Raw genomic sequence first — 230686 nt, 5'->3', positions numbered from 1 at the left:
CCCCGTCGCACCCGGCGCACCCGGCGCACCAGGCACCCTCGGCGTCCCAGCGGCACGACGACCGGACGCCGTCCGCCCCCCAGGGGCCGGACCACGCCCCGGTGGCCGCCCCGGAGGACACGCCCGCCCACGCCCCGCAGCGGCACGAGACGCACCCCCGCACGGAAGGGCACCCGCGCAAGGAGGCCGTGGGCACCGGCGCCGGTGCCAGTGCCAGTGCCATCGCCAAGGGATCGCCGGGTGTGGGCTCGGGCAATGTCGTCCAGGCACCGCTCCACATCCCGCTGAACGTCTGCGGCAACTCCGCCGATCTGATCGGCGTCCTCAACCCGGCGTTCGGCAACCGGTGTGAGAACGGTGCGCCGGTGGCGGCCCCCGAGGTCCCCGCGCACCCGCTGCCGGAGCCCCCCGGAACGCCCACGGTGCCGGAAACCCCCGAGACTCCCGGAGGTGAGGAGCCGCCCGGCGGTACGGAGGTCACACCGCCCGTTCCGCACACACCCCCGGGGGACAAGGTCATTCCTGACACGGTCGTTCCTGACACGGTCCCTCCGGCCACGCCCTCCCGGCCCGAGTCCCCCGCGCCCGTCACGGAACTCGCCTCCACCGGCAGTGACGCCGGTCTGCTCGGCATGGCGGCGATGAGCATGGGTCTGCTGCTCGGCGGCGGGATCCTGTACCGGCGCAGCACCGCGCCCGCCCGCGTCTGACCTCAACCGGCCGCGGACGCCGGCATATCCGGCCGGCCGGGAGAATCGCGGCGGATCCTCCCGGCCGACGGACCTGGGCGAGCGGGTCCTGACGTCACGTCAGATCGGTTCAGGTCAGCAGGGACTTCCCGGCCGTCGCCGACATCGGCTCCGACGCGGGCGACGCCTGCCGCTGCCGGACCGTACCGAGCGACCCGCCGCGCGATCCGAGCCGCCGCCGCACCCCCCGTACCAGCCGCTCGGCGGTGTACGCGGCCCCGTACACGAACCGCATCGACGGGCCGAACGACGGGGCGCTCAGCAGCCCGGCCACGAAGAGCCCCGGGTGCGAGGACTCGAAGAGCGGGCTCGCCTCCGGCGCGGTGCTGGGAGAGACCGTCGCCAGCGCGGCCCGCAGTTCGCCGTCGAGAAGACCGAGCCGTTCCAGCCCCGGGGTGAATCCGGTGGCGGCGATGACATGATCCGTCTCCACGGTCTGCACCCGGCCGGTGGTGGCGACCAGTTCGAGCCGTACACCGCCGTTGTCCATCGGGTCCGCGCTCGCCAGACTCTCGCCCAGCCTGACGTCCACCGCCGGCTCGAACCGCTCCCGCAGCCACCACGCGCCCGCCGGTCCCAGCGCCGAGGTGAAGACCCGCGCCCGGGTCGGGGCCGGCAGCCGCCGGAAGAGGCCCGGGGTCTCCGCGTAGAGCCAGTTCTTCCATCCGCAGCCCAGTCCGGTGTGCGGCATACGGACCGTCTCCCTGACGGGGCGGTCCAGGGGCGGCGGCAGGGTGTTCCAGTTCAGCCGGCCGGACCGGGCCACCACCCTGACGGTGGTGCCCTGTTCGGCGAGGAGGGCAGCGGTCTCCAGGGCCGCCTGGCCCGCGCCGATGACGGTCACGTCCCGCCCCACGAAGCGCGTCAGATCCGCGTGGTGACTGCTGTGCGTCACCTGTTCGCGGGTGAGCGCGTGCAGGGGCGCGGGGATGTCGACGAAGGGCATCACCCCGACCGCGAGCGCCACCGTACGGGCGAGCACACTCTCGCCGTCCTCGGTGGAGAGCCGGAATCCGCCCAGGACGGGCCGGACGGCCGTGACCATACGTTCGTCGACGGGCGGGACCGCGCGCTGCGCGAACCAGAGTCCGTACGAGGCGAAGAAGCCGACCGGCAGCGGAACGCCGTGCCGTACCTCCACCCCCTGGGTGGCGGCGTAGTCGGCCAGACCGAACGCGCCTGCCGGATCGGAGAGATTCGACGCCCACGGTTCGGATTTCAGATACATCCCGGGGGGCATGTGGTCCCGCCATGAGGCCATCGGCCTGCCGAAGACCCGCAGATCGAGTCCGGCCGCCGCGGCGTGCGCGGCGATGGAGAGTCCATAGGGGCCTGCGCCCACCACTACCAGGTCGTACATCAATGTGTTCCGCTCTCTGTGCCGGGATGGTCAGTCGTGGTGTCAGTCGTGGTGATCGGTTGAGTCTGTGAGGCAGGTGACGGTCCGTCGGGGACCGCTCCGAGGCCGGGCCGGGATCAGGGCCGCTGCGACACGGGGACGCCCCGGACGGAGCCGGCCGGGCTGCGTCCGCGCCTGAGCACCGGGGTCGTCCTCGGCAGCGCGGGATCGTGACGCCCGAAGTCACCCCTGCGCCGGTCGGTCGCGATACCCCCGAGCACCCGGCCCAGCCCGCTGCGGCCCCTGCGTACCGCGTGCAGTCCGAAGGCGACGGCCATGGCGTACGCGGGCCGCGGATCGTCCAGCGCGAACCACGCGGCCTCCATGGCCATGGACCGGTCCGCCGCCCCGCCGCGCCCGTCCGCGCCCGCGGTGTGCACACCGTCGTGCCCGAGGCGTCCGGTGCCCCGCGCGCGGCCGGAGGGCAGGACGGAGAGGGCCGACAGCAGCGCGTAGTTCTCCACCACGAAGGTCCTGCCGTGCGCCGCGGCCTGTACGGGGACGGCCCGGCCGGTGAGATCGAGATGGAGCGCCCGTACGACATCGGTGCCCGAGCGGTCGGTGAAGAGCCGGAACTGCGCGCCGGGCCGGGGGTTGAAGTCGAGGAGATGGTAGGCGCCCGTCGCGGTGTCACGGCGGAAGTCGAGATCGAGGATCCCGCGGTAGCCGAGCGCGGAGACCATCTGACGGGCCGTCCGCTCCACGGCCGGATTGGGCAGCCAGGTGCCCACCGCGGTCAGCCCGGCCCCCACCGGCCAGGATCTCTCCTTGCGGCCGGCCGCCCCGACCAGGCACTCGCCTCCGGCGCCGCTGTATCCGTGGAAGAACCAGTCCAGTCCCCGGCCGTGCGGCAGGAACTCCTGGAGCAGCAGTCTGCTGCCCGCCTCGGCGCTGCGTCCGTACAGCTCACGGGCCTCGTCGGCGGAGCGTACGAGCACGGTGCTGCGCAGCCCGGCCGCCTCGGGAAGGAGCCACGGCCGGCTCCACTTCGCGATGACCGGCAGTCCGAGCGAGCGGACGGCGTCCGCCGCCTCCGCCGCGCAGCCGGGGATCACCGTCCTCGGGTGGGGGATGCCGAGGTCCCGGCAGATTCCCACCAGCTCCGCCTTGTCCGCGACCCGCTCCGGCAGTCCTGACGGCTGTTCAGGCAGCAGATAACGGCCGGTCAGACGGGACTGGAGCTGTCCGACGGTGATGGCGCTCAGATCGTCCATGGGGATCAGCACGGCCGGCGTCCCGAGCCGGTCGGAGACCTGGAGCAGCAGTCGCTGAATCTCCGCCAGATCCCGGCAGCCGTCGGGTCTTGGGTGGGTGCGGCGCAGATAGCGGGAGTGCCCCACGGGGCCGCGCGCGGCCTCGACCACCGTGTGCACCTCGATCCCGGCCCGGCCGAGAGACCGGACGGCGCCCAGCGTCCCGTGGTGGAAGGGGTTCTGGTCGAGCCTCATGAGTACGGCGGGAACACGGGTGTCAAAGCTCGGCACAGTGGTGTCCTTCAATTCGATGGCCCAAGCGGGGGATGAAATTCACGAACGGACTACTAGAACGCCAGGCCGGGTTCTCGTTCGGCTCATTAGAAATACTTTTGAAGGAGCGTGACCACGGCTCGCGGCCACGGAAGAGAGCTCAACTCGCAAGGAGCTTGTATATGTCCCATCGACGTCGACGGCTGACCGCCACGTGTCTGGGTGTGGTCATGGCCGGCCTCCTTTCCTCGGGCACGGCGCTGTCCGCTCCGGGTGATGCGAACGATCCGGACACCGCGTCCGGCCACAAGCCTCCGCAGGCATCCGCTCCCGCGACAGGCGCGTATCTCGACTTCGGTCCGAAAGGCGTCGAACGCATCGCCGACATGCAGAAATGGCTCGGCGGTACGGAACTGCGGGTCGGGCACAGCTATCTGCCGGGGGACGTGTGGTCCAACATCGAGGGCGCCCCGGAATTCCTGGCGGACTGGGCCGAATGGCGAAAGGCCAGGGACAACCGCATGTTCGTGCTCAACGTCCCCATGCTGGAGCACACCGAGGACCGGGTACGTGACTCGCATGTCCGCCGTGAGCTGTTCAAAGGCGCGGCGGGGCTGTACGACGGACACTTCACCACCCTGGCCCGGCGCCTCGTCCGCCTCGGTGTCCCGGACACGGTCATCGTGCTCGGCTGGGAGATGAACGGAAACACGTACACCCATCGCTGCGGCCCCGCCCCGATGGCGTGGAGAAGATACTGGCAGCGCATCGTCACCGCCATGCGCGCGGTACCCGGGCAGAATTTCCGTTTCGACTTCGCGCCCAACCGGGGGCTGGACGACATTCCCTGGACGGCGTGTTATCCGGGCGACGACTACGTGGACATCATGGGCATGGACTCGTACGACCAGCCGCCGGGCCGGACCTTCGACGAACAGGTCGACGAGCCCTTCGGACTCCGGCACCACGTGAACTTCGCCGCCGCGCATGGAAAGGTGATCTCCTATCCGGAATGGGGCCTCTTCCGTAACGGTGACAACCCCGAATACATGCGACGCATGCTCCAGTGGATCGACACGTACAAACCGCTCTACAACACCGTCACCGACTACTGTCCGCACGGCGTGTGGCAGTGCGAGGAGAATCCCGAGTCGTCGAAGGTGTACCGGTCCATGCTCTACGGCCGGGTGCCGGAACCGGCGCCGACACCCACAGCGACACCCACTCCGGCACCCACGCCCACTCCGACGCCGACCCCGGCGTCCCCCGAGACCTCCGGGACCCCCGCTCCGGAGCCCGCCGCGCCGGAGCCCGTCCCCGTCCCGGAGCCCGCTCCCGTCCCGACGCCCACCCCGGCACCGGCACTCGGACCCGCGCCAGGTCCCACGCCCGTGCCGGCCGGGCTGCCCGCCCGTCCGCCGGTCTGTACGCCGATGGACTTCGGTCCCTGGATCGAGGGATGGCTCGGCGGCAAGGTCTGCCTCCCTCTCACCTGGTGGCGCAGACTCGGCTCCTGAGGCTCAGTCCCGGCGCATCCGCTTGACCAGCGCGGCGGCCCGCCCCCGGGCCGCCGCATGCCCGATCAGCAGCCGCAGCGAAGGCTCCAGACAGGGCCGGGAGAGCAGGTAGCGCTGATTGCGGACGGTCTCCGGGCGCCAGTGGTGCTTGTACGGCTCGTTGCCGCGCAGCATGCTCAGCGTGGTGCGTCCGCTCCCGCCGATCTGCCGCGCCCCGCTCCGCAGCAGCATGGTGGCCACATCCACCTTCCTGGCGCGCAGCCCGGGATCGGCCCCGTACAGATAGCCGCCCGCCAGCGTCCCCGACATCAGGGTGAGATCCGCCGCCAGCACCTCCCCGGCCAGCAGGAACTCGGTCACGCGCGCGTCGCCGTACCCGGCCATCGCCCGTACCGAACGGCTGAGATGGTTCGCGAAGCGCGTACTGAGATGCTCTGCGGTGACCCCGCGCCCCTGCCACTGGAGCCGGTGCAGTTCCAGCAGCCGTGCGACCGCGAGCGGGATCTCCTCCTCGGGCACCACCCGCTCGTCGATACCGAGCGAGTCCAGCTTGCGCAGCTTCGCGCGGAAGCGCTGGGCGCGCGAGGAGGCGAGCCTGCCGAGCAGTTCGTCCATGGGAACGGCGGGCAGCTCCAGGCAGACCGAGTCGGGCAGCTGCCGGCGCGGCCCGCTCCAGCAGGCGACGACACGTTCCGCCGCGGCGCCCGGCCGTACCTCCCGCAGATCGATCACCGCCGTACGGGCCACCTCCCGCAGCGCTCTGGCCAGCGCGGCCGCCGCGGCCTCGGGGCAGCGGTCGTCCAGCAGGACGTCGGAGAAGTCGGAGATGGTCCCGCCGAGCGGTACGAGGACAGGGACGGGGCGGTGGACCAGCATCAGCGGCGCCGCCGCGACCAGCTGTCCGCCCCGGCGTACGAGCACGACCCGCAGCCGGCCCGGCGTGCCGTACGACACCCACCAGGAGTGCAGCCAGGCGTGGTTCTGGAACGGGGTGGCGTTACGGGAGCGGCGGTGCAGCGTGTGCCAGTCGGGACCGAGCGCGGCGAAGCGGCCGATGTCCCGGCACACCTCCGTGGTGAACACCGACCCGGAGACGGACGAGGCGGACGGTGCCGACGGGGAGGAAGAGGTGAGGGGGGCGGAGGGCATGGGGGACGCGGAAGACACGGAGGGCGCGGCGGCGGAGCGCGTGCGGGCCGCCGCCGAGGGCATTCCGGTCGCCCGTCTCGATTCTGTGTGCATCAGACTGTCTCCGGCTGTGGTTGGGATGCCGTCGCCGGGCCCGGGACGGTCACATGGACCTGCTCGGCCCGCCGCCTCGGCCTGACCAGCAGACCGAGCCCGCCGAGCAGCCCGCCCGCGCTCGCGCCGACCAGGGTCGCCAGGGGCGGGGACGCCGAGACCGGACCGGTCGGCTCGACCGCCCGGGAGAACTGGAGCACCCGTACGTTCGTACTGCCCTGCAAGTGGGTGCCGTTGACGACCAGGGAGCGCGCGACGCCGTCCGCCATGTTCACGGCCGTGGCCGCCTCGGACGAGGTCGCCGTCACGGAGATCATCGGAGCGTCCGGCGAAGTGGCCGTCCGCACATTCTTCTTGAGGGTCTCCACCGACACCCCGGACCAGACCGGCGCGTCACCGAGCAGTGCCACCTGGGAGGCGATCCGTCCGTACGCCGTCGCGAATCCGAGGGCCGCGGCCGGGTCGGACTTCTCGGTCGGTACGACCAGGACATAGCTGGTGGCCAGGTACTCGGGGGTGCGCAGCAGTCCGTACGCGCCCCCGGCCAGCGCCCCGGTCAGCGCCGCCGCCGGCACGATCCCCCAGACGGGCAGCGCCTTCAGCCTCGCCGACACCGGAATGCGCCGCGCGGCCCGGCGCCGCGGAGGACTCGACTGGTTCATGATCAACTCACCTCTCGGGTGGGGGCCGTACCGCGCACGGCATGCCCGTACACCGTCATCAGTTGTTCGGCACTGTGGGAGATGTCGTAGTGGCGCGCGGCCCTGGGCACGGGCAGCCGGCGCGGACCCGTCTCCTCGAACCGCCGCAGTTCGGCGACCAGTTCGGGTACGGAACCGCTGATCTGCCGTGCTCCAGGAGCGTCGGTGGCCGGCAGGTCGTGCAGCGCGGGGCAGGTGACATGGAGCACCGGCAGTCCGGCCGCGAGCGCCTCGACGACGGCGAGTCCGAAGGCCTCGTCGTAGGAGGTGGAGACGAAGACGTCCATGGCCGCGAGCAGGGACGGCAGATCGGACCCGAGGTGCGGCCTTCCCGGCGATCCGTCCGGCGATCCGTCCGAAGGCCCGATCGACGGCGCGGTCGACGGCCCGGTCGACGGCCCGGTCGACGATCCGGTCCGCTGTCCGGTCCGCTGTCCGGTCGACGGCCCGGTCAACGGCTTCTCCGATGATCCTTCGAAGTCCCCGCCCGGCGACCCCGGAAGGACCCGCGGCGGATCCTCACAGGCGCCGTGCAGCAGGATCCGGTGGGCCGCTCCCCGCCGCCGTGCCAGCCGCCGCAGCCGCTCCCGCTCCGGTCCGTCGCCGACCAGGAGGAGCCTGGCGCCCGGCAGTTCGGTGACGGCCCGTACGAGCGTGTCGAAGCGTTTGCTGGGGGTCAGCCGTCCGACACCGCCCACCACGAAGGCGTCCTGCGGCAGTCCGAGACGGCTCCGGGCGGCGCGGCGCGCGCTCTCGTCGTAGCCGAAGCGCCCGACGTCGATGCCGTTGGGCACGATATGGATCCGGTCGTGGCGCACCCCCCAGCGCTCCAGCCGGCGCGCGACGGTGGCGGAGACGGCGACCGTCGCGGTGCCGAGGCGCTCGCCCGCCAGATAGAGCGCGCGGGCGCCCGTGGAGAGCTGTCTGCCCTCGATCTGTACGGCGCCCAGGGAGTGTTCGGTGGCCACGATGGTCCGTACGCCCGCGAGACGGGCCGCGAACCGTCCGTACAGACAGGCCCGGTAGAGATGGGTGTGCACCAGGTCGTACCGCCCCTGCTTGACCAGCTTGGTCAGTCTGGGCAGCGCGCCGAGGTCCTTGTTGCCTGTCATGGCGAGATCCGTGACGGGGACGCCGTCGGCGACGATGCCCTCGGCGACCGGACCGGGGTTGGTGAGGGTGATGACCTCGCTCTCGGTCGGCAGCCGGCTCAGCAGGAGCCGCAGTTGCTGCTCGGCACCGCCGATTCCGAGGCCGGTGATGATGTGCAGCACTCTCACGGTCCCGTCCTCCCGCCCGTGCCGACCAGGGCGTCGGCGTACACGGCGTACTCCGCGGCCGGGACGGGCCGGCGGCGCCAGCGGTGCAGCCGCCGTTTGAGAAGCAGCCGCGCTCCGGTGTCCCTCTCGCCGACATGGACCCGGGGCAGGGCGAGCATCCCGGTCAGCGCGCCGGGGCTGATGGCACAGGCGTAGGTGTAACCGGCGGCCCGTACGGCCGCGACGACCCGGGCGTCGACCGTGCCGTACGGATAGCAGAAGCCGCTCACCTCGGCGCCGGTAAGGGCTCGCAGCAGTTCCCTGCTCCGCCCGGTCTCGGCGGCGAGCAGTGTGTCGTCGGCCCTGGTCAGATCGGTGTGGCGCAGTCCGTGGGAGCCGATCTCCATCCCCGCCGCGGCTGCTTCGCGGATGCCGTCCGCGGTGAGCAGGGGCTTACGGGGGCCGAGCCTGTCCCATTCGTTCGTACCGCCGAGACGGCCGGGCAGGACGAAGACCGTGGCGGTGAAGCCGTATCCGCGGAGCAGCGGTACGGCACGTTCCAGGAAGTCCGCGTATCCGTCGTCGAAGGTGAGTCCGACGAGTCCGGCGCCGCGGCCCTCGGCGCGTGCGCGCAGCAGCCGCTCCATACCGACGCCGGTCAGTCCGCGCCGGCTCAGCCAGCGCAACTGCCGTTCGAGCCGGGCCGGTGAGACGGTCACCTGATAGGGGTCGTCGGTGGTGTCGGCGACGGAGTGGTACATGGCTGCCCACAAGGGGCCGGGGGACACCGTGTCAGCGGGCATGTGCGAGCTTTCGTGTGAGGGGGCGGAGGAGGGTGTCGATCTCGGGCGCCTGAAGGGCGCGGGCGATGACGAGGAACACGGCGGCGACGGCCGCGCAGGCCGCCGTGGCGCCCAGTACGGGTGAGGGGATGAGGTTTCCGCAGAGCCAGCCGGAGCCGGTGGCCGCCGCGGCGGCGGAGCTGAGTTTGACCAGTCCGCCGGTCATGGAGCGGATGTCGACGGGCACGCTGTGGCGGCCGACGCCGTGCAGCATCAGGGCGGCGGTGAGGGTGATGCCGAGGGCGTTGGCCGCGGCGATACCGAGCACGCCCCAGACGCCGACGAGCAGGGTGCCCGCGCCCGTGGTCACGGCGAGCCCGGTGAGCATGGCGAGCGCGGGGAACCAGAGCGGGCGCGCGGCGGAGAAGTAGCAGCGCACCAGCGCGCCGACGAGGGTGTGGCCGAGCAGACCGAGCGCGTAGACCCGCATCACATCGGCGGTCGCCGCCGTGTCGGCCCGGTCGAAGGCGCCGCGCTGGAAGAGCACTTCGATGATCTGCGGCGCACAGGCGATCACCGTGGCCGCCCCGACCAGCACGATCATCCCGGCGAGCGCGAGATCGCGCTCGACCCGCCGCCGCGCCCGGTCGGTCTCCCCCGCCGCCATGGCGCGTGCGATCACCGGGAAGGTGACGGTGCACAGCATCATGGAGAGCGTCATCGGGATCTGCGCGACCTTCTGCGCGTAGTTGAGATGCGAGATGGCACCGGCGGGCAGCGGCGCGGCGAGGAACCGCTCGATGAGGACCTGCGACTGCCTGCTGAGCGCGAAGACGACGACGGGCGCGAGCAGGGCGAGCGCGACGGGCGGTCCGCTCCCCTCGCCCTTCGCGGCGCTGTCGGCGACGGGCCGGCGCTCCGTCAGTCTGCGCCAGAGGAACGGCACTTGGACGAGGACCATCAGCACCCCGCCGAGGGCGACCCCGGCGGCGGCGGCCCGTACCCCCCAGCGGTCGGTGACCACCAGCATCGTCGTGATGATGGCGGTGTTGTAGACGGCGTAGATCATCGCGGGTGCGAGAAAACTGCCGTGCGCGCGCAGTGCCGCGCTGCAGTACCCGGCCATGCCGAAGGTGAAGGCGCAGGTCGCGGTCAGCCGGGTGCAGTCGACGGCCAGCCGCGGTTCGGGCAGACCGGGCGCGAGGACGGCCACCACCCAGGGCGCGGTGGCGATCAGCAGGGCCGCGCCCGCGCTGAGGGCGAGACAGAGCCTGGGCAGGGTCGTCCGCAGGAGAAGCAGTACGGGGTCCTGGCCGGGCGGCGGCCCGGCGGCCCGGCGGGCCAGCGCCAGACTGAAGGCCGGTACGAGGATCAGGGCCATGGCGTCCTCGATGAGGAGCGTGGCCGCTACCTCGGGGACGGTCCAGGCGACGAGGAAGGCGTCGGTGTCGGGACCCGCGCCGTAGAGATGGGCGATGGTCTGGTCGCGGACGAGACCGAGGAGGGCCCCGGCGGCGGTCAGCAGGGCGGTGAGGAACGCGGCCCGAGCCAGGAACCGCCCGGAGGAGAAGGCGCCGCGCGCGCCGGAACCCTCCCGGGAGTCCGGCGCCGAGGACGGCGAAGGCTCCGGCGCCGAGGACGCCGAGGACGGCGAGGGCTCCGGCGACGGGAGTGACGGCTCCGGCGCGGAGGTCCCGGAAGGGGCCTCCGTAGGGGTCCGCGCGGAGGAGGCGGACGGGGACACCGGGGGCGAGGGCGGGGGTACCGCGGGCAGGGGCTGCCTCGTATCGGTCACGCGGAGGCTGCCCCGCTCCTGGTCTCACGGTCACGGTCCCCGGACAGGCCCCGGGCCGGACCCAGCGCCCACCACGCGGCCAGTCCGAACATCACGGCCGTCAGCACGGTGGACGGCCCGCCGATGTCCGCGTAGCTGAAGTCCACGAGCTGCCAGACCAGCAGTCCGACGACGGCGAGGGCGCAGTCTCCGCCGCGGTGGCCCCCGCGGCCTCGGTGTCCGTCGCGCGAACGGCGCGGACCGGGCAGTCTGCGCAGTGCGAGGACGAGCAGCGCGGCCCAGCTTGCCGCGAGGGCCGTGATCCCCAGCACGCCCTGCTCGCTGAGCACCAGCAGATACATGTTGTGCGGGGAGAGCAGCGGCTGACGCTGGAAGCCGAGGCCCGCCCCCGCCGTGTCGCTGCCCGAGGAGAGTCCCAGGGAGGCGTGGCTGTCGCGGTGGGCGGGAAAGCCCTTCAGTCCGACGCCGGTGACCGGCCGCTCCCGCCACATGTCGGTGGCGGCGGCCCACATCGTGTAGCGGTCGGCGACGGACCGGTCGGGCGCGTCGGCGACCTGGGTGATGCTGTCGAGTCGCTCGCCGATCATCTGCGAGCCGATACCGAGTCCGCCGACGAGGACCACTCCGAGCGCCCCGGCGCAGAGCGCGACCACGACCGCCCTGCGCACCCCGGAGAGCGTGAGCTGGACGACGACGGCGGCGGCCGTGGCGATCCAGGCGCCACGGCTGAAGGACAGGGCGAGCGGTACGGTCAGCAGCCCGGCGCAGACCAGCGCGACGGCCCGCTGCCGGCCGGGGCCCCGTACACCGTGACCGCCGACGCGAGCGGGACCCCGCACGCCGTGACCGTCGACGCGGCCGGGGCCGGGACCGTCGCCGGGAGCGCGTACGGCGGGCACCGGAGCCAGCGCGAAGCCGACCGCGATGACCAGTCCGTACGCGACGACCGTGGCCATGCCCATGACGTCGGTGGCGCCGAAGGTGCCGACCGCGCGGATGTTCTCCCCCATGTACGAGGCTCCGGTGCCGGTCAGATACTGCGTGACCCCGATCGAGCCCTGCGCCAGCGCGAGAGCGACGACGGCCCCGGCGACCAGCCGGAAGTCGGCGCGGTCGCGGATCAGCAGCAGCAGCGCGCCCGGCACCAGCACGAAGATCTGGAGATAGCGCGCCAGGCCGGGCAGGGTGGCCGCGGGCTCGTGCGCGGTGAGCGCGGCGACGGTCACCCCCAGCACCGGAAGTCCCAGCACCAGCGCGGCGGTCCGGGTCAGCGGCCGGGCCCGCTCGCGCAGTACCCGGACCAGGCAGTAGACGACGAGCAGCGCGGAGGCCGCGTCCGCGACGCTCCCCGACCCGGCGGAGCCGTCCCCCGCCGGAGCCGCCGGTACGGCGATGAGCGCGACGACCGCCACGGCCGGCAGCACCGCCGCGTACCGCTGCGAGAACCGCCGCCAGGAGCCGGCCCGGCCCGCCGGACCCGGACCCGCCGGGGCCGCCCGTCGCGGGCGGCGGGCGGCCGGCAGCGGGACGCCGAGGGCGTCGGCGGTCATCAGCTTCCCGCCGGACGGACCAGCGAGACCGCGGTCCGCAGCAGGATGCACACGTCCTGCCAGAGCGACCAGTGGTCGATGTAGTGGTTGTCGAACCGGGACCGGTCCTCGATGGAGGTGTCACCGCGCAGCCCGTGGACCTGTGCCAGTCCGGTGATACCGACGGGCATCCGGTGGCGGGCCGCGTAGCCGGGGTGGGTCTTGCTGAAGTTGGCGACGAAGAAGGGGCGTTCGGGCCGCGGGCCGACCAGGCTCATGTCACCGCGCAGTACGTTCCAGAGCTGGGGCAGCTCGTCCAGCGACGTACGGCGCAGAAAACCGCCCACCGGGCTCAGCCGGAGGTCGTTGGCGATGTTCCAGCGGGTGGCGGCCTCGTGGTCGTCGGCGGGGCGCAGGGTACGGAACTTCAGCAGGGTGAAGGGGCGGCCGTTCTGGCCGATCCGTTCCTGGCGGAAGAGCACACCGGGGCCGTCGCCGAACCGTACGACCAGAGCGCAGATCAGCAGCACCGGTGAGATCGCCAGCAGGACGGGCACCGCGATCGCCATGTCCAGCAGGCGTTTGGCGACCGTGCCGCGGCGGCGCGCGGCCGGCGGCTCCACCCGGCGCCAGGCGAATCCCCACAGATGCTGTCCCATACCGGGTGCCGGGGCGGTGGTGTCCCAGGGGCCCGCGCCGATGAACGAGGTGGCGCAGCCGTACTCGTGGAACAGCGCGACCAGGGGGGACCGCTCCGTACCCTCGCGGGAGCCGCCGAACCCGGGCCCCGCGAACGCCGGATCGCCGAACGCGGAATCGAGATAGTCGCCGGGACCGGCACCGGGACGCGCGCCTGGCCCGGAGCCGGAGCCCGAACCGGGATCGCCGTGGCCGGAGCCGATGAACAGCGCCTCCTGGACACCGTTCTGGATGATGGCCCGGTGGATCCCCTCGGTGGAGGTCAGCACCGGCAGCGCGGGGACGTCCGTACCGCCGCCGCCGCGCCCGCCGTTCGCGCCGTCGTCCTGGCCGGCGGCGACGATCCCGACGGGCCGCAGTCCGTACTCGGGATGCTGGAGGAGCAGCGCCGTCAGCCGCCGTGCCGCCATGCCCGTACCGACGACCAGCGCGGACCGCGGCCGGTTGCGCGCCGTCACGCGCCGGCGGGCGTGGACGAGTGAACGTCCGCCGCACGCCAGGGCGAGCTGGACGACGGCGCCGCCGAGGAGCGTCGTGATGTCCAGGGTGTGAGTGGGCAGGAGCGCGGCGAGTACGGCCGCGGCGGCGCACCACGAGGCGGCGACCCGGGCGGCCAGCGCGGGCAGCCGGTCCAGCGCCGAGGGGACGACGCCGGGCCGGTAGAGCCCGCCGAGCGCGTTCAGCGCGGTCACCCAGACGGCGAGCTGGACGGCGAGGACGGTGTCGCGCCGCTCGTCGCCGAGGAGGGCGACGGACAGTACGGCGGCGAGCGCGTCCACCACGAGCAGCGCCGGCCCGGTGCGGGGCGGTCCGCTCGCGGGCCGCCGTGGCGGCAGTGCGACGCGGTCGGGGGTCTCCCGTGGAGGGGCGACGGAGACGCGCCCGATGCGCTGTCCCGTGGCCCTGGCGGGCTGTCCCGTCGCCCTGGCGGGCCCGGACGGCGGCGGCACGCTGGTGCTTTCCGTGGTCACTGGGGGATCGGCTCCCTGCGCTCGGGGCGCGGCACGGCGGCGACTTCGCGGTACACGTCCGCGATGGCCTGCGCGGTCTGCCGCACGTCATAGGTGCTGAGTACGTGCTGCCGGCCCTGGCGGCCGATGGTTTCGCGCAGTGATCCGTCGCGGAGCAGGGTGCTCACGGCGGCGGCCAGCGCGGGCGGGTCCTCGGGCGGGGTGAGACAGAGGGTTTCGCGGCCGGGCGGCAGGCTCTCGCGGGCCCCGTCCACATCGCTCAGGACGACGGGCCTGCCGCTGGCCATGGCCTCCAGCGGGGCCACCGCCATGCCCTCCCAGCGGGACGGCAGGACCACCAGATCGGCCGCCCGGTACCAGGGCGCGGTGTCCGGTACGGCTCCCGCGAAGAGCACCGACGGCGGGGCGGTGGCGCGCAGCGTGTCGGCGTCGGGACCGTCGCCGACGAGCACGAGCCGTGCCTGCGGCAACTGCCGTACGACCGGCTGCCAGGCCCGCAGGAGGATGTCCTGCCCCTTCTGCCTGCACAGCCGTCCCACGCACACCACGACGGGAGCGGTCGGCTCCAGCGCGGCGAGCAGGGGAAGGGAGGCACGGGCCGCGGCACTCTCGGAGAGCGCGGTGTCGGTGGCACCGGGGTGTGTGCCGCCCGCGCGCCCGGGTGGTGCGCCGTCCGGCGCGGCTCCGCGGGCGTCTCCACCGGCGTTCCCGTTTCCGTGAGCGCCCCCGCCCCCGCCCCCGAACCGTCCGACGTCGACCCCGTTGTGGACGACGGACCAGGAGGCGTGGATCCCGGCGCGCTCACCGGTGCGCCGCTCGGCCTCGCTGACGCAGACGACCCGGTCGGTCCACCGGACCGCCCACCGTTCCCAGTGTCTGGCCAGCCGGCCGGTCACCCCGCCGACCGCCTCGAACGACCAGGCGTGCGGCTGGAAGACGGTGGGCACCCGGCCCCGGACGGCGAGCCGTCCCGCGAGGCCGGCCTTGGCGCTGTGGGCGTGGAGCAGATCAGGGCGGATCAGCCCGACCAGCCGCCCGACCTGCCGTACTTCGTCCAGCAGTCCCGGTCCGGGGCTGCGGCCCGCCCGCCAGACATGGACCTCGGCCCCCCGGCGGGCCGCCGCCTCGGCGAGCGGCCCCTCCGGGGGACAGGCGACGGCGACACGGACTCCGGCGCCCACCTGGGCGCCGACCAGATCAAGGACCACGCGGGCCACTCCGCCGTCGACCGGCTGAACGAGATGGAGTGCTGTGAAGCCGGTCCCGGAACGGCGCCGTTGTGCCTGCACGCGCAACTCTTTCCACTCGTCACTACAGGAAAGCGATCTCTGGAGCGGGCTGAACACGCCCGGCGTCAACTCCGTGCTTCCGCCTCTACGAAAAACGCACCCAGCCAGACGGAGTCACGCTTACTGCTGAATCGAACGCTAAGCCGATCACCGCCAGAGACAAAAGCACCACGCAGGTCGAACACGTCCGCGTCATAGCCGAGTGTGTTCGTATAAGAAGGTTGTCGTTCAATCGATGGCGCACCGAACTCCGTAATACTGGAATTCATCACATCATCTGATGGATTGGCTTTGTTGGAGAGTCTCACTCGCTTACCGCGATTGGTTTGCGCGGTAAGCGAATCACCGGTGATTCCCCGGTCCCCGTCGTACGCGACGACTCCCAGCCGCCCGGCGGCGCCCCGGCGCACGCGTAGCTTGCCGACGTCGATACCCGCCTTCGCCCGGTCCGTGGTGAGCGATTCGAATCCGTCCCAGAGCGAGAGATGACGCAGCGGGGCACCGCGCTTCTCATAGGCGACGATCAGGCTCCAGCCGCCCCAGGCCCCGATCGCGGAACGCCCCATGGCGACATTGACCTGAGCCACGGTGTACATCCCGGGACCGCTGGTCCTGACGAGGGGCGTCACATCCGCCGACGCCTGGAAGGCGTCCGCGCCACCGCCCGTACGGTGGCCGATCCTCGTGTCCGCGCGTACCCACTTGTACCGCCCGCCCGGTTCGGCGAACAGCACCCGGCCGTTGTCCCTGGGCGGCTTCTGCTCTCCGACCCGCAGGTTCCCGCCCCAGTACAGCCGCGCGTAACTGACCCGGGAGCCCGCCGGGAGCCGGAGCCGGGCCCGGGTGGAGTTGTAGGTGTTCGGGTCCTTGTCGACATCCGTGTAGAACATCTCGAACCTCTGATTGGCCGCGGCGGCACCGGCGCGGGCGGACACACAGTCCGAAGGGGTTTTCGCTGTCACGGTCCGGCAGGAGATCGCCGAATTGGCCGCCCTCGCGATCCCCCCGTGCTGTACCACGTGATAGCGCCTGCCGAAGGGAATACGGGAATCCTCCTCGGCCCCCGCCCCGGTAACCGGTGCGGCGGAAAAGGCCACCGCCGCAACCGCGAGAGAGAGCAGGCCGCACAGCCAACCGCGTCTCACAGAAAGAACCGCCGAATTCCGCATACAGCTCTCCGTCTCGAAGACCGAAACAAGAAGGCACCTTTACAGAGGGCGGAGTGAAAATCACGTCAGACGCGCTGAAAAGCGCTGACCGTACAAGAACACTCCGGGGTACGGCCGCCCGGGTACTCCCCCGGTACCAGACCGGGGCGCACTCCTGGGGGAGCGTCACTCATTCGGGTGCGCAACCGATGGCCCAGTCAGGCGTTGATGCATAAGTCGGGCAAACGCGCCCGGCGCTTATGCCATCTCATTACGACCGAGGAGCGCTTCTCCATGTCGCGTATCGCCAAGGCTGTTGTTCTCTCCACCGCGGCCGCCGCCGCTGTCGCCGGCACCTCCGGCGTCGCCTTCGCCGACGCCGACGCGCAGGCCGCGGCTGTCGGTTCCCCGGGCGTCCTGTCCGGCAACGTCATCCAGATTCCGCTCCACGTGCCCGTGAACGTCTGCGGCAACACCATCGACATCATCGGTCTGCTCAACCCGTCCTTCGGGAACGTCTGCGTCAACAACTGACCGCGGCCGTCATCGCCTGAGACGTAAACACGCGAGAGCCGCTCGTCCCCTCGGGGGCGGAGCGGCTCTTCTGCTTTGTCCGAGGGGTGATCCCAGGGGTGATCCGAGGGGTGATCCCAGGGGTGCGGAGTTCCGAGGATCTTCGCCCTCAACGACACGGAGGCGCATTCGATACGAGGAACGCGCGGGTCCCCTTCATTCGAGTGGCCCGTCCAGAATTCGCACCTGACGGAGTTTCCGCCGCGCTGAGGAATCGTTACTCATGACGAGGCCACCCCGGGATAACCCCAAGAGGCCCGTGTGAAACGAGAGTTGTTTCGTCATCCGAGCACCGCTGAGAGAAGGATTCCCCCTATGAAGCCCATGAAGATCGCCGCGGTCGTCGCCGGTTCCGTCCTGGCTCTGGGTGCCGCCGCCCCTGCCTTCGCCGCCGATGCCCCCCTCACCCCCGCCAGCCTGAACGGCGCTCTGGACGCCGTGGCCAGCCACGGACTGCGCGACGGCTCGCCGCTCAAGACCAACGCGCTGGACACGGAGAACGAGGGCTCGGTCGTCAACGCGGTGAAGAAGACCACGGACGGGCTGAACAAGAAGACCGCGGGGAAGGGGAAGGCGAAGGGCAAGGGCAAGGGAGCCGGCAAGGGAGCGGGCGCGCTCGCGGACGCGGGCAAGCTGCTCGGCGGGCTCTCGCTCGGCAAGTGACTCCCCGGGGCCGCTGAAGGGGCTCTGAAGGACCTCTGACCAGGACATTTCCGGATCTCTTCCGGATCTCTTCCAGAGCTTTTCCGGAGCTTTTCCCGAGCTTTTCCGCCGGAAGCCGCCGGGCCCGCGAGGGCCCGGACTTCCGTGCCCATGAGCCTTCCGTGCCCATGAGCCCGGACCTCCGTGGTCAGCTTGTCCAGAAGTCCCACCAGCGGGTCAGGATGAGCATCCCGATCACACCGGTCCACAGCACGGGCGGCACCCAGTGGAACTCGCTCAGCACCCCGCGCAGACCGGCGGGGGCGGGCAGGATCCGGTGCTCGACATTGTGGACCGTGACGTAGCAGAACATCACGATGGTGGCGACCCAGGCCAGGGAGCACCAGAGACAGAGCGAGTTGATGTTGTAGAGCGACTGGTACTGGAGCCAGGTGCAGAACCCGACGCCGAAGAGCGTGCCCGCGTTCAGCCCGAGCCAGAACCAGCGCCGGTAACGCGCCCCGGCCAGCAGCCCCGCGCCGATCCCGGTCACCACGGCGTAAGTGACCAGCCCCAGCATCGGATTCGGAAAGCCGAAGACCGACGCCTGGTCGCTCTTCATGATGTTGCCGCAGGAGACCACGGGGTTGAGACTGCACCCCGGGGTGAAGTCCGGGTCTTCGAGCAGCTTGAACTTGTCCAGGGTGATGACCCACGCGGCCAGCAGCCCCGCGCCACCGGTGATCACCAGCAGCAGCGCGAACGCCCGGGTGCCGCCCCATACCCCGTCGGCGCTGTCGGCCGTCTCCTCGGCCGATGAGCCACGGCCGCGGGCCAATACAGTGGTCATGATGTCCGCTTCGCCTCAGCCGCGCAGACTGCTGACCGGCACAAGACAGTGCGCGGCGCCCGCGAGCATGTCCGCGTCGCCGACAAAGGCGCGCAGCCGCTCCTCGCTCATCGGCCTGCCCGGCGTACCGTCCGCCCAGGGACGGGTGGCGACCAGGAAATAGACCTGACCGTACTGCCGCGCGTCCTGCTCCCATTCCGGCGGGACGAGGCATTGCGCGTTCAGATACGGCATCGTCAGTACAGCCCGCCCCGCCTCCACCAACAGCTTGACCGAGACATGGGGCGCGTTCGCGACATCGACCAGATCACCGCCGGGATCCAGCCCGATCTCTTGGAGAACGGCGCGCATCGCCTCTTCCCCCGCCTCAGGACCGCCCCGGCCGTCCCCCAGCGAATAGGCAAGCAGAAAAGGCGCGTTGCGCTCGCTGCTGGAGGGATCGCTGGTCCAGGGAATCACCGAGAGGGTGCCCAGCAGAGACGCGTATTGGGCGCGGCCCGACGCGGCGTTGGTAGAGGTCATGTTCCGGCACAGTAGTGGCCTCCGGAGAATTTCCGTGAGCCCGCGTCACCCAAGTGGGCGAATACGGTGGCTTCTTCGGGCCATTACTTCCTCAATTTCGTTCCCCAGTACGAGACTTATTCATTTCCCCGCTACCGTGGCGACCGCTCGGACGGTCCGTACCGGATCGACCGGTCCGGACCGTCCATGATGAGCCGACGGTGATCAGCCGCCCGTGATGGCCCGGATGCTCTCCTGTGCGGAGGCCACCAGGCCGAGCAGCGCCGTCGCGTTGCCCACGGCGGTACGCAGCCGCTCCAGGCGCCCGGCGACCCGTTCCTGGTCCACCTCACCGGCCGTGAGCTCCTCCTCCAGCGCGTCCGCCGCCGCCCTGGCCTCCCGCCTCCGGTCGACGGAGAGTTCCACGTCCGCCGCGGCGCCCGTATCCGCCTCGGTGCCCGCGCCCGGACCGGGTTCGTCCAGACGGCGCTTCAGTTCGGCGATCGTCTCCAGGGCCGCCCGCACGGCCTCGGCGCTCACGGTGGCCGCGTCGGCGCCCGTGTTGTGCGTGGTCGCCGTCGCTCCCCGGCCCGCCGCCAGAGCGCTGCCGTGCACCTGCGCGTTCCCGCTCAGCACGATGCCTTCGTTCACCTGCGGGCCCTCGCCCATGGGAAACCCTTCCCGTTCGTCCGACATGCCGTACGACGCGTGATCCGATTCCGCCGGATCCGATTCCGCCGGATCCGATCCCGGCGTCCCATCAGGCCGCCGCGCCCGCCGGCCCCGCCGCGCCGTGTCCACCGCCCGCGCCACGGCCGCCGCCGCCCGCGAGACCTGTGCTCGTGGCCGCCGCCCCTGCTCCGGCGGCGATACTGCCGGTCACCGAACCGCCGTACATCATCACGCCGTTGTTCAGGATCGTCGTCCTGCGGGCGTCCAGATCACTGGTGTCCAGGCCGTGGTCCGCGAGGAAGTTCATGACGGAGCCGAGCACCTGGAGCTCGACCTGCTTGCCCGCCCTGGTCACATCCACGAACTGGAAGAAGTTGCGGTAGTTGGGGGACGCGGCGACCTCGCGCAGACTGAGGCGCGCGCCGTAGTCGTACCGCGCGTCGTGGCGGATGGCCCAGCGCTGCTCCTCCTCCCAGCGCTCCAGCCGCCGGCCGGCGCCCAGTTCCCCGATGACATGGGGCACGGAGGTCAGCGCCACCGAGCCGGCGGCGAGCAGCGCGTCGCCCATCCTGCGCCATCTCTCCTCGTCGCTCTCCACGGCGCTGAGCGAGTCGGCCACCCGGAACTCCTCCTTGACCGGAGGCAGCACCCTGGTGTCGGTCTGGAGATAGAGCGTCCCGCCGTTCACCGCGACCTGGACGAAGACGGTGAGGACCAGATCCGTGCCCCAGCTCCGGATCTGCACGGACAGACAGTGCCTGACCGGGCCGTCGATGCGTCCGCGTACGGACTCGACGGTCTTCTGCGGCAGTTGGTCGGTGGGGCGCTTCCTGCCCGCTCCCACCCCTCTGCCGGGCCAGATCTCGGCGCGGCGGAGGAGCTTGGTGTTCAGCAGTTCGGAGCCGTGCACGAAGACCTTCTCGCGCACCCGCATGCCCGCGATACCGTCCGACGAGACCGGGGACTGCGCGCGCAGCTCCAGCAGATCGGCGCTGAGCCGCTCCACCAGCTCGGACGATCCGAACGGCACCGGGGGCGGCTTCACGGCGCTGCCCGGGGTCGCGCCCTTCGGGATCAGACGGCTGGCGAACGACCATGAGCTGGCCTGTACCCCAGCCCCGACGAATGGCGAGAAACCGCTATAGACAATCAGATTGGTGTCGTCGGCGGCCTCCCCGCCGACGAGCTGGGAACCGGGCCGCAGCCATTCCCTGACGACCTTCCAGGCCGCGTCACGCTGCCGGTAGGTGAAGTACCAGGGGCACCCCACCAGCAGCACCAGGCTCAGCAGATACGAGATGACCGTGTTCGGCACCGACCACAGCACGTTCTGGCCGATCAGGCAGGCGATGACCAGCATCAGGAGCTGGAAGAACAGCGGACTCAGAAGGGTCGTGACCACCGAGTCCGAGGGCTTGGTCAGATACGCGTGACCCGCCGACCCGGCCGGAAGGCGCCCCTTCAGGGGCAGCCGCTGCTGGAGGCCGCCGCCCATGACCCCCGCCGTGAGGACGTAGATGACGGTGGCGGCGGGCGCCAGGACCAGGGAGAGCAGAAACGCCGCGGCGACATACCGGTCCCGTTCCCGCAGGTCACGCAGCGAGTCCTGGGCGTGCTCGCGTACCTGGTCGAGATCGACTCCGTACGAAGGCGCCCGCGCCTTGATCCGCTCCCGGCTCATCTCGTTCATCACGGTGCGCGCGAAGCCCTCGTAGAGGCGCACTCCGGTGCACATATAGCGGGTGGCGGCGTTCTGCTCCTCGGCGGACGGCGCCGGAACCCCGGCGGAATCCTCCGGCTCACCGGGCTGACGCGGCACATGCGGCACGTCATCGTCCCCGACGCCGTTGCCGTTGTCCGCAGGCGGAGTAGTCATATTGTTCCCCCTTTTGATCCCCCTCACTGTGCCGCGCCTCATGCGCCCCGCAAAGGCGAATTCACCTCAACGCCCCGGCGCACAGACACACCACAGGCGCACAAGGGGGCGCACCACGGGCGGGAGGCATCGCGGAGAGGTCCCGACCTGTTCAACGCAGCCGCGCTGTCCAGGCGATGCCCACGAGCCGCCTCCGACGAGGCGACCCGGATGGGAAGAACTGGGTGGAGTTGAAGCGGTCGCACACGGCAGAGTGGCGTGGTGACTGAGTTGTGGGCACACACCCTGACCTGGACGGAAGTGGATCCGTCGCGACATCCGTTCGTGCTGGACGAGGATGCCGCGAAGACGTTGACCGGCCTTGTTGCTCCCTTGCTGCCCAGCTCCGAGGCCGCCGAAGAGCACCGCTGGCGCTCGCTGGTCCCCGTCAGCGAGTTCCTGGTGGACCGATACGGCCGGTGGGCCTGCGGGTGGAACTGGTCGATAGGTGAGGGCGACACCGATGGCGGGATCGTCGGCGCGTGGTGCTGCACCTCCCATTCCGTGACGACGGCGGACGAGACGGCTCCTCTCGTTGTCGCCGGCCTGTGTGAGTGGCGTGACTGGCTGGTGGATCTGGCGGACCGCTTTACCGCGCTGGCGCCACCGTCGCACCCGGAGGAGGCCACGGCGGATCCCTGGCACTGGGAGCGGGCCTGCACGCGGCTGGTCACTGTGGTGGCCGACCGAACGCAGGCCGAGAGCGGCTGGTACGGACACTGTGAGCAGGTGCTCGGCTGGTTCCTCGCCTACAACGGCGTCGACGAGGAGCGCGCCCGGGAGATCGTGAAGACCGCGATCGGCGGCCGGTTCGGCAGTTGGATCGCGCCGGACGCCACGGTGGTCGACGCGGTGAGTTCGCAGTTCGCCCGTGCCCTGGGCGAGACCGGATGATGCCCGCCCCTGACTGCCCGAAGGACGCCCTCGCCGGCTGGCTGCGTATCCGTCCCCAGATCTCATGGCCGCGTTGGAGCAGTGCCCACCTCCGCCATGAAGGATCGCACCGAGACGCCTTCCGGGACTTCTTCAGCACAACCCGTGGCGGCCGGGATACCGAGGGAACCACGAGGGTCCTGGCAGCGCTCGACCTAGTCCTGGCAGGCGCGGAGGGGGGCGATCGGCTGACGTTCGCTCTCCTGGCCAACTGGCAGCAGACCGTGTTGGGCGAGGGCCCGGCCGCCTTCCGTACGATGCCGGCTTTCGCAAAGGGAGGGCGGGAGCGCTACGGCATCACTGCGGACACGCGGGCGAGGTTCGAGCAGTGCCTGTCCGAGAGCACTCAACCGGACCTGCCCCTCCCCTCACGCGCCGCCCGAACCTATCTCGACGTCCTCTTCTTCCACCCGTTCGAGGACGGCAACGCCCGCGCGGCCATGCTGGCGCTGGCCTTCGTCCTGGCCCGCGAAGCAACGGTGATCGACCAGGTGCACCCGCTCCAGACCACTCGCTGGGCCGACGACGCCGAGGGCGCGGCCGATCTGGCGGCGCTGCTCGGCATCCTGATCACTGCGGCGGAGCGCCGCCAGTCCCACGGGAGGCAGCCATGACTTGGGCTACAAGGCGGTCGATCACGGCATGCCCCAGGCCACCCGGCATCGAACGGCCCCTGAAACGACGGAGATCCCGCCCGATCTTTCGATCGGACGGGATCTCGTCACTGCTCTTGAGCCAACCCAAGAACAGCTGTGCGGTGGACCTGAGGGGATTTGAACCCCTGACCCCCTCGATGCGAACGAGGTGCGCTACCAGTCTGCGCCACAGGCCCTTGCGACGAGTGAAACCTTAGCACCATCGCCGCCGTGCTCGGAAATCCGTTGGGGGGCTGGTCACGGGTGGGGCGGGGGGCGGTTACTCGTTGGCGGCGCGGGGGCGGGCCTCTTCGTCGTACTGGTCGAAGAGAGGGGTTCTGCCTCGGTCGCGGGAGCGGCGGGGCGGAGGGGTGCGGGGTGCGGCCGCGGCGTCCGGGGCCGGTTCGGCGGTGGACGAACGGGCCGCGCTCCAGGTCTCCGGGTCGCCCACCTCGACACCGCCGGTGGCGCGGGGGGCGACCGGGGCCGTGACATAGGTGGGAAGCGGGACCGGGACCGGTTCCCAGCTCTCGCCGCTCGCCGGACCGCGTTCGCGCTGCTGGTCCACCCACTCCGCGTGGTCGGTCTGCTCGACCAGGGCGCGGCGGCCCGCCTCCTGCGGCGAGACCGTGGGTGCCGGTTCCGGTTCGGGGCGGGGTTCGGGCTCCTCGTCGGGCTCGCGCACGGCGGCCGTCTGGGGCTGATGGCGGCGCGGACGGTTCTCGCGGAGCCGCTGCGCTGCGGCCTCGGCCCTGCGCCGGTCCATCGTGAACGCGAAGCGTCTCCGCTCCTGGGCGCGCAGATGCACGATGTACGTACTCAGGAGTACGGCCGGGGCCGCCGGGGCCCAGAGGAAGCCGAGACCGCCGACCGCCGCGACGATCGCGCCGAGCGTGAAGGCGAGGAAGAGGACCACGGTGGTACGCCGCCGACGCGCGAGGACCTGCAAGCGCTGCGCGCGCCGGGCGCGTTCGGCCGCGGCTCCCGAGGGGCGCGCGCGCCGCGCGGGCACGGACGCCCGCGCTGAACGGGCCGGTGCGGGCCGGGGTGCCTGGCGCGACGGTGCGGACCTGGCCGGTGCGGGGACGTCCGCGCGGATCTCCATCCGGGCTTCCGTACGGGCCGGGGGCGCGGCGAAGGACCGGACGTCGACGGAGCTCATCGACTCCGTGCCGGCGTCCGCTTCCCCGCCGGACCCCGCCTCCTCGGCGGCGCGCCCTTGAAGCTCCTTGGCATAACGGCGCTCCATGGCCGCCCGTCCGGACAGCAGCCGGATGGCGGTACTGAAGCGTTCCGTCGGACGTGCCTCATTGAGTTCGTCCTGCCTGCGGAGCCACATCGGCACCAAGTAGGCGGCCCAGGCCCCGACGATGACTGCGTAGATGAGGCCGCTGCTGCTCACGGTTCACACCGTAGAGGGGTTCGCACGAGGGCATCGGCCAATTGAGCCGGTGTGTCGCACGATCTGGCTGATATCACGGACTTTTTTTGTGACTGTTCAGATCAGTTTATAGTCATATGCCGATCATTATCGAACAAGTATTTCATTTTCTGGGCGTTCCCGGTCGCGCCTGCCGCCACCGGCGCAGCAGCCCGTCGGGCACCTCCTCGGCCGTCAGCACGAACACGAGATGGTCCCGCCATGCCCCGTCGATATGGAGATAGCGCGGACGCAGCCCCTCCTCGCGGAATCCGAGTTTCTCGACCACCCGACGGCTCGGCCCGTTCTCCGGGCGAATGCAGATCTCCACGCGGTGCAGCCCGACCATACGGAAACAGTGGTCGACCGCGAGCGCGACGGCGGTCGGCATCACGCCGCGGCCGGCGACCTCGCGGTCCACCCAGTAGCCGACATGCCCCGAGCACATCGATCCCCAGGTGATCCCGGCGACGGTGAGCTGGCCGACGAGCCGTCCCTGGTACTCGACCACGAACGGGAGCATCCGGCCCGCGGCGGCCTCGGCGCGCAGATGGCGGACCATCTGACGGTAGGTGGGGCGCTGGGCGACCGGGCCCCCGGGGGGCGGCGGCGGAATCGTCGCCTCCCAGGGGCGCAGCCAGTCGCGGTTGCGCCGGTTCACCTCACGCCACGCGCGCTGGTCGCGCAGCCTTATCGGGCGGAGGGCGATATCGCCGTCCACCAGCGTCACGGGCCAGGACGGGTTCATCCGGAGGTACGGGGGTGATCGGTACTGATCTGATCGGTACGGGACTGACCAGTACTGGGCTGATCCGTACGGGTGTGATCGGTACGGGGATGATCGCCGCCGTGAATCTGGTCCACGGCGTGGACGAGCAGCCGGTCGAGCACGGCCAGACCGTCGCGTACGCCGCCGGCCGAGCCCGGCAGGTTCACGATCAGGGTCCGCCCGGCCACACCCGCCAGACCACGGGAGAGCGCGGCGGTGGGGACCTTCACGGCGCCCTCGGCGCGGATCGCCTCGGGGATGCCCGGGATCTCGTAGTCGAGTACGCGCCGGGTGACATCGGCGGTGCGGTCCGTGGGTGAGATACCCGTACCGCCGGTGGTCAGGATGACGTCGTACGCGGCGGCGACGCCCTCGCGCAGGGCCTCCCCGACGGGGTCCCCGTCGGGGACGACCTTCGGTCCGTCGACCGAGAAGCCGAGCGCGGCGAGGCCCGCGGCGAGAATGGGGCCGCCCGTATCGGCGTAGACACCGGCGGCGGCGCGGTTCGACGCGGTGACGACGAGCGCGCGGCGGACCCTCGAACCCTCCGGTCCCGCGACCGGCGATACCGCCGGCTCCCCGGCGTCGGCCGTGCGTCTCGGGGGCGTGTTCCGCGGGTCCCCGCCCGCCTGCGCGGTCATGACCCGGCTCCGTCCGCCTCGCCCTGTGCCGCGGTGCCGGGCGGCTCCGGGCTGCGGGTCCAGGGGCCCGACTTGCCGCCGGTCTTCTCCTCGACCCGTACGTCCGTGATGACCGCGCCCTTGTCGACCGCCTTCACCATGTCCACGAGGGTGAGCGCGGCCACCGACACGGCGGTCAGCGCCTCCATCTCGACGCCCGTACGGTCGGTGGTCCTGACCGTCGCGAGGATCTCGACGGCGTCGTCCACGACCGCGAGGTCGAGCGTGACGCCCGAGACGGCCAGCGGATGACAGAGCGGGATCAGCTCGGGGGTCCGCTTCGCGCCCATGATGCCCGCGATACGGGCGGTGGCGAGCGCGTCCCCCTTGGGCACGCCCCCGCCCCTGAGCAGTTCGACGACGCGGGGTGACACCAGCACCCGGCCGCTGGCGCGTGCGGTGCGCGCGGTGATCTCCTTCGCCGAGACATCGACCATACGGGCCGCGCCCGACTCGTCGACATGGGTCAAGCCGCCCTGCTGAGGGGGTCCGGGGGTCTCCCCCCGGGAAAACACAGTCATTAGCTGTGGCGCTCCCGGTTTGGGCCCGTAGGGCCTGTGTGGGCAGACACGGTACCGCCAGACGGGCTCATCGGCCGATCAGGACCACTTCGACGTCCGTACCGGGCTCGACCGAGACCGAGTCCTCCGGGACGACGATCAGCGCGTCGGCATGGGCGAGTGCGGCGACAAGGTGGGATCCGGCGCCGCCGACCGGGGTGATCGAGCCCGCCTCGGCGTCGTACGCACCGCGCAGGAACTGACGGCGGCCGGCCGGGGACGAGATCGGCTTGTCCGCCGCGAGGGTGGCGTGGAGCTTCGGACGGTGCACGTCCGCCAGACCCATCAGCCTGCGGATCGCGGGACGGACGAACAGCTCGAAGGAGACGTACGACGAGACCGGGTTCCCCGGGAGGGCGAGCAGCGGAGTGTGCTCCCGGCCGATCGAGCCGAAGCCCTGCGGCTTGCCCGGCTGCATCGCGAGCTTGCGGAAATCGACCCCGCCGCCGTCCTCGTCCTCGTCTCCTACGGAGGAGAGCGCTTCCTTGACGACGTCGTACGCGCCGACGCTGACGCCGCCCGTGGTGACCACCATGTCGGCGCGGATGAGCTGGTCCTCGATGGTGGCGCGCAGGGTGTCCGCGTCATCGGTGACGGCGCCGACCCGGTAGGCGATGGCGCCCGCGTCCCTGGCCGCCGCGGTGAGCGCGAAGCTGTTGGAGTCGTAGATCTGGCCGTCGCCGAGCCGCTCGTCGGGCTGGACCAGTTCGCTGCCGGTGGAGAGCACCACCACGCGCGGGCGGGGGCGGACCCGTACCGAACCGCGGCCGATGGCGGCCAGCAGCCCGATCTGCGGCGGGCCCAGGACCGTACCCGCCTCCAGGGCCAGATCGCCCGCCTGCACATCGCTGCCGCGCGAGCGGACATGTCCCCCGGCCTCGACCGGGCGGTAGACCCGCACCTCGCCGCTCGCGCCGCCCGGTGCCTCCCCGGCCGGGCGCATCGAGGTGGCCGCCCCGCCGCCCGTACCGCCGTCGGTCCACTCCACCGGGACGACGGCCTCGGCGCCGGGCGGCAGCACGGCACCGGTCATGATCCGGGCGGTCTCCCCTGGGCCGACCTCGGGCAGGACACCGCTGCCCGCCGCGACATCGCCGACGACGGTCAGCACCGCGGGGAACTCCTCGGTGGCGCCCGCGACATCGACCGTACGGACCGCGTAGCCGTCCATGGAGCTGTTGTCGAACGGGGGCAGGGCGACCGGCACCGTGATGTCCTCCACGAGCACACAGCCCTGCGCGTCGAGCAGTTGCAGCTCGATGGGATCGAGCGGGTGCACCGCGGCGAGAATGTCCGCGAGATGGTCGTCCACCGACCAGAGCCGCTCGTGGCCGTAGGACGCCGGTGCCGATTCCGCACTGCTGCTCAAGTGCTGTCTCTCCTCGTCACGTGCTGTGTCTCCTCGCCGGACTACATCTCCTCCGCGACATAACCGCGGAGCCAGGTCCGGAAGTCCGGGCCCAGGTCCTCACGTTCGCATGCGAGTCTGACAATGGCACGGAGATAGTCGCCGCGGTCACCGGTGTCATAGCGGCGGCCCTTGAAGACCACGCCGTGGACCGGTCCGCCGACCTTCTCGTCCGCGGAGAGCTGCTGAAGCGCGTCGGTGAGCTGGATCTCGCCGCCGCGGCCCGGCTCGGTCTTGCGCAGTATGCCGAAGACAGCGGGGTCGAGCACATAGCGGCCGATGATCGCGTAGTTGCTGGGCGCGTCGGCGGCGTCGGGCTTCTCGACCAGATCGTGCACCTTGACCACATCGGCGTCGCGCGTGGGCTCGACCGCGGCGCATCCGTAGAGATGGATCTGCGAAGGCTCGACCTCCATCAGGGCGACGACACTGCCGCCCTCGCGCTCCTGGATCTCGACCATCCGGGCCAGCAGCGGGTCGCGCGGGTCGATCAGGTCGTCGCCCAGCAGGACCGCGAAGGGCTGGTCGCCGACGTGCGGGGCCGCGCACAGGACGGCGTGGCCGAGGCCCCTGGGGTCGCCCTGACGCACATAGTGCATGGTGGCGAGGTCGCTGGACTCCTGGACCTTGGCGAGGCGTTCGAGGTCTCCCTTGCGGGTGAGCGCCTCTTCCAGCTCGTAGTTCCGGTCGAAGTGGTCCTCAAGAGGACGCTTGTTGCGGCCGGTCACCATGAGCACGTCGGAGAGACCGGCTGCCACGGCCTCCTCGACCACGTACTGGATCGCCGGCTTGTCGACGACCGGCAGCATCTCCTTAGGAGTTGCCTTGGTGGCGGGCAGGAACCGGGTGCCTAGGCCGGCGGCGGGGATGACAGCCTTGCTGATCCTGGCGGAGCTGGCCCGGGGGGGCGACTGAGTCATGCCGAACACACTATCTGTTGTGTATGGGCGGAAGATGATGCTCTGGTTAACTTTCGCCTTATCCGTGCTCATACGAGAGGTTTGTGATGCCCGATGAGTGCCGACATGCCCGGAAAGGACGCGCTGCGGAGTGAACTCCTGGCCGCGAGGGGCCTGCTGTCCGGTGAAGACGCGCGGCGAGCGGCGGCGGTTCTCGCGGAGCGCGCCCTGGATCTGCCGGAGCTGGCCCGCGCCCGTACCGTCGCCGCGTATGTCTCGGTGGGGAGCGAGCCCGGGACGCGCGCGCTGCTCGACGCGCTGCGCGGGCGAGGGGTACGGGTCCTGCTGCCGGTGCTGATGGCGGACAACGACCTGGACTGGGCACCGTACGAGGGCGCCGGCCGTCTGGTGCGCGCGGGGCGGGGACTGCTGGAGCCGGACGGTGTACGGCTCGGCCCCGGCGCCGTGCTGGACGCGGAGGTCGTCCTGCTGCCCGGCCTCGCGGTGGACGGGCGCGGTATGCGGCTGGGGCGGGGCGGCGGCTCGTACGACCGGGTCCTCGGGCGGCTGGCCGAGGCGGGGGCCGAACCCGCCCTGGCCGTCCTGCTGTACGACGACGAGGTGGTCGCGCGGGTCCCGGAGGAGCCGCACGACCGTCCCGTACAGGCTGTGGTGACGCCGGGGGGCGTACTGCGCTTCGACGAGACCGCGCGTGTACGGGACGGGCGGGGCGGGTGAAGCCGGCAGGACGGGCGGGACGGGCGGTGACGGTATGGAGGCCGACACCGCCCGGCGCCGGGGCTCGCGCTCGCTCCGGGACTCATCCTCACGCCACGGTTCACGCTGAGGCCGGGGCTCGCGCTGGCGCCGGGGCTCGCGCTCACCGCTACGGCGTGAGCGTGAGGGTGTCGGTCGTGGTGCGTTCCACCGCGTTGACCCCGTAGGACCAGTCGAGCAGCTCGCCCCTGGCCCACTTGCTCGTCTGGTCGGTGTAGTGCGCGCTGTACGCGTGCCCCGAGGCGCCCGTCAGATTGATCCAGCGGGACTTGTCCCAGTCACCGACGTTGACGACCATCCGCATCGACGGAACCCATATGACCTCGTAACCGCCCGCCGCGTTCCACCCCGTGGCGTTGACCGCCGCCTCGCCGCCGCCGAGATTCCACGGACCCCGGTTGAGCATCAGCTTGAGGAAGCCGGGGCCGCTGGTGCCGAGGGTCTGGTTGTCCAGCGTGAGCTGGTGCAGCCGGCCCCAGGTCCAGCTCGACACGTCCTTGCCGAGCTTGGCGGTCAGCTCCCAGCGGGCATCCGCCATCGCGCGCTGGAGCAGTTCGTCGCGAGTCTTGCCGGCTGAGTCCTTGCGGCTGCGAGGGATGCTCCACCAGGGGTTGTCCTCGTCGTCGATGATGCGCCGCACCACCTCGTACCAGCGGTCCCCGCCGTCCGGCTGCGCCGCGTCCGGGTCGCGCTGGCCGCACTCCCGTACCCGCTGGTCGAGATCGTCCAGCGGGCCCGTGCTGTCGGCCGGACGGACGCTGAGGCACTGGCCCTTGACCCGTACCTCCTTGGGCAGCTTGTTGCCGAAGGCGAGCTTGAGGACATTGCGCCAGACGGCGTTGAAGTAGGCGGCGGCCCCCGAGTCGGGTTCCTGGGTGTAGTCCCAGCCTTCGAGGAGCTTCTGCGCCTCGCGTACGGACGGGTCCTTGACGTCGAGCTTGACCAGTATCGGGGCCAGCAGCTTGGCGATCTGGCTGCTGTTGTCCATCTGCATGGTCTGCATGTCGTCGGTCGAGATCTTCCCGCCGTCCTTGATCTTCGACTCGATCAGGTCGTTGATCCGCTGGCTGCGGGCGCCGTAGCCCCAGTCCTCGGTCAGCGGGTACGGGTACTTCTTCGCGTCGACGACGGCCTGGTTGGCGGTGACGATGTAGCCGCGCTTCGGGTTGTACTCGTACGGCAGCTCGTCGAAGGGGATGTACCCCTCCCACCGGTACTTCGGGTCCCAGCCGGGGGCCGGCATCCGGCCGTCGCCCTCGGCGCGGACCGGGATGCGTCCGGGCGCCTGGTAACCGATGTTGCCCTTGGTGTCGGCGTAGATCAGGTTCTGCGAGGGGACCTCGAAGTGCTCGGCCGCCTTGCGGAACTGGGTGAAGTCCTTGGCCTTGTTCAGTTCGAAGACCGCGTCCATGGACTTGCCCGGCTGGAGGGCGGTCCACTGGAGCGAGACGGCGTATCCGTCGCCGCGGTCGGGGGCGACATCGCCGACCGGGGCCTTCTCGCCGACCTTCGTCAGCTCGGTGTCGCGGTCGGAGACCACGGGACCGCGGTCGGTGGAGCGGACGGTGATCTCCTTGCTCTTGCCGCCCGCGACCTTGATGGTCTCCTCGCGGAGCTTGAACGGCTTCTCGCCGTCGCCGGACTGGTACGAGTCCCCGTCGACCTTCTCCAGATAGAGGTCGGTCACATCGGCGCCGAGGTTGGTGAAGCCCCAGGCGATGTCCTGGTTGTGGCCGATTATGACGCCGGGCATTCCGGAGAAGGTGTAGCCCGCGACGTCGTACTGGCAGGTCTCCGAGACGCTGCGGCAGTGCAGGCCCATCTGGTACCAGAGGGAGGGCAGCTGCGGGGCCAGGTGCGGATCGTTGGCGAGCAGCGGCTTCCCGGTGGTCGTGTACTGGCCGGAGACGACCCAGGAGTTGGAGCCGATGCCGTCGCCGTTCGGGCCGAGCAGGGCGGGGATCTCGTCGAGGGTGCCGGAGAGGGCCGCGAGCTGGGTGTTGAAGTTCTCGGTGGCGCCCGCGGCGCTGGTGCCGTTCGTACCGGTGCCGTCGGCGCTGTTCAGGACGGTGCCGGCGTCCGTGCCGGTGCCGTCCGTGCCGGTGCCTGTGCCTGTGTCCGTGCCGGTGCCGGTTCCGAAGCCCGTGCCTGTGCCTGTGCCCGTGCCTGTGCCGTCGGTCGTGTCGCCCGGCGGCGTGGCGCTGGGCTCCGCCTCCGGGTCGTACTTTCCGGTGATCGGGTCGATCCCGCCCTCGCTGACGATGGGCGCGTTCCGGTCGTACGGGTACGACGGGTACAGCTCGTCGATCTGCTTCTCGGTCAGCCGGCTGGTCAGCAGCGAGCGGTCGATCTCGTCCTGCATATTGCCGCGCAGATCCCAGGCCATCGCCTTGAGCCAGGCCACCGAGTCGACGGGGGTCCACTTCGCGGGCTTGTAGTCGTTGGTGAAGCTCAGCGCGGCGTACTCGACCGAGATGTCCCTGCCGTCGCGGCCTTCGAGATAGGCGTTGACGCCGTCCGCGTACGACTGGAGGTTCTTCTTGGTCTCGTCCGAGAGCTGGGTGTCGTACTCGCGCTGTGCCACTCCGCGCCAGTCGAGGGTGCGCAGGAAGGCATCGGTCTTGACCTGCCCCGCGCCGAACATCTCGGAGAGCCGGCCCGCGGTCATATGGCGGCGGACGTCCATCTCCCAGAAGCGGTCCTGCGCCTGGACGAAGCCCTGGGCGCGGAACAGGTCCTCGTCGGAGTTCGCGTAGATCTGCGGGACGCCGTAGCTGTCCCGCCGTACGTCCACGGGGCCGGAGAGGCCCTTGAGCTGGATCGACCCCGTGGTCTGGGGGAAGGAGGCGCGGACCGTGCCGACCCCCCAGTACGCCCCGTAGCCGACACCCGCGACAAGCGCCAGCACCAGGACGATCAAGATCAGACGGGCGCGTCGCCCCTTCTTTTTGACGGAAGGGGGGGCTGTGTTGGCGGGCATCGCTGTCCTTCGAGGGGCAGGGTGGTCCTGGAATGCTGGAGCAACCATAGGCGCAGCCGTTCCCCGCCCCCGACGCGGTGTCATGTTGTGCGACTCATCGGACGACCACACAGGGATACAAGCGGGATTCCTAGGGGGTTCCGGCTGGGATCTTGCCGGGATCTTGCCGGAATTCGCGCGCTATGGCGACGCAGATCACATCCGTGGTCGTACAAGCGATCGAACGCGTCAAGAAAACGTTAAAGATTAGGTAAGGTAACGAAGTACTGGCCGCCGGAGGAACGATCCGGCGTGCGCGAGGGGAAGGATCGGCCGCTGACTGTCCACCAGCTCAATGAACTCCTGCTCGTCAGCTCACTCGTGCTGCTGATCGCGGTCGCGGCCGTACGGATCTCGTCCCGGAGCGGCCTCCCCAGCCTGCTCCTGTACCTCGGCATCGGGGTCGTCATAGGGCAGGACGGCATCTTCCATGTCAAATTCGACAACGCGGGACTGACCCAGGTCATCGGCTATGCCGCGCTCGTGGTGATCCTGGCCGAGGGCGGCCTCGGCACCAAGTGGAAAGAAGTGAGACCGGCGCTGCCCGCCGCCGCCGCGCTGTCGACCGTGGGTGTCGGCGTGAGCGTCGGGGTGACGGCCACGGCCGCGCACTATCTGGTCGGTCTGGACTGGCGGCAGGCCCTGATCGTCGGCGCGGTCGTCTCCTCGACGGATGCCGCCGCGGTCTTCTCCGTACTGCGCAAGGTGCCCCTGCCGTCCCGGGTGACCGGCGCGCTGGAGGCGGAGTCGGGCTTCAACGACGCCCCTGTGGTGATCATCGTGGTCGCGCTCTCCGCGTCCGGTCCGGTCGAGCACTGGTACGTACTCGTCGGCGTGATCGCGCTCGAACTGGCCATCGGCGCGTGCATCGGGCTGGCCGTGGGCTTCGCGGGCGCCTTCGGGCTGCGGCATGTGGCCCTGCCGGCCTCCGGGCTCTATCCGATCGCGGTGATGGCCATCGCCGTCTCGGCGTACGCGCTCGGCGCCACGGCGCACGGCAGCGGATTCCTCGCCGTCTATATCGCCTCGATGATCCTCGGGAACTCCAAACTGCCGCACGCCCCGGCCAACCGCGGCTTCGCGGAGGGGCTCGGCTGGATCGCTCAGATCGGTATGTTCGTCCTGCTCGGGCTGCTGGTGACCCCGCACGAACTGGGCGACGACTTCCTGCCCGCGGTGATCGTCGGACTGGTGCTGACCGTGGTGGCTCGGCCGCTGTCCGTGCTGGTCAGCCTGCTGCCGTTCCGTATCCCCTGGCAGGAACAGGCGCTCATGTCCTGGGCGGGACTGCGCGGCGCGGTGCCCATCATTCTCGCGACGATCCCCATGGTGTCGGAGATCGAGGACAGCCTGCGGATCTTCAATATCGTCTTCATCCTGGTCGTGGTGTACACGCTGGTGCAGGGTCCGACGCTGCCCTGGCTGGCGAAGGCGCTACGGCTCGGCAGCACCTCCACGGCCTCCGATCTGGGCATCGAGTCGGCGCCGCTGGAGCGGCTGCGCGGGCATCTGCTCTCCGTGGCGATCCCGGAGCGGTCGAAGATGCACGGTGTGGAGGTCGGCGAGCTGCGGCTGCCCTCGGGGTCGGCGGTGACGCTGGTCGTACGGGAGGGCAAGAGCTTCGTGCCCTCGCCCGCGACCGTGCTGCGCCGGGGCGACGAACTGCTGGTGGTGGCGACGGATCCGGTACGGGACGCGGCGGAACGGCGGCTGCGGGCCGTCGCGCAGGGCGGCAAGCTGGCCGGCTGGCTGGGGACGGGGGCGGGGGCGTCCTCGGGCTCGGGTACCGGCACCGGCACGGGTTCGGGTCCAGGTCCGGGTTCGGGATCGGGCACGGGTTCGGGCACAGGCGCCGGGAGAGGCTCGGGGACGGGTACGGGCGCGGGAACCGGCGCGGCGGGGGTCGGCGGACGGTCGGGGTAGCACCGGGCGGGCTCGTGCAATCACAGGTGTGGACCGGTGGTGCTTGGGATTCCCAGGGGGCGCGATATTTGTACCTGTATGATGAAGGCGCACCTGACTGACTGATCGACCACCTCTGCCTGACGCAGTGCTGGCGCGACCGTATGGCGGCCGTGGCGCTTCCCGTAGTGGGCCCTGGTATCTACCGCAGATCCGCGCAAGAGGACAGCTCTCGGCTGCCCCCGTGACCGCGGGGGCGCGCTACCAGGCGGCAGAAAGGCAAGGACCGTGTCCCGCAACACGGTCGGCACCGACGCGCCCCCCACCACGCGGAACGCTCCGCGCCGCCCCGGCTACGGGCAGCTCCTGCGTACACCCGGTGCCTGGACATTCCTGCTGCCCGGCTTCGCCGCTCGGCAGCCCTTCGCGATGCTGACGATCGGCATCGTCCTGCTGGTCCAGCACACCACCGGTTCGTACGGCAGCGCTGGAGCCGTCGCCGCCGTCACCGGTGTCTCCATGGCCGTCTTCGCCCCGCGGAGCGGCAGGCTCGCGGACCGGTTCGGGCAGCGCGCGGTGCTGATACCGGGCGTGCTGACGCACACCGCCGCCGCCGCCGTACTGACCGTGCTCGCGCTGGCGGACGCTCCGCTGTGGGCGCTGTTCGTCGCGGCCGTCCCCACCGGCGCGTCCGTCCCGCAGATCGGCCCCATGGTGCGATCGCGCTGGGCCGCCCTGCTGAGCGGCACATCCGGGCAGAACGGCTCGGAAGCCGGGCCGGGGACGGGTTCCCGGACCGTCTCTTCGAAGAACTCGTCGAGGACCTCCTCCCTGCTGCCGACCGCCGCCGCCTTCGAATCCGTGACGGACGAGTTCACCTTTGTCATCGGGCCCGTGCTCGCGACCGCGCTGTGCACCGGCGTGCACCCGGCGGCCGGACTGATCGCCGAGGCCGCGCTCACCCTGGTCGGCGGGCTGCTCTTCGCCGCCCAGCGCGGCACGCAGCCCCGCAGCGGCCCCCGGGGCACCGGTGGCCCGGGGGAGCCACGTACATCCGCGCTGTCCGTGCCCGGCGTACGGGTCCTGGCCGTGGCCTTCCTGGGCATCGGCTCGGTCTTCGGCGGAATGCAGGTCTCCCTCACGGCCTTCGCCGAGGAGATCGGTGCCCCCGGGGTGAACGGTGTGCTGTACGGGATCTTCGCCGCCGGCAATATGCTCGCCGGGATCGTCTACGGCGCCAGGGCCTGGAAGACCGGGCCGCGCCGCAGACTGCTGTTCGGATACATGGGACTGACCCTGGTCGCCTCCACTCTGTGGGCCGTGAACTCGGCGCCGCTGCTCGCCGGGCTCGGACTGCTGGTCGGGCTCTGTATCGCGCCCGCTCTGATCACGGGCTACACACTGGTCGAACCGCTGGTGGCCGCCTCCGCCCGTACGGAGGCGTTCACCTGGCTGACCGGCGCGGTCGCGCTGGGCCAGGCCGCGGCCGTGACCGTCGCGGGACAGCTCGCCGACGCACATGGCGCGAGCGCCGGATTCGTGGTCCCGCTCGTTGGTACGGTGCTGGCGCTCACCACCCTGGTGGCACTGCGCTCCCGGCTGACCCCGAAGGCCTCGGGGCCGGTCGCCGCACGTGGGATGAGTCACCGCGTGCCGGTGGCAGTGGACTGATCGCGCGGAATACGTCACTATGGAGCGTCGTTAGCACTCATTGAGTGAGAGTGCCAGGAGGAGCAAGTGCCGACCTATCAGTACCAGTGCACCGAGTGCGGCCAGGGCCTTGAAGCGGTGCAGAAGTTCACCGATGACGCCCTGACCGTATGCCCGAATTGCGAGGGACGCCTGAAGAAGGTGTTCTCCGCGGTCGGCATTGTCTTCAAGGGCTCCGGGTTCTACCGCAACGACAGCCGTGGTTCGTCGTCGAGCAGCGCGCCCGCTTCGGCGAACTCGTCGGGCTCGGCCTCCTCGGGCACGAAGTCGGAGTCCAAGGCCGCGGCGCCGGCCTCCTCCTCGGCCTCCGGTTCCTCCGCGTCCGGTTCGGGCTCCGGATCGAGTTCGGGCTCCAGCTCCTCGACATCGAGCAGCAGCAGCTCCAGCGGCTCCTCCGCCGCCTGATCCGCGTCGCGCGCCCGCTTCATCGCCTTCTCTTCGCCGGGACCCCGCCGTTTCCCACGGCCGGGGTCCTTCGCGTATGCCTGTGACGGGGCCGCTACTGTGATCGGATGGCGAACGCAGAGATCGGCGTGATCGGTGGCTCAGGTTTCTACTCCTTTCTGGAGGATGTGACCGAGGTCCCGGTGGACACTCCCTACGGACCGCCCAGTGACTCCCTCTTCCTCGGCGAGATCGCCGGTCGGCAGGTGGCGTTCCTGCCCCGTCATGGCCGCTCGCACGGCCTCGCCCCGCACCGCATCAACTACCGCGCCAATCTCTGGGCGCTGCGCTCCGTCGGTGTGAAGCAGGTACTGGGACCGTGCGCGGTGGGCGGGCTGCGCACGGAGTACGGGCCGGGCACACTGCTCGTACCCGATCAGCTCGTGGACCGTACGAAGGCACGGACACAGACCTACTACGACGGGGTGCCGCTGCCGGACGGCAGCGCGTCCAAGGTCGTCCATATCTCGCTCGCCGACCCCTACTGTCCCGAGGGCCGCCAAGCGGCGCTCGCGGCGGCGCGGGCGCACGACTGGGAGCCGGTGGACGGCGGGACGCTCGTGGTCATCGAGGGGCCGCGGTTCTCGACTCGGGCGGAGTCCCGGTGGCATGCGGCGATGGGCTGGTCGGTCGTCGGGATGACCGGACATCCCGAGGCGATACTCGCTCGTGAACTGGGCCTGTGCTACACCTCCATGACGCTCGTGACGGATCTGGACGCGGGGGCGGAGACCGGCGAGGGGGTCTCCCACGAGGAGGTCCTCCAGGTCTTCGCCGCGAATGTCGACCGACTGCGCACCGTGCTCTTCGACGCGGTGGGCGGACTGCAGCCGAGTGAGACGCGGGACTGCCTCTGCTCGCATGCGCTGGACGGGATCGACACCGGGCTCAAGCTGCCCTGATCACGAGTTGCCCCGTTCCTCCGCGCACCATGCGCGGAGGAACCGGATTCGGGTGGGCGAAGGCGGTAACCACCCGGGCGGGTGGCGGAGTTGTCCACAACCGGCAGGTCATCCACAGGCCCCGGCGGGATCGTGGCGGGCCGTGGATCGTGGGGAGCGATCGCGAAACTCCTCACGTCAGGCGGTGGTCGCCATGTCCCGTTCCTTCTCCCCCGACCCGCACGACTCGTGTGATCCGTCCCTTCCGCCCGCTGTCCCGGCTGTTCCCACCCCCGTCCCCGCGGCTGCCTCGCACTCCCGCCCCGCCCTTTCCCGGCCGCTTCCGCTTCCTCCGTCCTCGGCGCCGGAGCCGCGCGGAGTGCCGCCGTTCGGTCCGCTGCGGGTGCGCGGCTCCCAACAGCGGCTGCGCCGGGCGCTGCTGAGGCGGCGGCGCACGACCGCGGCGGGTCTGGCGATGACGGCCGCCGCGCTGGCCGCCACCGGAGCGAGCGGCGCGGTGGGTGCCTCGACGGGTACGGACGGGCGGGCGCGGCCCGGGGGCGACACCGTGACCGCTTCGCCGCCGCCGCTGTCACCTCCGTCGTCCTCTTCGTTCTCTTCGTCGTCTTCCTGGTCTTCGTCGCCGCCTCCGTCAGCCGGGCGATCATCTGGCGGGCGATCAGGGGAGTTGGTGTCCGCGGCGGTACGTATCGCCGATGCGGAGACGGTCAGGCTGCTGCGGCGGGGCGACCGGGTCGATGTGATCGCGGCCGCCGCGATCACGCCGCCGGCGGGAGTGGTGGACGCAGAGCCCGAGGCACGGGTGGTGGCGGCGGGGGTCCGGGTGGCCGCGATCCCGAAGACACGGGATTTCTCTCCGGACGGTGGAGCCCTGGTCGTGCTGTCCGTGCCGCGTGCCACCGCCGCGGTGCTGGCGGCGGCGAGCGCCACCTCACGGCTGGCGGTGGCGGTGTGCTGAGCTGGAGTGTGCGGAGCCGTCCGGCGCCGGGCCGGGGCCTGTTGAGTCGCACTGGCGAGCTGTGGCGTCGCCTGATCGCGTGTGCGGATTGGACAGCGCGGGCACGCGCCCCCTTAGGTGGCGGAGCAGATTGTCACTCGACCCGCACATGTGAAGAAAGGCTCACTCGTGAGCAAGGAGAAGGAGAGCGTACTGGAGGGCTTCAAGGCCTTCCTGATGCGCGGCAACGTGATCGACCTCGCGGTCGCCGTTGTCATCGGCGCCGCGTTCACCAATGTCGTGAACTCGGTCGTCAAGGGCCTCATCAACCCGGTGGTCGGCGCGTTCGGCACCAAGGATCTGAACAAGTACAGCTCGTGCCTCAAGTCGCCCTGCGAGACGAACGCCGCGGGCGAGGTGGTCTCCGGAATCCCGATCATGTGGGGAACGGTGCTGAGCGCGGTCCTCACCTTTGTGATCACGGCGGCCGTCGTGTACTTCCTGATGGTCCTGCCGATGGCCAAGTACCTCGCCAGGCGGGCCAGGCAGCAGGCCGCCAAGGAAGATGTCCAGGAGGTCATGGAGGTCAGCGAGCTGGAGGTGCTGAAGGAGATCAGGGACGCCCTGGTAGCCCAGCGGAGCGGGTCGGGGCAGAGCACTTCATAGGACCGCGTGGAGCGACCGGAGAAGGCCCGGCGGCCCAGGACCCGGGGGCCGGGGCCGCGGGCGGCGCTCAGAGGTGGTGGGGCGGCTTCTCGTCCAGGAAACGGGCCAGATCGGCGGCGCTGTCACCGCTCCCGGTGGGCCGCTCTCCCCAGCCGCCGTCCGTGTCGTCCGAGGACTGCTGGTCCAGCGGATCGTCGAAGATCAACGCCGGATGGGGCCGGGGCGGGCCGGGCGGACGGGGTGGCGAGGACTGCTCCGCGGCCTGCGGCTCGGGGGTGGGGACGACGCTCATACCCCCAGAGTACGGGGGCACGGTCCGCACCGAGGGGCCTGCTGGGGGCCGGGCCGGGCAGGCGGTCCCCGGAGGCGGGGCGTACGCCTCTCCGGCCCGGCGCCCGCCCCTCCGGTCCGCCGGGTCCCTGATGTCGGCCTGCGACGTCGGCCGGCGGGGTAGGGCGCCCCCGCTCTCGCTCTGGCTGCCCGCCCGGTCCGGTTGCCGCCCGTAAGCCACTTCGGGACCGGAAAGCGACGGCAACTGGCGCGGCCGGTATCGGTGGTGGCGTCCATCGCATGTACGTTCGTCGGGTCCTGGACGATTTTTCGTCCCGGGGCTGGTGGCGACGGTGATGGTGGCGGTCGGGGTGACACTCGCGGCCTCCCGAGGGACGCGTGGTACGGATGGGGTTCATGGCAATCAATGACGCACTGACCGATGTGGCGGGCCTGCGGGTCGGACACGCCCGTGTCGCGGGGGGCCGTGCGCTCACCGGCACCACGGTCGTCCTCGCCCCCCAGGGCGGGGTGGTGGCCGCCGTGGACGTGCGGGGCGGGGGCCCGGCCACGCGGGAGACGGATGCTCTCGACCCGCGCAATATCGTCGAGCGCGTCGATGCCGTCGTGCTGACGGGCGGCAGCGCGTACGGACTCGACGCGGCGTCCGGAGTGGTGGCCTGGCTGGAGGAGCGCAAGCGCGGCGTGCGGGTCGGTCCCGACCCCGCCCAGGTGGTGCCGGTCGTCCCGGCCGCCGGTGTCTTCGACCTGGGGCGCGGCGGCGACTGGCGGATACGCCCGGACGCGGCGACGGGCCGTGCGGCGGTGGAGGCGGCGGCCTTCACGGCGAGCGGGGCCCCGGTCGCGGAGGGCAGCGTGGGCGCGGGGACGGGCGCCGTCGTCGGCCCGCTCAAGGGCGGGATCGGTACGGCGAGCACGGTCCTGGACTCCGGCGCGACCGTCGCGGCGCTGGTGGTGGCCAACGCGGCGGGCTCGGCGGTGGATCCGCTGACGGGCGTGCTGTACGGGCGCTACTTCAGCGGTCGTACGGAGTATCCGAGACCCGAGGTCCATGTGGCCGCCCAGCTGCGGCTGGCCGAGCTGCGCGAGCAGAACGGTCCGGCGCCGCTCAACACCACGCTCGCCGTCGTCGCCACCGACGCCGAACTCTCCCGTGCCCAGGCGCAGAAGCTCGCGGGGACGGCGCACGACGGTATCGCGCGCGCCGTTCGTCCTGTGCACCTCCTCAACGACGGGGACACCGTCTTCGCCCTCTCGACGGGCCGGCGGGCTCTCGCGCAGGGGGATCCGCTCGCCCTCAACGAGGTGCTGGCGGCGGGCGCCGACGTGGTGACCAGGGCAATCGTGCGGGCCGTACAGGCCGCCAAGGGCATCCGGGGACCCGGCGGGACGTTCCCCTCGTACGACGAGTTGTACGGGCTCGACTGACGGGCGCGGAGGCCGAGTTGATGGGGGCGCAAGGGAACTTCACGTACGCCCCCTTCGTTTTCCCAAACCTGGGACGCAATGTCAGCCCTAGGCGCTACGTTATGCAATCACCAAGTGACATGTGGCGACGGCCTGGAGACCCATCTTGAACGATCCCTACGAGACAACCGAGACGCACCTCGAGCGACTCCTGGGTCGGGCACTCAACTCCTTCGACCTGCCCGACGCACTGGTCGAAAAGCTCGACAGTGCGCTGGCGCACGCCAGCTCGCTGTGTTCCGCGCACCACAGTGCGGGGCTGCACCGTGAGACCTACCGGCACACCTATCTGCTCAGCGACGGCGGTTCGCTCACCCTGTGGGAGCTGGTGCACAACACCGGCCGGGACGGCGCGCGGCTGCACGAGCTGTACGGGGAAGAGTCCGAGGTGCGGCTCGCCGCTGCCCGGCTCTGCCATCCCAGCAGTCCGGAGGCGGAGCGGCTCGCCGTCGACGGATCCGACGCCTTACCGGCGGGACCGGAGGCGGTGCCGCCCGGCGACAGGACGTCCATGGACGATGTCGCGGCCGGTCTGCTCGCGGAGCTGGAGTCCGAGCGTACGGCCGAGATCGACGCCCATCTCGCCCTGCTCCGGGGGCTGCGCGCGCTGCCCCCGGTGCCTCGGCCCCGGAGATATTTCCCGGACAACTCCCCCGACCACGCGCGCCGGGTGCTGCGCCGGGCGGAGAACGCCGACCGGCCCGGCGAGGAGACCGCGCGACTGCTTCGGACGGCCTTCGCGCACCACATCACACAGGTCTTCGGCCGGCAGTGCCAGGTCGAGGGCAAGGACGCGGGATTCATGCTCTACGAGCACGCCTTCCTGCTGATCGACGGCAGCGAGATGAGTCTCTGGGAGGTGGAGCACACCGCGACGCCGGACGGCCGGCACATGTGCGAGGTGTACGGGGCGGAAAGCACCGCGCGCGAAGCCATGGAGCTCCGCGCGCGGGTGCTGTGAGACGGCGTGGACCGAGCGCGGGGCGGTGGGAGCCGCCGATAGCCGCCGGGTGAGCTGAGGGCGGGTCGTACGGGGCGCGGAGCGGGCTCAGACAGGCTCCGGGACCTTGGCCGCCGCCCCGGCTCCACCGGCCGCCCCGTCCTCGGTCCGGGTGGCGTCCTCGTCCTGGTCCGGACGGCCCGTCTTCCGGGCTGCCTTGAGCAGGACGACCAGCCCGGTGCTCACGGCCGTACCGGCCGCGACGGCGATCAGATAGAGAACTGGATTGCCGATCAGCAGGATCACGAAGATGCCGCCGTGCGGTGCCCGAAGGGTGCACTCGAAGAGCATCGACAGCCCGCCGGTGACCGCGCCGCCGACCATCGCCGACGGGATCACCCGCAGCGGATCGGCCGCGGCGAAGGGGATCGCGCCCTCGGTGATGAAGGAGGCGCCGAGCACCCAGGCGGCCTTGCCGTTCTCCCGCTCGGTACGGGTGAACAGCTTGCCGCGTACGGTCGTGGTCAGCGCCATGGCGAGCGGCGGGACCATTCCCGCGGCCATCACGGCGGCCATGACCTTGAGGCTGCCCTCGTTGGGGTTGGCGAGACCGCCGACGGCGAAGGCGTAGGCGACCTTGTTGAGCGGGCCGCCCAGGTCGAAGCACATCATCAGGCCGAGGACGACGCCGAGGATGATCGCGTTGGTCCCGGAGAGGCCGGACAGCCAGTCGGTGAGCGCCTTCTGGAGCGAGGCGATGGGCTTGCCGACCACCAGGAACATCAGAAGGCCGACGACCGCCGAGGAGAGCAGCGGGATCACGACGACCGGCATGATGCCGCGCAGCGGGGCGGGCACGCGTATCCGCTGAACAGCCATCACGGTGCCACCGGCGATCAGACCGGCGGCCAGGCCGCCCAGGAAGCCCGCGTTGATCGTGAGGGCGATGGAGCCGCCGACGAAGCCCGGCACCAGACCGGGACGGTCGGCCATGCCGTACGCGATATAGCCCGCGAGGACAGGCAGAAGGAAGGTGAAGGCCAGACCGCCGACCTGGAAGAGCAGGGCCGCCCAGCTCGTGTGGTCCGTCCAGACGAAGTGCTCGGCGACGGAGGGCGCCTTGTCGACGGTGTAGCCGCCGATGGCGAAGCCGAGGGCGATCAGCAGCCCGCCCGCTGCCACGAACGGGACCATGTAGCTGACACCGGACATCAGCCAGGTGCGCAGCTTGGTGGCGTAGCCCTCGCCGGGTTCGCCGGTGCCGTCCAGGGGCGTGGGGTGCGAACCTGCGGCGCCGGAGCCGGAGTCGGAGCCGGCGCCGGTGACCGGGCCGGTGAGCTCGCCGCGTTCGGCCTTGGCGCGGACCTCGGCGATCAGTTCGGCGGGCCGGTTGATACCGGCCTTGACGCCGACATCGACGGTGGGCTTTCCGGCGAACCGCTCCTTCTCCCGTACCGGCACATCGTGCGCGAAGATCACGCCGTCGGCGGCGGCGATGACGGCGGGGTCGAGCCGGCTGAAACCGGCGGACCCCTGTGGCTCGACCACCACCTCGACGCCGGCGTGCTGCCCGGCCTTCTCCAGGGCCTCGGCGGCCATATAGGTGTGCGCGATACCGGTGGGACAGGAGGTGACGGCGACGATCCGGAAGACACGGTCGGCGGCGGTGGTGTCCGGCTCCGTGGCGGTCGTACCCGGCTCGGCGACCTGGACTCCCGGCTCGTCGACCCGGGCGCCCCGTTCGTCGGCCCGGACTCCTGGCTCGTCGGCCGGTGCGTCCGGACCGGCGTCACCGGGCTCAGCGGGGCCCTGGAGCAGGGCCGCTACGGCGGTCGCGTCCGCGGCCGTGCGCAGAGCGGTCGTGAAGTCCTCGTCCATCAGGCGGCGAGCCAGGGCCGAGAGGATCGTCAGATGGGTGTCGTCGGCACCGGCCGGGGCCGCGATCAGGAAGATCAGATCCGCCGGACCGTCCGGGGCGCCGAAGTCGACGCCTCGCGCCGAGCGGCCGAAGGCCAGGGTGGCTTCGGTCACGTGGGCGCTCCGGCAGTGCGGAATGCCGATCCCGCCGTCCAGGCCGGTGGGCATCCGCGCCTCGCGCGCGGCCACATCGGCCAGGAAGCCGTCCAGGTCGCTGACCCGGCCCAGGGTCACCATCCGTTCGGCCAGCGAGCGGACCGCGGCTTTCTTCGTCTCGGCGGCCAGGTCGAGATCGACCAGGTCCGCGGTGATCATCTCGCTCATCGCGGGCTCCTTCGCACAGGCGACGGGGAAGGGAAAAGGGAACGGGCAGGGGAAGGGGGGCGGTTCATGAGGCGGGCTCCCTGAGCGGGCGGTCCACCGGTACGTCGGCGGTCACCGTGACCGCCGACGGGTCCAGGTCCGCGGGTGAGGGCATCACGCTCCCCGGCAGCCGCACCGCCGCCGCGCCGTGCGCCACCGCCGCCGCCAGTGCGTCCGGGCCCTCACCGCCCGCCGTCAGAAAACCGGCCAGTGAGGCATCGCCCGCGCCGACATTGCTGCGGACGGCGGTAACGGCGGCGAAGCCGAAGTACGTTCCGGCGTCCGAGACCAGAAGCTGGCCGTCGGCGCCGAGGCTGGCGAGGACGGCCCTGGCACCGTATGTACGCAGTTCCTCCGCCGCCTTGACGGCGTCACCGAGCGTGGCAAGGGGGCGTCCGACGGCCTGGGCCAGTTCCTCGGCGTTCGGCTTGACGACATCGGGCCGCTCGCGCAGCGCCGCCGCCAGGGAGGGCCCCGAGGTGTCCAGCGCGATCCTGGCCCCGGCGAGATGCGCGCGGGCGACCAGTTCGGCGTACCACTCGGGCGCGAGCCCGCGCGGCAGGCTGCCGCAGCAGGCGATCCACGCGGCGGAGCGGGCATGCGTACGGATCATGGAAAGCAGCGACCGCGCCTCCACCGCGGTCAGTTCGGGACCCGGTGCGTTGATCTTCGTCAGGGTGCCGTCGGGTTCGGCGAGCGCGATATTGGAGCGGGTCGCGCCCGCGACCGGCACCGGAACGACCTCGATGCCCTGTCCGGCGAGCAGTTCCGCGACGAGCGCCCCCGGCGCTCCGCCCAACGGCAGTACGGCGACGGTGCGCCGGCCCGCCGCGGCGACGGCCCGAGAGACATTGACGCCCTTGCCTCCGGGGTCCATGCGTTCGGCCGTGGCCCGCAGCACCTCACCGCGACTGAGGGCCGGGACTTCGTAGGTACGGTCCAGGCTCGGGTTCGGGGTGACGGTGAGGATCATGGGTCCGGGTCCTGGTGCCTCTCCCGGCACTGGACGCTCAGCACTCAGCTCAGCACTCAACTCAGCACTCATTGGACGCTCAGCACTTCGGTGCCCGCGGCCTCGACCGCCGCGGTGTCCGACGCGCTGAGCCCGCTGTCGGTGATGAGCAGATCGACATCGGCGAGGGTGCCGAAGCGCGCGAAGTGCTCCTGGCCGTGTTTGGCCGAATCGGCGAGCAGCACCACCCGCCGGGCGGCGCCGACGAGCGCGCGCTTGACAGCCGCCTCCGCGAGATCCGGGGTGGTGAGACCGCCGTCGGGCGAGAAGCCGTTGGTACCGAGGAAGACGACATCGGCGCGGATCTCCCCGTAGGCCCGTAGCGCCCAGGCGTCGACGGCCGCGCGCGTACGGTGCCGTACCCGGCCGCCGACGAGATGCAGATCGATCCCGGGATGGTCGGCGAGACGGGCGGCGACAGGGAGCGCGTGGGTGACGACGGTGAGGGCGCAGTCCAGCGGAAGGGCCGCCGCGAGCCGGGCCACGGTCGAGCCCGCGTCGAGGATCACGCTGCCGTCCGTCGGCAGCTCGGCGAGCGCCGCGTGCGCGATGCGGTCCTTCTCGTCGGCCGCCGTGGATTCGCGCTCCGCGAGATCGGGCTCGAAGTCGAGCCGTCCGGCGGGGATGGCACCGCCGTGCACACGCCGTACGAGCCCGGCGCGGTCGAGGGCCTTGAGATCACGCCGTACGGTCTCGGCGGTGACCTGGAACTCCTCGGCGAGCGAGAGGACATCGACGCGACCGCCCTCGCGGGCCAGACGCAGGATCTCCTGCTGACGCTCCGGTGCGTACATGTGGGTTTACGTCCGTTCCGTGCCCGAACCTGTGGTTTCGGCGACACGCTACGCCGAGGTTTTAAGAAAGTAAACAGATCCGGGCACGGCACAGACAGGAACGGACACAGCAGGAACGAACAAGAAGAGACGATCAGACGGACAGGCGAACAGGCGCGCCAGGTCGCCGCTAGCGGTCTCCGGCCACGGCCTCGTCCAGGTCTGCCTTCTCCTCCGAGTGCTGCCCCGGCCGGGCCGGCAGCGCGAACATCACCGCGAAGATGAGCGCGAGCACCGCCACCACCCACCACAGCGCGTGCTGGAACCCGTCCGCGAAGGCCGCGCCCGTCGCGGATGCCACGCCCGTCGCACCCACGGCCCCCGCCGCTTCCGCTCCCCCGGTCGCGAGCCGGTCGTCGACCACCCCGAAGAAGACCACCGACACCAGTCCCAGCCCCAGCGCGTTGCCCATCTGCTGAGTGGTGTTGATCAGACCGGACGCCGAGCCCGAGTGCTCACGCGGCACCCCCGACAGCACCGCGTCCGTCAGCGGCGCCACGATCAGCCCCATACCGAGGCCCATCACCACCAGCGGCAGGGCCATCTGCCAGGAGTGGATCTCCAGTCCGTACCGCCCGGCCTCCCAGATGTAGAGCAGAAGCCCCGCCACCATCGTGAGCGCCCCGGTCTGAAGGACCTTGCGCCCGAAGCGCGGGACCAGTTTCTGTACGGAGAGTCCGGCCGCCACCGACACCGCGATCGAGAACGGGACACCGGTCAGCCCGGCGCGCAGCGGGCTCCAGCCGAGGCCGATCTGCATATAGAGCGTCCAGACCAGGAAGAAGATGCCCAGCGCGACACCGAAGGTGAGCTGTACGGCGATACCCGCGGCGAAGCTCTTCACCCGGAACAGCGACAGCTCGACCAGCGGCGACCCGTCCTTGCGCGTCTTGCGCCTCTCGTACGCCACGAAACCGGTGAGGACGACCAGACTGCCGGCCATGCAGAGGTGCCCCCACAGCGGCCACCCCAGCTCACGCCCGCGTGTGAGCGGATAGATCAGCATCAGCAGGGCCGCGGTCACCAGCACCACCCCGACCAGATCGAGCCTGAGCGCCTTAGGGGCCCTGGACTCGGTGATGAACTTCCGGCCCAGAACCACACCCGCTATACCGACCGGGAGATTGATCAGAAAGATCGGGCGCCATTCGAGGCCGAGGAGATTCCACTGGGTGAGCAGCGCGCCGAGCAGCGGTCCCGAGACCGCGCCGAGACCGACGATCGCACCGAACATCCCGAAGACCTTGCCGCGTTCATGCGCCGGGAAGGTGACATGGATGATCGCCAGCACCTGCGGCACCATCAGCGCGGCCATCGCGCCCTGGAGCAGCCGGGATCCGACCAGCATCTCCGGGTTCGCGGCGAAGCCGCAGAGCGCGGAGGCGACCGTGAAGCCGGTGATACCGATCAGGAAGAGCCGTTTGCGACCGTAGATGTCACCGAGCCGGCCACCCGTGATCAGTCCGGCGGCGAACGCCAGCGCGTATCCGGCGGTGACCCACTGGATCGCCCCGAACGAGGCCCCGAGATCCCGCTCCATGCTCGGAATGGCGATATTGACGATGGTGACATCGACCAGGTCCATGAAGGCGGCGGTCATGACGACGGCCAGGGCCAGCCAGCGACGGCGGTCGGCGGTACCTGCTCCCGGACCTGCTCCGGGAGCAGCGGAAGCACCGGATACGGCGGATACGGCGGATGCGCCGGGGGCGGACTCGGAAGCCGTATCCAGTACGGCGTGCGAAGAACTCATGCGCCGCACGTTAGGAACCATCTAGGCCAGTCCATGTCCTAGATGAAGCGCACCATGGATCGCATGACCGATACTCCGGCGCGGCTCCTCAGTCTGCTCTCCCTCCTCCAGACCCCGCGCGAATGGCCGGGCAGTGAGCTGGCGGAGCGTCTCGGCGTCAGCCCGCGCACCATCCGCCGCGACATCGACCGGCTGCGCGACCTCGGCTACCCCGTGGAGGCCACCAAGGGCGCCATCGGCGGCTACCGGCTGGTGGCCGGTACGGCCATGCCTCCGCTGCTCCTCGACGACGAGGAGGCCGTCGCCATCGCGGTCGGGCTACGGGCCGGGGCGGGCCATGCGATCGAAGGCGTCGACGAGGCCTCCGTACGCGCCCTCGCCAAGCTGGAGCAGGTGCTTCCGTCCCGGCTGCGGCACCGTGTCTCCACCCTCCAGGCCGCCACGATCCCGGTCACCCGGGGCGACGGCGCGACCATCGACCCCCGCACCCTGACGGTGATGGCGGGCGCCGTCACGGGCGGCGAACGGCTGCGCTTCGGCTATCGCTCGGGGGACGGTACGGAGACGAAGCGGCAGGTCGAGCCGTACCGTCTGGTCTCCACCGGCTGGCGCTGGTATCTGGTGGCCTACGACCTCGCACGCGAGGACTGGCGTACGTTCCGGGTCGACCGGATCAGCGAGCCCTTCGCCACCGGCGCCCGCTTCACCCCGCGCGAGCTGCCGACCGGGGACGCGGCGCAGTTCCTGCGGCGGTCGATGTCACGGAGGCAGTCGCTGACCGAGGTGACCGAGGTGGAGGTGAGCTTCGCGGCGCCCGTGGAATTCGTGAGGGCGCGGCTCCCCGGCTATCTCGGCGCACCCGAACCGACCGGCCCCGGCTCCTGCCGGCTGCGCACCACGACGACCGACTCCCTGGAGTGGCTGGCGCTGCGACTGGCACTGGTGAACTGCGAGTTCACGGTGCGTCAGCCGGCCGAGCTGACGGAGTGCCTGCGCGAGCTGGGAGCCAGACTCGTCCGCGCGGCGACCGCGACCGCGACCGCCACCGCGACCACCGGCGGAAGAGGAGTCACAGACGAACCCGCAGACGGACCCGCGGACCAACCTGACAGAGGAGAAGGGTGAGCCCCGGCACCTGGGGGGGGTTGGTGCCGGGGCTCGTCTATGGGGGCCGACGAATCGACCGGTGCGTACGAAGAGACAGTACGAGTAAGGGGGACACTACGGCTACTGGACGGCAACGTCACGCCGCCGCGTCGAAAAGACCTCACGCCGCCGCGTCGAACCCTGTATCCCGGGCCATCTTCTTCAGCTCCAGCAGAGCGTGCTTCTCTATCTGACGGATCCGCTCACGGGTCAGCCCATGCTGCTTGCCGACCTCGGTCAGCGTCCGCTCACGGCCGTCCTCGATGCCGTACCGCATCTTGATGATCGAGGCCGTCCGCTGGTCGAGCTTGCCTATCAGGTCCTCCAGCTCCTCGCTGCGCAGCAGCGTCAGCACGGACTGCTCGGGCGAGACCGCGGAGGTGTCCTCCAGCAGATCACCGAACTGTGTGTCGCCGTCGTCGTCCACCGACATGTTCAGACTGACCGGGTCACGCGCCCAGTCCAGCACGTCGTTGATCCGCGCCGGATTCGTGCCCAGCTCGGCGGCGACCTCCTCGGGCTCGGGATCCCGTCCGTTCTCGCGGTTGAACTCCCGCTGCACTCGGCGGATCCTGCCCAGCTCCTCCACCAGATGGACCGGCAGCCGGATCGTACGGGACTGGTCCGCTATGGAGCGGGTGATGGCCTGACGGATCCACCATGTCGCGTACGTCGAGAACTTGAAGCCCTTGGCGTAGTCGAACTTCTCCACCGCGCGCACCAGACCGGCGTTGCCCTCCTGGATCAGATCCAGCAGCGGCAGACCGCTGCGCGGATAGCGGCGCGCCACGGCCACCACCAGACGGAGATTCGAGCGTATGAAGACGTCCTTCGCGCGCTCGCCGGCGGCGACCAGCGCCTCCAGCTCCTCACGCGAAGCGCCACCGGCCTCGCTCTCCACCTCCGCGTCGAGGATCTGCCGGGCGTAGACCCCGGCCTCGATGGTCTGGGACAGCTCGACTTCCTTTGCGGCGTCGAGCAGCGGCGTACGCGCGATCTCGTCGAGGTACATGCCGACCAGGTCGCGGTCGGCGATCTCCCCGCCTACGGCGCGAACACTGCTTGCCGCTTTCGTGCCGCCGGAGGCGGCGGTACGACGGGCGACGGCACGGGTTGCCATGCGAGCTCCCTTACTGGACTGAGTAGGTCGCGACACCCTTCCGGGTGCCCTGCATCCGAAGGAAACAACGACTGGAATCCGGACAGAATTCCCATGGCGTACATACATTTTCTGATCATGCAGTACCCTGTGCCGCCGACCGGGGTGGACAGAAGCCCCAGAGAGGGACAGAAACCCAGGTCAGGGCCCGGCTGACGGACATCCCCGGCACTCTCGCCGGCTTCCGCGCCCAGCGCCTCCATGAGACGGCTGTCACATTTCGGTGACACCTTCACAGGCCCCCCCGAGGAGCGACCGCCCACGAGCGGCCGCCTCCACCGCGCTCCTACCCAGAAGACGGCCGGAGCCCTCCACAGGTTGCCCGGGGGCGCCTCGCCGAGGTACCGATCCCCCTCAGGCGCCCCTCAGGAGTGACAACGCACCGCAGTAGTGACAACGCACGGCCTCAGCCGAATTGCACCGACCTCTTCGCAAGACCCATCCAGAAGCCGTCGATGACGCTCCTGCCGCTGTCCAGCTCACCCTCCGCGGCACCCAGCGTCACGAACAACGGCGCGAAGTGCTCCGTACGAGGATGGGCCAGCCGGCCCGCCGGTGCCTTGTTCTCGAAGTCGAGCAGGGCGTCGACGTCCTGCGCCAGCAGCGCCCGCGTCCCCCAGTCGTCGAACTCCGCCGACCAGCCCGGCACCCCTTCGCCCAGGTGCCGCAGCGCCGCCAGATTGTGGGTGAAGAAACCGCTGCCGACGATCAGCACGCCCTCGTCGCGCAGCGGCGCCAGCCTGCGTCCGATCTCCAGCAGCTCGCGCGGGTCGAGCGTGGGCATGGAGATCTGGAGTACGGGGATGTCGGCCGCGGGGAACATCTCCACCAGCGGCACATACGCCCCGTGGTCGAGCCCGCGGTCCGGCACGTCCACCACGGGCCTGCCCGCACCGCGCAGCAACTTCCTCACGGAGTCGGCGAGTCCAGGGGCGCCCGGGGCCGCGTACCGTACCGCGTAGTAGTGCTCGGGGAAGCCCCAGAAGTCATACACGAGGGGTACGGTCTCGGTCGCGCCCAGCGCGAGCGGCGCCTCCTCCCAGTGCGCGGAGACCACCAGGACCGCCTTGGGACGCGGCAGCTCGGCGGACCAGGCGGCCAGCTCGGCCGGCCAGACGGGATCGTCGGCGAGCGGCGGGGCCCCATGGGAAAGGTAGAGGGCGGGCATACGCTCCGCGACGGCGTTCATGGCGACTCCAGGACTCTGTCGGCGACCGTGTCGGCTGGGGCTCGGTCGTCCCGTTCAGGGGCGATTCCCTTGGGTTCAGAGCGATTCACTTGGGGCAATCCGCTTGAAACCTCAAGCATTCAACTCATACAAGCCTATCCGCATCTAGTTTAACTTTCAAGAATGAGTAGAGTGGATTACATGACCACGGCATCCACCGGCAAAGACGCCGGTACGGGCGAGGAGCCGCGCTGGCTCAGCGATGAGGAACAGCGCGTCTGGCAGGCATACCTCCAGGCCACGACATTGCTGGAGGACCATCTCGACCGTCAGTTGCAGCGCGACGCCGGGATGCCGCACATCTACTACGCGCTGCTCGTCCATCTCGCGCGGGCCCCGCGGCGCCGTATGCGGATGACCCAGCTCGCCAAGGACGCCAAGATCACCAGATCACGGCTCTCCCACGCGGTGTCGAGGCTGGAGCAGCACGGCTGGGTCCAGCGTGAGGACTGCCCCTCCGACAAGCGCGGCCAGAACGCCTTTCTCACGGACCAGGGCAACGAGGTGCTGAAGCGGTCCGCGCCGGGTCATGTCGCCGCCGTACGCCAGGCGATCTTCGACCGGCTCAGCCCCGAGCAGGTGAAACAGCTCGGCGAGATCATGCGGGTGATGGCCGAGGGTCTTCAGCCGGAGGGTACGGGCGCGGATCTGCCCTGGCGCCGCTGAAGCGCGGGACACCAGGGCAGATCCGTTCTTCGTTTCCGCGTTCTTACGCTTCGGCGTTTCTACGCTTCCGCGCTTCGGCGCTTCTACGCTTCCGCGTTCTCACGCCTCCGTACGGCCGTCAGTGCATCACGACCGGTACCTTCGCCGCGTCCTCCGCACTCCCGGCCCCGGAACCCGAGGCGACCGGCGAGGCGCCCGGACGGCCGGTGTTGATGAAGGTCAGGGCGATCGCGGCGGCGACGGCCAGGATGCCGACCGCCCACCAGATCGCGCTGGAGTAGCCCTCCACCATCGCCCGCAGCTCAAGGAGCTGACGGTTGCTGGTGGTCGCCGCGTGCGAGGCGACGTACGCGGTCGTGGCCGAGGCCGCGATCGTGTTCAGCAGCGCCGTGCCGATCGCGCCGCCCACCTGCTGCGAGGTGTTCACCATCGCCGAGGCGACACCCGCGTCCCGCGGCTCGATGCCGTAGGTGGCGAGCGACATGGCCGGCATGAACGCTGTACCCATGCCCAGACCCAGCAGAAGCTGCGCCGGCAGGATCAGACCGGCGTACGAGGAGCCGATCTCCAGCTGCGTCAGCAGCAGCATGCCGAGCGCGGCGACCACGAAGCCGGGGCCCATCAGCAGCCGCGGCGGCACCCGCGTCATCAGCCGCGCGCCGATCTGGGTCGAACCCGTGATCATGCCCGCGATCATCGGCAGGAAGGCGAAGCCGGTCTTGAGCGCCGAGTAGTCCTTCACGACCTGGAGGTAGTAGGTCAGGAAGAGGAAGAGACCGAACATCGCGATGATGGCGAGGCCGAGCGAGAGATAGACACCGCCGCGGTTGCGGTCGGCGATCACGCGCAGGGGCAGCAGCGGGGACTTCACCTTGGACTCGACACCGACGAACGCCAGCAGCAGGACGACGGAGCCGACGAAGAGCGAGATCGTCATGGAGTCGGACCAGCCGTGGGACTCGGCGCGGGTGAAGCCGTAGACCAGCGACACCAGGCCCAGCGTGGAGAGCACGACACCGGGGATGTCCAGCGCGGAGGGGTTACGGCTGCCGGCCGGCTCGCGGATCACGAAGTACGCGCCCAGCGCGGCCACGATCGCGAACGGGATGTTGACGAAGAACGTCCAGCGCCAGTCCAGGTACTCGGTGAGCACACCGCCGAGGATCAGACCCACGGCGCCGCCGCCACCGGCGATGGCTCCGTAGATGCCGAACGCCTTCGCGCGCTCCTTGGCGTCGGTGAACATCACCGCGAGCAGCGAGAGCGCGGCGGGCGCGAGCAGCGCGCCGAAGGCGCCCTGGAGCGCGCGGGAGCCGAGCAGCATCGCCTCACCGGTGGCGCCGCCACCGAGCGCCGACGCGGCGGCGAAGCCGAGCAGACCGACGACGAAGGTGCGCTTGCGTCCCCACAGGTCGGCGATACGTCCGCCGAACAGCAGGAGACCGCCGAAGGCGAGGGCGTAGGCGGTGATGACCCACTGGCGGTTGCCGTCGGATATGCCCAGGTCCTGCTGGGCGGAGGGCAGCGCGATATTCACGATCGTCGCGTCGAGCACGACCATGAGCTGCGCGAGCGCGATGAAGACCAGCGCCTTCCACCGACCGGGGTCGGGGAGTGAGGCCGCTGAGAACGAGGACGAGGGCGAGGACTGCGCTGACGCGGCCGGTTCGGCCGGGGCGGCTGAATTTGACATGAGGGTATCCACCTAAGGACGCGGAAAGACGAAAATGTCGGTAAGTCTGTAAGTACAGGCGACGCTGCCGGTCTTACGAGGTCATGGAGTCACCGGGGCCGTCAGGTGACCGGGTCATGGACAGACGCCCTGAGGGACGGTCTGCCGGATGACGGCTCTGACGGTGACGGATCGGATCGATCGGATCGGGTCTGGCGGAGTGGTTCCGGAAGCCACCGGTACGGGGAGCCGGGGTACGGGGTCGTCGGATCGACCGCCGGGCTTCGGCGCCACGCGACGTTCCGCGCCGGTGCGGGACGTTCTGCGGCGGCCGGTTCCGCCCGGACGGCCGGGCGGCCCGTAGGGGCTTCGTTCTCGGCCGCCGGGCTGGGCCTCCGGGGCCGGAGTTCATGGTTCAGGGGCGCGTCACGGAGCGGCGCGGCGCAGATCCTCCAGGGTCGCTGCCGAGCCGGACAGTTCGGACCGGGCGGGTGCCTCCAGGCCGTCGAGGAAGAGCTGGAGATGCCGGTGGATGAACCGGTCCATGCTCACACATCCAGTGCCGGGCAGCGGACGGGTGAGCTGGGACAGTGCGACCATCAGATCACCGACGGCGACATCCTTACGGAGCCGTCCCGCCTGCCGTGCCCGCTCCATCAGCCCTTCGACCGCCCCTTCGAGTCGCTCACGCGCCGCGTCCAGATCGGGACGCGCCCGGTCGAACGTGCTCGAAAGCATGGGGCAGAGCGCCCCGATCCGCTCGTCAGCCGCGGTGTGCACGAAGATACGCAGCGCGGTGAGCGGGTCGGACTCCTCGACGGCGATGCGCTCCGCGTGGTCCGACGCGCGGGCCATGACGTAGAGCACGACGTCGTGGATGAGGGCATGGCGGTCGGGGAAGTGCCGGTAGAGCGTGGCATTGCCGATTCCGGCGCGGCGGGCGATCTCGTCGAGCGGGGCCTCGGCCCCGTACTCCACGAACAGCTCCCGCGCCGCCGCGACGATCCGCTCCCGGTTGCGCAGGGCGTCGGCGCGCGGCCGGGTGGCACGGCGCGCTTCGGGTCCGGCGGTGGTGGTCGCGGTGGTCACGTCGGGGCCTTCCCTCGGTTCTCGTCCTCGGTCCGTCCCCGTTCTCCGGGGACGTAGATGCAAACGGGGAAGCGCTCCCCGGTTATTTCACTCCTCCTTGTGACCCGCGTCACAAATACCTGCGCAGGGGAAAGAACCCACGATCGGGCGCACCCAGCGAGCGCCGACACGCCGACCGGCAGAGGGTGATCGAACAGAGTGCAGTCAGGACGGCCGACTGCCGCGGACCCGAAGGCGGCCGCATGAAGCAGACGCGTCGGATACGCAGAACCGGCGGCAGTGCCGGCGACACGGGCCACGACACCAGTGGCGACAGTTCCACCACCAGTCCCGGTGGTACCACCAGCCACGGTGGTATCAGCAGCGACAGCGGTACGAGCAGCCCTCCTGGCGGTACCAGCAGCCCCGGCGGTACCACCGGCGGCAGCGGTCCGACCAGCGGCTCCGGTGGTACCGCTGACGGCAGCGCCGGCGGCAGCGCCGGCGGCAGCGCCGGCGGCAGCGCCGGCGGCAGAGGCCACGGCCGTTTTCATTGGGGTTCCCACCGTCTCGGCGCCCTCGCCGGGCTCACCGCCCTCACCCTCGCCGCACTGACCACGGCCAGCGGCACGCTCCCCGGCCCCACCCGCGCCTCCGCGGGCTCCGTCGCCGCGGGCCGGGACGCCTCCCTCACCCAGTGCCGTATCGCGCCCACCTCGACCGTACAGATGTCGGAGGGGCTGCCCACCCCGCCCGGCTACTCCCCCTCCACCGGCACGGTCCGCGCACTCAATCTCATGATCGACTTCCCGGACGCGCAGGGCCCGGGAACGGCCCTCGACCGGCTCGGCGAATTCTTCCCGAAGACGTCGCAGTGGTTCAGGACCAGTTCCTACGGGCGGCTCGACTACCAGGCCGAGGCCCCGCTGACGGACTGGCTGCGGATGCCGCTGTCGTTCGCGGCGTACGGGATAGAGCGCGGAGCGCCGTACGAGCCCGGCTACCGGCGGCTCGTCGAGGACATCGTGTCCGCCGCCGACAGCCGGGTCGACTTCGCCGCGTACGACCTGCTCAACGTCCTGGTCACGCCCAACGCCGGGCCGTCCGCGCTCGACACCGTCCTGTCCGTCACCTTCTCCGGCAACTCGGAGGCACCCGAGGCCGACGGCGCGCCGCTCGCGAACACGTCCTTCGTCTACAGCCGCCAGGACGACGGTTCGGGCTCGTACCGCGACACCGGCTACCGGGTGCTGCCGCACGAGAACGGTCATGTCTTCGGCCTGCCCGACCTCTACACCATGGACGGCGGCAGCTCGGTCGGACACTGGGACATCATGTCCGAGGACTGGGGCGCCAACAACGATCTGCTGGGCTGGCACAAGTGGAAGCTCGGCTGGCTCGACGACGAACAGATCCGCTGCGCGTCCGTGGCCGGGGTCAGCGAGTATCTGCTGGAGCCGCTGGCGAGGACGGGCGGCCCCAAGGTGACCTTCGTACCGCTCTCCAAGGAGTCCGGTTACGCGGTGGAGGTACGGACCAGGGAGGGCAACGACGAGGCGGTCTGCGAGCCCGGCGTCCTGATCTACCGGGTGGACTCCACGGTCGACACCGGACGCGGCCCGATCGCGGTCTCGGACAGCCGCGAGAACAGCGGCGGCTGCACCCGGCGCCCCAATGTGCACGCGGAACTGTCGGACGCGCTCTATCTGCCGGGCGACACCTTCGTCGACAGCGAGCACGACATCCGGATCACCGTGATGGCGAAGGAGCCCGGCGGGAATTTCAGGGTGCGGGTGTCACGGCCCTGAGTACCTCCGTCCGCAGCTCGCGCTTGAGGATCTTGCCGGCCGGATTGCGCGGCAGCGGGTCCTCCCGTACGAGCACATGGGCCGGAACCTTGAAGGCGGCGAGACGGGCGGCGACATGCGCGCGCAACTCCTCGGCGTCGGTGTTGGCGCCGGGGCCGGTGTCGGCGTTGGTGTGGGTGTGGGTGTGGGTGTGGGTGTTGGTGTCGCCGTTGGCGCTGGTGTCGGCGTTGGTGTCCGGCCGGGAGTCCGGACCGCGGCCCGGCTCGGCGCGCGGTCTGAGCCGTACCACCGCCGCGACCTCCTCGCCCAGCACCGGGTGCGGAATGCCCAGCACAGCGGCGTCGACGACCTCGGGATGGGCGTGGAGCACGGCCTCGACCTCCGCGCAGTACACGTTCTCACCGCCCCTGACGATCATGTCCTTGATCCGGTCCACCACCGTGACCCGGCCGTCGCGCACCCGCGCGAGATCGCCGGTCCTGAACCAGCCGTCGGGTGTGAATGCCTCGGCGGTGGCGGCCTCGTCACGCCAGTAGCCGCGTACGAGCGCCTGGCCGCGCAGCCAGAGCTCGCCGACCTGGCCCTCCGGTACGGGCTCACCCGGTACGGCCGCTCCCGATGCGGGCTCACCCGGCGCGGAGCCACCGGGCGCGGACCCACCCAGCGCGGACTCACCCGCCAGTCCGGCGATCCGTACCTCGGTGGCGGGCGTCGGCCGGCCCACGCTGTCGGGGAAGCGCCGGTACTCCTCGCCGAAGACGGCCAGTACCCCGCCGCAGGTCTCCGTCAGGCCGTAGCCGTTGCGGGGCTCGACGCGCCCGCCGTAGCGGGCGGTGAGCCGGCCGACCAGCGCGGGCGGGGCGGCGGCGCCACCGGTGCTGAACAGGGTCAGCGTCTCCAGCGCGTCGCTCTCCGCACCGGCCCCGGGCGTGGCACCGGCCCCGGCCTCGGACCCGGACCCGGCCTCCACCGTCTCCGTCTCCGCCGCGTCCAGGAGCTGGAGCGCGGTGGCCGGGACACCCGCGTAGTACGTCACCCCGTGCTCACGGATCAGCCGCAGGGCCTGCCGCGCGTCCCACTTGCGCATCAGCACGAGCGTGCCGCCGACGGCCATGGCCGAGTAGAGACAGGTGAACGCGGCCACATGGAAGAAGGGGTACGTCATCAGCGCGACGGGCGCGGGCCCCTGCCCGGGGATCTGTCCGCGCGCGAGGGCGGAGGCGGCGGCGTGGTAGCGCGGGTTCATGGCCGCACCGGCCTGGGCGAGCTGGGTGGCGACAGCGCCCTTGGGCCGCCCGGTGGTTCCGGACGTGTAGATGATGGTGGCGTCGTCCTCGGCCCGTACCTCGACATCGGGCGGCGCGGTGAACGGATCGGGGGCGGGCAGATCCTCGTACCGCTCGATCCGCCCGTTCCGTTCGATCCCCGCGATCCGCTCCCCCAGGTCTCCTTGGTCTGCCACGTCTCCTTGGTCTGCCAGCTCTCCTTGGTCTGCCAGGTCTCCTCGGTCCGCGTCGTCCGCGTTCCGGTGGAAGACGAGGATCCGGACGCCCTCGCGCTCGGCCCAGCGCGCCACGCGCGGCAGCCGCTCGCCGTCCACCAGCAGGACGCGCGGTGCGCAGTCGTCCAGGGCGTACGTGAACTCGTCCTCGGTCCACCAGGCGTTGAGCGGTACGGCGACCAGCCCGGCCAACTGGGCAGCCCAGAAGGCGATCTGCCACTCGGGGTGGTTGCGCATGGCGACGACGGCACGGTCGCCGGGGCGGAGCCCGTAGACGTCGAGCAGACGGTTGGCCAGCGCGGAGGCGGCGGCGAAGAACTCCCCGTACGTGTACGTCCCGCTCTCCGCCACCAGGAACGGCCGGTCGCCGTACGCCCAGGTCGCCTCCACGAACTCGCGCAGGGTGCGCGGTCCGTCGGCGTACATGAGCGAACCGTTCTCGGCCCGTACGACGGCGAAGGGCGCCCCCGGCGCGGTCAGGATGTGCGGCTCGGGCACCTCGGCACCTCTCTCAGCGTCCAGGGGCCGGTCAGCCCGCCGCGACGCTACTCGACCGCCGCCTTCCGGTCGAACCGCCCGGCCTCCGGTCGTCTTCCGCCCGGCTTCCGCCTCGGCCGACCTCGGGCGAGGTCAGTCGACCACCGTTCCGCACGTGATGTTGAACGCGGTCGCGGTCATGGACCGGGCGCGGTCGGAGGCGGCGAAGGCCGCCACGTCGGCGACGTCCTGCCGCGTCGCGGCCCGCTTGAGCAGCGTCCGGCACACGGTGTCCTCGATGATCTCCTCGCCGCCCTCGAAGTCCTCGGGGATGGTGTCCACGATTCCCGCCGTCTGGATGCTCAGCGCCCGGATTCCATAGCGTCCCAGCTCACCGGCGAGCTGTCGGCGCAGTGCCTCGACGGACTGGAGCGCCACTTGCAGCCCGCCCAGATTCCAGTCGGGCCTCGGGTCGCCGTACCCCCCGAACATCAGGATCACGCCCGAGCGGCGGGGGATCATATGGCGCGCGGCGGCCCGCGCGGTCAGGAAGTTCGTCCGCAGGGCGGTCATGACGGGCTGCTGGAAGTCCGCGAACGGCATCTCCGCGAGCGGGGTGCCCTGCACATCGGCGTGCGAGATCAGATTGAACGAGATGTCGATGCCGCCGGCCCGCGCGGCGACATCGGCGGCGTGCGCGTCCACGGCCTGTTCGTCGAGCGCGTCCAGCACGGCGGCCTCGACAGCGCCGCCCTCGTCCCCGATCTCGGAGGCGACCCGCTCCAGCGGCGCGGGGGTCCTGGCGGCGATGAAGACGCGCGCTCCTTCCTGTGCGAAGGTCCGGGCCACGGCGCTGCCGATGGCCCCGCTGCCGCCGTAGATCACCGCGGTCTTGTCCTTGAGCAGCATGGGTCCGCTCTCCTCACTCGTCTCTCACTCGTCGCCATCTGTCAGCGCGTACGCACGCGTACACACCAACGAGTACGACTACGACTCCACCGCCCGCGGAAACTCATCGCCAGTGGACGGGAAGGGCCGACCCCCGGTGGGGAGTCGGCCCGGCTACGGCCCGTAGGAGTCCGCCGGAGTCCGTCAGAGTCCGCCGGTGTAGAGCAGCCGGTTGGGCGAGCCCGTGCTGATGGGACGGACCACATCCTTGGTCGACGTCTTGGTGAGCCAGCCGGTGAGCTCCGCCGGGGAGGCCGTCGGGTACTTCGCCTTCAACAGGGCGGCGACCCCGGCGACATGCGGGCTGGCCATGGAGGTGCCATTGAGCGTGCTGGAGCCGCCGCCGAGTTTGGCGGAGACGATGGCGACACCGGGGGCGTAGGTCGTCAGACAGCGACCGTAGTTGCTGAAGCGGGCCTCGCCGTCCTGGTTGTCGGTGGCTCCCACGGCGAGCGCCGACGTGGCTCCTGCGGGCGAGACACCACAGGCGTCCTGGGACTCGTTGCCGGCCGCGACGACGGGCAGGACGCCCGTGGCGGTGACGGCGTCGACGGCGCTGTCCACCGCCGTGGACGAGGATCCTCCGATGGAGGCGTTCAGGACCGCGGGCTGCCTGGCGTTGGCCGCGACCCAGTCGAATCCGGCGATGACCCCGGCCCAGTCGCCCTTCCCCTGGCAGTTCAGGACGCGGACTGCGACCAGGGAGGCCGAGCGTGCCACGCCGTAGGTCGCCCCGCCGGTGGTGCCCGCCACATGGGTGCCGTGGCCGTTGCAGTCCTGCCCGTTGCGTCCGTCGCCGATGGCGTCGAAACCGACGGTGGCACGGCCACCGAACTCGCTGTGCGCGGTCTCGACACCGGTGTCGACGATGTACGCCGTGACGCCACTGCCCGTACCGGTCACGGTGAAGTCGTTGTCGAGGGGCAGCTTCCGCTGGTCGATCCGGTCGAGCCCCCAGCTCTCGGCCTTGACCGCCGTCCCGACTGCCTTCCCGACCGCCCTCCCGACCGGCTTCTCCACGGACCGCGCTCGCTCGGCCGACGGCGAGCCGACGCTGATCCGCGCGTTCTCCTCGATGGCCTGGACGGCGGGAAACGCCCGTACGGCGCGCAACTGGTCCCCGGTGAGGGCCGCGGCGAACCCGCGCAGCGCGGTCCCGTAGGTGAACAGAGGCTTGACCCCGAGCTGCCGTACCACCGTGGCCGCCGAGAACGCGGGCTTGAGCGTGACGATGTACTGGCCGGGAATCGCGCTGACGGAACGCTCGACGGGTACGGGAACCTGCCGGGCCCCGGCCGTCGCACCGGCGCTTCCGAGGTCACCGCCCAGGCCTCCGTCACCGTCCAGGCCCGCGTCACCGCTCCGGCGGACGTCACCGCCCAGGTCACGGACCAGGTCACCGCTCAGGTCACCGCCCAGGTCACCGCCCAGGTCGGCGTCCCCGTTCGAGCGGACGTCACCGCTCATACCGGCCTGACTGCTCACACCGGCGCCACTGATCAGGGGAACGAGTAGCAGAAGGGCGGTCGGTGCCCAGCGCGCGCTCAGGCGCATACGTGCTCCTTGAGAAGGCGGAACCGCCCGCGGCGAACCGGGCCCGCGGGCGACGAACACCCTTCCTTCGGCCGCGGCACGCCCACGGCTTGAGCCAAACCGACCGTATGGCGCAAACCCCCCGCACACCCGTGCTGCCCTTGCCCTGCCTCGCCCTGCCCCGGGGCGCGTACGGACTTTGCCTCCGAGGCAACTCCGCGTACAGGGAGACTCACCCGGTGTGAGGATCCTGTAACTCCGCTTTATTCCGGATGACTCGGTTCGGTAATCGCCGGTGGCTGAAGTTGTCATCACAAGCAGCGGCGAGGTCACGGCCTCGGCGCCTCGCATGGAGGACTTCATGCCTGAGATCTATTTCCATGTGCGCTGGCCCGATGGCGCGACCCAGCGCTGCTACTCCCCCTCCACCGTAGTCGAGGACTACTTCACGGCCGGCGGCGAATACGAGTTGACCGACTTCGTGGAGCGCAGCCGCACGGCACTCGGTATCGCCGGTGAACGGGTGAAGGAGAAGTTCGGCTTCCACTGCACCGGCGCGTCCGACCAGCTCGCCCAGATCGAGCGGACCGCCGCCGCCTATGCGCACGCCTACGCCGCCGACACGGCCGCCGCTTCCGGCTCCGCTTCCGCCGTCGCCGTCGACAGAACCAGGGTCGACGAGGTCGCCGAGGTCCACAGGGCCGTCGACGTCCTCAAGGTCATCGTCGAATCCCTCGTCAACGCCGACGGGAGCACGCGATGAGCGCGACGGTGAGCCCTGCGGTGGGCCCGGCTCCGCGCCCGGCGGTGCGGCTCGCCGGGGCCCACTACCCCGTCGCCGTGGTCGGCGGCGGGCAGGCCGGTCTGTCGCTCAGCTACCACCTGCGCCGCCACGGCATCGATCATGTCGTGGTCGAGGCCCATCAGGTCGGTCACGAGTGGCGTGAGCGGCGCTGGGACTCCTTCTGTCTGGTGACCCCCAACTGGCAGTGCAGACTGCCCGGTTTCCCGTACCAGGGGGACGACCCGGACGGCTTCATGGTCCGTGACGAGATCGTCCGGTATCTCCAGGACTATGTGGCCTTCTTCCGCCCGCCGCTGGTGGAGGGCGTGACGGTGACCGGGCTGCGGCGCGCCCCCGGCGGCCGCTTCGAACTGACCACCACGGAAGGCGAGTTCACCGCCGACCAGGTGGTGGTGGCCACCGGCCCGTACCACACCCCGTCCGTCCCGCGGATGGCCGAGCGCCTGCCCGCCGGTATCGGGCAGATCCACTCCTCCCGTTACCGAAACGCGGACCAGCTCCCCGAGGGCGCCGTACTGGTCGTCGGCACCGGTCAGTCCGGGTGCCAGATCGCCGAGGATCTGCATCTCGCGGGCCGACAGGTGCACCTCGCCGTCGGCAGCGCGCCTCGCGTCGCCCGCTTCTACCGGGGCCGGGACTGTGTGGCCTGGCTCGACGAGATGGGGCACTACGCGAAGGGCATCGACAGCTTCGACGACGCCGCCGCCGTCCGGATGCGCGTCAACCACTACGTCACCGGGCGCGACGGGGGCCGCGACATCGACCTGCGGGCCTTCGCCCGCGACGGAATGCGCCTGTACGGGCGGCTGACCGGCATCACAAGCGCCCTGGGTCCTACGACGCCGGGTGCTACGACGCCGGGTGCTACGACGCTGGGTGCTACGACACCGGGTCCTACGACGCTGGAGTTCGCGGACGATCTGAAGGTCAATCTGGACCGGGCGGACGCGGTGGCCGAGTCCATCAAGGACGCCATCGACGCCCATATCTCCGCGCACGGGATCCAGGCCCCCCGCGAGGCACGGTACGTACCGGTGTGGGAGCCCTCCGAGCACCTCGCCGAACTCGATCCGGCCGAGGCCGGGATCACCTCCGTCGTCTGGTCCACCGGCTTCACCCGCGACCACCGGTGGATCGAGATACCCGCCTTCGACGGCCGCGGCTACCCGATGCACCGGCGCGGCGCCACCAGCACGCCCGGTCTCTACTTCCTGGGCCTGCCCTGGCAGTACTCATGGGGCTCCGGACGCTTCGAGGCCGTCGGCCGGGACGCCGGGTTCCTCGCGGACCACATCGACGCGAGCCGCCGCCTCGCCGACGTGTGCGGCGCCCTCACCGGGGCGCCGGACTCCGTCGCCTCCGCACTTCCCCTGGGCTGACAGGCCCCCGGGCCGAAAGGAGCACCCGGAATGGCACCCGGAATGGCACCCGAAACCGTCTTCGACGCACACCGCCACATCGGTGTCCTCCCCGCGTATCCCTTCTACGGCGGTCCCCCCGTCAACCCGGACACCACCGCCCGCGCCACCGTCAAACAGTTCCTCGCCGACCTCGACGCCGAGGGCACGGAACGCGCCCTGGTGATCCCCAACTACGGCGTACCGGACCCCGCCGTCGCGTTCCGCTTCAACGAGCTGGTGGTCGAGGCGGCCCAGAGCGACGACCGGGTCCGCGCCGGACTGTGGGTCTCGCCGCGCCCGGAGGACGCCGACCGTACGGAGCAGGCCCTCGCCCTGGCCGGGGAGGACGGCGTACGGGCCCTCAAGCTCAGTTTCCTGCTCGGCGGACGCCCCACGGACCCGGCCTGCCGGCCGCAGCTGGACCGTATCTTCCGTACGGCCGCGCGGCACGGACTCGTCGTCCATGTCCACACCTCCCCCGGTGCCGCCTCGGACATCGACGAGGTCGGCAATCTGGTGGACTGGTACGCCGATCAGGTCCCCGTGCACCTGGTGCACTTCGGCGGCGGGATGAGCGGCCACATCAAGCTCGCCGGCTCGCGGTTCTTCGACTGGATCGAGTCCGGCAAGCGCGTCTACACCGACCTCTCCTGGGCCATCGGCTTCACACCGCGCTGGCTGGCCCAGGAGATCGAGCGTCGCGGTATCGGCCATGACCGGGTGCTCTTCGCCAGCGACCAGCCGTGGGGCGACTTCACCGGTGAGTACGCCCGGCTCGCCGAGGCGACCGGCGGCGGCGAACTCGGCGGACTCGTCTTCCGGGACACCTTCGCCGCGCTCTACGACTGACCCCGGCTCGCCCGGACGGACCCCGACGGACCCGACAGACCCCGAGGGACCCGACAGATCCCAAGGGACCACGACAACCGCCCTTCGCCCCCTCACAACTGCTCCTCAGCCACCACCCGTACCGAAGAAGGAGACAGACACCATGTCCGACACCGCCCCCACCGCGGAGCTCTCCGAGATCGAGCAGAAGTCCCTCAACGAGATCGCGCACCCCTCGCTCCCCGAAGGCTCCAGCATCTACGGCTCCACCAAGGTCTTCCCCGACTACCGGGCCGAGGACGGGGAGACCTACTTCACCCTCGTCCATGGCATCGCCCACGAGTCCTCGGTGTCCTTCGTCGCCGTGCTCCAGGCCACCCGCGCCCTGCGCAAGGGCTTCGAGGCGGCCGTCTACTTCTACGGCCCGGGTTCGCTCAACTGCCTTGCCACACGCGGCTTCCCGACCGTCGGCAACTCCGCGTTCCCCGGCGAGCACAACATCAACAACCAGCTCAAGACATTCATCGCCGAGGGCGGCAAGGTCTACTGCTGCCGCTTCGGCCTCTCCCTGCACGGCGCCCGCGAGGAGGACCTGATCGAGGGCGTCATCCCCACCCACCCCCTCGACGTCCAGGACGCGATCATCCACTACGCGCGCAAGGGCGCCATCATCAACTCCACCTACCAGCTCTGAGAGGTGCGTCGTGAGCGTTGGCACCGATAGGACGAGTACGACAACGACGGCGACGGCGACAGCGACGGCTACGGGAGCGGCGGCTTCGACGGCGACGGGGGCCGCGCCCGCGACAAGCACGGCGGTCGACGTGCGGATCATGACCCGCGCCGAGCTCGCCCTGCGCGGTATCCGTCAGGACGTCGAGGTCCGGCGGCCGGACGGCGCGGGCCCCAGCGACGACGGCCATGTCCTTGTCGACGGTGCCAACGCCGCGCTGCCCCGCAACCCCGACAGCCCCTACACGGTCCGCGACGGCAAGGTCTGGCTCGGCGACGAGACGGGGACCCTGACGGACACCGGGCTCTCCCTGACCCCCGTACGACGGCCGAGGTTCTACGACCTGACGACCGCCGACGGCGTCCGGTACGAGGAGATCGCCCGGCTCCACGGCTCCGACGTGCTCGCCACGACCGTCGTACAGACCTGCGTCCGCTACGCCGAGTCCGACCGCTGCCGGTTCTGCACCATCGAGGAGTCCCTGCGCTCCGGCGCGACGGTCGCCGCCAAGACCCCCGCGCAGCTCGCCGAGGTCGCCGAGGCGGCCGTACGGCTGGACGGCGTCCGGCAGATGGTCATGACCACCGGCACCACCGCGGGTCCCGACCGCGGCGCCCGCAATCTCGTACGGTCGGTCGTGGCGGTGCTGCGCGCGGTGCCCGGTCTGCCCGTCCAGGTGCAGTGCGAACCGCCCGCCGACCTCGGGTGGATCCGCGCGCTGCGCGACGCCGGGGCGACGGCCGTCGGCATCCATGTCGAGTCCCTCGACGACGGGGTGCGCCGCCGCTGGATGCCCGGCAAGTCGACCGTGCCGATGGCCGAGTACGAGGCCGCGTGGGACGAGGCGGTGCGGGTCTTCGGGCCCAACCGCGTCTCCACCTATCTGCTCGTCGGCCTCGGCGAGGACCCGGACGAACTGATCGCGGGCGCGGGGCGGCTGATCGACCGGGGTGTCTATCCCTTCGTCGTCCCGTTCCGGCCGATGAGCGGCACGCTCGCGGCGCGTGACGGGATCGGGGCCCCGAGCGCGGAGGTGCTGCGGTACGTGACCGAGGGCGTCGCGGCGAAGCTGCGCGCGGCCGGGATGAGCGGCGCCGACCAGAAGGCGGGCTGCGCGGCCTGCGGGGCGTGCAGCGTGCTGAAGACCGCGGGCGGGTGACGGCCGTGTATCTCGACGGATCCGCCGCACCGGCGCCGCCGGCATCGGACCGCCAGGCCGAACGCCCGGCCGACATCCTGGCGCTGCTCGGCGACCTCAGCACCTTGGCGCGGCAGCCTGTCTTCCGTATCGAGGAGGCCTATTCCCCGGGCGAGTTGTCCGACTACCGCCGGCTGCGACGGGACACCTTCGTCCATGAGCAGGGGCTCTTCTCCGGCCATGACCTGGACGACCGGGACGCCGACGCCCGTACCGTCGTCCTGGTCGCCAAGGACCGGGACGGCACCGTGGTCGGCGGCGTACGTCTCGGACCGGTCGACGGCGGTCCCGACATCGGCTGGTGGCAGGGCGGCCGTCTCGTCGTGGCCCGCCGGGCCCGGGGCCCGCACGGCATCGGCGCGGCGCTGGTCCGCGCGGCCTGCGCCCGTGCGGAGGCCGAGGGCGTCCTGCGGTTCGACGCGACCGTGCAGACCCGTAACGAGGCGCTCTTCCAGCGGCTCGGCTGGCGCTCCGTACGCGCGGCCACGGTCGCACGGGCGCCGCACACGCTGATGCGATGGCCGATCGGGCGGATCGCGGCGCAGGTGGCGGCCACCAAGTCCGCGCTCGGACCGCTCCTCGCGACTCTCCGCGGACCGGCCTTCGGCGGCCCGGCGGCCGGGGCGGGCGGAGCACCGGCCACCGGTGCCGTCGGTGCCAATGGCGCGGCGGCGGATGGTGCGGGCTGGACGGGCGGAGCACCGGCACCGGCGACGCGTGCGGGCGGAGTGGACGGGGCACCAGCGACGCGTGCGGGCGGAGCCTCACGCGGAGACGCGCGTACCGTCCTCGGCGGCGCCGGGTTCGTCGGCGACGACGGCACCCCCGTCCCCGGCACGGACATGATCGCCGCGTGCGACGCGATCGTGCCGTCCATGGTCGAACGGGACCCCGAGTGGGCGGGCTGGTGCTCCGTCCTCGTCAATGTCAACGACCTCGCGGCGATGGGCGCCGTACCGGTCGGGCTGCTGGACGCCGTGGGCGCGAAGGACGCGGCGCACATCGGCCGGATCCTCGCCGGACTCGGGCGGGCCGCGGAGGCGTACGGCGTACCGGTCCTCGGCGGGCACACCCAGCTCGGCGTACCGGCCGCCCTGTCCGTGACCGCGCTGGGCCGCACGGACCGTCCGGTGCCGGGCGGCGGCGGACGGTCCGGGCACGCCGTACGGCTCACCGCGGACCTCGGCGGCGGCTGGCGCGCGGGCTACCGGGGCCGCCAGTGGGACTCGTCCACCCACCGCCGTACGGACGAACTCCGCACGATGACCGGGGCGGTCGCCGCCGCCCGGCCCGCCGCGGCGAAGGACGTGTCCATGGCCGGGATCGCCGGGACCCTGGGCATGCTCGCCGAGGCGAGCGGCTGCGGCGCCGTACTCGACATGGCGGCCGTACCCCGCCCGCCGGACACGGCCATGGGCGACTGGCTCACCTGCTTCCCCGGCTTCGCGATGCTCACCGCGGACGGACCGGGCGCCGCGCCGCTGCCCGCCGGGCCCGCCACGGGCGCGGTGTGCGGGGAGCTGACCGCGGGACAAGGCGTGGGGCTGCGCTGGCCCGACGGAGAGATCACAGACGCGGTCGCCGGTCCGGTGACCGGAATGGGGACCGCATGAGCACGCTCCGTATGGCGGCCGTCGCCGCCGAGTTCGGCCGCGATCTCGAAGAGGACTTCGCCGTCGCCGAACGGCTGATCAAGGAGGCCCGCGCCGAGGGCGTACGGCTGCTCGCCCTGCCGGAGGCCTGCCTGGGCGGCTATCTGCTCAGCCTCGACAACGACACCGAGCTGGACGCGGGTCCGCCGGCGCTCGCCCTCGACGGCCCCGAGATCCGCCGGCTGGCCGCGCTGGCCGGTGAGCTGACCGTCGTCGCCGGCTACTGCGAGGCGGGCACCGACGGGCGGCGCTACAACAGCGTGGTCTGCGTCAACGGCGACGGGGTGCTGGGCAATCACCGCAAGGTCCACCAGCCGCTGAGCGAGGACGCCAGCTACGCGTCCGGGGACCGCTTCCACGCCTTCGACACACCGGTCGGCCGGATCGGCATGCTGATCTGCTACGACAAGGCCTTCCCCGAGTCCGCCCGCGCGCTGGCCCTCGACGGGGCCGAGATCGGTGTGGTCGTCTCGGCCTGGCCGGGAGCGCGCACCAACGCCGCCCCCGATCTCGTCAACGACCGCTGGAAGCGCCGCTTCGACCTCTTCGACCGGGCGCGCGCCCTGGAGAACCAGATCGTGTGGGTCTCCTCGAACCAGTCGGGTACCTTCGGGTCGCTACGCTTCGTCGGCAGTGCCAAGGTCGTCGACCCCGGCGGCGAGATCCTCGCCGACACCGGGGTCGGGGCCGGCCTGGCGATCGCCGAACTCGACGTCGCCCAGGCCCTGGAGACCGCTCGCCGCTCCATGGGGCATCTGCGCGACCGGCGTCCGGAGACCTATACGTACGCGGGCGCGGTCGGCGAGTGAATCCCCACAAGGCCGAATGAACCCCCACAAGTGAACCCGTACAAGTAAACCGCCACAAGTGAACCGCCACAAGGCAGTCCGCGAAGTGACCGAGGAGCGCTGAACGACCGATGAGCACAGTCCGGATCGCGGCCGCCGCCGCCCACTTCGGCCGTGACCTGGAGTTCGATCTCGCCCGTATCGCCAAACTCATCGACGACGCGCGCCGCTCGGGCGCCGGGCTGCTCGTCCTGCCCGACGCCGCGCTCGGGGGCTATCTGGCCGATCTGCGCCATCCGGACCCGGAGGCGCTCCCCCCGGCCCTCAAGCCGGACGACCCCTTGATCCTGCGGGTCGCCCGGCTCGCCGCCGAGATGGTCGTCTGCGTGGGCTACTGCGAGGACGGCGGCGACGAGCGCTACAACTCCGCCGTGTGCGTCAGCGGCGACGGCGTCCTCGGCCGCCATCGCAAGGTGCACCTTCCGGCCGGGGAGGTCGCCGCCTACGCGCCGGGGGACCGTTTCGCCGCCTTCGACACCCCTGTGGGCCGGCTCGGCATGCTGATCGACTACGACAAGACGTTCCCCGAGTCCGCCCGCTCCCTGGCCCTGGACGGCGCCGAGATCCTCGCCTGTCTCTCCGCCTGGCCCACCAGCATCACCAACCGCGCGCCGCGCATGGCCCAGGACCGGCAGGCCAAGCTCTTCGACCTGTACGACCAGGCGCGCGCCGCCGAGAACCAGGTCGTCCTCGCCTCCTCCAACCAGACCGGCGCCATGGGCGGCATGCGGTTCCTCGGCCAGTCGAAGGTCGTCGGACCGGGCGGCGACATCCTCGCCCGGACCTGGGCCAAGGCGGGCCTGGCCGTGGCGGAGGTCGACGTGGCCGCCGAGCTGGACCGCGCCCGCCGAGTCCTGCGCCACCTGGACGAACGCCGCCCGGACGCGTACCGCGAGACCGGATGGGCGAGCGGTGACGGTCCCGCACACGGGAAACCCGAACCGGCGGCCAATGGCGGTCCCCCGTACAGGAAGCCCGAACCGGCGGCCAATGGCGGTCCCCCGTACAGGAAGCCCGAACCGGCGGCCGACGGCAGTCCCGCGCGCCGGGAGCCCGGACCGGCGAGCGGCGCCCCGGAACCGTACGAGACCGCCGAGCGCCGGATCCCCGTGTACCAGGAGACCGGGGAGATCCCCGCGCAGTCCCGGAAGATCCCCTCATGAAGATCGCCCTGCTCAGCTACTCCACCAAGCCGCGCGGCGGCGTCGTGCACACGCTCGCGCTCGCGGAGGCCCTGGCCGCGGCCGGAGCGGACGTCACCGTCTGGTCGCTGGGGCGGGGCGGCGATTCGGGCTTCTTCCGCGAGGTCGGCCCGGACGTACGCGTACGGATCGTGCCGTTCCCGGAAGGGCCGTCGGACGAGACCGTCGGCGCGCGCATCCTCCGCTCCATCGCCACCCTGCGCGAGGCCTTCGACCCGTCGCCGTACGACATCGTCCACGCCCAGGACTGCATCAGCGCCAACGCGGTGGACCGCTGTGTCCGCACCGTCCATCACCTCGACCACTTCACCACGCCCGAACTGGCCGCCTGCCACGAACGGGCCATCGTCGAGCCGTACGCCCATATCTGCGTCTCCCGGTCGGTCGCGGACGAACTGGCCCAGGGCTGGGGCCTGAAGGCGGAGGTCATCCCCAACGGAGTGGCCTACGAGCGCTTCGCCACCACCGACCCGGCGGCCCGCGACGCCTGGCGCTCCCGCCTGGGCCGCTATGTGCTGACCGTAGGCGGAATCGAACCCCGCAAGGGCTCCCTGGACCTTCTGGAGGCATACGCGCTCCTGCGTGCCGAGCGGCCCGAGGTACGGCTGGTGATCGCGGGCGGCGAGACCCTCTTCGACTACCGCGACTACCGAGCCCGCTGGGAGACCCGCGCCGCCGAACTCGGCGTGGAACCGGTCGTCCTGGGCCAGGTCCCCGAGGACGACCTCCCCCCGCTCGTCGCCGCCGCGGCCGCCTTCGCGTTCCCCTCCGTGAAGGAGGGCTTCGGCCTCGCCGCGATGGAAGCCCTGGCCGCCGGAATCCCCCTGGTCGTCCGCGACCTGCCGGTCCTGCGCGAGGTATTCGGCCCCACGGCCCGCTTCGCCACCACCCCCCGGTCCCTCGCCACCGAACTGGCCGCGGCCCTGACCGACAACGACGCGGTACGCCGCACAGCGGGCCGAACCCTGGCCGCCCACCACACCTGGCCCACCGCGGCCCAACGCCACCTGGCCTTCTACCGCAAGCTAAGCGAACCGAACACCCCCCACCCCCCGCCCCCGGACGTCCCCGCCGGCCTCCACCAAACCCCCAGCTCAGAGCAGACCCACAGGAGACAGAAGACAACAGGGGCGAACCCCGGGTGGCACATCCGCTAGTCTGTCAGTGGTCGGCCAGCTTCCCGCCGCACCGATCGCCCCAACCCACCGGACGATCGCAGCAGGAACCCTCCGACCAGCGGGTTTGTCGAGCGGAGTCGAAGCTCAGCCACTGAGCTCCCGACAAGGCTCTCCTCAAACCCCGGCCTTCGTAGCTCAGGGGATAGAGCACCGCTCTCCTAAAGCGGGTGTCGCAGGTTCGAATCCTGCCGGGGGCACCAGTCGAAAGGCCCCGGACCGATCATGGTCCGGGGCCTTTTCACGGCACCATTTGACGGCAGTCGCGTCTCAGGTACCCGACAGACGGCGCTTGAGTAGGCGGTCCATGTGGCTGATCGCCTCCCGCTGCGTGTCATGCACGACGTGCGTGTGCACGTCCATCGTGATGCTGATCTTGGCTGTGTCCGAGGATTTCCATGATGGCCCTCGGCACGACGCCAGCGGCGATCACCAGCGCCGCGCAGCCGTACCAGGCGTCGTGCAGCCGGACCACTCGCAGATCGGCGTCAGCTGCGACCCGGGCGAAGGACTGGTCGACGTTGCGTGGCCTCTACCGGTCGGCCGTTTCTCGTCGCGAAGATGTATCTGTCCTCGGACCAGGCGACGCCTGTGGTCGCGAACATCTCCCACTGCCGCAGGCGGTGCCATCGCAGCGGCGCGATGCACAGGGCTGGCATCGGAACGGCCCGGCGGCGGCTCTTGGGGTCGTCGTCGTAGAGCGTTCCCCTGCGACGCTGTGTCTGCCCAGCGCAGGCCCACCAGCTCGCCGCGCCGCAGCCCCATGCAGACGGCCGGCACGAACGCGGCATAGAGGGGGTCGCGGCGCGCGGCCTCCAGGAAGGACAGTGTCTCCTTCAGGGACCACGGGTTGATCGCCCGACGAGTTCGGCCGCATAGGAGCGGGTATGGAGGTCCCGCACTCGTCGTGCGTATGGGAGGGGCGATGCTGACCATTCTGATCTCTGTGCTTGCCGTCCTTGTGTCGCTGGGCTCTTTAGCCCTGTCGTACGCGTCCAGCCGCCGTTCCCACATGCCCGTCTTGCAGTTCATGTGGGAGAGCAGGCAGGGCGATTCCGGCGAGCCCAAGTGGTGGCTCGTCAACGTCGGAACAGGTCCGGCGACAAACATCGTTGTTGCCCAGACCGTGAGAACGGGGCTCACAAGAGGACTCAACGGAGAAGTGTGGTTCAACCCAGTGCTGGTGCCCTCAATCCCGGCCGGGGGAAGGCTTTCCCTGTCATGGCTCGGTGGGACCATGGGTTTGGAGTGCGGTCTTGGAGCCAGCTACACGGATGTTGAGCGGTACTTCTACACCACCAAGTGCGGCGATGACGTCTCAATGTTCTTCAGCGGGTTGCATCTTCCTCGTTGGCCCCTGTTGAAACTGGGCGGGAACAAGGCCGTCAAGACATGGTGGGGCGTGGAAGACCTTGCCGGCCCTCAATGGTCCTCGGTCACTGCCGATCACGTCCGGCGACGCTGGTGGTTGCCTTCACGCTTTGGGCTGTCACGTCGCCTCGGCGGTTGGGCTGACCCAGTGCTCTCCTACCAGCCACGATAAGCAATCAACTTCGAGGCACAGCGACTGAGAGGCCGCGCAAACAGGTGGGGCGGCGTCTGAGTTACAACTTTCTCTACTGATTCGAAGACGGCAGGGCCTCTCTCCGCCCCGGCACACGGTGGCCCCGTTCGTGGCTGGCATGCCGCCATGCCACAGCCCACGGGCACCGTCGCCCCATCGGTCAACCCACCCCAAAGAAAGGAGTGTCAAATCCCTGGCAAGTGGCACGCTTTCTCTCTGACGGGCCGGGTCGACAAGTGGATGCCATGCGCCCGGAGGAGACATCGACCATCTGTGCCAAGTGGATGGGCGAGTCGATCGTTGCCGACTAGAGTCGCCCCATCACTGCTGGTTATGGGGCCAGGGCTTGGTGCACGCACGCCGAGTCTCTGGTGGGGAGGGCCTGTAGAGCATGAGCCGTCGCTCCAATGGGTTGGTCGGTGTCTGGGCTGAAGCGCAGCGCCAACAGCAACGTCAACGTGAGGCGCAAGCCAGATACCAGCGGAATCAGGAGAGGCAACAACGCGCCTACCAGCGAGAGCTCGCGCGCGGCCACCGCGAGCAGAGAGCGGCCTACCGGGAGCAGCGCGAGGCGGAGGCCCGGCGACGCACGGAGGAACTCGACGCACGGGTCGAGTCTTTGCAGGGTCTGTTGGCGGCAGGGTGCCGGGCTCCGGCGTTCCGGGCCGACACACTGGCTCGGGCGGAGCAGATCGAGGCATTCTCCCCGGGACAGCTCGCGCACCCCATCCGCATGCCGGACCCGAACCAGTACCAGCCGCAGGGTGGTTGGACCGCCGCACGGCGAGCTCAGGCACAGGCGGAGGCCCGGTCCAGGTTCGAGCGCGACTGGCAGGCCGCACAGGCTGCGGAAGCACAGCGTCAGCACCAGTTGGCCACCTACCAGCTGCAGTACCAGCAGTGGGCCGAAACCCAGCTGGGCGAGATCCGTCGGCACAACGCCGGCATCGCAGAGATGACGACAGGGCTTCGCAGCGGAGATCCCGAGGCCGCGGTGGAGTATTTCTCCGCCGCCCTCTACGCCTCGACCGGTTGGCCGGAGGACCTGCCCCGTCAGGTGTCCGCAGCGTACGACTCCGGTGCGCGCCAGTTGGTACTGAACTGGGAGCTGCCCAAGTACGACGTCGTCCCGGAGGCGAAGTCGGTGCGCTACATGATCAACGCCGATCAGGAGAAGGAGTCGCCCCGACCTGTCACGCAGCGCCGCGCCCTGTACCGGGACGTACTCGCACAGTGTCTCCTGTTGGTTCTGCGTGATCTTTTCGCAGCCGATGAGTTCGGTGCACTGGAATCGGTCGCGTTGAACGGGTTCGTGGACGATCACGACCCGACGACCGGCCGACGGGCACCCATGTTCCTCGGCACTGTCATGGCCCCGCGTTCGACTTTCGCCGAGCTGCATCTGGAACAGGTGAACGCTGTCAACTGCCTGGTGGACGGACTCCGGGGGCAACTGTCTTCGCGCCCCGATCAGTACGCGCCCGTGCGGCCCGGCCGTGTTCCCGAAGACGTCGGTAACGGTGTCGTCACCCATGGAGGCGACGAAGAGCCGGATCTGTACGAGATGGATCCCATCGCCTTCGAAGCGCTGGTCACCGATCTGTTCCGGGCCATGGGCATGCAAGCCGTGACCACACAGCGCTCGAACGACGGTGGCGTGGACGTCGATGCGCTGGACCCGACCCCGATTCGCGGCGGCAAGATCGTCGTACAGGTCAAGCGCTACCGCAACACCGTGCCTCCGACAGCCGTCCGCGACTTGTACGGCACCGTCCAGGACGCTGGCGCCAACAAGGGTGTCCTGGTCACGACGTCCGCATTCGGCCCCGGCTCGCACACCTTCGCCAACGGCAAGCCCTTGGAACTGGTGGCAGGCTCCGAACTGGTCGACCTGCTGCACCGCCACGGACTGCGCGGGCGACTGGGCAGCGGCGAACGCTCGGTGCCCGCCCAGCGGACAGCGCCGGACAGTGAGTCCAGCACGGACGACCACAACGTGCTGGGCATGTACTGGTCGGGTAGCGTCGCCTTGGACGTGTGCGCGCTCGTCTGCCACGGCAACCGGGTGCTGGACGACGACCACTTCGTCTTCTTCAACAACCCCCGGACACCCGACGGCACGGTCCGCGCGCTCATCCCCGTCGCGCCGGACAGAGCCGCCATCCACGTCTCCTTCGATGCTCTACCGGCGCGCGCTGATCGCCTCGTCGTCATCGCCTCGGTCGATCCTGTCGCCAACCCCGCGGCCGACCTGTCCGGGTTCGCCGACGCCGGTATTCGGCTGCTGGACTCCGAGGGAACCCCACTCGACCAGTTGGAGGTCTCCGACGGCCGCGCCGGCGAAACCGCCCTCGTACTGGGGTCCTTCCGTCGCCGCGCGAACGGCGACTGGGAGTTCGTCACCGGAGGCAAGGGATACCGAGGCGGCTTGGAGGAACTGGTCCAGGAGTACGGCATCGATGTGGATTAGCGCCCCTGCCGGCATAAGACCTCAAGCGGGGTGCCGCCGATCCTTCGTGTCTGTCACGAAGACCCGCTGCCGACCGCCTGCCGAGTAGCCCCGGTTCAGAACGGATTCAGCACACATCAGGACGGGAAACCACGCGAACGCGCGAGAACCCGGGAGAGGAATTCTTCCAGGCGAGGCACCCTGCGCCCGACATTTATGCAGGTCACAGCCTCACCCCGAGCGCTTGGTGTCACATTCCTGCCAGGTCTTGCCGTACGCGCACTTGCGGGCACGGGTGCCGTCCGGCTGAAGGTCCAAGCTAAAGGCGGCTTGGACCTTCACCTCCTGGAGTAACCGTCCGTCGGAGCAATCACAGGCTCGGACGCCGCGACCGGGGGACGCCATTTGCCCCCGAGGGGGCGAGGGAGGCAACGCTCTCCCCGGAGTCGTCCATGTACCGATCAAACGCCTGAACAGCGGCGTCGGCCGCATGGAAGGCGTGGACCCAGTCCGGACTGATCCTCTGGGAGTGCCACCCGTCCGGGCCGCCTCGTTGCACCTCGACGCTGTACACCGACCGCTGCTTACGCGGACCCTCCACGGCTCCCTCTTCCATGCAATGACTGAGTGGTGCGGCGCGCATGAGCACTCGTAACAGTCTGCTGGAACGGTGGTTGGGCTGTCTCGGGAGCAAGCAACCGGCCATCTCCCCTTGGCCGCCGAGTTCCTGAGTGAGGACGCCGGACGTGCCGGATTCGTGCCAGGTCTCGCGGGGAGTAGCGGGAACTGTCACTGCTCTGCCGCGGGTCGGTCCGGCAATCGCTTCTGGAGAACCCGAGCTTCCCAAGCTGAGGGCTCAAGCCACCAGTGCCAAGGGGTACGTTGCGGGGATGCCGACCGAGTCCGTACCAACCTGTCCCCAGTGCGGTCGCCCCTTGAAGGCCGGCGCGATGGCGCTCTGTCACCGCGAGGAGGACGACAGTCGAACCTGCCGTGTGGTCTGGGGCTGCTCCGATCAACACGTCTGGTGGAAGTGGGCCGACCGTCCGAGCGCCCCGTTGGAAGTCTGTCCCTACCCGGATCTGATGGACGGCTGACATCCACACCTGACATCGACAACCGGCCCCGGACTCCTCGTCCAAGGCCGGTTGCGTGGGCGGTGCGTGAGCGGGCGGGGAGCTGATCCCTCGAAGATCGTCTCGCGGATCGGGGTCGTCCGGCACGGGCTCGTCGGCCTCGGGCGCGGGGACGGTCAGAGGGTGGTGTTGCCGCCCTTGTTGGTGATGCTCGCCTTCTTGCAGTTGCTCCAGGTGAGCTTCAGGCCGGTGCTGCCTCCGCCCTTGCCGCCCCACTTGATCACCGAGATCTTCTTGCCGCCGTAGCCGCCGCTCTTGTACTTGTTGCTCTTGAAGACGTTGCCGCTTCCGCAGGTCTCGCCGTTCTCCAGCCGGCCCCATTCGCTGAACAGGCCGTACTGACCGGAGCCGGTGAAGGTGTTCCCGCTGACCGTGTTGTTCTTGCTGCCGTCCCTGATCCGCACGGGGTCGCCGGTGATCGTTGAGAACTTGTTGCCGGTGATGCTGCTGCCCGAGGTCTTGACCAGGTAGATCCCGTGCATGTTGCCGCCGTTGCGCAGGTTGGAGAAGGTGTTCTTCTTGATCACGATGCCGGAGGAGTTCTTGACGTGGACCCCGGCGTAGCCGGTGGAGCCGCTGAGGTTGGTGAACTGGTTCCCGGAGACCGTGACGTTCTTGACGTTCCTGAGCAGGATGGCGTTGTCATGGCCGGAGAACTTCTTGCCGCTGATGGTGAAGCCGCCGGGGCCCCCGTCGATGCAGAGCTGGTAGTCGCCCTTGGGGCACTTGACCTGGCCGGGGTACTTGGCGGCGGCGATCGCCGTGCTCGGTGCGGCCATGCCGGCCAGTGCCAGGGCACTGCCGACGGCGGTGGCGGTAAGGGCATGACGGATGTGCATGGGTCTCTCCTCCGGTACTGCCTGCTGGTTGCTGCTGGTTCTCGCTGGATGCGAGAACCACTCTTCCCGGGAGACCTTGGGGAAACCTGGAACCGACTTTGAAACGCCTGCTGACGCCCCGGGCAGAGGGATAACTCCGGGCAGCCGACGGCACGTCAGGCTCCCCTGCCCGTCGTCCGCCCCCCCTGCTCACCAGCAGGCTTGAGGACTACCTCGAAGAGCTCTTCCGCCGCTTCGGCTGATCATCTCGCTCCCCCGGGGGCTCTTGAGGCAGTCGTCATGGTCCGATCTCGATCGGGAAAATCTTCGAAACATTCGAAGCGATCATCCGCATTCCCGTCTTGCGCTAGGGAGCTTCTTTTCAGCTCGGCTCGATCTCGTCGGTCAGAGGTGGCCGTGAGCTGGATGAATGCCTCCCCGCCGACATGTGCGGTCCGCGAATATTTCGTATTCACTGCCGAAAGTGTTGACAGCTGACAGGGCCAGATCAACACTGTCGCCGTTGGCAGAGCTCAACCACTGTCGATGTGGGCCGCCACCGTGACCTGGCTCCGGTCCCCGGGGACACGACCACCCGCGGAGTCCGGCCGTGTCGCGCGACGGCGACCGCGCGGTCGCCGTCACCGCATGCTCAGCGACAACCTTCAGGCGCGTGTCACGCTGCCTGGCCCCATCGGCCTCACGAGGACGAGGAGGAAGCACGCATATGAGCGACGCACCCGCACACGCACACGCACACGTACCCGCACCCGCACCGCCCGTCGCACACACCGCACCCCCGCCGCGCCGCAGGCGCCGCCGCTTCGAGTTGGCCGGCCGTTTCAGGCTGCTCATCAGCAGTGCCTGCACCCTGCTGCTGGTCGCCGTGGCCGCGATCGCCCTGCCCGGCACCGCCAACGCCGACACGGTCGTCACCACGAACCAGACCGGCACCAACAACGGTTACTACTACTCGTTCTGGACCGACGCACCGGGCTCGGTCTCCATGAACCTGGCCTCCGGTGGCAGTTACGGCACCTCATGGAGCAACACCGGCAACTTCGTCGCCGGCAAGGGCTGGAGCACCGGAGGACGCCGGAGCGTGACCTACTCGGGCACCTTCAACCCGTCCGGCAACGCGTATCTGACTCTCTACGGGTGGTCGACCAACCCGCTGGTGGAGTACTACATCGTCGACAACTGGGGCACCTACCGGCCCACGGGGACGTACAAGGGCACCGTCACCAGCGACGGCGGTACGTACGACATCTACCAGACGACGCGTTACAACGCCCCCTCCATCGAGGGCATCCGCACCTTCAACCAGTACTGGAGCGTCCGGCAGTCGAAGCGGACCGGCGGAACCATCACCACCGGCAACCACTTCGACGCCTGGGCCCGCGCCGGAATGAGCCTGGGCACCTTCAACTACATGATCATGGCCACCGAGGGCTACCAGAGCAGCGGTAACTCCAACATCACCGTGGGCGACACCGGTTCGGGTGGCGGAGGCGGCGGTGGCGGAGGCGGGGGCGGTGGCGGCGGAGGCGGAGGCGCGTGCACCGCCACCCTGTCCGCCGGACAGCAATGGAACGACCGCTACAACCTCAACGTCTCCGTCACCGGCTCCAACAACTGGACCGTGACCATGAACGTCCCCTCCCCCGCCAAGATCCTCTCCACCTGGAACATCAGCGCCACCTACCCCAGCGCCCAAGTACTCACCGCCAAACCCAACGGCACCGGCAACAACTGGGGCGTCACCATCCAGCACAACGGCAACCAAACCTGGCCAACCGTCACCTGCGCCACCACCTGACCCCTCGATCCCAGGCTGGAGGACCGCTCCTCATGAAAGCCAGAACACACCGCTCCTTACGCTCCCTGATCACCAAACTGGCCGTCGTCGCGATGGCCGCCGCGAGCGCCGTCACCGTCAACACCGCCGCCCCGGCGCAGGCCGCCGCCTGCAACGGGTACGTCGGACTCACCTTCGACGACGGCCCGTCCGCCACCACGACGAGCCTGCTCAACGCGCTCAGGCAGAACGGGCTGCGGGCCACGATGTTCAATCAGGGCCAGTACGCGGCGGGCAACCCGTCCCAGGTCAGGGCCCAGGTCGACGCCGGCATGTGGGTCGCCAACCACAGCTACACCCATCCCCACCTGACCCAGCAGAGCCAGGCGCAGATCGACTCGGAGATCTCCCGGACCCAGCAGGCCATCGCGAACGCGGGCGGAGGCACACCCAAGCTGTTCCGGCCGCCGTACGGCGAGACCAACGCGACGGTGAAGTCGGTCGCGGCCAGGTACGGCCTCACCGAGATCATCTGGGACGTCGACTCCCAGGACTGGAACGGCGTGAGCACCGACGCGATCGTCCAGGCCGCCGGCCGGCTCACCAACGGCCAGATCATCCTCATGCACGACTGGCCCGCCAACACGCTCGCCGCGATTCCGCGTATCGCCCAGGGGTTGGCGGCCCGGGGCCTGTGCGCCGGAATGATCTCTCCGCAGACCGGTCGCGCCGTGGCCCCCGACGGCAGCGGTGGCGGAGGCGGCGGTGGGGGCGGCGGTGGCGGAGGCGGTGGCGCGTGCACCGCCACCCTGTCCGCCGGACAACAATGGAACGACCGCTACAACCTCAACGTCTCCGTCACCGGCTCCAACAACTGGACCGTGACCATGAACGTCCCCACCCCCGCCAAGATCCTCTCCACCTGGAACATCAGCGCCACCTACCCCAGCGCCCAAGTACTCACCGCCAAACCCAACGGCACCGGCAACAACTGGGGCGTCACCATCCAGCACAACGGCAACCAAACCTGGCCAACCGTCACCTGCGCCACCACCTGATACGGACCGACACCGCACCTGCGGCGCGGCGGTCATGGACCGCCGCGCCATCCGGCCGCCTCCAGCGGGGCTCGTCGGCGGTCCCCGCCGTGACCGGTGCCGACGTGACGGGTGCCGCCCGTGCCCGGTGCCGCCATGACCGGTGCCAGCGTGACTGGTACCGACGCGTGACCGGTGCCGGGGGGGTCATGCCCGTAGGTACGTGAGTACGGCCATGACCCTGCGGTGGGTCTCGTCGGCCGGAGGCAGGTCCAGCTTGGTGAAGATGCCGCCGATGTGCTTGCCGACCGCGGCCTCCGAGACCACCAGCTCGCGGGCGATCGCGCCGTTCGACCTGCCCTCCGCGATCAGCGCCAGGACCTCGCGCTCGCGCGGGGTGAGCCGCTCCAGGGGATCGCGGCGGCGGCGCAGGAGCCTGCGCACCACCTCGGGATCGACGACCGTCCCGCCGTTCGCCACCTCGTGCAGCGCGGCCACGAACTCCTCGACCTGGCCGACCCGGTCCTTCAGCAGATAGCCGATGCCCGATCCGTCACCGGAGTCCAGCAGTTCGGCGGCGTACATCCGCTGCACGTACTGACTGAGGACCAGGACGGGAAGCGTGGGCCGCCGCTCGCGCAGCCGCACCGCCGCGTGCAGTCCCTCGTCCTGGAATCCGGGCGGCATGCGCACGTCCGTCACCACGATGTCGGGTGTGTGGTCCTCGGCCATGGCGACCAGCGTCTCCGCGTCACCCACCGCCGCCACCACCTCGTGGCCGAAGCGGCCGAGCAGACCGATGAGCCCTTCCCGCAGCAGCACGCTGTCCTCGGCGAGCACTACGCGGAGCGATCGGTCCACTCGCAAGGAAGCTCCACACGCAGCACAGTTGGTCCGCCCGGCGGACTGGACAGGGAGAGTCTGCCATCCAGGACCGACACCCGGTCCGCGAGACCGGTGAGCCCGCTGCCTGCCGTGGCGTCGGCGCCGCCCCGGCCGTCGTCGCGTACGTCCAGGAACAGCCGTCCTTCGCGGTGGTGCCCGGTCACTTCCGCGCGGTTCGCCCCACTGTGCCTGGCAATGTTGGCGAGAGCCTCGCAGACCACGAAGTACGCGGCGGACTCGACGGCCCGGGGCAGCCGGCCCGGCAGTACGAGGTCGACGTCCACGGGGACCGCGGAGCGGTCGGCGGCGTCGGAGACCGCCGCCCGCAGGCCGTAGTCCTCGATGACCTTGGGGTGGATGCCGTGAATGAGCTCACGCAGCTCCGCGAGCGCCTCGCCCGCCTCCTCATGGGCCTTGGCGAGCTGGTCGGCGAGCGGTCCGGGCGGTGCGTCCAGCCGGGCCAGACCGAGGGTCATCGTCAGCGCCACCAGACGCTGTTGCGCTCCGTCGTGCAGATCGCGCTCGATACGGCGCCGCTCCGCCTCGAAGGCATCCACCAACCGGACCCGGGAACGGGCCAGTTCGACGACCTTGGCGCCCAGGTCCTCCTCGCGCGAGGCGATCAGGAGACGGGTCAGCTCGGCCCGCGCGCCCGCGGCGACGCCCAGAACGTACGCGCACAGGCCCAGGAGGACGATGCCGAGCACGGCGACGCCGAAAGCCGCAGGCCAGGTGGTGACCGTCCATTGCTTGAGTACCTTCGCCTCGCGGCCGTCGCCGGCCGTGGCCATCAGCAGCGGGGTGACCGCCATGGACAGGGGAAAGAGCGACGCGACCACGACCGCCAGGGCGTCGACCGGCCACAGCAGCCCCGCGAACAGCAGGGCGAACCCGAGTTCGCGCCAGGTGGCCCGTTCCCGCAGACGTGTCGTCAGCCAGGCCCGCGGCCCCGGTGCCGCGGGTATTCGGTGCGGGTCGGAGACCGGATCCAGGTCGATCAGACGCAGTCTGCGCCGCTCCGCCCACGCCACCGGGATTCCGGCGAGGGCCGTGACGATCAGCAGGGGAAGCCCCACCAGGACGAGGGCGAGAACCCCGCCGACCGCCGCCAGGGTCACGATCGCCACCAGGGCCGCCGCGCCGGTGACCGCGCCGGTGACCAGATACCCCGCCGAGCGCCACGGCCACGCCGACAGCAGGAAGTCGGACCGGGACATGGCCTGCCACACGTTCCGGGGGTGCGGGGGCAACCGGGGGTGCGCGGGGATCCGAGGGTGCATGGGGATCACGCTAGGAGGCCCGCCCTTCGCCGTGCCATCGGGCCAAGTGGTCGATCGGGGGTAGGGCCCGCCCTACCTCCGAGTCTCGTCCCTGCCGTACTGCGCCGTGGTGCCTCCGCACGGTTTGGTGGAGGAGCGCCGGCCCGGGGGCGCCGTTGGCGTGGGGACAGGCGCCGTTGGCGTGGGGACAGCGGGGACAGATGAGTAATGGGGCAGATGAGTAGTGGGGACATGTGAGCCGTGTGCGTCCTGTGAGTTCTGTGAGTCCAGTGAGTCCAGTGAGTAACGACGGCATCCAATTGCGCTCCGTCACAAGGCGGTACGGATCGGGCGGCGGGTCCGTGACCGCCCTCGACCGGATCTCGCTCTCCTTCCCGAGAGAAACGTTCACCGCTGTCATGGGCCCTTCCGGCTCCGGCAAGTCGACACTCCTCCAGTGCGCCGCCGGGCTGGACCGGCCCACGTCGGGCTCGGTCGCCGTGGGCGGGACCGAGCTGACGAAGCTGAGCGAGACCAAGCTGACCCTGCTGCGCCGCGAGCGCGTCGGCTTCGTCTTCCAGGCGTTCAACCTGCTGCCCTCGCTGACCGCCGAACAGAATGTGGCGCTGCCTCTGCGGCTCGCCGGCCGCCGCCCCCCGAAGGCCCGGGTCCGTGAGGTGCTGCGCCAGGTCGGACTGGGTGAGCGGGCGCGGCACCGCCCGTCGGAGCTGTCCGGTGGCCAGCAGCAGCGGGTCGCGCTGGCCCGCGCGCTGATCACCCGTCCCGAGGTCCTCTTCGCCGACGAGCCGACCGGAGCCCTCGACTCGCGGACCGGCCGCGAGGTGCTCACGCTGCTGCGCGGAATGGTCGACCACGAGGGTCAGACGGTCGTCATGGTCACGCACGACCCGGTGGCCGCCTCGTACGCCGATCGCGTGGTCTTCCTGGTCGACGGGCGGGTCAACGGCGAACTGATCGCGGCCTCCGCCGAGGACATCGCGGCGCGCATGACCAAGCTGGAGGCCGTACCGTGCTGAGCACCGCCCTGCGTACCCTTCGCGCCCGCTGGGTCACGTTCGCCGGCAGCTTCGTCGCGCTCTCCCTGGGCGTGGCGCTGATCGCCGTCATGGGTCTGGCCCTGGCGTCCTCGCTGGACGCGCCCGAACGCACGCCCGAGCGGTTCGCCGCCGCCCCTGTCGTGGTCAAGGGCGCGGACACCCTGCGCGTGTCCACCTCGGTCGGTGACCGGGTCCAGAGGCTCGCCCACCCTCGTGCCGTGCCCGACGAGGTCGTCGCGAAGCTGAGGAGACTCGGCACCGTCGTCGCGGACCGGTCATTCGCCGTACAGATCCGGGGCGGACCAGCCGACGTACAGGCCCGGAACGGGTCAGCCACCGCGCAGGCCCGGGACGGGTCGACCACCGCGCAGGTCGGGCGCGGGCCCGGTGGCCTGGTGGGGCATCCCTGGTCCACCGCCGCGTTCGCCCCGTACCGCATCGACGCGGGACGTACGCCCCGAGCAGCCGACGAAGTCGTCGTCACCGGTGACTGGGCCGCACCGGGCACCCGGGTGCGGACCGACCGCGGCACCGTACGGGTCGTCGGGACCGTCGCGCGCACCGTCGCCGGGCGGCCCGGCTTCGAGAACGCCGTCTTCTACACCGACCACCGCGCCGCCGAACTGTCGCCGCGCAGCACCCAGCTCGTCGTGGACGCCGACCCCGAGGCCGTGCGCGAGGCAGTACGGGGCAGTGCCGGCGTACGTGTCCTCACCGGCGACGCGCGCAGGTTCGCCGACGCCGATCCCGACCGGGACAGGGAGGCCCTCACCGCGATGAACGCCATGTTCGGCACGGCCGCCGGGGTCACCGGATTCGTGTCGGTGTTCGTGGTGGCGTCCACCTTCGCGTTCGCGGTCGCCCAGCGGCGCCGGGAGTTCGGGCTGCTGCGCACCGCCGGGGCGACCCCGGGGCAGCTCCGCCGCATGGTCGTCGCCGAGGCCCTCGTGGTCGGCGTACTCGCCTCGGCGACCGGCTGCGCGCTCGGCGCGTACGGGGCGTCGGTGCCCGCCGCGTGGGCGGTCGACGAAGGCCTCGCACCCCGCTGGTTCACCATCGGCGACGAGATCTGGCCGTACCACCTGGCCTTCTGGACGGGACTGCTCGTCGCGCTCTGCGGGGTGGTCGCCGCGTCCTGGCGGGCCGGCCGGACCGGACCCGCCGAGGCACTGCGCGAGGCGTCCGCGGACACCCGGGCGCTGACGCGGGGCCGCCGGCTGTGCGGCCTCGCCCTGCTGCTGACCGCCGCCGTAACGCTCGGCCTGGCCCTGGTCACCGACCCGGGCGACCTGTTGCACCGCAAGACCTATGTGAGCCGGCCGATGCTGCTGATCACCGCGGTCGCCCTGCTCGCACCGGTCCTGGTACGTCCGCTGACCCGGCTGCTCGCCTGGCTCCCCGCCCGGCTGCCCGGCGCCGGCGGCATGCTGGTCCGGGAGAACGCCGCCGCCGGTGTCCGGCGCACCGCCGCCGTCGCGGCACCCGTCCTCGTCACGGTCGCGTTGGCGGGCTCGCTCCTGGGCGCGACCGCCACCCTGAACGAGGCGAAGGCCACCGAGGCGCGCGAGCAGACGGCCGCCGACTTCGTGGTCACCCCGGCGGACGGCGCGGGCTTCGACGCGGCGACGCTGCGGAAGATACGCGACGTGCCCGGCGCCGAGGTATCCGGAAGCGAGGCGTCCGGGCCCGACGTGCCCGGCACCAACGCGTCCGGCACCGAAGGGCCCGGCACGGAGCTGTCCGGCACGGAGGTATCCGGTGCCCAGGCCTCCGGCGCCGACGTGCCCCGCGCCCAGGGGCCCGGCACCGACGTGTCCGTGACGTCGTCCACCGCCGTCTACGTCCTGGAGGACGGCACGGCGCTCATCAAGTCCGAGGGCCGGGCCGCCCACCCCGGACCGCTCGCCGCCACCACCCGGCTGCCGCTCACGGCCGGAAAGGTGAGCGACCTCGACGACGGCTCGATCATCGTCAACGAGGAGTGGGAAAAGCACTCCGTGGGCGAACTCGTGGACGTGTGGCTCGGCGACGGTACGAAGAAGTCGCTGCGGATCGCCGCGGTGATGGCCACCGGCACCGGCGGCAACGGCGTCTACATCACCCCGCGCAACGCGTCCGGCGCCACCGTAGACCGCGTCGATGTCAGCCTCGCGGACGGACCCGACAAGGCGGACGGAGCCCACAAGGCAGACGGAGGCGGCAAGGCAGACGGAGGCAACAAAGCCACCGCAGACGCCGTGGCCGCCGTGGCCGACGGTCTGCGCGAGGCGGTACGCGCCTCCGGCGGGCACGTTCACACCAAGGACCAGTGGGTGCGGGCCAGTTACCCCGAGACCAACCGGACGACCCGGCTCGGCTTCCTTCTGGTCCTCGGCATCGCCCTCCTCTACACCGGCATCTCCCTGGCCAACACCATGGTCATGGCGACCTCCGACCGGGTACGCGACCTGGCCGTGCTTCGCCTGGCAGGGGCCACCAAGGGGCAGGTGCTGCGTCTGGTCGGCGCCGAGGCTCTGATGGTGGTGGCGGTGGGAGGAGTGCTGGGCCTGCTGGTCGCCGGGCTCAATCTGACGGGCATGTGGAGCGCCCTGGGCATCCTGTCGGTGTGGACCTCCGTCAAGATCCCCTGGACAGCTCTCGGCGCCGTCGTGGCTGCTTGCGCGGTCCTCGCGGTCGTCTCGTCCGTCGTCCCCGCCGCACTCGCCCTGCGCCACAGGGCGGTGGAGCAGGCAGGCGTCCGGGGGTGACCCCGGCCCAAACAACAAACAGGTCACGAAGCCACAGGGAAGCCGCGAGTCATGAGTTGGCAATATAACCGCATAGACGCATAGGTCGCTACCAATCGGGCAAAACCGGCAAATGAACATCCATGGAATTCGCGCGGATCGGCTGCTGGAGCATCCGATGGGGCGCGGTCTCGTGACTGTTCCGATCGCCTTGATCGTCGTAATCACCGCGGTGGACATACATATGCCGGTGGATGTTCATCTGGGCGCGCTGCTGGTCGTCGCGCCCGCCCTCACCGTGTCCTTCGCCGGGCCGCGGCTCACCTCACTGATCGGAGCTCTGGCGGTGTCGGCCGAGGTGTTGATCGCCACGCTTCACGGCGGCCTGACCAGCACCAATCACATCGCGCAGATCATTTCGCTGATCGTCCTTTCCACCATGGTGACGTTGATCTGTCTGATACGGGAGCAGCGTGGCCGGGAGCTGAGCCGGGTGCGGTCGGTGGCCGAGACCGCACAGCGGGTGCTGCTGCGTCCGCCGCCCCGGCGGGTCGGGCCGCTGCGGGTGGCCTGGCTGTATCTGTCCGCCGAGCACGAGGCCCAGATCGGAGGTGATCTGTTCGGGATCGCCCGTAGCGCCCGCGCAACCAGCCGGGTGGTCATCGGCGATGTACGGGGCAAGGGCCTGGACGCCATCGGGGAGGCGTCCCTCGTACTGGGCGCCTTCCGTGAGGGCGCCCACCGCTGCGACACACTGCCCGAGCTGGTGACGGCGCTCGAAGAGAGCGTCAGCCGGAGCATGGACGAGGTCGCGGACACCGAGCACGATCACGGCGAGCACTTCATCACCGTCCTCACGCTCGACCTCCCCGACCATGCCTCACGGGCCGAGATGGTCAACTGCGGCCATCCCCCGCCACTGCTGCTGCACGGACACCATGTCCAGGTCCTGCACTCGCACTCGCCGGCACCGCCGCTGGGGGTGTGCGAACCCTACGAAACGGTCTACGGCACCGACTCGTTCACTTTCGAGGCCGACGACACCCTTCTGCTCTACACCGACGGCGTCATCGAAGCCCGCTCTCCGGAAGGGACCTTCTATCCGCTCGCCGAACGTGTCGCCTCCTTCCCCAAGTCGAGTCCCGAAGCCCTGCTGCGCCGTGTCCACGAAGATCTGCTCAGGCACACCGGTAAGCACCTCGCGGACGACGCCGCCCTCATGGTCATCGAACGCACCCCCTCCCGGCTGCGTCTCCACGCCTCCCAGATCCCGGCGCACCCCCACTCCCACGGGGTCACGGAGTGGGTCAACGGCAGCTCACTGCCGCCCACCACGACCAACTGAGGCGGGGACAGGCACGGCCAACTGAGGCCGGGACAGGGGCGGCAGAGACGGCAGAGGCGGCAGAGCGGTTCGCGGCAGAGGCGGCGGGAGGTGACCGCGCGGTGTCCCCGCCCCGTCCCCCGTACGGCTCATTCCGTGTCGCGCCGGGGCGCTTCCGGGCGTGCAGTGGGAACGGCGGGCGTGTCGCGGCGGTCCGATGTGAGGACCGTGGTTCAGCGGGTACGCGCCGATGCCGAGCGCGCTCGGCCCATGAGGGGCGGAGCCTGGTTCAAGGAGAGGTGCCATGCCGCGAGGTTCGAGTCCCAAGCGGGACCGTCAGTACGAGCACATCAAGGAGGGCGCGGAGAAGCGGGGAACGCCCACGGGCCGGGCGAAGGAGATCGCGTCGCGCACGGTGAACAAGGAGCGGGCGCGCTCCGGGGAGGCGAAGACGGCGAGCAGCGCCTCCCTCCGCGACCCGAAGTCCGCTTCGCAGCGTGGTGGGCAGCGGTCCCAGAACGGTGCGCAGGGGCCGACGAAGGACCAGCTGTACGCCGAGGCGAGGAAGCGCGGCGTCGAAGGCCGTTCGTCGATGAACAAGGGCCAGCTCGCCAAGGCCCTCGGTCGCTGACTCCGCGTTTCACGATTCCGCGATCCGCATCCGCGATCCGCGATCCGCGATCCGCGGTCGGCCGGTGACTCGGTGGCGCATGTCGGCAACACGCCATCCACGTCCCTTCCAGCAACCACAACGATCCCAGTGTCCTCAGCAACCCCAGCGACCCCAGTGACTCAGCAATCCCAGCAATCCCAGTGATCCCAGTGATCCCCCAGCGACCTCGATGATCGGTCTCCGCCTACGGGTCCTGCCGTACGGCGGTCGTCCAGGGCAGTGCGACCTGGCCGGTGACAAACCAACTCCACAGACCGATCCGCAGCCTCTCACCCGCCCCGGCCGACGATTCGGCGAAGCTGACCGTACCGTCGGCGGTGTGCCGGGTGGCGCCCCACTCCAGTTCGAAGCGCCGGGTCCCGGCGCGCTCCTGCGGCGGGACCTGGGTCGGCGGCAGAATCTCGTCAAGTGCCCATAGATAGCCGCTCTGTCGGTAGACAGGAGTGACACGCTCCCAGGTGAGTTCCAGAATCGTGCCCGTGGCGGGGATGGTGACCAGGGCACCGCGCGCGCCGTTGCCGTAGCGGGTGTTGAAGGCGAGGACCTCCGCCGTGCCCTCGGGGTTGAGGTGGCTGGTCCCCCGGCCGGCCCGCGAGCCGGCCGGGCAGGCCGCCACCCCGTTCTCCTCGATCACCGAGCGGGCACAGACCGGGAACGACTCGGGCCGGAAACGGATTGAGTCGTCGAAGAGGAAGACGAAACGGCGCGCACCGGCCGGGGCACCGCCCGTATCGGCCCTGCTGGTGCGGTCGAAGGCCACGCGTACGCCCCGCTCGGTGGCGCCGTCCGCGGTGACCGTGGCCGAGAGGGCGTCGATGTTCCGCGGGCCGGGGACGTCGGGCTCGTACGGGCGTTGGGGACCGCCGGGGGTGGGGTCGGGCGGGAAGGCGTGTGCGGCTCCGGACGGCGATCCGTATGTGGGTCCCTTCGGCGGCGTGCCGACGGCCGGTGGTGTTCCCCCTGCCAGCAGCAACACGGTGCCACCGGACGCGCATCGCGGGCGGGCTCTTCCCGGACGACCCCGAACAGCACGAGTTGGTGGACGAGTTGCTGTCCCGCAGCGAGGAGTTCCGGTACCACTGGGCGCGGCACACGGTACGGACCAAGGCGTACGGCCTCAAGCGCATCGACCACCCCGAGGCCGGTCCGCTCACGCTCTCGTACGAGATCACCCGCTTCCCGCAGGACAGCGAACTGAGCCTGCTCGTGTACACCGCGGGCGCGGGCACCCCGGAGGAGAAGGCGCTGCGCCTGCTGGCCTCGGGGTGACGGACACGACGGCGCGCGGCACCCCGCGTACCCGCGCACCCGCGTACCCACGCGGCGCCGGCACTCGGCGGGCGGGGAGGCAAGCGGGGCGGGCAGGCGAAGTGCGGGCGCGTCAGGCGCAGTCGACCTTCATCTGGGCCGCCGCGTGGTGGGCGCCGTAGCGGTCCGGGCTTCCCCAGTCGCGTCCCCGGTCGAGGAGTTGTACCGAGAACGACTCGCCCTCGACCCGGTAGCTGCCCACGTTCACCAGACCGCCGCGGTGCGCGGTCTGGCGTACGCCGAAGGCCGCGTACGCGGACGTGATGTCCGAGGGGTCGGTCAGAACGCGGTAGACGGTGGGGTGGCCCGAGGTGTCGCGGTCCCGGCCGCTGTCCGGTACGTAGACGGCGAGGGCGCACTTCGCGTACCCCTTGCCGAGCTTCCAGGACCAGACCGCGGTCGAACCGCGGTCCTGGTCGGGGCTGCCCGACATCGGTACGGCGGAGAACCTGCCGTCGCAGGTGTCGCCCCGGTGGCCGCCGGAGGTGACGGTGTACCAGGCGGCGTCACCGTTCTCGAAGCGGCCGTGCTCGCGGTACTCGCCGCTCGCGCAGCCCGGACCCGCCCAGGCCGTGTAGCCGGCGTCCGGACCGGACCCGGTGGCCATGGAGGTCACCCCGTCGTCCGGAGAGGGCACGTCGCCCCCGGCCTCGGATTCGGTCCCGGCCCCGGTCCCCGGTTCGGCCCCGGTCCCCGGTTCGGTCCCGGTCCCGGAATCGGTCTCGCCGCCGGCCAGCCCCGGCAGTTGCGGTGGTCCGAACCCGGTCGGCACGGCGACGATCCCGGTGTCCTCGGCGTCGTTCCCGCCGTTCCCGCCACCGGATCCCGCCACCGCGGCGACCGTGGCGCCCACACACACGAGGGCGAGCACCGCCGTCGTGGCCAGCACACGCACGCGCCTTCGCGTGTGCGAGACCTCGGCCGAAGGCCCCGGGATCCCCGGAGTCCCCGGGGTCCCCGAGAACGCCGTGGGCGACGCCCTCGCGCCCGTACGGGCATGGCTACCGGTCCCGGGGCGGATACCGATACGGGTGGTGGCACCGGCGGCGGTACGGGTGATGGCACCGCACACAGGGCAGCCCATGCCCGGCAACGGACCTCCCGGACCTCCAGGGCCTCCAGGGCCTTCCCGGCTCCCGCGGCTCCTCCAGCTTCCCCGGCTCCCCCAGCCTCCCCGGCTCCCCCGGCTCCCCCGGCCGCTCGGGCCTCCCCGGCCACTCCCGCACCGTTCGCACCTCATGCCGCCTCACTATGGGGGATCGCGGGGAGGCCCGGCAGCGGAAGCCGACGATTCGTTGACCTTGACCCAAGGTCAGGGCGCACCGTCGGGTCACCGGGCCGACGGTGGCCCGGTGACGGAGGATGGGACCTCGTGGAACTGCTCACGATCGGCGAGTTCGCGGCGCGGTCGCGGCTCTCGCCCAAGGCGCTGCGTCTGTACGACCGGCTCGGTCTGCTGGCCCCGGCCCGGGTCGACACGGTCACCGGCTACCGCTGGTACCGCGAGGACCAGGTGGAACGGGCCAGACTGGTGGCGCTGCTGCGGCAGCTCGACATGCCGCTGGCCAGGATCGCCGAGATCGTCGTACTGCCCGGTGACCGGGCCGCGGACGCGGTCGCGGCGTACTGGTCTGACGTCGAGGAACGCCACGCCCGGCAGAGCACGGTGGCCGGCCATCTCCGTGACCGACTTTCCGGCAGGAGAACGCATATGTACGAGATCAGGACCGTGGACGTACCGGAGCAGGCCGTCCTCACCGAGCGCAGGCATCTGCTCGCCGACGAACTGCCCCGCTGGATCCCAAGTGCCTTCGACCGTCTGACGAAGGCCGCGGCGGAGTGCGGGGGTGTCGCGGGCATCCCCTTCGTCGCGTACTACGCGGAGGTCAGCCTGGACAGCGACGGGCCCGCGGAGACATGTGTCCCGGTCGCGGACGTCGCGGAGGCGGAGGCGTACGCGGCGGCGAGCGGCCGTACGGCGACGCTGCGCGTCGAGCCCGCGCAGCGTCTGGCGTACACCCGCGTCACCAAGGCGCGGGTGGCGCATCCGCAGATCCTGTCGGCGTTCGAGGCGGTGGAGGAGTGGATCGAACGGCAGGGCCTGACGGTCAGCGGCCCCTGCCGTGAGATCTACTTCGCGGACTGGGAGGCGGCGTCGGCGTCGGACGAGGTGTGCGACGTGGCGTTCCCGGTGGCCTGACCCCTGCCCGGCCCCACGCGGCAGCGCCCCGCGAGCCGCGTGGGTCCGCGACGGCCGGCCCGCCTCCGCGCCGGCCGTACGAGGCCCGCCTACGGGAGGCGGCGGCCCGCTTACGGCCAGCGGCCCACGTACGGGAGGCGCCCCGCGTACGGCCGACAACGGCCCACGTACGGCCGACGACGGCCCACGTACGGGCGACGACGGCCCACGTACGGGCGGCAGCGACCCGCGTACCCGGTCAGCGGAGTTCCTCCGGGCACGCCGTCCCCCGTGGGAGCTGGTACGGCGCCGCCAGGCGGTAGACCCCCGGGCGGGGGGCCAGGAGTTCGGTCCATTCGTCGCCCTCCACCGTCTCCTCCGCCTTCATCAGACAGCCGTTCGGGTTGGTGAAGACCTTCGGGCCGTCCTCGTCCGCCTTGGACGCCTCCGTCTCCTGCGGGGGTACGACGCTCTTGCCGTCCTCGTCCACCAGCCCCAGCCACGGCGAGTACGGGATCCGGATCAGCACCCGGCCCGCCGACTTCACATGGATGGTCAGCTCGCCCGCGCCCGCGCGGTCCACCGTCGCCGGCGGGTCGGCCAGCGGCTTCGGGTCCTTGACGGCGAAGAGCTGCCAGTTCGCGTCGCCCCAGACGTGCTCCAGATAGGGCTGGCCCCGCTGTACGAGCTCCGCCTCCAGGGCCGCGCCCGAGTCCGGCCTGCCCTTGGGGAGCACGACGTAGTGCACGGCCCACCGGTCCAGCCAGCCGCGGTAGCTGTCGGCGGTCAGGGTGTCGTCGTAGAAGAGCGGATTGCGCTCCATGTCCGCCTGCCGGTTCCAGCCCCGGGCGAGATTGACGTACGGCGAGAGCGCCGAGGCCTCGCGGTGGCTTCTGGCCGGGACCACCTCGACCCGGCCCTTCTCCGCCCCCACCTGCTGCAACTGGTACACCAGCGGCGCCAGCTCACGCGCCCAGGACGCCGTCGGCGCCGTACGCACCATGTCGTCCACGCCCTTGAAGCCGATCCAGACGTTCAGTCCGACGAACGCGATCAGCAGGGCGTATCTGCGCCGGCCCCGGGGCGCGGTGTACGGCAGGGCCGCGAGCAGCACCACACCGCCGATGATCATGGCGAACCGGGAGACGTTCGACCCGATCTGCGAGTCGATCACATAGGTGAGCAGGACCCCGATGCCGTAGACGGCCGCGGCGGCCCGGACCGTACGCCAGTCCCTGGGCACGAGCACGAACACGAACACCGCGAACAGGAAGGGCAGCGACGCCGTCCCCACCGACATCGGCTGTGTCCCGGAGAACGGGAACAGCCACGCGGAGAGCGCCACGACGACGGCGGGCGCGAGGCCGAGCGCGTACGCGCCGGGGCGCCGCTTGTTGAGGAAGAGCGCCGCCGCGACGACGCCGAGGAACAGTCCGGCGACCGGGCTGGCCGCCGTCGCGAGCCCGGCGAGCGGGGCCGCGGCGACCGCCTTGGCCCAGCGTTTCGTACGCCAGCGGTGCGGCCAGCAGAACACCGCGGCGACCGCGCCGAGCGCGAACATCACACCGAGGCCGAAGGTCACCCGCCCCGACAGGGCGTTGCAGAGGAACGCGAAGACCGCGGCGACCGAACACGCCACCGGATTGCGCACGGCGCGGACACGGACCAGGATCAGCGCGGTCAGCGCGGCGGACACGGTCCCGGCGACCATCATCGTCGTACGGACGCCGAGGACGGACATCAGATACGGCGAGACGACGCTGTACGAGACGGGGTGCATCCCGCCGTACCAGGCGAGGTTGTACGCGGAGTCGGGGTAGCGGCCGACGAACTCGGCCCAGGCGTCCTGGGCCGCGATGTCGCCGCCGCTGTTCGCGAAGAAGAAGAACCACAGCACGTGAAGCGCCGCGGCGACCAGGGTGGTGCAGAGGACCGGGTGCCGCTCCACCCACGCACGCGGACCGGTACTGGGCCGCCCGGCCCGCCCGAGCCGCCCGGGGGGAGACGCCGACGGAAGCTCTCCCGGGCCGGGCCCCACGACTCCGGACCCTGGCGCCGGTTCCGGCCCGGACTCACGGAGCGCCGGGGTGGGCTCACGGGGCTCGGGCTCACGAAGCCCCAGCCCGGAGTCGCGGGGCCTGTGCTCGCGGGGCTCCGGTCCGGAGTCGCCGAGCCCGGACTCACGGGGCGGCGGTCCGGAGTCGCCGAGCCCGGAGTCACGGGGTTCCGGCCTGTGCTCGTGGGGCGCCGGCCCGATCTCGCGGGGCTTCGCGTCGTGCTCGGGCGCGGGCAGCCCTATTCGCGGCCCTTTCTCTCCCGGGGCCGGGCCCCCGGAGGGCTCGCCAGGGGTGGTGTCGCCGTCGGCGCGCGTCGGCTCAGTGGTCGTCACTGCGGCTCTCCACGTCTTTCCGTCCCGCCGTCCGTCCGTCTGCCCCGCCCGGTGCGCCGGCCCGGCCCCCGCCGCCCTCCGGCATGTTGCGTGTGCACGGCGGGCGTGTTCGTCCCGCCTACGCCAGGACGCCGTCCCCGCGTGTCGCGGTTGCCCGGCCGCGTTCCCCAGCTGTTCGGCCAGATGTCCGTTTCGGGACGCTAGCACGTGCCGACGGCGGAGGAGGGTGCCCCCACCGGCGCTGCAAGGAACACCTCGCGCCGGTGCGGACACCCTCCTCGGGTGGTACGGGTCGAGCCGCGGGTCAGCCCACGCGCGTCAGCTTCGCGCCGAAGCCGGGCTCGGCCAGGTCCTTCTGGAGCGCGACCGGGGCGGAGACCTTGCCGGTGCCCGAGCCGATGGTCAGCTCGCCGACCACCGTGCCGGCCTCGGCCGCGTGCGGAATCCGCCGGCCGGCGCCGGCTCCCAGGTCGAGCTTCACCTCGAGGCCGGCCCAGCCGACCGCCTTCAGGTCCTTCGTCGCGACGACCGGGGTACGGCCGCCGAGCCCGTCGTCGACGTATCCGACGACCTCGCCCTTCTTGACGACGGCCGCGGAGGTGACACCCTCCTGGGCCGCCTTGATCACCTCAAGGCTGTTGGTGATCGCGAGCTGGAGCTTGTCGTCCAGCGTGGCACCCTTCTGGGCGCCCATGACCGTACCGACGATCCGCCGGCTCTCACCGTCGATGATCGTGTCCGCGGTCCAAAGCAGATTACCGCCGGCCGGGGTCGAGGAACCGGTCTTGATTCCGCTCACCCCGGGCTCCAGCAGGATCCGGTTGTTGTTGTAGATCATCGGCTCGACGCCCGGGATCTTTATCTGGGGCGTGTTCACGATCTCGCGGAAGACATCGTTGCGCATGACCGCCTTGCCCAGCTTGAGCTGGTCGGCGGCGGTGGAGACGGTGGAGGCCTCCAGACCGCTCGGGTCCGTGTACGTGGTGCTGGTCATGCCGAGGTCCTTGGCGGCGGCGTTCATCTTCTCGACGAAGGCCTCCTCGGACGTGGCGTCCCAGCGGGCGAGCAGCCGCGCCGCGTTGTTGCCCGACGGGATCATCAGAAGCTGGAGCATCTGCTTCTGGGTGAACTGCTCGCCTTCCTCTATCGGCGCGGTCGACTCGTCAGGACGGTTCGACTCCTCGCCCGCCTGCTTGTCCACCGTGATCTTCGGGCCCACCTCGTCGCCGGTGATCGGATGGTCCCTGAGGATCACGTAGGCGGTCATGGTCTTGGCGACGCTGGCGATCGGCGCGGGCTTCTGCTCGCCGTACATACCGATGGTCCCGACGCCCTCGACCTCGACGCCGCCCTGGCCCTCGTCGGGCCACGGCAGATCGAGCTTGCCGCCCTCGAAGGTGTACGTGGGGTCGCCGGAGAGCGTCAGTTCGGGCGCGGGCAGGGGCCGCAGGGCCTGTACGACCGCGAAGACGACCAGGAGGAGCAGGACGAGCGGCGTCCAGATCTTGACCCGCCGCACGGCCGTACGGACAGGGGTCTCGGGCGGCGGCGGGGTGTTCGTCAGCTCGGCGAGCAGATCGAGCGGCGGCAGCGGCGGCATGGGCTGCTGCCGGGTCCGCTCGGCCTCGACGGGAGCCGACGGTACGTCGCTCCTCCGCAGCGGCACGAACGTACTGGCCTGCTCACCGGCCTGCTCACCGGAGGGAGCACCAGAAGAAGCACCGGACGGCTGGGCGGAGGGCTGGGAGGACGGAGTGGCGGTCGGAGTGGCGGTCGGTCCGGCCGTGGCCCTGGCGGTCGGCGCGGCGTTCCGCTCGGCGGCCGAGCCGGCATTCGTCTTGGCGGAGGGCTCCACGGTCGGTCCGGCCGCGGGCTTGGCCGACGGCCCGGTCTTCGCCTCGCGGGGCAGCTTGAGCGAGGTGGTGGGCTGGTCGACCCGCTCCCGAGGGAGCGCCCTGAAGACGGCGGTCGGATGGTCGACGGGCTCTTCGTCCTTCCCGTCCCCGTCCCGGCCGTCCTTCCCGTTCCCGCTGTCCTTCCCGTCCCCGCCGTCGCCCTTGGCCCAGGCCGGGCGGGGCCGCGCGGACGCGCCCTCGCTCTTGCGCTCGGCCTTGTCCGTGTCGGCGTTCTTGTCGGGGCTCTTGTCGCCGTCCTTGTCGGCGTCCTTGTCCTTGTCGGCCGACGAGGAGTCACCGCCCCTGTCCTCGCCGCTTCGTGACGGAGCGACAGCCGTGGCGGCGGCGCGGGCGCCGGCGCCATCGGAACCCTTGGCCGAAGCCGAAGCGCCACCGGCGGCGGTACGCACTCCATCGGCGGCACTCGCGGCCTTGTCCGGCGTCGAGGAGCCGTCCCGGCGGGCCTTGCCGTCACCGCCGTCGGCCTTACCGTCCCGCGCGCCCTCGGGCTCCCGCTCCCCGCCCTCGTCCCCGCCCTCGTCCTCGGCGGCCTCGGCCGTCCTGGTGGTCCCGGCGTCCTCGGAAGCCGCTCCCCCGCTCGGCCCCCCGGCCGTTCCCCCGGACGACGCTGCGGTCCGGGGCGCGGCTCCGGGGGTCAGGGTCAGTGTGCGGTCGGGGGACGAGGACCGCGGGGGCGTGTCCCGGGTCTCGGAATCCTCCGTACGATTTGCGGTTGCGACGGCCGACGGCCTCGCCTCCGGCGACGATTCTCGGAAGACCGCGAGCCTCGGGTCACGTTCGCCCGGAGCCGTCTCCCCCGGGGAATTCCGCTGCTCCGACTTGCCGGGGGACTCGCCCGCCACCGTGTCTCCTTCGTGTCTCATCCGACGTACCGGACTGTCCGAACCATCTATCAGTGTCCTGCTCTGGGACCTCGGCCCCCGTGCTAGACGAGAACGACATACATAACGGTTCCCGCACAAAGCACCCAGGCACTCTCGACAGACCAATGTGAGAGGGGTCACCCTGTCATTCATCCACGCGGGGAGGCATGGATGGGCAGGAGCCGCAGAACAATTCCGGAGGAGCTTCTGTTGCTCGCTCTGGACCCGGCCACGGGTACCACAGCGCAGCCGCAGTCGCTCGACCTCGGCCTGGCCGGAGCACAGCTAGTGGAGCTGGCTCTGGCAGGACGGATAGCCCCTGACGGGGATCGTATCGCCGTGGTGATGCCACGGCCGACCGGAGATCCGACTCTGGACTCCGCGCTGGAACTGCTGCGCAGACGCGGCAGCCCGGTTCGGGCCGTCCACTGGATTGGCGGGCCCCGACTGGGGCTGCGCCAGACCTATCTCTCGCATCTGGAGCGGTGCGGCATGGTTCATGCCGTGGCGGGCCAGATGTGCGGAGTGCTGCCGACGACGCGCTATCAGGCGACGGACACGGCGATCAGCCGGGAAATCAGGGCCCGGCTGGACAGTGCGATCCGCACCGGCGTACCACCGGACCCGCGGACCGCGGCGCTCGCCGCACTGGCCCACGCGGTCGGACTCGGCAAGCACCTCTACCCCGGTAACGAGGGGCGCTCGTCGCGCTCCCGGCTCCGGGACCTGATCAGGCACGACCCGATGGGCGGTCTCGTGGCGCACGCCGTGATGGACGTCCAGAACGGCGTGGGCGCGCAGCAGCGCCGTAACCCCGCCCAGGGCGCCCCACCCAGCGCTCAGGGCGGGCGGCCGTCGGGTGTGCCGATGCAGCCGCACCGCGGGAGCATGGCCCGCGTCGCGGCGCACTGAACACCGGCGGACGGCAGTCGAGGACAACCGCACAGGCATTACGGAAGAAGCACCACCGAACACCGTCGCACCGACGTCCCCAGAGCCGGTTCGGGAGCCGCAAGAGACGCGCGGGGCAGTCTGACTTCACAGACTGCCCCGCGCGTCGCGTTCCGGCCCAGGAGCCAGGCACCCCGGCCCGAACGCGTCCCGGCCCACGAGTTCGGCACCCCGGCCCGAACGCGTCCCGCCCACGAGCCCGGCGCCCCGGCCCGAACCCCGGCCCGAACCCGGGCCCGTCGCGGCCCGCCGTGGTCTCCGCGCCCGCCCTGGCCCGTCGCGCCCCGCCGTAGCCCGCCGTGCCCGCCCCAGCACCCTCACGGCCCATGGCGCCGCCCTGACAGCCCCTGACAGCCTCTGACAGCTCCTGACACCCCCGGCAGCCCCTGGACGCCCCCTGGTGGTCGCCCGACGGCCATCTCCCGGCCTCCGCGCCCCTCCCGCGCCCCCATCTCGCGCCGGCCCCCCTCGCGAACTCGTAGCGGCCCCGTAGCGACGTCGTGACAGCCCCGTGACAGCTCCGGCGGGCCGAAGCGACCGGCGGGCCGACGGGCGGTCGGCGGGCCGTCGCCGGGCGGGCGACCGGAAGCCGCGACTGACGGCGCACAACGGCGCATTTGCCTCTGTGGCCATTTCCCAGCGCAGTTGGGACCTTTGGTGGCAGTCTGCTGAGCGGTAGATACGTACAGCTACGCAGTCGGAGGTGCAGTTTCCGTGGCGTCCAACGTCAACCCCACCGTCAGGCGACGCCGATTGGGACAGGAGTTGCGCCGGCTTCGCGAGCTCAAGGGCATGACGGCCGAGGAGGTGGCGGAGCGGCTGCTGGTCTCGCAGTCGAAGATCAGCCGCCTGGAGAACGGCCGCCGCTCCATCAGCCAGCGCGATGTCCGCGACCTCTGCGGGGTGTACGAGGTCCAGGACCACCGCATCGTCGACTCGCTGATGCAAATGGCCAAGGATTCCCGTCAGCAGGGCTGGTGGCATGCCTTCGGCGACATCCCGTACAGCGTCTACATCGGACTGGAGACGGACGCGGCCTCGCTGCGGGTCTTCGAGCCACAGGTCGTCCCGGGGCTGCTCCAGACCCGCCCGTACGCCGAGGCTCTGATCAACGGCGCGCTGCCGGAGTCGGCGGGACCCGATGTCGAGAAGCGGGTGGGGGTACGGCTCAGGCGCCAGGACCGGATCAACTCCACCGAGAACCCGCTGCGGCTCTGGGCCGTGGTGGACGAGGCGGCGCTGCGCCGGGTCGTGGGCAACCGGCAGCTCATGCGCGAGCAGTTGGAGCGTCTCGTCGAACAGTCGCAGCTCCCCCATGTCACCGTGCAGGTACTGCCCTTCCACATGGGCGCGCACCCCGGGATCAGCGGGCATTACGCGGTTCTCGAATTCCCCGACGCCTCGGACTCCAGCGTCGTCTACATCGAGGGCGTGACAAGCGATCTCTATCTGGAGAAAGCCAATGACGTGCAGCGGTACAGCGTGATGTACGAGCATCTGCGCGCCCAGGCCCTGAATGTGGATCAGACCCGTCAGTTCATCGCGGACATCGCCAAGGAATACGCTCGCTGAAGTCCGCGGGGGCACGGCCCGGTCCGAAGCGGAACGCCGTCCGGTCCGAAGCACGGCGCCGTCCGGTCCGAAGCGGAGGCACCGTACACCTCAACTGCCTTGGTACGTAAGGCTGTGCCGGGAGAAATAACCAGGACGAGTGAACGTCCATCCCGCCCATCGAGTGAGGCGAGTAGCGTCGATCATGCCAGCAAGAGGTTGGCGCGATTTCCCCACAACTCGCTGAACCGGAGCGAACATGGCAATTCTTCAGGGCGCTACGGACTCGTGGACCAAGTCCTCGTACTCCGGCGGAAACGGCGCTTGCGTAGAGGTCAGGTCCCCCGTCGTCCAGTCCATCGCCGTCCGGGACTCGAAGGCGCCCGAGGGCCCCTCGATCTCCTTCGTCCCCACGTCATGGAATGCCTTCGTGCAGGAAATGAACAAGGGCGCTTTCGACCTCGGCTGAGGTCGTTCAACGCCCTGCATCCACACCCGCACCCGCACCACTGAGTGAGCCCTCTCGACCGGTCCGCCGTCCTGGCCGAGGGGGCTCGGCCATGCCCGGCCCGGTTCCGGCCTCCGCCCCGGCCCGCCTCCGCGCCCGCTCCGCACCCACTCCGTGCGCCCGCTCCGCGCGCCCACTGCGCGCACCCACTGCGCGCGCGCCGCCTTCCCGGCTCCTTTCCCGACCGCAGGGGACCCGCATCCCGTGCGGTCATTTCCGTATGTCCGGATGTCCGGGCCATGCCCGGAGCCTGACGAAGTGCTCGCTCATCGTGTGGTCGTCGTCACGATCACGACAACGCCCCTGAAGGTCAAGAACAAGTAAAATCGTTCGGCTTTCTGATCTGAGTTCACATTTATGACCGGAGAAACCCTTGACCCACCGCCGCGCCAGGCGGTTCAATCCCCGAAGTCCCCGCTCCCGCACGGGGAACCGCTGACCGGACGTACTGACGAAGAGCATCGATCGTTCACAAGGCGGACCCCTGGAGGGGGCACATGAACAGCCTCGACTGGATCGTGCTCATCGCATACTTCGGTGTGATGGTCGCGATCGGCCTCTGGTCGCACAAGCGTGTAGACAACGTCAGCGACTTCTTCACCGCCGGCGGCAAGATGCCCTGGTGGCTGTCGGGCATCTCGCACCACATGTCCGGCTACAGCGCGGTGATGTTCACCGGATACGCGGGCATCGCCTACACCTTCGGTGTCACCTCGTTCGTGACCTGGTCACTGCCGATCGCCATCGGGATCGGGATCGGCGCGCAGCTCTTCGCGCCCCGGCTCAACCGGCTGCGCTCCCGGCTCCATGTGGCGTCCCCGCTCGAATACCTCAAGAACCGGTACGACCTGAAGACCCAGCAGGCGCTCGCCTGGTCCGGGCTGCTGCTGAAGATCGTGGACGTGGGCGCCAAGTGGGCCGCCATCGCCACCCTGCTCTCGGTCTTCACCGGGATCTCCCTCAACCAGGGCATCCTCATCACCGGTGTCATCACCGGTATCTACTGCACGGTCGGCGGGCTGTGGGCCGATGCCCTCACCGAGCTGGGCCAGTTCATCATCCAGCTCTTCGCCGGGATCGCGATGCTGGTCGCCGTCATGGGCGAGCTGGGCGGCTTCAGCGCGCTGTGGACGGTCTGGGACAAGCTCCCCGAGGGCCATGCCGACCCGACGGCCGGGCCGTACACCGTGACCTTCCTGCTGGCCTTCCTCTTCATCAAGATGTTCGAGTACAACGGCGGTATGTGGAACCAGGCGCAGCGCTACATGGCGACGGCGACCGCCCGGGAGGCCACCCGTTCGGCGCGTCTCTCCGCGATCCTCTGGCTCGTCTGGCCGCTGGTCCTCTTCTTCCCGATGTGGTGCGCGCCGCTGCTGGTCGAGGCGCAGAAGCCGGACGCGTCCGACTCGTACGCCCTGATGACCGAACAGCTCCTGCCGCACGGTCTGCTGGGCCTGGTCATCGTCGGCTTCTTCTCTCACACCATGGCGATGTGCTCCTCCGACGCCAACGCGATCGCCGCGGTCTTCACCCGGGACATCGCGCCCACCCTCTCCAAGGCGGCGCGCGGCTGGTCGGAGCGGGCGGGGCTGCTGGCGGCCCGGCTCTCCACCATCTCGTTCCTGGCGCTGTCGATGGCGGTCGCCACCCAGGTCAACTCGCCGACCTTCAAGGACATCATCACCGTCGTCATCAAGTGGGTGGCAGGTCTGATGGGTCCGATCGCGATCCCGTTCATGCTGGGCCTGCTCAAGCCGTTCCGCAGGTCGGGGCCGACGGCGGCGCTGGTGAGCTGGGCACTGGGGCTGCTCGCCTTCTGGCTGGTCAACTACCCGATCAGCTGGAACGTCGAGGGCGGAGTGCCGCTCCAGTACCAGGTCTCGATCCCGCTCGCGGTCTCGCTCGTGCTGTACATCGCGATCGGCTTCCTGAAGCCGGAGCCCACCGACGAGCGCGATGTACTGCTGGCGCGGATCAACGGCGAGGGCGACGGCGACGGTTCCGGTCTGACGGCGGCGTCGCTGCGGGTGCCGGCCCAGGCGGGTCCGACCGAACCGACCGACGCGAAGCTCCCGGGCCGGGAGGGCTCGGACGGCTGAGCGGGCGGATGAGGCTTGGCGGATACGGGCGTACGGGCTGGTGTGCCCGTACGCCCGTAACGCGCAGGCGCGGGCGTACCGGTGCGGGGCCGGTCCGTACAGTGCGGGGCCGTTGTCATTGGGTACCCGACAAGGAGTAAGGGCGGGTGCTGTCCACGCGCTCGACCAGCGCTCGCGGGCATACACCGGCATGGACCTACCATCGGATGGGAAGCTACCGCGCCCGAGTCAACCCATTGAGGTGAACCGTGAGTAGTTGGGCCGATCTGACGACAGGTAAGCGGATCAAGCACCTACGGGGCGATCTGACGCAACACGGACTGGCCGAGCTTGCGGACGTGTCGTACGCGTTGGTTCAGAAGGCCGAGCAGGACCGCGGTGAGCTGTCGGTCGGGTCGCTGCTCAAGTTCGCCAGCGCACTGAACACGGACGTAGCCGTGATCCTCGGCCAGCAGGCTCCCCGTCGCGGGATGGATCGCGGCGACCGTGCCGCGCTCCGTCAGCTCTCCGACGCTGTGCATGAAAGCGCCCTCGGAGAGTGGGAAGGCATCGACGACCCCAGCAGCGTCGCGGATCTGGGACAGGCACGTGACCTCGCTTGGTCCGCCTACTGGAAGAGTGACACGGCGAAGGTAAGCAGCCTTGCCGGAAGGATCCTCATCGAAGGACAGGCCCGATACGACAGTGCGACCGGCGTCGAGCGTGAGCAACTGGGCTTGATCCTGGCGAGTACGTATCGTGTTGCCGCGTCCTGTGCGAACGGCTTCGGGCAACGGGATCTCGCTTTGAGCGCGCTCACGTCCGCGAAGCTGATGGCCAAGGAGGCGGACGACCCCGTAATGACGGCGCTGCTTGAGTCAACACTCTCGTGGATCTACCTCCGAGGTGCCAAGACACCGAAGGCTGTCGCCGTGGCCGAGCGCGCGGCGTTTGCCATCGAACCGAGTTTCAGCAGGGCGACCCGCCCTCAGTTGCTCGCATACGGACGCCTGATGATCTCCGCAGCCGTAGCGGCATCGCGGCGCGAGGACGAGACAGCGGCCGACAATTACATCTCAGTGGGCGGTTCGTGAGTCTTTGAGTGGTTCTGCTGTCGCCTGATGGTGTGGCAGCGGGGCGGAATCTGCCGGTCCGCGGTTGTTGATCTGGTGATGTGTTCGGGTGAGTGAACGCAAGCCGTATCCGAGTGACTTATCGGACGAGCAGTGGTCGTTGATCGAGCCGGTGATCACCGCGTGGAAGGGCCGGCACCGCTCGGTCAGCGGCCACCAGGGCGCGTACGACATGCGGGAGATCGTGAACGCGATCCTCTACCAGGGGCGGACCGGCTGCCAGTGGGCCTATCTCCCGCACGACCTGCCGCAGAAGAGCGCGACGTACTACTACTTCGCCGCCTGGCGGGACGACGGGACCGACCAGGTCATCCATGAACTCCTGCGCTGCCAGGTCCGCGAACGCGCCCGACGATTAGAGGACCCGACCTTGGTGGTGCTGGACACCCAGAGTGTCCATGTGGCCGCCGGGGTCCCCGTCTCCACGAGTGGCCATGATCCGGCCAAGCGGGTGCCCGGCCGCAAGCGGGGCCTTGCCGTGGACGTCCTCGGCCTGGTCATCGCGGTCGTCGTCCTCGCTGCGAACACCCACGACAACGCCGCGGAAATCTCCTGCTGGACCAGGTCGCCGAGCACGCCGGCGGAAGTGTCCGCAAAGCCCTGGTCGACCAGGGCTTCAAGAACCAGGTCGTCGCGCACGGCGCCGGCCTGGGGATCGACGTCGAGATCGTCCAACGCAACCCGCAGGTCAAGGGGTTCGTGCCGCAGCCGAAGCGGTGGAGGGTCGAGCAGACCTACGGGATCCTGATACTGCACCGGCGCCTGGTCCGCGACTACGAGCACCGCCCGTCCTCCTCCGTCTCCCGCGTCTACTGGGCGATGACCCACGTCATGACCCGGCGCCTCACCGGCGCGAACGCCCCCACCTGGCGCGAGACGGCGGCGGTGGCGGCGTGAACCTCCGGCCCCTGCTCGATGCCCTGGACCTGCAGGAAGACGCCGCCCGGGCCCTGGCCGACGACCTTCGTGCGCAGATCGACGGCCTGCAGACCCGGTTGCGGGAGGCCGAGATGCACCTGGAGCACCTCGCGATCACCCGCAAGACCGTCACCAGCCTTGCCGACCGGCTCCCGGCCGTCGCGCCGGACCTGCCCGAGCATCCGGACTACCCCCGCATCCTTGCCGCCTTCAACCACACGACCGGGCCGCTACGGGCCAAGGACGTCTGCGAAGCCCTCGGCCACGAACTGCTGCCGAAGAACGTCGAAGGCACCCGCGCCAAACTGAAACGCCTGGTCAAACTCGGCATCCTCACCGAGGCCGACACCGGCAACTTCGCTCGAAAGCAATAGCCGACCGAACCTCCACCAGCGTCCTTGCTCCCACCTCAGCCAGAAAAGGACATCACCTTACGAACCGCCCACTCACAGGCGCATGCCGCAGCGGCGAGGCTGGGCACCGACGAAAAGCTGTACGGGACCAGCTTCGGACCGACGGCGGCAAAGACGGAGGCAGTCGGCATCCACGTGGCCTTGAAGAACTACGGGCGCGCCCTCAAGCTCGCCAACCACCCGGACATGAAGCACCTTCCCAAGAGCATGTCCAAGGTCGCACGAAATAGGTACAAACTCGATGTCGCCCTCGCCCAGTGCTCCACCGGCCTCTACGACCAGGCGGGCGAGACCCTGATCGAGGTGGGGCTCGATGCCCCGGAGTGGGTCAAGCACCAGGCATTGCCGGGCGTCATCGGGGCACGTATCGCAAAAGTCTCAACCGCGCGTGTCCGGACCATCAGTGAGCTGATCGGTGTGCCGTTGATCGCGTAGCCCCTACGCACGGTACGACCTTGGCAAGTCGCCTCGCCCAACTCCTACGCACCGTAGGAGTTGAGAGGAAGTCAAGTCACTCGGGTCCTACGCCCCGTCTCTTCACCATGTGTGATTGTGGCGACACGATTTATGCATGGTCAGCAGCCAGAACAGCCAAAGGCAGGGGGTAACTCCCCCCGCACGCAGTGGGGGTGACCGCAAGCGTCGGCGGAACCTCGTCGATGCCTCAGCCGGCGTGTCGTCGGGTAAGGCCGATGCGCCGGCGAAAGTCGGCCGGTTCCTGTGCGTCATCTACCTGTGCGGAGCTCCGAACGCGGACCTCGCCGGACTGCGCCACGAATGCGTTGAGTACGTCGGTGCGCTCGGCTGGGAGATCGCGGGCGAATTCGAGGACCGCGAGGGGCTGTTGCCTCCGGTTGGCCGTGCCGGTCTGACGAGCGCTGTCGAGCGCGTCAAGTCCTCGGACGCGCGCGCGGTCGTGACGCCCCGGCGCTCCATGATCTCACTGATGCCGCAGGAGTACGACGAGGTGGCGTCGGTGATCGAGGGTGCGGGAGGCTTCCTGCACACCATGGACGTCGACCGCGCTCGCGCTCACCCTGAGCTGTCATGACAGCCGCGGCCGCACCGTCACCTGGACCTTCTGCGCGCGCTGATAGCGGTAGGAGGGTGGCGGGGGTTTTCCCTGGCCCATTGCTCACCGGTCCGACCCAACTCGCCCGATGCCTCGCCGAAGCCCGCTCCCTCCGCCCCGCCGACTCGTCGTCCTCCCCGTGCCGCAGGGCTGCCGACGACGTGCTCGGCAATCAGGCGCCACGCGAGCAGGAGTTCAAGGCATGGACGACCGTCCGCCGGATCGGCGGACTCATGCCTCCCGGCGGACGGTGAAAGACCCCCGGCACCGAACAACCGGCACGTCCAAGGACCTTGTGCCCAAGGCTCCGCGCCGGGACCGCACAGAGCACAACGTCTCTGTCCACCAGCCGCGTCAGCGGCTGTGCACCGACCTGGAGAGTCCATGCTCACTGCCCCTGCCTTTCGCAGCGTTGAAGGCGCCTACCTGGATCTGCTGCGCCTGGCCTCCCGCAACCACGAACACCACATCGCCGCCCGCGGTAACGACGCCCGAGAGGTGATCGGTGTCGGCTTCCGGCTGCCCGACCCCCGCCAGCGACTTCCCTACCTGGTGACGCGCAGGGCCAACCCGGTCTTCCAGTTCGCGGAAGCGCTCTGGTATCTCGCCGGGCGCCGGGACGTGGAGATGATCGGCTACTACGCGCCGTCGATGCGCTCCAGTTCCCCCGATGGCGTCCACCTCGGCGGGTCCGCCTACGGCTACACCCTCTTCAACCCCGCCGACGGCGACACGGTCTCACCGTTCGACCGGGTCCTGGAGCTGCTGCGTACGGAGACCGACAGCAAGCGCGGCTACCTCCCGGTTTTCTCGGCCACCGAGCTGGCCATCAGCGACAACCCTGACATGGCGTGCCTGGCCGGGCTGCATCTCCTCCTGCGCGGCGGACGTCTGCACATGGTGTGCACCATGCGGGCCAACGATCTGGACTGCGGTCTGCTCAGCGACGTGTTCAGTTTCACGATGATCCAGGAGTACGCGGCCGTCCAGCTCGGCCTGGAGCTGGGGACGTACACGCACTTCATCGGGTCGGCGCACGTCAACGACCGGAACGCCGAGCGCGTCAAGAGGGTGCTGGCCGAGGCGGATGTCCGGCAAAACCCCCGGCACTTCGCGTTTCCGGCGATGCCGCGGGAGACGGCCGCGGTCACCATCGCGCGGGTCCTGGAACACGAAGAGGCTCTGCGTACCAACAAGGCCCAGTACAGCGCCGACGACATCGCGGGCCTCGACATTGACGCGTACTGGCAGCAGGTCCTGCTGCTGTTCGAGGTGTACCGCCAGATCGAGCACGACCGGACCGACGCCGTGAGCCGCGATCTCCTCGACGCGCTGACCCCGGGCCTGCGCTGGCTCCTGGGGCACCGCTGGCCGTCCTGCGCGACCACCGGGGGCGAGCAGTGAGCCGGAAGCCTCCGAGCGGTGCCGTGGTGGAGGACATCGACTTCGACCGCTGGGCCGTCATCCTGTGCAAGCCGGATGCCGTGGAGCGGAACCTTGTGGATGCCGTGCTCGAACGGATCGCCGCCACCGGCGTCACCGTCACCGACCGCAGCTGCATCACCGCGCAGGCGTGGCAGGCTCACGTGCACTACTGGGACCTGCTCGTGGACGCCGACTGGTTCCCCGGCCGGGACATCCCCGCGTGTCTGGACGCGATGTACGCCGACCGGCCCGTGGCGGTCGCGCTGGCCCACGGCGAGCCCGGATTCCACCACCGGCTGCGGCAGCTCCTCGGGCACTTCGATCCGACCCAGGCCGCACGCGGCACGATCCGCGGCGACTTGGGCGACGACAGCCTGGCCGCCGCGCTCGCGGAGAGGCGCCTCGTCCGCAATCTGGTGCACACCTCGGACGACCCCGACGCCGCCCGCCGGGACTTCGGCACCTGGTTCGGGGCGGGGCGCCGCACGCTCCTCGCAAGCCCCGTCCAACTCCAGTCCACCCCCAGCGACGCCTGATCCTTCCCCTGACCAAGGAGGACCCCATGACCGCACCTGTCAATGCTCCGCGCCGTGCTCTGCCGATCCTGTCCGCCGACAAGATCGGCGCGCTGAAGCCGTCGCTCGCCGACGTGATCGAGTACCGCAAGTCCGGGCTGTCGCTGAACTGGATCGTCGGCTGCCCGCTGGAGTGCGGGTACTGCGTCCGGCACCTCTTCGACAACTTCGAGATGAAGGTCCCCCGGCGTCTGATGAGCGATGAGGAGGCCGTCAGCCGCCTCGTCGGCCACCCGTACTTCCGGGCGCACAAGACGCCGGTCCAGCTTCTGAACCGGGCCACGGACCCCATGCTGCCCATCGTCAAGCCGCACGTGTTCAACGTGCTCCGGCAACTGGACGAGCAGGGCCTGACCAACCACGTCCTGGTCATCACGCGCTGGCGGGTGTCCCCCGAGGACTGTGCCGTCCTCAACAGCTTCACGAACCTGCGCCTGACCGTGCTGGTCACGCACTCCAACATCGACAACCCTGCCATCGAGCCCGTGGACTCCCGCATCGCCGCAGAGAGCCTGCGCACCCTGTACGAGCACGCCGAGCGCTACCGCACGGTCCTGTACTGGCGGCCCATCGTGCCCGGACTCAATGATTCCGAGGCCGACATCGAGCGGGCCCGGGAGCTGTCCCGGCACGCGCACGCCACCGTCTTCACCGGACTGTTCTTCCGCGAGGAGATCGCCTCCTACTACGAGTCGCACGGCCTGCCGATGCCGTACGACGAGACGGCGCGGCGGAAGATCATGCCGGAGATCGCCGAGCAGCGGATACTCAGCGCCTTCGACACCGGCGGTTCCTGGGGCGCGCTGTTCCGCAAGACGAGCTGCGGCGTGGCGTACGCGCACGGCGAGGCCGACTACAACGGCCACTTCGGTGTGCGCGAGCTGTGCGACATCTGCCCCGCAGAGCAGATCGCGCGGTGCCAGGCGGCGTGGGTCAAACCGGATCTGGCGAAGGTCACGCAGGAAGCCCGCGTCCTCGGCGCGACGGGCGAGGTGGAGGTCAACGACCGTGCCATCGTCGTGGAGGGACTGGACGAACCACCGCGCTACTTCCTCCAGCACGGCTTCGGCTACCAGTGCCACGACCACGCCAAGCCCCACCACTACCGCCGGCACGGCCGCGCCTCCATCGGCTGGACGGCGGAGAACGGAACCACCAGCACATGAACTTCTCGTCCTGGCCCCCGCTGCTCGTCGTCGATGTCGAGGGCAACGGCACCAACCCGCCCGACCTGGTCGAGGTCGCCGCCCTTCCCGTACTCGACGGGCGACCGGACACGAGCACGGCGGGGGCATGGCTGACCAAGCCACGGCAACCCGTCACGCCCTTCGCCGCTCGCGTCCACGGCCTCACCAACGAGCGGCTGGAGGGCGAGCCGGTCTGGGAGGAGATCGCCGACCAGGTCCATACGCTGCTGGGCCGCTCGTGGATCTGCGCCCACCACGCGCATGTGGACTACCGGGTACTGAAAACGCACCTCCCGCAGTGGCAGCCGGCGGGCGTGCTCGACACACTCCGCCTGGCCAAGGCCACTTACCCCGGCCTGCCGAAGTACAGCCTCGATGCCTTGATCGAGCACGTGCAGCCGGATCTGAGTGCGGCTCCCGCACAGCGGCACCGCGCCACCTTCGACGCCTACGCCACGGCGCAGCTCCTCACCGCCATGGCCGCCCGTTACGACACCTGGGACCAACTCGTCGCCGCGGCCGTGCCGCCCGGCCTGCCCGGAGCCCCCGAACCAGAAGAGGAACCAACCCTGTGGTGACCACGACCCCGCCCATCCGTATCGGCGTCATGGGTGCCCATTCCACCGGCAAGACCATGCTGCTCAAGCGCATCGAGATGGAACTGCGCGGCCACGGAATCCCCGTGGCCCGCACCGGCGGGCTCGGGAAGCGCGCCGCACTCGTGCCTCTGCCGAAGATGCAGCGGCACACCGCGGCCTCCACCGAGTGGGTCATCGCGCAGGGCATCGCCGACGAGATCACCGCCGCCGCCCGGCCCGGCCCCGATCCCATCCAGGTCGTTCTCGCCGACCGTGCCGCCTGGGACGCACTCGCCTACTTCCACGCGGCCCAGGAATGGCGCCAGGAACATCCGAACCGCCTGGAACGCGAACGGCTCCGGCTCCTCGCTTCCACCCGTGGCCCGAAGTACGACCTGCTCCTCGCGACGGTCCTGGACCCGGCCCTGCCGGTCGAGCACAAACACGACTACGACGCCCGCTACCGCACGCTCGTCGACCGATACACGCACGCGCTCCTCGCCGAAGACGAGATCCCGCACCAGCGCGTGACCAGCGACCCCGGCAGTCAGGCCCGCGCCGTCGAACGCGCGCTCCAGATCTGCCTCAACGAGGCCGCGCTATGAACAACACGCCCCCGGCCGGCACCATCACCATCGCCGGCAAGACGGTCTCCCGGATCGGGCTCGGCACCATGCGTCTGACCGGACCCGGCACCTGGGGTGACCCGGCCGACCGGGACCAAGCCATCCGCGTGCTCCACCAGGCCGTCCACACGTACGGCATCACGCACATCGATACTGCGAACGCCTACGGCCCCCACACCGTCGAACACCTGATCCGGGACGCCCTCCACCCCTATCCCGAGGAAGTGCTGATCGCCACGAAGGTCGGCATGCTGCGGCCCGCCCCGGACAACTGGGCCCCTCACGGCCACCCGGCATACCTCCGGGCCTGCGTCGAAGCGAGCCTTCGCCGCCTGGGCATCGAGCGGCTGGAACTGTGCTACCTGCACCGCATCGACACCCAGGTGCCCGTCGCGGACCAGATCGGCACCCTCCAGACCCTCCGGGACGAAGGCAAGATCGGACACATCGGCCTGTCGAAAATCGTCCCCGAGGACTTCCACCGCGTGACGAAAGAGATCACCGTCGCGGCCGTGCAGAACGTCCTCAACATCCACCAGCGCTACGATCCCGTCCTCGAACTCTGCCACGACCACGGCATCCCGTACGTGCCCTACCGTCCGCTCGACGCGGGGAGCGCCGCACGGGGCGGGGACATTTCCACCCCCCTGTCCTGGCTGCTCCAACTCGGCCCTCACATCGCACCCATCCCCGGCACCAGCAGCCCCCAGCACCTCGCGGACATCGTGAACGCCGTCGCCACCGGCGGGCAGTCGTGATACCACCCGTCCACCCCTCCGTCCCACTTCCCCGTAGACGGGCCCCGTACGAAAACTGGCGGCCCCCGGTGACGGGGGTAACCGTGCTTGTCCCCGTCGGGGCTGACGGACTGCTCACCGCAGACGTGACCGGCCACGGACACCTCGTACTGCCCGTCGGCAACGTGGAGGACCACCAGACACCCGAGGAAGCCGCACAATACGTCCTACCGGGCGCACCGAACGGCCTGCCCGTACTGCGACGGGTCGCCGTGGACCAGATACAGATGCGGCGCCGAAAGGTCATCACGCACATCGTGGTGACCAGTTCCCTCACCCAAAGGGACACCACGAGACTCACCTACCGCGATCCACGCGCCATCCTGCGCGTCCTGCACACCACGCAGGCCGTCGCGAACCTCCCCGAGCACGCGCGGGCAAGGGCACTCCTCGGCCTCCAGGCACTCGCGATCGGCGTGATCGCTTACCTCGAAGACGGCACAGTTCAACGCATCGAATCCGTCGCCAACCTATGAGTAGGGCCGGGGACCGGCGCAGTGGCGCGGTGCTCCGCTTACCATCCTCGACCCTGCTCAGCCGCGCGGGTAGCGGGCCAGCCAGCCCGAGGCGGTGACGCCGGGGCTGTGCAGGGCGGGGCCCTGGGTCATCTCCATCGCGAAGTCGTCGGCGATCTCCAGCAGCGCGGGCCTGCCCTCCAGTTCCGCGAGCCAGGCGGGCGGCAGCGCGGTCTCGCCGTGGAGCGCGCCGAGCAGGGAGCCGCAGAGTGTGGCGGTGGCGCACGAGGGGCCGTCATGGTTGACCGCCAGACGCAGCCCGTGGCGGATGTCCTCGCTGACGAGCGCGCAGTAGACGGCGACGGCGAGCGTGTCCTCGGCGGCGCCTCCCTCGCCGAGCGCGGAGACGCGTCCGGGTCCCGGAATCCCCTGGCGCACGGTGCCGAGCGCCCGTTGCAGGGCCTCCGTGACGGGCTGGTGCCCGGGGCGCGGGGCGAGGAGGGCGAGCGCGCGCTGCACACCGGTGTCGAGACTCTCCGCGCGCGCCAGCGCGTGCACGATCACGGCGAAGGCACCGGCCGAGAGATACGCGGCCGGGTGACCGTGCGTCTGGGCGGCGCACTCCACGGCGAGCTGGCAGACGAGCTGTGGCTCCCAGCCCACGAGCAGCCCGAACGGCGCGGACCGTACCAGCGCGCCCGCGTCGCGCGCGGTGGGGTTCTTGGGCCTGTCGAGCGTGCCCATGATGTCGTCGCCGAAGCCGGTGAGACAGGAGCGTGCCGGGTCGCGGCGGGCGTAGAGCCACTCCTCCTGGGCGAGCCAGCCGTTGTCCTTGCGGCGCACGTCCGGCCCCCAGTCGCGCTGGGTCGCGGCCCAGCGCAGATGGGCGCGGTGCACATCGGTCGGCGGATGCCAGGCACCGGTGTCCCTGCGGACCTGGGCGCGGATCAGCCCGTCGACGGTGAAGAGCGTGAGCTGGGTGGCGGCGGTGATGGCGCCTCTGCGGCCGTACGCGGGAACGAAGTCGGTGACGCCGTCGGGGCCGTGCGCAGCCCCGATCTCCTCCAGGGTGAGGGCCGAGACCCCCGCGCCGAGGGCGTCCCCGATGGCCCCTCCCAGCAGAGAGCCCCGCACTCTGCTCCGGAAGTCCTGCTGCTCTGCACGGCCCCAGACGGCCCCGGACGGTGAGCTCACGAGTCCCTCCCTCCCCATGAGCCTCGCAGCGACTCCGCAGACTGCGCAGCACTGTAGTGGAACGGGAACAGGGAGTTGAGGGCGCGCGGAGGGATCACGGGCGCAGGCGGGGCGGTATGGGGTCCGTCGCCCATGAGATCACTTTTGGCACCGGGCACCGGGACCGGGCTGCCCAGGGGCTCGGGCCCCGGCTCCCGGCTCCCGGTCCCCGAGGTGTCCGGCCCGCCCGCCTCCGGGCCCGGCCCCGCGCTTCGCCCCCGCGCTTACGTGGCGCCGCTCACGCCACCGCCCATGGCCGGACCGCCCGTCGCCGTACCGCCCGTGGCCTCGCCGTCCGTAGCCGTGCCGCCCGAGCGACCGCCCGTGACCGTACTCCCCGCCGTGCCCGTCTCACCCGTCTCACCCGCCGCGCCCGTCTCGGCCAGCAGTTCCGCGCGGCGGGTGGAGGCCCAGCCGTAGCCGGGGTCCAGTTCCAGCGCGCGGTCCAGATCCGCGAGCGCCTCGGCCGTTCTGCCGAGGGACTTGAGTGCCATGGCGCGGCTGCCCAGCGCCCAGGTGTACGAAGGGTCGAGCGCGAGCGCCCGGGTGTACTCGGCCACGGCCTCCTCGTACCGTCCGGCGAACCGGTACACCTCTCCCCGCTCCCCCGGCACCCGCTCCATGTCCGGGGCCAGCCGCTCGGCCCTGCCGAGGTCGGCCAGTGCCCCGGCGACATCGCCGAGCCGGCCGCGTACATGGGCGCGCCGGCTCAGGGCCCAGATGTAGTCGCCCGACAGCTCGATGGCGCGGTCGAAGTCCACGAGCGCCTCGCGCTCCCGTCCCTGCTGGACCTTGGCCTGTCCCCGGCTGCCCAGGATCAGCGGATCGCGCGGGTCGCGTGCGAGCGCGCGGTCGAGTTCGGCGACGGCCTCCTCGGGCCGGCCCGCCCTGCGGTACGTCTCGCCCCTCTCGCGCGGCACCCAGGCCGTCCCGGGGGCCAGTTCCTCGGCGCGGTCGAGATCGGCCAGGGCGCGGGTGAAGTCGTCCAGCGCCCGGTGGGTGACCGCGCGGCCGTGGTACGCGGCCACCCGCGCGGGGTCGAGGGCCAGCGCCCGGCCGTAGTCGGCGAGGGCCTCCTCGTGCGCGTCGGCGCGGAAGTGGTTCCAGCCACGGGCGGTGTACGCGGCGGTCCGGTCGGGGTCGGTCAGCCCGGCCCGGGTGAGCAGCAGGCCAAGGACGTCCACGGCGTACCGCCGTTCGTCCGCGAGCGCCGCGAGACAGTCCGCGCCCCACGCGGCGACCGGCTCCGAGCCGCTGTCCCGGCCCGCGTCGGCGAGCGTCCGCGCCCAGCGGCGGACCTCCACAGGGCCCAGCCGGCAGACCGCGATCCCGTCGCGCAGCACGGCGGGCAGGGCGGCGGCGGGCCGGGCGCAGAGCAGATGGTAGGACTCTTCGAGGCGTGACTCGCGCCAGCTCTCCTGGGCCCAGCGGCGGTCGGGGCCGATCCCCTCCTCCCCCTGTCCGGACCCGTCCCCGGTGCCCCCGGCGTCGCCGCCCGGCCCGAGCCCCAGGCCCGGCCCCGGCCCGAGTCCGAGGCCGAGGCCGTCCGCTGCCGCCTCGCGCTCACGCGCGAACGCCTCGGCCAGCCGGGTGTGCGCCGCCGTCCACCGCCGTGGGGAGGTGGCCCGTTGCAGCCGCAGCATCGGATCGCGTACGACGTCGTGGTAGCGGACCCGGCCGCCGGCCCGGCCGCTGACGAAGGGCAGGGAGCAGAGCCAGCCGAAGAGCCCGGCCGCCTCCTCCGTACCGGCCGCCTCTTGCGTACTGTCCGCGCCGACCGCGCCGACCGCGCCGACCGCACCGTTCGCGCCGTTCGCACCGTTCGCACCGGCCGCACCGTTCGCCGTACCGTCCGCGCCGACCGCCACGCGGAGGATGTCCTCGTTCAGCCGTCGCGGCAGGGCACAGGCGAGGGCCACCGCCCGACGGGCCGGGTCCCGCTCCCACTTGAGGAAGCGCTCCACGGCCGTGGCGCTGGGATCGTCCAGATCGCCGGGGCCGTCCGGCCGGTTGCTGGCGAGGGTGGAGACCAGGACGGGCAGCCGGCCGGAGAGGCGCAGCACATCCCGTACGACCGGCTCGTCGACGACACCCTTCTCCGCGAGCAGCAGCCGGGCCTCGCTCTCCGTGAAGGGGTCGAGGGGCAGATCCGTCACCGCGTCCGCGTAGTCGCCCCAGCAGCCGGGGTCGAGCCGGCGCTGTCCCGCGAGCGTGACGACGACATGGTCGGGCAGCGCGCCGTACCGCTCGGTGGTGACCAGATCGCGCAGCCAGAGGTCCAGGAACGGCCCGGTGCGCTCGTAGGTGTCGAAGAACAGGGCGATCCAGGGCACTTCGGCACCGACCCGCCGTATCTCCGAGACGAGTACGGGGGTGAGCACCCGCAGCGGCGACAGCACGAGCTCCGTGTCCTCGTGACCGCGCAGCCGCGCGGCGACCACCGCCCGTAACCGGTCCGCGCCCTCGGCCACCTGGGCCGGATCCGCCGCCCCGGCGAGCATGCCGACCCCGGGCACCATGCCCAGCCCGGCCAGCCCGGCCCTGGCGACGGCCATCGCCCCGGCCGACGGCCCGGCCGGGGGTCCCGACGGCCCGGCCGAGAGCCCTGCCGAGAGTCCGGTGAAGGGGCCCGCCGAGGGGCCGTCCTGCGGCGGGCCGCCGGTCTCCAGCGCGGCCGACTCCACCTCGAACCGCCGTCGGCGGTAGGTCGCGAGCGACCGGTCCAGCGCCTTGAGCGGTCTGCCCTGCCGCCCGAACTGCTCACTGATCGCGGCCATCGCCTCCGGTACCCCGGCCACGGCCTCGTCGGTGTACGCGGTCAGCGCCCCGCGCTCCCGGGCAAGCTGCTCCAACTCCCGTACCAGCGAGGTCTTGCCGACCCCCGCGTTGCCCCGGACATGGAACAGGAACCGGTGCCGCTCGTCGTCCAGCGGCAGATCGAGATTCTCCCGGAACAGCGCCAGCTCCCGCCGGCGCCCGACGAACGAGGCACGCCTGCGACGCCGGATCCGCTCCTGGAGCGACGGTCGCGCGGACGGTCGCGCGCTGCCCATGTCAGGCCCCGTCGCCCGCAGCGGCCGGCACTGCGGCCGGCGCCTCGGCGGGCAGCAGCGGCAGCAGTTGCGGCAGATGGCCGTCCGAGGCCGCCGCCGTGCGTACGCGCTCCTCCGGGACCTCGCCGTACAGCGTCGTACGCGGCTTGGCCGGGCGGCCCGCCGCTTCGGCGATCGCGACCAGGTCCTTGACCGAGCGGTACGAGCCGTAACTGGAGCCCGCCATCCGGGAGATGGTCTCCTCCATCAGGGTGCCGCCGAGATCGTTGGCGCCGGAGCGGAGCATTTCGGCGGCGCCCTCCGTGCCCAGCTTCACCCAGCTCGTCTGGATATTGGTGATGTGGGGGTGGAGCAGGAGCCGCGCCATCGCCATCACCGCGCGGTTGTCGCGGTCCGTCGGCCCCGGTCGGGCGATACCGGCCAGATAGACGGGGGCGTTGGTGTGGATGAAGGGAAGGGTGACGAACTCGGTGAAGCCGCCCGTCTCCTGCTGGATCCGGGCCAGCGTACGGAAGTGGCCGAGCCAGTGGCGCGGCTGGTCGACATGGCCGTACATCATCGTGGAGCTGGAGCGGATGCCCAGTTCATGGGCGGTCTTCACGACCTCGATCCAGGTCGCCGTCGGCAGCTTGCCCTTGGTGAGGATCCAGCGGACCTCGTCGTCGAGGATCTCCGCCGCCGTGCCGGGGATCGAGTCGAGTCCGGCCTCCTTGGCGGCCGTCAGCCATTCGCGGATCGACAGACCGGTGCGCGAGGCGCCGTTGACGACCTCCATCGGGGAGAAGGCGTGGACATGCATGCCGGGAACGCGCTTCTTCACCGCGCGGGCGATGTCGAAGTACGCCGTGCCCGGCAGGTCGGGGTGGATACCGCCCTGCATGCAGACCTCGACCGCGCCCACCTCCCACGCCTGCTCGGCCCGGTCCGCGACCTGGTCGATGGAGAGGGTGTACGCGTCGGCGTCCGTACGGCGCTGTGCGAACGCGCAGAAACGGCAGCCCGTGTAGCAGACGTTGGTGAAGTTGATATTGCGCGTGACGATGTACGTGACGTCGTCGCCGACCACGTCACGGCGCAGTTCGTCGGCGATCCGGGTCAGCGCGTCCAGCGCGGGGCCGTCCGCGTGGAGCAGGGCGAGCGCCTCGTCGTCGGTGAGCTTCGTCGGGTCGTCGGCGGCCTGCTTGAGAGCTGTCCGTACGTCCGCGTCGATCCGGGACGGGACCATGCCGGGCGCCGCCGCCTCGCGCAGCGCCTCCCAGTCGCCGTACACCTCGTCGAAGTCGTCACGGCGGTCGGCGGTACGGCCCTCGGTGTCGATGGTGCGGTGCAGATCCGTCCGTCCCATGGCGGTGAAGCCCTCGTCCGGCTCCTGCCAGGGCAGCCCGGAGGGGTTCACGTCGTCGCGGGCGAGGCCGGTCTCCGGGTCCGCCAGCGCCCGTACGTGCGGGAGCAGCCGGGGGTCGAGCCAGGGCTCGCCGCGCTGGATGAACTCGGGGTAGATCGTGAGCCGTTCGCGCAGCGCGAATCCGGACTCGGCGGTCTTGGCGGCCAGTTCGTCGATGTGCGGCCAGGGGCGCTCGGGATTGACATGGTCCGGGGTCAGCGGCGAGACCCCGCCCCAGTCGTCGATGCCCGCGCCGATCAGCAGGGCGTACTCGGCGTCGACGAGATTGGGCGGGGCCTGGATACGCGCGGACGGACCGAGGATGTGCCGGGCCACGGCGATGGCCGCCGCCAGCTCCTCCAGCTCCGCGTCCGGCATACCGCGCATCGCCGTGTCCGGCTTGGCGCGGAAGTTCTGGACGATGACTTCCTGGACTCCGTGGTACGCCCGCTGGACGCGCCGGAGTTCGAAGAGGGAGTCGGCGCGCTCCTCGTACGACTCCCCGATACCGATCAGCACCCCTGTGGTGAAGGGGACGTTGGAGCGGCCGGCGTCCTCCAGGACCCGCAGCCGTACGGCGGGCTCCTTGTCGGGCGAGCCGTGGTGCGGGCCGCCCGGCTCGGACCAGAGCCGGGTCGCGGTGGTCTCCAGCATCATGCCCATGCTCGGCGCGACGGGCTTGAGCCGCTGGAAGTCGGTCCAGGACAGCACGCCGGGGTTGAGGTGCGGCAGCAGGCCGGTCTCCTCCAGGACCCGGATCGCCATGGCCCGGACATAGGCGAGGGTGTCGTCGTACCCCTCGGCCTCCAGCCACTCGCGGGCCTCGGGCCAGCGGTCCTCCGGCTTGTCGCCGAGTGTGAACAGGGCTTCCTTGCAGCCCAGTTCGGCTCCCCGGCGAGCGATCTCCAGGACCTCGTCCGGCGACAGGAACATGCCGTGGCCCGCCCGGCGCAGCTTGCCGGGCACGGTCACGAAGGTGCAGTAGTGGCACTTGTCCCGGCACAGCCGGGTCAGCGGGATGAAGACCTTGCGGGAGTACGTGATGATCCCGGGCCGTCCGGCCGCCGCCAGGCCCGCGTCCCGTACGCGCGCGGCGGAGGCGGCGAGATCGGTGAGGTCGTCGCCACGGGCCTGGAGCAGCACGGCCGCCTCGCCGGCATCGAGCGCGACCCCGTCCCGCGCCCGCTTCAGCGCCCGGCGCATGGAGTTGGCGGTGGGCCGCCCGGCGGCCGGCTGTTCAGTGGGCCGCCCACCTGACGGTTCGGCGGCCCGCCCGCCCGACGGTTGTTCAGCGGGCCCTCCGCCCGACGGTTCAGCGGATCGCCCGGCCGGCTGTTCGGTCGGCCGTTGGGCGGATCGTCCGGTCCCGGGTTCCTGCGGCACGCGCGTCGTCATCCTTTGAGGATACGTTCGGCCACCCGCTCCGCCGGGGGGACGGGCGGCCCGGGAGACGCAGGTCACGGTGGGCGGCCGGGCAACGGTGGGGGCCGGGCAGGAACCGGAGGGGGCGCGCGGTACGGAGGGGTCACCGAAGAGGGGACGTGCATGCATTTTGCATGCACTGACGGTATATTGCAGTCATGACTGCTCTCACCATCCGTGACGTCCCGGACAGCGCTCTCGCCATACTCAAGGCCCGTGCCGCCCAAGCCGGAAAGTCGCTCCAGGCCTACACGCTGGACATCCTCGTCGGCGCGGCCACCAGCCCCACACTCGCCGAAGTCGCCACCCGCGCCGAGGCGGAGGCGAGTACGACGCTGACCACCGCGGACGTGCGGGCCGCGATCGACGACGCGCGAGCGGGCCGGTGATCGCCCGGTGATCGTCATCGACTGTTCCGCACTCGTCTTCTTCCTGACCGACGACGGCCCCACCGGGCAACGGGTACGGAAACGTGTCGTCGAGGAGGACCGCCTCGCCGCACCTCACCTGATCGACTACGAAGTCATGTCCGCTCTGCTCGGCCTGGCCCGTGGCCGACGCGGAGGGAAGCCCAAGCTGACCGCGAGAGCACTCCACAAGGCCATGACGACGTTCCGGGATCTGCCGATCGACCGGCACGAGACCCTGATCCTCTGGGAGCGTGTGAAAACTCTGTCGGCGAACCTGTCGGCCTATGACGCGCAGTACGTCGCCCTCGCCGAAACCCTGGGCGTACCACTGATCACGAGCGATGCCAGGATCGAGCGCGGCGGCGCGGCCCGGTGCGAGATCGTCGTGTTCGAGTCCCCGGCCTGATCCCGGTTCCGGCGCGTCGGCAGGACAGTTGGCGGCCGTGCCATGTCCTGGCCGTTTTCCCGCCACCCGTCGAGCCCCTTCCCTTGCACGCCGGTTCACGGCTCGATACCAGGGTGCGAAGGCACGACTCGTATGGCCGGTCGCATGACCGTTCATGTGACCGCTCGTATCCCTCTCGGCACCCTGGGAGCCGCCGGAATGTGCAAGGACCACACAGACCATCACCACCGTGAGGACGAGAACCACGGGACCGTCGGACTCGGCAGACGCGGACTCCTGGTGACGGGCGCCGCCGCCGCGCTTACGCTGAGTACCGTGAGCTTCGCGAGCGCCGCGCCCGCGGGCGGGGACGGCACCGGAGCCCTCGGCACCGGAGCCCTCGGCACCGGCACCGGCACCGGTGAGGAGCAGACCAGGACCGTCACCGGCACACTGCCGACCGGCTCCCCCGACTTCGTCTATCTGCCCGTCGAGGTGCCGCGCGGCGTCAGCGAGATCCATGTCTCGTACAGCTACGAACGGCCCCAGATGCCCGCCGGCACCCAGGGCAACGCCCTCGACATCGGCATCTTCGACGAACGCGGCACGGCCCTCGGCGGACGCGGCTTCCGCGGCTGGTCGGGCGGCGCGCGTACGGAGTTCTTCCTGCGCGCCGACGCGGCGAGCCCCGGCTATGTCCCGGGCCCGGTACGCGCGGGCACCTGGCACATCGCGCTCGGCCCGTACACCGTCGCCCCGCAGGGTCTGGCGTACCAGGTCACCATCACCCTGAGGTTCGGCGACCCGGGCAGGACCCCGGCGCCCGTGCACCCGCCCGAGCGCGCCAAGGGGCGCGGCCGGGCCTGGTACCGCGGCGACTGCCATATCCACTCCGTGCACTCCGACGGCAGGCGCACCCCCGCCGAGTTCGCCGCGCTCGCCCGCGCCGCCGGCCTCGACTTCATCAACACCAGTGAGCACAACACCCACTCCGGGCACAGCGCCTGGGACGGCCTGTGGGGCGACGACCTGCTGATCCTCACCGGCGAGGAGGTCACCACCCGTAACGGCCATGTGCTGGCCATCGGCACGGACCCCGGCACCTTCGTCGACTGGCGCTACCGCGCCCGGGACAACCGTTTCGGCCACTACGCGCGGGAGATCCGGCGCGCCGAGGGACTGGTCGTCCCCGCGCACCCGCACGCCACCTGCATCGGCTGCAACTGGAAGTTCGGTTTCGCGGACGCCGACGCGGTGGAGGTCTGGAACGGCCCGTACACCGTGGACGACGAGGTCTCGCTCGCCGACTGGGACAACACCCTGGTCTCGGCGGCCCGTTCCGGCCGCGCCTGGACCCCGGCGATGGGCAACAGCGACGCGCACCGCGACCCCGACCCCATCGGCACCCCGCAGACGGTGGTCCTGGCCGAGGACCTCAGCCGGGACGCGATCCTGGCCGGTATCCGCGCGGGCCACAGCTATGTCGCCGAGTCCTCCGCGGTCTCGCTCAGCTTCGGCGCGGCAGGCGGCCGGGGCCGCCACGCGGGCATCGGCGACCGCCTGCGCGTGAACGCCGACGACCCGGTGACGGTCCGCCTGGAGGTCACCGGCGCCCCCGGCTGCACCGCCCACCTCGTCACCGACCAGGGCACCCTCCACACAGCCCCACTCCCGGCCTCGGGCACCGGCACGGTGGAGTGGCGCACCACACCCGCCTACGCGACGTACGTACGAGCGGAAGTACGCCACACCCCCACCCTCCCCACCCTCCCGGGCCCCCTGGCGGCCTTCACCAACCCGGTGTTCCTCGGGGAGTAGTGCGGCCCGGGGCGGACCGGCCGGCCGATGTCGCGGGGCGCGTCGAGAACACGGGAACGGCGTTCACCCGGGCCGGGAAATCCTCGCGCTCGACGGCGGACACGAACAACGACCGGCCTCGCTGTCGCGACCGGGAACGATTCCGCCGAAGCCATCGGCGACCTCGTCGCATTCGGCGCCGTCTCCGTGTTGTTGTTCAGCTCCATTGGTCGAACAGCCCTTCAGCTCCCCGGTAACAAGCTGCAGCCCGGGCAGTTGCCCGGTTCCGGGGCGCGGAAGGCATGGTCGCAGCGGTCGCAGTTCTGGAGCGGGACGATCCGTGGCACCGGGCGTGCGATGGGTTCGGCGGGGAGGGGCGGCGGCAGCAACTCGGTGAGGCGGTGGGCGAGGAATGCCGCCGGGTGGTTGATGGGGTCCTGCGGGAGCGCGGCGGTCAGGGTGCGGCGTACGGCGTCGGGTTCCACGCCACGTTCCAGCCAGGCCGATACGGCGGGCGCCAGACGGCGTACATCGCGCTCGGACAGCACCAGGCCCGGGGCGTCGCGCCGGAGCCCGGCGAGGATCTCGGTGGCCGTGCGGTGGCGGGCGAGGTCGGGGTGGTCGGGTTCTGGGAGTGCCGGGGCCGGCGCTCGGTCCGGAACGAGGGCCGGCGCCGGGGCCGGTTTCGGCGCCGTTGGCTCCGACCCGGCCGGCGCCGGCCTCCGTCTGGGCTTCGGCTTCGGCTGTGGCGCTGGACTCGGCACAGGCGCCACCGCCGACGGATCGTCGTACGCCACCGTCCGGGTCACCCAACGACCGCCCGGCGTCCGTTCCTTCGTGCGGCTGAGATAGCCGCACGCCTCCAACTCCCGCAGCGCCCGAGCGATCACGACCTCGCCCTCGGCGAACCGCGCCGTGAGGGCCTTGATGCCGATCTTCGCGCCGTCTGCCAGCGACTGGATGTGCACGGCAAGCCCGATCGCGGTCAGCGACAGTCCGCGGTGCTGGGCGAGATGGTTTCCGACCACGGTGAACCGCTCGGTGTGCCGGTGGCGCACATGCCGTACGCCGCTCGTCGGAATGCCGGACTGAGTGCTCTGGGTCGCGCTAAGCTGCTGAAGAGCCATCGGGAAGGGGTTCTCGACTTCCTGGGTGGTAGCCGCCGGAAGCGTCAACTTCCTTGGTGGCAAGGCCCCCGACCGGGATTGTGAGTCCCGACCGGGGGCCGTTATGTATTCGGGGTTACGTCGCCGAGCGTAACCACACCAACCCCACCCCTCCGACCAGATGTTGCCGTTTTCACCCTCCCGAGTGAGCGGAACTGCGGGTGGGTTGAGGGTTGGTTGGGAAAGGTTCTCTCCCAAAATCCTTTAACGCTCCTGGCGTCGCGCGCCCCCGGCTCCCCGTACTCCGGCTCCCGGCCCACCGGGTCGTGGAATCCCACGACCCGGTACCTGCTCGGTGAGTGGGATGCCGAGGACGGCTTCCATCTGCGCGATCGTGTCCGCCGGGTTCTCGGCGAGGATGGCGGCGATGCCGAGTTCCTCGGCGGGCGGAAGGTTGCGGGCGGTGTCGTCGACGAACACGCATGCCTCGCCCGGCAGATCCATCAGTCCGAGCATGATCCGGTACAGCTCCGGGTCGGGCTTGCGCATCCTGTGGTCCTCGGAGATCAGCACCGCGTCGTAGTGCGCGGCCAGGTCATAGCCGCCGTAGACGTCGTACGGCTCCGCACCCAGGCTGTTGGAGAAGATCCCGACCTTGACCCCCGCGGCTCGGGCCGTCTGAGCCGCGGCGATCACCGACGGCTCCGGGTGCAGGTCCTCCAGGACACGGCCGAGCAGATCGGTGCCGTCGATGCCGAGCAGCGCGGCCGTGCGCTCGTTCCACTGGACCTGGGTGATCGCTCCGCGCTCCAGGTCCGCGTACAAGGCGGCGCCTTGCGGATCCTTGGCGACAACGGACAAGAAGGTGCCCTCCGGCAGACCCGCCCGCCGGTCGAAGGCGAGCGCGCACGCGGCCACGCTGGTGGTCAGCACCCCGCCGAAGTCGAGGATCAGTCCCGTACGGCGGCTCACGCGGCACTCCTGGCGGCCCTCGGCTGGGTCCGCGTTCGATCAGGTGCTCGCTCAGGCTGCGCGTCCCCGCGCTCCACTTGGCCCACCCACGACTCGGACCGGCCGACCGCGGCAGCGAGTTCGTGCTGATACAGACCTCTGCGCCGCCGCCCTCTTTCGATGCGATCGCCGATGATCTTGTCGATCTCCGCCACCGAACACACCCTCCGCAGTCCGTGGTCGAACCACTACGAAGGGCAACCGTATGCGCTGGAACCGCTCCGCCGGCAGCGGATCCGGCAAGCTGTCCGGTCCGCCGTCGGCTCGCGCGTGCCGTCAGCTCTGCTGCGTCTCCTTGTCGCGGAGCGCCTGTTCGACCGCGTCCCGTACGCGGGTTTCCTCCAGCAGCTTGCGGCGGGCGCGGTTGCGGCGGGTGAGGAGGATCGTTCCCACGATGGCCGCGATCAGTACGACGACCAGGATCAGCAGTATCCAGGGGACGGCCCAGCCGTGTGCCGTGGCCTCGACCGGCTTGAGCGAGGTGGTGGAGCCCGACGCGTCGGTGAGCACGGGTGTGAGGGTCGCGGTCGCGGTCAGGCTGACCGCGGACGCCACGCCGTGGACGGGCACCTTGGTCTTCCAGCTCTCGCCCGGGAGGAGATCCGGCGGCGGGGCGATGTCGCCGGCTTCGGCCTTCAGCCATCCGAACGGGCCCGAGACCGACACCGTCTGCTTGCCCGACAGGATGGCGTTGCCGGTGTTGTGGATCGTGTAGGTGACGGTGGCGTCGCCCTTGGCGAACGGGTTGGCCGAGCCGCTGTGGTCGACCTGGAGGTCCTCGATCGCGAGCTTCGGCTTGAGCTCGCCGCTGACCCGCAGCTTGACCCGGATACCGAGGCGCCGGTCGACGTTGATGCCCTCGGCCTCGTCGGACTGCTTGAGGGAGGTGAGGATGCCGCCCACGTAGTCGCCGGGCGTGGCGTTGCCGGGAACGCCGACCGTGAAGGGGACTTCGGCGGACTTGCCGGGCTTGATGACGACGCTGTCGCGGGCGGCGTGGACCCAGGCGCCGATACCGACGGACTTCTTGTCCTTGGTGAGCAGGTCGAGTTGGCCCGTGTCGGTCGTGAAGCCGTCGGCGGCGTAGACCGCGAGTTCGAGCGGGGACTTGCTGTGGTTGGCGACGACCATGGTGTCCTTGACCTGGCCACCGGGGTTGACGGCGTAGCTGTAGCTGGACCGGTCGTCGCCGTACCCGTTCGCGGCCGTCCTGACCGTCCAGGTGACATCGCCGTCGGCGGCCTGAGCGGGGGCGGACCACAGGCCGGCGCCCGCGAGGGCCATGAGCAGGGGCAGGGCGACGGTACGGACGAGGGCGGTGACGCCGGTCGTGCGGCGCGTAACGGGCGTGTGCATGTCGGGGTTCTCCTGGAACGGGAGGCGGGGCAGGTCACCCGAAGGCGCCTGCCCCGCCAGGTGGAACGGGTCAGATCAGCTGCTCAGCGCAGTGATCGTGAGAGTGGCGCGGTAGCCACCCTTCTCGACGCTGTCCGGGATCTTCAGACCCAGGTCGGCGCCCAGCTTGGCCGTACCCCGGGCGTGGCCCTGCTCGGCCGAACCGAGGCCGCGCGAGACGGAGAGGCCCTGGCCCTGGTCGTCGTAGCCGGAGGCAACCGACACGCCGGCCTTGGAGCCCGCGCCGTTCACCAGCACACGCGGCGTCCAGCCGAGGTAGGAGCCGGAGAACGTCTTGTCGGCGTCCTTGAAGTCGCTCACGTTGGCCGAGATCGACCAGGGAGCGAGCGAGCGGCGGCTGTCCGAGACGACGATCGGGTTGATCTTGCCGTCCGCCTCGAAGTGGTTGCCGCCCTGCTCCTCGGCGGTGCCGAGGTCCACCAGGCCGTTGTAGCCGTCGATCGTCCAGCCGAACTCGCCCGGAGCGGCGTTCGGCACATTGACCTGGAGGTCCTGGCCGTCGCCGTGGAACGGGTGCACGGTCACCTTGTCGACGAGCGAGCCGACCGGCTGGCCCTCAGGCGTGTTGTTGCACCAGTTGCCCTTCTCCACCGAGGCGTTCGGAGCGGCACAGGTGCCACTGCGGACGTTCTCGACGACGAGCTTGTCGCTGCGCACCTGCACCTTGACGTAGGTGCGGACGTGCTCCTGGTTCTGAACCGAGTTGTACCAGTAGCTGTCCGGGTTCAGCGGGTCCGCACCGTTGCCGGCGCCGCTCGTACCGCTGCTGTCCGGCTTCGTGATGTCGTAGTACTTCGAGCCCGAGGCGGAGTTCCCCGTCACGTAGAGGACACCGCCGGGACCGGCGTACACGTCGGAGGCGCCGGGCTGCTCGGCCGGGTCCGCCTTCTCGCCGTTCTTGATCAGGTAGCTGCGCGAGTAGCTGTGGTCGTGGCCCTGGAGAACCAGGTCGACACCGAGCTTGGAGAAGGTCGTCGGGAAGTCGACCCGGCGGACCTTGTTGTCGGAGTCCTTGGCGTGGTCGGCCGGCGAGTAGATCGCGTGGTGGTAGGTGAGCACCTTCCACTTGGCCTCGGCGCCGTGCTTGTTGATGACGTCGGTGACGTAGGCGAGGTGCGCCGCGTCGCCGCCGCCGCCCTGCGAGGTGGCGTAGCTGTTGCTGTTGAGGTCGATGAACAGGACATCCTTGTAGATGTACCAGTAGTCACCGCCGGAGGTGTTGGACGCCGGGTTCCCGTTGGAGTACAGCGGGGCCGAACGGTCCGTGTTCGGGGTGGAGAAGTGCTGCTCGTAGGCCTTGCCACCGACGTCGTGGTTGCCGATGGTGGCGGCCCAGGGGTACTGGCGCAGCTTGTCGGGTGCCAGGAACGAGTTCCACTGGGACTCGTTGTTGGCGGTCTCGACCTGGTCGCCGCCCGACACCAGGAGTTCGGCGTTCGGGTTGGCCGCGAGCGAGACGTCCACGGTGTCCTGCCAGCCGGCCTGGTCCTTCGCCAGGTCGCCGGACGAGCCGATCTGCGGGTCGCCGTAGAACAGGAAGTCGTAGTCGCCCTCGAAGTCCTGCGTCTTGAAGGAGTAGCCCGTGGACCAGTTGCCCTCGGAGCCGACGCGGTAGGAGTACTGCGTGTTCTCCTTCAGGCCGGTGATGGTCGCGTGGCGGTTGAAGCCACCGCTGGTGGCGATGTTCGCGCCGCCGATGGCGTCGAAGGTGGCGGCGTCGGCCGGGAACTCGCCGTTGACGAGCGCCGCGGTCGGGGCGACCTGGAGCTTCTGCGCGGTGTCGGCCGAGGAGTACCAGGTCACCGTGCGCTGGGTCTCGTTGGCGCCCACACCGAGGATGATGCCGGTGAGCGACGCGGGGTCGGCGGCGGCGGCGGGGGACGCCATTCCGCTGCCGAGGGCCACGCTCAGGCCCAGAACTGCCGCGGTGACCCCGGTGGCCACGCGACGCCGCACAAGCCCGGAGGCCTGTGTCGAAGGTCTAGATCTCATCAGTTTACGTTCCTTTTACCCACATGGGTGGATGTATTGGGAATCAAAACCTCGCGGTCCTTGGTGAACCGGAGATAAATGGGAACTTCGGGCCAGCTGAACTTCTGGCCCTGCGGAGGGGACGGTTCCGGTCTCACAGCCCGAACAGCCGCTGCACGAACCACACCAGCCCCATCACGGACACACCCGCGGAGATCACACCGGTCGCCCAGAGGCCAGTTGTCGGCGCACGGCGGCGGAGCACGGTCAGCAGCGGGAAGACAAGGGCGATGATCGCCAACTGCACGGTCTCGATACCGACGTTGAACACCAGCAGGGACCACAGCAGGGTCCACGAGAACGCCTCGTCGATTCCCAGCGCGCCCGCGAAGCCCAGGCCGTGCACGAGGCCGAAGCAGAACACGACCCCGAGACGGAGCCAGCCCGCACGGTCCAGGCTGAAGTGGCCGCGTCCCGCCGCCGCGTCGAGGTCGAGGTCGGCGGCATGACCGCCGCGCCGCCGGATCTGCCAGAGGTACCAGCCCGCGACCACGGCGATCGACAGCGCGATGACGGGCTCCACGGCCTTCGAGGGCACGTCGACCAGACCGAGGGCCGCGAGCATGAACGTCACCGAGTGCGCCAGGGTGAAACTCGTGGCCGCGAGCACGATCTCACGGAGCCGCCGCGACCCCGCGATGAGCGCCAGCAGGAACAGGATGTGGTCGATCCCGCCCAGCAGATGCTCGGCGCCCAGCCGGAAGAACTCCCAGAACCGCTCGTACCACGCCTGCCCCATCGAGAAGGACGGATGAGCGGCGTCGAGCGCGGCACTGCCCGAGCGGCCGTCCATCTCGTAGGTGACGATCGTCTTGGTGCCTTTGACATACGTCTCGGCGTCGGGGAACAGCGTGCTGCGCACCTCGGGGTCGGCGCTCCCCTCGGGGCACGCCCAGTCGAGCAGCAGACCGGCGTACGGTACGCCCTCCTGCCGGCCCATCGTGAAGTCGCCGACCCGGGTCGGCGCGCAGGCCGCTCCGTTCGAGGTGACCGAAAAGCGCTTGGTGACATACGAGACAGCCGACTCGGCGTGGGTGTTGAGCGCCGCGGCCTGGGCGCCGGTGTCACCCGCCTCGAACGCCCCGTTCCCCGCCCGGAAGAGCGGGTCGTCGCCCTCGGAGTCGGCGGCGGACACGACGAACAGGTCGTACTCAAGCCGTAGTTTCGTTCGTATATGCCCCCCTTCACCCGAGGCGACGTCGGCATATACGGTCGAGGTGAATCCATGGGCCTGCGCCGACGGACCGAAGCTCAGGAGAGCGATCACCGCGGCGGTGATCCCGACGAGGGCGCGGCGGACGCGTTGTGACATGTGGCTGGCTCCTTCAGGTTGCCAGTGCACGGTGCATGTCACGGATGAACGGGAACCAGCCAAATGACGAAGAGCGGAAAAACAACCGCGAGAACGACACCCATGGATGAAGACGACAGAAGCCGGGATAGCAGGATGTAGGCGTCCTGTCCCCATCACTCGCCACCATCACTCGCCACCACCACTCGGAGGACGATCGCCTTGCGCCCCCACCTTCGGGCCGCTGCCACCCTGGCCGCGGCCGCCGCGCTGGTCACCGGATGCAGCTCCGGCGACGACTGGTCACAGCCGCGTCCCGCGCCCAGCGCCGTCGGCACTCTCGGCCCGGGGTTCGTCGACCCCTCCGTCCCGCTCGCTCCGGAGGCGACGGCGACGCCGCGGCCCGGCTCCTGGACCGGGGTCCACCCGTCCGAGGACTACCGCGTGGTCCTGCTCACCGCCGGCGACGACCGTCCGACCAAGGCCCTTGTGACGGCGGTCCAGGACTGGGCCGAGGAGGAGCACGTCGACCTCAGAACGGTGGCCGCCGACAACCCGCACGACTTCATACCCAGCATCACCAAGGCCATGGACATGCGCCCCGACCTCATCGTCAGCGCGGGCAACGACCTCATCGACCCCCTCGCGATGGTCACCCCCAACCACCTGTCACAGCCGTTCCTCGTCGTGGGCGCGGAGCTGGCCGAGCCCACCGGCAACGTCACGGCGGTCGACTGGTCCGGCGCGTCGTTCCGCGGCGAGGGGCTCGGCGCGTCCTCGACGTACGACCCCGCCTCGTTCACCGGCGCGCGCTGCTCGGCCGCCATCAGGGCGGGCGTCGCGGCCGTGCTCAACGACCTGACCGGGATCGTGATCTGGCTCGACTAGGGCCTCTCGTTTGGATCTTGCTGGGCTCGCGCCCTGCCTCCCGAACGCGGTGCTCGTCCCGGGGTGGCGTCCGGCCTCGGGCGGCGTCTGATCTCGGGGGGCGTCCGGCCTCAGGAGTCCTTGGCGCCCATCTCGAAGGCCCACCGCTCCCGCGGAGGGCGCTGGGCGAAGGCGTCCTGGTAGCGCGGGCTCCGGCGTTGCCAGGGCTCGTAGCCGCCGATCCACCGCTCCAGGGCGTACGCGTAGTGGACGGCCGCCGACGTCTCCTCACCGGAGAGGCCGAGTCCGGCGCACAGGCCCGGCAGCCCGGCCCGCAGTTCGCTGAACCGCCGGGCCTTGGCCGCGATCTCCTCGCAGGTGAGGGAGATCGCCTCGGCCAGTGAGCAGCGGCGCTCGTGCCGCGTCGTCAGGACGATGTTGTCGTTGTCGCCGCGAGCCATCTCCTTGTGGAGCGAGAGAACGTCGTTCATGAAGTTGACGATGTCCATCGTGATCAGGCGCATGATCCTGACCGGGGGCGCGTGCTTGATCACCCGGGGGCATTCGGTCCCGCCGGCGAGTTCGATCAGGTCCAGGAACAAGGGCATGTAGGAGGTGCCCCGGCGCAGTTCGAGGTACTGGTCGGGCGCGAGGGGCTCTCCCGTCCGCAGGGACGCCCGTTCATGGGCCATGGCCGTGAGGCAGTACACCCAGTTGTCCCGGGCCCGTGCGTGCCACTCGGCGGACATGGCGGCGGCGGTCCAGTCCTGCCAGATCTCCGCGAACATGGCTTTCAGCGGGGGGACGGGACCGGCCACGGGACGGCCGTCGATGACATCCAGATAGGACCTGACGGTGACCGCGGCGGCGGTCGAGGTGTCGCCCGGCTGCCCTTCGAATTGGTCGTCGAAGACGGTCATGAAGGTCGTGGCCTTGTTGCACCGGTCCAGTCCCGTGTCGTCCGCGTACGGGTAGACCCCGCCGACGAGTCCTTCCAGATCCCACGAGCGGTACCAGTCGTCGGCCGCCGCGGAGGCGAAGAAGCCATGCCCGCGGAGCCAGCTCAGATTGCGGTCGCGCGCCGTGTCCGTCCTCGGATGGGAGGACCGGCCGAAGCCCAGATCGCCCCAGAGCACGGCGTGGAACAGGTCCGCGCCGGGAGAGATGTCGGCGTTGTCGTACATAGGGAGCCTCCAAGGCGGCCGTCCACCTGCGAAACCCTCAGGAAAGGGTGTCTGTCCGGAGGAACCGGAGGAAGGGGTGTCTGTCCGGCCACGGGTCCATCACGCACCCGCTTGCCCCCGCCTGGCCAGCCCCCCGGCACGACCGGCGCGTGCACGCGTTGAACGCAAGGCGTCAGGGCGTCACGGCGTCACGGCGTCACGGCGTCACGGCGTCACGGCGTCACGGCGTCACGGCGTCACGGCGTCACGGCGTCACGGCGTCACGGCGTCACGGCGTCACGGCGTCACGGCGTCACGGCGTCACGGCGTCACGGCGTCACGGCGTCACGGCGTCACGGCGTCAGGGCGTCAGGGCGTCAGGGCGAGTTGAACGCAAGGCGTCGGCACGCGTCGAACGCACGCGTCGGGGCGTCCGGCCGGTCGCACGAACCGGTGGGGTTCCTTCCGCGCCCCCCGGCCTCCGCCTCCGCCACGGCCGCGCCGATCCTGTCGAAGCCTTGTGCAGACCCTCACTCACTGCTGACGATCCGCCTCCGACAAGGCAGACTGTCGAGGGCGATACCGGCAGCACCGGGAGCAGGGGGAGCTATGGACCGTGACGGCGGGCCGCGCGTACCGGAGCAGCGGGCTCCGGGCGTGCCGGGGGACACCGCGGAACTGCGCTTCGGCGTGCTCGGACCCGTACGCGCCTGGCGCGGCGGCGAGACGCTGCCGTCCGGGTCACCCCAGCAACGCGCCCTGCTCGTCGCCCTGCTGATGCGCGACGGCCGCACCGCGACCGCCGGTGAGCTCATCGACGCGCTCTGGGGCGACGAACCGCCCTCGCAGGCGCTCGCCGCCGTACGGACGTACGCCTCCCGGCTGCGCAAGGTGCTCAGCCCCGGCGTACTGATCACCGAGGCCGGCGGTTACGCCCTGCGGACCCGGTCCGACTCCCTCGATCTGAACGTGGCCCAGGAGCTGGCCGCGGACGCGGACAAGGCGCGCGCCGCCGGCGACCGCTATCTGGCCCGCACCCTGATCAACAAGTCGCTGGGGCTGTGGGACGGCGAGGCGCTCGCCTCCGTACCCGGCCCCTACGCCGACAACCAGCGCACCCGGCTGGAGGAATGGCGCCTCCAGCTCACCGAGACCCGCCTCGATCTCGATCTGGAGGTCGGCCGGCACGCGGAGGCCGTCTCCGAGCTGACCGCGCTCACCGCCGCGCACCCGCTGCGCGAACGGCTGCGCGAGCTGCTGATGCTGGCCCTCTACCGCAGCGGCAGGCAGGCGGAGGCGCTCGCCGCGTACGCCGACACCCGGCGGCTGCTCGCCGACGAGCTGGGCGTCGACCCGCGCCCCGAACTCTCCCAGCTCCAGCAGCGCATACTCCAGGCGGACGCCGAGCTGGCACGGCCGGTGGAGGAGCCCGCGCCCGTCCACACCGTCCGGCGGCCCGCCCAGCTCCCGGCCACGGTGCCGGACTTCACCGGCCGGGCCTCCTTCGTACGGGAACTGAGCGGCCGGCTCGCCTCCGCCGAGGGATCCGTGATGGCCGTCTCCGCGCTCGCGGGCATCGGCGGCGTCGGCAAGACGACGCTGGCGGTGCATGTCGCGCACGCGGCGCGGTCGCACTTCCCGGACGGCCAGTTGTACGTGGACCTCCAGGGGGCGGGCGCGCGGGCGGCGGAGCCGGAGACCGTCCTGGGCGCGTTCCTGCGGGCGCTGGGCACACCCGACACCGATATCCCCGACTCGCTCGACGAACGCTCCGCGCTCTACCGCTCCACGCTCGACGGCCGGCGCATCCTCGTCCTGCTGGACAACGCGCACGACGCCGCGCAGGTCCGCCCGCTGCTGCCCGGTACGGAGGGGTGCGCGGCGCTGGTCACCAGCCGGGTACGGATGGTCGACCTGGCCGGCGCGCATCTCGTCGACCTCGATGTGATGTCGCCCGAGGAGGCGCTCCAGCTCTTCACCCGTATCGTCGGCGAGGAGCGGGTCACCTCGGAGCGCAAGGCCGCGCTGGACGTGGTCGCCGCGTGCGGCTTCCTTCCGCTGGCGATCCGTATCGCGGCGTCGCGCCTCGCGGCCCGCCGCACCTGGACGGTCTCGGTCCTGGCGGCGAAGCTCGCGGACGAGCGGCGGCGGCTGGACGAGCTCCAGGCGGGCGATCTCGCGGTCAAGGCGACATTCGAACTCGGCTACGGCGCGCTGGAGCCGGCCCAGGCCCGTGCCTTCCGGCTGCTGGGCCTGGCGGACGGCCCCGACCTCTCCCTGGCCGCTGCCGCCGCCGTCCTGGACCTGCCCCTCCAGGACACCGAGGACCTGCTGGAGTCGCTGGTCGACACCTCCCTGCTGGAATCCGCGGCCCCGGGCCGCTACCGCTACCACGACCTCGTACGCCTCTACGCCCGCGCCTGCGCGGAACGCGACGAACAGCCCCCGTCGGAGGGGGAGTCGGCGATGTCGCGGCTGCTGGACTTCTATCTGGCGACGGCGGCACGGGTGTACGCGCTGGAGCGTCCGGGGGACCGTACCGTCGACCATCTGGAGGCCACCCGCTATCCGGCGCTGGAGTTCGGCGACGGCGCCGCCGCGCTGGACTGGCTGCATTCGGAGGCCGGTTCGATCCTGGCCTGTGTACAGCAGTCCCTCGGCGCGGACATGCTGCGACGGGCGGTCGATCTGCTGCTGGCCTCCAAGGATCTCGCGGAGTCCGGTGCCAGCTCGAAGCGGTACGAGACCGCGGCGACCGCGGCACGGGACGCCGCGGCCTCCGCGCGCGACGCGCACGCGGAGGCCCGCGCCCGGGTGACGCTCGCCCAGGTGCACAACGGCGCGGGCCGGTTCGAACTGGCGGGGACGGAGGCGCGCCTCGCGGCCGAGCTCAAGCAGGTGTCCCCCGACGCCTGGATCGCCAGCAACGCGCCCAACGAGCTGGGAATCGTCGCCAATTGCACCCATCAGTACGCGGCGGGCGAGGGGTATCTGCTCAAGGCGATCGAGGCGTTCCGCGCGGACAGCAACCGGCCCGGCGAGGCGAGCGCCCTGTGCAACCTCTCCCGGGTCGTCGCCTCCATGGGGCGCACCTCCGACGCGGTGGAACTCGCGCACCAGGGCGTCGCCATATATGACGAGCTGGGGCTCACCCTGCGGCTCGCGAACGCGAGGTACGCGCTGGGCATCGTTCTCGCCCAGTCCGGGCGCCACACCGAGGCGCTGGAGCAGCTCTCCGAGGCGCTGAACGTCTTCGTGGACACCCGGCAGCGGCTGTGGGAGGGCACGACCCACTTCCGTATCGCCCAGGTGCATCTGCTGGCGCGTCGTCACGCCAACGCGGCGCAGCACGCGGAGCAGGCCCTCACGACCGGCTTCATCGGCGGTGAGTGGATGCACGCCAACGCGCTGACGCTGCTGGGGAAATCGCTGCGCAGCCTCGGCCAGCTCGACCGCGCGCAGGTCTGCTGGCAGGAGGCGCTGGCCATCCACGAACGTGTGGACGGGGCGGGGGCCGCCGAGGTGCGGCTGCTCCTCTCACCCCTCAAAGCCGCCTGAGCATTGCCCGTCAGGGCGTTCATCGATTGTTTATGCCCACCTGCGAGCCTCGGTACATCGATCCGTCGCCTCGGGGGGCAGACGGGTTGCCATGCGCTACACCGTTAGGGTGAGCGCCCGAATCGCCCGTTCGGCGACCTCCGGGGGAGCCGCCGAACGGGCGATTTCAGCCAGTGCACGCCATGAAGTTTCACGGGAGTTCCAGATATGAGCGACGTGACGAAGAACGAAGACATCACCACACTGGACAGCCACTCGCCGATCCTGCCCACGAAGATCACGGACATCACGACCAAGGACAGCCACTCGCCGGCCCCGCCCGCCAAGGAGGCGGACGCGGCCACGGCGGACAGCGCCGCGCCGTCCGACGAGACCGAGATCACGACGATGGACAGCCACTCGCCGGCACCGCCGAAGCCCTGACCAGTTCCCGACGGGGAGCGGCCGCGACGGCGCGGAGGGGGAGCCGTCGCGGCCGCACGGCTTACGGGGGGACGTAGCGGAACCTGGGGGAAGCGGGGGATGCGGGGAAGAGACAGAGGGGCCGAGCGAGATCGCTCGGCCCCTCTGTCCATGCCCGTCCGGCTGTCCATGCCCGCCCCGCGCGGCGGTCAGCCTCAGCCGGTCGTCGTCGCCCTCGCCTCGCAGGCGCGTACGCGCGTTACCTGTTTCGGGAAGTCCATCGAGATCCGGAGCGTTTTCGACTCGCCGCTCTCCAGGGTCACTTCCGTGTCGGCGGAGTCGACGACCGTGCCCGAGGCGTCCTTGAAGTCGACGTCGATCTCGTAGACGCCCGTCGTGCCCGTGGGCGCTTCGACGCGTACCGTCGCGTAGGTGACGGCCTTCCGCTTGCCGCTCGCCTTGCGGACGCAGGTGACGACACGGGCCTGGACGGTGTCGGACGTGGCGTACGGGTCGGCCGTCGAACCGCTCGACGAGCCGTTGTAGCCGTCGTCGGAGTCATAATCCGAGTCGTAGTCCGAGCCCGAGCCCGCACCCGCACCCACGTACCCGCCGTTGCTCTTCTTCGAGCTGGAGCAGCCGCCTCCCCCGCCACCGCCTCCGCTCGATCCCTTGCTCTTCCCCTTGCCCGACGAGAACCCCGTCAGGGCCAGCACCACCACGACCAGTACGGCCGCGAATCTCATACGTCGACGCAGCAAAACCGAATCCTTCCCCCGTTGTCACATGCACCTGTCAATCGCGCGCGACACCTTAACAGCGCGGCCGTACGCCCCCGCCGTCACATGGCGCGCCTCCGGTACCCGGCGTAGCGTCGTGCACCGGAGCGGGATCCGTACATCCGTGGTCAGGAGGCCGGCGATGGTCCGCAACATCATCGGTTCGATCCTCGCCCTCGCCGCCGCCGCGGCGGCCGTACTGAGCCCCTTCCTCATCTGGTTCGACAGCCGCCGGGGGCACGACTACCGCGTCTCCGACCTGTTCAACGGCATCACCACCACCAGCTCCGCGGTCGTGGTCTCGCTGCTGCTGCCCTTCGCCTTCGCCGCGCTCGTCACCCTGATCGGACTGGTACTGCGGTCACGGCTGCTGGTGACGCTGGCCGGGCTGATCGTGCTGGGCTTCACGGTCCTGTGGATGGTGCGCCAGGGCCAGGTGTCGGACGGGCTGAGCATCACCAGCGGCGGTTCCGGGCTGGGACTCGGCGTCGCGTACGCCCTCGGCGGCGGGATCGTGCTCCTTCTGGCCGCGCTGGTGATGAGCGGTCGCCACGCGCGGTTCCAGGCCCCGGAGGCCCCGTACCTGGAACCCGTCCGGCAGGAGCCGCGGCCCGTCCAACCGGAGCCCCAGGCCGAGGACTGGGGGCCGTACGGAGCCCATCCGTACGGTACGGACCAGTACGGCCCGACGTACGGTCAGGAACAGGAACAGGGGCAGCGGTACGGCGGGCAGCCACAGCCGTACGGAGGGCAGTACCAGCCCCCTGTGTACGGACATCCCTGGGAAGGGCCCCACAAGTACGGGCCGCCGCAGCCCCCGCAGGACGGCGACACCCAGTCCCTGCCCGTCGACAGGCCGGGCGACGACGGCCGGGACGACACGCCCCCGCGCCACTGAGGCCCCGCACCACTCAGCAGCGCGCCCACGCGCCCACGTCAAGCAGCACGGCCCCGCGCCCCCGCGCCTACCGCGACCCGCGCCCCGTCGCCGTCCCCTTCACCGCGTCCAGCGCGTACACGCACCGGTCCTTGCTGCACGCGTACACCACACCCCGCCGCGCCACCGGCGAGCCCGTGATCTCACCGCCCGTCGCCAGCTTCCAGCGGAGCTGCCCGCCGCTCGCGTCCAGCGTGTACAGCACATGGTCGGCCGAGCCGAAGTGCAGCCTGCCGTCCGCGACGACCGGGGCGCCGATGACCTCGCCGCCCGCCGCGAAGCGCCACTTGGGCGTGCCCGTCACCGCGTCCAGCGTGTACAGCGCGCTGCCGCTGCCGACATGCACATTGCCGTCGGCGACGAGCACCGGCTCGATCGACTGGCGGGACTCCGTCGCGATACGCCAGCGGTCCTTGCCGGTGGTGGCGTCGAGCGCGTACACCGTGCCGAGATAGTCGGCGAGATAGACACCGCCGCCCGTGACCGCCGGGCCGGGCGCGAAGGCCGGCGGGGAGAGGAAGACGGCGGGCGCCTCGAAGTGCCAGCGCACCCGGCCGGTCCCGATCTCGACCGACAGCACGCGCGTACCGGCGGAGACGTACAGATGCCCGTCGGAGGCGGGCCTCACCCGTACGGGAACGCCCCCGCAGGAGGCGGCGTCCCCGATGGGATACGACCACAGTTCGGCGCCCGAGCGCGCGTCCAGCGCCAGCAGCCGGGCCTCCTTCCACACGTACACCGTGCCGTCGAAGATCGCGGGCCCGGCCTCGGGCGTCTCGAAGTCCGTCTGGGCGCCGCCGGTCTCCCACAGCTTCTCGCCGGTGGACGCCTCCCACGCCTGGACGCCGCCGCCGCGCGTACCGGTGACGACCGTGCCCCGGTCGACCTTGAGCGAGTACACCCAGGCGTCGGTCCTCAGTCGCCAGCGCTCACTGCCGTCCTTGCCGTCGAGCGCGTACAGCGTCGGCCCGTCGGAGGCGTGGATACGGCCCCCGGCGACGGCCATCGCCCAGGCCACGTCCCTGGTCTTGAACTGGCGGCGCCCGGTGCCCACGTCCAGCGCGTGCACCTCGAACGAGGTGACGTAGAGCAGATCCCCGTCGACGACCGGGGTGCCCCAGACGTCGTTGGACATCCGGAACCGCCAGGGCCGCCAGCGGGCCGCGGCGCCCGCCCCCTCGGGCGGCTGGGGCTGGGTGGGTGCGGGCACGGCGGGTGCGGCGGGGGACGGCGCGGCGCCGCCGGCCGCCTCCGTACCGTTCAGCCCGGCCGGCGGGCGGATCCAGCCGGTGGCGGGACCCGCGCCCGCTCCTGGGCCCACGGGGATCGCGGCGCGCGTGTCCGCGACCCGGGGGCCGGGACCGATCGGCACCGGGGAGCCGGGCAGGCGTACGGGCCCGTCGGGAGGCGTACGGGGCGGCGAGACCGGTGGGGACGCGGAGGCGGACGACGCGGACGGGACGGGCGGAGCCGCCTCGGGCCGTCCGCCGTGGCGACCGCCACCGCCCGGACGGCCCCCGCCGTGCTGCCCCCCGCCGTGCTGCCCCCCGCCGTGCTGCCCGCCGTGCCGGCCGGCCTGCGGACCGCCCTCCGGGCGCCAGACCGCGTCCCAGTCCGGGGCCTGCGCGGGCCTGGGCGGCTGATGCGCGGGCGGCGGCGGTACGGGAGCGGGCTCCGCCGGGCGCACGGCCGCCGCCGGGACCCGCCCGCCGGCCCTGCGCCGCTCGATCATCGCGGTGGCCAGGTCCGGCAGCCACGCCGACGCCGTACCGCTGTCGTCACTGCCCGAGGCGAAGAGATGGGGAGCGAGCTGCGCCTGGAGATCGGCGGGCGACGGCCGCCGCACGGCGTCCATCTGCATGCACGACTCGATGAGGGGCCTCAGCTCGTCCGGCAGCCCCTCCAAGTCCGGTCCCTCACGCAGCAGCATGAAGACGGTCTCGACCGGGTTCGCGCCATGGAAGGGCGCGTGTCCGGTGGCGGCGAAGACCAGCGTCGAACCGAGCGAGAAGACATCGCTCGCGCCCGTCACGCTCCGCGAGTCCCGCGCCTGCTCGGGCGACATGTACGCGGGGGTGCCGACGGCCACATTGGTCATCGTGAGCCGGGTGTTGGAGACACCGGAGGCGATACCGAAGTCGATGACCCGCGGCCCGTCCTCCACCACCAGGACGTTCGACGGCTTCAGATCGCGGTGGACGAGATTGGCGCCGTGGATCGACTGGAGCGCCTCGGCGATGCCCGCCGCCAGCCAGCGCACGCCCTGGGCCGGCATCGGGCCGCACTCGTTGACCATCTCCTCCAGCGAGGGTGCGGGCACATACGCGGTGGCCAGCCAGGGCACCGCGGCCCGGGGATCGGCGTCCACGACGGCGGCGGTGTAGAAGCCGCTGACGGCCCGCGCCGCCTCCACCTCACGCGTGAAGCGGACCCGGAAGAGCTGGTCCTCGGCAAGCTCGGTACGTACGGTCTTGATCGCCACCCGGCGGCCCGACGCCGAGCGCGCGAGATAGACCAGCCCCATGCCGCCGGCCCCGAGCCGCCCCAGCACCTCGAAAGGGCCGATGCGTCTCGGATCGTGCTGCGTAAGCTGCTCCACTTGCCTGCCACCTCCCCGTACGGGCCACCAAGGTACGGCCCCGTGCCCCCTGATTCTTCCTGCCTGAGGCAGCGGTTGCGAACCCGGGGGCGGATCGGGGTGTCTCACCTCGATCCGGACACCACATGTGTCACACCTTCACCGCTGATCGCCCGTTTATCACTGATCTCCCCCTCCTCCGCGGCCGATCCACCGCCGCGCGCGCTCGCGGCCGGTGCTCCGCCCGGGTGCGGTCTCCGACGTGCCCCCGGGCTCCGACCCGGCTTCCCACCCGGCTTCCCGCACGGCCTCTGACCTGGACTCAGACGCCTCACGCACGGGCTCCGACCTGGGCTCGGACGCCTCACGCACCGGCTCCGATCCGGACTCGGACGCCTCACGCACGGGCGCGCGCGGTCGCTCCCGCTCCGCCAGGACGGCGAAGACGGCGCCCTGGTTGTCCATCACCGCGGCCATCCGTCCGTGCTCGATGTCGAACGGAGGTGTGGTGATCCGGCCGCCGAGCCGGACGACCGTCCCCGCCGTCGTGTCGCAGTCGCTGACGGCGAAATAGACGAGGAAGTGGGCCGGCATCGCCGCGGGGAACGCGTCCGTGATGACGCTCCGTCCGCCGAACGCCGCCCCGGCCTGCGCCGGTTCCGTACCGGCCGCCCCTCCTTCGGCGCCGGGCGGCCCCTCCTCCGCGCCGGCCGCGCCGAACTCCCCACCGGACGCGGCCTGTTCCGTACCGGCCGGGAACCATATGCGGAAGTCGACGGAGGCGCCGGGCAGATCGGTCCCCCGGAAGCCGAGGACCGTCTCGTAGAACGGGTCGACGCGCTCCTTGTCGCGCGTATAGAGCTCGGTCCAGCAGAAGGAACCCGGCAGGCCCTTCTTCTCGAAACCCCAGCCCTCCCCGGACTGCCAGAGCCCGAAGACCGCGCCGGCCGGGTCCGCGGCCTGCGCCATCACCCCGAACGGCCCCACGGCCGTCGGTGCCCGTACGGTCCGCCCGCCCGCCCGCACGATCCGCTCGCTCAGCCCGACGGCGTCGGAGGTGGCGAAGTAGACCCCCCAGACGGTGGGCATCCTGCCGTCCTTCTTGGCGACGAGACCGGCCACACGCCTGCCGTCGCTGAACGCCTCCGTGTAGTGCCCGTACGCCGCGCCGCTGTCCTCGCCGAAGGTCCAGCCGAACAGCTCCCCGTAGAAACGCTTGCCCGCTGCGAGATCGGGGAGCGAGACATCCACCCAGCACGGCGTGGATTCCGCGAACGCGGCCATGTCCGGATCCTTCCGTGGCTGGTGGGTGATGGCTGGTGGCTGGCGTGTGGGTGGTGGCTCTGGTGTGGGTGGTGGTCGGCCTGTGGATATGCGGTGGCTGTCGTACGGGCGCCCGCCGGTGCGTGGTGCCCGTCACAGTCAACTTAATGGGCCGCGACCCCGGCCGCAGCGGATGAAATAGCGCAATTGCTCGATTATCCCAGCGTGAACCCCTCGGCACCCCGAGTTATCCACCGAAGTTATCCACAGGCTGTTGATAACACTATTCACCCGCACGTGAGCCCTGGGGGTGACAGTCCACTCCTGGGGATGACGGTCCGCGCACGCGACCCGTGCGAGAGATGGCCGGTTCCCCATTTGCACTCGGCCAAATCGCGCCTCGATCACCCCTCGGTAAGCTGACGGCATGACAGGACAAGTGCGCACCGTCGACGGCCGCGTGGCCGGTCGACGCGGGCAGGCGACGCGGCAGAAGCTGCTCGACTGCCTCAGCGAGATGCTCAGCTCCTCGCCCTACCGGGACGTCAAAGTCATCGACGTGGCCCGGAGAGCGGGGACTTCACCCGCGACCTTCTACCAGTATTTTCCCGACGTCGAGGGCGCCGTCCTCGAAATCGCCGAGGAAATGGCCAAGGAGGGCGCCGGGTTGACCGCGCTGGTCTCCGGCCGTTCCTGGGCCGGCAAGGCCGGCTGGCAGACGTCGGAGGATCTGGTCGAGGGCTTCCTCGATTTCTGGCGCAAGCACGACGCGATCCTCCGGGTCGTCGATCTGGGCGCGGCGGAGGGCGACAAGCGGTTCAACAAGATCCGCATGAAGATCCTCAACTCCGTCACCAACTCCCTTACGGAGTCGGTGAAGGAACTTCAGTCGAAGGGCCGGGTCGACAAGGACATCAGTCCGGCGGCGCTGGCCGGCTCGCTGGTCGTGATGCTCGCCTCGGTGGCCTCGCACCAGAAGAACTTCCAGAGCTGGGGCGTGAAGCAGGCCGAGCTGAAGCCGAATCTCGCGCTTCTGGTCCATCTCGGCATCACCGGCAGAAAGCCCACGAAGTAGGTCACCAGCGAGCCGGCGCATCGGCCGGCGGGCACGGTACGGGCGTGCCCTCTCTGTCCTGTCACGCCGACGGCGGATCACATCCCTGATCCCTGTCGGCGCTCCCGTATCTGGAACCCTTTCGTTCATCCGGAACACTTCCGTTTCCTGCACGCCGAGAGCGGAGGTCGCACAGCGCCCATGAACGACAGCGAGAACAACCAAGACCACGGCCAGGACGGCGCGCAGGAGGCCTTCCGGGCCCTGCTGCGCGACCAGCCGGTCTGGGACATGGAGCGTCTGCCCGTGTTCGATCCGGCCACCGCGCCCGAGGAGCCGCTGCCGCTCTTCCGGCGGTGGTTCACCGAGGCGGTGGCGGCCGGGCAGCCCGAACCGCACACCATGACGCTGGCCACCGCCGACGAGCGCGGCCGGCCCGATGTACGGACCCTGATGCTGCACGACGCGGACAGCCGTGGCTGGCACTTCGCCACGCACGCGACCAGCCGCAAGGGCCGGCAGCTGGCCGCCCGTCCCGAGGCCGCGCTCGGCTTCTACTGGCCGGCCCAGGCCCGCGCCGTACGGATCCGGGGCACCGTGCGCGGCGCGGGCCGCGAGGAGAGCGACGCGGATCTGCGGGTGCGCTCGACGGGCGCGCTGGCCTCCGCGCTGGTGGGACGGCAGAGCGAAGTGCTCGGTTCGGCGGAGGAGTTGGCGCGCGCGAGCGAGGCCGCGTGGGAGCGGGCCCGGCACGACCCGGCCGCGGAGGCGGCGTCGTGGACGGCGTATGTTCTGGTGCCGGACGAGGTGGAGTTCTTCCAGGGGGACGCGCGCAGACGCCATGTACGGCTGCGCTACGAACGCGAAGGCGACGGGTGGGTGAGGGAGTTGCTCTGGCCGTAGCCCCCGCCCCGGGACAGGCGCGGCACCGGAACGCACATCACCGCACGCCGGCCGGGGTGAGCGTGATCGATTCGCAACCGATTTCCCCTCTTGACCGATACCCACCATGTGATGTTCCGATTACGCTCAGCTCTCATGCCCGACGATTTCGACCGCACCGAGGACCGTCCCGTGTATGTCATCGGCGGCGGGCCGGGCGGGCTCGCCGTCGCGGCCGTACTGCGTGAACGGGGCGTACGGGCCGTCGTCCTGGAGAAATCCGACGCCGTCGGGGCCTCCTGGCGCGGCCACTACGACCGGCTGCGGCTCCACACCACCCGCCGGCATTCCGCCCTGCCGGGGCTGAGGATGCCGCGGTCCTTCGGGCGGTGGGTGGCCCGCGCGGATGTGGTCCGCTATCTGGAGAAGTACGCGGAGTTCCACCGGCTGGAGATCGTTACCGGGGTCGAGGTCACCCGCGTCGAGCGCTCCCCGGACGGCTCGGGCTGGCTGCTGCGCGCCACGGGCGGACGGGAGCTGACCGGGCGCGCGGTCGTCGTGGCGACCGGCTACAACCACACGCCGAAGGTGCCGTCCTGGCCCGGCCGGGAGACATACGACGGCGAACTGCTGCACGCGAGCGCGTACCGGAATCCGGGGCCCTACGCGGGCAAGGACGTACTGGTCGTCGGCGTCGGCAACACGGGCGCGGAGATCGCCGTCGATCTCGTGGAGGGCGGGGCGGCCCGGGTGCGCCTCGCCGTCCGTACCGTCCCGCACATCGTGCGGCGCTCCACGGCCGGGTGGCCGGCCCAGTCGACGGGCATCCTGGTCCGCCGGCTGCCGGCCCCGCTGGTCGACCGCGCGAGCTGGGTGCTGGCCCGGATCGCCGTCCCGGACCTGTCGTCCCACGGCCTGCCGCGCCCGGACACGGGTCTCTACACCCGGGTCCGCGAGGGCGCGATCCCGGTCCAGGACGTGGGACTGATCGACGCGGTACGGGCGGGACGGGTCGAGCCGGTGGCGGCGGTCGAGTCCTTCGAGCGGAACGAGGTCGTCCTGGCGGACGGCACCCGGATCTCGCCGGACGTGGTCATAGCGGCCACGGGCTACGAGCGCGCGCTGGAGCCCCTGCTGGGCACGCTGGACGTCCTGTCCCCCACCGGCCGCCCCCTCACCCACGGCCCCCGCACCCCCGCCCACGCCCCGGGCCTCTACTTCACGGGCTTCACCAACCCGATCAGCGGAATGCTCCGCGAACTGTCCCGCGACGCCCGCCGCATAGCCAAGTCCCTCACCCCCTGACCCACCCCTTCACACGCCGCCCCACCCCGCACGGGTGGCCTCTCGCGGCGAGGCGACGCCCCCGGCCGGGCAGCGCCGGGCCGGGTGCCCGCAGGCGCGTTGGCAGGTTGGCACGTTGGCGCGCCGGGAATTACGCGCGTCGGGGATTACGCCAGGGCCGCCGCCTTCGGTCTCGGGTTGCTGCGGATTATCAGGGCCATCAGGGCCGCCGCCGCGCAGAGGGCGCCCGAGGCGTACCAGACCACGTCGTAGGAGCCGAAGACGTCCCGGGCCAGGCCGCCCGCGAAGGCCACGACCGCCGCGCCCACCTGGTGGGAGGCGAGGACCCAGCCGAAGACGATCGCGCTGTCCTCGCCGTAGTGCTCGCGGCACAGGGCGATCGTCGGCGGGACCGTCGCGACCCAGTCCAGACCGTAGAAGACGATGAAGAAGATCATCGGCGGATGGACCGAGGGCGCCAGCAGCATCGGCAGGAAGAGCAGCGAGACACCGCGCAGCGCGTAGTAGACCGCCAGCAGACGGCGGGCCTCGAAGCGGTCGGTGAACCAGCCGGAGGCGATCGTGCCGACCACGTCGAAGACACCGATCACCGCCAGCAGCGACGCCGCCGCCGTGATCGGCATGCCGTGGTCGTGCGCCGCCGGTACGAAGTGGGTCTTGACCAGACCGTTCGTGGAGGCGCCACAGATCGCGAACGTACCGGCCAGCAGCCAGAACGGCCCCGTACGCGCCGCCGACAGCAGCACCGAGACCGCCCGCCGCGCCGCGCCGGGCACCGGCGCGGGCTTGGCCACGAACTCCTCCGCTCCGTACGCCGGCAGGCCCACGTCCGCCGGGTGGTCCCGCAGCAGCAGCCAGACGAACGGGACCACCGCGAGCGCCGCCAGCGAGACCGTGATCGCGGCCGGCCGCCAGCCGTGGTTCTCCACCAGCCAGGAGAGCAGGGGCAGGAACACCAACTGCCCGGAGGCGCCCGCCGCGGTGAGAATGCCCGTGACCAGACCGCGCCGCGCCACGAACCAGCGGTTGGTCACCGTCGCCGCGAAGGCCAGCGCCATCGAACCGCTGCCGAGACCGACCAGAACGCCCCAGTACAGCACCAGTTGCCAGGCCGCGGTCATCCAGACCGTCAGCACCGACCCGACCGAGATGACGGTCAGCGCCACGGCCACGACCCGGCGGATACCGAACCGGTCCATCAGCGCCGCCGCGAACGGCGCCGTCAGCCCGTACAGCGCCAGATTGACCGAGACCGCGAAGCCGATCGTGCCCCGCGACCAGTCGAACTCCGTGTGCAGCGGGTCGATCAGCAGACCCGGGAGCGAGGCGAAGGCCGCTGCGCCGATGATCGTCACAAAGGTGACGACGGCGACGAACCACGCCCGGTGAATACGCCCGGGGGTACGGGGCGCTCGCGGCGCAGTGGACGCGGGGGTCGCGGTGGACGCGGGGGTCGCGGTGGACGTACCGGGCGTACGGGGAGAGCTCGGCGTGCCGGACACCGGCGCCGCGGTCCCCTCGGCGGGAAGTTCGGTTGACTGTGTCACGTCAGACAGGATCGACGGACGGAACAGTCCTTACGAGTGGCCCGAGGGACAGCATTCGCTACGATCGGGCCATGCGTCCCGCCCACCCGGCTCCCCCGGCCCCCACCGCCACCCCACGCGCCGCTACTCCACCCGGCGCAGCCCCCTGATGGCCGGCACCGCAAGCAGCACCCCGCACACCCCCACATTGATCACCGCCCCCGCCACCAGCACCTCGCGCACCCCCACCGCCTCCGCGACCGGTCCCGCCAGCGCCCGCCCGACCGCGAGCATGATCAGCGAGCCCGCGACGTCATACGCGTGCAGCCGGTTCAGCGCCTCGGCCGGGACCTGCGTCTGCACCGTCGTGGACCACATGACCAGCCAGAACGCCAGCGAGACACCTCCGAGGAAGAAGCCCGCGGCCAGCAGCGGCACCGGTACGTCGTACGCCAGCACCAGCACATTCGCGACCACCCCGAACAGCGCGAACGTCCCCGCGAACAGCGGTCTGCGCGGTCGCAGCCGCATCGCGATCAGCCCGCCCACCGCGTTGCCCGCGCCGGTCACCGTCATCATCACCCCGAACATCGCCGAGCTGTGCCGCTCGGTGACGACGACCGCCTCCAGCGGGGTGATCGGGCCGAGGACCGTGATGCCGTACACCGACCAGACCGCGATCACCCCCCAGAGCCAGGACCGCGCCCGGAACTCCCGCCAGCCGCCCATCAGTTCGGAGAGCATCGACTCCCCGGTCACCGGGGCGACGGAGGGCATCCGGATCAGGAAGAGACAGATCCCGCTGGCCGCGAAGGTCGCCGCGTTCACCCCGAAGATCACCCCGGGACCGCCGAACCCGACCAGCGCGCCCGCGACAGCGGGACCCGCCATCGACGTCAACGACTCGGCCACCCGCAGCACGGCGTTCCCCCGCTGCACGTCGGGTGCCATCAGCGGCAGCATGCTGGCCACCCCCGGCTGGAAGATCGCCGCGCCCAGTCCGCTGAGCGCGCTCAGCGCGTACACCAGCCACAGCGCGGGCGGCCCCATGACGAACGCCACGGCCAGGACCGCCGTACCGACCAGCCGGATGCCGTCCGCCAGCACCATCATCCGGCGGGGCGTGAACCGGTCGGCCAGCACCCCGCCGACGATCACGAAGCCGGCGAAGCACGCCATCCACGCGCCGAGCGCGAAGCTGACGGACGAGGCGCCGTACCCCGCGTCGAGCAGTCCCGCGGCGAGGGCGACCGGCACCATGCCGTCACCGAAGCGGGCGACGGTACGGGCGAGGAAGAAGAGCCGGAAGTTGGGGTTCCAGAGGGTGAGCCCCACCGCGCCCGGGAGATCACCGGAGACATCGGACTCGGGAAGGGCCTGTTCAGGTCCCGCCTGTTCAGGAACGGCCTGTTCGGGAACGGCCTCTGCCGCCACGCGCTTTTGTGTCACGGAGGTGACACATATCAAGGGGTGGTCTGGACCTCCAAGAAGCATCCACGGACCGGACCGCCACGGACACGGCACCGGCACCGGCACCCACCCCGACCGACCACCGGCCCCCACCGCCACCATCCGACAGGAGCCCCCATGCCGCACCCGCCTCAGGACACCCCGCAGGGCACGCAGGACACCCCGCAGGCCCCGCCCGGCCCGTACCGCCCGGCGCACCGGGTCGCCGTCCTCGCCCTCGAAGGGCTGATCCCCTTCGAAATGGGCATCCCCCAGCGGATCTTCGGCCGCGCCCGCGACTCCGCGGGCAGACCCCTGTACGAGGTCGTCACCTGCTCGGTCGGGCCGCCGGGACTCGTCCGTACGGAGGCGGACTTCTCGATCCTCGTCGAGAAGGGCCCCGAGACGCTCGCCACCGCCGACACCGTGATCGTGCCCGCCTCCTACCAACTCGGCCCCGTCTACACCGAGGGCGTGCTCACCGAGGAACTCACCGCGGCCTTCGCCCATCTGCGGCCGGAGACCCGGATGGTCTCCATCTGCACCGGCAGCTATGTGCTGGCCGCCGCGGGCTTTCTGAACGGCCGTCCCGCGACCACCCACTGGTCCCATGCCGCCCATTTCCAGGGGCTGTTCCCGCGGATCAAGGTCGACGCGGACGTCCTGTTCGTCGACGACGGTGACGTGCTGACCTCGGCCGGGGTCGCCGCCGGGATCGACCTCTGTCTCCATATGCTGCGCCGCGACCACGGCACGGCGGTCGCCAACGATGTCGCGCGCCGTACGGTCGTGCCCCCGCACCGGGACGGCGGCCAGGCGCAGTACATCCGGCGCCCGCTCCCCGAACCGCAGCTCGCGACCACCGCCGCCGCCAGGACCTGGGCGCTCGCCCGGCTCCATGAGCCGATCCAGCTCCGTGACATGGCGGAGCAGGAGTCCATGTCCGTACGGACGTTCACGCGCCGGTTCCGTGAGGAGGCGGGGATCAGTCCCGGTCAGTGGCTGGTGCGGCAGCGGGTCGAACGGGCCAGACAGCTGCTGGAGTCGACCGATCTCTCGGTCGACCAGGTGGCGCGGGACGCGGGTTTCGGTACGGCGCAGTCGATGCGCCAGCACCTCCAGTCGGCGCTGGGTGTACCGCCGACGGTCTACCGGCGTACGTTCCGCGCGGCGGTGGGAGCGGGAGCAGCGGTGGGAGCGGGATCGGTGCCCCACCCGTAAGAGCCCCGTACGACAAGGCAGTTCGAAACGCACCCCGGGAGCTCACGCATCACACGCCACACATCACGCGGGACGCATCACACGCCACACGCCACACGCCAGGCGGGACGCGTCAGGCGGGACGCGGCACCGCGCAGGACGGCTCATAGACGGCCGGGGCGTACGCGCCCGAGGCGCCCCCCGGCGCGCGCCGGTCCACCTCGCACCAGATGCGCTTGCCCGCGCCCTCCGGCTGCCAGCCCCACCGGTCGGCGAGACCGTCGACCAGTTCCAGACCGCGCCCGTTGGTGTCCTCACCGCGCGCGTGGCGCGGACGCGGCGGGGCGGCGCTGGTGTCGGCGACCTCGACCCGTACGGTGCCCGCCTCGGCCGCCCCGGATCCGAAGAGCATCCGCAGCACGGCCGGACAGCCGGTGTGCACCACGGCGTTGGTGACCAGCTCCGAGATGAGCAGGATCAGGGTCTCGGCGACCGGTTCGTCGTCCCCTATACCGGAGCCGACGAGCCGGGAACGGGCCCATCGCCGGGCACGCCCCACCTCGGCCGGATCGGCCCCGACCTCCAACTGAACCTGAAGCACCTGCACCGCTCACACCATCCGAACCGGCGGACACATCGCCTCGCGCCTCGACAAGGTCCTCGACAGGATCACTGAACGTGATTTCCTTGCGACACAGCATGGTTGACGTACAGTCACCGCAACAAGCGCTTCGGGCATATTCCAGCGCGAAGGAGTACGCGTCGTGCATACTGTGCGACGCGCGCCGCGGGGAGTCGAACATGGGCGCACACGGCGCCTCAGTACCGCGCGAACGGCGCACTTTCCCGGTCCCGGAGCCGCCGTCCTGGCGACACCGCGACGCTCGCGCCTCACAAGCTCTCGCACCCCACGGAGCGTACCGGAGGCCGAAGGCGACTCCGGCCTGTGACGGCCCGCCGTAAGGACACAACCCGGTATCGACCGCGGGAAGGCATCTCTCGCCACGCACGGTGACGCAGCAGCAGGCCAAGGCCAGAACTTTCCCGGCAAGAACGGACGAGCGGGGCCGGATCGCCGGACGAGCGGCGCACGGTCAACGGACACGCGGCGCACGGTCAACGGACACGCGGCGCTCAGTCACCGGACATGCGGGACCGCGTTACCGGACAAGCGGAACCGGGATCACTCGACGAACCGGTCCCGGATCACGGGGCAAGCGGGGCCGGATGACCGGCCCCGGGCACGGTCAGGGCTCAGGAGTTACGTAATAGGCGGCGAAGCCGGACAGGATCTCCTCCTCATGGATCCTGCCGTCGCCGTCCGCGTCCAGTTCCACGGCGACCCGCGCCGCCGCCTCCGCCACGACTCCCAGTACCCGCAGCGCGCGTTCGGCCGCCGCCGGGGTCACTCCCGCGCCGTCCTCGTCGGCGACGGCGATCGCCGCGCGTAGAAACGGCCGGGCGATCTCCGCGAACCGCAAGGGGTTGTCGCGCAGCCGCTTGACCGCGCCCGTCACGAACTCCTGCCTGCTGACCCGCTGGTCGCCGTCCACATCCGCGATGCCGGCCATGCCCTGCCAGAACGCCTCGGCGCCGTTGTAGAGCGCCTGCCCCTTGTCGGAACGGGCGGTCGTGCCGAACTCGGCGAGCAGTGACGCCGCCGCCCCGCTGAAGTCCTCGCGATCGATATAGCCGCTGCCGTCCTGGTCGAAGGCGGCGAACCGGGAGGCGATCTTGGCCTCGTACTCTGCGCTGTCCATTCCCGGAGGGTACGACGGCCGACGGCCCCTGTGTGTTCCGTTACGTCGACAGCGCCCGCGCCCTGTCGGCCACGACCGTCCATGACCGGCCACGACCGGCCATGACCGCGTCGCGCCTGCCCCGTATCGCTCGTCCGAAACGTGATGAGCGTTGTCGGGGCGCACTTGCCACAAAGGGCCATGTGTCCTCCGCACCGCCCACTACATTCGAAGGAACGGCGGGCTTCGACATGATGGTGACAGGGCGGACGGACGGGCGCAGGAACAGGGCTGGGGGTCGTATGGCGAAGGACACACCACCCCGGTGGGACCGCAGGATGCAGCAGCGGCTCGCCCGGGGCGAGGCCGCCGCGCTCGGCGAGCTGTACGACCGGTTCGCGCCGCTGGTGCACAGCCTGGCCAACCGCGTCCTCGACGACAACGCGGCGGCCGACCGCGTCACACGGGAAGTCTTCAGCCATGTCTGGGACAACCCGGGCGCGTACGACCCCAGACAGGGCTCGATGAGGTCCTGGGTGGCGAACATCACACGCGAGATGGCGGTGGACCGATTCCGGCGGACCGAGGCGGAGGCCTACGAGGCGAGCGGCGAGGGCACGGAGGAGGAGCGGGAGGAGCTGGAGGAGAAGATACGCCGGGCCTCGGCGGCGGCCCGCGCGGACTACATCGTCCGGTCGATGCCGACACCGCTGTGGGCGGCCCTGGAGCTGGCGTACTTCCGGCGCAGGAACTACCGCCAGGCCGCGGCGGACCTCGGGGTCTCGGAGGACGAGGCACGCCGCCGGCTCCGGCTCGGTCTGCAACTCCTCTCGACGGCCGACACCCGGGCGGCGGACGGCTCCCCGCGACCGGGCGACGGACGCTCCCGGTGACCGGCCCCCAGGACGGCGACTCCCCCGAGCGCGGCCGGGAAGGCGGGTCGGCGTATCCGCGTATACCGGGCCCGAGGCAGGCCGCGGACGATCTCGCGCCGTCCGCCGCCCCGCGGCTCGGCCCGGCGCGCGACCCGGCACCGAGGACGGAGCCGGACCCTGACCCGGACCCGGACGTGAAACCGGACGTGAACCGGGACGCGGACTCGGACGTGAAACCGGACGTGAACCCGGACCGATACGCGGCACCGGCGGAGGAGCCCGAGATCCCGACCGAGAACGAGATCCCGACGGACAACGGCATCCCGGCGGAGAAGCTGACGCACAAGGTGCTCACCTCGCTGCTGGGCGCCTGGGCTCTCGCCGCCTGCTCGGCGGAGGAGACCGCGCTGGTCGAGGAGCATCTCACCGAATGCGCGCCCTGCGCCGAGGAGGCGCTCCGGCTCCGTGACGCCGTCGGACTGCTGCACACCGACCGGAGCCTGGACCTCGACCCGCTGCTGCGCTCCCGGGTGCTGGAGAGCTGTCTCGGCCGCAGGCCCGCCCGGATACCCGTGCCCGGCTGGGCCGCTCCGTACGACGCCGAGACCGCGCGGCTCGACGCGCTGCTGCGGGACTTCGGCGACGCGGAGTGGCACGCGCCCGTACGCCTGAGATGGTTCGAGGAGGAGCGCCCCGTCTCGCGCAGAACGACCGTCGCCGGGGTCATCGGCCATCTCATGACCGTGGACGGCCTGGTCGTCGGCTCCCTCGGCCTTGAGGACCCGCTCGGTTCCGACGCCCCGGACGACCCCACCGACCGTACGGAGATCTTCTGGCGGACGGCGACGTCCCCGCCCACCCGCGCCGTCCACGAGCCCTGGCGCGAGCAGAGCCACACCCTGATCCGCACGGTGTCCTTCGCCGGCCGCGGGGTCGCCGAACTCTCCGTGTCGTACGGGGACTTCTTCGCCCTGCCGCTGCGTGACGCGCTGCTGGAGCGCTCCTTCGAGTCCTGGGTGCACGGCGCGGACATCGCGGACGCGGTGTCCTATCCGTACGAGCCGCCGAGCGGCGCCCATCTGCACCGGATGGTCGATCTGGCGGCCCGGGTGCTGCCGTCCGCGCTCGCCACCCGGCGCCGCAACGGTCTCGCGGGACCCGCCCGGGATCTGGTGGCCGCGGGCGCGCCCGGCCGGTCCCTGCGGCTGGAGGTCGAGGGCGCGGGCGGCGGAAGCTGGTACATCGCCCTGGACTCCCCGGCCGCGCTCGGCAGCCCCGAGCGCTCCGTGGGCCAGATCGCCCTGGACGCGGTCGAGTTCTGCCAGCTCGTGGCGGGCCATGTCTCCCCGGAGGAAGCGGCGGCCGGACAGGAGGGCGACCGCGAGGCGATCCGGGACGTCCTGTTCGCGGCGGCGTCGATGAGCCGCCTCTAGCCCCGTACGGGGGCGGCACCGCACCGGGGAGCAGGCCGTACGGAAGCGGCACCGCACCGGGCGGGACCGTAGAGGCCGGGCCGGGCAGGACCGGACCGGGCAAGGCCGACCCCGACCGGCCGTGGGCCCGGCGGTCAGTCGATCAGTGCGGCGGCCGACCAGTCCAGCCGCCGGTCAGCGGTCAGCGGTCAGCGGTCAGCGGTCAGCGGTCAGCGGTCAGCGGTCAGCGGTCAGCGGTCAGCGGTCAACCGAAGACGACCGTGCGGTGCCCGTTGAGCAGAATCCGGTGCTCCGCGTGCCACTTCACCGCGCGCGCGAGCGCCTGGCACTCCACGTCCCGGCCGATCGCCACCAGCTGCTCCGGAGTGACCTGGTGGCCGACGCGCTCGACCTCCTGCTCGATGATCGGCCCCTCGTCGAGATCGGCCGTCACATAGTGCGCGGTCGCTCCGATCAGCTTCACCCCGCGCGCGTGCGCCTGGTGGTACGGCTTCGCGCCCTTGAAGCTCGGCAGGAAGGAGTGGTGGATATTGATGATCCGGCCGTTGAGCTGCTTGCACAGATCGTCGGAGATCACCTGCATATAGCGGGCCAGCACCACCAGCTCCACCCGCTCCGCACGGACCAGCTCCAGCAGCTCCGCCTCGGCGGCGGCCTTGGTGTCCTTGGTCACCGGGATGTGGTGGAACGGGATGCCGTACGAGGCGGCCAGCTCCGCGAAGTCCGTGTGGTTCGAGACGACCGCCGCGATCTCCACCGGCAGGGCGCCGGTCCCGGCCCGGAAGAGCAGGTCGTTCAGGCAGTGACCGAACCTGCTGACCATGAGGACGATCCGCATCCGCTCCTCGGCGCGGTGGATCTCCCAGTCCATCCGGAAGGCGTCCCCGATGGCGGCGAAGCTGGCCCGCAGTCTCTCCACCGATACCGGCTTCTCCACCCCCACCGGCGGGTCGGCCGTGAAGTGCACCCGCATGAAGAAGAGACCGGTGTCATGGTCCCCGAACTGCTGGCTGTCCTCGATGTTGCAGCCGGTCATGAAGAGATAGCTCGACACGGCGTGCACGATCCCCTGCTTGTCCGGGCAGGACAGCGTCAGGACGTACTGCTCGGGCGACGAGGACGGCGAGGCCGGACGGGCCGGCGGCGTGGACGTCGAGGACGCGGTCGCGGCGGACTGCTGCGGGGCGGTGCTCATGACCTCAGAGGATCCCACACCGGACCCCCGCGACGGCCGCACCAGCCCCCGCGGCGACCGCACCGGACCCCGCGGCGACCGCACCGGACCCCGCGGCGGTCAGAAGGATCGGGTCATGATCCGCAGTACGTCCAGCGATTTCGGCACCGTGTCCGGGTCGTCCCCGTCGCTCGTCGCCAGCCGTACGTGCGCCTCACGGGCCGCTCGTACCGCCTCCGGCCAGCCATGATGCTCCAGATAGGCGGACACGGGAGCGTCCGCGCCGACCTGGTGCATGATGCGCAGCACCCGCAGGACGGCGAGATCGACCAGGGCGGCCTCACCCGAGTCACGGAATATGGTGCCGACGTATTTCTCGGCCGACCAGTTGTCCAGCCAGGTGTCCTCGACCAGCCGGTACACGGCGTCCGTGACGTCGCCGTACCCCTCGCGGCCGGCCAGCCAGTACTCCTGGTGGAAGACGGGATCGGAAAGCATGTGCAGCGCCGAGCGCACATTGCTGCGCCAGCGCCACCATGGCATGTCATTGAGCGGCATGCCGCCCATGGTGCGGGAGTGACGGGCACGACGGGAAGAGTTCTCGGAACCTTGCTGCACAGTCCTTGACTCTACGGTCCGCGCGCGGCGGCTCGATGGGCCCCTGCAATTCACCCCTGAGTCATCAAACCTTGAAGCTTCCACACTCCGGCGTTACCTGGGAGCGGCAGCCTGCATGACTATGACCGGTTGGCGACGCTCATCCTTCTCCCGCCCTTTCCAGTCCGGCGCGATTCGCGCTGTTTGTACGGCGGTGGTGGGTGCGTCGCTTCTCGTCGGCTGCGGTGCTCTCCCTGGTGGCTCGGGGGGCTCCAGGGAGCCCGTCACCGTGATGACCTGGGCGCCGATCGGCACGAACGCCACGAACCAGCCGGGAATGCCGGCCATGGCCAAGGCGTACGCGCGCTGGGTCAACGCCAACGGCGGTATCGACGGTCACACCCTGCGCGTCCTCACCTGTGACGAGAACAACGACACCGCGGGCGCCGCCGACTGCGCCCGCCGGGCGGTCAAGGAGAACGCGGTCGCGGTCGTCGGCTCGTACAGCCAGCACGGCCGTGAGTTCATGGCGCCGCTGGAGGCCGCGTCCATCCCGTATCTGGGCGGCTACGGGCTGACCGAGGAGGAGTTCACCAGCTTCCTCTCCTATCCCGTCAACGGCGGCCAGGCGACGCTTCTCGCCGGCAACGGCAGGCAGCTGGCCCGTGAGTGCGGACGGACCACGCTGGTACGGCCGGACACCATCACCGGCGACGATCTGCCCGGACTGCTCAACTCCGGTCTGGGACAGGGCGGTCGCGGCCCGGCGGGCGACGTACGCGCGGCGGAGGACGCCACCGACTACACGCCGCAGGCCGAGCAGGCGCGCGCGAGCGCGGGGGACGGCGGCTGTGTGACCGCGGTGCTGGGCGACCGTACGGAGACCTTCTTCGACTCCTACCGCCGGGTGCCCGAGGACGGCCGGGACATCCGGGTCTCCTCGGTCCTCGGCAGCGTGGGCCAGCCGCTCATCGACAGCACGGGCGGCAAGACCGGCCCCTTCGAGGGCGCGTATCTGACCGGGTGGTATCCGGTGGCGACCGATCCGGCCTGGAACGCGATGCGGAACGTGATCGACAAGTACGCCTTCGGGGACAACGACATCGACCCCGCGGACCCGGGACCGCAGACCACCTGGATCGCGTACACCGCCCTCAAGGCGGTCATCGAGTCGATCAACGACGACACCATCACAGCGGGCAAGATCGCGGACGCCCTCAACCGCGGCGTCAAGGTGAACACCGACGGCCTCACCCCGCCCCTGCGCTGGCGCTACGAGGACATGCTGGGCGCCCCGGGCTTCCCCCGCATCGTCAACAGGGACGTGACCTTCCAAGTGGTCCGCGAAGGCCGCCTGATAGCCCAGCGCAAGGACTTCGTAGACGTGGGCCAAACCCTGGGCAACACGACGCCCTGACCGGCCCTCCCCCCACCCCGAACCACCCCACCGACACCCCGCCCGGCCGCCGGGCCCGGTCAGAGTTGGGTGGGGGTGCGTTCGGTGAGGCCGTATTTGGTTGCGATGCCGTTCCACAGCTTCGCGGCCTTCTGTTTCGCGGCCGTGGCCTCGCCGCTCGCGCGGTTGCCCTCGGCGGCCTGCTGGGTCACGCGGGCCTGGCCGCCCCGGCAGTTCTTCTTGCCCTTGGCCTGCCCGGCCCAGTTCGCGTAGTGGTCGTCCGCCGAGGCGGACGCCTCCCACGCGTCGGTCAGCGACGACGTCAACTCGCCGTTGCCGGGCAGCTTGTCGAGGGTCAGGTCCTTCAGCCGGGTCACCAGATCCCGGCGCTGCTCCGCGGCGTCGTGCAGATCGGAGGCCGCCTGGTCCAGGTTGTCGCAGGACTTGATGGACTCGACCGCCGCGATGACCGCCGCACGGCTGCTGCCGCTGTCCGCGAGCAGCTTGTCGAGCGCCTCGGCCTGCGGCTTCGCCGGGTCGGGCGCGCTCTGCCCGGGGGACTCGGCGGGGGGCGAACTCGCCGCCGCCACCGTCTTGCTGTCGTCCTGTACCGGGGTGTCGTCACCGCCGCTCATCAGCGCGCCCGCGCCCAGGCCGAGCACGGCGCAGCCGATCACGACGGCCGCGATCACCGGGACGGGTGAGGACTTACGGCGCCCGGCGGACCGGCCCTGCTGCTCCCGCGCCGCCGCCCGGCCCGGCGGCGGATCGTACGAGGTCTGCTGCGGCTGCGCGTAAGGCGGGGCGGCGGCCCTGGGGGCGGCGGCCCGGCGGCCGGACGGCTGCGGCTGGGGTCCCTGCCCCGCGGCGAACTGGGGCAGTGGCTGGGTCGAGTCCGCGCCCTGGCCGCCGCCGGGCGCGTCGGTACGGAAGAGACTGTCGAACTCCGCTGGCGGCTGACGTTCGCCGGGAGTACCCGGCCGTTCGCCGGGAGCGCCCGGCCTGATGCCGTACGGCGCACCGGGCGGCGCGGCGGGAACGCCCTGCGCGGGGGCCTGCTGCGCCGGTACGGGCGCGATGTACTGCGTGGCGTCCGCGTCCGAGCCGACGCCCGCGCCCGCCCCCGGAATGGGCGACGGCAGGAACTGGGTGGCCTCCGCCGCGTTCTCCGGCGGCAGCATGCCGGGTCCCGCACCGGGGCCATTGCCGGGGCCCGCCGGGACCGGCGCGATGAACTGGGTCGCGTCCGAGTCCCCCGCACCGGGCACGCCCGGCATGGCGCTCACCGGCGGCAGATACTGCGTGGCGTCCGCGCTGCCCTGCGGCGGCGCCTCCGCGGGCAGCGGCAACGGCTGCGCGGCGGCGTGGCGCGGCGGCTGCCCCTGCGGCTGATACGGCTGCTCCTGCGGGAAGGGCTGCCCCTGGGCCTGCCCCGGGATCTGTCCGTACCCCTGTCCCTGGAAGCCCTGTCCCTGTTCCTGGAAGCCCTGCCCGTGCCCCTGTTCCTGGAAGCCCTGCCCGTGCCCCTGCCCGTACCCCTGTTCCTGGGCCTGCGGGAGCGGCTGCCCCTGCGGCAGTCCTTGCGGCAGGGGCAGCGGCTGCGGGAGCTGGCCGCCGTACGGATCGCTCTCCTGCGCTCCGTACGGCTGAGCGCCCGGCTGAGCCCCGTACGACTGCTGCCCGCCGTGCGGGACTTCGCCGTACCCGGACTGCTCCTGGGAGCCGTCCTGCGGCCCCCAGGGCTGTCCCCACGGCTGTCCGCCCGCCGGGCCCTGCGCGGGCGGCTCCGAGGACTGGCCGGGGATCCAGGGCGCGCTGCCGTCACCGGGCAGCACAACGCCTTCGTGCGCGGGCCGAGCGGCAGGGTGCTGCGGCTCATCCCCTTGTCCGCTGTGCGTCACCGGGACTCCTACATGTGGAACGTGTGGGCCTACAGAACGTCGGTTCACGCTACCGGGTGAATCGCGGCCTCTGCCACGCGCCCGGATCCAGTAACGGCTCGTCCCCTCAAGACGCTGATATAGGGGTCGAATTCACCTGTACCGCCACCGACTTGGCCAGGACCACACGCTCGGCACGGTACGGTCACGACCTCCGCACGGCACCCTCACGGACGCCCCCGGACGGACACCCGAGCGTAAGACGTCCGCACAGAACCCTCACGCCGTACGGAACCCTCAGGTCACCGACCTGGACCTCACGGCCCGGAGAACCAGAACTCTACGCCGCCTGGATCTCCAGCCTCGCCCCGAACTCCCGCACCGCGGGCTCCTCGGCATACGGCTCCAACCGCTGCTGGAGATCGTCCAGATACTCCGCGCCCCGGCTGGAACGCAGCGTACCCAGCAGTTCCACCGCGCGAGTCCCGGTGTGGCACGCGTGCTCCACCTCACGCCGCTGGACCTGGGCCGTGGCGAGCAGGACCAGCCCGATCGCCCGCCGCCGCGCCCGTGACTCGGGGTGGCCCTCCAGCGACTCCGAGGCATGCCGGCCGGCCGCCTCCGGCCGCCCCAGATCGCGGTAGCAGTGCGCCAGTTCGTCGGCGAGATAGGCCTGGTCGAAGTGGGTGATCCACTCCGGGTCGTCGCCCGAGGCGGCGTCCGCGTGCTCCAGCGCCGTGACGGCCCGGCCCACCACGGCCTCACAGGTCTGGCCGTCGCCCAGCAGCGCGTGACCGCGCGCCTCGGCCGCGTAGAACATGGCCTGCGCGCGCGGGGTCACCTGTCCGCGCGCCCCTTCCTGCGCCGCCCGCGCCAACTGCGCGATCTCCCGCGGATTTCCGAGCTGCGCCGCGAGATGGCTCATGGACGCGGCCAGCACATAGCCGCCGTAACCCCGGTCCCCCGCGGCCTGGGCCAGCCGCAGCGCCTGGATGTAATAGCGCTGGGCGAGCCCCGGCTGTCCGGTGTCGACCGCCATATATCCGGCCAGTTCCGTCAGCCGGGCGACCGCGGCGAAGAGCCGGCGGCCGACCGCCTCGCGGTAGGAGCCGGAGAGCAGGCCCGCCACCACGCTGTTCAGATAGTGGACGACGACCGGACGGACATGGCCGCTGCCGAAGCGGTGGTCCAGATCGATGAGCGCGCGCGTCATGGCCCGCACCGCCTCGACATCCGAATCCCCCACCCGCGCACCGGTGTTGCGCGCCACGGCCGGGTCGGCGGCGGTGATCAGCCAATCCCTGCTGGGCTCGACGAGCGCCGAGGACGCCACGGCGGAGCCGGAGAGGAAGTCGCGGCGCCCCACATCGCTGCGCCACAGCTCACAGACCTGCTCGATCGCGCCGAGGACGGTCGGCGAGAACTGAAGGCCGACGCCCGAGGCGAGATTCTTGCCGTTCGCCATACCGATCTCGTCGATCGTGACCGTACGGCCCAGCTTCCGGCCGAGCGCCTCGGCGATGATGCCCGGCGCCCGGCCGCGTGGCTGCTGTCCGCGCAGCCAGCGTGCCACCGATGTCTTGTCGTACCGCAGGTCGAGCGCACGCTCCGCACCCACCATGTTGACGCGCCGGGCGAGCCCGGCGTTGGAGCACCCGGCTTCCTGGATGAGCGCCTGGAGCCGTTCGTTCGGCTGGCGCGCGACGAGAGGCCTGGCTGCCAATTGGATACCCCCTGTGGCCGCAGTGATCAGCTAAGTGACCAATGCCCGGCAAATCTGCGAAGAATGCGCATGTTCGGTGGTAACGGAAATATTCGACGAATCTTGGTGAACGGCGGTAAACACGGTCCGACCGGTCTTGTGCTTCCGCCGCTCCCCCATGGTGTCCGACCCCCGAGGGTGGCTACCCGGATACCGGTCCGCCCCTTCACGCGCGCCCCCGCCCATGCATCGATGCGCCCCACATGCGGGTTCGGCCCCCCGCGGCGCCGCGCCGTGCGCCCGTAACCCGTGGTGGCGGCGGGAGTTGTGCTGTTCGTGGAAGAGACGATCGGAGTCAGGGACGCCGCGCAGATCCCCCAGCAGCGGCGCGACCTGCTGCTGGACAGCGCGGTGCGGTACACGGAAGAGAGGCGCTGGGACGTGTTCCCCGGCACCTGGCTGGAGGCGGTGGGCGGCGCGGAGAGGTGCTCGTGCGGCCGGACCGACTGCCCCTCGCCGGGAGCGCACGCGACGGGACCGGGATGGCCGGCCCAGGCGACGGGCAGCGCCGCCGAGGCGCGCGCGCTGTGGTCGCGGCAGCCCAAGGCGTCGGTCCTGCTGCCGACGGGACGCACCTTCGACGCGCTCGACGTACCGGAGTCGGCCGGTTTCCTCGCGCTGGCCAGGATGGAGCGGATGAATGTGACGCTCGGTCCTGTGACCTGCACCCCGGACCGGCGGATGCTGTTCTTCGTACTGCCCGGCGCGGCGGCGAAGACGGCCGAGCTGGTACGGCGGCAGGGCTGGGCGCCGGAGGCGATCGATCTGGTCGCGCGGGGCGAGGGTCACTATGTGGCGGCGCCGCCGACCCGGCTCGGCGGCCGGGGCGCGGTGCAGTGGGCCCGCCGGCCCACCCTCGCGAACCGCTGGCTGCCGGACGTTGACGAACTGATGAGCCCGCTCGCCTACGCGTGCGGGCGGGAGGCAGCCGCGGAGCGTACGCGCCGTACATAAGGTGGTGCCGTAGCCGTACGGACACCGAAAGGCAGTGCGCCATGCCCGAACAGCCAAGGGAACAGCCAAGGGAACAGACAGACGCGGCGGACGAGGCGGACGCGGCGGGTGGGGTGACGGACGCGGCGGGTGGGGTGACGGGCTCGGTGGGGACGTCGCCGCCCGCCGTTCGCGTCGAAGGGCTGTGGAAACGGTTCGGCGGACAGATCGCCGTCGCCGGTATCGATCTCGAACTGCCCGCGGGCCAGTTCATCGGTCTGGTCGGGCCCAACGGCGCCGGCAAGACCACGACACTCTCCATGATCACGGGTCTGCTCAGGCCCGATCAGGGACGGGTCCATGTCGCCGGACACGACGTATGGCGCGATCCCGCCGAGGTCAAGGCGCGGATAGGCGTCCTGCCGGAGGGACTGCGGCTCTTCGAGCGGCTCTCCGGGCGCGAACTCCTCGGCTACACCGGGCGGCTGCGGGGGCTGCCCGGTACCGAGGTCGACAAGCGCGCCACCCAGCTCCTGGACGTACTGGACCTGGCGGGCGCGCAGCACAAGCTGGTCGTGGACTACTCGACGGGTATGCGGAAGAAGATCGGCCTGGCGGCGGCGCTGCTGCACAATCCGGAAGTCCTCTTCCTGGACGAGCCGTTCGAGGGCGTCGACCCGGTCTCGGCCCAGACGATCCGCGGTGTCCTGGAGCGCTATACGGACTCGGGCGCGACGGTCGTCTTCTCCAGCCATGTGATGGAGCTGGTCGAGTCGCTCTGCGACTGGGTGGCGGTGATGGCGGCGGGCCGTATCCGCGCGCAGGGCACCCTCGCGGAGGTACGGGGCGGCGCGCCGTCCCTCCAGAGCGCCTTCCTGGAACTGGTCGGCGCGCAGGGCCGCGACACCGGCGAGAGCCTGGACTGGCTGGGCGGCAGCCGATGAGCGCACCGGACGGAGCCATGGCCGCGGCGGCCGACGCGACCGGCGGAGTCTCCGGGGCGGGTGGAGTCACCGGGACCGGCGGAATCGCCGGAGACGGCGGGGTCACCAGAGCCGACGGCGTCACCGGGACCGACGGGGGCATCGGGGCCGGTGGGGCCGGTGGGGGCGGTCCGCGGAGTGCTCCCTCGCTCACACCCATATTCGTACGGCTGAAGCTCGCCCTTCTGCGCAACGGGCTGCGCCAATCGTCCGGCCGTACCGCCGCGTATGTCGTCTCCGCGGTCTTCGCGCTGCTCATCGCTGCGGGACAGCTTCTCGGGCTGGTGCTGCTGCGCGGAAACGATCACGCGGGCACGGTCGTGGTCCTGCTGACCGCCGTACTGGCCGTGGGCTGGGCCGTGATGCCGCTGTTCTTTCCCGGCGGTGACGAGACGCTCGACCCGACCCGGCTGGTGATGCTGCCGCTGCACCCGCGACCGCTGGTCAGAGCGCTGCTGGTGGCGTCGCTGGTGGGTCTGGGGCCGCTGTTCTCGCTCTGTCTGGCGCTCGGCTCGGTGATCGCGGTGGGGCACGGCGCGGCGGCGGTCGCCGTGGCGGTCCTCGCCGTACCGCTGGCGCTGCTGATCTGTGTGGCGCTGGCGCGGGCGGTCGCGACGGCCAACATCCGGCTGCTGACCTCGCGCAAGGGCCGGGATCTGGCGGTGCTGAGCGGTCTGGTGGTCGCGGTGGGCATCCAGGTCGTCAACTTCGGCGCCCAGCGGCTCGGCGACGCGGGCGGGCTCTCGGCGCTCGACCCCACGGCGTCGGTCGTCCGGTGGGTGCCGCCCGCGTCGGCGATCGGCGCGGTGGACTCGGTGAGCGAGGGCGCGTACGGAGCGGCCGGGGCGCAGTTGCTGCTGTCGGCGGGTGCGCTGGCGGCGCTGCTGTACGCGTGGCAGCGCTCGCTCGTGAAGCTGATGACGGCCCCGGACGGCTCGACGCTCGCGGCGGCGGAACCGTCCCGCAAGAAGTCGGCGTCGGCGGTGGGACGGCTGAGCCGGCTGCTGCCCGAGGGACGTACGGCCACGGTGATGCGGCGCAGTCTGCGCTATGTGTGGCGGGATCCGAAGACAAAAGCGGCGTGGGTGACCTCGCTGGCCATCGGTCTGATCGCGCCGCTGTTCAACGCGCTCCAGGGCCGGGGCACGATCTACTTCGCGTGCTTCGCGGCCGGGATGCTCGGTATCCAGATGTACAACCAGTTCGGCCAGGACACCTCCGCCTTCTGGATGGTGGCCCAGACGATCTCCTCGACCCGGGACGCCTATCTCGAACTGCGCGGTCGGGCCCTGGCGCTGCTGGTGATCAGCATGCCGTACTCGGCGCTGGTGACGGTGGCGACGGCGGCCCTGCTGGGTGACTGGGGCTCCCTGCCCGAAGCGCTGGGTCTGTCGTTCGCGCTGCTCGGCGCGATGCTGGCGACGGGCGCGGTGGCCTCGGCCCGCTTCCCGTACTCGATCCCGCAGGACAGCGCCTACAAGAACGTCGCCCCCGGACAGGCCGGTCTCGCCTGGATCTCCATCTTCGGCGGCATGCTCGGCGCGGCCCTGCTCTGCGCGCCGGTGATCGCCCTGACGATCTGGCTCCATGTCGTGGACGCCGACGGGTGGACGTGGCTGCTGTTCCCCGTGGGCACGGTGTACGGCGCGCTGATGGCGGTCCTGGGACTGCGGCTGGCGGCCCCGCGCACGGCGGCGCGGCTCCCGGAGATCCTGACGGCGGTCAGCAAGGGCTGACGGGTCGGACGCGGGCGGGCGCGGCCGGTATCGCCAGGCGGGCGGACGCGGGCGGTCCACGGCGGTATCACCCAGCAGTCCACGGCCGTATCGCCGAGCGGTCCGGCGGACGCTCTCGCCGGACCGGACCGGCCAGACCGGCCCGGCCCGTCCCCCTAGACCGTCCCGTCCCCCGGCCCGTCCCATCCCCCCGGACCCGCCCGTCCCCCTACCGCGTCAGCACGCCCTCCAGGAACGGTTCGATCGCCGCCCGCCAGGCCTCCGGCTGGTCGTAGTGGACGAGATGACCCGCGTCCGTGACCTCCGCGTACTGGCCCCGGGGCAGGACCCGGACCATCTCCTGGGCCTCCGCCCGCCCCAGTTCGCCGTCGAGACCGCGGACCACCAGGGTGGGGCACCGGACCTGCGCCAGCTCCTCCCAGTGGGCGTCATACACCCAGGTCTCCCGGGACGTGAGCATCTGGGGGCGGGAGAAGACCGGGTGCCAGCCGTCCGCGCGTTCCGTCATCACCTCGGCGAAGAACTCGCCGCGCGCCGGTGTGGGGCGCTCCACCCAGGGGTCGTCCTCGCCGAACCACTTCCGTACGCCGTCGAGCGTCGCGAACGGGACGGGCCACGACCGGAACCAGTCGCTCCACTCCCGCTGGGACGCCACACCCAGCGCCGAGGCCCGCATATCGCAGATGACCAGGGCCCGGACCAGATCGGGGCGTCTGGCGGCGAGCTGCCATCCGGTGAGCGCGCCCATCGAGTGGCCGATGAGCGTCACGGGAGCCAGTCCGAGCTGTTCGATCGCCGCCTCCGCGTCGGCGACATACGCCTCACGGGTGAACGGACCCTCCGCCGGCTTGTCGCTGAGACCGTGCCCCCGCTGGTCGAGCGCGACCGTACGGTGCCGCCCGGCGAGCCAGCGCGCCGTGGAGGTCCAGTGCGAGGCGCGGCCCATGAGTCCATGGAGGAGTAAGACGCCGGAGGTCCTCTCCGGACCCGCCTCCTCATGCCGCTCCGGCGGGTCGGCAAACTCCCAGGCAGCGAGACGCACACCGTCCGCTCCGGTCACATCGATACGCCGCACCATGCGTCCAGGCACCCCCTTCGGTCCTGAGTGGTCGTGTGAGTGGTCGTCTGAGTGGTCGTGTGAGTGGTCGTCCCTGAGTGATCGTCGGTGGCCGTCAGCCGTCGGATTCCGCTTCCGGCCCGATGTGCGCACGTCCAGCCATGCCAGACTATCGAACTCTCGTTCGAAAACACGTTCCCCCCGAGCAACACCGCTCGTTCGAGTGACCACGATCAAGGATTGCCGGACGCGGCCAGGGGGAGATCTTCACCGGGAGGCGGACCGCTCGGGGATGACGGTCCGAGGGGAATGACCCTGGGAGCTCGGGGCTCCGGGTCAGCGAAGGGGAGGACAGGCTCCGGCGCCGCGAGGCGCCGGAGCCGCCCCCGCACACAACAGACACATACAGGGCGTGCGAGAGCCGCGACACACCGTGTCCACTCCCGCCGTGTCCGCCCCCGCCGTGCCCACCCCCACACCGGCGCACAACCCTGCTCCCCTCCCCGGGCGTGGGGCCGGGGCCCCGGCCGCCTTCAGGTCACATGCCTCAGCGACAGCCTGGCACGCGACGCGCCCCGCCGCTGCCGTTCCACCGGAAAGCGCGCCCCCCCGGCCACGAGCGCGCCCCCGAGCGCCCCCGCGCCCGCACCCGTACCGTCATCGCCTTCATGAAGCCGCGCGGACCGCTCCCCCGTGAACCGGTCCCGCCAGCCGCTCTCCCGCCAACCGCCTCAGCGCTTGCAACCGCCTCAGCGCTTGGCGACGAAGACGTGCGACGCCACCTCGGAGACCAGCTCCGCCGCCTCGCCGCTGCTTCCCACCAATACCCCGCCGGGAGACTCCGTCACGCTCACCACGGACCCGGGCTGCACACCCGCGCGCCGCAGCGTGTACATGAGCTGGGCGTCGGTCTGGATGGGCTCACCGATACGCCGAACGACCACGGTCTTGCCCTCGGTGCCCGGATCCAGCTCCGCCAGGCTCACCATTCCCGCGTCGAGGAACGGATCGGCCTCGGTCTTCTCGCCCAGCTCCTCCAGGCCCGGGATCGGATTGCCGTACGGCGACTCCGTCGGGTGGCGCAGCAGCTCCAGCACCCGCCGCTCCACCGCCTCGCTCATCACATGCTCCCAGCGGCACGCCTCGGCGTGCACCTGCTCCCACTCCAGGCCGATCACATCGACCAGCAGACACTCGGCGAGCCGGTGCTTGCGCATGACGCGGGTCGCCAGCCTGCGCCCTTCCTCGGTCAGTTCCAGATGCCGGTCGCCCGCCACCTGCACGAGTCCGTCCCGCTCCATCCGGGCCACGGTCTGGCTGACCGTCGGCCCGCTCTGGTCGAGCCGCTCCGCGATCCGGGCGCGCATTGGGACCACACCTTCCTCTTCCAGCTCAAGGATGGTGCGGAGGTACATCTCCGTCGTGTCGATCAGTCCGGACATACATGCCCCTCGATAAATCGTGCGCTGGCCCTGAACCAATTCTGACGCATGCCACCGACAACCGTGCCGTGCCGGAGAACGCCGAAGTGGCGTGACCATGGAAGTGGCCGGGCGGCGCTCACCGAGCGGTCCGGCAGCCGTATTGACAGAGCAATGGTCCAGACCTCAACGTGATCCGCGGCACAGACATTCCCACCTCTGGGAACACTCCCGGGAACACCTCGGGAAACACCCCACGAAAACCCCCGGAAACCCCATGCCTGGGAGGGCCTCCTCGATGAGCGAGAGCAAGCTGGCCGGTCAGTTCTTCGATGCCGCGATCGGACTGCTGCAACGCGTGAGGGACGAGGAGTCCGCCCATGTCGCGGCGGCCGGCAAGGCCGTCGCCGACACCGTCGCCGCCGGCGGCCGGATCTTCGCCTTCGGCGCCGGGCACTCCTCGCTCGCCGCGCAGGACATCGTCTACCGGGCGGGCGGCTTCGCCCTGGCCAATCTGCTGGCCGTGCCCGGGGCGGTGGGTGTCGAGACACCGGCCCCCCTCGGCTCCGCGCTGGAGCGCGTCGACGGTCTGGCGAGCGCCGTGCTCGACGCCAGCCCCGCCACCGCCGGGGACGTACTGGTGATCATCTCCCTCTCCGGGCGCAACGCCCTTCCCGTCGAGATGGCGACCCACGCGCGGGCGCTGGGGCTGACGGTCATCGGAGTGACCTCCGTGGCCTATGCGACGGAGACGACCTCCCGGAACCCGTCGGGCACGTATCTCAAGGACCACTGCGACATCGTCCTCGACAGCGGGATCGCGGTGGGCGACGCGGAGCTGACCGCCGACGGCATCGAGGCGCCGTTCGCCCCCGCCTCCACGGTCGTCACCAGCGCCCTGATGCAGGCGATGATGGCCGCCGCCGCGGAGGAACTCGTCCACCGTGGCATCGAGCCCCCGTTGCTGCGGTCGGGCAATGTGGACGGTGGGACCGAGTGGAATCGCCGCGTAATGACGGAGTACGCCGACCGTATCTTCTACCGCCACTGAACCGGGTCCCGCTCGAACGGTGAACGCACGGAAGTAGCCAAAGCAACGACGGACAACGGGACTGCCTGGACAGTCGAACAGCTAGAACTGATGGCCGAGGCCTGCGGGAACGCTCCCCGCGGGCCTCTGTCGTTCATGCACCGCCGATGCATGACTTTGCGTCATGAAAGCACCGGTTGGCGGAATTCCGATCTTTCACGAGAAGGTAATGTTCGTGCAAAGTAAGGGAAGCTGCGGTGTTGCATCATCGGAGCTGACGACGTGTGGGCGCCGTTTGGGCACTGACAACCGCACCGCACGCGGCAGTTCGGACGACCGCACCACCGTAAAGACCGCACGACGTGAAGACCACACGACGTGAAGACCGCACCACCGTAAAGACCGCACCACCGTGAAGACCGCACGACCGTAAAGACCGCACCACCGAAAGACCGAAAGACCGCACGACGGAAAGGGCGAGTCGTGAAAATCCGACCGGACCGCGAGTCCACCGTCAGACCCGGAACGCCCGCCCTCTGACCGGTCTTTCCGGCCGATCCACGCCGGCCGGCCGTAGGCCACTCTCGACTGCCGCGATCCGGCAGAGATGACGCCCGTACGGCTGCCCGCACGGCCCCCACCCCCCACTGACCCGACCACACCGCGCCCCGGCGAGCCCGGGGGCGCAGGAGGCAGGCCATCATGAAGTCACTCATCGACCACGCCCGTACCTTCTCCGTCCAGGTGGCCGAGCGCCACGAGGAGTTCCGCGAACTCGCTGCCGGTCAGCGACCGGAAGCGCTCTTCATCACCTGCTCGGACTCCCGAGTCATCCCGTCCCTCATCACCGGGGCACGCCCCGGTGAGCTGTTCGAACTGCGTACGGCGGGCAATATCGTCCCGCGGTACGACGCGGAGCGGCCCAGCGGCGAGGCCGCCACCATCGAGTACGCGCTCCGTGTGCTCGGCGTCCGCGACATCGTCGTCTGCGGTCACTCCCACTGCGGGGCCGTGGGCGCGCTCGTACGCGGCGACGACCTCTCCGCCGTGCCCACCGTCCGCGGCTGGCTCGACCTCGGGGTCCCCGCGCTGCCGTCCTCCCGCGGCCTCGCGCACGCGGTACGCCACCACGCCGCGGCCCAGCTCGAAACCCTCCGCGGCTATCCCGCCGTATGGGAGCGCCACAACGAAGGGCGGCTCTCCCTGCACGCCTGGTACTACGAAGTGGACACCGGCGCGATCAGTGTCCACCGGCCCGACCTGGGCGGGGAGTTCAGACCGCTGTGACAGCGGTCCCGGCCACCTCACTCCCCATCACGTCCGCTCGTGCGCGCGGACCGCACCCCTAGGAACACCCTCATGTTCTCCCTGTTGAAGGACCAACGTGTCCTCAGGCGCGACATACTCGCGTCCCTCGTCGTCTTCCTCGTCGCGCTGCCCCTCTGTGTGGGGGTGGCGGTCGCCTCCGGCGTGCCCGCCGAACTCGGTCTGGTCACCGGCATCGTGGGCGGACTCGTCGTGGGCTTCCTGCCCGGCAGCTCACTCCAGGTCAGCGGCCCCGCGGCCGGGCTGACCGTGCTCGTATACGAAGCCGTCGACGAGTTCGGCATCGGCGCGCTCGGTGCCATCGTCCTCGTGTCCGGACTGCTTCAGCTCATGCTCGGGGCCCTCGGTTTCGGCCGCTGGTTCCGGGCCATCTCGGTCGCCGTGGTCCAGGGGATGCTGGCCGGCATCGGCCTCGTGCTGATCCTGGGCCAGGTGTACGCCATGGCCGACACCGCCCAGCCCTCCGGCGGACTCGGCAAGGTGGCCGGGCTGCCCGGACTGGTCGGTGAGATCTTCACGAACGGTACGGCGCTGACCGCGTTCCTCGTCGGGGCCGGCACCGTCGCCGTACTGGTCGTCTGGCCCAGAATGCCCGACCGGGTCCGGGTGGTCCCGGGCCCGCTCGCGGCGGTCGCCCTGGCCACCGGGACGACCCTGCTCTTCGACCTGCCCCTGGCCAAGGTCGAGGTGAAGGGCCTGCTGGAGTCCATACGCCCGCCCGGCTTCGACGACTTCGGGCAGCTCGTGGGCGTGGCCGCGCTCGGCACCGTGCTCGCCTTCACCCTGATCGCCTCGGCGGAGAGTCTGTTCAGCGCCGCCGCGGTCGACCGTATGCACGACGGACCGCGTACGGACTACAACAAGGAACTGATGGCGCAGGGCGTGGGCAACACGGTCTGCGGGGCGCTCGGCGCGCTGCCGATGACCGCGGTCATCGTGCGCAGCGCCGCCAATGTCCAGGCGGGGGCGCGGACCCCGCTCTCCCGGATCCTGCACGGCCTGTGGCTGCTGCTGTTCGCCGCGCTGCTGCCGGCGGCGATCGGGGTCATCCCGCTCGCGGCGCTCGCGGGCGTCCTGGTGCACGCCGGGTGCAAACTGGTCCCGGTGCGGGATCTGCTGCCGCTGTACCGGGACCACCGGGGCGAGGCGGTGATCCTCGCGATCACGGCGGTGGCGATCCTGGTCACGAACCTCTTCGAGGGCGTGCTCCTCGGGCTGCTGCTCGCGGTGGTCAAGACCGCGTGGGAGATCTCCCATCTCCATCTCGACATCCGTGAACTGACGGGTGGCCGGCTGGTGGTGTCGATCACCGGGAACGCGACCTTCCTCCGGCTGCCCAGGACGCTGGAGCAGCTGGAGTCGCTGCCGAAGGACCGTCCGATCGAACTGGATCTGTCCGGACTGCGCCATGTCGACCACGCGTGCCGGATCGCCCTGGAGAACTGGGCGCTGCGGCACAACGACGCGGAGACGGAACCGGTGAGAATGCACCCGCCGAACGTGACCTGACCTCCGCCGCACACCGGCGCCGGGCGGTGGGGACCACCGCCCGGCGCCACACGCTCCAGCCCGGCGCCACACTCCCAGACCCAGCAGGTCAGTCGGAGCTGGACAGCGCCCTGGAGAGATCCAGCGAGGCCGCCATCCTGACCGTCACATCCTCCGCGTACACCGCGTCGGGACGCTCGAACGCGGACCTGCTCGCCCCCCGCAGAAACGTCACCACCCCCAGCGACCGGCCCCGGCTGCGCAGCACCGTGCACAGCGCGTGCACCGAGTCCGGCGGCCACTGGCGCGAGGTCGCCCAGGTCGGCGAGGGCGCGGAGCCCGAGGGTGCGCTCGCGCGCACCGAGCCCGCGCGGTCCATCGCCTGGAGCGCCGGATGCCCGCCCCCGTACCGCACCGGTATGCCACCGGTGCTCACCTGCGTACTGGGCCCCGAGCCCCCGCCGGACGGCGTCGCCGCCACCCGCACCAGCCGTACGGGAGTCTCCGGGACCGAGGAGAACGAACCCGCCCTCGGCTCCCCCGCCACCAGATCGATCAGCGCGTGATCGGCGAAGCCCGCCAGCGCGAAGTCCAGATAGACCGTGGCCGCCTCCATCGGGTCCTCGCACTCGACGGCCGCGCGCCCGGCCCGGTGGAGCTGACTGGAGCGGAACCGCAGCCGGTCCGCCTCCTGCGTGGCCAGCTTCGCCTCCGTCGCGTCCTGGAACATCCATCCCACGCCCAGCGGCACCGGCTCCTCCGCCAGCGGCGACGCCAGCCGCAGAAAGCCGCTGCGCCAGCAGCGCCGCCGGTCGCCCTCGGGCGTACGGACCGTGACCCACAGCTCGGCGGGCGACTTCGGCGCCCCTTCGGCGAGCACATGGTGGAGCGCGGCCTCCAGCTCCTCGACGCCCTGGACGACCACCTCGCCGAGCGGGCGTCCCAGCACGGCCGTACGCCCGGAACCGAGCGCGCGCGCCGCGTAGCTGTTGACGACGGTGGGGCGCAGATCGACATCGACCAGGACGACTCCCCACGACGCGTCGTCGAAGAGCGCCTCGCTGAGCGCGATGGACCGCTCCAGATCGATCTGCTCATGGACCTCGCTGAACGCGCTGTACACCCCGGCGGGCTTGCCGTCGGCGCCGCGCATCCCGGCCGACTGCGTACGGATCAGTACCCGGCCGCCGTCCTTGCGCAGCAGCGCGAACTCGTCGACCTGCCGTCCCGGGGCCTCCATCACGGCCATCAGCCGTGCCTGCACCTCGTCGGCGTCGGCCGTGCGCACCGCCCACCCGGCGAACCCCCGCCGCCCGACGGCCTCCTCGGCGGACCAGCCGAGTATGCGCTCCGCCTCGCGGTTCCAGTGCGTGATCACGCCCTGGGCGTCGAAAGCGCACAGGGCGGCGTCCATCCCGTCGAGCAGGGCCGCGAGCAGGTCCGGCCCCGCCTCGTCCCGCTCACCCCCGGCCACCGCCGAGGCCCGCGCCGCCGTACCGGGCTCCGGCTCGTCCGGTCCTCGCGCGTCGGTGGTCTCACTCCGAGAAGCACTCATCCTGGCACCCCCTGCAGGGCGTCTCCGCCTGTGCTGACGCACGTCTCGACATTGAACTTCAACGTGACCCAGCACACACAAGGTTCCCCGAAATCGTGACTTTGAACAATTCTCCGCCCCGTACGTCATTGCCGCACCACCGGGCACACCAGGCACAGGCGGGGGGGGTGAGAGCCGGGCGCGCCGGGCGCGTCAATATCTCCGTAATTCACTTGTGGGCCGCCGGACGGGTTCCTAATGTGTGGTGCACACGAGAAGGGAGGTGGTTCGGCAGATGTATGAAATCCGGACGCGTGAGGTGACTGCGGGCTAGCGCCCGTTCGTCGCACTCTGTGCGGTGCCGGCTCCGCCGGCCGAAATCCCAAGCAGTCACCGACCCGCGGGCTCGCCGGTACGTCCGGCCGGCTCCTCCTCGGAGGAACCAGAGTCCGCGGGTTACTGCGTTTCTACGGGTAGAGACGCTCCGTACACCAACTACTTGCCCCGGTCTCCGTGGACGCGGCTTCCGTCGCCTTCTCGCGGAAGTAGCGCAGGCGGTCGTGGAGCCGGTTCTCGTGGCCCTGCCAGAACTCGACCGTCTCCGGGGTGACGCGGAAGCCGCCCCAGAGCGGCGGGACCGGGACCTGTTCGGCGTCCGGGTAGCGCGCCGCCAGGGTCTCGTAGCGGTCGAGCAGGGTCTCACGGGAGTCGACCGGCGCGGACTGGTCGCTCGCCCAGGCACCGAGCTGGGAGCCGTGGGGACGGGTGCGGAAGTACGCGGCCGTCTCGTCGCGGCCGATACGCGCCGCCGTGCCGGTCACGATGATCTGGCGGGCCAGCGGATGCCAGGGGAAGAGCAGCGAGACATACGGGTTCGCCTCGATCTCACGGCCCTTGCGCGAGGAGTAGTTGGTGAAGAAGACAAAACCGCGGTCGTCGTACGCCTTCATCAGCACCGTGCGGGACGAGGGGCGGCCGTCGGGCGTCGCCGTCGAGACCACCATCGCGTTCGGCTCGTACAGATCGCAGGCCGCCGCCGCCCTGAACCAGCGGTCGAACTGTTCCATCGGGGCGGGCGCGAGGTCCGCCTCCAGCAGCGGCGTCCCGCGGTACCGCTCGCGCATCGCGGCGGGATCCGGGCTCTCGTCGGGCACGGGCGGATTCTCGTCAGGCACGGGACCATCCTGCCGTAGGGCCGAGCTTGCCCGGCACTGAGTGCCGCCAATCCTCGGCGGACGAAGTCTGGCAGTGTGCCGGTTATCACGCTTCCCCGCATCAGCGGAACTCGCCAAAATCCTAGGGTGGGCCTCTGTGGCCTTCGTACACCGGAGGCTATTGTTCCTGGCCTCCCGGACCGCTGCCGTACGGAGGCATCCACCCGGGGTGACCATCCGTCGCACACATCATGAGGAGCCGCCTGATGTCCGACATCGATCCCTCCTTCGTACCAGGCCTGGAAGGCGTAGTCGCGTTCGAGACGGAGATCGCCGAACCGGACAAGGAAGGCGGTTCGCTCCGCTACCGGGGCGTCGACATCGAGGACCTGGTCGGGCAGGTCTCCTTCGGCAATGTGTGGGGGCTGCTGGTCGACGGCGCGTTCGACCCCGGGCTGCCGCCCGCCGAGCCCTTCCCGATCCCGGTCCACTCGGGTGACATCCGGGTGGACGTGCAGTCCGCGCTGGCGATGCTCGCGCCCGTGTGGGGGCTGAAGCCGCTGCTCGACATCGACGAGCGCACGGCCCGTGACGATCTGGCGCGCGCCGCCGTGATGGCGCTCTCGTACGTCGCCCAGTCGGCCCGTGGCCAGGGGCTGCCGATGGTGCCGCAGCGGGAGATCGACAAGGCGCGGACGGTCGTCGAGCGCTTTATGATCCGCTGGCGCGGGGAGCCGGACCCCCGGCATGTGCGGGCGGTCGACGCGTACTGGACCTCGGCCGCCGAGCACGGCATGAACGCGTCGACGTTCACGGCCCGGGTCATCGCGTCCACCGGCGCGGATGTGGCGGCTGCCCTGTCCGGCGCGGTCGGCGCGATGTCGGGCCCGCTGCACGGCGGCGCGCCCTCCCGCGTCCTCGGCATGATCGAGGAGATCGAGCGTACGGGCGACGCGACCGCGTATGTGAAGCGCGCCCTGGACCAGGGCGAGCGGCTGATGGGCTTCGGCCACCGGGTCTACCGGGCCGAGGACCCGAGGGCGCGGGTGCTGCGGCGTACGGCGCGGGAGCTGGCCGCGCCGCGGTTCGAGGTGGCCGAGGCGCTGGAGAAGGCCGCTCTGGACGAGCTGCACGCGCGCAGGCCCGACCGGGTGCTGGCGACGAACGTCGAGTTCTGGGCGGCGATCGTGCTGGACTTCGCGGAGGTCCCGGCGCACATGTTCACGTCGATGTTCACCTGTGCCCGTACGGCCGGCTGGTCGGCACACATCCTGGAGCAGAAGCGGACGGGCCGTCTGGTGCGTCCGTCGGCGCGCTATGTCGGTCCGGGGACCCGGGACCCGCGCGAGATCGAGGGTTTCGAGGGCCTCGGCGGCTGATCCCTTCTCTTCACTCTCCTCGCTCTCTTCCGCGCCGCGCGCCCCCGGGACGGGCCGCGCGGCGCGGCTGTTCCGCCGGGCCCCGCACCGCCCCCAGCCCAGCCGTTCCACCGCGCGGGTCAGCCGTGCTCCGGCAGTACGGCGTCCAGGATCCGCGACCACTGCGCGACCACCCGCTCTCGCCGCCGTCTGTCGTCCGTCAGCAGCGTCGCCAGGCCCAGTCCGCGCGCCATGTCCAGCAGCCCCTGCACGGTCTCCCGTACTCCCGGTACGGATTCGTCCGCGCCGAGCAGTTCCACCGCCGTCCGGTGGGCCTCGCGGCCGATACGGGCCTCCAGCTCGGTGACCCGGGGCCGCAGCTGCTCCTCGTCGGAGGCGGAGGAGGCGGAGGCGGAGGAGGCGGCGGAGGCGGCGGAGGCGGCCACCCACAGATGCAGCGCGGCACGGAAGAGCGGTCCCGTGTAGAGGGCCACGATCCCCGCCACCGCCTCGTGCCGGTGCCCGGGTCCCGCCGGGACCAGCGCGCGCAGCGCGGAGGACCGTTCCTCCGCCACATACTCGACGGCCGCGGTGAACAGATCCTCCCGGGTCGGGAAGTAGTGCTGGGCCGCGCCGCGCGAGACCCCGGCCCGCTCGGCGACGACCGAGACCGTGGAGCCCGCCCAGCCGTACTCGGCCAGACAGGCCACCGCGGCCTCCAGCAGCCGCCGCCTCGTGGCGCGGCCACGGTCCTGCTTGGGCGCGGCTACCGCACCCACGCGGCGTCCCGCCGTTCCATGAACGCCGTGATCCCCTCGCGCGCCTCCGCCGTCACGAAGAGCGAGGCCGAGCGCTGGACGAGATCCTCGGCGTACCGGTCGAAGGCGTCCAGCACACCGACGGTGAGCAGTCTCTTGGACTCCGCGAGCCCCTGCGGCGAGGCCCTGCGCAGTCCGTCGAGTACGGGCGCGAGCGCCGCGTCCGCGTCCTCCGCCGCCTCGGTGATCAGCCCCGCGTCCGCCGCGCGCACCGCGTCGAAGCGCTCACCGGTGAGGTAGTAGCGGGCCGCCGCGCGCGGTTCGATCCGGGGCAGCAGCGGCAGCGAGATCACGGCGGGCGCCACCCCGATCCGTACCTCCGTGAACGCGAAGTCGGACGTACGGTCCGCGATCGCGATGTCGCAGGCCCCGAGGAGGCCGAGTCCGCCGGCCCGCACATGGCCGCTGACGCGCGCCACGACCGGCTTGGGCAGTTCGATGATCTGCCGCATCAGGGCGATGAACGTGTACGGGTTGGCCGGTTCCTTGAGGTCGGCGCCCGAGCTGAAGGTGGTGCCGGTGTGCGTGAGCACCACGGCCCGTACGGAGGGGTCCTCGGCGCAGCCCGTGAGGGAGTCCCCCAGCGCGCGCACGAGCCGTGCCGACAGGGCGTTGCGGTTCGCCGGTGAGTCCAGGGTCAGGGTGGTGATGCCCCGCTCGTGCGCGGTCGTGACCAGCCTCGCGTGGTCCGTCACATGGTCTCGGTCCGTCACATGGTCTCCCTCTCACGGGGGTACGCCTCGCGCTCCCGTGCTGCGTGGTCTTCGCGGTCCCTCAGTTCGCGCCTGAGGATCTTGCCGGAGGCGGCCCGGGGGACGCTTCCGATGAACTCGACCCGGCGGACCTTCTTGTACGGGGCGACGCGCTCGGCGACATAGGCCATCACATCGTCCTCGGTGAGCGCTTCCGCACCGGGCCGACGGACAATGTATGCCTTCGGGATCTCGTTGCCGTCCGGGTCGTGGACCCCGGTCACCGCCGCGTCCGCGACCGCCTCGTGGGTGAGCAGGAGGGCCTCCAGTTCGGCCGGGGCGACCTGGAAACCCTTGTACTTGATGAGTTCCTTGACCCGGTCGACGATGAAGAGCCAGCCGTCACCGTCGGTCCTGCCGACATCGCCGGTGTGCACCCACCCGTCGGCGTCGATCATCTCGGCGGTGGCCTCGGGCCGCCCGAGATAGCCCTTCATCACCTGCGGGCCCCGGATGAGGATCTCGCCCTCGGTGCCGGGGGCGGTGTCCTTGTCCGGGTCGTCCAGGGCGACGATGCGCATCTCGGTGCTGGGCAGGAGTTTGCCGACGGCGCCGGGCGGCGGTCCGGTGGCGGTGAGCGGTACGACATGGGTGCCGGGCGACAGTTCCGTCATGCCGTACGCCTGCCGTACGGGCGGCAGCCTCAGCCGGGCCGAACAGGCGGCGGCGAGCCGCGCGTCCAGCGGGGCGGCTGCGCTCAGTACGTAGTCGAGCGAGGAGAGGTCGTACCGTGCGACGGCCGGGTGCTTGGCCAGCGCGAGCACGATGGGCGGGGCCACGTAGAGCCCGTTGATGCGGTGTTTCTCGATGGCCTTGAGGAACTGGTCGAGGTCGAAGCGCGGCAGCACGACGACCGTCGCGCCATGGCGCAGCGGCGCGTTCATCAGGGCGGTGAGCCCGTAGATGTGGAAGAACGGCAGGACGGCGAGGATACGGTCGCCCCGCTTCATCGGCACGGCCGGTTCGAGCTGCGCGAGATTGGTGGCGATCGAACGGTGCGTGAGCATCACGCCCTTGGGGACACCGGTGGTGCCCGAGGAGTACGGCAGGGCCGCGATGTCCTCGCCGGGGTCGATCGTCACGGCGGGCTCGGGGGCGGTCGAGCGTGCCATGTCGAGGACGGAGCGGTGTCCCACGGCCCGGTCGCAGACGAAGATCTCCTCTATGCCGCCGACGAGTTCGGCGGAGCGCCGTGCCACGTCGAGCAGCGCGGAGACGGTGACGATCCAGCGGGCGGCGGAGTCGCGGAGCTGGGTGGCCAGCTCCTCCGCCGTGGCGAGGGGGTGCGCGGTGGTGACGGAGGCGCCGGCGCGGGTGGCCGCGTAGAAGACGGCCGGGTAGGCGACGGTGTTCGGGCTGTGCAGGGCCAGCACATCGCCCTTGCGCACCCCGGCGTCGGTGAAGGCGGCGGCGATACGGCGGTGGAAGACGTCGAGCTGGGCGTAGGTCAGGCTGGTCACGGCCGAGCCGACCGCCCCGGCCGCCCCGACCGCCCCGGCCGAGCCGTACGTACCCCCGGCACCGGCCGTCCCTCCCATCCCAGCTGTCCCTCCCGTCCCAACCGTTCCGTCGATGATCGCGACGGTGTCACCGAACTCGGCGGCGCGGCCGAGCACGGCCTCATGGATGGGCAGATCGACGGCCGGTACATCCTCGTACTCGCTGCGGAACACCATGGGGCGACCCCTTCGACGCGGCAGTGGCGAGCAGGCGTTGGGACAGCAAGAATCGCGTGTGCCGGTGGGTTTGGGGAGACCCGGGGAGCGATGGGCCGGATCACGCGCTTCTTCACCCGGGTCGGCTCGGGCCGGCTCGGGCTACGAGGGGGCGGCCCGCGCTTCCGCCCGCTTCAGATACGCCGCGTGCTCGGCCTCCAGGTCGACCACGGTGAACTCCTGGAACTCCATGATCAATTGAGACGCCAGCACCCACCCGATCCGCGCGCTCTCGAACGCCACCCCGTCCGCGTCGTACACCACCGGAAACGGCCCGTCCGGCCGGTACAGCGCCCCATGCACCCCCGCCGGAACGAACGTCCGCACCCGCAGCGCCACATACACCTCACGCAAATGCGGACACGCCCCCACCGACATCACCGCACACGGCACACACACCGGCGGATGCGTAGTGACATAACCCGGCTCCCACAGTTCCGGACCGTCCGGATCCTCCCCCACCAGCCACAGCGTCCCTTCAGACGTACGATCCGACGGGCCACCGCACACCTGGCACAACCTCTTGCGCATCGCCCGCCGCTGCCGCAGGAAGTGCACCTTCCCGAACTCCGGCCGCCCCTTCCCCGGACTGATCCCGATCCGCTTCCACAGGACACCCATGTCATCGCGCTCGTAGAGCCCCTCGTCCGCATACGCGATACCGCCGCCCCTCACAACCACCACACCCGGCGGACGGTGTTCCGACGACCAGCACGCGATGTACGGCACGACATCCGGGCGCGGAATGGCCCCGAGCGGAGGCCTGCCCACCGGCCCAGTCATGAGCGGCCCCCCTCGCCCATACCCTCGCCCATACCCTCGCCCTTGCCCCTGCCCTCACCGGGCCGTGCCCGAGGCACCGACAAGGAAGCCCACACCACCTTCCCCGGACCGCACCGATCGGCCACCCCCCACTCGTCCGCCAGCGCCTCCACCAGCAGCAGCCCGCGCCCGTCCGACGCCTCCGCATCCGGCGTACGCGGCTGCGGACGCTCCGGCGAAGCGTCGTGCACCTCGATCCGCAGAGCACCCGAACTGCGGAAGTACCGCGTCTCGATGGTCTGCTCCGGCGTCACCCTCGCGTGCCGCCCGGCATTGCTCAGCAGCTCGGACAGAATCAGAGTCGCCGAGTCCTCCAGAACCGACAGCCCCCACTCCGCCAGCGCCTTACGCAACTCCAGCCGCGCCAGCGCCACACACCTCGGGTGACTGCTCCACCGCAGAACAACAGTGCTACTGGTTGGGTTCGACGTGGATTTCCTGTTCCCGTACATGTCACACGGCCTCCATCTGCGCTTTTCGCTCCGGGCCAACTGGTCCGCGTCGCCGCAGGACTTGGGGGAGCGCGCTTCCGGGCACGGTTCGACTCCCCTCTGTAGCGAAACGACTACCGGGAGCACTCAGAGTGGCGTAGAGTAAGGAAGCATTCAACGTGTCAGAAATGGCAGGAAAGTTGGTGGCAGGTTGGTAAACCGGAAGGAACTCAACCCCGACAGCAGTCCGCAGGCGGCCTACGGAGCACAACTGCGCAGCTTCAGGGAGGGAAGGGGCTGGAAGCAGGAAGACCTGTCCGCCCAGATGGAATATTCCAGTACGCATATCTCCGCCGTGGAAACTGGCCGGAAGATGCCAACGTTGCGGTTCGCGCGCAGTGCTGACCGGGCGTTGGGTACGGGTGACCTGTTCGAGCGCAAGTGCCGTGAGATCAAGCATGGCGCCTTGCTCGAAGGCTTCTCGGAGTACGTGGGATACGAGGGCCGGGCGGTCGAGATCCGGCTGTACGAGATCGGGATCATTCCGGGTCTGCTCCAGACTCCGGAGTACGCGCGGGTGCTTGCCGACAGCGCCGTACAGCGAGGCGCCATCACGCCCGAGCAGGCCGACGAACGCGTCTCATATCTGGCGGAACGGCAGCAAGCGTTGGAGCGGTCCCGCCCCCCGATGATGTTCGTCGTCATGGACGAAAGCTGTATCCGGCGGCCCATCGGCGGCCGTACGGTCATGGAGCCGCAGCTTGAGAGGCTGGCCAAGTTCGCGGCCAACGCGAACACAGTGCTCCAGGTGGCGCCGTTCGAGATGGGCGAGCGCCGTTCGTTCGACCTCCCGGTCAATTTGCTGACGCTGTCCGACCGATCCGTGGCCGCCTACGCCGAGTCTCAAACTCAGGGACACCTGGACCGGGATACGGCTTCCGTAGTGCCCCTGCTGACGGCCTACCATCAGCTACAGGCCGAAGCGCTCTCCCAGGCGGCTTCCGTGGCCATGATCGAGCAGGTACGAAAGGGCATCCCGTGACGACCGAGTCCCCCCGCTGGTTCACGTCCTCCTACAGCAACAACGGCGGTAACTGTGTTGAGGTGGCCGCCAACCTCGCCACCTCGCGCGGCGTGGTCCCCGTCCGCGACTCCAAGAACCCGAACGGTCCGGTCCTGGACATCACCGCCAACGCGTTCACCTCATTTGTAGAGGCCGCCAAGACAGGCGAGTTCACCCGCACCCTAAGCGCGTGAAAGGGCACCCGTGACGACCGAATCCCCCCGCTGGTTCACGTCCTCCTACAGCGACAACGGCGGCGCCTGCATCGAGGTCGCCGCCAACCTCGCCCCCGCACGCGGCGAGGTCCCCGTCCGCGACTCCAAGAACCCCACCGGTCCGGTCCTGAACATCCCCGCCGACGCGTTCACCTCGTTCATAGAGGCCGCCAAGACGGGCGAGTTCACCCGCACCCCCACCGCATGACCCGCACAGCACAACGCTGAGCCCCGCCGTTCGGCGGGGCTCTTGCGTCCCACCCGGACTCAGGCCGACGCGTCAATGGCCTTTCGACCGCCCTCCTGTCCGGGCGCGGCGAGACGTGCGCCGAGGAACGAGCTATGCGCCGTCGTTGCCATCGCCAGCGCCGTCGCCGTCGCGCAGGGAATGGATCATGCTCCGCAGGATCCGGAACGCGCCCGACTGCTCGGCCTCGGTCATGCCGGCCAGCATTCTGATCTCGACGGACCGGACCGCCACGGTCGCCTTCTCCAGGCTCCGTCGGCCGCGAGGCGTGAGCCGCGCGGGAAGGACCTTCCCGACGGGTGCCTCCGCGGGCCTGGTCACGTAGCCCTCCCGTTCCAGGTTCTGGAGCAGCACGTTCATCGACTGCCGTGTCACGAACGCGCCCCGCGCCAGCTCGGAGTTCGACAGGCCCGGCCGTTGAGCCAGCAGTTCGAGGCAGGAGTAGTGCGTCACGCTCATCCCGAGTGGCCGCAGCACCTCCTCCATGGCCGCGCGCAGGGCGCTCGACGCCTCTTTCAGCAGGTAGCCCAGCGATTTGTCCAGGTCGACGCCGACACCGTTTTGACTCATGTCAGCATTCTGACATACATTGCTTCGTGTCAGGAATCTGACACGAAGAGAAGGACCACGAAGAGAAGGAGCAGCACCATGCCCGCCACCGGCCCCGACTTCATCTCGCTCCAGGCGCGCGACCTCGACGCGTCGCAGGCGTTCTACGAGCGGTACCTCGGCCTCGTCCGCTCGCAGGCCGGACCTCCGCACGCCGTCGTCTTCGAGACCAAGCCGATCGCGTTCGCGCTCCGCGACATCGTTCCCGGCACCGATCTCGCATCCGTCGCCCAGCCCGGCATCGGTGCGGCGATCTGGCTCCACGCCACCGACGTCCAGGCCATCCACGACGCTCTCGCCGCCGACGGTCACACCATCGTCTCCGCACCGATCGACGGCCCCTTCGGCCGGACATTCACCTTCGCCGACCCCGACGGCTACCAGGTCACGCTCCACGACCGCACCTGACGAACGGAACCGCCCCCGTGCCGGTACACAGGGGCGTCGCCCGGGGCGTGGTCAGACGCCGGTTTCATCTCCTCCGGCGGCGGACACCGGCCAGGCGTCGCCGCGGTCGAGGCACTTGTAGACGCGGTGCGCCTGGACGGGGACCGACGGATAGGCGGCGGTGATGGCGGCTATATACGCTTCGGCGGCGGCCTGCGCCGCGGCGTCCTCGTACGGCAGCTGGGACGCGGACGAACTGAAGGAGATCTCGATCTTCGTGCTGATCTCCACGTCTTCTGCGCTGGCCAACACGTCGTACTGAACGCTGTAGGCGCCTTCCGGAACGGACATGTCTGATCTCCTTGTGGAAGAAGAGAGTCCCAAGTATCTGAGATGGGTCCTTGATGCCGGATTGAGCCTAGGCCAGGCGGAGTTGAACCCCTCGGCGGCCACGCGGTCACGCCACCGCCGTGCCGTGATCCGGGAGATGGCGAGCGTGCCGACAGGGGCCGAACGACAGAAGCCCCGACCGCACACCCGGGTCAGGACAGAGCGTCGATGGCCTTCACGATGAGAGCCCGCGCCCCGGCCCCGTACACGGCCATGCTCCGCAGCTCCTCGAACGCGCGTACATACAGCTCGATCTCGGTGGGCTGGGTGACTCGTACGCGAGCCGACAGGAGTTCCACCGACACCAGCGTGTCGTCGTATATGTGAAACACCTCCGGAGGCCACAGCCGGCGCTCCGGTGTGGCATTCGGGATGATCCCCAGCGCCACGGAGGGCAGCGCCCCCGCGGTCAGCAGGTAGCCGAGCTGGGCAGCCATCGCGTCGGCGTCGCCCAACCGGTGGTAGAGAACGCCCTCTTCGATGAGCAGGACAAAACGGTGCCCCGGCTCATGGATGATCCGAGACCGTTCGAGGCGCGCGGCGGCGGCCGCTTCGGCGTCGTCCGGGATATCAAGGAGGCGCGCGTTGCTGCTGAGCAGAGCACGCGCGTATCCCTCGGTCTGGAGCAGACCTGGCACGAGAGTGGACGAGTAGATCCGGAACAGCTTCGTCGACCGGTAGAGCTGAACGTAGCTGTCCTGGAGTCGCTTCAGCCCCGTACGGACCTTGCGCCGCCACTCGACGTACTGGGACTCGGCGTCACGGGACTGGGCGAGAATGTCGGCGGCCTGGTCGTCGGCGCCGCAGGCGTGGCACCACAGGCGGATGTCCTCCGGGGTGGGGGGCGTGCGCGCGTTCTCGATGCGGGAGGTCTTCGGGTGGGTCCAGCCACAGCGAGAGGCCAGCTCACCCCCGGTGATCCCCGCGTCTGCGCGAAGCTCACGCAGACGCCGGGCAACTTTCGCGCGTGCTGCTTGAGCCGTTGACGAGGGAGAGATGGGCATGAGCTGACCTGTGGGCCTTCCGCACTAACCGATCTTGTAATCCTGGTGCGCAACCGCCCGCTCCCACACCGCTTCGAAGGCATCCGCACAGAGCCTGGCCGCGGCCGGGTCCCGGCTGATCTCTCCGCCTCCGGAGGCGCCGCTGCCGGTGAAGTGGTTCCAGCGGATCAGACGGCTGTCGATCAACCAGAAGTCATTGCCCGGCAGGGCGATGTCCGAGGCGCGTCGTCGGGCGAGCCACCGGACCTGTTCACCGGCTTCCAGATTGACCGGGGTCCCCGCGTGCTCGAAGCGGATGTAGTCACTGACCGGCTCGGAGACGATGCGCGCTCGGCGCACGGTCACGCCGCGGTCCACCGTTCGCCGGATCAGCGCCACCCACTCCGACCAGTACGGTGAACCGGCGTCCACATCCCGCTGTCCGGTGTCCTTCCATCGCGCGAAGTCATCGGACTCTCCAGCGACACCGTAGGCGTCGCGCATCTCCAGATGGACTGCCGTGTGCTGGGCGCTGTCCAGCAGTTCAGCGAAGCTCGGCACGCTCTGCGGCATCGCACGCCTCCCTCAAGATCGGCACCATCCGGGCCGGGACCCGGACGACTGCCTCATGGTCAGGGATTCCGGACGCGTGCCCGGGGACTGCGAAGGCGGCGTACTCCGTTTCGAGTTCCGAGCCCGGCTTCCATCCCTGAATGATCAGTTCGTTCATGCTCTCGTCAAACCAGACGGTGGGACTCTCGCCCGTACCCGTGTGGGGATCGATCCCGATGAAACGTAATGCCACCGATGCCTCCGACGTTCTTGGCGTACAGAGATGTGCACCACCGTCAACCGTCCAAGGCAGCCGGTCAAGAGGGCATTTCCGCCACGACCTTGGATGCCAGTCTGATGTGAACATTGATGCACATCGGTGGAAGTGACGCACACCGCCTCCCTACCGTCAGGCACAGCGGCAGTCCGCGCATCGGCGTTCCGGCCCCCGCGCGAGACCCGTCGTACGAGTGCGCACGGAGGCAGCCATGGGCAGACAGACGGACGCCACGAGCGCCGTACAGGCCGCCATCGACAGGGCCAGGGCGGTCGGTTACAGAGCGGGCACACAGGAGGAACTGGACCGGCTGACCACGGACCTCCGCGCCTACGCCACCGAGATGCTTCCCGTCGCACAGGCCCAGGTCGACCAGATGTGGCGCGGAAGCCGGGAGTGGTACGTCCTCAGCTCCCGCCTGCACAGCATCTCGACCGACGCCGAACAACCCCTCGCCGGCGGCACCCTGGCCGCGCATGTGCAGGTACGGCTCCTCGCACTGGACTGCGAATGGCTCCTCACCCGCTACGGCACCACCCGCCCGGAGCGGGTCAGCAAGCGCGCTGCACCACTCCAAGCGGAAGGGAACACGGCAACGGACGGCGGGGCTCGGTGAGGGGGACGTTGCCGCAAGGCTCTGAGTGGGCGGTTCGTGAGTCTTTGAGTGGTTCTGCTGTCGCCTGATGGTGTGGCAGCGGGGCGGAATCTGCCGGTCCGCGGTTGTTGATCTGGTGATGTGTTCGGGTGAGTGAACGCAAGCCGTATCCGAGTGACTTATCGGACGAGCAGTGGTCGTTGATCGAGCCGGTGATCACCGCGTGGAAGGGCCGGCACCGCTCGGTCAGCGGCCACCAGGGCGCGTACGACATGCGGGAGATCGTGAACGCGATCCTCTACCAGGGGCGGACCGGCTGCCAGTGGGCCTATCTCCCGCACGACCTGCCGCAGAAGAGCGCGACGTACTACTACTTCGCCGCCTGGCGGGACGACGGGACCGACCAGGTCATCCATGAACTCCTGCGCTGCCAGGTCCGCGAACGCGCCCGACGATTAGAGGACCCGACCTTGGTGGTGCTGGACACCCAGAGTGTCCATGTGGCCGCCGGGGTCCCCGTCTCCACGAGTGGCCATGATCCGGCCAAGCGGGTGCCCGGCCGCAAGCGGGGCCTTGCCGTGGACGTCCTCGGCCTGGTCATCGCGGTCGTCGTCCTCGCTGCGAACACCCACGACAACGCCGCGGGAAATCTCCTGCTGGACCAGGTCGCCGAGCACGCCGGCGGAAGTGTCCGCAAAGCCCTGGTCGACCAGGGCTTCAAGAACCAGGTCGTCGCGCACGGCGCCGGCCTGGGGATCGACGTCGAGATCGTCCAACGCAACCCGCAGGTCAAGGGGTTCGTGCCGCAGCCGAAGCGGTGGAGGGTCGAGCAGACCTACGGGATCCTGATACTGCACCGGCGCCTGGTCCGCGACTACGAGCACCGCCCGTCCTCCTCCGTCTCCCGCGTCTACTGGGCGATGACCCACGTCATGACCCGGCGCCTCACCGGCGCGAACGCCCCCACCTGGCGCGAGACGGCGGCGGTGGCGGCGTGAACCTCCGGCCCCTGCTCGATGCCCTGGACCTGCAGGAAGACGCCGCCCGGGCCCTGGCCGACGACCTTCGTGCGCAGATCGACGGCCTGCAGACCCGGTTGCGGGAGGCCGAGATGCACCTGGAGCACCTCGCGATCACCCGCAAGACCGTCACCAGCCTTGCCGACCGGCTCCCGGCCGTCGCGCCGGACCTGCCCGAGCATCCGGACTACCCCCGCATCCTTGCCGCCTTCAACCACACGACCGGGCCGCTACGGGCCAAGGACGTCTGCGAAGCCCTCGGCCACGAACTGCTGCCGAAGAACGTCGAAGGCACCCGCGCCAAACTGAAACGCCTGGTCAAACTCGGCATCCTCACCGAGGCCGACACCGGCAACTTCGCTCGAAAGCAATAGCCGACCGAACCTCCACCAGCGTCCTTGCTCCCACCTCAGCCAGAAAAGGACATCACCTTACGAACCGCCCACTGAGAGAATGCGGGCATGCGGATGAGCCTTGGCCAAGCAACGGCAAAGCCGCTCTAACACCGCAGCTCAGAAAGGGCGTTCCCCGCGCAGGCGGGGGTGGTCCGATCACACCCAACTGACACCCAGAGCACCACTGAAACGCGATCAGGGCCGGTCTCCTGTGAAGGAGACCAGCCCTGAACTGGTGTTTTCTCTGTCGCGGTGGCGGGATTTGAACCCACGACCTCTTCGTCCCGAATGAGGTTCGGTTGGTGATCTTGCCAGCGTGGATGGTGTTTGCGCTGGTCAGAGCGTCGGACTGTCTTGGTCTAGGTGGTCGCGAAGGGGCTCGGGCAGCGGGTCGGCTCCCAAATGGCTCCCGGAAGTACCTCATCCGCCACCTCAGGCCTCCTGGCGCCGGCGGGCCGGCAATCCCCCTTCCGACATGCGCGCAATGGGGAGTCCGACAGAGATGAGACCTCCGCATCACGAGGGCCTACAAGATCGTGACGGGTGATGCTGGGCAATGCTGCGGAGTCCCTTTTCCCCAGGTCAGCGGACTACGACGCTCGGTACACGTGCCACCCAATCCACCTTGTGCCGCCCCATCTGCTCAAGCACGCTGGTCAGCATTGATCGCTGGCGTACACGTTCCGGGGAACGTGGCGGTGCCTTTGAGCGCGTCACAGTCACACGCGGGTGAGTCGCAGGGTGATGTGGCGCAGTTCGATGCTTGCCTGCTTGGCGAGGAGCCGATGCCGAAGCATCTCGCCTCCGCTGAGTCGCGTTCCCTGCGGGGAGGTAACGACGATGAGCGGTTCGGCACCGCCATCCACAAGAGCGTTGATGCCGGCCCATACCAGGTCGGCCAGCTTGGCCGCCGGCCCCCAGATCATCAGGATGTCCGGTTCAGGCCCTCGAACCAGGCAGCGGTTGGGCTTGACGTCAACTGTCTCAGGGTCAGCAAGCCAGTCCGGCCCAATCGCCTGGTGCGCAATCTGCTCCATCCCGGGGTAGCGGCTGACCGCGAACTGCGCGTAAGGGCCGATGCCGTAACGCGCCCGGGGCAGTTCTTTGATCGGGCCATCCTTGATCCACACACGGACACGATCGCGTTCGATGAAGCGTGTCAGCTTGCCCCCGATGAGTGGGTCATCGATCCAACGCACGTACCACTGAGAGCGCTCACGCGGGGCCATGCCGTCCCAGTCGAGTTCGTCGACTTGCCTGTAGACTTCGGCGATCACCTCGCGGCGGATCTCCTCGTCGATGTCACTCATAGATCCTTCATCCCCCAAAGGCGGCCGGGTCGGGAAACTGAAGGCGACTCTTGTCCAACGAGGTCTCCAGACTGGCCGCGTCCTTGATCCATTCACGCATCAGACTCTCCGCGCGTTTGTCGGCGAAGTCGAAGCTCGTGCCGCGCTCCCGCAGACGCAGGGTCTCGACTTCGTCTTCGGCGATCTGTTGGCGGATGTTCAAGATAGCGGCGATGCGGCGGATGTCGCTGACGAAGTCCAGGACCTCCACGTACGACTTTCCCGGACGCAGGCGCAGGCCGCGGCCGAGCTGCTGGACGAAGATCCGGCGGCTATGTGTGACCCGGGCGAAGCAGAGGATGTTCACGTCCGGGATGTCTACACCTTCGTTGAGGATGTCGACGGCGGTCAGGATTGGGACCTCGCCGCTCCGGAAGCTCATCAGTCGGGACTGGCGTTCCCGCTTGCTGAGACCCGCATGAACGGCGAGTGCCCCGCGCCACTGCGGCACCCCTGCGAGCAGCGCCGCCAATCGTTCTGCATGTTCGATGGTGCGGCAGAAGACGACCGCGCGGGGGTGCTGGGTACGCGCCCATACCTCCATCAGCTTCTCGCGCACTCCTTCGTCTCGTTCGGGGAGGAAAAGGCGTGCGTTGAGATCCTTGATCGAGTAGCTGTGGTCGCTGACGCCACGGACGAAATCCCAGTCGATGTTGTCCGCGTAGAGCCGGTAGCGGACTTCGGACAGGTAACCCAGCCGCATGCCGTCCTCGATACCCAGCGTGTAGCTGGGCTCGCCGAAGCGCGTGCGGATATCGAAGCGATCACCACGCCAGGGCGTAGCCGTGACCCCGAAAATTTGACTTGAGTGGAGGACATCGAGAAGCTCGGCCAGTTGTCCGTCCTCGGCGACGTGATGGGCTTCGTCGACCATGACCAGCGCGGGGCGGTAGCCAGCGCGGGCGTAGCTGAGAGCACTCGCTGTGGTCGCGCAGGTAACTCCTCGCAGGTCGTCAGGACGGTGGTCGCCGGTCAGGAGCTGAGTGCGCACGCTCTTGGGCAGGTGGTGCCACAATGCTCGCTCAAGCTGCTCCACCAGATCCTTTGCCGGGGCGACGATGAGGACTTTGTCCTTGGGGCTCGCGCGCAGGTGGTAGTCGATGGCCTCGCCGCCAACCACTGTCTTCCCCAGGCCAGTTGCCAGGACTAGCAGGGCACGGTCGGCACTCTTCAAGTCGCCGATGACCTCCCGCAGAGCCTCGCTCTGGTAGGGGCGCAGCTTGCGAGACGGCAGCCGGTCAGCTGTGAATCGGTCGTCCGAGTAGAGATCAGTCAGTTCCTGGCCCGCCCACAGCTCCACTCGCATGCCGACCGCCGCGAGGCTGTCCCGACGCTTGTGGGTGAGCGGACCGAAGCGGCTGTTAGTGACCACTACGGCGTGGTCGGCGCCATAGTGGGCTTTAGCCTCAAGGACCTCGTCGATGGCGCTGGGAGGTACCGCCGCTCCCGCCTTCCACTTGGCTTGGAACACCCACAAGCGGCCCTCGCGGGTGGCGAGAATGTCGCCGCCCTGATCGTTCGCACCGTCAATGTTGACGACGTCGGTGAAGCCCAGGTGAAGCGCTAGCCGTTCCAACTGGCGAGTGAAACCGAACGGTCCCACCCAGCGCAGGAAGTCTGGCGCCATGAACGAGGTAGTCATCGCTCACACCGGTCCGGCAACGCTCTGGTCGAGCATGTCGAAGGTGATCCGTACCAAGGAGAGTTCCAGTCGAGTCTTCGCACCCGGGTCGGTCAGGAATTCACTGACAACCTCCAGGGGGCGCACGGTCTGTGCCACCTGCCTTTCCTTGACCGCAGTGTCCGACCAGCCACTCCAGGACGTCTTGAATACCGCTCCGTCCAGGAAGGCGGCTGGACGCACGCGGACGACTGCCGCGATCCCGGCAGCGTCCAAGTGAGCCACGAAAGCTCCGTCCATGACGACGGTGGGCCAGTCCAGAGAGGCGTCGGCTCGTCCGGCGTCCCGCTCGGCACGCAGCCTGACCACCTCTGGCACCGCCTCCCACAACTCGTCGGCCATCGTCGCGACGATGGGCGTCATCAGCTCGCGCACTCGACCCAACAGTGAGTCAGCCCGATCGCGTAGGGCTGACTCGGTGACCCGTTGGTCGGGAAACTGTCGTGTGACCTCAGCCGCGACCGCTGTCACCTTCTGCCCGTCCGGTTCGAAGGCGTGCAGGGTCTGTGCGATCTCCATCAACGCGTAGTCGCGCGGATCGCGTCCATACTCGCGGAATACGAGGTGCTCGCTATGGACGAACACCTCCAGGTTCACGCCCTTCCCCAGACGGGCCAGCGAGGGGACCGGCCGCTCACGATCGTCAAGCAAGGGCGTGCGCGTCTCAAAGACCGTCACGGCTTTGCGGCCAAGTCGTGGCAGAGTCACCTCGCCCGTCAGATCAAAGACCTGACGGGCGTCAGCGCGGTAACGCTCGAAGCGCTGCTCCTCGGTCTCCACAGGCTCGGGCTCAGATGCCGGGGCGGGTGTCGGTGTGGGCGCTACGCCTCCCAGGTCGTGGCCGTTGGTCGGCGAGCCGCTCAGAGGTGTCAGTCCGGTGCGGCCCGTCAGCGAGGGCCCGCCGGCCCCACCAGTGCTGATCGGCCGAGTGCGCGGCCCTCCATTGCCTCGGTTCTCGTCGTGGGCCAGCACCGCCTGGTACCAGATCTCGTCCGAGAGGAACTCCGGGTGCTGGCCGGAGTGGAACTTCGCACCCCACTCCCGAGCCGTCTCGTGGATAGCGGTGCTGCCGTTGCCGGGAATCAGACAACCCGCACCCGGGCGGTTTTCCTGGTAGCCCTTGAAAATCTCTCCGAGGGGCGAGGCATTCAACGAATATCCCAGCGTCCTGGCCTTCTTCGGGCGCATCGGCCCCTCGCCGCGCAGCGCGACGACAGCGTGCCGCCAGTCGCGGCTCTCCCGGTTGAAGTCGGTCTTCTGGTAACCCACCGGGACGTGATCGAGGTGAATCTCGCCCACGATGCGGCCCTGAGTAGCGGGGATGTCCACCGGGTACTCCGGGACCTGGGTCCCGTCGTTCGGGTTCTCCCAGGAGAACAGGGAGCGGTCCCCGATCCGGATCTTCCTCCCATTGCGCAGGAAATCGATTCCGTAGTCACTCTCGTCCAGGTACCGCTGAACCCCGAACCAGCCGTGGATGCGGCGCTCGCGCAGCTGCATGTCGTCGCCGTCGCACTCCGCGCACCGGTCCAGCGCGAGGTTCGGGCTCTGCCAGTGACCGCACTTCATGCACGCCAGCGCCGACGCCAGCGGAATGTCAACGGACCTGACAGCGGCGATCTCCCGCCCTTCCTTGGTCACCGTACGCGACGCCGACCAGACGCAGGGCAGCCTGGGCGAGACGGTCTTTCCGTTCACCTTCAGCCGGAAACCGCGCCCCGCCATCGGCCCGTCCGGAACTCCGGGAATCGGGTTCTCGCCGCGCAGCAAGTACGAGTAGACGCGACCAAGGTCAGCGCGGACCGAAGCGTGCCGATTGGCCTTCTTGAGATCCTCGGCGATCTCGGTACGCAGACGACGGACGATCACTTCGGTGCCGTGATCAGAGACGTCCTGCTTGGGCTCCCGCCGGAGAGGCGTCCTGAAACTGTCGTTCTGCGCGAGGCGGCGCAGATCGATCTCCACGATGAGCCAGTCCGGGTCACCCGCTCGCGTGGTCCGTACCTCAGTGTGATGCCCTAGACGGGCCGTGGCGATATTGAAGCCCATCCCGAACAGCCCCAGACTGCCGTACCGCCGCTTGCCGCTGTAGCCAGCCTTCAACGCACTCTGCAGCATCTCCAGGCTCATGCCCCGCCCGTTATCGAGCAGACTCACGATCGGATCGTCGTCAGTGGGCTTCGGCAGCGTGATCCAGACCTCCTGCGCCTCACTGCGGTCCGGGTCCGTCAGGAAGTCGTCGAAGGAGTTGTCGATCAGCTCGGCCAGACACTGCCATGGCTTGTAGGGGATGTCTCCCAACGCCTCCAGCAGCTGTGGAGACGGCGTGAGGTCGATCTCCTCGAACAGGACCTCTGTGGCATCAGTCGACAAAGTGCTGCTCCCTTCTGAAGTGTTGTTGAAGGACCCCAGTTCATCCAGCTCCACCAAGAGATACCGCACGGCACTGACACCAGGGTCAAGTCCTGTCAGCACTCGACTGTCCAGACAGGCTCCTCCGCAGCACGTCTTGGGGCGGACCAAGGGAAAAGGACCGTCAGGCGCCGGCTGTTCTCTCTCTCACAACTTGGTCGATCCGCTCGGCCGCCAACTCGGGGTCCTCGTGTTCCCAGACCCGTACGACGGTCCAACCCTGCGCGTTCAGGGCCGCGTTCGTGTCTGCGTCGCGGGCTCGGTTGCCCTCGATCTTCTCTTGCCAAAATTCCGCTCGCTTGGTGGCGGGCCGATGATGCTCGGGGCATCCGTGCCAAAAACAGCCATCGACGAAGACGGCCACACGGGTTTTAGTGAACACGACATCAGCCGTACGACGAAGGTCCGCGATCGGCCTCGCTGAGACTCGATAGCGAAGCCCCCTGCGGTGAAGAGCGGACCGTAGGAGACGTTCCGGCTTCGTATCCCGCCCCTTGTTCGCGGACATGACCGCGCGAGAGGCCGGTGATGACGCCCACGAATTGGGTGGGGCAGTCTCAAAAGATACGTACCCGGCGGCCCGCGCCATCGCCCACGCTTGCGTCAAGTTCGCAGCGCGCGTCGCCGCGTTCACTTCACCGACATAGCGTTCCCGCGTCTCTCCCTCCTCCGACCACCGCAAATAGGCGCGGATTCGGCGCGTACTGCGGTAGAGGCGCAGTGCGACCGACGCGCGGGCGTACCTCCCCTCACCAACGTCAACCGCCCGCGTGTGGCGGCCGCCAGCGGCTCGATCCTGTTCAGCTACTCGGGATTCCTTAGTCATGCCCGCTCGGGGCTTCCACGCTCGTTCAGGAGGCATTCGGTCCTTCCAACGCCTCTGCCGATCGTGCGCGGCTTCGGTCACTTCCGCCTCTCCGGGTCCTTGAGGGCCCCTACGGACTTGAGTGCTTCAGCGACTGCCTGAGAGAAGACCGCTCCGAGTTTCACCGGTACGGCGTTGCCCAATTGCCGCATTTTCTCGCCCCGCGGTCCGTTGAGCACCACATGGTCGGGGAAGGTCATGACTCGTGCGGTCTCCCGAACGGTCATATATCGGTATCCAGTTCCGCCACCCTCGTTGACGAAGTCGACGTTGTCGAGCTGTATGACGGATTCGCCGCCCGGCACACCATGCACGCCCGCCTTCACGGTCTTCGCGGGCCGATCCAACACATTCGGGGTGTGTCCGGCGTACGTACGAGCTCCAGGCCACCCAATATGATCACGGATGTCGCCCACTTCGAGCTTGCCCTTGACAGCTTCCTCCGTAACGTACGGAAGCGGCTTCCCCTCGTTCTCGCCAATTCCCGCGATAGCGTCGCGCAGAGTGCACCACGGTGCCAGCGTCAGCTTCTGTTTGACCTTCGGATCCTCGTAGTTGAGTTCAGGAAGGTTGGCGATAACACGCTTGCGGACTTCTGCGCTCACGTCCTTATGTCGCTCCGTCCAGTAGGATCCACCTTCCCGCATGGAGTGGATCATTGATTCCTCAGAGTGTGTCTCCTTGGGCATGAACGCGCCCCAGTTGACATCGAGGTCGGCGCGGAACGCGACGATGATCACTCGATTCCGAATCTGCGGTACGCCATAGTCGGCTGCGTTTACTTCCATTTCCTGTACGACGTATCGTTTCGACGGCTCAACCGTTTCGTTAGCGATCAGCTTTTCAAGAAGGTCATTATGGTCTTCCCATGACGCATCCCCATCTCGCTTCTCGAACGGCAGGCGCATCTCGTTCAGGATGTACTTAAAATATGGCTTAAAGGAGGGTCTGAGAAGGCCACGTACGTTCTCACAGATGACCGCCTTCGGGTTCAGCTCCCGAATGGCACGGAACATCTCCGGGAACATGTTCCGCTCGTCTTCCATCCCCTTATGGACACCGCCCAAGCTGAACGGCTGACACGGCGGCCCACCCGCGAGAACATCGACCTCGTCGGTGACGTGCTTCCCGTAGTCGACGTCGCGCACATCGCCAGGCACGAGGGGCCAACGCTCCTCGGGCCTGCTGGGGTCAGGCGGGTTGATTCGTAGGGACTCGCAAGCCCACTTGGCGGACTCATTCACCAGGAGTGGACGGAAGCCGGCGGTGTGCACAGCCATCGCGAGCCCCCCGCCGCCGGCGAACAGCTCGACACACGTACCCACCTCTTGACGTTCTTCCCGCAGATGAGACATGGGAGAAGCGTACCGCGGAGTTGGTGATCACGATGCCACATTCCGAAACTTGCCTCACACGCACCCCAGAGCCACCAGATAAGCTGACCGCGATCAGGCGTTTCATGGACGACGGGTGTTCACATGGCCGACCAGTTCAGCGATCAATTCCGCCTCAGCATCACGGAGGCACTTAGCAAGCAGCTGTACGCCGCCCTTTGCCGCCTAGAGCCCGCGCCCCTCACGCAGGCGAACCTGGACGCCCTGGCCCCACAAGCCGAGAAGCTCGGCCTTCCCGGCATGGCCGGGGTGTACCAGCTCTTCCGTCAGGAGCCCGGAGGGGAACGTCAACTCGCCTACGTCGGGAAAGCTGACGAGCCACTCCCGAAGCGCCTCGGAAACCACCTTTATAAACTGTCCGGGCGGGAAGGGATCTCTATTGAGGAGATGTCTTTTAAGTGCCTATTCGTCGAAGAGGATCTCTCCTCGGTCTCTCCGGAAAAAATGCTGATCAAAGAGCATCTGAAGACCGGGAAGGTCGTATGGAATAATCGCGGATTCGGCAATAACGATACCGGCCGAAATCGCGACCGAACAAAAATCAAGAACACTCATTTTGACCTGGCGTTTCCCATTGACCTATCTCGCAGGGTGCAGGGGATCTCGCCCGGGGCTCAGTCGCTGCATTCGGTTCTTTGGGAGATCAAGCGCGGCATACCGTTCCTCTTCCGCTTCAAGAACTCGGCCGCTTTCAGGACGCAGATGGTCACTGTCCCCGATCGAGACATGACAGCAGACGAGGCGTTTCGATTCGTCGCACAACACCTGGATGGCAAGTGGCAAATCTGTGGCTTGCTCGGCTGGGTGATCATGTACGACGACAGCCCTTCGCTCTATCCCAGTGCCCGACGTTACTACCGCTCCGAAGGGGTCTTCGATCAGACCCCGGAGACAAAGAAGCCGGGCAAGAACGACATTGACGAGGAGGACGAGGACGGCGATTCCGACGAATGACCTGCCCGACGGCGCTCACTGGGGTCCCATGCCGTCTGGTTGCTACGCCCTCGGCATCTCGACCGCCGGCTCGCGTTGGTGAGTTGCAGCAGCCCTCGCGCCTCCCCCACTGTGGCCGACTTTTAGGAGCATTGGAGTACTGCACACCTCGCGCGAAGCTTCGCTGCCCTATCTAGTAAGCGCAAAAGCCCCGGTCGCCGCGAGCGAGTCCTGGGGCTTCTGCAGAGCCGCCTTCGGGATTTGAACCGGAGACCTACTCATTTGGAGGGTCTGCGTCATCGTACCGGACGATGATTCGTGATCACGCTGAATCCGGTTTTCCCTGGTCAGGCGCCCGTCGACCTCAACGGCATGACGCCCAATCCAACGGGTGTTATGCCGTCCCCTCGCGCAGCCAGGACTGGTACGTACGTGGTTCGAAGGTCGCGTAAAAACCTCTTAGCGTCTGCTCCTGTGACCAGTGGTGCTCGTTCCTGATGCACTTCACGCCTGGTCAACGTCGACTGGCCTATCCTAAGTCTTTGGGAGGTTGTGAGGTTGAGGGATATGTTACTCAAGGAACTGACAAACAGGATCCGGGACTTCGAAAACTGCGGGGCACCGGATGTCGTCTCCGACGAGACAGGGGGCGAGGCCGCTGCGGAACTGATGGTGGTTGCGTGTGAAGCCCTGGACGAGCAGTAGTGGGATGCCCCGAGTTTCGTAACGGCCAGCTTGTTTGCTTTCAGGTCGCTTCCTGCGTGGCCAAGGATGGGTTGAACTCGGCCTCGAACTCCTCGGGTGGGAGGTAGTCGAGAGCGGAGTGTAGGCGCTCGGTGCTGTACCGGCCGACCCACTGCACGACGGCGCGTTCGACCTGGTTAGCGTCCCTCTAAGGCACCTGCATTTCGACAGTTCGGCCTTGCACGTGCCATTGAGCGCCTCGGCCATCGCGTTGCCGTACGAGTCCGCGACGGAACCCACCGACCTGGCGGCGCCGACGTCCATCAGCCGAGTGTGCCGATGAACCATGGCCTGCTCCCTGGATCGTTGCCGCGCGGACTCCTTGATTGGGGCCACAATGAGCCCGTCATGTTCCCGCCGCACGCGCGTGACTACTTCGTCGAGCGGATCAGCTACCTCGTCGCCGCGCGCTTGTTCACCGCTTGCCGTGACCGCCTGGCCGCTGTGATCCCCCACATCCATGAGCGCACCGCGTCGCTGATTGAGAGAGATCATCGCGGCACGCTGTCGGCAGCGCACATCGCGCTGGTGATATGACAACCGTGATCTGGATTGATCACTGTCGTCCTGTTCAATTGAGGGCCGGCAGGGGAAGCATCCGGCCATCGCGCGTGCCACTGACGGAAGCAACCAATCCCCTGTGCCTCGTGAACTAGCATTTGAGGCGGGAAAACCTGGGTTCACAGGCAACGGGCTGGACCGATCCATGGCCTTCTCGGCGCGCGTCACGACCGCTGAGGAGGGCTTTTGTTCATGCCACGAGTGAACCGGATCCGCGGCCGGGCCACCACGAACCGACAGCGCAACGAGAGTGCACCCGCGGTGCAGTGACCATGCAGAACCCATGAGCACGCCGGGGGGAGGCTCGGATGGACGTGGTCGAGATCTGGAGCGGTCGGCACGCGTGCACGCTTCAGGCCGCGCTGCGCATGACGAACGAAGCCTTCGCGGAACGCCTCGGTATCGCTCAGCGCACAGTCGCGACCTGGCACACCAATCCCGCCGTCGTCCCGCGTGCGGAGATGCAGCAGCTCCTCGACCAGGTCTACGAGACAGCCGCTCCAGCGGTGCGCCGACGCTTCGCCCTGCTGGCATCGAGTGAAGGCACAGCTGCCGTCGCGGGCTCCCCCGCGGTCCAGCCGCTGCGCGTCGCTGTCGCCGTCGTCATCCGTGCGGACCAGACGCTGCTGGTCTGCCGACGGGACGACGACGCTTCGGGCCTCACCTGGCAATTCCCGGCCGGTGTCATCAAACCAGGGGCGCGAGCGGAGACGGCCACCGTTCGGGAGACGCTGGACGAAACGGGTGTGCATTGCGCCGTTGTCCGGAATCTCGGTAACCGGCTGCACCCGGTCACCGGCGTGCAATGCGAATACTTCCTCTGTGAGTTCCTGGCGGGAGAGGCCAAGAACAGCGATGTCCTCGAAAACGTCGATGTGCTGTGGGTCGCGAAAACCGCAGTCACCCGGCTCATACCCGCCGATAGGATCTTCCCACCGATCCTGGCAGCTCTGGAGGAAGCCCCATGACGCACGCGAGTGCTGAGGAACGACCGGGCATCGCGGCGGCGATCGTCGTCAGCGAAGGCCGCGTTCTGATGGTGCGGCGACGGGTGAAGGAGGGGCAGCTCTCCTGGCAATTCCCCGCGGGAGAGGTTGAGGCCGGAGAGTCGGATGAGGACGCGGCCGTCCGGGAGACCCAGGAGGAGACGGGCCTCACCGTCAAAGCCGTCAGGGAGCTGGGAAGCCGGGTTCATCCGAAGACTCAACGCCATATGTCCTACACGGCGTGCGAGGTCGTGTCCGGGACCGCGTACGTGGCCGACACGGAGGAACTGGCGGAACTGATCTGGTGCTCCCTCGCCGAGATTCCGGAGTACGTGCCGTACGGCCTCTTCGAGCCGGTACAGGCTTATCTCGACGATGTGTTGCACCCGTAGCCCGAGATGTTTCGCCGGCTCGCAGGGCCGCTCAGTGCCGTGTTGTCACCGTGCTGATGGCCGCCATCAACCGCTCGACGTCTTCAAGGCTGTCCAGCACCACGTCCGCGCCGGCCGCCCCGAGATCCTCCACCGGAGTTGTGCCACTCGCGACGGCGATGACGGACGCTCCGCCCGGCGCCCGCGTAGGCGGATACCGCGTTCGCCGTGCCGCGTCTCGTCCGCAGTGCCCTCACAGAGGCCGCCAGGGCGCGGAGCGGTCACCGCTCGGTAGCCGCCTCATCGAGTGACGGATTCGGGGGGCGGCGCGTTCAGTACGACTTGGGGAGCCCCAGGGACTGGTGGGACACGTAGTTCAGGATCATCTCCCGGCTGACCGGCGCGATGCGGGCCACCCGGGCCGCGGTGACCAGGGACGCGAGGCCGTACTCGTGGGTGAGGCCGTTGCCGCCCAGGGTGTGTACGGCTTGGTCGACGGCGTGTACGCAGGCCTCGGCGGCGGCGTACTTGGCCATGTTGGCGGCCTCGCCCGCGCCGGTGTCGTCGCCCGCGTCGAGGAGATACGCGGCCTTGCGCATCATCAGGGCGGCGAGTTCGAGCTCGATATGGGCCTGGGCGAGGGGGTGCGCGATGGCCTGGTGGGCGCCGATCGGCTCCTTCCACACCTGGCGCGTCTTCGCGTACTCGACCGCCCGGTCCAGCGCGTAGCGGCCCATGCCGAGGGCGAAGGCGGCGGTCATGACGCGTTCGGGGTTGAGTCCGGCGAAGAGCTGGAGCAGTCCGGCGTCCTCGTCGCCGACGAGCGCGTCGGCGGGCAGCCGTACGTCGTCGATGACCAGCTCGAACTGCTTCTCCACGGCGTGCAGTTCCATGTCGATCGGGGAGCGGTGGAAGCCTTCCGCGTCCCGGGGGACGATGAAGAGACAGGGCTTGAGACGGCCGGTCCGCGCGTCCTCGGTACGGCCGACGATCAGCGTGGCGTCGGCGATGTCGACGCCGGAGACGAAGACCTTGCGCCCGTTCAGCACCCAGTCGCCGCCGTCCTTGCGGGCCGTGGTGGTGAGCCGGTGGGAGTTGGATCCCGCGTCGGGTTCGGTGATGCCGAAGGCCATGGTGAGGGAGCCGTCGGAGAGGCCCGGCAGCCACTGCCGCTTCTGTTCGTCCGTACCGAAGCGGGCGATCACGGTGCCGCAGATGGCGGGCGAGACGATCATCAGCAGCAGCAGGCAGCCGGCGCCTCCCAACTCCTCCAGTACGAGCGAGAGTTCGGTGATCCCGCCGCCTCCGCCGCCGTACTCCTCGGGCAGATTGACCCCGAGGTAGCCGAGCTTCCCGGCCTCGCGCCAGAGGCTCTCGCGGTCGTAGCCGCGGCCGTGGCGGCGGCCGAGGGCGGCGACGGCGGCGCGCAGCGCGGTCCGCTCCTCGGTCTCGATCAGGAAGCTGCCGCTCATGATGGTTCCTCCTGGGTGTCCTTCGCGGTGTCCTTCGCGGTGTCCTGCTGGGGGTCCTGCTGCGTGTCCTTCCGGGGGTCCTTCTGTACGTCCGTGTCGGTGACCACGGCGAGCAGGGCGCCGACCTCGACCTGGCGGCCGGGGACGGCGTGGAGCGCGGTGAGTGTGCCGGAGGCGGGCGCGGTGATCCGGTGTTCCATCTTCATCGCCTCCAGCCAGATCAGCGGCTGCCCTGCGGTGACGCGGGCGCCTTCGGCCACTCCGTCCGCGATCCGTACGACGGTGCCCGGCATGGGCGCGAGCAGCGATCCCGGCTCGGTGTGGCGGCTGGGATCGCCGAAGCGCGGCCGGGCGGTCAGCCGGTACGCGCCGTCGGCGCCGTCCACATGGACCTCGTCGCCGTACGCGGTGACCTCGAAGTGCCGTACGACTCCCTCGGTTTCGAGGCTGACCCGGTGGGGCCCGACGGCTACGACCCGTACGTCGTCGCCCTCGACGCCCTCGACGCCCTCGTTGCCCTCGACGGCGAATCCCTGCCGGGTGGTCCGGTAGCAGATCTCGTGCTCGCCGTAGGTCTTGCTCTGGATCCCCGCTCCGACATTGCGCCAGCCGCCGAGCCGGGCGGGCAGCGCGGCGCCGTTGCCCCCGCCCCCGCCGCTCCCCCGGGCCGCCGCGTCTGCCAGCGCGGCGGCGATCGCGGCGTACCGTTCACCGGGCGCGGGCGCGGGCGTGGGCGTGGGCGCGGACGCGGGTGTGGGCGCGGCCCCGGTCAGCGCGTCGAGATGGCGCTCGTAGAACCCGGTGTCGAACCGTCCGCCCGTAAAGTCGGGGTGCTCCAGCGACCGTACGAGCAGCTCCCGGTTGGTCCCGGGCCCGTGCACCCGGGCCCGCCGCAGCGCGTACCGCAGGGCGCGCAGCGCCTCGTCGCGGGTGGGGGCCCAGACGACGGCCTTGGCGAGCAGCGCGTCGTAGTGCACTCCGATCGTGTCGCCCCCGGCGTAACCGGCGTCGACACGCAGTCGGGGCCCGGTGGCGCCGGCCGACGGACGGAGGCCTCCGTCGGCCGACGCGCGCCGGTCCGTGGGGTCCGTGCGATTCGTGGGATCCGTGCCCCGGACCGGCGGGCCGTACGGGAACTCCAGGGCGTGCAGCGTGCCCGTCTGCGGCGCCCAGGCCCTGGACGGATCCTCCGCGTAGAGCCGGGCCTCCACCGCGTGGCCGTGCGCGGGCGGGGGCTCGGCAGGGAGCGCCGCGCCCTCCGCGACCGAGAGTTGCAGGGCCACCAGGTCGAGTCCGAACACCTCCTCCGTCACCGGGTGTTCGACCTGGAGGCGGGTGTTCATCTCCAGGAAGTACGGACGGCCCTCGGCGGAGACCAGGAACTCCACCGTGCCCGCGCCCGTGTACCCGACCGCGCGCGCCGCCGTGACCGCGGCCTCGTGCAGGGCGGTACGGAGCGAGTCCGGCAGACCGGGCGCCGGGCACTCCTCGATGACCTTCTGGTGGCGGCGCTGGAGGGAGCAGTCCCGGGTGCCCAGCGCCCAGACCGTGCCATGGGTGTCACCGAGGATCTGCACCTCGACATGGCGGCCATGCTCCACATACGGCTCCGCGAAGACCTCCCCGTCACCGAAGGCCGACCGCGCCTCCGCCGACGCCGCCGTCAACGCCTCGCCGAGAGCGCCGAGTTCGCGGACGATCCGCATTCCCCGCCCGCCGCCGCCCGCCGCCGCCTTGAGCAGCAGCGGCAGATCCGGCTCCCCGGCCGAGGCGGGATCCACCGGCGCGAGCAGCGGCACCCCCGCCGCGCCCATCAGCTCCTTGGCGCGTGTCTTCGACGCCATCGCCTCGATCGCGTCCGGCGGCGGCCCGATCCACACGAGCCCGGCGTCCAGCACGGCCCGTGCGAACTCCGCGTTCTCGGAGAGGAATCCATAGCCGGGGTGCACGGCGTCCGCGCCCGCCGCCAGCGCCGCCTTCACGATCAGATCGCCGCGCAGATAGGTGTCGGCGGGCGCGGCCCCCGGCAGCCGTACCGCCATGTCCGCGTCCCGTACGTGCAGCGCGCCCTCGTCCGCGTCGGAGTACACCGCGACCGTCGCGATCCCCCGCTCACGGCAGGTCCGGAAGACCCGGCAGGCGATCTCGCCCCGGTTGGCGACCAGTACAGAAGTGATCATCAGGTCCCTCGCCCTCGCCCTTGTCCGCGTACGTCATGCGGAGGTCACATGACGCGGAGGTCACATACGGAAGACGCCGAAGCCGCCGCGCACACCCTCGACCGGCGCCGAGTGGACCGCGGACAGACACAGGCCGAGCACGGTACGGGTGTCGCGCGGGTCGATGACCCCGTCGTCGTACAGCCGTCCCGACAGGAACACCGGCAGGGACTCGGACTCGATCTGCCGCTCCACCATCGCGCGCAGCGCCGCGTCGCCGTCCGCAGCCCGGTCGATGTATGGCCGGCCCTTGGCCTCCGCCGAGGCCCGCGCCACGATCGAGAGCACCCCGGCGAGCTGCTGGGGGCCCATCACCGCGGACTTGGCGCTCGGCCAGGCGAAGAGGAAGCGCGGATCGTAGGCCCGGCCGCACATGCCGTAGTGCCCCGCCCCGTACGACGCTCCCATCAGCACCGACAGATGCGGAACGCGGGAATTGGACACCGCGTTGATCATCATCGCGCCGTGCTTGATGATGCCGCCCTGCTCGTACTCCCTGCCGACCATGTAGCCGGTGGTGTTGTGGAGGAACACCAGGGGGATGTCCCGCTGGTTGGCGAGCTGGATGAACTGCGCGGCCTTCTGGGACTCGGCGGAGAAGAGCACGCCCCGCGCGTTCGCCAGCACCCCTACCGGGTAGCCGTGCAGCCGGGCCCATCCCGTCACCAGGCTCGGCCCGTACAGCGGCTTGAACTCGTCGAAGTCCGAGCCGTCCACGACCCGGGCGATCACCTCGCGGGGGTCGAAGGGGATCTTCAGATCGCCGGGGACGATCCCGAGCAGCTCCTCCTCGTCGTACTTGGGGGGCTCCGCCGGGCCCGGATCGGCGTGCGCCTTGCGCCAGTTGAGCCGGGCGACGATCCGCCGCGCCTGACGGACCGCGTCCTGCTCGTCCAGCGCGTAGTGGTCCGCGAGCCCCGACGTACGGGCGTGCATCCCGGCGCCGCCGAGCGACTCGTCGTCGCTCTCCTCGCCCGTGGCCATCCTCACGAGCGGCGGTCCGCCGAGGAAGACCTTCGACCGCTCCTCGATCATGACGGTGTGGTCGGACATCCCGGGGACATACGCGCCGCCCGCCGTGGAGTTGCCGAAGACGACCGCGACGGTGGGGATACCGGCGGCCGAGAGCCGGGTGAGATCGCGGAAGAGCGCCCCGCCGGGGATGAAGATCTCCTTCTGGGAGGGGAGATCGGCGCCGCCGGACTCGACCAGGCTGATGACGGGCAGGCGGTTGGCGAACGCGATCTCGTTGGCCCGCAGTGCCTTCTTCAGCGTCCAGGGGTTGGAGGCACCGCCCCGTACGGTCGGGTCGTTCGCGGTGATCACGCACTCGACGCCCTCGACCACGCCGATACCGGTGACCATGGACGCGCCGACGGGATAGTCGCTGCCCCAGGCGGCGAGCGGCGAGAGCTCCAGGAAGGGGGTGTCCGGGTCGAGGAGCAGCTCGATCCGCTCCCGGGCGAGGAGTTTGCCGCGCGCGCGATGGCGGGCCACATACTTCTCACCGCCGCCGGCCAGGGCCTTGGCGTGTTCGTCCGCCAGCTCCGCGAGCTTGGTGAGCATGGCCTCGCGGTGGGCGGCGTAGTCGGGGGACGCGGTGTCGAGGGCCGAGGGGAGCACGGTCACAGCAGTACCTCCGGGATGTCCAGGTGCCGGGCGCGCAGCCACTCGCCGAGGGCCTTGGCCTGGGGGTCGAACCGGTGCTGGGCGGCGACGCCTTCGCCCAGCAGCCCCTCGACGGTGAAGTTGAGGGCGCGGAGATTGGGCAGAAGATGGCGGACGACGGTCAGCTCCCGGCTCTCGGGGATGAGCTGCCGGAAGCGCTCGGTGGTCAGCTCATGGGCCAGCCAGCGCCAGCCGTCCTCGTCCCGCGCCCACACCCCGACATTGGCGTCCCCGCCCTTGTCCCCGCTGCGGGCGCCCGCGACCAGGCCGAGGGGCGCGGGGCGGGTCGGCAGTCCGGCGGGGAGCGGGTCCGGAAGCAGCGCAGCCGTCTCGGGGACGGGCTCAAGTGCGCGCGTACGGACGGGATTCGGCACCGTCACCCGCCGTCCGTCCGGCAGTACGGCCATATGCGTCACATCCGCCGCGTCGAGATACACCGCCTCGAAGACCCCGTACGGCGCGCCCTTGCCCGGCGGTGCGCTCACATGGAAACCGGGGTAGCTGGCGAGCGCGAGCTCGACGGCCGCCGCGCCGACCGCCCGGCCCACCGCCTCGGGATCGCTGTCCCGTACGACGAGCCGCAGCAGGGCGCTGGCGGTCTCCTCGGTGCCGGCGTCCGGGTGGTCGGTGCGGGCCAGCTCCCAGCGCACCTCGGCGGGGCGGCGCTTCGCGAGCGCGTCCTCGACCTGCTCGCGCACCAGCCGGGCCTTGGCCTCGATGTCGAGACCGGTGAGGACGAAGACGACCTCGTTGCGCCAGCCGCCGATCCGGGTGAGCCCGGCCTTGAGCGTGGGGGGCGGCGGCTCGCCCCGTACGCCCGTGATCCTGACGCGGTCGGGCCCGTCCTGGGCGAGCCGTACGGTGTCGAGCCGGGCGGTCACATCGGGACCCGCGTACCGGGCGCCCCCGGTCTCGTACAGCAGCTGCGCGGTGACGGTGCCCACGTCCACGACCCCTCCCGTACCGGGGTGCTTGGTGACGACCGCCGAGCCGTCGGCGTGGATCTCGGCGAGCGGAAAGCCGGGGCGGCGTATGTCGTGGCGGGTGAAGAAGGAGTAGTTGCCGCCGGTCGCCTGGGTGCCGCACTCCAGCACATGCCCGGCGACGACGGCGCCCGCCAGCGCGTGCCGTCCCTCCGGGGTCTCCGGGTCCCAGCCGAAGTGGGCCGCCGCCGGTCCGGTCACGAGCGCCGCGTCGGTGACCCGGCCGGTGATCACCACATCGGCGCCCGCGCGCAGGCACGCGGCGATCCCGGCGCCCCCGAGATACACGTTGGCGGTGAGGACGCCCTCGCCCCATGTCCCGGTCCCGGTCCCGGTCCCGGTCCCGCGAGCAGGCGGATCGCCGGTCAGCAGATCGTCGCCCTCGACATGGGCGACCCGTACCGGCACCCCCACCCGCCCGGCCAGTTCGCGTACGGCGGTGGCGAGTCCGGCGGGGTTGAGTCCGCCCGCGTTGGCGACGATCCGCACGCCCCGCTCATGGGCGAGCCCGAGCCCCTCCTCCAACTGGCGCAGAAAGGTCTTCGCGTATCCGGCGTCCGGGTTCTTCATCCGGTCCCTGCCCAGGATGAGCATCGTCAGCTCGGCGAGATAGTCCCCGGTGAGGACATCGAGCGGACCGCCCGTGAGCATCTCGCGCAGCGCGTCGAAGCGGTCGCCGTAGAAGCCGGAGGCGTTCCCGATCCGCAGCACACCCTGCGCACTCCGCTCACCGTGTGTGGTGGCGCCGCTCGTCGGTCGGCCGCTCGTCGGTCGGCCGCTCGTCGGTCCGTCGCTCATCGGTCCGTCGCTCGTCGGTCCGTCGCTCATCGGTCCCCCTTCGGCGCGCGGCCCGCACCCGCCGGACCCGCGAAGGCCTGGGCGATGTCCAGCCAGTGGCCGGCGTCGGCGCCCTCGGCCCGTACGGCGAGATCCGCGCGGTGCGCCCGCTGGGTGACCAGCAGACAGAAGTCGAGCGCGGGCCCGGTCACCCGCTGGGCCGCGTCCTCGGGACCGTACGTCCACGACTCCCCGTCCGGTCCAGTCAGTTCGACACGGAAGGGCTCGGCGGGCGGCTGTTCCCTGCGGACGAGATACGCGTAGTCGCGGGCCCGTACGCCGATCCACGCCACATGCCGCAGCCGCACGGTCGGCCCACGCCGGACACCGAGCGCGTCCGCGACGTCCTGGCCGTGGGCCCAGGTCTCCATCAGCCGCGCGGTGGCCAGCGACGCGCCGCTCATCGGCGGTCCGTACCAGGGGAAACGGGCGCCGGGCGGTGACGCGCGCAAGGCGTCCCCGAGCCGTACGCGGCCCTCGCGCCAGCGGGCGAGCAGTGCGGCGGGCGGGAGCGACGCCCCGGCCGCCGTGCCCTCGTCGACAAAGGAATCGGGGGCCGCCAGGGCCTTCTCCGACTCCTCCGCGAAGGCCTGCGGATCGGTCACGGCGAGCAGCGCGGCCCGGTCGGTCCAGCTGAGATGGGCGATCTGATGGGCGATGGACCATCCGGGTGAGGGGGTCGCGAGGGACCAGTCCCCGGGGTCGAGATGCGCCACCAGAGCGTCGAGTTCCTCGCTCTCGGCACGCAGATCACCGAGTAACCCGAGCAGCGCGGCACCGGACGCCGGGCCGTGCGCGGACGCCGGGCCGTGCGCGGACGCCGGGCCGTGCGCGGACGCCGGATCGGATGCGGAACCCGATGCGGAACCCGACGCGGAACCGGATGCGGACACGGGTGCGCTCCCCTCGGGACACGGCGATGTGCGTGCCCCGGAGCATGGCAGCGCCGGAAGAAACAAGCAAGCGTGCTTGCTTTACCCGTACCCGCCTACTCCTGGCCGACCGTCCCGCTCCGCTTCCGGCCGGTCCGCGTGTCCTTCCCGCCCACCTGGGTCCGTACGGCGCCCATGCTCGCCGCGATGACCAGCGCGATCGCCAGCGCGTCGGCGGCCGAGAGCGCCTGACTCAGTACCAGGAATCCGGCCGTCGCCGCGATGGCCGGCTCCAGACTCATCAGCACGGCGAAGGTCGAGGAGGGCAGCCGCCGCAGCGCGAGCAGTTCGAGGGTGTACGGAAGGACGGAGGACATCACCGCCACCGCGAGCCCGAGCCCCAGCGTCGACGGCACCAGCAGCTTCGATCCCGACTCCGCGATCCCGAGCGGCAGCGCGAGCAGCGCCGCCACCGCCATGGCCAGCGCCAGTCCGTCGGCCTGCGGGAAGCGCCGGCCGGTCCGCGCGCTGAAGACTATGTACGCCGCCCACATCGCGCCCGCCGAGACCGCGAACGCCGCGCCCACCGGGTCGAGCCGGTCGAAACCGCCGCCGCTGAGCAGCAGCACCCCGCCGAGGGCCAGCACGGCCCAGAGCACATTGACCAGCCGCCGCGACACGATCACGGAGAGCGTGAGCGGGCCGAGGACTTCGAGGGTGACGGCCGCGCCCAGCGGGATACGGTCCACCGACTGGTAGAAGAGCCCGTTCATGGCGGCCATCACCGCGCCGAAGGCGACGACCGTTCCCCAGTCGGCGCGTGAGTGCCCGCGCAGCGTGGGCCGGCACACCACGAGCAGGACGACCGCGGCGAGCGCGAGCCGCAGCGAGACCACGCCGAGGGCGCCGGTGCGCGGTATGAGCAGCACGGCGACGGCCGCGCCGAACTGCACGGACAGCCCGCCGGCGACGACAAGGGTGACCGGCCCCAGCGCGCGCCCGGCCGGCCCCGGGCGGCCACCGGCCCCCGCCGTACCCGCCTCGGCGCTTCCGGCCACCTCCGGCAGCTGGACCGCGCCTGCGGCCGTAGCGGTACGCGGCTCTTCCACCGGGATCCTCCCTTGACGCACACAGTCGACGCAGATGGTCGACGTACACGGTCGACGCACACAGTTGACGCACGCAGTTGACGCACGGTTCACTTCAATGGACTCGTAGTCCAACGCACTGTACTTCACCCGCCCGTTTCCCCGCTCACGCTACGGCTCGGTATCTCACCCCGTGAAATGCCGATTGGGCTGCCGTTATGCTCCACGCGCATGAGCATTGAGATGCGTCATCTCCGCTGCTTCCTCGCCATCGCCGAAGAATCCAACCTGACGAGGGCGGCGAACCGGCTGCACCTCACCCAGCCCGCCGTCTCCCGCGCCCTGGCGGCGCTGGAGAAGCGTCTCGGCGTACGGCTCGCGGAGCGTTCCACCCACCATCTCGCGCTCACCGCCGAAGGGCGCGCCTTCCGTGACAAGGCCGCCGCGGCGGTGGCCGCGTTCGACGAGGCACTCGACGCCGGGCGGCTGCGCCGCCGGCCGCTGCGGCTCGGCCACCCGTGGTCGGCCTTCGGCCCGTACACCACGCCCCTGCTGCGGCGCTGGCAGAGCGAGCAGCCGGGGACCCCGCTGGAACTGCTCAGGATCGACGACCGTACGGCGGGGCTGACCCGGGGCGAGGTCGACGCGGCGCTGCTGCGCGGGCAGGTGGAGATCCCGGGGCTGGTCAAGGAACTGCTGTTCACCGAGCCCCGCGTGGCGGCCGTACCCGCCGACGGACCGCTGGCCGCGCGTGCGTCGCTCACCCTGGCGGACCTGGCGCCGGAACCGCTGATCGTCAACCGGGTGTCGGGCACCACGAGTCCGGCCCTGTGGCCGCCGGACGCCGGTCCCGCGACGACCGTCACGGTCACCAACACCGACGACTGGCTGACGGCGATCGCCGCGGCGCGCGGCATCGGTGTCACCGGCGCCTCGACGACCGCCGTCCATCCGCACCCCGGAGTGGCCTACCGTCCGCTCTCCGACGCCCCGCCCCTCCCGGTCTTCCTGGTCTGGCGCGAGGGCACCGCACATCCGGCGATCCCCCGTCTCGCGGCCCTGGCACACGAACTCACCGCGGAGGCGTGAGCCCGGGTAACGGGCAGCCGTGAGCCGAGGCACCGGGAACCGAGAGGCACCCCGCCACCAACCCCGCCACCACAGAGCACCCCCCGTACCCCGTCACACCCCGTACGCGTACCGCTACCCGAATGGCGGTCCCGTTCACCCGCTTGCCTCTCGCCGCGCGCCCCGCCCCCGGGGGTTTGACCACACTGATGCCGATCTCGTCCGACCGTCAGAGGAGAGAGATATGGCCATACCCTCGCGCACCGGCCCGGGGAAAGGTCCGCGGCCCGGCCCGCGGATACGTTCGCGCCGGGGGTACGCGCTCGCCGCGATGCTCACCGCTACCGCTCTCGCGACCGCCGTCCCCACCGCCGGCGCCGCTCCCGCCGCCCCCGCGAACCGTGGCGGCGGCACCGCCAAACCGACGATCGTGCTGGTGCACGGCGCCTTCGCCGACGCGTCGAGCTGGCGCGAGATCGTCCCGCGTCTCCAGAGCGACGGCTACCGGGTCTTGGTCCCGGCCAATCCGCTCAGGGGTCTGCCCGGTGACACGGCGTACATCGCGAGCGTCCTCAGAAGTGTCGAGGGCCCGATCGTCCTGGTCGGCCACTCCTACGCCGGCGCGGTGATCAGCGGCGCGGCGGTCGGCAACCCCCATGTCAAGGCGCTCGTGTACATCAACGCGCTGGTACCCGACGAGGGCGAGGTCCTCTCGGCCCTCTCCGGCATGTTTCCCGGCAGTGAACTCGCCCCGGCCCTGAAGCCGGTGCCGTTCACCGAGCCGGACGGATCCATAGGCACCGATCTCCATGTCACGCCCGAGCTGTACCGCCGGGTCTTCGCCGCCTCGCTCCCCCAGGCCACCACCGCCGTGCTGGCGGCCTCCCAACGGCCCATCGACGCCCAGGCGTTCAAGGACGCGGCCGGTCCCGTCGCCTGGCGGACCATCCCCTCCTGGGCCATGGTCTCGCGCCAGGACCGGGCCGTCTCCCCCGAGCTGGAGCGCTTCCAGGCCCGGCGGGCCCGCTCCCACACCGTCGAGATCGACGCCCCGCACCTCGTGATGCTCACCCACCCGAAGGCCGTCACGGATCTGATCCTGGACGCGGCCCGCTCCCGCTCCCGGGCGTCCACCACCGGGGAACCGGCCAGAACCGTCCTGACCGCGACGGGGTCCACGGCACCGAGCGCCGCCGGTGCGGCCGGTGCGGCCGGTGCCGCCGATGCCACCGTCGTCGCGGGAGCGGGCGTGGTCTCGGTGGTCCGCAGACGCCGGCCCACCGAGAGCTGACGGACAGCTGCCCCACCGTCACCCCGCCCCCGTCACCTCGCCCCACCGTCACCCCGCCCCCGTCACCTCGCCCCACCGTCACCCCGCCCCCGCCGGGTCCTCTCCCCGCACCTCCCCCAGAGCCTCCGCCAGCACCTCCGCCATATGCCGTGCCTGGTGTCCGCCGAGCTGGTCGAGCTGGGTACGGCAGGAGAAACCGTCCGCCAGCAGCTCCGCGCCCCTCCTGGCGTCCCTCCCCGCTCCCCCCGCCTTCCCCGCCTCTTCCGCCGCCCTCACCGAGGGCAGGAGCTGGTCCTCCGCACAGGCCACCGACACCTCGTAGTGGCCGCGTTCGAAACCGAAGTTGCCCGCGAGACCGCAGCAGCCCCCGCTCAACTCGCCGGTCAGGCCCGCCCGTTCACGCAGTCGCCGGTCCGCCGCGTCACCGAGGACCGCGTGCTGGTGGCAGTGGGTCTGCCCGGCGACCGCGCGGTCGAGCCGCGGCGGCTCCCACTCCGGCGCGCACTCCTCCAGGGCCTGCGCGAAGGTCCGTACGGACGCGGCCAGCCGCGCCGCGCGCGGATCGCCGGGGAACAGCTCCGGCAGATCGGTCGTCAGCGTGGCCGCGCAGCTCGGTTCCAGCACGAGCACCGGCAGATCGAGGTCGAGCAGGGGTTCCATCCGGTCCAGCGTGCGGCGCATGACCGTACGGGCCTGATCGAGCTGGCCCGTCGAGACATACGTCAGCCCGCAGCACACCTGCCCGCCGCGCCCGCGCTGGCCGCCCCGCTCGCCCGGCGGCACCACGATGCCGACCCCGGCCGCCTCCAGCACCCGTACCGCCGCCTGTCCGACCGACGGCGCCAGGTGCTCGGTGAAGGTGTCGGGCCACAGGATCACCGTGCGGCCACGGGTGAACACCTCGGTCCTGCCCTTCATATGGCGCCTGAGCCACCGGCCGAAGGTCTCGGGCGCGAGCCGTGGGATCGTACGTTCCGGAGCGATGCCGGCCAGCCGCTTGGCCAGGCCCGCCAGCGGCGGCACCCGCGCCGCCGCGTTCAGCACCGGCGCGAACGGCGCCGCCGCCCTGAGCCACACCGGCAGCCGGCCCAGCGCGTAGTGCGCGGCGGGCCGCCGCCGTCCCCGGTAGTGGTGGTGGAGGAACTCCGCCTTGTAGGTGGCCATGTCCACGCCCACCGGGCAGTCGCTCCGGCAGCCCTTGCAGGAGAGGCAGAGATCGAGCGCGTCCCGTACCTCCTCCGAGCGCCAGCCGTCCGTGACCACCTCGCCCGCGAGCATCTCGTGGAGCAGCCGGGCGCGCCCCCGTGTGGAGTGCTGTTCCTCGCCCGTCGCACGGAACGAGGGGCACATCACCTCCGGTCCCGAACCCGGGCCCGCCACACGGCACTTCGCCACCCCGACACACCTGCGTACGGCCGCCGAGAAGTCCCCGCCGCCGGGTCCGTCGTGCGGATAGCCGAAGGCGACGTCGACGCGCTCGCGCGGCAGCACGGAGAAGCGGAGATTCTCGTCGAGCCGGGCGGGCCGGGCGAGCACCCCCGGGTTCATCCCGCCCGCCGGGTCCCACACGTCCTTGAACTGCCGGAAGAGGACGGTCAGTTCGTCGCCGTACATCCTCGACAGCATTTCGGAGCGCGCCAGTCCGTCGCCGTGCTCCCCCGACAGCGAGCCGCCGTGCGCGACCACCAGGCCGGCCGCCTCCTCGGAGAAGCGCCTGAAGCGCCGTACGCCGTCCTCGCTCAGCAGGTCGAAGTCGATACGGACATGGATGCAGCCGTCGCCGAAGTGCCCGTACGGCGTGCCGCGCAGGCCGTGTGCGGCGAGCAGGGCGCGGAAGTCGCGCAGATACGCGCCGAGCCGGGCCGGCGGCACCGCGCAGTCCTCCCAGCCCGGCCAGGCCTCGCTGCCGTCCGCCATCCGGGTCGCGGTGCCCGCCGCGTCCTCCCGTACCCGCCACAGGGCCCGCTGTCCGGCCGGATCGTCCACCACCATGCCGTCCAGCGGGTCGGCCGCGCGCAGGATCTCCATGGCGGCGGCCCGTGCCTCGGCGGGGATCGCGCCGCCGGTCTCCACGAAGAGCCAGGCTCCGCCGCGCGGCAGCGCCTGCCCGCCCCCGCCGCCGCCTCCGTCCCGTACGCGTACGAGGTCCTCGGCCATGCCCTCGACGGTCAGCGGGCCGTACGGCAGCAGCCCGGCCGCGGCCTCGGCGGCGGCGCTCTCGTCCGGGTAGCCGAGGACGGCGAGCGCCCGCGCGGCGGGTGCCTCGACCAGCCGTACGGTCGCTTCGGTGACGACGCCGAGCGTGCCCTCGCTGCCGCAGAAGGCGCGGGCCAGATCGGGGCCCGCCTCGGGCAGCAGCGCGTGCAGCGCGTAACCGGAGATCAGCCGGGGCAGTCCGGTGGGAAAGCCCGTGCGCAGCGGCGCGAGATTGCGGTCGATCAGCTCGCGCAGTCCGGCGGGGGCGCCGTCCCAGCCCCGGCCGAGGCGCAGCGTGTCACCGCCGTAGGTCAGGACCGACAGCCCCTGGACGTTGTCGGCGGTCGTCCCCCAGGCCACGGAGTGCGATCCGCACGCGTTGTTGCCGATCATCCCGCCGAGCGTGCAGCGGCTGTGCGTGGACGGATCGGGCCCGAAGGTCAGTCCGTACGGCCTCACGGCGGCGCGCAGATCGTCCAGGACGACCCCGGGCTGGACGACCGCCGTGCGCGCCTGCGGGTCCACGGACACGATGGAGCGCAGATGACGGGTGAGATCGAGCACCACCCCCACGCCGGTGGCGTTCCCGGCGATCGAGGTCCCGGCGCCGCGCGGCACCACCGGTACGCCGTGCTCCCGGCAGACCGCCAGCGCCGCCGCCGTGTCCGCCGCGTCGCGTGGTGCGACCACACCCACGGGGACCCGCCGGTAGTTGGACGCGTCCATGGTCGTCAGCGCGCGTGCCGCCGCGTCGAACTCCACCTCGCCGCGCACGGCCGTTCTCAGCGCCCGTGCAAGTGCGGTCGCCGCCGTGGCCGCCGCCTCCGCCGTGATCGTCTCCGCCGCCGTCGCCCTTGCCGCTGTGTTCGTATCCGACTCAGCCATAAGCCCAGGATGCCTCCGCCACCACCACAACCCTGGCTTTTCGCCGCTCGCCGCACGCGGAGCGCAGAAGAAAAGCGAACAGGAAGCTCCCAAACTGATCGTCAAATCTCATATAGTGGCCACCGTTTGAGCAATATTCAACAGATTCCGAGCCTGTCACCTCCGGATCACCTCTGGCTCACCCACCGTGGGCGACGCGGGGCTTCCCCATCCCCGCCGTGCCCGTCGCCGCCCCACCGGCACACCGGTTCAGCGCCTTCCGGAAGGTCGTACCAACCGCTCCACCGCACCCGGCCAACCCCACACACCCGGAAGGCGATCCACGATGACCACGACCGGCAGCTCCCTCATCTCCGTCCCCTCCGTCCGCTCCGTCCCCTCAATCGCTTTCGTCCCCTCCGTTCCCTCCGTCTCCTCCGCCCCTTCCGTCTCCTCCGTCGAACAGGCCGGCCCTCCCCCGCGCACCACCGCACACGGACAGAGCGGCCCACGGGCACGGGCATGAACCGGCCGCCCCCGGGCACGTTCCCGGGGCGCCCGCCATCCCCGTACGGCTCGTGCGGCCTCGCGACTCCCCGATCCCGACCTCCCGAAGCAGGTGCGCGTTGGACTCCGCAACCTCTGAACGGCCCGCCGGAACCCCCGAGCGGTTCACGGGCGCGGCCATGGCCGTCCCGTCCCTGACGCAGCGGTCCTCGGACGGACCCGCACTGGCCAGCACCGTCAACAACGCCCTGAAGATCGTCATCGTGGGCGGCTTCGGTGTCGGCAAGACGACGATGGTCCGTTCCGTCAGCGAGATCCGTCCCCTCAACACCGAGGAGACGATCTCCCGGGCGAGCGCGGACATCGACGCGATCGCCGGTCTCGACGGGCTGCGAAGAAAGAACTCCACCACCGTCGCCTTCGACTTCGGCCGGATCTCCCTCGACGAGAAGTCCGTCCTGTATCTCTTCGGCGCCCCCGGCCAGGAGCGCTTCTGGTTTCTCTGGGAGCGGCTCTTCTCGGGGACTCTCGGCGCGGTCGTCCTGGTCGACACCCGCCGTCTCTCCGACTCCTGGTACGCCCTCGACCGGCTGGAACACCACGGCACCCCCTTCATCGTCGCCTGCAACGACTTCGGCGGCCCCTTCCACGCGGTGGACCAGATCCGGGCGGCGCTCGCGCTGGCCCCGGACGTACCGCTGGTGGAGTGCGACGCGCGGGACCGCTCGTCCAGCAAATACGTCCTGATCACGCTGATCGAGTACCTCTACGAGCTGGCCTCCAAGCGCGCGGTGGACCAGGCGCGGGCGCAGGAGGACGGGGCACAGGAGAACGGTGACCGGGTGCCGGAGGACGGTGACGGGCCGGACCGGCACGACGGGCGGGGCGGGCAGGACGAGCGGGGCGACGGGCCCGGGGACGGGTGACAGCGGCCTTCACGGCAGGTGACAGCGTCGTCCCTGCGAGTGAAACCCCTCCTGCCACGGATGACGCGTCCGACCCGCCCCGAGCGTTGTCTCCCGGGGCCGGGAGCGGTGTCTCATCCGACGGACACCGTTGCCGGCCGCACGCCGGAAGGGACTAGGCTCCGGCCCGTGGCCGATATCCAGATTCCCGCTGACATCAAGCCCGCCGACGGCCGTTTCGGCGCAGGTCCCTCCAAAGTGCGGACGGAGGCGGTGGACGCGCTGGCCGCCACCGGTACCTCACTGCTCGGCACGTCCCACCGGCAGGCCCCGGTAAAGAACCTGGTCGGCTCGGTACGCGACGGGGTGCGGAACCTCTTCCAGCTGCCCGAGGGATACGAGGTGATCCTGGGCAACGGCGGCTCCACCGCCTTCTGGGACATCGCGACGCACGGTCTGATCGAGAACAAGTCGCAGCACCTCTCCTTCGGCGAGTTCTCCTCCAAGTTCGCCAAGGCGGCGAAACTCGCCCCCTGGCTGGCCGAGCCGACCGTCATCACCTCCGACCCCGGCTCGCACCCGGACCCGGTGGCGGAGGCGGGAGTCGACGTCTACGCCTTCACCCACAACGAGACCTCCACGGGTGTCGCCGCCCCCGTCGAGCGGGTCGCGGGCGCCGACGAGGGCGCGCTGGTCCTGGTCGACGCGACCTCCGGCGCGGGCGGTCTGCCGGTCGACATCAGCGAGACGGACGTCTACTACTTCGCCCCGCAGAAGTCCTTCGCCTCCGACGGCGGCCTGTGGATCGGTGTCTTCTCGCCCGCCGCGCTGGAGCGTGCCGCACGCGTGCACGGCTCGGGACGGCATGTGCCGGAGTTCTTCTCGCTGCCGACCGCGATCGACAACTCGCTGAAGAACCAGACGTACAACACCCCCGCGCTGGCCACCCTCTTCCTGCTCAACGAGCAGCTCGGCTGGCTCAACTCGCAGGGCGGTCTCGACTGGTCGGTCCGCCGCACGGCCACCTCCTCGCGCACGCTGTACGGCTGGGCCGAGGCCTCCAAGTACGCGACGCCGTTCGTGGTCGACCCGGCGAAGCGCTCGCAGGTCATCGGCACGATCGACTTCGCGGACGAGATCGACGCGGCGGCGGTCGCCAAGGCGCTGCGCGCCAACGGCATCGTCGACACCGAGCCCTACCGCAAGCTCGGCCGCAACCAGCTGCGCGTGGCGATGTTCCCGGCGATCGACCCGGCGGACGTCACGGCGCTGACGGAGTGCATCGACTATGTGATCGAACGCCTCTGACAGCTCCGTCCCCACGGAACCGGATCCCCGCGACGAGCCCCGGCGCACCCGCGCCGGGGCCCGTCGCCGTCCGGCGTCAGGGCTTGCCGCGCAGGCGTTTGAAGCCGAAGAAGAGGGCCGCGCAGCCGATGAGGATGAACGCGCCGAGGGTGGCGCTGCCTTGGGTGCCGCCGCCGTCGGCCGTACCGGCGCCGTTGCCGGAGGGGGAGCCGTCGGAGTCCTCGTCCTTGCCGCCACTGCCCTTGCCCCCGCCGCCCTTGCCGTTGTCCAGGTCCTCCCGTACCACCTCGCTCTCCTTGCCCTCGGAGCCGAACATCAGCGCGCTGCCGTCCGCCGTGTACGTCACGGACTCGGCCTGGCCCTGGAACGGCGCGTGGACCGCGTGGTCCTCGCCCAGGCGGCCGTCCTTCCACACGTAGCCCCGCGCGCTGAAGTACGAGCGCAGCACCAGTTCCGTACCGTCGGGCGAGAACGCCCCGTCCGTCACCCAGGGCACCTCGCCGATCCGCCGGAAGACATTCGTCCCCGACGGGGTCAGCCGCGCCGGGCCCTCGTAGAGTCCGCCGCCGTTGTCGTTCTTCGAGGCGATGTAGACGCGGCCCGTCCGGGGATCGACCATGAGCGCCTCGGCGTTGCGCGGACCGTCCGCGTACGTGACGGTGAACTGGGTCGCCCGCACCGTGGTGTCCTTGAGCCGCTTGGGCTCGGGGAAGCGGTAGATCCACACATGGTCCCAGCTCCCGTTGAGGTTGTCCCCGATGTCCCCGACATACACGTTTCCATCGGGACCGATGGAGATGGCCTCCACGTCCCGGGGCTCACCGACACCCTCCATGGTGATCGTCGCCACCGTCTCGCCGGTCCTGGAGTCCACGGCGAAGACATACGGCCCGTCGTCGCTGTCGTTGTGCGTCCAGTAGACGCCGGGGTGGAGACGGCTCGCGGCCAGTCCGCTGGACTCGATGATCCGGGGATCCCTGATCGTAAAGGTCTGGTCGGGTGTCCCGTCGGCGGCGGAGGCCCGGGGCACCGACGCCGACGCCGACGCCGACGCCGATGCCGATGCCGACACGGGCGCGAACGCCGACGCGCCGAGCAGTACGGCGACGGCGAGGGCGGCGACGGTACCGGAGAGACGCGGGCCGGAGTGGCGCGGGCCGGAGTGGCGCGGAAGCGAACGCATGCCACCAGCCTGCCATCCCGTCCACGCGCGTAGGGCATCCGTACGCGCGCCCGGGGATACCCCCGCCCGGTGCGACCAGGACCCACGCCCGCGCCCGCCGTGTCCCGGCCTCGCGGCGCATGGCCGGTCGGGGATGATGACCGGATGCGCTTCCTCTTCGTCGGCGATTCCATGACGATCGGCCGCGCCGGCGACTTCACCTGGCGCTACCGCATGTGGCAGCACCTCGACGCGTCCTTCGGCGCCCCCTTCCGGATCGTCGGCCCCTGGACGGGGCTGTACGACAGCGAGGGCGACGCGCCCGTCTCGGACGCCTACGCCGCCGGCCCCGGCTTCCCGGCCGATGCCCGCCACCATCTCGCGGGCTGGGGCATGGGGTGGCAGCACATGAGCCCGCTGATCGGCGCGGCCGTCCGGTCCGGGAGGGCCGACGTCCTGCTGATCTCACTGGGACTGATCGACCTCGGTTTCTACACGGACAGTGCGCAAACCGCGCTCGCCGTCCGCGCGTTCACCGCCGAGGCCCGCGCGGCCAACCCGCGTGTACGGGCCGTGCTGCTGCCCGTCATCCCCAATATCCGGGCGGAGTCCGACCCCGCCTTCGCCGCCGAGATCGACCGCTTCAACGAACTGCTCGGCAAGGCCGTCGCCGATCTCGACCGGCCGTCCTCACCCCTGCTGCTCGCCTCGCGCCCGCCGGAGTACGACATCCACCGCGACACCTACGACGGCACCCACCCGGCCCCCTCGGGCGAACACAAACTCGCCGCGGCCTTCGCCGACGCCATGCACCAGGCATGGGACCTGGGCGCGCCGTACGGGCGACACACCTGAAACCGCCGCCCGGCGAGGCAGGACGAGGCGGGAGGCCGGGGAACGGCGGTCGGGACGGCCACAAGGCCCATCCGGGGTTGCCTTGAGTGCGCTCGAACGCGTTGGCTGTGGACTCATGAAGTACACGCAGCTCGGACGCTCCGGACTCAAGGTAAGCCGACTCGTCCTCGGGACGATGAACTTCGGTCCTCTCACCAACGAGGCCGACAGTCACACCATCATGGACGCCGCGCTCGACGCGGGCATCAATTTCTTCGACACCGCCAATGTCTACGGCTGGGGCGAGAACAAGGGCCGTACGGAGGAAATCCTCGGTACCTGGTTCGCCAAGGGCGGCGACCGCCGGGACAAGGTCGTCCTCGCCACCAAGGTCTACGCGAACATGGCCGCGGGCGACCCGGCCTGGCCCAACCACGACAAGCTCTCGGCCTTCAACATCCGGCGTGCGGTCGACGCCAGCCTCAAGCGGCTCCAGACCGATCACATCGATCTCTACCAGTTCCACCACATCGACCGCTCCACCCCGGTCGACGAGATCTGGCAGGCCATCGACACCCTGATCCAGCAGGGCAAGATCCTCTACGCGGGCTCGTCCAACTTCCCCGGCTGGAAGATCGCCCAGACCAATGAGACCGCCCGCCGGCTCGGTTCGTTCGGACTGGTCAGCGAGCAGTGTCTGTACAACCTGGCCGAGCGCCGCGCCGAGATGGAGGTCATCCCGGCCGCGCAGGAGTACGGCCTCGGGATCATCCCCTGGTCGCCGCTGAACGGTGGTCTGCTGGGCGGCGCGATCCGCAAGGAGCGCGAGGGCGGCGGCTCCCGTACCAGCGGCGGCCGTTCGGGGAGCGGGCTCGCCGACACGGCCATCCGGACCCAGATCCAGTCGTACGAGGACCTGCTCGACAAGCACGGCATCGATCCCGGTGAGGCCGCGCTCGCGTGGCTGCTCACCCGTCCCGGGGTGACGGGCCCGATCGTCGGCCCGCGCACGACCGAGCAGCTCGAATCCGCTCTGCGCGCGGTCGAGCTGGAACTGTCGGAGGAGGTCCTGTCCTCGCTGGACGAGATCTTCCCGGGCACGGGGCCCTCGCCGGAGGCGTTCGCCTGGTAGTACGCGATACGCGAGGGGCGGCCGGGGCCGGTGGCCGGTGGGCCGACTGGCCGGTGAGCCGGTGGGCCGGTGGCTAACCGACCGCGGCCGCCACGGCGATGATCGCGAACATCAGCACCAGCGCGACGGCCATGATCTGGTTTCGGGTTTTGGGGTCCACACGACGAGGTTAACGGCCGGGGGTCCCGTGCCCGGCGCCCGGGTTGCCGTTCCCCGTCTTCCCGAGCGGGAAGCGCGCGAGCGTCTCGTACCGCGGCTGCTCGTGGGGCACCCCGCTCACCGGCAGCCGGCTGCGTACGAGCGCCAGCTCGGCCACCTCCCACGGAGTGCCCTCGAAACCGTCCATGGCCGTGGTGTACGGGCGCAGATCCAGATCCGTACGGCTGTGCGCGAGCGTGAGGTGCGGCCGGTAGCGGCGGTGCTCCTCCATCGGCAGCCCGGTCCGGCGCGCGGCGGCGCCGGCGCGCTCGGCGAGCCGGCGCAGCGTGTCGATGTCCCCGGCGGCCCCGGCCCACAGCGCCCGCCCGCCGAAGTGCCCGCCGCCGCGCAGCCCCAGCGGAAACGGCTCCGTACGCCGCCCGGCCCGCTCCAGCCGCGCGGTCAGCTCCGGCACCAGCGCGTCCTCGACCTCCCCCATGAACGCCAGCGTGAAGTGCCACCCCTCCCACCCGGTCCACCGCAGCCCCTCAGCCCCGGGCAGCGCCTTGAGCCGACCGAGGACGGGGCCCAGCTCCTCCCGCGCCTCGACGGGCGGCAGTACAGCGGCGAAAAGTCTCATGCGAACAAGTCTCCCCACGTCGCGAGCCCGTACGTAACCCGATTACCGTGCGTATCGTTGTACCGGGTGCTGTCGCACCCCGCGGTGGCGGGGAGGACGCTGTGGTGACCGCTGCGGACAGGTATGGCCAAGCTCCCGAGAGCGATGGGGCGGCACTGGAGTACTTGCTCACGTCGATCGCGCCGATGGGCGCCCTTGAGGGATACAGAACCGAGATCATCGGTGGAATGGCCTGCTTGTCGCCGCGGAAGAAGATCCATCGGCAGACCCGGCGCCTCGTCGTGCGCGCGCTGAAAAGCGCCTTCGGTGCGGACGCCGGGGTGCGGACGGCCGTGGGCAGTACGCACGCGAGCTGAGTGTCGCCTTCGGCACGGAGGTCGATCTCACCAGCGCCGGCCTGGGGCCGGCGCCGGCAACCGGTGCGTTCCCCCGCGTACGCCCCTGACCCGGACCAGCCCTCGCCGTTCCGGGTCACCTGACCCGGCGCGCAGTCCTACGCCGCAGCCGCCAGTTCCCGTTCCGGGTCTCTCGGTATGAACTCCACGTGCGGACGGCCTCCGCGCAGGTCGAATCTGACGCGTACCCCCGCCAGCCGGATCAGGACCAGGCCGATCGCCATCGCCGCGAGGAGCGAGACCGCGCCGCCGGTGGCGAAGCCGACCCGGGGGCCGTAGGTGTCGGTGACCCAGCCGAGGAGCGGGCCGCCGACCGGGGTGCCGCCCACGAAGACCATCATGTAGAGGCTCATCACCCGGCCCCGCATCTCAGGGTCCGAGTTCATCTGGACGGTGGTGTTGGCGCTTATGTTCGTCGTCAGCCCGATCATCCCGATCGGCACGAGCAGCAGCGAGAACAGCCAGACGGACGGCGACAGGGAGACGGCGATCTCCAGCAGTCCGAAGCCCATCGCCGTGAGCAGGAGAAGTCTCAGCCGGCTGGACCGGCGGCGGGCGGAGAGCAGGGCGCCGGCCAGCGAGCCGGCCGCCAGTAGGATGTTGAAGAACGCGTACATCCCGGCGCCGCCGTCGAACACCCCGTGCGCGAAGGCCGTCAGCCAGATCGGGAAGTTGAAGCCGAACGTGCCGATGAAACCGACGAGGACGATCGGCCAGATCAGCTCGGGCCGCCCGCGCACATAGCGCAGTCCCTCTCTCAGCTGGCCCTTTCCACGCGGCACACGGACGGACTTGTGCAGCTCGTGCTGGCGCATCAGCAGCAGGCCGGCCAGCGGGGCCAGGAAGGACAGGCCGTTCAGCATGAAGGCCCAGCCGCTGCCGACCGTGGTTATCAGCACACCGGCCACGGCGGGACCGATGAGCCGCGCGGACTGGAAGTTGGCGGAGTTCAGACTGACCGCGTTGCGCAGCTGGTCCGGGCCCACCATCTCGGAGACGAAGGACTGCCGGGCCGGATTGTCGACCACGGTCACCATGCCGAGCAGGAACGCGATCAGATAGACATGCCAGACATGGACCTGTCCTGACAGCGTCAGAACGGCCAGCGAGACGCCCAGCAGCCCCATCGCGGCCTGGGTGAAGAGCAGCAGCAGCCGCTTCGGGTAGCGGTCGGCGATGACACCGCCGTACAGACCGAAGAGCAGCATGGGCAGAAACTGGAGAGCCGTGGTGATACCGACGGCGGCCGAGGAACCCGTGAGGCTGAGCACCAGCCAGTCCTGGGTCACCCGGGACATCCATGTACCGGTGTTGGAGACGACGGCACCCGTCGCGAACAAGCGGTAGTTGCGGATCTTCAGCGACGAGAAGGTCCCGCCGCCGGTCGTACGGTCGTGCGCGGTCGTGCTGTCCTGCGCGGTCGTACGGTCGTGCGTCGTCGTACGGTCGTGCGCGGTCGTGCCGTCCTGCGCGGTCGTGCTGTCATGCGGGGTGGCGCTGTCGTCCCCGGTCGCGCTCTCCTGGGGAGTCGTACACTCCTCCGGGATTCCGCTCTTCTGCGGGGTCGTGCTGTCGTGGGTGGATTTCGGTGCGGGGGCGGAGTCTGCTCCGGATCCCGTACTCAAAGTGGATTCGCCTCCTTACAGCGCGCGGATCACAGGTGTGCGAGCTTCTCCAGTACGGGGGCGGCAGCGCGCAGCTTCGCCCACTCGTCCTCGTCCAGGCCCTCGGCGAGGGACGCCAGCCAGACATTGCGCCTGCGACGGCTCTCTTCGAGCATCGCCTCGGCCTCCTCGGTCTGGCTGACCACCTTCTGCCGACGGTCGTCGGGATGCGGCTCCAGCCTGACCAGACCCTTCGCCTCCAGCAGCGCCACGATGCGCGTCATCGACGGCGGCTGGACATGCTCCTTGCGAGCCAGCTCGCCCGGGGTGGCGGAGCCACAGCGGGCCAGCGTGCCCAGCACCGACATCTCGGTGGGGCTGAGCGACTCGTCCACACGTTGGTGCTTCAGTCGCCGGCCCAGCCGCATGACGGCGGAGCGGAGTGCGTTCACGGCGGCGTCGTTCTCGGTCTCGTCGCCGTGGGACAGGTCAGGCATGTTTGTTAGCGTAACTCATTACCCATCCTAAATACCACCCGGTCTCCTCCGCGTCTCCCGGTATCCCCGCACATCACTCATACGAGTGACTCCACTCCGGAAAGTGATAGGACCGGGCGCGCCCGCGCACGACCCTGGTCCGTATGGGATCGACAGTGCTCAGCCTGCGGATGGACGGCGAGTTGCTCGACCGGCTACGGGAGCGCGCCGCCAGACGGGGGATGAGCGTCCAGGACTATGTGACCGGGACGCTCGTCCGCGACGACTTCGACGAACGCTTCAGGGCGGCCGTCGACGAGACGGAGAAGTTCTACGGCGTCACGGGACGGGACTGAGGCGGGGAAAGGCCTGGGAAAGGCCTTCTCCGCGCGTAGACCGTTGAGGGGCTCCGCATAGACTGACGGCCATGACCGGTTCTTCGACGGGAACCCCCCGGCGTGCGGCGCCCGAGCCCCTGGAGGGGCCGGTCGTCGGCACCATCACGGGCGGCACGATCATCTGGTTCGTCCTCTTCCTCGTACAGGTCCCGTTCTACGGCTGGTACAGCGACCACGGGCACGCGTGGTGGATCTGGACCTGTCTGGCCGGTGGCGGACTGGGGCTCATCGGTATCTGGTACGTACGCGGACGGGACGCGGCCCTCAAGCGCGCGGCAGCCGCGCGCGAGGCCGGAGAAGCAGGGGAAGCCGGTACGGGACCGGGGCCGGGGCCGGGCGCTCAGGGAGAGTAGGGCGAGTAGGGCGAGGGCCCGGACCCCTACCCGGACCCGGGTCCGCGCGCCCCTGGCGCACGCCCCTGACGTGACCCTGACCAAAGTTCCGCCCCTCGCTCCCCCGCGTACTGCCGGAGGACCATCCCTCTCGTCCCAGGGTCGGATCTCCGGCCACTCGGCGGGTGAACGGGTCCCACCGGTCGTACCGTCGAAACCATGACGCAGCGGGCGAAGATCGACACCGACGGCCCCGAGCCCCATGGCCCCGAGCCGCACGGCCGCGGATCTCACGGCCCCACCATCGACGCGGGCGCCGAACTCGACCCCGTACACCCCATGAAGCTCCCGCGGCCCTCCGGCCGTCACACCGGTCTGACCAGCGCCGAGGTGGCGCGGCACATCGCCCGTGGCGAGGTCAACGACGTCCCCGTCCGCAGCAGCCGCTCCGCCGTCGAGATCGTCCGCGCCAATGTCTTCACCCGCTTCAACGCGGTCATCGGTGTGCTCTGGGTGATCATGTCCTTCGTCGCGCCGATCCAGGACACGCTCTTCGGCTATGTGATCCTCGCCAACACCGGCATCGGCATCATCCAGGAACTGCGCGCCAAGAGAACCCTCGACGGACTCGCGGTCATCGGCGAGGCGAAGCCGACCGTACGGCGGGACGGCGTCGCCACCGAGATCTCCACCGCGCGGATCGTCCTTGAGGATCTCATCGAGCTGGGCCCCGGCGACAAGGTCGTCGTCGACGGCGAGGTGGTCGAGGCCGAGAGTCTCGAAGTCGACGAGTCGCTGCTGACCGGCGAGGCCGATCCGGTACTGAAACACCCCGGCGACTCCTTGATGTCCGGCAGCTTCGTGGTCGTCGGCGGCGGCGCGTTCCGGGCGACCAAGGTCGGGCGCGACGCCTATGCCGCGCGGCTCGCCGAGGAGGCGTCCCGTTTCACGCTCGTCGACTCCGAGCTGCGCAACGGCATCAGCACCATCCTCAAGTATGTGACCTGGATGATGATCCCGACGGCCCTCGGGCTCATCGTCAGCCAGCTCGTCGTCAAGCAGACCAACTTCAAGGACTCCATCGCCAGGACCGTCGGCGGCATCGTCCCGATGATCCCCGAGGGACTGGTGCTGCTGACCTCCGTCGCCTTCGCGATCGGAGTGATCCGGCTCGCCCGCAAGCAGTGCCTCGTCCAGGAGCTGCCCGCCATCGAAGGGCTCGCGCGCGTCGATGTCGTCTGTCTCGACAAGACCGGCACGCTGACCGAGGGCGGTATGAACGTCAGCGAGCTGCGCGTCCTGGGCGGCGCCGACGAGACGTACGTACGGAAGGTGCTCGGCGCGCTCGGGAAGTCCGACCCGCGCCCCAACGCGAGCCTCCGGGCGGTCGTCGACGCGTTCGGCGAGGAGCGCGGCGAGTGGCCCGTCAGGGCGGCGCTGCCCTTCTCCTCCGTACGCAAGTACAGCGGCGCCGTCTTCAGCGAGGCCGACGGGTCCTCCTCTGGGTGGCTGCTCGGCGCGCCGGACGTGCTGCTGCCGCATGACGATCCGGCGCTCGCCGGGATCGACCGGCTCAATGAACAGGGTCTGCGGGTCCTGCTGCTCGCACGGGCCGGAGGCGGCGCGGGATGTGCGAACGACGCGGGCGACGCCGGAGCCGCGGGCGGCGCCGCGCACGCCCTTGACTCGCCGGAGGCGGTGGCGGGGGCCGAGCCGACCGCGATCCTCGTACTGGAGCAGCGGCTGCGGCCGGACGCCGCCGACACCCTCGCCTACTTCGCCCAGCAGGACGTCGACGCCAAGGTCATCTCCGGCGACAACGCGGTCTCGGTCGCCGCCGTGGCCGGAAAGCTCGGTCTCCCGGGCGCGGAGCGTACGGTCGACGCCCGGCTGCTGCCCACCGAGCGGGAGGAGATGGCGGAGGCCATCGAAGCGGCCACGGTCTTCGGCCGGGTCACCCCGCAGCAGAAGCGCGACATGGTCGGCGCCCTCCAGTCACGCGGGCACACGGTCGCGATGACGGGCGACGGCGTCAACGACGTCCTGGCGCTGAAGGACGCGGACATCGGTGTCTCGATGGGCTCGGGCTCGGAGGCGACCCGGGCCGTGGCGCAGATCGTGCTGCTGAACAACAGCTTCTCGACGCTGCCGTCGGTGGTGGCGGAGGGCCGGCGGGTCATCGGCAACATCACACGGGTGGCGACCCTCTTTCTGACGAAGACGGTCTACTCGGTGCTGCTGGCGATCCTGGTGGCCTGTTTCCAGGTGGAGTACCCGTTCCTGCCCCGGCATCTCACGCTGCTGTCGACGCTGACGATCGGTGTGCCGGCGTTCTTCCTGGCGCTGGCCCCGAACACGGAGCGGGCGCGGCCGAACTTCGTACGGCGGGTGATGCGTTACTCGATTCCGTCTGGCGTCATCGCCGGAACCGCCACCTTCGTCGCCTATATGCTGGCCCGCCACTACTACTCGGGCCCCGACGCCCTCGGTGCGGAGACCAGCGCGGCCACCCTCACGCTCTTCCTGGTCTCCATGTGGGTGCTGGCGATCGTGGCACGCCCGTACACCTGGTGGCGGATCGCGCTGGTGGTGACGATGGGGGTGGCGTTCCTGGTGGTCCTGGGCGTACCGGCGCTCCAGCACTTCTTCGCGCTGAAGCTGGTGGGTACGACGATGCCGTGGCTGGCGGTCGGGATCGCGGTGGTGGCGTCGGCGGCGCTGGAGTTCTGCTGGCGGTGGGTGGGCCGCAGATTCCCGGCGTAGACGTGTGCGCGGGTGCGGGTGCGGGCCGGGGCGTAGGCATGGGCGGTCCCGGGGACGGCGAAGGGGCCCGGCAGGCTGCCGGGCCCCTCGTCGTACCGGTTGGCTCTACTTCACATCGACTGGGCTCTACTTCACATCGACGAAGTCGCCCGCGACGGTGACCGGCGCGGTCGAGGCGATACCCAGGTAGTTCCAGCGGTAGTAGCCGTCCTCCGTCGCCTTGACGGTGGTCTTCAGCGCACCGGTGGAGGAGGACTTCACACCCTTGACGTTGGTGTAGGCGGTGCTGGTCTTCTTACGGAACTGGAGCACCACCGACTGGGTGCCGAAGCCCACGTACTTGTTCTTGTCCCAGTCGGCACGGGTCAGGCTGCCCGTGACCGTGATGGTGCCGCCCTTCTTGACCGGCTCCGGAGCGGCGTTCACCGTCACCTTCGACTGACGCTGGACCTTGACCGTGCCGGAGGCGTCCTTGACCACGACCTCCCCGTCATTCGCCAGCGCGGCGGCGCCGACCTTCCAGGTGCGGGCGTCCGTGTTGATCAGTTCCAGCGAGTCGACCGTCACGGTGAGCGTGCAGGTCGAGGTGGTGGCGTTGGCCGCCTTGCAGGTGGCGGCCTCCTCGTTCTGGTAGAAGGCGTAGCCGCTGCCGTCCTCGATCGCGTCACCGAACCAGAGGATCGTCGAGGCGTCGGCGATGCCCGAGTCGGAGGACGCGGTGATGGCGATGGTGACCTTCTTGGCGTTGGTGCTGCCCACCACGATGGGCTTGCCGCCGTTCACGACGACCTTGCCGAGCGTGGGGACGGCGTTGGCCGCCTTGGCCCCCAGCGCGCGCTGGCCGGCCTTCGGTGCGGCGGTGCGCTCCTGCGCCGAGAACCCGTACTTCCCTGCCGCGGGAGCGTCCCGGTGGCCGTCCGCGGCCTGCGAGGCCGGCACGGCGAGAGCGGACAGGGCCAGGGCGCCGGAGACCGCGGCAACAGTGGCACGAATACGCATGTGTTCCCCAAGTCTGGTTTCCGAGGGTCTGTTGACCCGGGAACCCAGACCTGGGGAGCGGGTGAAAAGTTGTATGGAAATAGGAAATCTTTGCGAAGATCCGCCGCGGGGCTCAGTCGAACCAGCGGTCCCGCGCCAGTTCCTCCGTCCGGGACGGGTCCTCCAGCAGCGCCGCCACCTCGAAGCGCCGGGGCCACTGGCCCGCCGCCCAGGCGAGACCCGCCGCCACGCCCTCCAGCGTCGCCGCGTGCACCACTCCGTCCGGGGTGCGGCGCCAGTCCAGTTCGGCGCCGCCCGCGAGCAGTTCCTCGTGCTCGACGTACCTCTCGGGCGTGCCCGCGCCGAGCAGCACATGGACCGGCTCGGGGACGGTGTGCTCCTCGCCCTCCGTGGTCACCTCCGCCACGACCGTCTCGCTCAGCCGCCGTACCTGGAGCAGCTCGGCCAGCTCCGCGAACCGCGCCGGTGACACCGGGAGGAGCGGCGTCCCGCCCGCCAGCGGCAGCAGATCGGGGGCGTCCGCGATCACCGCGTCCGCCGCGTCGACCACCCGTACCTCGCCGTCGACGACCGCGCGCAGCTCGTCCGGGAGCGTCACCTGTTCCGGGTCGAGACCGGCGAGGGCCGTGTAGAGGGCGTGCAACTGCTGCGGGGTGACCTCGCGGTCCGGGTCCGCGAGCCGGCCGAGCAGCTCCGCCGCGCCGCCGGGCTCGTCGAGCAGCGCCGCGACGGAGGTCCGTACCCCCAGCGCCCGCAGCACCTGCGCGTCGTCAAAGCCCGTCGCGTCCACCGGGTCGTACAGTCCGGCCAGCAGCGGATCGCCGCCCGCGGCCCGCAGTCCGGCCGGGCGCCGCCCGTCGAGCACGGGATGGTCGCGCAGCCACCACGCGGTGTACGAACGCACCGTCTCCGTCGTGCCGTCGGGCAGCAGCACCCGTACGGGCTGGACCAGCGCGTCCCGCAGCGGCGGCCGGGCCAGCAGGGCCAGGGCCCGCGGCCACGCGTCGTCGTCCACCAGGTCCAGGTCCCGTACGGCCACGATCTCCGTGGCGACCGGCGGTACGGGCGTCTCGGGCAGCCGGTCGAGGACGTCCTCGCACCAGACGTCCACCGCGTCCAGCAGACCCGCGTCGTCAGGCTCGGCGAAGTCCCCGTCGCGGGGCTCCAGTTCGTCCGGATCGAGGACGACGTCCGTGGCGCGTACGAGCGCGAAACCGGCCAGCACGCCACAGGCGGCGAGCGGCTGTTCGCCCCAGCGTTCTGCCAGGTCGGCGTCGCAGAAGGCGAGTTCGTCCTCGCGCAGGACGGCGGCGAACGGGCTGCCGGGCAGGACGAGTTCACCGGCGGGGGCCAGCTCGCCGTCCTCGTCGGTCAGGGCGAGCGCGCCGAGCCACGGTTCGTCGCCCGCCTCAAGTCCCGCGTCCCGTACGAGACCGAGCACGATCTCGGCCAGTTCCTCCGCGTCCGGATGGGCCGCGTCTTCGAGGTCCGCGTCCCAGATGTCGCCCGCGTCCAGCGAGGCGGCGACGGCCGCGCGCACCTGAGGGGTCGTCAGTACGGCACGGGGGGTGGCGGGCAGCGCGCCCAGCTTCTCCAGCAGGGGATGGGCGGCCTCGGGATGGGCGACCTTCAGTCCCAGCCTGGCCAGGTCCGCGGCGGCCTCGGCGTCGGGCAGCGGCAGCAGGACCTGGCGCGGACCGATGGTGGTACGGCCGTTGGCGAGCGGCACCGGCAGTCCGGACAGCCGCTCGGGGTCGACGCCCGCGAGCGACTCGTACAGCCGCCACCACCAGGCCGCGGGCCGCTCGATGCCCGCGATCCGCTCGATGGCCTCACCGAGCGGGAGCCGGCCGACACCCAGGGTGCGCAGCTCCGTACGGCGTTCGAGCCCGGCGGGCAGCAGGGTCGGCAGCACTTCGGCCAGTACGCGTACGGTGTCGGCGCCGGCGCCTTCTACGACCTCGGCCTCGAAGGGCCGGAGGGCGGCGGGTGCTCCGCCCGTCTCCTCGTCCCCTTCCCCGCCCCCGTGCTCGTCCTCGACCGGGGCGGCCGGAGCGGCGGGCGCGAGAAAGGCGACCCGGGGCAGTCGCTCCAGGATCGCGGCCCGCAGCCGCCCGTCCAGTTCGCCCTTGCCGAGGGGGCCGGGCACGAGGTCGATGGTGCCGGTGGAGACGGGCGCCCAGCCGCCGAGCAGTTCGGCGTACGCGTCGGCCGCCTTCTCGACCAGGAAGTCGGTGAGCGGTCCGGGCGCGGGGTGGCGCCGGGTGGTGTCCAGCGGCAGCGAGGCGATCAGCAGGGCGGGCACACCGAGCGGCTCGTCGGTGGGGGTCGGGGCGTGTACGACGGGCGCGGTGGCGGGCCGTACGGGGGCGCCCTCCGCGTCCACGGGAACGGCCCAGGTGACCGACCAGTGCGGGCGCAGACGCTCCTCCAGGGGCCGCCCTTCGAGGAGTTCGGGCGCGGTGGGGCCGTGCTGGCTGACGACGCGCCAGCGGCTGCGGACGCTGCCGTCCTCGACACCGGCGCCCTCGATACGGATGCCGCTCTGGCCACCGGCGCTCTCGATACCGGCGCCCTTGGTACCGGCGCTCTTGATGCCGACGTCCTCGATGTCGACATACGGCCCGTCCTGCGAGCGGCGCAGTGCCCGCTCCCCGTCGGGGGTCTCTACGACGATCTCGGTGAGACCGGTGAGGGTCAGCAGCAGGGCGTCGTCGATCCCGGCGAGCAGCCGCTCCACGAGATCGGCGGCGGTGCCGTCGCGCAGGGGCAGGATGACGACGGTGTCGTACCCCTCGGGGGCCGTGCCCTCGGCGGGCAGGGGCAGCCGCAGCAGCGGTACGTGGCCTTCGCGCCGGCGGAGTTCGTCCCCGAGACCCGGGCTCGCCTGGGCGGCCCGCCCGGCCAGCTCGCGGGCCTCGGAGAGGGACCAGCGGACGCCGCCGTGCCGTCCGATGACGGCCGGTTCGTCGCTGACGGAGAGCACGGCGGCGAATCCGACGCCGAACCGTCCGACGGCGGCCTCGTGCCCCTCGCGCTTGGCGGAGGCGCGCAGGGTGGAGAGCGACTCGACACCGGTGGCGTCGAGGGGGGCGCCGGTATTGGCGGCCACCAGCACGGCGGGGCCCTCGGCGGTGCCGGGCCGCAGGGTCAGCCGGAACCGTCCGGGCACCCCGGCGCGGGCGGCGGCGTCGGCGGCGTTCTGGGCCAGCTCGACCACGAGCCGGTCGCGGTAGCCGCCGAGCGCGAGGTCCTCCTCGGCGTTGGCGTCCTCCCGGAACCGCGCGGGACTGGCCCCCCACGCGTCGAGCACCCCCCGCCGCAGCCGCGCCGTTCCGAACGGGTCGGCCCCCTCGGTCGTCCTGACGCTCACGCTGTGACTCCACTCTGCTCCGGCTACGTCCCACCATCCCCGTGCGGCCGAAGGTACCGCGTACCACCCCACCCGGGGGTGCGGGGTCGCCTCCGGCAGGGGCGGTGCGAGTGCCGGGCGGTGGCCGTGGACCGGGCAACCCGGAGTCGTCGCCGGGGAATTGGGTCAGGCGGTGCACTGCCGGAGCTGTCCTCGGCGGCACCGGGACGCGGTGCACGGCGGCACACTCCCCAGCTATTCCTGACCAGAACCGTCCTGACGAGAATTCGCCACCCTTTCGGGTGAACCTCTATTAGGACGGGTCGGCCAGCTGAAACGACTCTTCCGAAGGACGGCAACGAATCGAGGGAAAGGGAAATTCATCGGCGATCACTGACCGTAATGCTGACCATCTTGCTCCGATATCGAGCCCCCGGGATCCTCGATTTCGTCCCGGCCATTGGTCCGGCAGAAGTGCCGGGCGAACCGGGACTGGAAAGGAATGAGATGAAGATTCTCAAATCTCTGGGCGTGCTCGTGGCCGGTGCGATGCTCGCCCTCGGGATCGGTGGAGGGCTGGCACCGGTGGCTCAGGCCGCCGACGCGCCCAGCGGAGCGGGGTATTCGGCGGCGGATCTCGCCACCGGGCGCACCACGAGCGGCACGATCGCCGGGTCGGCGGGGCACGACAGGGAAGTGCCCCCGCAGGAGGCTTCGCTGAGCTGCTGGGACCCGTACTTCTCGGGTTCCACGTTCGCCCTCTCCTGTTCCGGCAGCCGATACTACGTCTACGTCGACTGCTCGAACGGCTATCGGTACGTCCTCGGCCCGCTGTCCGGGGCCAAGCGCGTCACGATCACCTGTCCCGGCGGCTACCGCGCATTGCGAGGTGGTGGATACGGCAGCTGATTTCGTCGCAACATCATTTACGGGTGTTTGACCATTCGCCCTGCCGGAATCTTTCGGCAGGGCGAATCGGTGTTCACCCACGGCGTTCACGCGGGGCGTTCACGCAGGGCGTTTCAATCACGCACGCGGGGCGTTTCGATCACGCATTCATCCGCGCCGCCATCGCCTTACGAACGCCACGAGCCTTACGAACGTCACGAACGTTACGAGTGGCCGAGGTCTTCCGTCTCGTCCTCCGGCTCCGCCGGCACCGAGCCGCTGTCGGGGGACGGCCGCAGCGGGAAGGTGTCGGAGGCCATCGAGTCCAGTACGGGCGGCGCGGGGCGCAGCGGCTTGGGCATGACCGCCGCCTCCGAGTGACCGCCGCAGCCGTACGCCAGCGAGACGACACGGCCGTCCGCCGGGGAGAACTCGTTGGCGCAGACGCCGAAGGCCTGGCGCAGCGAGCCCGCGAGAGGCAGCAGGAAGCCGCAGGAGACACAGGGCGCGGGCGCCGCCTGTGCCATGGGGGTCTTCGCGCCGAACGACTCGTCCCAGCGGTCGGCCGCCACATGCAGCCCGTACCGCGACAGCACACGCGCCCTGCGCATGCCCAGTTCCTCCGCGACCGACGCGATCGAGCCGCGCGCGGGTACGGCGGGTACGGCCGCTGCGGGGGAGACCCCTCCGGGGCCCGCCTCGGGTCCGGCCTCGGCCCCGGCCACGCCCCCCGCCGTCAGGTCCTCCGCCGGCTCCGCGTCCTCCGCCTCCACGAGGTCCGCGAGGTTCTGCGGGGTCACCGCGTCCGCGGCCAGCACCGAGTTCGGCGGCGGCACGTCCTCGCCCGAGTAGCCGGGCTCCAGCCGCAGATCCTCCGCCTCGGTGGGCAGCAGATCGCCGGGGCCCATGTCGCCGGGCCTGAGCCGCTCGCTCCAGGGCACCCACTCCGGCGCCAGCAGGGCGTCGGGGCCCGGCAGCAGCACCGTTTCGTCCAGGGTGACGAGCTTGGCGCGGGAGGCCCGCGCGACCGTCACGGCCCAGCGCCAGCCCCGGTATCCCGGCTCCTTGCACTCGAAGAAGTGGGTGACGACCCGGTCTCCCTCCGCCACCGCCGAGACATGCTCCCCGACGACCCCGGGCGCGGCCGCCTCCTCGGCGGCCGTCCTGGCGAGGTCTACCGCCTCGACGCACAGGCGGTCAGGGGTACGGCTTCGCGTCGTCGCAGCACTCACAGGTCTCGCTTCTCTCCTACGCCGTATCACGGGTGCGCCGGCCGATTCGCGATGTACGAGCCGCGGGCGGAGCGGACCAGAGGGCCGCATCGACGTCCGCGCCCGACCTCTCCTCGGGCACACCTACCGTCATCCATTCTGCGGGATGACGAACAGGCGCGCGGCCGAGAACAACCGCCGGTGGCGCGCTACGCACGCTACCCCCTCTGCCGCCCCCCGCCCACCTGCACGCCGCCTTTCCCGCACTTCGGGCAACACCGCAACAAGCCCGTGACCCTGTGAGATCCGCTCCGTGATGGGCCCGGAACCATTTCCCGGCCACCGCCGAGCCAATCCCGAGCCAATCCCGAGCCAACCCCGGACCGGCCGGGAACCGACCCGGAACCGGCCTGGGACCTGCCCGGAACAGCCCCGGAACAGCCCTGGAGCCGCCTCGCGACCGCCCCGAGACCGCCCCCGGACCGCCCCGGAGGCGGCCGGCCCGTCGACGAGCGCCCTCCCGAACCCCGTCCACCCGGCACCGCGCCCCGCTCCCCGGGCCGAGAGGGTTGTCCCCCGGACATGCCCGAACGGACACCCGGACGTGTCCCCCCGCGACTCCCCCACACGTCCCCCTCCGGCCCCCGGGACCGCTCCGTACCCCATGGGCACCGCCCGCCGATGACCGAAACCCGCCCCCCGGTCCGGGGCGCGGTGAATTCCTCCCCACCCGCCGACGACGCGCCCCCGCTCGTCCTTCATGGCGCCGTCACGGCCCCGTCATGCCCGGGATCGGTTCGTACCAGGGACCCTTGGGGCACTATGACGGGGTGGCAGCCGCGAGGTCGTCCGACGACGCAGCAGGCCCGCTCCGCAGGACCGGGCGGGCCATCGGCCGTGCCGTGCGCCTGCCGGTCACCGGCACCGCCCGGGTCATCCGCAAGGCCACGCACGCGCACGGCGCGGGAGAGTCCGGGCTCGGCAAGCTGATCGAGCTGCACGCCGTGAACGGCGCCGGCGATGTGATGATCACCGTGGCGCTCGCCTCGACCGTCTTCTTCTCCGTACCGACCGACGAGGCCCGGGGCCGCGTCGCGCTCTATCTCGCCATCACCATGGCGCCCTTCACCCTGCTCGCCCCGGTCATCGGCCCTCTCCTCGACCATCTTCCGCACGGCCGCCGCGCCGCCATGGCCTGCGCCATGTTCACCAGGGCCGCGCTCGCGATCCTCATGTCGGCCGCCGTCATAACCGGCAGTCTGGAGCTGTATCCGGCGGCGCTCGGGGTGCTGGTCGCGTCGAAGGCGTACGGGGTGATCCGCAGCGCCGTCGTACCGCGGCTGCTGCCACCGGGCTTCTCGCTGGTACGGGCCAACTCACGCGTCACGCTCGCCGGGCTGCTCGCCACCGGAGTCGCCGCCCCGATCGGTGCGGGACTGCATCAGATCGGCCCCAAGTGGCCGCTCTACGGCGCCTGTCTGGTCTTCCTCGGCGGAACGTTCCTGGCGTTCTCCCTGCCCCACAAGGTCGACTCGGCGAAGGGCGAGCGAAAGGCCCGGCTGGTCAAGCGCGGCGAGAAGCGGCCCAGTCTCCGTACGGTCGGCCCCTCGGTGCTGCACGGCCTCCAGGCGAACGCCTCCCACCGCGCGCTCTCCGGCTTCCTGATCTTCTTCCTCGCCTTTCTGCTGCGCGAGCATCCGCTCCCGGGCCAGACGGCGGCCGTCTCCCTCGGCATCGTGGGCGTCGCGGCCGGTGCGGGCAACGCCCTGGGTACGGCGGTGGGCGCCTGGCTCAAGGCCCGCGGTCCCGAAGTGATCATCGCCACGATGCTGGGCATCGCCTTCACCACGGCGATCCTCGCGGCGCTGTTCTTCGGGGGCCCGCTGATGGCCCTGCTGTGCGCGGTCGCGGGGCTCTGCCAGGCGCTGTCGAAACTGTCCCTGGACGCGGTGATCCAGCGGGACGTCCCCGAGGAGGTACGGACCTCGGCCTTCGCGCGCTCCGAGACGGCGCTCCAGATGTCCTGGGTGGTGGGCGGCGCGATCGGGATCGCGCTGCCGCTCAACGGGGTGCTGGGCATGTCCGTCGCCGCCACGATCATCGGGGTCGGGGCGCTCTTCGCGGCGCGGGGACTGCTGAGCGTGGCCAGGCACGGCACCCCGCATCCCCGCGTGGCCTGACCCCGCACCCTCGCGTGGCCTGACACCAGGCCCGCGCGGCCCGTTCGCTCGCGCACCCCCGTCCGTACGCCGCCTCCGCCGCGCCGTGTTCCCGGGCCCGCACGCCGTGTGAGCAGGTGCGGCTCGCCGTACCCCCTCGCGGCCCGTGATGGTACGACCGATAGCCTTCGCCCCATGACCGTTGCGTTCTTCTCTGGTAGGGCCCGCAGGGCCGGCGTCGCCCTCGGTGCTGTGTCCGCCGGACTCCTCGTCCTCGCCGCCTGTGACAAGCCGACGCCGCTCGCGACCGTGACGGTCGGCGACAACTCGGTCAACACCGAGGCCGCCTGCTACAACGACGGCAAGGCGATCAAGCCGGCCGAGATCCAGCCCTGCCTCAACAAGAAGGCGGAGAAGACCGTCGAGGTCGCCATGGACGACCAGGTCCACTTCGGGGTCGACCCGGCGATCGCCGAGCACGGCTGGACGCTCTTCATCGACGGTCAGCAGGCCGAGCAGGAGCCGTACAAGAAGACGTACCGTACGATCCCCGGCAGCGCGTTCTTCTCCAGCCAGACCGGCGAGCCCACCAACGCCACCCAGGTCAGCATCGTGGAGACCAGCGGCAAGGAACTGGTCGGGATCTGGCAGTTCGAGTTCAAGAAGTCGTCCTGACCCCAGCACGCCCCCGCACCCGCCCCGGCCCCGGAAGGCTCCGCCATGCGTGTACTTGTCGTAACGGCGGTGGCGGCGGAGGCGGACTCCGTCGCCGCGGGACTCGACCGGTTCGCCCGCAGCGGCGTCCGTGAACTGACCGGTGGCTACGAGATCGCCGGCCACGCCCAGTTCACCCCGCGCCCCGGGTCCGTGCAGATTCCGGTGGTGGACGTCCTGGCCGGCGGGGTCGGCCCGACGGCGTCCGCGGTCGCCACGGCGACGGCGCTGGCGGCCTCTCCGTACGACCCTCCCTACCACCTCGTCATATCGGCCGGAATCGCCGGCGGCTTCCGGCACCGCGCCCCGGTCGGCTCGCTCGTCGTCGCGGACTCGATCGTCGCGGCCGACCTCGGCGCCGAGACCCCCGACGGCTATCTGCCGGTCGAGGAACTGGGCTTCGGCCGCAGCGTCCACCACCCCCCGGCCGAACTGACCACCCGTATCGCCAAGATCCTGGACGCCGCTACGGCGGGCGGGTCGGCTCCGGCAGGCGGGCAGGCTCCGGCAGGCAGGTCGGCTCCGGCGGGCGGGCTGGCCCCGGCGGGCGGGCGGGCTCCGGCAGGCTGGTCGGCTCCGGCGGGCGGGCAGGCTCCGGCAGTTGGAGCCGCTACGGCGGCGAGTGGGCCCGGGTC

General features: G+C 70.6%; 190 protein-coding genes, 2 tRNA genes and 6 pseudogenes (2 of these 198 only partly in view). 100 read left to right on the top strand and 98 right to left on the bottom strand.

Annotated features, from left to right (window positions below; all coding sequences use genetic code 11):
* Positions 1–710 carry the 3' portion of a chaplin gene (locus OG214_RS23775; protein ID WP_405985891.1) on the top strand. Its footprint begins 274 nt before the window's first position, so only the last 710 of its 984 coding nucleotides appear in the window; the start codon falls outside the window, past its left edge; the stop codon is at positions 708–710.
* A gap of 109 nt (positions 711–819) precedes the next feature.
* On the opposite strand, the gene OG214_RS23770 is transcribed toward OG214_RS23775, so the two are convergent.
* Both OG214_RS23770 and OG214_RS23765 read right to left on the bottom strand, forming a co-directional pair.
* Positions 820–2109, bottom strand: a complete 1290-nt coding sequence (locus tag OG214_RS23770; RefSeq protein ID WP_405985890.1) for an NAD(P)-binding domain-containing protein — start codon at positions 2107–2109, stop codon at positions 820–822.
* Positions 2110–2225: 116 nt separating this feature from the next.
* Complete coding sequence (locus OG214_RS23765; protein WP_363080560.1) at positions 2226–3632, bottom strand: ATP-grasp domain-containing protein; 1407 nt, start codon at positions 3630–3632, stop codon at positions 2226–2228.
* 164 nt (positions 3633–3796) lie between these two features.
* Between OG214_RS23765 and OG214_RS23760 the strand changes: the two genes are divergently transcribed.
* On the top strand, positions 3797–5131 hold the full coding sequence (locus OG214_RS23760; RefSeq protein WP_405985889.1) for a glycoside hydrolase family 26 protein: 1335 nt from the start codon (positions 3797–3799) through the stop codon (positions 5129–5131).
* 3 nt (positions 5132–5134) lie between these two features.
* Here OG214_RS23760 and OG214_RS23755 read toward each other — a convergent pair whose 3' ends face one another.
* From OG214_RS23755 to OG214_RS23715, 9 genes are all read right to left on the bottom strand, one after another.
* The gene (locus tag OG214_RS23755; RefSeq protein ID WP_405985888.1) at positions 5135–6280 is read right to left on the bottom strand and encodes a GNAT family N-acetyltransferase; all 1146 of its coding nucleotides are present in this window, start codon (positions 6278–6280) and stop codon (positions 5135–5137) included.
* 92 nt (positions 6281–6372) lie between these two features.
* Positions 6373–7035, bottom strand: a complete 663-nt coding sequence (locus OG214_RS23750) for a lipopolysaccharide biosynthesis protein (protein ID WP_405985887.1) — start codon at positions 7033–7035, stop codon at positions 6373–6375.
* Positions 7036–7037: 2 nt separating this feature from the next.
* Entirely contained in the window at positions 7038–8354 is a 1317-nt protein-coding gene (locus OG214_RS23745; RefSeq protein ID WP_405985886.1) for a glycosyltransferase, read from the bottom strand.
* Positions 8351–9136: a polysaccharide deacetylase family protein gene (locus tag OG214_RS23740; RefSeq protein ID WP_405985885.1), complete on the bottom strand. Its 786-nt coding sequence runs from the start codon at positions 9134–9136 to the stop codon at positions 8351–8353. Before OG214_RS23740 ends, OG214_RS23745 begins: the two co-directional genes overlap by 4 nt.
* The gene (locus OG214_RS23735) at positions 9126–10910 is read right to left on the bottom strand and encodes a lipid II flippase MurJ (RefSeq protein WP_405985884.1); all 1785 of its coding nucleotides are present in this window, start codon (positions 10908–10910) and stop codon (positions 9126–9128) included. Before OG214_RS23735 ends, OG214_RS23740 begins: the two co-directional genes overlap by 11 nt.
* Complete coding sequence (locus tag OG214_RS23730; RefSeq protein ID WP_405985883.1) at positions 10907–12460, bottom strand: O-antigen ligase family protein; 1554 nt, start codon at positions 12458–12460, stop codon at positions 10907–10909. Before OG214_RS23730 ends, OG214_RS23735 begins: the two co-directional genes overlap by 4 nt.
* Positions 12460–14109, bottom strand: coding sequence for a sugar transferase (locus tag OG214_RS23725; protein WP_405985882.1), 1650 nt, complete (start codon positions 14107–14109; stop codon positions 12460–12462). The genes OG214_RS23730 and OG214_RS23725 overlap by 1 nt, the downstream gene beginning before the upstream one ends.
* Positions 14106–15398: a glycosyltransferase gene (locus OG214_RS23720; RefSeq protein ID WP_405985881.1), complete on the bottom strand. Its 1293-nt coding sequence runs from the start codon at positions 15396–15398 to the stop codon at positions 14106–14108. The genes OG214_RS23725 and OG214_RS23720 overlap by 4 nt, the downstream gene beginning before the upstream one ends.
* Before the next feature lie 65 nt (positions 15399–15463).
* Entirely contained in the window at positions 15464–16567 is a 1104-nt protein-coding gene (locus OG214_RS23715) for a DUF3344 domain-containing protein (RefSeq protein WP_405985880.1), read from the bottom strand.
* Between the two features lie 273 nt (positions 16568–16840).
* Between OG214_RS23715 and OG214_RS23710 the strand changes: the two genes are divergently transcribed.
* Positions 16841–17080 (top strand): chaplin, encoded by a 240-nt coding sequence (locus OG214_RS23710; RefSeq protein WP_363081050.1) that lies wholly within the window; start codon positions 16841–16843, stop codon positions 17078–17080.
* A gap of 354 nt (positions 17081–17434) precedes the next feature.
* Positions 17435–17782: a hypothetical protein gene (locus OG214_RS23705; protein WP_405985879.1), complete on the top strand. Its 348-nt coding sequence runs from the start codon at positions 17435–17437 to the stop codon at positions 17780–17782.
* A gap of 187 nt (positions 17783–17969) precedes the next feature.
* Here OG214_RS23705 and OG214_RS23700 read toward each other — a convergent pair whose 3' ends face one another.
* The 4 genes from OG214_RS23700 to OG214_RS23685 form a co-directional block, all read right to left on the bottom strand.
* Positions 17970–18611 carry a vitamin K epoxide reductase family protein gene (locus OG214_RS23700; protein WP_405985878.1) on the bottom strand — a complete coding sequence of 214 codons (642 nt, stop codon included), beginning with the start codon at positions 18609–18611 and terminating at the stop codon, positions 17970–17972.
* A gap of 15 nt (positions 18612–18626) precedes the next feature.
* Positions 18627–19133 (bottom strand): DUF5949 family protein, encoded by a 507-nt coding sequence (locus OG214_RS23695; protein ID WP_363081047.1) that lies wholly within the window; start codon positions 19131–19133, stop codon positions 18627–18629.
* Between the two features lie 204 nt (positions 19134–19337).
* Positions 19338–19781 carry a hypothetical protein gene (locus tag OG214_RS23690; protein ID WP_405985877.1) on the bottom strand — a complete coding sequence of 148 codons (444 nt, stop codon included), beginning with the start codon at positions 19779–19781 and terminating at the stop codon, positions 19338–19340.
* 91 nt (positions 19782–19872) lie between these two features.
* Positions 19873–21660, bottom strand: coding sequence for a hypothetical protein (locus OG214_RS23685; protein WP_405985876.1), 1788 nt, complete (start codon positions 21658–21660; stop codon positions 19873–19875).
* Between the two features lie 261 nt (positions 21661–21921).
* On the opposite strand from OG214_RS23685, the gene OG214_RS23680 reads away from it, so the two are divergent.
* Together OG214_RS23680 and OG214_RS23675 are read left to right on the top strand one after the other, a co-directional pair.
* Positions 21922–22593, top strand: coding sequence for a hypothetical protein (locus OG214_RS23680; protein WP_405985875.1), 672 nt, complete (start codon positions 21922–21924; stop codon positions 22591–22593).
* Positions 22590–23246, top strand: coding sequence for a Fic family protein (locus OG214_RS23675; protein WP_405985874.1), 657 nt, complete (start codon positions 22590–22592; stop codon positions 23244–23246). Before OG214_RS23680 ends, OG214_RS23675 begins: the two co-directional genes overlap by 4 nt.
* 144 nt (positions 23247–23390) lie before the next feature.
* On the opposite strand, the gene OG214_RS23670 is transcribed toward OG214_RS23675, so the two are convergent.
* The 7 genes from OG214_RS23670 to galU all read right to left on the bottom strand — a co-directional run bounded on the left by OG214_RS23670 (position 23391) and on the right by galU (position 29024).
* A tRNA-Ala gene (locus OG214_RS23670) sits at positions 23391–23464 on the bottom strand.
* 83 nt (positions 23465–23547) lie between these two features.
* A complete protein-coding gene (gene glpR, locus OG214_RS23665; protein ID WP_405985873.1) occupies positions 23548–24669 on the bottom strand; it encodes a gephyrin-like molybdotransferase receptor GlpR in 1122 nt (373 codons plus the stop codon).
* A gap of 142 nt (positions 24670–24811) precedes the next feature.
* Positions 24812–25435, bottom strand: coding sequence for a GNAT family protein (locus OG214_RS23660; protein ID WP_363081041.1), 624 nt, complete (start codon positions 25433–25435; stop codon positions 24812–24814).
* Positions 25432–26097 (bottom strand): molybdenum cofactor biosynthesis protein B, encoded by a 666-nt coding sequence (locus OG214_RS23655; RefSeq protein WP_405985872.1) that lies wholly within the window; start codon positions 26095–26097, stop codon positions 25432–25434. The genes OG214_RS23660 and OG214_RS23655 overlap by 4 nt, the downstream gene beginning before the upstream one ends.
* A complete protein-coding gene (gene moaC, locus OG214_RS23650; protein ID WP_382855872.1) occupies positions 26094–26657 on the bottom strand; it encodes a cyclic pyranopterin monophosphate synthase MoaC in 564 nt (187 codons plus the stop codon). The genes OG214_RS23655 and moaC overlap by 4 nt, the downstream gene beginning before the upstream one ends.
* 67 nt (positions 26658–26724) lie before the next feature.
* Positions 26725–28065, bottom strand: coding sequence for a gephyrin-like molybdotransferase Glp (glp, locus tag OG214_RS23645; protein WP_405985871.1), 1341 nt, complete (start codon positions 28063–28065; stop codon positions 26725–26727).
* A 41-nt stretch (positions 28066–28106) separates the two neighbouring features.
* Positions 28107–29024 (bottom strand): UTP--glucose-1-phosphate uridylyltransferase GalU, encoded by a 918-nt coding sequence (gene galU, locus OG214_RS23640; RefSeq protein ID WP_363081036.1) that lies wholly within the window; start codon positions 29022–29024, stop codon positions 28107–28109.
* 105 nt (positions 29025–29129) lie between these two features.
* Between galU and OG214_RS23635 the strand changes: the two genes are divergently transcribed.
* A complete protein-coding gene (locus tag OG214_RS23635; protein WP_363081035.1) occupies positions 29130–29741 on the top strand; it encodes a 5-formyltetrahydrofolate cyclo-ligase in 612 nt (203 codons plus the stop codon).
* A 148-nt stretch (positions 29742–29889) separates the two neighbouring features.
* Here OG214_RS23635 and OG214_RS23630 read toward each other — a convergent pair whose 3' ends face one another.
* Positions 29890–32760 carry a penicillin acylase family protein gene (locus tag OG214_RS23630; protein ID WP_405985870.1) on the bottom strand — a complete coding sequence of 957 codons (2871 nt, stop codon included), beginning with the start codon at positions 32758–32760 and terminating at the stop codon, positions 29890–29892.
* 360 nt (positions 32761–33120) lie between these two features.
* On the opposite strand from OG214_RS23630, the gene OG214_RS23625 reads away from it, so the two are divergent.
* From OG214_RS23625 to mscL, 6 genes are all read left to right on the top strand, one after another.
* Positions 33121–34722, top strand: a complete 1602-nt coding sequence (locus tag OG214_RS23625; RefSeq protein WP_405987587.1) for a potassium/proton antiporter — start codon at positions 33121–33123, stop codon at positions 34720–34722.
* Between the two features lie 267 nt (positions 34723–34989).
* Positions 34990–36372 carry an MFS transporter gene (locus OG214_RS23620; RefSeq protein WP_405985869.1) on the top strand — a complete coding sequence of 461 codons (1383 nt, stop codon included), beginning with the start codon at positions 34990–34992 and terminating at the stop codon, positions 36370–36372.
* 66 nt (positions 36373–36438) lie between these two features.
* Complete coding sequence (locus OG214_RS23615; RefSeq protein WP_405985868.1) at positions 36439–36816, top strand: FmdB family zinc ribbon protein; 378 nt, start codon at positions 36439–36441, stop codon at positions 36814–36816.
* A 107-nt stretch (positions 36817–36923) separates the two neighbouring features.
* On the top strand, positions 36924–37757 hold the full coding sequence (locus OG214_RS23610; protein ID WP_363081031.1) for an S-methyl-5'-thioadenosine phosphorylase: 834 nt from the start codon (positions 36924–36926) through the stop codon (positions 37755–37757).
* A 193-nt stretch (positions 37758–37950) separates the two neighbouring features.
* Positions 37951–38715: a hypothetical protein gene (locus OG214_RS23605; protein ID WP_405985867.1), complete on the top strand. Its 765-nt coding sequence runs from the start codon at positions 37951–37953 to the stop codon at positions 38713–38715.
* 168 nt (positions 38716–38883) lie between these two features.
* Positions 38884–39360 carry a large conductance mechanosensitive channel protein MscL gene (gene mscL, locus OG214_RS23600; RefSeq protein ID WP_363081029.1) on the top strand — a complete coding sequence of 159 codons (477 nt, stop codon included), beginning with the start codon at positions 38884–38886 and terminating at the stop codon, positions 39358–39360.
* Positions 39361–39427: 67 nt separating this feature from the next.
* Here mscL and OG214_RS23595 read toward each other — a convergent pair whose 3' ends face one another.
* A complete protein-coding gene (locus OG214_RS23595) occupies positions 39428–39652 on the bottom strand; it encodes a hypothetical protein (RefSeq protein ID WP_405985866.1) in 225 nt (74 codons plus the stop codon).
* Between the two features lie 395 nt (positions 39653–40047).
* On the opposite strand from OG214_RS23595, the gene OG214_RS23590 reads away from it, so the two are divergent.
* Positions 40048–41079: a P1 family peptidase gene (locus tag OG214_RS23590; RefSeq protein WP_363079584.1), complete on the top strand. Its 1032-nt coding sequence runs from the start codon at positions 40048–40050 to the stop codon at positions 41077–41079.
* Between the two features lie 145 nt (positions 41080–41224).
* The gene (locus tag OG214_RS23585) at positions 41225–42079 is read left to right on the top strand and encodes a DUF6227 family protein (protein ID WP_363079583.1); all 855 of its coding nucleotides are present in this window, start codon (positions 41225–41227) and stop codon (positions 42077–42079) included.
* A gap of 87 nt (positions 42080–42166) precedes the next feature.
* Here the strand turns inward: OG214_RS23585 and OG214_RS23580 are convergent, their stop codons facing one another.
* The 4 genes from OG214_RS23580 to OG214_RS23565 all read right to left on the bottom strand — a co-directional run bounded on the left by OG214_RS23580 (position 42167) and on the right by OG214_RS23565 (position 47936).
* Complete coding sequence (locus tag OG214_RS23580; RefSeq protein WP_405985865.1) at positions 42167–44299, bottom strand: fructose-specific PTS transporter subunit EIIC; 2133 nt, start codon at positions 44297–44299, stop codon at positions 42167–42169.
* Positions 44300–44363: 64 nt separating this feature from the next.
* Positions 44364–45311: a 1-phosphofructokinase gene (gene pfkB, locus OG214_RS23575; RefSeq protein ID WP_405985864.1), complete on the bottom strand. Its 948-nt coding sequence runs from the start codon at positions 45309–45311 to the stop codon at positions 44364–44366.
* A gap of 68 nt (positions 45312–45379) precedes the next feature.
* Positions 45380–46144, bottom strand: coding sequence for a DeoR/GlpR family DNA-binding transcription regulator (locus OG214_RS23570; protein ID WP_405985863.1), 765 nt, complete (start codon positions 46142–46144; stop codon positions 45380–45382).
* Between the two features lie 169 nt (positions 46145–46313).
* The gene (locus OG214_RS23565; RefSeq protein ID WP_405985862.1) at positions 46314–47936 is read right to left on the bottom strand and encodes an MFS transporter; all 1623 of its coding nucleotides are present in this window, start codon (positions 47934–47936) and stop codon (positions 46314–46316) included.
* Between the two features lie 63 nt (positions 47937–47999).
* Between OG214_RS23565 and OG214_RS23560 the strand changes: the two genes are divergently transcribed.
* Positions 48000–49061 carry a helix-turn-helix transcriptional regulator gene (locus OG214_RS23560; protein ID WP_405985861.1) on the top strand — a complete coding sequence of 354 codons (1062 nt, stop codon included), beginning with the start codon at positions 48000–48002 and terminating at the stop codon, positions 49059–49061.
* Between the two features lie 142 nt (positions 49062–49203).
* On the opposite strand, the gene OG214_RS23555 is transcribed toward OG214_RS23560, so the two are convergent.
* Together OG214_RS23555 and OG214_RS23550 are read right to left on the bottom strand one after the other, a co-directional pair.
* Positions 49204–50202 (bottom strand): sigma-70 family RNA polymerase sigma factor, encoded by a 999-nt coding sequence (locus OG214_RS23555; RefSeq protein WP_363079577.1) that lies wholly within the window; start codon positions 50200–50202, stop codon positions 49204–49206.
* A gap of 445 nt (positions 50203–50647) precedes the next feature.
* Positions 50648–51430, bottom strand: coding sequence for a class III extradiol ring-cleavage dioxygenase (locus OG214_RS23550; protein ID WP_363079576.1), 783 nt, complete (start codon positions 51428–51430; stop codon positions 50648–50650).
* Between the two features lie 171 nt (positions 51431–51601).
* On the opposite strand from OG214_RS23550, the gene OG214_RS23545 reads away from it, so the two are divergent.
* A complete protein-coding gene (locus tag OG214_RS23545) occupies positions 51602–52135 on the top strand; it encodes a MarR family winged helix-turn-helix transcriptional regulator (RefSeq protein WP_383036623.1) in 534 nt (177 codons plus the stop codon).
* A 118-nt stretch (positions 52136–52253) separates the two neighbouring features.
* On the opposite strand, the gene OG214_RS23540 is transcribed toward OG214_RS23545, so the two are convergent.
* Positions 52254–53828: an MFS transporter gene (locus OG214_RS23540; RefSeq protein WP_405985860.1), complete on the bottom strand. Its 1575-nt coding sequence runs from the start codon at positions 53826–53828 to the stop codon at positions 52254–52256.
* 405 nt (positions 53829–54233) lie between these two features.
* Complete coding sequence (locus tag OG214_RS23535; RefSeq protein WP_363079573.1) at positions 54234–54896, bottom strand: helix-turn-helix domain-containing protein; 663 nt, start codon at positions 54894–54896, stop codon at positions 54234–54236.
* Between the two features lie 242 nt (positions 54897–55138).
* On the opposite strand from OG214_RS23535, the gene OG214_RS23530 reads away from it, so the two are divergent.
* Positions 55139–56683 (top strand): M6 family metalloprotease domain-containing protein, encoded by a 1545-nt coding sequence (locus OG214_RS23530; RefSeq protein ID WP_405985859.1) that lies wholly within the window; start codon positions 55139–55141, stop codon positions 56681–56683.
* On the opposite strand, the gene OG214_RS23525 is transcribed toward OG214_RS23530, so the two are convergent.
* From OG214_RS23525 to OG214_RS23515, 3 genes are all read right to left on the bottom strand, one after another.
* Positions 56658–58610, bottom strand: coding sequence for a class I adenylate-forming enzyme family protein (locus OG214_RS23525; protein WP_405987586.1), 1953 nt, complete (start codon positions 58608–58610; stop codon positions 56658–56660). The two genes, OG214_RS23530 and OG214_RS23525, sit on opposite strands and share 26 nt — an antisense overlap.
* Positions 58611–58814: 204 nt before the next feature.
* Positions 58815–59570, bottom strand: coding sequence for an SDR family oxidoreductase (locus tag OG214_RS23520; RefSeq protein WP_363079570.1), 756 nt, complete (start codon positions 59568–59570; stop codon positions 58815–58817).
* 183 nt (positions 59571–59753) lie between these two features.
* Positions 59754–61163 carry a S8 family peptidase gene (locus OG214_RS23515; protein WP_405985858.1) on the bottom strand — a complete coding sequence of 470 codons (1410 nt, stop codon included), beginning with the start codon at positions 61161–61163 and terminating at the stop codon, positions 59754–59756.
* A 340-nt stretch (positions 61164–61503) separates the two neighbouring features.
* Here OG214_RS23515 and OG214_RS23510 point away from each other — a divergent pair, with 340 nt between their 5' ends.
* The 10 genes from OG214_RS23510 to OG214_RS23465 all read left to right on the top strand — a co-directional run bounded on the left by OG214_RS23510 (position 61504) and on the right by OG214_RS23465 (position 71186).
* Complete coding sequence (locus tag OG214_RS23510; protein WP_405985857.1) at positions 61504–61905, top strand: MSMEG_0570 family nitrogen starvation response protein; 402 nt, start codon at positions 61504–61506, stop codon at positions 61903–61905.
* Positions 61902–63326, top strand: a complete 1425-nt coding sequence (locus OG214_RS23505) for an NAD(P)-binding domain-containing protein (protein ID WP_405985856.1) — start codon at positions 61902–61904, stop codon at positions 63324–63326. Before OG214_RS23510 ends, OG214_RS23505 begins: the two co-directional genes overlap by 4 nt.
* 30 nt (positions 63327–63356) lie before the next feature.
* Complete coding sequence (locus OG214_RS23500; protein WP_405985855.1) at positions 63357–64196, top strand: amidohydrolase family protein; 840 nt, start codon at positions 63357–63359, stop codon at positions 64194–64196.
* 142 nt (positions 64197–64338) lie between these two features.
* The gene (locus tag OG214_RS23495; RefSeq protein WP_363079565.1) at positions 64339–64869 is read left to right on the top strand and encodes an MSMEG_0572/Sll0783 family nitrogen starvation response protein; all 531 of its coding nucleotides are present in this window, start codon (positions 64339–64341) and stop codon (positions 64867–64869) included.
* Between the two features lie 10 nt (positions 64870–64879).
* Positions 64880–66067 (top strand): MSMEG_0568 family radical SAM protein, encoded by a 1188-nt coding sequence (locus OG214_RS23490; RefSeq protein ID WP_405985854.1) that lies wholly within the window; start codon positions 64880–64882, stop codon positions 66065–66067.
* Positions 66037–67719: an MSMEG_0567/sll0787 family protein gene (locus OG214_RS23485; RefSeq protein WP_405985853.1), complete on the top strand. Its 1683-nt coding sequence runs from the start codon at positions 66037–66039 to the stop codon at positions 67717–67719. The genes OG214_RS23490 and OG214_RS23485 overlap by 31 nt, the downstream gene beginning before the upstream one ends.
* Positions 67716–68567, top strand: a complete 852-nt coding sequence (locus OG214_RS23480; RefSeq protein ID WP_405985852.1) for a carbon-nitrogen hydrolase family protein — start codon at positions 67716–67718, stop codon at positions 68565–68567. The genes OG214_RS23485 and OG214_RS23480 overlap by 4 nt, the downstream gene beginning before the upstream one ends.
* Positions 68568–68677: 110 nt before the next feature.
* Entirely contained in the window at positions 68678–69769 is a 1092-nt protein-coding gene (locus tag OG214_RS23475) for a carbon-nitrogen hydrolase family protein (protein WP_405985851.1), read from the top strand.
* Positions 69766–70965: an MSMEG_0565 family glycosyltransferase gene (locus OG214_RS23470; protein ID WP_405985850.1), complete on the top strand. Its 1200-nt coding sequence runs from the start codon at positions 69766–69768 to the stop codon at positions 70963–70965. The genes OG214_RS23475 and OG214_RS23470 overlap by 4 nt, the downstream gene beginning before the upstream one ends.
* Positions 70966–71110: 145 nt before the next feature.
* Positions 71111–71186 (top strand) — tRNA-Arg (locus tag OG214_RS23465).
* Positions 71187–71253: 67 nt separating this feature from the next.
* On the opposite strand, the pseudogene OG214_RS23460 reads toward OG214_RS23465, so the two are convergent.
* Positions 71254–71847: pseudogene (locus OG214_RS23460) on the bottom strand (tyrosine-type recombinase/integrase); the annotation flags it as partial.
* Between the two features lie 61 nt (positions 71848–71908).
* Here OG214_RS23460 and OG214_RS23455 point away from each other — a divergent pair.
* Positions 71909–72526 (top strand): hypothetical protein, encoded by a 618-nt coding sequence (locus OG214_RS23455; protein WP_405985849.1) that lies wholly within the window; start codon positions 71909–71911, stop codon positions 72524–72526.
* Between the two features lie 412 nt (positions 72527–72938).
* Complete coding sequence (locus OG214_RS23450) at positions 72939–75017, top strand: restriction endonuclease (protein WP_405985848.1); 2079 nt, start codon at positions 72939–72941, stop codon at positions 75015–75017.
* 1231 nt (positions 75018–76248) lie between these two features.
* Here OG214_RS23450 and OG214_RS23445 read toward each other — a convergent pair.
* Complete coding sequence (locus OG214_RS23445) at positions 76249–76971, bottom strand: right-handed parallel beta-helix repeat-containing protein (RefSeq protein WP_363079549.1); 723 nt, start codon at positions 76969–76971, stop codon at positions 76249–76251.
* 706 nt (positions 76972–77677) lie between these two features.
* Here OG214_RS23445 and OG214_RS23440 point away from each other — a divergent pair.
* Complete coding sequence (locus OG214_RS23440; RefSeq protein WP_405985847.1) at positions 77678–78769, top strand: glycoside hydrolase family 11 protein; 1092 nt, start codon at positions 77678–77680, stop codon at positions 78767–78769.
* A 32-nt stretch (positions 78770–78801) separates the two neighbouring features.
* Positions 78802–79806, top strand: coding sequence for a polysaccharide deacetylase family protein (locus tag OG214_RS23435; protein WP_405985846.1), 1005 nt, complete (start codon positions 78802–78804; stop codon positions 79804–79806).
* A 186-nt stretch (positions 79807–79992) separates the two neighbouring features.
* On the opposite strand, the gene OG214_RS23430 is transcribed toward OG214_RS23435, so the two are convergent.
* A complete protein-coding gene (locus OG214_RS23430; RefSeq protein ID WP_405987585.1) occupies positions 79993–80625 on the bottom strand; it encodes a response regulator in 633 nt (210 codons plus the stop codon).
* On the bottom strand, positions 80625–81887 hold the full coding sequence (locus OG214_RS23425) for a sensor histidine kinase (protein WP_405987584.1): 1263 nt from the start codon (positions 81885–81887) through the stop codon (positions 80625–80627). Before OG214_RS23425 ends, OG214_RS23430 begins: the two co-directional genes overlap by 1 nt.
* Positions 81888–82219: 332 nt before the next feature.
* Here OG214_RS23425 and OG214_RS23420 point away from each other — a divergent pair, with 332 nt between their 5' ends.
* The 4 genes from OG214_RS23420 (at position 82220) to OG214_RS23405 (ending at position 87668) form a co-directional block, all read left to right on the top strand.
* On the top strand, positions 82220–82966 hold the full coding sequence (locus tag OG214_RS23420; protein WP_405985845.1) for an ABC transporter ATP-binding protein: 747 nt from the start codon (positions 82220–82222) through the stop codon (positions 82964–82966).
* Positions 82960–85734, top strand: a complete 2775-nt coding sequence (locus OG214_RS23415; RefSeq protein WP_405985844.1) for an ABC transporter permease — start codon at positions 82960–82962, stop codon at positions 85732–85734. The genes OG214_RS23420 and OG214_RS23415 overlap by 7 nt, the downstream gene beginning before the upstream one ends.
* A gap of 172 nt (positions 85735–85906) precedes the next feature.
* A complete protein-coding gene (locus tag OG214_RS23410; protein ID WP_405985843.1) occupies positions 85907–87058 on the top strand; it encodes a PP2C family protein-serine/threonine phosphatase in 1152 nt (383 codons plus the stop codon).
* A 283-nt stretch (positions 87059–87341) separates the two neighbouring features.
* On the top strand, positions 87342–87668 hold the full coding sequence (locus tag OG214_RS23405; protein WP_363079544.1) for a plasmid stabilization protein: 327 nt from the start codon (positions 87342–87344) through the stop codon (positions 87666–87668).
* Between the two features lie 226 nt (positions 87669–87894).
* Here the strand turns inward: OG214_RS23405 and OG214_RS23400 are convergent, their stop codons facing one another.
* On the bottom strand, positions 87895–88686 hold the full coding sequence (locus OG214_RS23400) for a hypothetical protein (RefSeq protein ID WP_405985842.1): 792 nt from the start codon (positions 88684–88686) through the stop codon (positions 87895–87897).
* Here OG214_RS23400 and OG214_RS23395 point away from each other — a divergent pair.
* Positions 88626–88979, top strand: coding sequence for a hypothetical protein (locus OG214_RS23395; RefSeq protein ID WP_405985841.1), 354 nt, complete (start codon positions 88626–88628; stop codon positions 88977–88979). The genes OG214_RS23400 and OG214_RS23395 overlap by 61 nt on opposite strands.
* 112 nt (positions 88980–89091) lie before the next feature.
* Here OG214_RS23395 and OG214_RS23390 read toward each other — a convergent pair whose 3' ends face one another.
* On the bottom strand, positions 89092–89907 hold the full coding sequence (locus OG214_RS23390; protein WP_405985840.1) for an adhesin: 816 nt from the start codon (positions 89905–89907) through the stop codon (positions 89092–89094).
* A gap of 483 nt (positions 89908–90390) precedes the next feature.
* On the opposite strand from OG214_RS23390, the gene OG214_RS23385 reads away from it, so the two are divergent.
* Entirely contained in the window at positions 90391–91218 is an 828-nt protein-coding gene (locus OG214_RS23385) for a MerR family transcriptional regulator (RefSeq protein WP_405985839.1), read from the top strand.
* A gap of 238 nt (positions 91219–91456) precedes the next feature.
* Here the strand turns inward: OG214_RS23385 and OG214_RS23380 are convergent, their stop codons facing one another.
* Together OG214_RS23380 and OG214_RS23375 are read right to left on the bottom strand one after the other, a co-directional pair.
* The gene (locus OG214_RS23380) at positions 91457–93145 is read right to left on the bottom strand and encodes an MFS transporter (protein ID WP_363079539.1); all 1689 of its coding nucleotides are present in this window, start codon (positions 93143–93145) and stop codon (positions 91457–91459) included.
* A 745-nt stretch (positions 93146–93890) separates the two neighbouring features.
* Positions 93891–96365 carry a D-alanyl-D-alanine carboxypeptidase gene (locus OG214_RS23375; protein WP_405985838.1) on the bottom strand — a complete coding sequence of 825 codons (2475 nt, stop codon included), beginning with the start codon at positions 96363–96365 and terminating at the stop codon, positions 93891–93893.
* A 171-nt stretch (positions 96366–96536) separates the two neighbouring features.
* Here OG214_RS23375 and OG214_RS23370 point away from each other — a divergent pair, with 171 nt between their 5' ends.
* The 16 genes and pseudogenes from OG214_RS23370 to OG214_RS23295 all read left to right on the top strand — a co-directional run bounded on the left by OG214_RS23370 (position 96537) and on the right by OG214_RS23295 (position 110653).
* Complete coding sequence (locus OG214_RS23370; protein ID WP_363079537.1) at positions 96537–97277, top strand: GPP34 family phosphoprotein; 741 nt, start codon at positions 96537–96539, stop codon at positions 97275–97277.
* Between the two features lie 753 nt (positions 97278–98030).
* Positions 98031–98888, top strand: a complete 858-nt coding sequence (locus OG214_RS23365) for a helix-turn-helix transcriptional regulator (RefSeq protein ID WP_363081500.1) — start codon at positions 98031–98033, stop codon at positions 98886–98888.
* Positions 98889–99126: 238 nt separating this feature from the next.
* Complete coding sequence (locus OG214_RS23360) at positions 99127–99336, top strand: DUF397 domain-containing protein (RefSeq protein WP_093602947.1); 210 nt, start codon at positions 99127–99129, stop codon at positions 99334–99336.
* A gap of 536 nt (positions 99337–99872) precedes the next feature.
* Positions 99873–101474, top strand: coding sequence for a sodium:solute symporter family protein (locus tag OG214_RS23355; protein ID WP_363081499.1), 1602 nt, complete (start codon positions 99873–99875; stop codon positions 101472–101474).
* Between the two features lie 248 nt (positions 101475–101722).
* Positions 101723–102532: pseudogene (locus OG214_RS23350) on the top strand (helix-turn-helix domain-containing protein); the annotation flags it as partial.
* 103 nt (positions 102533–102635) lie between these two features.
* Positions 102636–103483, top strand: a pseudogene (locus OG214_RS23345) (IS5 family transposase).
* On the top strand, positions 103480–103878 hold the full coding sequence (locus OG214_RS23340; protein WP_331746043.1) for a hypothetical protein: 399 nt from the start codon (positions 103480–103482) through the stop codon (positions 103876–103878). The pseudogene OG214_RS23345 and the gene OG214_RS23340 overlap by 4 nt, the downstream one beginning before the upstream one ends.
* Positions 103879–103950: 72 nt before the next feature.
* A pseudogene (locus tag OG214_RS23335) lies at positions 103951–104352 on the top strand (transcriptional regulator); the annotation flags it as partial.
* Between the two features lie 136 nt (positions 104353–104488).
* Complete coding sequence (locus OG214_RS23330; RefSeq protein ID WP_405985837.1) at positions 104489–104968, top strand: hypothetical protein; 480 nt, start codon at positions 104489–104491, stop codon at positions 104966–104968.
* A 405-nt stretch (positions 104969–105373) separates the two neighbouring features.
* On the top strand, positions 105374–106393 hold the full coding sequence (locus tag OG214_RS23325) for a thymidylate synthase (RefSeq protein ID WP_405985836.1): 1020 nt from the start codon (positions 105374–105376) through the stop codon (positions 106391–106393).
* Positions 106390–106950: a nucleoside-diphosphate kinase gene (locus tag OG214_RS23320; RefSeq protein ID WP_405985835.1), complete on the top strand. Its 561-nt coding sequence runs from the start codon at positions 106390–106392 to the stop codon at positions 106948–106950. Before OG214_RS23325 ends, OG214_RS23320 begins: the two co-directional genes overlap by 4 nt.
* Before the next feature lie 26 nt (positions 106951–106976).
* Complete coding sequence (locus OG214_RS23315) at positions 106977–108155, top strand: radical SAM protein (protein ID WP_405985834.1); 1179 nt, start codon at positions 106977–106979, stop codon at positions 108153–108155.
* A complete protein-coding gene (locus tag OG214_RS23310; RefSeq protein WP_405985833.1) occupies positions 108152–108754 on the top strand; it encodes an exonuclease domain-containing protein in 603 nt (200 codons plus the stop codon). Before OG214_RS23315 ends, OG214_RS23310 begins: the two co-directional genes overlap by 4 nt.
* A complete protein-coding gene (locus OG214_RS23305) occupies positions 108748–109359 on the top strand; it encodes a hypothetical protein (RefSeq protein ID WP_405985832.1) in 612 nt (203 codons plus the stop codon). Before OG214_RS23310 ends, OG214_RS23305 begins: the two co-directional genes overlap by 7 nt.
* Positions 109356–110138, top strand: a complete 783-nt coding sequence (locus OG214_RS23300) for an aldo/keto reductase (protein ID WP_405985831.1) — start codon at positions 109356–109358, stop codon at positions 110136–110138. The genes OG214_RS23305 and OG214_RS23300 overlap by 4 nt, the downstream gene beginning before the upstream one ends.
* 83 nt (positions 110139–110221) lie before the next feature.
* Positions 110222–110653 carry a hypothetical protein gene (locus tag OG214_RS23295; protein ID WP_405985830.1) on the top strand — a complete coding sequence of 144 codons (432 nt, stop codon included), beginning with the start codon at positions 110222–110224 and terminating at the stop codon, positions 110651–110653.
* A gap of 57 nt (positions 110654–110710) precedes the next feature.
* Here OG214_RS23295 and OG214_RS23290 read toward each other — a convergent pair whose 3' ends face one another.
* The 3 genes and pseudogenes from OG214_RS23290 to OG214_RS23280 all read right to left on the bottom strand — a co-directional run.
* Complete coding sequence (locus OG214_RS23290; protein ID WP_363081498.1) at positions 110711–111826, bottom strand: ADP-ribosylglycohydrolase family protein; 1116 nt, start codon at positions 111824–111826, stop codon at positions 110711–110713.
* A 263-nt stretch (positions 111827–112089) separates the two neighbouring features.
* The gene (locus tag OG214_RS23285) at positions 112090–114918 is read right to left on the bottom strand and encodes a tetratricopeptide repeat protein (RefSeq protein ID WP_405985829.1); all 2829 of its coding nucleotides are present in this window, start codon (positions 114916–114918) and stop codon (positions 112090–112092) included.
* 1 nt (position 114919) lies between these two features.
* Positions 114920–117532, bottom strand: a pseudogene (locus tag OG214_RS23280) (bifunctional FO biosynthesis protein CofGH); the annotation flags it as partial.
* A 350-nt stretch (positions 117533–117882) separates the two neighbouring features.
* On the opposite strand from OG214_RS23280, the gene OG214_RS23275 reads away from it, so the two are divergent.
* The 3 genes from OG214_RS23275 to OG214_RS23265 all read left to right on the top strand — a co-directional run bounded on the left by OG214_RS23275 (position 117883) and on the right by OG214_RS23265 (position 120337).
* Positions 117883–118113 carry a FitA-like ribbon-helix-helix domain-containing protein gene (locus OG214_RS23275; RefSeq protein ID WP_365901308.1) on the top strand — a complete coding sequence of 77 codons (231 nt, stop codon included), beginning with the start codon at positions 117883–117885 and terminating at the stop codon, positions 118111–118113.
* 7 nt (positions 118114–118120) lie between these two features.
* On the top strand, positions 118121–118540 hold the full coding sequence (locus OG214_RS23270) for a type II toxin-antitoxin system VapC family toxin (RefSeq protein ID WP_363081495.1): 420 nt from the start codon (positions 118121–118123) through the stop codon (positions 118538–118540).
* A gap of 198 nt (positions 118541–118738) precedes the next feature.
* Positions 118739–120337: a CehA/McbA family metallohydrolase gene (locus OG214_RS23265; protein ID WP_405987583.1), complete on the top strand. Its 1599-nt coding sequence runs from the start codon at positions 118739–118741 to the stop codon at positions 120335–120337.
* A 221-nt stretch (positions 120338–120558) separates the two neighbouring features.
* Here OG214_RS23265 and OG214_RS23260 read toward each other — a convergent pair whose 3' ends face one another.
* The 6 genes from OG214_RS23260 to OG214_RS23235 form a co-directional block, all read right to left on the bottom strand.
* Positions 120559–121443, bottom strand: a complete 885-nt coding sequence (locus OG214_RS23260) for a helix-turn-helix domain-containing protein (protein WP_405985828.1) — start codon at positions 121441–121443, stop codon at positions 120559–120561.
* A 243-nt stretch (positions 121444–121686) separates the two neighbouring features.
* Complete coding sequence (locus OG214_RS23255; RefSeq protein ID WP_405985827.1) at positions 121687–122394, bottom strand: HAD-IA family hydrolase; 708 nt, start codon at positions 122392–122394, stop codon at positions 121687–121689.
* Positions 122391–122588 (bottom strand): helix-turn-helix domain-containing protein, encoded by a 198-nt coding sequence (locus OG214_RS23250; protein WP_405985826.1) that lies wholly within the window; start codon positions 122586–122588, stop codon positions 122391–122393. The genes OG214_RS23255 and OG214_RS23250 overlap by 4 nt, the downstream gene beginning before the upstream one ends.
* A gap of 121 nt (positions 122589–122709) precedes the next feature.
* Complete coding sequence (locus OG214_RS23245; protein WP_405985825.1) at positions 122710–123789, bottom strand: WxL protein peptidoglycan domain-containing protein; 1080 nt, start codon at positions 123787–123789, stop codon at positions 122710–122712.
* Positions 123790–123864: 75 nt separating this feature from the next.
* The gene (locus OG214_RS23240) at positions 123865–125841 is read right to left on the bottom strand and encodes a metallophosphoesterase family protein (RefSeq protein ID WP_363081487.1); all 1977 of its coding nucleotides are present in this window, start codon (positions 125839–125841) and stop codon (positions 123865–123867) included.
* A gap of 133 nt (positions 125842–125974) precedes the next feature.
* Entirely contained in the window at positions 125975–127192 is a 1218-nt protein-coding gene (locus OG214_RS23235) for a HupE/UreJ family protein (protein WP_405985824.1), read from the bottom strand.
* A 201-nt stretch (positions 127193–127393) separates the two neighbouring features.
* Here OG214_RS23235 and OG214_RS23230 point away from each other — a divergent pair, with 201 nt between their 5' ends.
* Entirely contained in the window at positions 127394–128059 is a 666-nt protein-coding gene (locus OG214_RS23230) for a hypothetical protein (protein ID WP_405985823.1), read from the top strand.
* A gap of 110 nt (positions 128060–128169) precedes the next feature.
* Here the strand turns inward: OG214_RS23230 and OG214_RS23225 are convergent, their stop codons facing one another.
* On the bottom strand, positions 128170–129222 hold the full coding sequence (locus tag OG214_RS23225) for a terpene synthase family protein (protein ID WP_405985822.1): 1053 nt from the start codon (positions 129220–129222) through the stop codon (positions 128170–128172).
* 588 nt (positions 129223–129810) lie between these two features.
* Here OG214_RS23225 and OG214_RS23220 point away from each other — a divergent pair.
* Together OG214_RS23220 and OG214_RS23215 are read left to right on the top strand one after the other, a co-directional pair.
* The gene (locus tag OG214_RS23220) at positions 129811–132759 is read left to right on the top strand and encodes an AfsR/SARP family transcriptional regulator (protein ID WP_405985821.1); all 2949 of its coding nucleotides are present in this window, start codon (positions 129811–129813) and stop codon (positions 132757–132759) included.
* A 207-nt stretch (positions 132760–132966) separates the two neighbouring features.
* The gene (locus OG214_RS23215; RefSeq protein WP_383036071.1) at positions 132967–133182 is read left to right on the top strand and encodes a hypothetical protein; all 216 of its coding nucleotides are present in this window, start codon (positions 132967–132969) and stop codon (positions 133180–133182) included.
* A gap of 194 nt (positions 133183–133376) precedes the next feature.
* On the opposite strand, the gene OG214_RS23210 is transcribed toward OG214_RS23215, so the two are convergent.
* The gene (locus OG214_RS23210; RefSeq protein WP_405985820.1) at positions 133377–133922 is read right to left on the bottom strand and encodes a hypothetical protein; all 546 of its coding nucleotides are present in this window, start codon (positions 133920–133922) and stop codon (positions 133377–133379) included.
* 160 nt (positions 133923–134082) lie between these two features.
* Here OG214_RS23210 and OG214_RS23205 point away from each other — a divergent pair, with 160 nt between their 5' ends.
* A complete protein-coding gene (locus OG214_RS23205) occupies positions 134083–134838 on the top strand; it encodes a hypothetical protein (protein WP_405985819.1) in 756 nt (251 codons plus the stop codon).
* 67 nt (positions 134839–134905) lie between these two features.
* On the opposite strand, the gene OG214_RS23200 is transcribed toward OG214_RS23205, so the two are convergent.
* Together OG214_RS23200 and OG214_RS23195 are read right to left on the bottom strand one after the other, a co-directional pair.
* On the bottom strand, positions 134906–137476 hold the full coding sequence (locus OG214_RS23200) for a PQQ-binding-like beta-propeller repeat protein (RefSeq protein WP_405985818.1): 2571 nt from the start codon (positions 137474–137476) through the stop codon (positions 134906–134908).
* Positions 137477–137881: 405 nt separating this feature from the next.
* A pseudogene (locus OG214_RS23195) lies at positions 137882–138739 on the bottom strand (VOC family protein); the annotation flags it as partial.
* A 406-nt stretch (positions 138740–139145) separates the two neighbouring features.
* Here OG214_RS23195 and OG214_RS23190 point away from each other — a divergent pair.
* The 3 genes from OG214_RS23190 to OG214_RS23180 all read left to right on the top strand — a co-directional run bounded on the left by OG214_RS23190 (position 139146) and on the right by OG214_RS23180 (position 141959).
* Positions 139146–139793, top strand: coding sequence for a TetR family transcriptional regulator (locus tag OG214_RS23190; RefSeq protein ID WP_363079231.1), 648 nt, complete (start codon positions 139146–139148; stop codon positions 139791–139793).
* Positions 139794–139973: 180 nt separating this feature from the next.
* Positions 139974–140675, top strand: coding sequence for a pyridoxal 5'-phosphate synthase (locus tag OG214_RS23185; protein WP_405985817.1), 702 nt, complete (start codon positions 139974–139976; stop codon positions 140673–140675).
* Between the two features lie 135 nt (positions 140676–140810).
* Positions 140811–141959 (top strand): flavin-containing monooxygenase, encoded by a 1149-nt coding sequence (locus OG214_RS23180; protein WP_405985816.1) that lies wholly within the window; start codon positions 140811–140813, stop codon positions 141957–141959.
* A 146-nt stretch (positions 141960–142105) separates the two neighbouring features.
* Here the strand turns inward: OG214_RS23180 and OG214_RS23175 are convergent, their stop codons facing one another.
* Both OG214_RS23175 and OG214_RS23170 read right to left on the bottom strand, forming a co-directional pair.
* Complete coding sequence (locus tag OG214_RS23175) at positions 142106–143461, bottom strand: MFS transporter (protein WP_405987582.1); 1356 nt, start codon at positions 143459–143461, stop codon at positions 142106–142108.
* A 168-nt stretch (positions 143462–143629) separates the two neighbouring features.
* On the bottom strand, positions 143630–144919 hold the full coding sequence (locus OG214_RS23170) for an MFS transporter (RefSeq protein WP_405985815.1): 1290 nt from the start codon (positions 144917–144919) through the stop codon (positions 143630–143632).
* 153 nt (positions 144920–145072) lie between these two features.
* On the opposite strand from OG214_RS23170, the gene OG214_RS23165 reads away from it, so the two are divergent.
* Positions 145073–146155, top strand: a complete 1083-nt coding sequence (locus OG214_RS23165; RefSeq protein ID WP_405985814.1) for a GlxA family transcriptional regulator — start codon at positions 145073–145075, stop codon at positions 146153–146155.
* Between the two features lie 112 nt (positions 146156–146267).
* On the opposite strand, the gene OG214_RS23160 is transcribed toward OG214_RS23165, so the two are convergent.
* Positions 146268–146741 carry an ATP-binding protein gene (locus tag OG214_RS23160; protein WP_363079234.1) on the bottom strand — a complete coding sequence of 158 codons (474 nt, stop codon included), beginning with the start codon at positions 146739–146741 and terminating at the stop codon, positions 146268–146270.
* 640 nt (positions 146742–147381) lie between these two features.
* Entirely contained in the window at positions 147382–147894 is a 513-nt protein-coding gene (locus OG214_RS23155) for an EF-hand domain-containing protein (protein WP_363079235.1), read from the bottom strand.
* 281 nt (positions 147895–148175) lie between these two features.
* Here OG214_RS23155 and OG214_RS23150 point away from each other — a divergent pair, with 281 nt between their 5' ends.
* The gene (locus OG214_RS23150; protein WP_365901852.1) at positions 148176–148766 is read left to right on the top strand and encodes a sigma-70 family RNA polymerase sigma factor; all 591 of its coding nucleotides are present in this window, start codon (positions 148176–148178) and stop codon (positions 148764–148766) included.
* Complete coding sequence (locus OG214_RS23145; protein ID WP_405985813.1) at positions 148763–150181, top strand: zf-HC2 domain-containing protein; 1419 nt, start codon at positions 148763–148765, stop codon at positions 150179–150181. The genes OG214_RS23150 and OG214_RS23145 overlap by 4 nt, the downstream gene beginning before the upstream one ends.
* Before the next feature lie 244 nt (positions 150182–150425).
* Here OG214_RS23145 and purU read toward each other — a convergent pair whose 3' ends face one another.
* Both purU and OG214_RS23135 read right to left on the bottom strand, forming a co-directional pair.
* Positions 150426–151376 carry a formyltetrahydrofolate deformylase gene (gene purU, locus OG214_RS23140; protein WP_405985812.1) on the bottom strand — a complete coding sequence of 317 codons (951 nt, stop codon included), beginning with the start codon at positions 151374–151376 and terminating at the stop codon, positions 150426–150428.
* 99 nt (positions 151377–151475) lie between these two features.
* Complete coding sequence (locus OG214_RS23135) at positions 151476–151922, bottom strand: SCO4402 family protein (protein WP_363079290.1); 447 nt, start codon at positions 151920–151922, stop codon at positions 151476–151478.
* 172 nt (positions 151923–152094) lie between these two features.
* On the opposite strand from OG214_RS23135, the gene OG214_RS23130 reads away from it, so the two are divergent.
* Positions 152095–153369, top strand: a complete 1275-nt coding sequence (locus OG214_RS23130; RefSeq protein ID WP_405985811.1) for an ABC transporter substrate-binding protein — start codon at positions 152095–152097, stop codon at positions 153367–153369.
* Positions 153370–153428: 59 nt separating this feature from the next.
* Here OG214_RS23130 and OG214_RS23125 read toward each other — a convergent pair whose 3' ends face one another.
* Entirely contained in the window at positions 153429–155183 is a 1755-nt protein-coding gene (locus OG214_RS23125) for a hypothetical protein (RefSeq protein WP_405985810.1), read from the bottom strand.
* A gap of 385 nt (positions 155184–155568) precedes the next feature.
* Positions 155569–156951, bottom strand: coding sequence for a transcriptional regulator (locus OG214_RS23120; protein ID WP_383037247.1), 1383 nt, complete (start codon positions 156949–156951; stop codon positions 155569–155571).
* Positions 156952–157257: 306 nt separating this feature from the next.
* On the opposite strand from OG214_RS23120, the gene OG214_RS23115 reads away from it, so the two are divergent.
* Genes OG214_RS23115 through OG214_RS23105 form a run of 3 tightly spaced genes read left to right on the top strand, consistent with a single transcriptional unit; the run spans position 157258 to position 160642 of the window.
* Positions 157258–157944, top strand: a complete 687-nt coding sequence (locus OG214_RS23115; RefSeq protein WP_405985809.1) for a bifunctional DNA primase/polymerase — start codon at positions 157258–157260, stop codon at positions 157942–157944.
* 41 nt (positions 157945–157985) lie between these two features.
* Positions 157986–158867, top strand: coding sequence for an ABC transporter ATP-binding protein (locus OG214_RS23110; protein ID WP_405985808.1), 882 nt, complete (start codon positions 157986–157988; stop codon positions 158865–158867).
* The gene (locus OG214_RS23105) at positions 158864–160642 is read left to right on the top strand and encodes a transporter (protein ID WP_405985807.1); all 1779 of its coding nucleotides are present in this window, start codon (positions 158864–158866) and stop codon (positions 160640–160642) included. The genes OG214_RS23110 and OG214_RS23105 overlap by 4 nt, the downstream gene beginning before the upstream one ends.
* 208 nt (positions 160643–160850) lie before the next feature.
* Here OG214_RS23105 and OG214_RS23100 read toward each other — a convergent pair whose 3' ends face one another.
* Together OG214_RS23100 and OG214_RS23095 are read right to left on the bottom strand one after the other, a co-directional pair.
* Positions 160851–161720 carry an alpha/beta fold hydrolase gene (locus OG214_RS23100; protein ID WP_405987581.1) on the bottom strand — a complete coding sequence of 290 codons (870 nt, stop codon included), beginning with the start codon at positions 161718–161720 and terminating at the stop codon, positions 160851–160853.
* Positions 161721–162448: 728 nt separating this feature from the next.
* Positions 162449–163141 (bottom strand): metal-dependent transcriptional regulator, encoded by a 693-nt coding sequence (locus OG214_RS23095; protein WP_093590200.1) that lies wholly within the window; start codon positions 163139–163141, stop codon positions 162449–162451.
* Positions 163142–163418: 277 nt separating this feature from the next.
* On the opposite strand from OG214_RS23095, the gene OG214_RS23090 reads away from it, so the two are divergent.
* The 3 genes from OG214_RS23090 to OG214_RS23080 all read left to right on the top strand — a co-directional run bounded on the left by OG214_RS23090 (position 163419) and on the right by OG214_RS23080 (position 166985).
* Positions 163419–164171 (top strand): SIS domain-containing protein, encoded by a 753-nt coding sequence (locus OG214_RS23090; RefSeq protein ID WP_363079246.1) that lies wholly within the window; start codon positions 163419–163421, stop codon positions 164169–164171.
* A 681-nt stretch (positions 164172–164852) separates the two neighbouring features.
* Complete coding sequence (locus OG214_RS23085; protein WP_363079247.1) at positions 164853–165437, top strand: carbonic anhydrase; 585 nt, start codon at positions 164853–164855, stop codon at positions 165435–165437.
* Positions 165438–165509: 72 nt separating this feature from the next.
* Positions 165510–166985 (top strand): SulP family inorganic anion transporter, encoded by a 1476-nt coding sequence (locus OG214_RS23080; RefSeq protein ID WP_405985806.1) that lies wholly within the window; start codon positions 165510–165512, stop codon positions 166983–166985.
* 88 nt (positions 166986–167073) lie between these two features.
* Here the strand turns inward: OG214_RS23080 and OG214_RS23075 are convergent, their stop codons facing one another.
* A complete protein-coding gene (locus OG214_RS23075) occupies positions 167074–168519 on the bottom strand; it encodes a PAS domain-containing protein (RefSeq protein ID WP_363079249.1) in 1446 nt (481 codons plus the stop codon).
* Positions 168520–168965: 446 nt separating this feature from the next.
* Positions 168966–169622 carry a pyridoxamine 5'-phosphate oxidase gene (pdxH, locus tag OG214_RS23070; RefSeq protein WP_363079291.1) on the bottom strand — a complete coding sequence of 219 codons (657 nt, stop codon included), beginning with the start codon at positions 169620–169622 and terminating at the stop codon, positions 168966–168968.
* A 296-nt stretch (positions 169623–169918) separates the two neighbouring features.
* On the opposite strand from pdxH, the gene OG214_RS23065 reads away from it, so the two are divergent.
* On the top strand, positions 169919–171031 hold the full coding sequence (locus OG214_RS23065; RefSeq protein ID WP_363079250.1) for a citrate synthase 2: 1113 nt from the start codon (positions 169919–169921) through the stop codon (positions 171029–171031).
* Positions 171032–171150: 119 nt separating this feature from the next.
* On the opposite strand, the gene OG214_RS23060 is transcribed toward OG214_RS23065, so the two are convergent.
* From OG214_RS23060 to OG214_RS23040, 5 genes are all read right to left on the bottom strand, one after another.
* On the bottom strand, positions 171151–171789 hold the full coding sequence (locus OG214_RS23060) for a TetR/AcrR family transcriptional regulator (protein ID WP_405985805.1): 639 nt from the start codon (positions 171787–171789) through the stop codon (positions 171151–171153).
* A complete protein-coding gene (locus OG214_RS23055) occupies positions 171777–172541 on the bottom strand; it encodes an enoyl-CoA hydratase family protein (RefSeq protein WP_383037269.1) in 765 nt (254 codons plus the stop codon). The genes OG214_RS23060 and OG214_RS23055 overlap by 13 nt, the downstream gene beginning before the upstream one ends.
* Positions 172538–174256 carry a 4-coumarate--CoA ligase family protein gene (locus OG214_RS23050; RefSeq protein WP_405985804.1) on the bottom strand — a complete coding sequence of 573 codons (1719 nt, stop codon included), beginning with the start codon at positions 174254–174256 and terminating at the stop codon, positions 172538–172540. Before OG214_RS23050 ends, OG214_RS23055 begins: the two co-directional genes overlap by 4 nt.
* Positions 174257–174397: 141 nt before the next feature.
* Entirely contained in the window at positions 174398–175078 is a 681-nt protein-coding gene (locus OG214_RS23045; protein ID WP_363079254.1) for a hypothetical protein, read from the bottom strand.
* Positions 175075–175569 (bottom strand): ATP-binding protein, encoded by a 495-nt coding sequence (locus tag OG214_RS23040; protein ID WP_405985803.1) that lies wholly within the window; start codon positions 175567–175569, stop codon positions 175075–175077. Before OG214_RS23040 ends, OG214_RS23045 begins: the two co-directional genes overlap by 4 nt.
* Positions 175570–175759: 190 nt before the next feature.
* Between OG214_RS23040 and OG214_RS23035 the strand changes: the two genes are divergently transcribed.
* From OG214_RS23035 to OG214_RS23025, 3 genes are read left to right on the top strand one after another with little or no spacing between them, the layout of a single operon-like run.
* Entirely contained in the window at positions 175760–176590 is an 831-nt protein-coding gene (locus OG214_RS23035; RefSeq protein ID WP_363079256.1) for a helix-turn-helix transcriptional regulator, read from the top strand.
* Positions 176587–176805 (top strand): DUF397 domain-containing protein, encoded by a 219-nt coding sequence (locus OG214_RS23030; protein WP_363079257.1) that lies wholly within the window; start codon positions 176587–176589, stop codon positions 176803–176805. Before OG214_RS23035 ends, OG214_RS23030 begins: the two co-directional genes overlap by 4 nt.
* Positions 176806–176815: 10 nt before the next feature.
* Entirely contained in the window at positions 176816–177034 is a 219-nt protein-coding gene (locus OG214_RS23025; protein WP_363079258.1) for a DUF397 domain-containing protein, read from the top strand.
* 132 nt (positions 177035–177166) lie between these two features.
* Here the strand turns inward: OG214_RS23025 and OG214_RS23020 are convergent, their stop codons facing one another.
* Positions 177167–177643 carry a MarR family transcriptional regulator gene (locus tag OG214_RS23020; RefSeq protein WP_363079259.1) on the bottom strand — a complete coding sequence of 159 codons (477 nt, stop codon included), beginning with the start codon at positions 177641–177643 and terminating at the stop codon, positions 177167–177169.
* 78 nt (positions 177644–177721) lie between these two features.
* Here OG214_RS23020 and OG214_RS23015 point away from each other — a divergent pair, with 78 nt between their 5' ends.
* The gene (locus tag OG214_RS23015) at positions 177722–178090 is read left to right on the top strand and encodes a VOC family protein (RefSeq protein WP_363079260.1); all 369 of its coding nucleotides are present in this window, start codon (positions 177722–177724) and stop codon (positions 178088–178090) included.
* A 51-nt stretch (positions 178091–178141) separates the two neighbouring features.
* On the opposite strand, the gene OG214_RS23010 is transcribed toward OG214_RS23015, so the two are convergent.
* The 4 genes from OG214_RS23010 to OG214_RS22995 form a co-directional block, all read right to left on the bottom strand.
* A complete protein-coding gene (locus tag OG214_RS23010; protein WP_405985802.1) occupies positions 178142–178420 on the bottom strand; it encodes a hypothetical protein in 279 nt (92 codons plus the stop codon).
* Positions 178421–178611: 191 nt separating this feature from the next.
* Positions 178612–179463: a helix-turn-helix domain-containing protein gene (locus OG214_RS23005; RefSeq protein WP_405985801.1), complete on the bottom strand. Its 852-nt coding sequence runs from the start codon at positions 179461–179463 to the stop codon at positions 178612–178614.
* A 24-nt stretch (positions 179464–179487) separates the two neighbouring features.
* Positions 179488–180015: a DUF6879 family protein gene (locus OG214_RS23000; RefSeq protein WP_405985800.1), complete on the bottom strand. Its 528-nt coding sequence runs from the start codon at positions 180013–180015 to the stop codon at positions 179488–179490.
* Positions 179987–180247, bottom strand: a complete 261-nt coding sequence (locus OG214_RS22995; protein ID WP_405985799.1) for a hypothetical protein — start codon at positions 180245–180247, stop codon at positions 179987–179989. The genes OG214_RS23000 and OG214_RS22995 overlap by 29 nt, the downstream gene beginning before the upstream one ends.
* 235 nt (positions 180248–180482) lie before the next feature.
* On the opposite strand from OG214_RS22995, the gene OG214_RS22990 reads away from it, so the two are divergent.
* From OG214_RS22990 to OG214_RS22980, 3 genes are all read left to right on the top strand, one after another.
* Complete coding sequence (locus OG214_RS22990; protein ID WP_405985798.1) at positions 180483–180887, top strand: DUF6415 family natural product biosynthesis protein; 405 nt, start codon at positions 180483–180485, stop codon at positions 180885–180887.
* 128 nt (positions 180888–181015) lie between these two features.
* Positions 181016–181864 (top strand): IS5 family transposase, encoded by an 849-nt coding sequence (locus OG214_RS22985; protein ID WP_331746046.1) that lies wholly within the window; start codon positions 181016–181018, stop codon positions 181862–181864.
* Positions 181861–182259, top strand: a complete 399-nt coding sequence (locus tag OG214_RS22980) for a hypothetical protein (RefSeq protein ID WP_331746043.1) — start codon at positions 181861–181863, stop codon at positions 182257–182259. Before OG214_RS22985 ends, OG214_RS22980 begins: the two co-directional genes overlap by 4 nt.
* A gap of 740 nt (positions 182260–182999) precedes the next feature.
* Here the strand turns inward: OG214_RS22980 and OG214_RS22975 are convergent.
* The 5 genes from OG214_RS22975 to OG214_RS22955 all read right to left on the bottom strand — a co-directional run bounded on the left by OG214_RS22975 (position 183000) and on the right by OG214_RS22955 (position 189942).
* On the bottom strand, positions 183000–183590 hold the full coding sequence (locus OG214_RS22975) for a hypothetical protein (protein ID WP_365901879.1): 591 nt from the start codon (positions 183588–183590) through the stop codon (positions 183000–183002).
* 7 nt (positions 183591–183597) lie between these two features.
* Complete coding sequence (locus OG214_RS22970; RefSeq protein WP_365901880.1) at positions 183598–185271, bottom strand: DEAD/DEAH box helicase family protein; 1674 nt, start codon at positions 185269–185271, stop codon at positions 183598–183600.
* A 3-nt stretch (positions 185272–185274) separates the two neighbouring features.
* Positions 185275–187683, bottom strand: coding sequence for an ATP-binding protein (locus OG214_RS22965; protein WP_405985797.1), 2409 nt, complete (start codon positions 187681–187683; stop codon positions 185275–185277).
* A 163-nt stretch (positions 187684–187846) separates the two neighbouring features.
* Positions 187847–188230, bottom strand: coding sequence for a very short patch repair endonuclease (locus OG214_RS22960; protein ID WP_405985796.1), 384 nt, complete (start codon positions 188228–188230; stop codon positions 187847–187849).
* A gap of 395 nt (positions 188231–188625) precedes the next feature.
* Positions 188626–189942, bottom strand: a complete 1317-nt coding sequence (locus OG214_RS22955) for a DNA cytosine methyltransferase (RefSeq protein ID WP_405985795.1) — start codon at positions 189940–189942, stop codon at positions 188626–188628.
* 123 nt (positions 189943–190065) lie between these two features.
* Here OG214_RS22955 and OG214_RS22950 point away from each other — a divergent pair, with 123 nt between their 5' ends.
* A complete protein-coding gene (locus OG214_RS22950) occupies positions 190066–190935 on the top strand; it encodes a GIY-YIG nuclease family protein (protein ID WP_405985794.1) in 870 nt (289 codons plus the stop codon).
* Between the two features lie 724 nt (positions 190936–191659).
* Here the strand turns inward: OG214_RS22950 and OG214_RS22945 are convergent.
* Positions 191660–191776, bottom strand: coding sequence for a hypothetical protein (locus OG214_RS22945; protein ID WP_405985793.1), 117 nt, complete (start codon positions 191774–191776; stop codon positions 191660–191662).
* A 230-nt stretch (positions 191777–192006) separates the two neighbouring features.
* Between OG214_RS22945 and OG214_RS22940 the strand changes: the two genes are divergently transcribed.
* The 3 genes from OG214_RS22940 (at position 192007) to OG214_RS22930 (ending at position 193597) form a co-directional block, all read left to right on the top strand.
* Complete coding sequence (locus OG214_RS22940; protein WP_405985792.1) at positions 192007–192195, top strand: hypothetical protein; 189 nt, start codon at positions 192007–192009, stop codon at positions 192193–192195.
* Positions 192196–192527: 332 nt separating this feature from the next.
* Entirely contained in the window at positions 192528–193187 is a 660-nt protein-coding gene (locus tag OG214_RS22935; RefSeq protein ID WP_405985791.1) for an NUDIX hydrolase, read from the top strand.
* Positions 193184–193597, top strand: coding sequence for an NUDIX hydrolase (locus OG214_RS22930; protein WP_405985790.1), 414 nt, complete (start codon positions 193184–193186; stop codon positions 193595–193597). Before OG214_RS22935 ends, OG214_RS22930 begins: the two co-directional genes overlap by 4 nt.
* A gap of 311 nt (positions 193598–193908) precedes the next feature.
* Here the strand turns inward: OG214_RS22930 and OG214_RS22925 are convergent, their stop codons facing one another.
* The 6 genes from OG214_RS22925 to OG214_RS22900 form a co-directional block, all read right to left on the bottom strand.
* The gene (locus OG214_RS22925; protein ID WP_405985789.1) at positions 193909–195048 is read right to left on the bottom strand and encodes an acyl-CoA dehydrogenase family protein; all 1140 of its coding nucleotides are present in this window, start codon (positions 195046–195048) and stop codon (positions 193909–193911) included.
* Positions 195045–197228: a biotin carboxylase N-terminal domain-containing protein gene (locus tag OG214_RS22920; RefSeq protein ID WP_405985788.1), complete on the bottom strand. Its 2184-nt coding sequence runs from the start codon at positions 197226–197228 to the stop codon at positions 195045–195047. The genes OG214_RS22925 and OG214_RS22920 overlap by 4 nt, the downstream gene beginning before the upstream one ends.
* Before the next feature lie 60 nt (positions 197229–197288).
* A complete protein-coding gene (locus OG214_RS22915) occupies positions 197289–198896 on the bottom strand; it encodes an acyl-CoA carboxylase subunit beta (protein ID WP_405985787.1) in 1608 nt (535 codons plus the stop codon).
* Positions 198893–200746, bottom strand: coding sequence for an acyclic terpene utilization AtuA family protein (locus OG214_RS22910; RefSeq protein WP_405985786.1), 1854 nt, complete (start codon positions 200744–200746; stop codon positions 198893–198895). Before OG214_RS22910 ends, OG214_RS22915 begins: the two co-directional genes overlap by 4 nt.
* Complete coding sequence (locus tag OG214_RS22905) at positions 200743–201525, bottom strand: TIGR03084 family metal-binding protein (protein WP_405987580.1); 783 nt, start codon at positions 201523–201525, stop codon at positions 200743–200745. Before OG214_RS22905 ends, OG214_RS22910 begins: the two co-directional genes overlap by 4 nt.
* A 218-nt stretch (positions 201526–201743) precedes the next feature.
* A complete protein-coding gene (locus OG214_RS22900) occupies positions 201744–202736 on the bottom strand; it encodes an EamA family transporter (RefSeq protein ID WP_405985785.1) in 993 nt (330 codons plus the stop codon).
* 210 nt (positions 202737–202946) lie between these two features.
* On the opposite strand from OG214_RS22900, the gene OG214_RS22895 reads away from it, so the two are divergent.
* Both OG214_RS22895 and OG214_RS22890 read left to right on the top strand, forming a co-directional pair.
* Entirely contained in the window at positions 202947–203804 is an 858-nt protein-coding gene (locus OG214_RS22895) for a LysR family transcriptional regulator (protein WP_405985784.1), read from the top strand.
* Positions 203805–204027: 223 nt separating this feature from the next.
* Positions 204028–205074, top strand: a complete 1047-nt coding sequence (locus OG214_RS22890) for an alpha/beta fold hydrolase (RefSeq protein ID WP_405985783.1) — start codon at positions 204028–204030, stop codon at positions 205072–205074.
* 78 nt (positions 205075–205152) lie between these two features.
* Here OG214_RS22890 and OG214_RS22885 read toward each other — a convergent pair whose 3' ends face one another.
* Positions 205153–208155: an FAD-binding and (Fe-S)-binding domain-containing protein gene (locus OG214_RS22885; protein WP_405985782.1), complete on the bottom strand. Its 3003-nt coding sequence runs from the start codon at positions 208153–208155 to the stop codon at positions 205153–205155.
* Between the two features lie 665 nt (positions 208156–208820).
* On the opposite strand from OG214_RS22885, the gene OG214_RS22880 reads away from it, so the two are divergent.
* Positions 208821–209567 (top strand): GTP-binding protein, encoded by a 747-nt coding sequence (locus OG214_RS22880; RefSeq protein ID WP_405987579.1) that lies wholly within the window; start codon positions 208821–208823, stop codon positions 209565–209567.
* A gap of 168 nt (positions 209568–209735) precedes the next feature.
* Positions 209736–210854, top strand: a complete 1119-nt coding sequence (gene serC, locus OG214_RS22875; RefSeq protein WP_405985781.1) for a phosphoserine transaminase — start codon at positions 209736–209738, stop codon at positions 210852–210854.
* Positions 210855–210930: 76 nt separating this feature from the next.
* Here the strand turns inward: serC and OG214_RS22870 are convergent, their stop codons facing one another.
* Positions 210931–212037, bottom strand: coding sequence for a WD40 repeat domain-containing protein (locus OG214_RS22870; RefSeq protein ID WP_405985780.1), 1107 nt, complete (start codon positions 212035–212037; stop codon positions 210931–210933).
* 144 nt (positions 212038–212181) lie between these two features.
* On the opposite strand from OG214_RS22870, the gene OG214_RS22865 reads away from it, so the two are divergent.
* A complete protein-coding gene (locus OG214_RS22865; protein ID WP_405985779.1) occupies positions 212182–212871 on the top strand; it encodes a GDSL-type esterase/lipase family protein in 690 nt (229 codons plus the stop codon).
* Positions 212872–212986: 115 nt separating this feature from the next.
* Entirely contained in the window at positions 212987–213982 is a 996-nt protein-coding gene (locus OG214_RS22860) for an aldo/keto reductase (protein ID WP_363079283.1), read from the top strand.
* A gap of 169 nt (positions 213983–214151) precedes the next feature.
* Here OG214_RS22860 and thpR read toward each other — a convergent pair whose 3' ends face one another.
* On the bottom strand, positions 214152–214760 hold the full coding sequence (gene thpR / locus OG214_RS22855; protein ID WP_405985778.1) for an RNA 2',3'-cyclic phosphodiesterase: 609 nt from the start codon (positions 214758–214760) through the stop codon (positions 214152–214154).
* A gap of 104 nt (positions 214761–214864) precedes the next feature.
* Between thpR and OG214_RS22850 the strand changes: the two genes are divergently transcribed.
* The gene (locus OG214_RS22850; RefSeq protein ID WP_405985777.1) at positions 214865–215116 is read left to right on the top strand and encodes a hypothetical protein; all 252 of its coding nucleotides are present in this window, start codon (positions 214865–214867) and stop codon (positions 215114–215116) included.
* A gap of 137 nt (positions 215117–215253) precedes the next feature.
* Here OG214_RS22850 and OG214_RS22845 read toward each other — a convergent pair whose 3' ends face one another.
* Positions 215254–216780: an MFS transporter gene (locus OG214_RS22845; protein ID WP_405985776.1), complete on the bottom strand. Its 1527-nt coding sequence runs from the start codon at positions 216778–216780 to the stop codon at positions 215254–215256.
* Positions 216781–216809: 29 nt separating this feature from the next.
* Positions 216810–217256: a MarR family transcriptional regulator gene (locus OG214_RS22840; protein ID WP_363081972.1), complete on the bottom strand. Its 447-nt coding sequence runs from the start codon at positions 217254–217256 to the stop codon at positions 216810–216812.
* A gap of 143 nt (positions 217257–217399) precedes the next feature.
* On the opposite strand from OG214_RS22840, the gene OG214_RS22835 reads away from it, so the two are divergent.
* The 3 genes from OG214_RS22835 (at position 217400) to OG214_RS22825 (ending at position 220728) form a co-directional block, all read left to right on the top strand.
* Complete coding sequence (locus OG214_RS22835; RefSeq protein ID WP_363081973.1) at positions 217400–217591, top strand: ribbon-helix-helix protein, CopG family; 192 nt, start codon at positions 217400–217402, stop codon at positions 217589–217591.
* A 71-nt stretch (positions 217592–217662) separates the two neighbouring features.
* Entirely contained in the window at positions 217663–217986 is a 324-nt protein-coding gene (locus tag OG214_RS22830; RefSeq protein WP_405985775.1) for a DUF2530 domain-containing protein, read from the top strand.
* A 198-nt stretch (positions 217987–218184) separates the two neighbouring features.
* Positions 218185–220728 (top strand): cation-translocating P-type ATPase, encoded by a 2544-nt coding sequence (locus OG214_RS22825; protein ID WP_405985774.1) that lies wholly within the window; start codon positions 218185–218187, stop codon positions 220726–220728.
* Between the two features lie 126 nt (positions 220729–220854).
* Here the strand turns inward: OG214_RS22825 and OG214_RS22820 are convergent, their stop codons facing one another.
* On the bottom strand, positions 220855–221727 hold the full coding sequence (locus OG214_RS22820) for a DUF5707 domain-containing protein (RefSeq protein WP_363081976.1): 873 nt from the start codon (positions 221725–221727) through the stop codon (positions 220855–220857).
* Positions 221728–221839: 112 nt separating this feature from the next.
* On the bottom strand, positions 221840–225100 hold the full coding sequence (locus OG214_RS22815) for a sacsin N-terminal ATP-binding-like domain-containing protein (protein WP_405985773.1): 3261 nt from the start codon (positions 225098–225100) through the stop codon (positions 221840–221842).
* Positions 225101–225586: 486 nt separating this feature from the next.
* On the opposite strand from OG214_RS22815, the gene OG214_RS22810 reads away from it, so the two are divergent.
* Positions 225587–225988: a hypothetical protein gene (locus OG214_RS22810; RefSeq protein WP_363081978.1), complete on the top strand. Its 402-nt coding sequence runs from the start codon at positions 225587–225589 to the stop codon at positions 225986–225988.
* 203 nt (positions 225989–226191) lie between these two features.
* On the opposite strand, the gene OG214_RS22805 is transcribed toward OG214_RS22810, so the two are convergent.
* Positions 226192–227199, bottom strand: coding sequence for a DUF3027 domain-containing protein (locus OG214_RS22805; RefSeq protein ID WP_363081979.1), 1008 nt, complete (start codon positions 227197–227199; stop codon positions 226192–226194).
* A 761-nt stretch (positions 227200–227960) separates the two neighbouring features.
* On the opposite strand from OG214_RS22805, the gene OG214_RS22800 reads away from it, so the two are divergent.
* The 3 genes from OG214_RS22800 to OG214_RS22790 form a co-directional block, all read left to right on the top strand.
* Positions 227961–229358 (top strand): MFS transporter, encoded by a 1398-nt coding sequence (locus OG214_RS22800; protein ID WP_405985772.1) that lies wholly within the window; start codon positions 227961–227963, stop codon positions 229356–229358.
* Between the two features lie 174 nt (positions 229359–229532).
* Entirely contained in the window at positions 229533–230012 is a 480-nt protein-coding gene (locus OG214_RS22795) for a DUF2771 domain-containing protein (RefSeq protein ID WP_363081981.1), read from the top strand.
* 45 nt (positions 230013–230057) lie between these two features.
* Positions 230058–230686, top strand: partial view of a futalosine hydrolase gene (locus tag OG214_RS22790; protein ID WP_363081982.1) — the 5' portion only. The gene runs 295 nt beyond the window's last position; only the first 629 of its 924 coding nucleotides appear in the window; its start codon is at positions 230058–230060; its stop codon lies off the right edge, out of view.

It is taken from the genome of Streptomyces sp. NBC_00872, from assembly GCF_045161915.1.
Taxonomy (GTDB): domain Bacteria; phylum Actinomycetota; class Actinomycetes; order Streptomycetales; family Streptomycetaceae; genus Streptomyces.
The sequence above is the reverse complement of the archived record's forward strand: the minus strand, read 5'-3'. Positions and strand labels throughout refer to the sequence as shown.

Bases quoted from the DNA above. Each gene is read 5' to 3' on its own strand.
- OG214_RS23165 (WP_405985814.1), top strand. From the start codon at position 145,073: ATGCCGCACCCGCCTCAGGACACCCCGCAGGGCACGCAGGACACCCCG.
- OG214_RS22885 (WP_405985782.1), bottom strand. From the start codon at position 208,155: ATGGCTGAGTCGGATACGAACACAGCGGCAAGGGCGACGGCGGCGGAG.
- OG214_RS23310 (WP_405985833.1), top strand. From the start codon at position 108,152: ATGAACTTCTCGTCCTGGCCCCCGCTGCTCGTCGTCGATGTCGAGGGC.
- OG214_RS23040 (WP_405985803.1), bottom strand. From the start codon at position 175,569: ATGTACGGGAACAGGAAATCCACGTCGAACCCAACCAGTAGCACTGTT.
- OG214_RS23605 (WP_405985867.1), top strand. From the start codon at position 37,951: ATGTCCCGTTCCTTCTCCCCCGACCCGCACGACTCGTGTGATCCGTCC.
- OG214_RS23730 (WP_405985883.1), bottom strand. From the start codon at position 12,460: ATGACCGCCGACGCCCTCGGCGTCCCGCTGCCGGCCGCCCGCCGCCCG.
- OG214_RS23695 (WP_363081047.1), bottom strand. From the start codon at position 19,133: ATGACCTCTACCAACGCCGCGTCGGGCCGCGCCCAATACGCGTCTCTG.
- pdxH (WP_363079291.1), bottom strand. From the start codon at position 169,622: ATGCGCGAGCGGTACCGCGGGACGCCGCTGCTGGAGGCGGACCTCGCG.
- OG214_RS23185 (WP_405985817.1), top strand. From the start codon at position 139,974: ATGAACGACAGCGAGAACAACCAAGACCACGGCCAGGACGGCGCGCAG.
- OG214_RS23020 (WP_363079259.1), bottom strand. From the start codon at position 177,643: ATGAGTCAAAACGGTGTCGGCGTCGACCTGGACAAATCGCTGGGCTAC.
- OG214_RS23355 (WP_363081499.1), top strand. From the start codon at position 99,873: ATGAACAGCCTCGACTGGATCGTGCTCATCGCATACTTCGGTGTGATG.
- OG214_RS23455 (WP_405985849.1), top strand. From the start codon at position 71,909: ATGCTGACCATTCTGATCTCTGTGCTTGCCGTCCTTGTGTCGCTGGGC.
- moaC (WP_382855872.1), bottom strand. From the start codon at position 26,657: ATGACTGTGTTTTCCCGGGGGGAGACCCCCGGACCCCCTCAGCAGGGC.
- OG214_RS22950 (WP_405985794.1), top strand. From the start codon at position 190,066: ATGGCCGACCAGTTCAGCGATCAATTCCGCCTCAGCATCACGGAGGCA.
- OG214_RS22825 (WP_405985774.1), top strand. From the start codon at position 218,185: ATGACGCAGCGGGCGAAGATCGACACCGACGGCCCCGAGCCCCATGGC.
- OG214_RS23475 (WP_405985851.1), top strand. From the start codon at position 68,678: ATGAGCACAGTCCGGATCGCGGCCGCCGCCGCCCACTTCGGCCGTGAC.
- OG214_RS22920 (WP_405985788.1), bottom strand. From the start codon at position 197,228: ATGATCACTTCTGTACTGGTCGCCAACCGGGGCGAGATCGCCTGCCGG.
- OG214_RS23610 (WP_363081031.1), top strand. From the start codon at position 36,924: ATGGCGAACGCAGAGATCGGCGTGATCGGTGGCTCAGGTTTCTACTCC.
- OG214_RS23375 (WP_405985838.1), bottom strand. From the start codon at position 96,365: ATGAGACACGAAGGAGACACGGTGGCGGGCGAGTCCCCCGGCAAGTCG.
- OG214_RS23080 (WP_405985806.1), top strand. From the start codon at position 165,510: ATGTTCTCCCTGTTGAAGGACCAACGTGTCCTCAGGCGCGACATACTC.
- OG214_RS23515 (WP_405985858.1), bottom strand. From the start codon at position 61,163: ATGCGCCTGAGCGCGCGCTGGGCACCGACCGCCCTTCTGCTACTCGTT.
- OG214_RS23130 (WP_405985811.1), top strand. From the start codon at position 152,095: ATGACCGGTTGGCGACGCTCATCCTTCTCCCGCCCTTTCCAGTCCGGC.
- OG214_RS23240 (WP_363081487.1), bottom strand. From the start codon at position 125,841: ATGAGATCTAGACCTTCGACACAGGCCTCCGGGCTTGTGCGGCGTCGC.
- OG214_RS23540 (WP_405985860.1), bottom strand. From the start codon at position 53,828: ATGTCAAATTCAGCCGCCCCGGCCGAACCGGCCGCGTCAGCGCAGTCC.
- OG214_RS23285 (WP_405985829.1), bottom strand. From the start codon at position 114,918: ATGGGCAGCGCGCGACCGTCCGCGCGACCGTCGCTCCAGGAGCGGATC.
- OG214_RS23525 (WP_405987586.1), bottom strand. From the start codon at position 58,610: ATGTACGCCGACGGACCGCGCACCCTGCGCGAGTTCGTGGAGGCGACC.
- OG214_RS22935 (WP_405985791.1), top strand. From the start codon at position 192,528: ATGGACGTGGTCGAGATCTGGAGCGGTCGGCACGCGTGCACGCTTCAG.
- OG214_RS23560 (WP_405985861.1), top strand. From the start codon at position 48,000: ATGACCGATACTCCGGCGCGGCTCCTCAGTCTGCTCTCCCTCCTCCAG.
- OG214_RS23470 (WP_405985850.1), top strand. From the start codon at position 69,766: ATGAAGATCGCCCTGCTCAGCTACTCCACCAAGCCGCGCGGCGGCGTC.
- OG214_RS23395 (WP_405985841.1), top strand. From the start codon at position 88,626: ATGTGGGTCCCTTCGGCGGCGTGCCGACGGCCGGTGGTGTTCCCCCTG.
- OG214_RS23495 (WP_363079565.1), top strand. From the start codon at position 64,339: ATGTCCGACACCGCCCCCACCGCGGAGCTCTCCGAGATCGAGCAGAAG.
- OG214_RS22940 (WP_405985792.1), top strand. From the start codon at position 192,007: ATGTTCCCGCCGCACGCGCGTGACTACTTCGTCGAGCGGATCAGCTAC.
- thpR (WP_405985778.1), bottom strand. From the start codon at position 214,760: ATGAGACTTTTCGCCGCTGTACTGCCGCCCGTCGAGGCGCGGGAGGAG.
- OG214_RS22830 (WP_405985775.1), top strand. From the start codon at position 217,663: ATGACCGGTTCTTCGACGGGAACCCCCCGGCGTGCGGCGCCCGAGCCC.
- OG214_RS22955 (WP_405985795.1), bottom strand. From the start codon at position 189,942: ATGTCTCATCTGCGGGAAGAACGTCAAGAGGTGGGTACGTGTGTCGAG.
- OG214_RS23370 (WP_363079537.1), top strand. From the start codon at position 96,537: ATGGGCAGGAGCCGCAGAACAATTCCGGAGGAGCTTCTGTTGCTCGCT.
- OG214_RS23205 (WP_405985819.1), top strand. From the start codon at position 134,083: ATGGTCCGCAACATCATCGGTTCGATCCTCGCCCTCGCCGCCGCCGCG.
- OG214_RS23770 (WP_405985890.1), bottom strand. From the start codon at position 2,109: ATGTACGACCTGGTAGTGGTGGGCGCAGGCCCCTATGGACTCTCCATC.
- pfkB (WP_405985864.1), bottom strand. From the start codon at position 45,311: ATGATCCTCACCGTCACCCCGAACCCGAGCCTGGACCGTACCTACGAA.
- OG214_RS22795 (WP_363081981.1), top strand. From the start codon at position 229,533: ATGACCGTTGCGTTCTTCTCTGGTAGGGCCCGCAGGGCCGGCGTCGCC.
- OG214_RS23245 (WP_405985825.1), bottom strand. From the start codon at position 123,789: ATGCACACGCCCGTTACGCGCCGCACGACCGGCGTCACCGCCCTCGTC.
- OG214_RS23690 (WP_405985877.1), bottom strand. From the start codon at position 19,781: ATGGGCGAGGGCCCGCAGGTGAACGAAGGCATCGTGCTGAGCGGGAAC.
- OG214_RS22895 (WP_405985784.1), top strand. From the start codon at position 202,947: ATGAGCATTGAGATGCGTCATCTCCGCTGCTTCCTCGCCATCGCCGAA.
- OG214_RS22880 (WP_405987579.1), top strand. From the start codon at position 208,821: ATGGCCGTCCCGTCCCTGACGCAGCGGTCCTCGGACGGACCCGCACTG.
- OG214_RS23220 (WP_405985821.1), top strand. From the start codon at position 129,811: ATGGACCGTGACGGCGGGCCGCGCGTACCGGAGCAGCGGGCTCCGGGC.
- OG214_RS23580 (WP_405985865.1), bottom strand. From the start codon at position 44,299: ATGAGCGAGATGATCACCGCGGACCTGGTCGATCTCGACCTGGCCGCC.
- OG214_RS22975 (WP_365901879.1), bottom strand. From the start codon at position 183,590: ATGAGTGACATCGACGAGGAGATCCGCCGCGAGGTGATCGCCGAAGTC.
- OG214_RS22860 (WP_363079283.1), top strand. From the start codon at position 212,987: ATGAAGTACACGCAGCTCGGACGCTCCGGACTCAAGGTAAGCCGACTC.
- OG214_RS23005 (WP_405985801.1), bottom strand. From the start codon at position 179,463: ATGCCCATCTCTCCCTCGTCAACGGCTCAAGCAGCACGCGCGAAAGTT.
- OG214_RS23635 (WP_363081035.1), top strand. From the start codon at position 29,130: ATGCCCGGAAAGGACGCGCTGCGGAGTGAACTCCTGGCCGCGAGGGGC.
- OG214_RS23565 (WP_405985862.1), bottom strand. From the start codon at position 47,936: ATGAGTTCTTCGCACGCCGTACTGGATACGGCTTCCGAGTCCGCCCCC.
- OG214_RS23595 (WP_405985866.1), bottom strand. From the start codon at position 39,652: ATGAGCGTCGTCCCCACCCCCGAGCCGCAGGCCGCGGAGCAGTCCTCG.
- OG214_RS23155 (WP_363079235.1), bottom strand. From the start codon at position 147,894: ATGGACAGCGCAGAGTACGAGGCCAAGATCGCCTCCCGGTTCGCCGCC.
- OG214_RS23010 (WP_405985802.1), bottom strand. From the start codon at position 178,420: ATGTCCGTTCCGGAAGGCGCCTACAGCGTTCAGTACGACGTGTTGGCC.
- OG214_RS23265 (WP_405987583.1), top strand. From the start codon at position 118,739: ATGTGCAAGGACCACACAGACCATCACCACCGTGAGGACGAGAACCAC.
- OG214_RS23065 (WP_363079250.1), top strand. From the start codon at position 169,919: ATGTCCGACATCGATCCCTCCTTCGTACCAGGCCTGGAAGGCGTAGTC.
- OG214_RS22960 (WP_405985796.1), bottom strand. From the start codon at position 188,230: ATGTCCGCGAACAAGGGGCGGGATACGAAGCCGGAACGTCTCCTACGG.
- galU (WP_363081036.1), bottom strand. From the start codon at position 29,024: ATGACTCAGTCGCCCCCCCGGGCCAGCTCCGCCAGGATCAGCAAGGCT.
- OG214_RS23675 (WP_405985874.1), top strand. From the start codon at position 22,590: ATGATGCCCGCCCCTGACTGCCCGAAGGACGCCCTCGCCGGCTGGCTG.
- OG214_RS22820 (WP_363081976.1), bottom strand. From the start codon at position 221,727: ATGCGTATTCGTGCCACTGTTGCCGCGGTCTCCGGCGCCCTGGCCCTG.
- OG214_RS22910 (WP_405985786.1), bottom strand. From the start codon at position 200,746: ATGAGCGACGGACCGACGAGCGACGGACCGATGAGCGACGGACCGACG.
- OG214_RS23440 (WP_405985847.1), top strand. From the start codon at position 77,678: ATGAGCGACGCACCCGCACACGCACACGCACACGTACCCGCACCCGCA.
- OG214_RS23630 (WP_405985870.1), bottom strand. From the start codon at position 32,760: ATGCCCGCCAACACAGCCCCCCCTTCCGTCAAAAAGAAGGGGCGACGC.
- OG214_RS22835 (WP_363081973.1), top strand. From the start codon at position 217,400: ATGGGATCGACAGTGCTCAGCCTGCGGATGGACGGCGAGTTGCTCGAC.
- OG214_RS22870 (WP_405985780.1), bottom strand. From the start codon at position 212,037: ATGCGTTCGCTTCCGCGCCACTCCGGCCCGCGCCACTCCGGCCCGCGT.
- OG214_RS22810 (WP_363081978.1), top strand. From the start codon at position 225,587: ATGAAGATTCTCAAATCTCTGGGCGTGCTCGTGGCCGGTGCGATGCTC.
- OG214_RS23095 (WP_093590200.1), bottom strand. From the start codon at position 163,141: ATGTCCGGACTGATCGACACGACGGAGATGTACCTCCGCACCATCCTT.
- OG214_RS23260 (WP_405985828.1), bottom strand. From the start codon at position 121,443: ATGGCTCTTCAGCAGCTTAGCGCGACCCAGAGCACTCAGTCCGGCATT.
- OG214_RS23330 (WP_405985837.1), top strand. From the start codon at position 104,489: ATGGTCAGCAGCCAGAACAGCCAAAGGCAGGGGGTAACTCCCCCCGCA.
- OG214_RS23570 (WP_405985863.1), bottom strand. From the start codon at position 46,144: ATGTACGCACCGGAGCGTCAGCAGGAGATCCTGCGTCTGGCCCGCGAG.
- OG214_RS23510 (WP_405985857.1), top strand. From the start codon at position 61,504: ATGCCTGAGATCTATTTCCATGTGCGCTGGCCCGATGGCGCGACCCAG.
- OG214_RS23015 (WP_363079260.1), top strand. From the start codon at position 177,722: ATGCCCGCCACCGGCCCCGACTTCATCTCGCTCCAGGCGCGCGACCTC.
- OG214_RS23710 (WP_363081050.1), top strand. From the start codon at position 16,841: ATGTCGCGTATCGCCAAGGCTGTTGTTCTCTCCACCGCGGCCGCCGCC.
- OG214_RS23655 (WP_405985872.1), bottom strand. From the start codon at position 26,097: ATGACCGCGCAGGCGGGCGGGGACCCGCGGAACACGCCCCCGAGACGC.
- OG214_RS23750 (WP_405985887.1), bottom strand. From the start codon at position 7,035: ATGAACCAGTCGAGTCCTCCGCGGCGCCGGGCCGCGCGGCGCATTCCG.
- OG214_RS23445 (WP_363079549.1), bottom strand. From the start codon at position 76,971: ATGCACATCCGTCATGCCCTTACCGCCACCGCCGTCGGCAGTGCCCTG.
- OG214_RS23275 (WP_365901308.1), top strand. From the start codon at position 117,883: ATGACTGCTCTCACCATCCGTGACGTCCCGGACAGCGCTCTCGCCATA.
- OG214_RS23450 (WP_405985848.1), top strand. From the start codon at position 72,939: ATGAGCCGTCGCTCCAATGGGTTGGTCGGTGTCTGGGCTGAAGCGCAG.
- OG214_RS22840 (WP_363081972.1), bottom strand. From the start codon at position 217,256: ATGCCTGACCTGTCCCACGGCGACGAGACCGAGAACGACGCCGCCGTG.
- OG214_RS23530 (WP_405985859.1), top strand. From the start codon at position 55,139: ATGAAGCAGACGCGTCGGATACGCAGAACCGGCGGCAGTGCCGGCGAC.
- OG214_RS22990 (WP_405985798.1), top strand. From the start codon at position 180,483: ATGGGCAGACAGACGGACGCCACGAGCGCCGTACAGGCCGCCATCGAC.
- OG214_RS23660 (WP_363081041.1), bottom strand. From the start codon at position 25,435: ATGAACCCGTCCTGGCCCGTGACGCTGGTGGACGGCGATATCGCCCTC.
- OG214_RS23225 (WP_405985822.1), bottom strand. From the start codon at position 129,222: ATGTACGACAACGCCGACATCTCTCCCGGCGCGGACCTGTTCCACGCC.
- OG214_RS22930 (WP_405985790.1), top strand. From the start codon at position 193,184: ATGACGCACGCGAGTGCTGAGGAACGACCGGGCATCGCGGCGGCGATC.
- OG214_RS23075 (WP_363079249.1), bottom strand. From the start codon at position 168,519: ATGAGTGCTTCTCGGAGTGAGACCACCGACGCGCGAGGACCGGACGAG.
- OG214_RS23215 (WP_383036071.1), top strand. From the start codon at position 132,967: ATGAGCGACGTGACGAAGAACGAAGACATCACCACACTGGACAGCCAC.
- OG214_RS23705 (WP_405985879.1), top strand. From the start codon at position 17,435: ATGAAGCCCATGAAGATCGCCGCGGTCGTCGCCGGTTCCGTCCTGGCT.
- OG214_RS23755 (WP_405985888.1), bottom strand. From the start codon at position 6,280: ATGCCCTCCGCCCCCCTCACCTCTTCCTCCCCGTCGGCACCGTCCGCC.
- OG214_RS23590 (WP_363079584.1), top strand. From the start codon at position 40,048: ATGGCAATCAATGACGCACTGACCGATGTGGCGGGCCTGCGGGTCGGA.
- OG214_RS23740 (WP_405985885.1), bottom strand. From the start codon at position 9,136: ATGCCCGCTGACACGGTGTCCCCCGGCCCCTTGTGGGCAGCCATGTAC.
- OG214_RS23180 (WP_405985816.1), top strand. From the start codon at position 140,811: ATGCCCGACGATTTCGACCGCACCGAGGACCGTCCCGTGTATGTCATC.
- OG214_RS23105 (WP_405985807.1), top strand. From the start codon at position 158,864: ATGAGCGCACCGGACGGAGCCATGGCCGCGGCGGCCGACGCGACCGGC.
- OG214_RS23360 (WP_093602947.1), top strand. From the start codon at position 99,127: ATGGCAATTCTTCAGGGCGCTACGGACTCGTGGACCAAGTCCTCGTAC.
- purU (WP_405985812.1), bottom strand. From the start codon at position 151,376: ATGAGCACCGCCCCGCAGCAGTCCGCCGCGACCGCGTCCTCGACGTCC.
- OG214_RS23325 (WP_405985836.1), top strand. From the start codon at position 105,374: ATGCTCACTGCCCCTGCCTTTCGCAGCGTTGAAGGCGCCTACCTGGAT.
- OG214_RS23505 (WP_405985856.1), top strand. From the start codon at position 61,902: ATGAGCGCGACGGTGAGCCCTGCGGTGGGCCCGGCTCCGCGCCCGGCG.
- OG214_RS23520 (WP_363079570.1), bottom strand. From the start codon at position 59,570: ATGCTGCTCAAGGACAAGACCGCGGTGATCTACGGCGGCAGCGGGGCC.
- OG214_RS22865 (WP_405985779.1), top strand. From the start codon at position 212,182: ATGCGCTTCCTCTTCGTCGGCGATTCCATGACGATCGGCCGCGCCGGC.
- OG214_RS23715 (WP_405985880.1), bottom strand. From the start codon at position 16,567: ATGCGGAATTCGGCGGTTCTTTCTGTGAGACGCGGTTGGCTGTGCGGC.
- OG214_RS23085 (WP_363079247.1), top strand. From the start codon at position 164,853: ATGAAGTCACTCATCGACCACGCCCGTACCTTCTCCGTCCAGGTGGCC.
- OG214_RS23300 (WP_405985831.1), top strand. From the start codon at position 109,356: ATGAACAACACGCCCCCGGCCGGCACCATCACCATCGCCGGCAAGACG.
- OG214_RS23425 (WP_405987584.1), bottom strand. From the start codon at position 81,887: ATGTCCCGGTCCGACTTCCTGCTGTCGGCGTGGCCGTGGCGCTCGGCG.
- OG214_RS23555 (WP_363079577.1), bottom strand. From the start codon at position 50,202: ATGGCAACCCGTGCCGTCGCCCGTCGTACCGCCGCCTCCGGCGGCACG.
- OG214_RS22800 (WP_405985772.1), top strand. From the start codon at position 227,961: ATGCCCGGGATCGGTTCGTACCAGGGACCCTTGGGGCACTATGACGGG.
- OG214_RS23235 (WP_405985824.1), bottom strand. From the start codon at position 127,192: ATGTCACAACGCGTCCGCCGCGCCCTCGTCGGGATCACCGCCGCGGTG.
- OG214_RS23110 (WP_405985808.1), top strand. From the start codon at position 157,986: ATGCCCGAACAGCCAAGGGAACAGCCAAGGGAACAGACAGACGCGGCG.
- OG214_RS23150 (WP_365901852.1), top strand. From the start codon at position 148,176: ATGGCGAAGGACACACCACCCCGGTGGGACCGCAGGATGCAGCAGCGG.
- OG214_RS23760 (WP_405985889.1), top strand. From the start codon at position 3,797: ATGTCCCATCGACGTCGACGGCTGACCGCCACGTGTCTGGGTGTGGTC.
- OG214_RS23435 (WP_405985846.1), top strand. From the start codon at position 78,802: ATGAAAGCCAGAACACACCGCTCCTTACGCTCCCTGATCACCAAACTG.
- OG214_RS23045 (WP_363079254.1), bottom strand. From the start codon at position 175,078: ATGACTGGGCCGGTGGGCAGGCCTCCGCTCGGGGCCATTCCGCGCCCG.
- OG214_RS23190 (WP_363079231.1), top strand. From the start codon at position 139,146: ATGACAGGACAAGTGCGCACCGTCGACGGCCGCGTGGCCGGTCGACGC.
- OG214_RS23050 (WP_405985804.1), bottom strand. From the start codon at position 174,256: ATGGTGTTCCGCAGCGAGTACGAGGATGTACCGGCCGTCGATCTGCCC.
- OG214_RS23550 (WP_363079576.1), bottom strand. From the start codon at position 51,430: ATGAACGCCGTCGCGGAGCGTATGCCCGCCCTCTACCTTTCCCATGGG.
- OG214_RS22925 (WP_405985789.1), bottom strand. From the start codon at position 195,048: ATGAGCGGCAGCTTCCTGATCGAGACCGAGGAGCGGACCGCGCTGCGC.
- OG214_RS23500 (WP_405985855.1), top strand. From the start codon at position 63,357: ATGGCACCCGGAATGGCACCCGAAACCGTCTTCGACGCACACCGCCAC.
- OG214_RS22890 (WP_405985783.1), top strand. From the start codon at position 204,028: ATGGCCATACCCTCGCGCACCGGCCCGGGGAAAGGTCCGCGGCCCGGC.
- OG214_RS23685 (WP_405985876.1), bottom strand. From the start codon at position 21,660: ATGACTACTCCGCCTGCGGACAACGGCAACGGCGTCGGGGACGATGAC.
- OG214_RS23700 (WP_405985878.1), bottom strand. From the start codon at position 18,611: ATGACCACTGTATTGGCCCGCGGCCGTGGCTCATCGGCCGAGGAGACG.
- OG214_RS23405 (WP_363079544.1), top strand. From the start codon at position 87,342: ATGCCGCGAGGTTCGAGTCCCAAGCGGGACCGTCAGTACGAGCACATC.
- OG214_RS23315 (WP_405985834.1), top strand. From the start codon at position 106,977: ATGACCGCACCTGTCAATGCTCCGCGCCGTGCTCTGCCGATCCTGTCC.
- OG214_RS23480 (WP_405985852.1), top strand. From the start codon at position 67,716: ATGAGCACGCTCCGTATGGCGGCCGTCGCCGCCGAGTTCGGCCGCGAT.
- OG214_RS23135 (WP_363079290.1), bottom strand. From the start codon at position 151,922: ATGGGCGGCATGCCGCTCAATGACATGCCATGGTGGCGCTGGCGCAGC.
- OG214_RS23000 (WP_405985800.1), bottom strand. From the start codon at position 180,015: ATGCCGCAGAGCGTGCCGAGCTTCGCTGAACTGCTGGACAGCGCCCAG.
- OG214_RS23090 (WP_363079246.1), top strand. From the start codon at position 163,419: ATGAGCGAGAGCAAGCTGGCCGGTCAGTTCTTCGATGCCGCGATCGGA.
- OG214_RS23100 (WP_405987581.1), bottom strand. From the start codon at position 161,720: ATGGTGCGGCGTATCGATGTGACCGGAGCGGACGGTGTGCGTCTCGCT.
- OG214_RS22970 (WP_365901880.1), bottom strand. From the start codon at position 185,271: ATGACTACCTCGTTCATGGCGCCAGACTTCCTGCGCTGGGTGGGACCG.